A 230686-nucleotide genomic window follows, 5' to 3' on the forward strand; every position below is an offset into this window, starting at 1 on the left:
ATCACCCACATAAGCATAAGCAATCTGGCTGCGTGGCTTGTCGGCGTGCTCCATCATGGTCAGCATGTCGGCCAGCATCTGTGTTGGGTGCCAGTCATCGGTCAGACCGTTGTAGACCGGAACGCCCGAGTAATCTGACAGTTCTTTCACCAGTTCCTGCGAAGAGCCGCGGTATTCGATCGCGTCAAACATCCGGCCCAAAACGCGCGCGGTGTCTTTCATCGACTCTTTGTGGCCGATCTGGCTGCCGGCGGGGTCAAGATACGTGACGTTGGCGCCTTGATCGTATGCAGCGACTTCGAAAGCACAACGGGTGCGAGTCGAGGTTTTTTCAAAGATCAGACAGATGTTTTTGCCTGTCAGGGCCTGCTGCTCGGCGCGGGCATATTTGGCCCGCTTCAGATCACGTGCGAGGTCCAGCAGGAAGAGCATTTCGCGCTGGGTGAAGTCAGCAATTTTCAGGTAGCTGCGACCGCGAAGATTAAAAGCCATGGTATTGGTTCCTTTGAATGTGTGTATTTGGTTTGATTTGAATTAGACGGCGTCACGTTCCAGCGGGCAGGTCATGCAGTGTCCGCCCCCGCGACCGCGGCCAAGCTCTTGGCCATTGATGCCGATCACTTCGACGCCAGCGTCTTCCAGTAGTTTGTTGGTAAAGGTGTTGCGGTTGTAGCCAACGACCACACCGGGCTCGAGTGCCACAACGTTGTTACCGTCGTCCCACTGTTCGCGCTCGGCTTGGAATTCGTTGCCGCCTGTGCCGATCACCTGAAGCTTGTCCAGACCCATTGCGTCTTTGTAGACGTCGAACAGATCGCCTTTTTCCTTTACAACGCGGCCGTCTTTGTATGCCGAGAAGCACTGGATTTCGGAGCAAACTTCGTGGAAGGCGGTTACCTTGTCCACGTCAAGGCAGCTGAACACGGTGTCTAGGTGCATCGCGGCGCGCGATTTTGGCATCAAGCATGCAACAACACGCTCAGCGCCACCTTTTTCAAGAAGGGCCTGCGCCACTTGCGAAAATGCCTGACGGGTGGTGCGTTCGCCCATACCGATCAAAACAGTGCCGTTGCCGATTGGCATGACGTCTCCACCTTCAACGCTGGCGCGCTGGAAGTTTTGGTCATCGTTGCCCCACCAGAATTCGAATTCTGCTTCGGTGAACATTGGGTGGAAGTTATATACAGCGCGCTGGAACAGAGTTTCCGGCTGACGCGCAGGCCAGTACATTGGGTTGACTGTTACGCCGCCATAGATCCAGCAAGACGGGTCACGCTGGAACAGAGCATTTGGTACGGCTGGCACCAGAAACTCGCTGCGAGGCAACTCAGACTTGAGGAAATGTGTCATCTCGTCTTCGGGGATGTCATCGATGATGACGCCACCCAGAAGTTGACGCGCCAGGTCTTTGCCGGACTTGTCTTTCAGCCATGGGTGCAGAGTTTTGGCAACGCCTGGACCGATGTTGTTTGGAGTGATGATACGGTCCAACACAAAGTCTTTTGCATCGTCGCTGTGGTCGAACGCTTCCGCCAACAGGTCCTGTACGTCATACACTTCTGTGCCACGTTCACGCATTTTGGTTACAAAGTCGGCGTGGTCGCGACGGGCTTGTTCAACCCAAAGAACGTCGTCAAACAGCAGCTCGTGACAATTGCCTGGGGTCAGACGGTCGTGCGCCAGAGAGGGACGTGACACCATGACTTTGCGAAGTTTACCAACTTCGGAATGCACACCAAATGTCATTATTTCATCCTTTCGAAAGATTTCTTGTTACGCCACCGACAAAAAATACGAACGGTGACTGGGGAGTACTAAGGGAATTGAATGGGTGGGACCGTGGCCCCACCCAAGGGCCGTTGAGCTTGGCGTTAGCTTGTGATTGCGCCAACACTCAGGAATACGGCGATGATCACTGCCAGGATCAGAACCAGCGGACCGACAAACCGGAGCCAGCGATCGTAAGGCACGCGGCCGATGGCCAGGCCACCCATCACAACTGCGAAGGTCGGGTTGAACAAGTTCACCAGGCCGTTTGCAGATTGGTACGCGGTCACAACCAGTTCACGACCCACACCAGCAAAATCTGCCAGCGGCGCCATCACAGGCATGCTGAGAGCAGCAAGACCGGAGGAAGACGGCACGAGGAAGGACATCAGGAACTGGATACCGAACATCACGTTGATGAACATAAATTCGGACAGGCCAGAGATCATACCCTCTGCAGAGAACAGAATGGTGTCGGTGATTTTACCGGCATCCATGATGACAACCACACCACGCGCAACACCGATGATCAGAGCAACGCCGAGAAGGTCACGGGCACCGTCAACAAAGGTTTCCACAAAGGTGCCTTCGTCCATGCGGGTTTCTTCAGCGAATTTGCCAACAAACCAAACAACGATCGACATCACCAGGAACAGGCCGGACATTTCGTCCATCCACCAGTCCAGAGACACAACGCCATAGATCATGATCGCAAAGCTCAGGCCAAACAGGGCCAGGATCAGCTTACGAACACCGGTCAGCTCTGGCATCGCGCCATCGTCAGCGTCGGACAGGAAGTGCGCGCGGTTCTCTTCGGTACGGCTCGCAATCAGCGAAGCGGACGGATCGGCTTTCACTTTGGCAGCATAGCGCATGACAAAGATGATACCGGCCAGCAAGCTTGTGCCGAGGATCGCAACGCGCAGCATCAGACCGTCGGTGAACGCAATGCCTGCACCGTCAGATGCGATTACGGTTGCGAACGGGTTGAAGGTAGAGCCCAAAGTACCGATTCCGGCACCCAGCATGATAACAGCCACAGCGGTCAGCGAGTCATAACCGGCGCGAATGAACACGGGGATCAGCAAGGCGTAGAAGGCCAACGATTCTTCGGCCATACCATACGAGGTACCACCAGCGGCGAACGCGATCATCATGATCGGGATCATCCACTGCTCCCGGCCTTTCAGTTTGGCCAGCAGTCCGCCGATTCCTGCATCAATTGCACCGGTTTTCGTAACCACCATCAGGAAGCCCCCGATGATCAACACGAAAAGCGAAACGTCGATAGCAGCGTAGAAGCCTTGGAACGGCGCCAGGATGACATCCACAATGCCCTGAGGGCTTGCTTCGACACCTGCGTAGGACCCGGGCACTGGTGCCATGCGTCCCATTTCTTCGCTCATTTCACGAGCGTACTCACCCGCCGGCACGATCCATGTCAGTGCGGCGACCACAGCAATAAGCACAAACAGGATTGTGAATGCTGTGGGGAATTTGAACTTGGTCATTGTCCCCTCCTTGGGAAAACTTTTGAGTTCGATTGCGTTTCGACAGCGGAGTTAATGTGCCTGCAACGCAATTGCAAGTATTTCGATTGTATTTTCACATCATTTTGCTAGCATTTTGATTGCAAGCAACGCAAGCCTCATAGGCTATAAGACGCCGATCACTCAAATCGGGCCTACTTCTTTGATTTAACTATGTTTATCCGCTTCGTCAGAATGTCGAAGCCTCAACAGGCAAAGCTAGCGCGTATTTCTGTGACCAATCTGCCAAGAGTGTGCGAAAGTTAAGTGTCTGTTAACACCCATATAGGCACATCGCCCACTCATCCAATGCGTCAACACCAAAAAAACGGAAAATAATAGAGCAAGCTTAAGCGCCCTAAGATGCTCATTTCAATAGAAATTTGATCCAGATCAAGTGAGTTTGAAAAGATCCTTACAAATCAAGACCGTCACTGCGCACCAGACACTTTTGCTCCACGGCAAGAATCCGCCGCTCCAGATCCAGCAACCGACATTGCAGCCCTTCACTTGGCGTCGGGTTCTCCGCTTTCAACGAATCCAGCAGTTCTTGCAACGATTTCCTGAATTCCGGGCCACCTTTTCGGATCCCGCCAACGGATTGACGCAAAAGCCCCTCAAACTGCTCTTCAATCCGCAGATTTACGGCCTTTGTCTTCCCCTGCGTGGCGGTCATGTTGCTTCGCTCCATCTAGAACGGCGGGTCCTTGCCTTAAATCACACACCAATAGTATGTAAATTGATTGCAATTTGCAAGCGCAGCTAACGGGAACGTGTGCAGACGTCAAAAAGGCGCCACAAGGGCGCCTTCTACGAATTCGATTCTGGTGCGGGGCTTTATGCCCCTTCCAGCTTCCGCAACCGCTGCTCTATTTCACCAAACATCGCCCGGATCTCCGTCGCTGGCAGGAACTGTTCCAGAGAATCACCTTCGCGCGCACCAATCGAGGCTTCAATTGTCGCGAACCGGTCATCAAGTTCCTTGGCCGGGATATAGGCCTCGCTCTCTTCACCCGCCATGCCAAGCCGCTTCTCGATACGCGCGAACCGCGACAAGACCTCGGGAGCCGCCACAAACCGATCATTGGCATCCTCAAGTGCGGCCTGCATTTGAGCTTCCAGAGCGTGCATTTTCTCTTCAATGTGCTCAGGCATCACGCCCGCGCCACCATCTATCGACGCTTTGTGAACCAAACGCTCCAACTCTCCGAAACGGGCATGAACCTCATGCGCCGGGACATAGGCGGCGGCGTTTTCATCATCAATCAGCGCTCGCAACGCCTTGCGAAACCCGGGACCACCATTGCGAATTCGTGCAAACGCATCCCGCACCAACTGTTCGTACTCGTGCTCAATTCTCAAATTGATGGCTTTTGTCGAGGGCATGCTGGCGCTCCTGTTGCCGTGGCTTTGCGAGGCAAATTCTAGCAATTCAGTGGTAAAATGCAATGAAAAAGGCATGTGGACTTGGAAACAAACACACCCTGCCCTGCCCAGTGAGCGCACATTGCAGTTGCAGCCAAGCGTGTTACCTTCAGGCCGCAAATTCAGAGGAAAGAAATGTCGTCAGCCTCCTACGCGGATCGATCTCTTGAGCGCGCGGATGCTCAGGCAGAGCAACTCATTGGCGTAACCCGCGTTGCCGTGGCCGCAGTTTTGTTGGCCTTCATGGCTTTCTTCGTGCGACGCACAGAACTGCCGTCCATCATGGACCAATCCGCGGTCATTTTGTCGGTCACTATAATGACAACCTATTTCCTGATCGGGGTGGCCTCGATCACTGTGGTGCGTGCCGGTTTGTTCAAACCCTGGATGCCTTGGGTGTTTGGCATGGCCGATGTGTTGCTGGTTTTGGGCAACATGTATTTCACTTCAGACATCCGCGGCACCAACCCATCGATTGCACTGGCCTCGCCCGCGTCATTCTTCGCCATTCTGGTATTTGTGTCCCAATTGTTCCGGGTTCGCCTGCGTCTTCAGATTGCCCTGACGTTGTGCCTGTTGATAGGGCTGTTCACCTTGACCCTCGTGGACGCCGACATATTGCTGTCTCCTCTGGACGAAGCTTATCTGATAGAAAACTACGAAAGTCAGCCCAACATCGCCCGATTGGTGATCGTGGCCATGATCGGCGTCGTCTGTATCGTGGCGGTCTGGCGCACCCGGCTAATGGTGCACGACATCGCCCACAAATCCGAGCAAAGCCGCAACACCTCCCGGTTCCTTCCGTCCGAGTTGCGCGGCGACCTCAGCGATCAACGTCTGCACCAGCTGCAACAGGGCCGCTCGGTGGATGTGGTGGTGATGTTCGTCGACATTCGCGGCTTCACCGCCCAATCTGAAAAAATCGGCCCGCGTAACACCACGAAATTACTGAGCGGGTTTCGGGAATTCGTTCTGTCTAGCACACAGACCCACGGGGGCGTGGTGGACAAATTTATCGGCGACGGTGCGCTTTTGGTGTTTGGCCTGAACGATCCTGTCGACGTCGCCGCTCTCAACGCGCTCAAGGCTGCCACCGAACTCAGCACAGCCATCGCCACGTGGTCAAACGAACGCGCCGCCTGCGGCGAGCATCCGGTAGACGTGGTGATCTGCATACACACCGGACCTGTGATCGCGGGTGCCATCGGCGGCGACCGTCATCTGGAATTTGGTGTATTTGGCAGCGTCGTGAACGAAGCATCCCGCATTGAAGGGCTGGCCAAACAACAAGATTTGCACATTGTGGCCTCTGAACCGGTGTTTAAGGCCGCCGCCCTACCCCCAACCGGCTGGCACGACTTTGGCACAACCGTACTGCGCGGTAGTGCCGACCCCGTCCGGCTGTTTGGCAAAGACCCCGTCACCCCAGATCCGTGACCGCTACGCCTCTGATTGTGGCTGCCGCCGACCAATGGCGAGCCCATTGATCTACACGCGCCCATCAGTTGCTGTCACGTTTCAAGTACCGATATACCTTACTTGCACGCATCTGCGAGGCCTCCTAGGTGTTGACAACTTCAGGAGGCGAACCCTTTGAAACCACGCACCATTTTTCTGGCGACCATTGTGGCGCCCCTGCTTTTGACCATGGTGGCGCTTGGCTTGTTCCGTCTCGCGGCTCAGGCTCGGGAAACCAACGCGCTGACGGTTTTGCCACCCGTATCCGGACGCGCTGTGTCCACGTCCGAAGGGTCAATCTTTGTCATCGAACGTGGCCCAAGTGCGGGCACGCCGCTCCTGTTTGCACATGGCACTGCCGCTTGGTCCGGCCTTTGGCTTCCAACACTGGATCATATGGCCTCACAGGGGTTTCACGCGATCGCCTACGATCTGCCTCCCTTTGGCTTCTCGCATCCCGCCGCCGATGGCGATTACAGCCGCCCACGTCAGGCCGAACGCATCATCGCGCTGGTTCAGGCGCTCGACACAAGACCCATCGCCATTGGCCATTCAGTCGGTGCCGGTCCGCTCGCGGAGGCGGTGATGAAGCGCCCCGATTTGTTTGACGGCTTTGTGGTTGTCGATGGCGCCATCGCGCTCAACAGCCATCTCGCGCCCAAAACAAACCCAATCTGGTTGCGCTCCGCAGGCCTGCGTCGCCTTCTCACCTCGGCCACCCTGTCCAACCCGCTTTTGACCCGGCTCTTTCTGCGCAATTTCATGTCGGTGAAAGACGCGGCCACCCCTGATGTGGTGCAAACTCTCAAAGCGCCGCTCAGCAGAAAAGGCTACACCGCCGCCGCCGCAGACTGGCTGCCGCAGCTGTTTGCCACGCCGCTCAACGCCCACAGTACGCGCCCGGAACCTTGGCAGGCCCTGCCGCTGCCATTGGCGCTGATCTGGGGTGAAACCGACACCATCACCCCGCTGTCCCAAGCCCACGACCTGCAAGCCGCCACCCAAGGCGCAGCGCTCACGATCTTGCCGGACGTCGGGCATATCCCGCAAATCGAAGCCCCCGAAGTCTTTTGGCAGGCGCTTCTGGATGTACTAAGACAGATGACGCAGGAGACATAACGTGAAAACCCTTGCCCGAAGAACCTTTCTCGCCGGTCTTGGCGGCGCCGCCGGCTGGATTGCCGCCCAAAAACTGCGGCCCAATCTGCCCGTCAATGACGGCACCGCCCGTATTGTTCCCGCCAGCGGCCCGCAAATCATGAACGACGCCAGCGAGCTTTCGCAAACGCCGGTCCACAAACACATCATCCTGTCCCAGGATCCGGACGCGGCCCTGATCAATGCCATCCGGGAGGAACTCTCCGAGGCCAAATCCGCAAACCGCCCCCTGAACGTCGGCGCCGCACGCCACTCGATGGGCGCCCAAGCGATTCCGCGCGACGGCACCGCGATCACCTTTGACAACGGTCTGGTCGAGATCGACAGCCTAGCCCAAACCTACCGCGCCCACGCCGGCGCCCGCTGGTCGCAGGTCATCGCCGCGCTGGATCCCGCGGGCCTGTCGCCCATGGTGATGCAGTCCAACAACGATTTCGGCGTTGCCGCCACCTTTTCGGTCAACGCCCACGGCTGGCCCGTGCCCAAAGGTCCGATGGGGTCCACCGTGAAATCCCTGCGCATGGTGCTGCCTTCTGGTGATCTCGTGACCTGCTCGCCATCCGAAAACAGCGACCTCTTCAACCTTGCGATGGGCGGCTACGGCCTGATCGGCGTGATCATCGATCTGGAGGTCGAAGCCGCCCGCAACACCCGCCTTGTGCCCAGCTTTGAGGAAATGGCCGCCAGCGATTATGCCGCCGCCTTTCAGCGCGCCATCAATGATCCCGACGTGACGATGGCCTACGGGCGGCTCAACGTCGAACGCGCCGACTTCTTCACCAAAGCTTTGCTGATCACCTACCGCGAAACCGAGGACCAAGACGCCCTGCCCGCCGCGACCGGCTCCGGTTGGATGTCCCATGTCGCCAGCCGCATCTATCGGGCGCAGCTTGGTAACGAGCCGGCCAAATCCTTCCGCTGGTGGAATGAGACCACGCTTGGCCCGATGCTTGGCAGCGGTGAAACCACACGCAACGCGCTAATCAACGAACCAGTGGTCACGCTGGACGACGGCGCCTCTGAACGTGTCGACATCCTGCACGAATACTTCATCGGCTTTGATCAATTTGATGCTTTCCTCGCGGCCTGCCGCGATGTCATTCCCGCCTCCTATCAGGAATTTCTGAACGTCACTCTGCGATATGTCGCCCAAGACGATCAGAGCGTGCTCAGCTACGCCAGCGTGCCCCGCATCGCGGCGGTGATGTCCTTCAGTCAGGAACTCACCCAACGCGGCGAGGCCGACATGGCCCGCATGACGCAAGCCCTAATCGACCGCATCGTGGCCGCAGGCGGCGCCTATTATTTGCCCTACCGCCCCCATGCGCGTCTGGACCAACTGAGCGCCGCCTACCCCGGAGCCGCGCAATTCGCCCGCCTGAAACGTGAGCTGGATCCCGATGGTCTGCTCCGCAACAACCTTTGGGACAGCTATCTGGAGCACCTATGACACGCCTTCAATATCTCGCGCTTGGTTATTTCGTCGCTTTGATGATTGCGGCCTCGATCAACTACATTCCTGGTCTCACCGACGCCGACGGGCTGGCCTTTGGCATTTTTGCGCTCGATCCCTATGACGACGCCTTGCACGTCGCCTCGGCACTTTGGGCGCTGGCGGCTGGGCTCATTTCACACAAGGCCTCCCGCACATTCATGATCCTCTTCGGCGCGGCCTATCTGGCGGACGGCGTGTTTGGCATGTTCACCGGCTATGGTTTCCTCGACATGGGCATCTTCACCCACGCCTCGCTTGGTCTCGATCTCTCGCTGGGCCGCTTCCTTGCAAACCTGCCCCATCTTGGCCTTGGCGGACTGGCTATTGTCGCCGGCTTGCGGGCCCGCACAGCATGAAACGCCTGTTGCGATGGGCCTTGCGCGGCAGCCTGTGCCTCGTGCTTTTGCTGGCGCTGCTGTTGTCGCCGGTGGCCTATGTGGAAACCATGTGCCGCGGCGACGCCGCAGCGACAGCCTACACGCCAATCCTGCCACCCGAGGATCACCGCCCCGAATCCCGCACGCTGATGACCTATCCGGAATGGCACATCGTGCATGCCTATGATGACTACGCCACGGTGATCACCACCAATGACCCGCACGACTTCGGCTTTTTCTCCGCCATCGGGGGGTTTTGGTCGTCCCTCTGTGATCTAAGCCGCCAATCGGCCCATCTTGGTCCCGTCGATAGCGGCACCAAACAAATGGTCTATGTGATCGGGGTAAGCTTCACCGCCGAATTGGCACTCAAGGCGCTTTATGAGGAAACTTTTGGCCGCGTAACAACATGGATTCGCGGGTCAGACCATGCCGCGCTGGACACACTGACCGCGCACCAAGCCGCCGAGTATGCGCAATTCCTGCAACAAGTGCCGTGGTACAAATGGCACTTTAGCGAAGACGCCACTGCCCTCGCCGCCACGCCATCCGAAGGCTTTCGCGACACCGAACGCCGACTGGCAGTTGGCCTCGAATATCGCGCCAAGGCAGCTTACGCCGGTGTCATCGCCCAAGCCGTGGAAAACGTCGGCGCTGACGCTTTGACACTGCGGATGGTGGTTGACGCCAAAGGGCGCGACCTCGCGGCTTACGACGCGGTCGAAGTCGTTGGCAGCTCTGATGCCCTAACAATTCTGCAAACGCCGCGGTACCGCACCCTGACCCACTTGCTTGCCGAGATGGCCAAGGACGGCGTGCAATTTATCGAAATCGCGGGCAATGATGATATCATGTTCACCACCATCGCTCCGTCTTCACAAACACAGGACGCCATTTCCGTCATGCCGCGCCAAGGTCACACTGACTATCGCCATATTCAAATGGTCAAAGTCCCCGATCTGGCGCAAGCGCTGCGGAATTTGAACGCGCGCGGTCATCGGCTGGAACATATCCATGACTATTAGGCAGCTCTCTATAGGTCTGCCCATATTGATCTGCGGCTGGCTCGCAGTACTGGTCGGCATGGGCTTTGTCTCTGACAGCGCCCCCGCCCAGATGATCCTGTTCCCGCCCTCAGGTCTGATACCAAGCCTCGCCCCCGATGTGGCGATCATCGACAGCAGCCTGGTCAGCGTCACTGTGGCCTCAACCGGATCGGATTTCGTGAAATCCCTCTACGCGGCCGGCGCGCTCTTGGTGCTGCCCGCAGGCCTTCCGGGATGCAGCGGAACAGTCAAACGCAGCTAACAAAAAACCGCGCCCGTTAGCGCAACCATCAATCGCTTGACCCTCCTCATCTCGCTGCCTAGGGTCACCCCATGCCTGTACACACGCTTGACCACGCCAACATCCGCACCACCAATCTTGAGGCCATGATCGCCTTTTATGAGCAGGTGCTGAACATGACCAACGGCCCTCGCGCGGATTTCGATTTTCCGGGCGCTTGGCTTTATCTGGGGGACAACGCCGTTGTGCATCTGGTGGGTGTTGATGGCAATCCGCAAACAGACGGCGATCTCGCGCTTGAACACGCCGCGTTTCGCGCCACGGATCTGGCCGCGTTTGTCACCGGTCTGAAAAACCACGACGTCGACTACTTTTTGGGTTTTCCGCCCGGCGTGCCCATAGTGCAAGTCAATATTCACGATCCGGACGGCAATCACCTGCACGTCGACTTTCACATCGACGAACTTGAGGCCGCTGGCCTGTCCCGCTGAGTCTTTTTGGTGAACGCGTCGCGCGGTGCGGCAATCACAAGGCGGGTCAAAAACCGCACCGTCGCGATACCGACGTCATACCGACGCTTTGCCGACAGGTGTTTTCTGCTGATTCCCCAAAGTTAACGCGTGCCCTCACCGGTGATCCGTACGTGCGTTGCCAGCTTCGGCACGGGGTGACCGGACAGCTTGAGATTAGAAATCTGGCCGTGAGCCGGATCGGCGTCTTCAGTGCACAGCGTCTGTTGTAGCTGTCATGTCGCACTGCGTCTTGGGCCAACCCTGTGCTTCAGCCTGCGCCACCACTCCAAGCGCCATCGCAATCGCCAAAACCACAAGTTTTACATTTTGTTGCTGTCTCACTGCCCCGCTCCTCTTACGTCACATCGTCACGGCAACACGCCCGTTGCCCCTATCTCCGAAATCCAGAAAAATTGAGAATCTTTCCGGCACATTACCTTGAAAACTAAGGTGTAATTCCGCCTCTATCACGCTTCCCGACAATACCAGCACCGGTTCAAACGCGGTCAGCGCCGCGTCCGGAACCGCAGCACCAGACAACGTGACGGGCGCCTGAGAGGTGTTGAACAGTGTCAGTGTCACAACAACACCACCGCCCCGCGCGACGCGCCCTTCGGCCGCCACAGTCAGCGGCAAATGGCTGTGTCCGTCATGCGCCGCTGCCGCTACCGGCATTGCCAGTCCGGCCACTATGAAGGCCCGTCTTGTGAGCATGGTCCATTCTCTCCTTGGATACTGAAACGCCTACTCCGCGTATTTCCGTCGTACAAAGTTTTTTTTGTTTTTGCCGATTTTGGACTTGCAGCCCTGACCGACTCTTTATATCTCACGCCTCACCCAAAGGACGCGGGCGTAGCTCAGGGGTAGAGCATAACCTTGCCAAGGTTAGGGTCGTGAGTTCGAATCTCATCGCCCGCTCCAATTTCCCTCTCAGGGAAAGCCGAACAAGGCGCGGTTTATTCCGCGCCTTTTCGCTTTTTGACCGTACCGAGAAAATTGCACCATTTAGCCCTTGCGCCTCGCGCACTCTGCGGCTACATCCGCCTCACCCAAAGGACGCGGGCGTAGCTCAGGGGTAGAGCATAACCTTGCCAAGGTTAGGGTCGTGAGTTCGAATCTCATCGCCCGCTCCAATTTCCCTCTCAGGGAAAGCCGAACAAGGCGCGGTTTATTCCGCGCCTTTTCGCTTTTTGACCGTACCGAGAAAATTGCACCATTTAGCCCTTGCGCCTCGCGCACTCTGCGGCTACATCCGCCTCACCCAAAGGACGCGGGCGTAGCTCAGGGGTAGAGCATAACCTTGCCAAGGTTAGGGTCGTGAGTTCGAATCTCATCGCCCGCTCCATTTGGATTTCAAAAGAGGCGCAGGTCACCCTGCGCCCTTTTTGTTTTTAGCCCATCAAAGCCTGTGCCAAAGCATTTTGCCGCTCAATCACTCGTGGCAGATCAATCGTCGCGACATGGCCATCGCGCACAACTTGCCGACCTTCGACAAACAAATGTTTCACCCGCGTCGGCCCCGCAAGCAAAAGTGCCGCCGGATCCCAACTGCCCGCTGCTTCGATGCCCGACACATCCCAAATTGCGACATCCGCCCGTTTTCCAACGACAATCTGCCCACAATCGGAACGCCCCAAAACCTGCGCACCGCCCCGCGTGGCAATTTCCAATGCCTCACGCGCGCTCATCGCGTCCGCGCCGCGAGACACGCGTTGTAGCAACATCGCCTGGCGTGCTTCAGACACCAGATTTCCGGCATCATTGCTGGCCGACCCATCCACACCAAGCCCAACAGGTACTCCCGCGTCTCGCATCTGACGCACCGGCGCGATACCGCTGCCAAGCCGACAGTTAGAGCAGGGACAGTGGGCCACTCCGGTTTGGCTGCGCGCAAAAAGGTCGATTTCCTGCCCGTCCAATTTCACGCAATGCGCGTGCCACACATCCTCGCCTGTCCAGCCCAGATCCTCGGCATATTGCCCGGGGCGGCAGCCAAATTTTTCGAGAGAATAGGCAATATCTTCTTCATTCTCCGCAAGGTGCGTGTGCAACATCACCCCTTTGTCCCGCGCCAATGTGGCTGCGTCACGCATCAATTCACGCGAAACAGAAAAGGGCGAACAAGGCGCCACACCGACCCGCACCATTGCGCCTTCGCTGGCATCGTGGTGCGCGTCTATCAGGCGGATTGTGTCGTTTAGAATGGCTGCCTCGTTCTCAACAAGCGAGTCTGGCGGAAGGCCCCCATCGCTTTCGCCAATGCTCATTGACCCACGGGTGGGATGAAACCGCATTCCGATTTCTTTGGCAGCATCAATCGTGTCATCGAGCCGCGCGCCATTGGGATAAAGATACAGGTGATCCGAGGTCATCGTACAGCCCGACAAAGCCAATTCTGCAAGCCCGATCTGTGCCGAAATATTTATCTCCTCGGGGCCAAACCGCGACCAGATTGGATACAGGGTCTGAAGCCAGCCAAACAGCAAGGCATCTTGTCCCCCCGGGACCGCTCGGGTCAGCGTTTGGTACAGATGGTGATGGGTGTTCACCAAGCCGGGGGTGACCACACAGCCCTGAGCCAGCACAATTTCGCCATCGCTATCCAAGTCTGTGCCGATTTCGACAATCTGTCCGCCTCGCAGCCGCACATCCGCTTCAGACAGCTCTCGCCGCGCATCATCCATAGTCAAAACGACACTGGCTGACTTGATAACGGTTTCAGATACTTGCATTAAGCCACACTCCTTTCGCCCCGTTTCGGTGAAGTGTGATCAGGCATCGACAGAAAACGGGCAAAGGACTCGACGCGTTGCCAATTGTAACGCCGCTGCCTGTTGGGTTTCAAGCGTTGCGCAGAATATTCAACGCTGCGGCATGGATTTCGGCATTGGCCGCTGCCAGCACCCGCCCCCCCTCGTGGGCCGGTCCGCCTGTCCAATCTGTGACACGTCCGCCTGCCGCTTCTATCACCGCGATTGGCGCTTGGATGTCGTAAGCATTCAGACCCGCCTCTATAACCAAATCAATCTGCCCGGCAGCCAAAAGTGCATAGGCATAACAATCCATGCCATAGCGGGTCAGCTTGCACTGCTCGGCGACGGCCCGAAACCCTGCGCGCTCCTCTGCGCTACCAACTTCGGGAAAAGTTGTGAAAACAATTGCGTCCTGCAATGCGTCTGTGAATTTGCACTGCAAGGCCTGTGTTCCTGCGGGACCTGTGACCTCGGCCAAGCCAAAACCACCAACAAACCTTTCGCCAATATAGGGTTGATCGACAATCCCAAAGATCGGCCCGTTGGCGTCAGATAGCGCGATCAAAACCCCCCACGTTGGCGTCCCGCTAATAAAGGCGCGCGTCCCATCGATCGGGTCCAGCACCCACGTGAGGCCGCTTTCACCCTCAGTTTTGCCGAACTCTTCTCCAAATATGCCATCTTGAGGTCGCCGCTTTGCCAGCACATCGCGCATCGCCAATTCGGCGGCACGGTCAGCCACTGTCACGGGGTCAAAATCGTGATCCAGTTTGTTTTCAGCGGTGAGGTTTTTTGCGCGAAAATGCGGAAGAATGGCCGCACGGGCCGCTTCGGCCATCTCATTGGCCACAGCAATGATATCGCTGCGATCTTGATCATTCATGTAACTTCCTCCGCAGTGGGCGCCCATCTTTGGGCTACTTCACTGCGGAAAAAGAAACAAGCAGCGTCCTCATGAGGCGAGTGCTCTCAATCAGCGTCTGATTGTGTTCCGGCCTTGGGGCGCTGTCAGGCGACGTCGCTCAAGACGCGCGCCAACTCAAACAGGCGGCGGCGTTGGTTTTCCGGAATTGCGTAATAGCTGCGGATAAGGTCGAGCGCTTCTTTATCGCCCATCAGGTCGGCAGGCACTTTGCTGGCCACGTCGCCTTCTTCCGCTTCCAGCCCTTCAAAGAAGAAGCTGACCGGCACGTCCAGTGCATCGGCAATATCCCAAAGGCGTGAAGCGCTTACGCGATTGGCCCCGGTTTCGTATTTTTGAATCTGCTGAAACTTGATCCCAACCTGCTCAGCAAGTTGCTGCTGGGTCATCCCCGTCAGCCAACGCCGTTGTCGCACTTTTTTGCCAACATGCACGTCCACTGGATGCGTCATTCCGCCTCTCCTTTGCAATCAACTTTTGACTTCGCCCAATCAGTATTCGTCACTCAAAGAGCGTTACTCAGTTACCATTATGAATTCACCGCGCATCCCTTCGCGGTAAGTCAACTTAACAGTTTTTGCCTTGTAATCAAGGTCCATCCTACAAGCTGACGGTTAAGCCCGCGTCAATATGTACAATTCTAAATTGATACTCTCTTTGGATTTTTCGGTGACGTTGTGTCGCGTTAGGCTTGTGAAGACGGTTCTCGCTTTGACAGCGATCACATCGACTGTCTAATCGAGGCAACCAACCGGAGAGAATCTCATGCGCGCATTTCAAGTCACATCCCACGAAACCACGCCAACCATTCAGGACATTCCGACACCTGAACCGGCCAAAGGCGAAATTCGCGTGCGCATTCGCGCCTGCGCATTGAACTTCGGCGATCTCCTGATGATCAAGGGCACCTATCAGGAAACGCCGCCACTGCCCTTTATTCTCGGCATGGAAGTTGCCGGCGAAGTCGACGCGCTTGGGCCCGACACCAAAGGACCGGCTGTAGGGTCCAAGGTGCTGGTGTTTGGCGGCAAAGGTGGGCTTGCGGAATTTGGCTGCTATCGTGCCGAAAGCGCCATTCCTCTACCCGAAAGCATGAGCTTTGAAGAGGCGGCAGCCTTTCCGGTGGCCTATGGCACCAGCCATGTAGCGTTGGATTACCGCGCCCGCTTGAAGGAAGGCGAGAACCTTTTGGTTTTGGGAGCAGCTGGCGGCGTCGGCCTTACGGCGGTCGAAATTGGCAAACTCATGGGCGCCAACGTGATTGCCTGCGCGCGCGGCGCCGAGAAGCTTGAGGTCGCCAAAAAGATGGGTGCAGACCACCTGATCGATGCCGGAAGCGAAGACATCCGCGACGCGGTTAAGGCACTTGGTGGTGCAGATGTGGTTTATGACCCGGTCGGCGGCGAGCAATTCAAAGCAGCCTTCCGCGCCTGCCGTCCCGAGGCACGGCTCTTGCCAATTGGATTTGCGTCCGGTGACATTCCGTCAATCCCCGCCAACCATCTGCTGGTGAAGAATCTCACGGTTATGGGTCTCTACTGGGGTGGCTACATGGCCTTCAAACCGCAGGTGATCCTCAACAGCATGCGCACGTTGTTTGGCTGGCATGCCGAAGGCAAAATCAAGCCCCACATCAGCCACGTGTTGCCGCTGGATCAGGCCGCGGATGCTTATGAATTGCTGCGGTCGCGCAAGTCCACAGGCAAAGTTGTGGTCAGCGTGCCTTGAGTCGACCTGATATGACTGTCGTGGGCTCCTAGCCCACGACTCCAAGCCGCACCGGATGGTCCGGACGCCCACGCATAGGCTGGAAACCCGCTCGGATCAGACCCGCGAGATCCGCAATCACATCGCCCTTACTGGTGTCCGCGCCGTACATGTTGATGTGCTGCTCTCCAAGCTCCGGAAGAGCGCCGCCGTGATCAATCACCTCAAGGTGACGCGGTTCCGTTCCCTCAATCATCGCCCCCAACGCCAAATCGGCCGATATCGTCGCTTCAACAGTTCGGTCGGAATCCGTCAGGATCGCCGATTCCCATTCAATTCCAGCCCGGTCCAACGCCGCAATCGCGCGCGGACGGAACAGGCATTGCCGCCCCGACGCAAAAGGAATGGGCCGCCGCCGCCAACTGGCGCCGCCAGGAGCCCCAACCCAAGCCAGCGGCAACTTGCACAGCAATTCCGCCGATTCGGGGCTTTCAGCTTCGGTCGTCAGGATCAGGTCCATTTCGCCTTTCTGAAACTGCGCCTTAAGTTCCATTGTAAAGGAAGAATGCAGCACCACCTTTACCCGCGGATAGGCTGCGTTGAACTGTTGCAGCACCCGTGGAATGGCCGGATAGACAATATCATGCGGCACCCCCAGCGTGATCGTGCCCTCGAACTCGTCATGTGTCAGACGGCGAATCACTTCGTCGTTCAGGGTCACCATGCGGCGCGCGTAGCCCAGCATTTGCTCGCCCTGAGGCGTCAGGGCAATGCCGCGACCTGACCGGTCCAACAGATCAACGCCAATCAATTCCTCCAGACGCTTGAGCTGCATGCTGACCGCAGATTGCGTCAGATGCAGGAAACCGGCTGCCTTGGTCACTCCGCCAAGATCCGCGACAGCAACAAAACTTCGCAGGGTGGTGACATCCAAATTCCGCATTGCATCAATCCTTGTGATGTATCTCTTCATTAACATTCGTTTCACAAATAGATCATAGGATGACATACACATCAAGCAACTTGATGATAAATCGAAATTCAATCAATTTTTGAAAGGAGCGAACATGACCACCTATAGCATCACAGGCCACAACCCTAGCCTTCGCACAAAAGGCTTCAAACAGCTTTTCAACTGGTTCCTCGTCTCCCGTCAGCGCAATCGACTTGCCCGTTTGGATGACCGGGCGCTTGACGATATGGGCCTGACCCGCGCTGATGTCGCTCATGAATTGAAGCGCCCCGTTTGGGACGTGCCATGCCATTGGCGCGGCTAAGTCATCACAGCTGTTAACGAAGTTGGCGGCGATTCGCTGCTTTTTTCAACGATTACCCCGCGGGTTATCCTTGAAATTTGGCCCAACCTGCACGATATTTCTTGAAACGGCCGTCGAGGGAACTCGGCGGCCTAACAGAATTATTATCGGAGGCTTACATGGCTGAATTTGACACAATCCGGAGCGCTGCTGGCACGCAGACCGCCCAGATTGACGAGGGCCTGCGCGCCCACATGAGCAAAGTTTACGGCACAATGTCCGTAGGCATGTTGATCACCTTTGCAGCAGCTTGGGCGATTTCGAACCTCGCGGTTACCGCCGATCCTTCGGGCGCTGTTGCTCAACTGAGCGCGGACAAATACCTGACCTCACTCGGCTACGCGATCTATGGCTCGCCTCTTAAATGGGTGATCATGTTCGCCCCGCTGCTGTTTGTTTTTGGCCTAAGCGCCGCAATCAACCGTATGTCGGCCGCGACAGCTCAGCTTGTGTTCTATGTCTTCGCTGCTGTTATGGGCCTGTCGATCAGCTCAATCTTCCTGGTTTTCACCGGTGAATCCATCATTCAGGTCTTCTTGGTTACCGCGATCGCGTTCGCTGGTTTGTCGCTCTATGGCTACACCACAAAACGCGATCTGGGCCCAATGGGTACGTTCCTGATTATGGGCCTGATTGGTCTGATCATTGCCTCAGTCGTCAATATCTTCCTGGCCTCGTCGGCCATGACCTTTGCGATTTCGGTAATTGGTGTGCTGATCTTTGCTGGTCTGACCGCCTATGACACGCAGAAAATCAAGAATACCTACCTTGCACACGCCCACAGCGGCGACAGTGAGTGGCTGGGCAAAGCGGCCATCATGGGTGCGCTGAGCCTGTATCTGGACTTTATCAACATGTTCATGATGCTGTTGCAGCTGTTTGGCAACCGCGAGTAAGCAAACGCTTTTTGAATGCAAAAGGGCCGGTCATTGCGACCGGCCTTTTTTTTGCTGCGACCTGATTACTCGGCAAGCGCCATCTGCATTTGCACCGCTGGAAAATGCACTCCCGGTGCAAGGCTTAGTTCAACTTCACCCCGCTCCGCAAACCCCATTTCGCGATAGAAACTCCGCGCTGTGTACGTGCTCATGCAACTTAGCCGTTTGATGCCATAAGCCTCAGCAGAGGCGAGGATCACGTCCACCAGCGCCTTGGCCACCCCACGACGGACCCAGTCAGCCCGAGTCGCCACGTGGCGCACATGCGCTTGCCGCGCCGCGCCAGCGCCGCGTACCGAGCTGAAATCAGTCCACCCGCCGGCGCCAACGACCTCATCTGTTGCAACACATTCAGCCAGAAAATAGGTCCCGCTGGTCAACAGCGCGGGCTGCGCGCGTGTGATCAGCGGCAGCGCAGCATCAAGCGTCTCGCTGTCGTAATCCTTCGGCAACAATTCAGGGTAGGAACGTTCAAACAAACCATCAACGGCCTCACGGTCGTCAATACGAGCGGGTCTGATAAAGAATGGAAAAGTCATAATCTGCGTCCTGTTGGTCTTTTTTGTCAGGGCGCGGCATCTTCAAAAGCAAAAAGCCGCGCCTTGGTCTGGCGCGGCTTTTGCAATGTCTCGGAGGGAGGATCTTACTTGATCTTGCCTTCCTTGTACTCGACATGCTTGCGCACCACCGGATCGTACTTACGTACGACCATCTTTTCGGTCATCGTGCGCGCATTCTTCTTGGTCACGTAGAAATGGCCCGTGCCCGCGGTCGAGTTCAGACGGATCTTGATTGTCGTCGGCTTCGCCATTTGTCTTCTCCTGCGCCAGGGCGCATACGCCCCGTGAAAATCTATGAAGGTGCCTTTTACTGATGCACCAGCCCGAGTCAATGGGATTCCCCCAAGAAACTTTTGGGGAGCCCAGATTTGTGCGGATCGGCGCCATTGCAGCCGCCCTCAAAGCCGTTAGTCTCTTACAACCACCACCAAGGGGACGACAACACCGTATGATCTGGTTCTGGATCGCCACCTCCGTGCCTGTTGCTTTGCTAAGCCTCGCCGCCTTCTCGGGTGCGGGATGGTCGCTGGCGGCCTTTCTTTACATGGCGGTCTTTGTGCACATCATGGATCGTCTCGTACATGGTGCTGTGGCCAAATGCGGCACGGACGGCGAATTTCCCAGCGGCGCGCATTTGTCGATTCTTCTGGGCCTTACGCATCTGGCGCTGATCGGTTTCGCGGTGGCTGCTGTTTCCGGCGCAACCGGCCTTAGCTGGGGCGCACGCTTCCTGTGTTTCCTCGCCTTTGGCCTTTTCTTCGGACAGGTCAGCAATGCCAACGCCCATGAGCTGATTCACAAGGGCGCACGATTTCCGCGCCGTCTCGGGACGCTGGTCTACATTACCCTACTGTTTGGCCACCACGCCTCAGCCCACCCCAAAGTGCACCACGTTTGGGTCGCCACGCCAAATGATCCAAACACTCCCCTACCAGGCGAAAGCTTCTATCGCTTCTGGCCGCGGGCATGGGTTGGGTCTTTTCGCAAAGGCCTGAGCGTCGAAAATGCCATGCGCAATCGCAAAACCCCGCATCCCCCAAAGTGGACGCATCCCTATGTCGCTTATGTTGGCGGCGCGGTGATTTGCCTAATACTCAGCGGCCTTGTCTTTGGCTGGGCCGGTTTATTGGCCTATGTCATGGTCGCGGGCTACGCACAAATGCAGCATTTGGTTTCGGATTATGTGCAGCACTACGGACTGTCCCGCAAACTGCTGAGCGCCGGAAAATATGAACCCGTCGGCCCCGAACACAGCTGGAATGCGCCTCAGTTCTATTCTTCGGCGCTCATGCTCAACGCGCCGCGCCATTCCGACCATCACCTGAACCCGACCCGCGACTATCCATCATTGCGGCTAAACGAAACGGTGATGCCGATCCTGCCGAGGTCGCTGCCGTTGATGGGTACACTCGCGCTTTGGCCACGCTTTTGGCGTCGCGTTATGGACCCCCGAGTCCAAAGACTGCAAGCCTCAGCAGATTGAGTCTGGATCGAAACGCGTTCCGGTGGCAGCATCCCCCTATGAAACGCATTCTTGTCGCCGCCCTCTTGCTTGCCTCACCGGCCTTCTCGCAATCCGCTATGACAGCTGCGGAGTTCGAAGCCTATGTCTCTGGCAAAACCTTGTTCTTTGCCGCCGAAGGCTCCCGCTATGGGGTCGAAGAGTATTTGCCGGACCGCCGCGTGCGCTGGTCTTTTCTGGATGGCAAATGCAAGGAAGGTCTCTGGTATGAGGAGGCGGGTCAGATCTGCTTTATCTACGAGGACAACCCATCCCCGCAGTGCTGGACTTTCTTTGAACGAAACACAGGTCTTTCGGCGCGCTTTGAAAACGAACCGGACGGCACCGTGCTTTATGAAATCGAAGACACGGGCGAAGACATGCTCTGTCTCGGGCCCGAAGTCGGCGTCTAAAACAGGGTACCCTGCTCAGGCGCATCCGGCTTCTTGGGCTTAGGCTTTGGTTTCGGCTTGGGTGTTACTGCTGCAGCCTCCACAACGGGTGCCACAACCGCATCCTGCCCAACCTTAAGCCGCCCATCAACAAACTCGATTTCGATTTCACTGGCGCCGCCTGCTTGTACCGCAGTCCTCACGAGATCGCCGTCACCACGCACGACCGCATAACCACGCTCCAGCGTCGCCCGATAGCTCAAAGTCTCGCGCATCCGGTCTGTTGCCGCCAGACGGTCCCCAAGTTTTTGAACCTGCCGCGTGCCCGCATCCGCCATACGGCGGCTCATGTCGGCTACTTTTTCCTTGCGACGCTCAATGTCGCGCGACAACCCCACCGGAGTCAGTCGATCGGCACGGCGTCCCAACGCCTCCCGCCGCGTCTCGATCATGCGCATCAGTGTGCTTGCCCGCAATGTGCCGCCTTTTTCAGACAAAACCACGCGACGGCTTTGCACCCCGGCTTGCAACGCCCGGGGCAGCGCGTCTCCGGCTCCATCCAATCTCTGACGTGGTGTCTGCAACAGCGCGTCCGCACGCGGCATCGCCCGCGACAGGTCGCGCAAACGCTGATCTCGCAGACTGAGCGCCTGTCCAAGACTGCGCGTCATCCGCGCGCCTTGCTCCTCGACCCATCCGGCGATTTCCAACCGCACCGGAACCGCCAGTTCCGCCGCCGCAGTGGGCGTGGGCGCGCGTTTATCTGAGACAAAATCAATCAGCGTTGTATCAGTCTCGTGGCCAACCGCCGAAATCAACGGGATGTCGGAGGCCGCCGCAGCGCGCGCCACGATCTCCTCGTTGAACCCCCAAAGGTCCTCGATCGAACCGCCACCGCGCGCCACAATGATCAAATCAGGCCGCGGCATCCCGCCGCCCGGTGTCATCTTGTTAAAGCCTGCAATCGCATTCGCCACTTGCGGTGCGCATTGCTCCCCCTGAACAGCCACTGGCCAGATCATCACCTTGCGCGGGAACCGATCCCGCAATCGGTGCAGTATGTCGCGGATCACCGCCCCGCTGGGCGAGGTAACAACTCCGATGATTTCCGGCAGATACGGCAACGGCCGCTTGCGCCCCAGCTCAAACAGCCCCTCGGCCTGCAACATCGCCTTGCGCTTTTCCAGCATCGCCATCAGGGCGCCAACACCGGCAGGTTTCAGGTCTTCGACCACCAACTGATATTTGGATTGCCCCGGAAAGGTCGTCAGCCGCCCTGTGGCGACAACTTCCATGCCCTCTTCGGGTCGCGTTGCGACGCGTGCCGCGACACCTTTCCACATCACTGCGGCGATGACCGAGCGGTCATCTTTCAGATCAAGGTAAACATGCCCCGATCGCGGAAAAGACACCCGCCCGATCTCTCCCTTGATGCGCACATGAGAAAACTCGCCCTCGATCATGCGTTTGATCGCACCTGACAGCTCGGAAACACTGAATTCCGGGGCGTTTTCGCCCTCAATCGGGTCGTCGATAAGGTCAGACATCTCGGCTCGCTTGTAAGAAGGCTCACCACAGCTTAGAACGCCCGCAACCGAAGGCCAAGCGGAAGGCGACACCTATGAACATCCTCATCCTCGGCAGCGGCGGGCGCGAACACAGCCTCGCATGGGCGGTGATGCAAAACCCAAAGTGCGACAAGCTGATTGTGGCGCCCGGTAATGCAGGTATTGCCCAGATCGCGGATTGCGCGTCCTTTGACATCGACGATGGTGGTGAGGTTGTCAATTTTGTCGCTGCCAACGCCATCGATTTTGTAATTATTGGCCCCGAAGCCCCGCTGGCCAACGGTGTTGCGGACCGCCTGCGCGAAGCCGGCGTGCTGGTATTTGGCCCCTCTAAAGCAGCGGCGCGACTGGAGGCATCCAAAAGCTTCACCAAAGAAATTTGCGACGCCGCGAACGCGCCCACCGCCGGCTATGGCCATTTCTTAAACGCCGAGGCCGCCAAAGCCCATATCCGCAAGGAAGGCGCTCCGATTGTGGTGAAAGCCGACGGTCTGGCGGCGGGCAAAGGCGTGATTGTCGCGATGGACGAGCAGACCGCGCTGGACGCCGTTGATGACATGTTCGGCGGCGCCTTTGGTGGCGCTGGCGCCGAAGTGGTGATCGAAGAATTCATGGAAGGCGAAGAAGCCTCCTTCTTTATTCTTTGTGACGGCAAAACCGCACTTCCGATTGGCACCGCACAAGACCACAAACGCGTCGGCGAAGGCGACACCGGCCCCAACACCGGCGGCATGGGCGCCTATTCTCCGGCACCGGTTCTGACCGATGAAATCGCGCAAAAAGCGCTGGATGAGATTGTGCAGCCGACGATCGACGAAATGGCCAAACGTGGCACACCGTATCAGGGTGTTCTTTATGTTGGCTTGATGATCAAGGACGGGCAGCCTCGTCTTGTGGAGTACAACGTGCGTTTTGGCGATCCTGAGTGCCAGGTCCTGATGATGCGCCTTGGCGCGCAGGCGTTTGATTTGATGCATGCCGCCGCCGAAGAACGCCTGCATGAAACACAGGTTAACTGGGCAGATGATCACGCGATCACCGTTGTGATGGCGGCGAATGGCTACCCCGGATCCTATGAAAAGGGGTCTGTGATTGGTGGCTTGGACGCGCTGACGGAAGACAGCAAAAACATGGTCTTCCATGCCGGCACAACCGCCAAGGACGGCGCGATCACCGCCACAGGTGGCCGGGTTCTGAATGTCACAGCACGCGGCGATAGCCTGCAAGAAGCCCGCGACCGTGCCTATGCGATGATCGCCCAGGTCGACTGGACCGAAGGGTTTTACCGCGCGGACATCGGCTGGCGCGCGCTCTGACATAGGGTATTTCTGCGGGCGTTGCACGGACGTCGCCCGCACCCTATTCTCCGCCACAAGACGGGGGAGACGTCATGACCAAATCAGTAGATCAAGCCTATGCGGACGGCGATTTCGTCGAGCTGGCGTTTTCCTTTGCGCCGGTGGGCATCGTTGTGACGGAAAACCGTGTGATCCGCGATTGCAATGACACTTTCGCTGACATGTTCCGCTACGAACGTGCCACGCTCAAAGACAGCACCTTTGCCACGCTTTATCCCACACAGGAAGAATTCGCCAACATCCGAAATCGCGGCGTGCAGGAGCTGCGCGAAAGCAACTTTTATTGGGACGAGCGCGTCATGATGCGACGTGGCGGCGAGATGTTCTGGTGCCGCGTCCGCGGGCATACGTTTACGCCGGACGAGCCGCTGCAACGCGCAGTTTGGAGCTTTGCCGACATTTCCGACACCCGCCCTTACCAACCGCTCACCCGTCGCGAACGCGAAGTGTTTTCGCTTTTGGCTGAAGGTCTCACGTCCAAGGAAATCGCGCTAAAGCTCGAGATGAGCAATCGCACCGTTGAGGTGCATCGCGGCAAACTGCTTAAGAAGTTTGGCGTCAGCAACACGGCAAGTCTGTTTCAGTCGCTTGGCGCCATCGGCACGCGCCACATCTATTCTGCCAGCGACGGCACCGTCCGATAGGGACGCCGAGGGGCCAGCCCCTCGGCCACTGCTGTGCAGTGTCTATACCCCGGGATATTTCTGGCAAAAGGAATTCAGTTGGACCCGCAATTCAGCGCGGCTTGCAACGCGTTTTGGCCGGTGAAGCCACCAAGCGGCTCGGTCATTAGACGTTTGCCGTCAAATCGCGTCGCCATGACCTTTTGCCAGTTGGCGTCTACCGTGATCATTTCGGACCCGGTGCCGCAGTCTCGTATTCCGCCGGAAATGAAATCCTCGCCGATGCGATGATTGGTCAGCCCTTTTTGGTTGGCGACCTCCGTGAGCTTGCCGCTCTTAAAGCGCCAAACACGCAGTGTTTTGGCCAAATGCGGCCTGTCGATGTAAGCGATCTCAATGTGGCCATCACCATCCAGATCAGCGGCACCAATGGGCGCCAGCCAACGGTTCTTGCGACCTATATAAGGTGTTGTGGCGAGAAGTTTCAGGTCAGATACTTCGCCGCGACCTTCGAACCCATAAACAGCAATCTGAGCACCCTTGTTGATGTGGCTGCGAACTGTAACAATCTCGAGCACCCCATCGCGGTCAAGGTCAACAAGTCGCGGGGCTACGTCCTCAAAAACGTGGCTGGTATCTAAAGTAATTTCGCTGTCACAAAAACCGGCATTTGGCCCCTCAACAAGAAGTGTCTCCGGCTCCAGCGCATCTCCCAGAACCCCATGGCTGTAGCGCCGTGTAAGGTTGGCATAGGCCGCGTGCGTCTGTCTCTGCTGCACCATGGATGCCGGAATGGCGCCTGTGCGTTTGAAAAGATCAATCTCACAAGCCAATACGCCAGAACCGCCAGCCAGCAACACCGACGCCGCCAGCCACGCGCGACGGACAAAACCGCGCATCAGGCGCAACGTTTGATGCCGCGCCCTGCCAATCATCAGATTTGCTTCTCAGGCATTTTCACGACCAAACCGTCCATGGCGTCTGTCACCTTGATCTGGCAAGTCAGGCGCGACGTGGCTGGGTCCGGCTGATACGCAAAGTCCAGCATATCCTCTTCCATGTCGTCCTTTGCCGGGATCTTGTCTGCCCAAGCCGGATCCACATAAACGTGGCAGGTTGAGCAAGCGCAAGCGCCGCCGCAATCGGCTTCGATGCCGGGAATGTTGTTGTCGCGCGCGCCTTCCATCACGGTCAGGCCGTTTGCGACCTCCACCACGTGTTCGGTTCCGTTGTGCTCGACATAGGTTATCTTGGCCATGCCTGGAGGCTCCTTCTCGTGCAGTGCGTTGCTCCTAGTTAGTCAAGCGATCCGCCTCCCGCCACCCCCTTTTGCGACGCAAGGCCTGTCCCCTTGCGACAAAGTTCATTTGTTCTATATTTGTTCCATGACCAAGGCGATCACATCTGCGTGGCCCAGGCCGCCTGCGGCTTTGGCGGCCTCCCGATTGGGCGAACCGCCCAACGGCGCCCGTGTGACCGTTGCGGGGTTGGTGATTCTCCGTCAGCGCCCCGGCACAGCCAAGGGCGTGATTTTCATCACGCTCGAGGATGAGACGGGCGTGGTGAATGTCATCGTCTGGCGAAAGCTATATGATGCCTTCCGCCGCGCGGTGATTGCCGGACGCCTGCTGCGTGTCACCGGCCGCATCCAGCGCGAAAACAACGTCACTCACCTGATTGCCGAACGGGTCGACGATATTTCCCCCATGCTGGACAGCCTGCTGGTGCCACAAGACAGCTGAGGCTTTTGACCGCGCCCAAAACACGCTACAAGGAAAACAAGAAAAACACGCCTTGAGCGCGAGGCACGAGCATGACACGCCTGATCGCCCCATTTGTGGCACTCGCCCTGCTGGCCACAGCAGGCTGCGAGGAGACGATCTCGGACCCGCCATATCTGGCGGCTTGGTCCGAGCCCGAGATCGTGCGCGCAGAGGACCCGAGAGCGCCGCCCAATGCCCGTCCCGGAAGCTGCTGGGGTCGCGACGTGACGCCGGCTGTTTTGGAAACCGTAACAGAACAGATCATGGTGCAACCGCCCGAGGTCCTAGCGGACGGAACCGTCATCAGCCCGGGCATTTTCCGTACGGAACAACAGCAACGCATCGTCAAGGAACGCCGCGAAACCTGGTTCGAAACGCCTTGCCCGCACATTTGGACAGAGGAGTTCACCGCCTCAGTTCAACGCGCGCTCAAGGTACGTGGATTGTTTTTTGGAACAGTTACGGGCATCCACGACACCCGCACCCGCGCGGCCATCCGGCGGTATCAAAAAGCGGGTGGTCTTGATAGCGTGATATTGTCGTTGGAAAGCGCGCGACGCCTTGGCCTCGTCGCGGTGGAGCGCGAAGAATAGCGCTCCCCATCGGGAAAAGAAAAAGGGCGCAACCGGCGCCCTTGATCAATCTCAAAATCGCTCACGCAATCAGTCTACGATAGACAGCGCCACAAAACGGGGCTCACCAGCACGACGTACCAGTAGCAACACGGATTTCCGTCCAGCCTCTCGCACCTCGTCAATGCGGGCCTCAAAGTCACCCACGGACCGAAGTTTTTGATGGCTGGCTTCTGTCAGAACATCGCCCGCGCGCAAGCCTTTTTCATAGGCTTTGGAGCTCTCGTCGACGCTTTTGACCACAAGCCCCTCCAGGTCATCAGATCCGCCCAACTCCTCGCGCAACGCGTCATTCAGAGGCGTCACGGTGAGACCAAGCAGTTCTTTTTCGACGGGTTCGTCCTCAACCTCCGGGACCGGCTGGCTGGCGGGTACCGCGCCTTCTGCTTCCTCACGACGACCAAGGGTGACCTGCAAGGTCACTTCTTCACCGCCACGCAGCACAATCACATCAACCGCTTTGCCAACTGTGGTGTTGCCCACGCGACGCACCAGCGCACGCACATCCGCGACACTGGCGCCATCAAACGTCATGATAACGTCTCCGGCCTGCATTCCTGCATCCATCGCTGGGCCTTCCGGCACATCCGTGACCATAGCGCCAGATGCCGTTTCCAGCCCGTCAACCGCTTCGACCATGTCCTCGGTTACGTTTTGAATGCGTACACCCAGCCAGCCACGACGGGTTTCACCGTATTCCTGCAACTGCGCGACCACCCGTGTCACCACGTTTGACGCCATCGAAAAGCCGATACCGATGGAGCCGCCATTTGGCGACAGAATCGCGGTGTTCACACCAATCACGTCGCCATTCATATTGAACAACGGCCCACCTGAGTTGCCGCGGTTGATCGCAGCGTCGGTCTGAATGTAGTCGTCATAGCTGCCCGAAAGCGCCCTATTGCGTGCCGACACGATACCGGAGGAGACCGAAAAACCCTGCCCGAGCGGGTTGCCCATCGCCAGAACCCAATCGCCAACCCGTGCGGTGTCACTGTCACCAAATTCAACGAACTTCAGCGGCTCATCGCTTTCGACCTTCAGCAACGCAATATCCGTGTTGGGATCGGTGCCGATCACTTTGGCAGGCAATTCATCGCCTTCAAAAAATTCAATCAGGATCTCGTCCGCGCCCTCGATCACGTGGTTATTTGTCACCACATACCCGTCCGCTGAAATCACAAAGCCCGATCCCAAGGCAGAGGTGCGCCGCGGGCGGTCGCTGTTGCCTTGACGGTCTTGGAATTCACGGAAGAAATCCTCAAACGGCGATCCTTCGGGCACAATGCCTTGCGGGCCTGTGCGGCCTTCGACCACCGTAGAGGTCGTGATGTTGACCACGGACGGGCTGATCTGCTCGGCCAGATCGGCAAAGCTGTCCGGGCGCGCTTGCGCCGCCAAAGTTTGAAACAGCACCGCAGCAGTCGCCAAAACGGCCACCATCATCGCGCGCAGCGCTGCGCCTTGTGCCATTTGCATGGGAAATGCCTTCGAAATCACGTTGGATCTCCTTGTTATTAGAAACCTGAGGATGGGGCTGCCCCCAAACCGTTGGTGCAAAGAATGGGGCTTTGGTTTGGTAAGTGCAACAGGCGCCACATCGCATGTTCACAATTGCGCGTGACCATTCTGTGAATTTGGTAAACTCAACATTCGCAATATGGCTGGCTCAGACGCCCAGAGATTTGGCCACCCAAACAAAGATTATCCCGGCAATCACTGCCAGCAATCCAAGTGTGCGCCTCTGGCCCTCGGGCAGCGACCGAAGCATCGCAAGCAGGTCTTCAACGACAGAAGGGGCCAGTACATAGACCAGCCCCTCCACAATCATTACAAGCCCTATCGCATAAAGCGCGACGGCCATCAGTTCCGACCTTGATCGCTCTTCAGGTAGTCAAAGAAGTCGTTGTCAGGCGACATCACAATGGATGAGTTGCCGGACTTCAAAGCACCACGATAGGCGTTAAGTGACCGATAAAATGCGAAGAACTCAGGATCTGCACCATAGGCAGTCGCAAAGATCGCGTTGCGTGCCGCATCGGCCTCACCTCGGATGATCTCGGACTGACGGTTGGCGTCAGATTCCAGTTCAACAACGGTACGATCCGCTTGCGCACGCACGCGCTGCGCGGCTTCGTCACCACGCGCGATTTCGTCCGCGGCTTCGCGTTCACGCTCAGCGCGCATCCGGTTGAACGTCGCTTCAAGGTTGGCCTGTGGCAAATCGGTGCGCTTCAAACGCACATCGACCACTTCCAGACCCAGCGCACGCGCTTCGGTGATCGCATTGTCACGAATGCGGTTCATCAGCGACACACGATCGGTCGACAGGACCGAATCTGAGCGTACAGAACCAAGCACCTCACGCGTTTGCGAGCGCAGGATGCTGTCCAAACGGCCTTCGGCAGACTGAATGCCACCGGCACCAACCGCTTGACGGAACTGGGTCACGTCAGCAATCCGATACCGTGCAAAGGCGTCCACGATCAAACGGCGATCATCCAGAGGTGTGACCTCAAGTGGTCCCACTTCGCGGCTCAGGATACGGTCGTCATAGCGAACCACTTCCTGAATCACCGGGATTTTAAACGCCAGACCGGGCTCCTCTTTGACCGTGACAACACGACCAAATTGCAGGACCAGTGCCTTTTCACGCTCATCCACGATGAACACGCTCGACAACGCACCGGCGACCAAAATCACCAGAAGGGGCAGTAGATAAGTCGCTCTCCGCATCTTATTTCTCCCCTTTGCGTAGTTCGTTCAGCGGAAGGTAGGGCACCACGCCCTGACCGCCGGCTTGGTCGTCGATGATCACCTTGTCGATGTCACCAAGAACCTGTTCCATGGTTTCCAGATACAGTCGCTTGCGTGTCACTTCCGGTGCTTTCTTGTATTCTTCCAGAACCGCGCTAAAGCGACTGGCTTCACCTTCGGCCTCGTTCACGACACGCGCACGATAAGCTTCGGCTTCTTCGAGGATTTGCGCGGCTTCACCACGCGCGCCCGCCAGTTTGCGGTTTGCATAAGCGTCCGCTTGCTTCTCAAGACGGTCGCGCTCCTGCGATGCAGACTGCACTTCGCGGAAGGCATCTTTAACCTGCTCGGGGGGATCGGCACCGTCAAAGTTAACTCGGACGATGTTCACGCCGGAGTTATAGCTGTCCATCGTCGATTGGATCAGCTCCAACATCCGATCGGTGATCACACCACGGTCACGGTTGAGCACCGGCGCGAGTTCAGATTGCGCCATGATTTCGCGCATCGCCGATTCTGACACCGCACGGATCGTTTCACGCGGATCACGCAGATTGAACAGGAACTGCGCCGGATCGTTGATGTTCCAGACCACCTGGAAATCGATGTCGACGATGTTCTCGTCGCCGGTCAGCATCAGACCGTCGGTGGAACCAGAGCGCGAAGGAATGTCTTCGATCTGTTCGGTTGTAACCGGCACAACTTCCGCGGTGACCACAGGCCAGGGCGCAAAGTTCAGACCGGGACCGCCAGTAGAGGAATATTTCCCCAAAAACAGCTCAACCGATTTTTCTTCGGGTTTGACGGTATAGAAACTTGCCATGCCCCAAAGCACAGCCGCCACGCCGAGGCCCAGAAAAACAGTGCCGCGGTTCAGAGCGGGTCCGCCTTGACCACCACCTTGACCGTTTCCGGTGCCGCCACCATCACCGCCGCGTCCGCCCATAAGCACACGCAACTGGTCTTGACCCTTTTTCATCAGGTCATCGATATCGGGGATTTGCGGACCATCACCTTCGGGCGGGCGTTGCCCGTTCCCGTTGTTGCCGCGATTACCGCCGCCTTGGTTGCCGCCACCCCCACCCCAGGGGCCGCCGTTGTTTCCTGCCATTCGGGATCTTCCCTTTCATCAAACTTTTTGGCGTTCCCCTAAATCTGAGGGTTACACCAGAAAAATCAAGCCATCAGCCATGTCACGCTGTGCGCACCGGCTCCTTCATCGTCACTAGTTCCTCGGACATTGTCGGATGCACCGCCACTGTCCGGTCAAAGTCTTCCTTGGTCGCGCCCATCTTTACGGCGATACCGGCAAGCTGGATCATCTCGCCCGCGCCCGGGGCCACAATATGACAGCCCAACACTTTGCGCGATGCCTGACTTACGATCAGTTTCATCAAAACACGCTCCGCACGTCCGGCAAAGCTCTGCTGCATCGGCTTAAAGCTGGTTGCATAGACTTCAATCGGCTCAAGTTCCCGCGCCTCTTCTTCGCTCAATCCGACGGTGCCCATTTCCGGCTGCGTAAAGATCGCTGTCGGGATCAAGTCGTGATCCACTGGCGTCGGGTTGCCTTTGAAAACGGTCTCGACGAACGCCATGCCTTCGCGGATTGCGACCGGCGTCAGGTTCACCCGATCGGTCACATCACCGATGGCATAGATCGACGGCACAGCTGTCTGGCTGTACTCGTCGACAACAATCTCACCTTTGCGGCCAAGCTCGACGCCCAGCGCCTCAAGCCCCATGTCTACGGTGTTGGGCGCGCGGCCAGTGGCGAACATCACCTGATCAAACAGGCGTTCGTCACCATTGGTGGCTTTGACCCAAATCTTGTCGCCTTCTTTGCGCATCTCAAGAATGTTGGTGCCGCAATGCAGATCCACGCCGCGCTGGCACATTTCCTCAGAAACCAAACCACGCGCTTCGTCATCAAAGCCACGCAGAACCTGCGCCCCGCGATAATACTGTGTGGTCTTCACACCAAGGCCATTCATAATGCCCGCAAATTCACAGGCGATATAGCCACCGCCGATGATCAACATGTCCTTTGGCAGTGTCTCCAGATGGAAAATCTCGTTGGACGAAATTCCGAGTTCAGCACCCGGCATGTCCGGCCACACCGGCCGACCGCCCATCGCCAGCAGGATATGCTTGGCTGTCTTCTTGGTGCCATCAGCAAGCTCGACTGTATGCGCATCCGCCATCTTGGCGCGTTGATCAAACGTCTCTACACCGCTGTTCTTCAGCAGATTGCGATAGATGGCTTCCAAACGGTCCAGTTCCGCGTGCAGCTTGCCTTTGAAGCTGCCCCAGTTGAAATCACCTGACTGAATGTCCCAGCCATAGGCCTGCGCATCTTCGACCATGCCGGCGTATTCGCTGGCAAAAACCATCAGCTTTTTGGGCACGCAGCCACGGATCACACAGGTGCCGCCATAGCGGTCTTCTTCAGCCAAAGCCACTTTGGCGCCACCAGCTGCCGCAACGCGCGCAGCCCGTACACCGCCGGACCCACCGCCGATGACAAAAAGATCGTAATCAAACGACATATTGTTCGTATTCCCTTAGTCCACCAGATCGGTGAACAGATTATCTGTTTCAGCGAAGTCCAGCATCGCCTCCTCAATGGTGCCAGCGTTGATGTCGCGCACTTCGACGCGCCCATCGCCATAACCAACAACCACAGCGTCACAGATATCGATAAACAGCCCGTTTTCAACCACACCCGGCATCTGATTGAGCACCATAGCAAGCTGACGCGCATCACCGATCCGGTTCAAATGCAGGTCCAGAATGTGGTTGCCTTCGTCCGTCACAAACGGAGCGGCACCATTCATCCGCAACGTGGTTGAGCGCCCCAAAACATCCATGCTGACAAGGGTTTCCTCTATCAGCGCCTGTGAGGTCTGCCATCCGAAAGGCACCACCTCGACAGGCAGAGGAAAACTGCCCAATGTTTCGACTTCTTTGCCGATGTCTGCGATCACCACCATTTGATCAGACGCGGTCGCAACGATCTTTTCTTGCAACAACGCTCCACCGCCACCTTTGATCAGGTTCAGGTCCGCATCAAATTCGTCCGCGCCGTCAATGGTCACATCCAACCACTTGGCTTCATCAAGGCTCACCACCTCAATGCCCACCTCACGCGCCAACCGCGCGGTTCGCGTCGACGTCGGCACACCCTTGATGCGCAGACCCTGATCGCGGACCATCTCTCCCAGACAGCGCACCAGCCATGCGGCGGTGGACCCGGTACCAAGACCGACACGCATCCCGTCCTCGACATAGTCCGTGGCCTGTTTCGCGGCCACGAATTTTGCCTTGTCGATGGGCGACAGTTCTCCGGTCATTGCGGCGACTCCTCGTTGCTTTTGAACGGTTATAAGAAAGAAGCCGCCTTGGGGCGAGAGCAGATTGCCAAAACTTGTGCATTTCACGCATCAACGGCGTGTAAGCGCCGGTTTACGCGCGGTCTTGCAACCACCGTCAGAGCGTGTTTCCAATCGGAAACGTCGCAATCTGACGTCTGTGTATCATCCTGATCCATCATAGTGGCCCCATGACGAAACCGCTGCGCCTTCACTACGCCCCGGACAACGCGTCCCTGATCGTGCGCCTCGCGCTCGAGGAACTGGGCGTGCCGTTTGAAACCGTGCTTGTTGATCGTCGCGCAGCTGCGCACCGCTCGCCCTTCTACCGCGCCATCAATCCGGCCGGGAAAATTCCCGCTCTGGAAACACCCGATGGGCCGGTTTTTGAAACCGCCGCGATCCTTTTGTGGCTGACGGACACCTATAACGGTTTGGCACCAGCACCCAAAGCGCCCGAGCGCACCGCTTTTGTCAGCTGGCTATTTTTTCTGTCCAATACCATGCACGCCAATCTGCGCATGACCTTCTATCCCGGCCAATACATCGCCAAAGCACATCACACCGCACTGGTTGCGGGCGCCCGCGAAAATCTGAACGCGGCGCTTGCCCTACTGGATGAACTCGCAGGCGCGGGACACCCGTGGATCAATGACACCACGCCTGGCGCCCTCGACTTGTATATATGTGCGATGCTCCGCTGGATGGCGCTCTACCCCAAAGGCGACACCGCTTGGTTCACCCTTTCGGACTGGCCCAACCTCGCCATGCTTGCGGCAAAACTCGACGCACGTCCATCCACCGCGGCCCTGTGCAAAGCCGAAGGAATGGCCGCCAACCCATTCAGCACGCCAAAACCACCAACCCCGCCCGAAGGATCCGCTCTCTAAATGTTTCTCTCAGTCTTTGATATGTTCAAGGTGGGCGTTGGCCCTTCTTCGTCCCATACGATGGGCCCTATGGTGGCGGCCGCCAGATTCCTTGATGTGCTGCGCGCCGCTCCGTTTGAATTTCACGGCCTGCGCGCGTCACTGCATGGCTCACTGGCGTTCACAGGGATCGGCCACGCCACGGATCGCGCCACGATACTGGGGCTCGCGGGCTTTCTGCCGGATACCTATGACCACGCCAAAGCCGAAACCACGCTGGCCGCCATCCGCGAAAACGGTCACGTGCAGCCAGAAGGCCTACCCCGCCTGCAATTTAACCCCCGCGAGGACCTCAAGTTTGACTTCGGCCCCAACCTTGCGGGCCATGCCAACGGCATGATTCTCATGGCGACCGACGCGCAAGGCGACGTCCTGATGCAAGAGACCTATTACTCCATTGGCGGCGGCTTTGTGATGACCGAAGCCGAATTGGCAGCAGGAAAAGACACCGATGAAGGGGCGCCGGTGCCCTACCCGTTCAAATCCGCCTCCGAAATGCTTGAGATGGCGCAAACCTCGGGCAAGTCCATTGCCGAGATGAAACAAGCCAACGAAATCGCCAGAGGTGGCGCTGACGGTTTGGCCCGCGGCTGTGCACGGATTTGGCAGGTGATGAACGAGTGTATTGATCGCGGATTGACCTCTGACGGCATCTTGCCCGGTGGGTTGAACGTCAAACGCCGCGCCAAGTCGATCCACGACGCGCTTCAGGCGGAGCGCGGCATGAACCTTAACGCGCCGCATACCATCAACGATTGGATGAGTGCCTATGCCATGGCCGTCAACGAAGAGAACGCCGCCGGTGGTCAGGTGGTCACGGCCCCAACCAACGGCGCCGCGGGCGTCCTGCCCGCAGTGATCCGCTATTGGCTCGACCATGTGCCGGGTGCCACCACGACGCGGATCGACGAATTTTTGCTAACATCTGCCGCCATCGGCGGCTTGGTCAAATTCAATGCGTCTATCTCAGGGGCCGAAGCAGGATGTCAGGCTGAGGTTGGTTCCGCTGCTGCTATGGCCGCAGCAGGTCTCTGTGCCGTCATGGGAGGCACCCCGGAGCAGATTGAAAACGCCGCCGAGATCGCGCTGGAACACCACCTTGGTATGACCTGCGATCCTGTCAAAGGCTTGGTGCAAGTGCCCTGCATTGAGCGCAACGGTCTTGGCGCGATCAAGGCCGTCTCTGCCGCCTCGCTTGCCTTACGTGGCGACGGCACCCATTTGGTGCCGCTGGATTCGGTGATCGAAACCATGCGCCAAACCGGCGCCGACATGAATGAGAAATACAAAGAGACGTCGCTTGGCGGCTTAGCTGTGAACGTGCCGAATTGCTGATCCAGCAAAGCTTCTTTCTGGCCCAAAGTACCCTCAGCGCCCCAGACGTCTAAAACGACCGGCATCAGGGGCGCGCAAATACGCAGCCATCCGTGATCAGCTGTGGCGGGGTCACACACAAGGCTGTTGCCACCTGAAAAGCCGCCAGCACCTTAGGCACATAATCTCGCGTCTCCGCATAGGGTGGAACGCCATCATGGGCGGGTATTGCATTCTCACCGGCATTGTAGGCTGCAAGGACCAGCACCGGATCGCGCTCAAATTCATCCATCAAGAAATCCAGAAACCGCACGCCGCCCGTGATGTTATCTTTGGCCTCCATGGCATCCGTCACCCCAAACCTGTCGGCGGTCGCCGGCATCAGTTGCATCAATCCTTGTGCGCCTGCACCGCTCACCGCATCAGTTTGTCCGCCGGATTCCACCGAAATCACCGCCACAGCCAACGCCGGTGACACGTCCGTGCCGATCGTGGCGATCAAAATGTCTGTTCCATACGTGTCGATCACTTGCCGCAACGCTTCCAGACGCGGCGTTCGCACGCCTTGACCGCTTGGGGCATTGCTTAGCGCAACCAAGGCCGGCTCAAGTCGCCCAGGACCCGTCTCGCTCAGAGCTGGCGATACTCTGGACCAGAACCAAGGGTACGACCCAAGTGCTGACGCGGCCTCGGCCACCGTCCCGTCACTGTCGTCCGTTTGGGTCACATCAACCGCAGCGGCAGCCTGCGGTTCAATTTGAACGGTGATGCGTTTGGTTTGACCGGCCTTTGGCGGTTTGACCCTCTTGGCGTTGAAATCAGGAAACGGCTTGGGAGCCTCAGCATGCAAAGCCCTCTCACCTCTCAGCAACGCGCACAGAAAAACAAAACACACCAAACCCGCGCGCAATACTGCCATACCCTTACCTCTACCTGCCTGCTTGCGCCAACTATCGCAAAATATCCGCGCCCGGACCAGTTTTTGGACCGCGATCTTTTCAAAAACACCCCAGATTGCACGCCTCCCAGATCAATACACGTAAGAAAATGCGGAAAATTGAATTATTTTTTCTTTTATTTTCAATTTATTAACTCAAAAATGCAGCAAAACTTCCTATGATCCAAAATCGAACCAGTTGCGCCTAAATCCCGCCCCAATCCATCGACATATTGCTCTCATACCAAGTCGGGCTGGCATGAGAGAGACGCCACTAAGGTTCGATAAGGTCGATTAACAAATTGATCCTTTGGAGGGACACGACATGACTAAATTTATCAAAAACTTCCGCAAAGACGAAGCTGGCGCAGTAACTGTTGACTGGGTTGTTCTGACCGCAGCCGTAGTTGGCCTGGCCGTTGCAGCTTACTCCGCAATCGAAACCAACACCAACGCTCTGGCCGGTGCCGCAGCTGGTGCGATTGCTGCCGAAGACGACCTGACTTCTACTCCATAAGTCACACGTCAAAGCTATCAGATTTAAGGCCGCTCTTTTGGGAGCGGCCTTTTTCGTTGTGGCAGAGCCCGCATTGCCGTGAACCTGTCCGCCACTCAGTTCAGTTGCATAGATTTTCAAGAAAATTCGATTCGAAGTGCCGCCTTAATCCGGTCACAAAGCCCAATTGTCGCCCCATTCTTGAGTGAAAAAATGCGTAGACCGAGAGTCGATGTGACTTCTTGGATTTAACCGCAAGGGCTTTTGGCTCTTGAATCTAAAGGACGCAAAATGAAACTTTTTAAACTCTTCCGCAAAGACGAAGCTGGCGCAGTAACCGTTGACTGGGTTGTTCTGACCGCAGCCGTCGTTGGCCTGGCCATTGCCGCGTACTCGGCAATCGAATCCAACACGCAAAACCTTGCAGACGCAGCAGCTGGTGCAATCGCTGCCGAAGACGACCTGACTTCCACTCCGTAAGTCAAAACCCCAAGGGAACGCATTGCCCAACATTAGTGTGCGTTCCCTTCAGGGCGACCGACGCCGCCGCCATGCGCGGGCTTCCCTCACGGGTCACATCGAGACTTGATCGGAAGTCGGCGCGACATGCAATTGCGTTGAAAAAGAACTGAAAAAGCTCTGAACACGCCCAAATCCTGCCCTATTCCATGGACATATTGCCTTCATACCAAGTCGGACTGGCGAGAGAGAGACGCCACTAAGGTTCGACAGGGTGAAGTAATTAATTGATCCTTTGGAGGGACACGACATGACTAAATTTTTTAAAAACTTCCGCAAAGACGAAGCTGGCGCAGTAACTGTTGACTGGGTTGTTCTGACCGCAGCCGTAGTTGGCCTGGCCGTTGCAGCTTACTCCGCAATCGAAACCAACACCAACGCTCTGGCCGGTGCCGCAGCTGGTGCGATTGCTGCCGAAGACGACCTGACATCTACTCCGTAATATCGGACGTATGGCAAAATCAAAAAGGGCCGGCCGCCACAGTGTCGGCCCTTTTTGGGTTCATCAACCGACGTTCCGGCGATGTAATCGCACGATGTGCGACCAATTTCATAGCCGGGAGTCAAGCTAGTAGGTGTCTCCAGTGAAATCCTTTTTGTCTAGATTTAAGCGCAACGAATCCGGTGCTGTCACCGTTGATTGGGTTGTTTTGACCGCTGCCTTGGTAGGCTTGGCAATCGGTGTCACCACAATGATCACGACCAGCACAACCGATCTTTCGGACTCCACGGCGACCGCAATCGGCAACCGCGCGACCCCTTGATCGGCCCGACGGGCTCGTATCGGCCTGCGCATTCTGTGCCTGCGGGCCTCAGGGTCGTTGGTTGCCGCCCAAACGGGGAAAACTGTCACCAATGTTGTGCGTTTACTCCCTATTGTTGCCACATTGGCGGTCCACAGTGCGTTTGAATCACCCCGCGTGCCGACCACAATGGTCACAGCACATTTAAAAAGAGGTCACATATCATGCGCGCTATCTTCGCAGTTATTCTCTTGGTCGGCCTAGGCATTGCCGGGGCCGCTGTTTACATGGCTCAAAGCTACATCAAAGGCATCGAGGCCGCGCAATCCAATGTGCAGGCTCCGAGCATCGAATTGGTCGAAGGTTATGTGACCAAACGCGCGATGGCATATGGCGAGCCCCTGACCAAACAAGATCTTCGCCGCGTCAAATGGCCGAAAAACGCAATGCCGGAAGGTATGTTCACATCCGTTGACGCTATTTTCCCGCCCAACACTGATCGCGACCGCGTCATGTTGCGCAGCATGGAAAAAGGTGAACTTTTGATCGCCGTCAAAGTGACAGAACCCGGCCAGCATGCGGGCATCACGTCTCGCCTGCAAACCGGACAACGTGCGTTTACCATCAAAGTTGACGCAACCTCTGGCGTTTCCGGCTTTCTGCGGCCTGGTGATCGTGTCGACGTCCTTTGGACCGGCTCCCCTGGTGGAAAACGTGGCCGTGGCGAAATAACCAAGCTGATCGACGCAAACGTTCAGATCGTGGCAATTGACCAGTCCACCAACCAAGAAGAAGAAGCCGGTCGCGTGGCTCGCACTGTAACTGTTGCGGGCACATTGCGTCAGGTTGCCGGCTTGGAATTGGCCCAGCAAACAGGACGCTTGTCGCTGACCCTCGTCGGCGCAACTGACGACACAGTATCCGCCTCGGTTGAAATCGACCAGAAAGAGCTGCTTGGCATCATTCAGGAAGAAGAAGTCGTGCAGGAAGTTGCAGAGGTGGAGCAGGAACGTGTCTGCACCATCACCAACAACAAGGGTACAGAGAAAATCAAAATTGTGATCCCCTGCACAAACTGACCTTTATCGGCCCGGTAGGCACCCTCGATTGTCCATCCGGTTCGAACAAACCACTGACCAAAGGCGCCTTCGGGCGCCTTTTCTATGTATTTATGTGACATGCTTCCCACATTCAAAGGTGGCCGGAAGCCTTTGATTCTTGCAATATTTCCAGAACTGGCGCACAGTACGTCCAAGAGTGGACAAAAGATCCACATACCGAGGCGTGATCGAGAGGCAGGTCACATGACATATTTACGTTTTCTAAAGGCGGCCCTTTTGGGTTTTGCCGTTGGGGTTGTGCCGTTGGTGTCAGCTCCTGTTCAAGCAGACACATTGCGCGTGGTCCGCAGTGGCACGTCGTCAACGCTGGGGGTTCCGATGAACCGCGCAGTGGTGGTCGAAAGCGATGTGCCCTTTGCGGAACTTTCCATCGCGAACCCGGCCATCGCCGATATTTCGTCATTGTCGGAACGCACGATCTACGTGCTTGGCAAATCCCCGGGCCGCACAACGCTTACGTTGCTAGATGGCACTGGTAAGCTGATCACCAACGTCGAAGTCAGCGTCGCACCGGACATTTCCGAATTTAAAGAACGCCTGCAGCAGATTCTGCCAGGCGAAAAAATCGAAGTGCGTACGGCAAACGACGGCGTCGTCTTGTCTGGCATCGTGTCGTCGATACACAAGCAGCAACGCGCGCTGGATCTGGCAGAACGTTATGCCCCGGAACGCGTGTCCAACCTGTTGGTTGTCGGCGGTATCCAGCAAGTGATGCTCAAAGTGCGTTTCGCAGAAATGCAGCGCAGCGTGGCCAAATCATTGGGCGCCGGTTTCGATTTAACTGACGGCAACAGTGGCATCTCGACAGGTGGGTTTTTGCGTACCCCCAATGAAGATGGCAGTATACCTCTGGCAGCCGAGTCAACCGGTGGCGCAATTTTCCGCTTCACCTCTGGCTCCTTCTCAATCGGGATCCTGCTTGAAGCGCTCGAATCCAAAGGCGTTGTCCGCACTCTGGCGGAACCAAACCTGACGGCGTTGTCCGGTCAGGAAGCCAAATTCCTCGCTGGCGGCGAATATCCAATCCCCGTGGCCCAAGACAGTGGTGAAATCTCCATTGAATTCAAACCTTTTGGTGTTGAAATGAATTTCATCCCACGGGTTGTGGATGGCGATTTGATCAACCTTGAGCTTCAGGCTGCGGTGTCCTCCCCTGACTCTGCCAACAGCTTTATCAGCAGTGGTCTCGAAGTTGTCGGCTTCAAGCGTCGTGAGACTTCGACAACCGTGGAACTGCGCGATGGTGAAAGCTTCGCCATTGCTGGCCTGTTGCAGGATGACTTTTCCGACGGCAACTCTCAGGTGCCTTGGCTCGGCGATGTGCCGGTCTTGGGTACGCTGTTTCGCAGCGCCAACTTCCAGCGGTCTCAATCTGAACTGGTGATCATTGTCACAGCCCACCTTGTGACGCCAACATCCGGCGAGGCGCTGGCCCTGCCCACTGACCGCGTGAAACCACCAACCGAACAGGAGCTCTTCTTGTTTGGCCATGTCACCGGTGGTGAGAAAAAGCAAAAAGGCGCCGTAGGCGAAGTCGCGAAACAAGACTTCTCGGGTTCCTACGGCTATGTGATGGACTAAGGGAGCAAAGCGATGATCAAGAAAATTGCAGCCCTCGCCCTGTTGTTTGTCACCGCATGTTCGGACGGCGACGGGTCTTATGCCCCCTCTTTCTTCCGTGAAGCTGGCTCGGTGATCGACACCGACAGCTTTGGCGAAGCGGTCAACAACAACATCGGCATTCACAACGGCGAACGCAGCTATGTGCTCTCGCTGGCCACCCGCTTCTCTGAAGAGGTCGACAGCACGATCAACTTCGAGTTCGACAGCGCCAAGATTGACGGCCAAGCCCGCGCGCTCTTGAACGAACAAGCCAACTGGATCCGCCAATTCCCAGAAGTACGCTTCCGGGTTTACGGGCACACAGACGCAGTTGGCAGTGCCGGGTACAACAAGTCGCTCGGCCTGCGCCGCGCACGTGCCGCAGTGAACTATCTGGTCTCGCAAGGCGTGGAACGCAGCCGACTCGAAGCTGTGGTCTCCCTTGGAAAAACCCAGCCTTTGATCGTGACTCAGGGCCGTGAACGCAAAAATCGCCGCACTGTGACAGAGGTCACCGGCTTTGTGTCTCGCCATCCCACGGTTCTGGACGGCAAATACGCGCAAATCATTTATCGCGACTATGTTGGCAGCGCAGTGCCAGCCACAGGCCTCTCCGGCCTCACATCGGACGGCGACGAAGGATAAATCGAACAAATTCAAATACTTGAAGGCCGGTCGCATCACGACCGGCCTTTTTTTCGTTTGGAAACGGTCTGCGAAATTCCACCCTATCGTCGCATAATTCCGCACAATTTCGGCTTTTTGGCCCCAATGTTGCCCAACTTGCAGGTGATTTTCTCAACAACGGGAAAAGTATGCGCACCAGAGTCGCGGGTACCAATTCCAAAAGCACGGTGGGGGACCAATCAGCCTTTTGCGCTGGGTGTCCTACAAAAAATACGCGGAAACCGCGAATAAGGAACTAGAGGCTGATGTCGAGTAACGAGCCGATTCAGACAGAACCAAGTCCAATCCTGGCATGTACCATTTGCCGGGACGTTCAGAACTTTGAACTTCTGATCGTGGACATGGAAGAAGCTCTTGGTGAGCAATGGGGCGACCTCGGGTTCGAGGACGCTATTCCTTTCATGGCGCAACCTGACGCGCATCATCTTGAATTCATTGCCCTCGCCATTGATGACATGGATGAGGATCACCTCGACGTTCTGACGGAAATCATCACCGAAGCCCGCAACAGAAACATCCGCATCCTGCTGATCGCAGAGGATGTGACGCCGGCCTCGCTGCACCATTTGCTGCGTCACGGCGCGGATGAGTTTATCCCCTACCCTATCCCACCCGGCGAACTTCAGGCCGCAATCGACAAGATCCGCTCGGCCCCTGTCGAACCCGAAGTGGAGCAACCCCAAGCGACGGTCAAACTGGCAACCACCGGCGAATCGCGTGAAGGCGTCGTGATCGCCGTGCATGGTCTGGCTGGCGGAACGGGTGCGACCACGCTTGCCGTGAACTTGGCTTGGGAACTTGCCAATATCGACAAAAAGAAAGCGCCCTCTGTTTGCGTCCTCGACCTTGATCTGCAGTTTGGCACTGTTTCCACCTATCTGGATCTCCCTCGCATCGAGGCCGTCTTTGAACTGATCACCGACACCGACAGCATGGACAGCGACAGCTTTGGACAAGCCTTGCAGACCTATGAGGACAAACTGCATGTTCTAACGGCACCATCCGATGTGATCCCGCTCGATTTGATCGGGCCCGAAGACATTGATCGCATTATCGACATGGCGCGTCGCCACTATGATTACGTGATTGTCGACATGCCCAGCACGCTTGTGCATTGGTCCGAAGTGGTCTTGCAAGCAGCCCACGTCTATTTCGCCACGATGGAGATCGACATGCGGTCGGCGCAGAACGCCATGCGTATCAAACGCGCCTTCCAGGCCGAGGATCTGCCGTTTGAAAAGCTGCGCTATGTCATGAACCGCGCACCAAAGTTCACCGATCTTGCCGGCAAAAGCCGCGTGAAGCGTTTGGCCGAAAGCCTCGGAATTTCAATCGATATCAATCTTCCGGATGGGTCACGTCAAATCATGCAGGCGGCTGACCACGGCCAACCGCTGGCAGTCGGCGCCGCCAAAAATCCACTCCGCAAGGAAATCGCCAAACTCGCCAAAAGCCTGCACGAGTTGGACCAATCCGACGATCAGGCAGCGTGAACGGGAGCTAATTAAATGTTTTCACGGTACAAAAAACCCGAAGCTGGCAAGCCAGCGGCCGCAGGCAAAGCCCCAAAGGCCGCTGCCCTCGCCGCCAAACAAGCGCCCAAAACGCCTACAGCCGCGCCGCGGCCAGAGGCCGTGTCTGAGGAAAGCAAGGTCATGCGCCGCCCCGTGGCGGTCAAAGCCGCTGTGGCCGCAACTGGTGACAAGGAACGCCGCCGCAAGGAGCGCCTTGGTGAGATCAAGCTCGAGCTGCACCGCGAGCTTTTGGACAACCTGAACCTTGCCGCACTCGACAAGGCGACGGAGAAAGACCTGCGTGCCGAAATCGGCTCGATTGCCACCGAAGTGCTGCAAGAAAAGGCTATTGTTCTCAACCGCGAAGAACGCTCGACCCTGTTTCAGGAACTCTATGATGAAGTCACCGGCCTCGGTCCTTTGGAAACTCTGCTGCAAGATGACACCGTAAACGATATTCTGGTGAACGGTCCCAAGCAGATCTTTGTGGAACGTGACGGTAAACTCCAACTCAGCGACATCGTCTTCAAAGACGAAAAGCACCTGTTGCGCATCATCGACAAAATCGTGTCCGCCGTGGGTCGTCGCGTCGATGAATCCAACCCGTATGTGGATGCCCGTCTTCAGGACGGTTCGCGTTTCAACGCCATGGTACCGCCCGTTGCGGTGGACGGCTCTCTGGTCTCCATTCGTAAGTTCAAAAAGGACAAACTGGGCATTGATGACCTGGTGCGTTTCGGGGCGTTCTCCGAAGAAATGGCCGCCTTCCTGCAGGCCGCCGTGTCCACCCGCCTGAACGTGATTGTATCTGGCGGTACCGGGTCTGGTAAAACCACCACGCTCAACGCCCTCAGCTCCTTCATTGATGACGCTGAACGTATCCTGACCATCGAGGATACGGCGGAACTTCAATTGCAACAAACCCACGTGGGTCGCATGGAAAGCCGCCCGCCCAACGTTGAAGGCAAGGGCGAGGTTTCCCCGCGCGACTGTCTGAAAAACGCCCTGCGTATGCGGCCTGACCGCATTATCGTGGGCGAGACGCGTGGCGAAGAAGTGATCGACATGCTGCAGGCCATGAACACCGGCCACGACGGCTCGATGACCACGATCCACGCCAACAACGCACGCGACGGGATTTCACGTCTGGAAAACATGATCGCGATGGCTGGTATCGAAATGCCGCTCAAGGCTGTCCGGTCGCAGATTTCCTCGGCTGTGAACCTGATCGTGCAGGCTTCTCGCCTTCAGGACGGCTCGCGCCGCATGACGTCGATCACTGAAATCACCGGCATGGAAGGCGACGTGATCTCCATGCAGGAACTGTTCCGCTTTCAGCGCACAGGCCTGACGCCAGACAACAAAATTATCGGGCACTACACCGCCACCGGTGTGCGCTCGCACTATTCCGAACGTTTCCGCTTGTGGGGCTATGACCTGCCAGCGGCCATTTATGAACCGACCGCGGAGTAAGACCTATGCCATTTTCTCCCGAACTTCTTGTTTATGGTGCCATTTTCGTTGGGGTGTTCTTCCTCGTCGAAGGCGTCTACCTGACCGTTTTTGGCAAATCCATCAGCCTCAACAGCCGCGTCAACCGCCGCCTGGAGATGATGGACAAGGGCGGGCGCCGCGAAGAGGTGCTGGAACAACTCCGAAAGGAGATGAGCCAACACGCCGAAAACAAAACCATTCCGCTTTACTCAATTCTGGCGGAGAAGGCGCAGAAGGCGGCCATTGCCTTTACGCCACAGCAGTTGATGCTGATGATGCTGGGCATGTCTGTGTTTGCCTTTGCCGGCTTGTCGATTGGTACCAGCACTGGTCTGGCCGTGCGCTCCGGGATCGCCGTAATGGTGGGTGTCGGAGGGGTTTATATGTGGGTTTCGATGAAGGCCGGAAAGCGGATTTCCCTCATCGAAGAACAACTGCCTGATGCTATTGAACTGATGGTGCGCTCGCTGCGCGTCGGCCACCCGTTTTCCTCAGCAATTCAGATTGTGTCCAAAGAGATCGAAGACCCTCTGGCCACAGAGTTTGGTGTGATTGCCGACGAAAGCGCCTATGGCCGCGACATGGGTGAAGCTCTCAAAGACATGTCCGAACGTCTGGATATGCAAGACATGCGCTTCCTTGCGATGGCCGTGACGATCCAGCAACAAGCCGGTGGTAACCTGGCCGAGATCCTTGCGGGTCTGTCCAAAGTGATCCGCGCCCGCTTCCGTCTGTTCCGTCGTGTGAAAGCCATCACCGCCGAGGCGAAGTGGTCGGGCAAGTTCCTGTCCGCCTTCCCGATTGGCGCGTTGATTGTGATCAATGTGATGGACCCGAACTACTACGACGAAGTCAAAACGCACGAACTGTTCATTCCTGGCTGTATTGCCGTTGGCATGTTCCTTGCCGTCAACCTGTTTGTGATGCGCGTGCTCACCAACATCAAAGTCTGAGGAGACCACCGCTATGACCACGATGGAAGCCCTCGTCCTGATGCTCACCGACATGCTGGGTCCAAATGGCCCGATGATCGCAGTTGGTGTGATTGTTGCCTTTGTAGCTTTGGCCGCCGTGCCGCTGCTTCTGTCGCGCCGCGACGATCCGATTGAAAAACTTAAGCGCGCGCAGGCTGGCGGAGGCGATAAAGCGTCCGGCAAGAAAGAAGTGCTGCGCCGCAAATCTGCCAACGCCAAGCTCGACAAATACAAAGCCTTCCTTGAACCGCAAGACGCGGAGGAGTTGTCCTCAGTACAGCTCAAACTGATGCAGGCGGGCTACCCGTCCCGCGACGCTGTGCGTGCGTTTCACCTTGCCCAGATGGTGCTTGGTATTGGCGGGCTCATCGCTGGCGTGGCGTATTTCATTCTTGTCAAACAGACCGACGCGTCCACCACCAAAGACATGCTAATGTGGACACTCGGTCCCGGTGCCGCTGGCTATATGCTGCCCAAATACTGGGTCACCCGCCGTGTCGAAGCGCGCAAAGAGGAAATCACAGCCGGTTTCCCGGATAGCCTCGATATGATGCTGGTGTGTGTTGAAGCCGGCCAATCACTCGATCAGGCCATTGTCCGCGTTGCCGAAGAACTGCGCGCCTCTTACCCTGCGCTCGCGCATGAATTTCAGATCGTTGCGCATGAAATGAAGGCCGGCAAAGACAAATCGCAAGTACTGTCTGATATGGGCGAGCGCTGTGGCGTTCAAGACGTGTCGTCGTTCACCACCGTTCTGGTACAGTCGGCCACGTTTGGTACGTCAATTGCCGACGCGCTTCGGGTTTATGCCGGAGAAATGCGTGACAAACGAGTGATGCGCGCCGAAGAGGCCGCAAACAAGTTGCCAACCAAAATGACGCTTGCCACAATGATGCTCACAGTGCCGCCGCTGCTGATCATTCTGGTGTCTCCATCCATCATCGGGATCATGAACTTCGGTGCACCCCAATAACCGATTGAATATGCCATGATCCGGGCCACTGCCCTTCTGACGATATGCTTTTTTCTGGCCGCCTGTCTCACGGGCGGCCAGAGTGTTTCCCCTGACAGCCCGTTCGCCCCCCCAGTGGACACCTCCAAAGACGCCGTAGACCCCGTAATTGTCGGGTGGCGGCTGATGGGCGCAGGCGAATACGAATTGGCTTTGCAGACCTTTTACCGTGCAGCCAACACGCATGGAGCCACGCCGGAAATTCTGGCCGCGGCCGGCACCGCCAACCTTGGACTTGGCCGATTGGGCCAAGCAGAAGACCTTTTGCGTCAATCTCTGGACAAGCAACCCAACCATGCGGAAACATGGAATAATCTCGGAATTGTCCTTATGGAAAAGGGTGCATTCCCAGAAGCAGAGCTGGTTCTGAAAAAGGCATTCGCGCTCGACAATGGCGAAAGTGACGCAATTCGCGATAATTTGCGCTTAGTACTCGCAAAAACAGAAAATCCTGCTTATGATGATAAAAAAATACAAGAATACAAATTGGTGCGTCGGGGAAGCAGTGACTATTTGATCCGCCAGACACCAGAATGAGGTTGAAGCAGTAAAGGACGCACACTATGCGCCATCCTTTCATCGGGACAGTTTGTCTTGCAGGGGCTCTGGTCCTGTCAGCGTGCGCTGACAAGGAACAGGAAAATGTCGAACGCGCCCTTCAGGACGTGAATGCCGTAGACGGCGCCAATCTTTCGGATGTGATGCTCACAGTGGCAGACCCGAACGAAGGCGTGACGTATTTCCAGCGTACGCTCCAGGAAAACCCTGACCGCGTTGATATCCAGCGGGGTCTGGCGATTTCGTTTGTGCGCGCCAAGCGTTTCACCGAGGCCGTGCCCGCTTGGCAACGTGTTGTCAAACACGCCGACAGCACCGCTAGCGATCGGGTCGATCTGGCAGACGCGCAGATCCGCGGCGGTCAATGGAAAGAGGCTGAAGCCACTTTGGACGCCGTGCCGCCCACGCATGAAACCTTCAAGCGGTACCGCCTTGAAGCAATGATTGCCGACAGCAATCAGGAATGGAAAAAGGCCGACAGTTTTTATGAAACCGCCGTGGGTCTGACCACGCGCCCTGCTGGCGTCATGAACAACTGGGGATATTCCAAGCTGACCCGTGGCAACTATGCCGAAGCTGAGCGTCTGTTTGGCGAAGCGATCCGTCAGGACAGCACGCTTTTCACCGCCAAAAACAACATGGTTCTGGCCCGTGGCGCACAGCGCAACTATACGCTTCCGGTTGTACCAATGGTTCAGACCGAGCGCGCGCAACTGCTGCACACCTTGGCCCTTTCAGCGATCAAGCAAGGCGACACCGAAACCGGCAAGGCCCTGCTGCGCGATGCAATTTCGACCCACCCACAGCATTTTGAGGCCGCAGTAAGAGCTTTGCGCGCGCTCGAAAACACCTGACGTTGGTCTGATGCACATCCCTGCCACCACGGCTCTCTGGTTTCTTCTGCCAGTGCTGCCGATCTGTCTGCACATCTTTTTTGTGGACATGAAATACAAAAAGATCAGCAACCGCGTCGTGTGGCTGCTGTTCTCTGTCTTTGTGGTCTTTGGCCTGATCCTGCTGCCATTCGAAGACTTCTTATGGCGCTTTGCCAACTACGGTATTGTTTTCGTCGTGGGCCTTTTGATGTGGATGCTACGTCAGGTCGGAGCAGGGGATGTGAAACTCGCCGCGGTTATGGCGCTGTTCATCGACCGCGCCGATGCGGGTGTGGTGATGTGGATTGCCTTTGCGGCTATTCTCGGCGCCACCGCCGCGACGCTCTTGGCGCGCTGGACACCGCTCAAACGGATGGCCCCTGATTGGGCCGCATGGCGGTCACCGGACAAAGACGATCCCAACGCAGTCGGCGGTGGAAAGCAATTCACTGTTCCTATGGGCACGGGCCTTGGTTTGATGCTTTGTGCCTACCTGATCCGCGCGGTGATGATCGGGCAATAAGCGCCCACTTTCCCTATCGCTGGCCACAACCGGCCCCAAAATCGCCCATTTTGCACTGTTTAAGGTTTGGAAACACAGAGGGTCCAAAATGGCCTGAACTTGGAGTTTTCGACGATGAACATGCAGACCGGCAATGTCATGGCCCCGCCCCCACCCAAACGGCTGGAGGACATGAAGCTTCCCGTGGTGATGATGCGGGATATCATGCTCAAAACCATGTTCCGCAAGAACATCGACATGGTGTCAGATGTGGCCCGCGCGATTTGCCTGCCAACAGCAGTCACTCAAGAGCTCATCGATATGGCCCGTGAACAGCGCTTGCTTGAGGCGACCGGTACGCTCAATGCCAACAGCGGCAATGAGATGGGCTATCAATTGACCGATGTCGGCAAAGCCCGCGCGCTGGATGCTTTGGCACAATCTGAATACTTCGGCGCCATGCCGGTGCCGCTGGACGTCTATCGCGAACAGATCAGACGCCAGTCGATCCGCAACATTCAAATCACCCGCGATCAATTGACCGACGCCATGGGCCACTTGATCCTGCCACCGTCGCTCCTCGGCGAACTTGGCCCTGCTGTCAGTTCTGGCCGCTCGATCCTGATGTATGGCCCGCCCGGCAACGGTAAATCCTCGATCTCCAACGGCATCCGCGACGCGATGGGTGACAAGGTCTATGTGCCCCACGCCATCGAATATGCCGGTCAGGTTATCACCGTGTACGACCCTATCGTACACTCTGCCGCAGAGGGCGATACGCAAGATGCAGGCAGCCTGCGCCGTGTTGCACGCTTTGACAGCCGCTATGTGAAATGTGACCGCCCGACTGTGATTACCGGTGGTGAACTGTCTCTGTCGATGCTGGATCTGGTCTATAATCCCACGGCCCGCACCTATCAGGCGCCCTTGCAGCTTAAATCCACCGGCGGCATCTTCATCGTCGACGATTTGGGCCGTCAGGAAGAGCCGCCCCAGTCACTTGTGAACCGCTGGATTGTTCCGCTTGAAGAAAGCAAAGACATTCTCGCCCTGCAATCGGGTGAAAAATTCGAAGTGCCGTTTGACACGCTGGTGATCTTCTCCACCAACTTCCACCCAAACGAAATCTTTGACCAGGCGGCGCTGCGCCGGATCTTTTACAAGATCAAAATCGACGGCCCTAGCCAGGAAAATTTCCTGAAAATCTTCGCCCTCGTGGCCAAGAAAAAGGGCCTGCCGCTGAATGAGCCCGCGCTCATTCACTTGCTGAAAAACAAATACCCGACGATCGACAACATCTACGCCAACTATCAGCCGGTTTTCCTCATCGATCAGATGATTGCGATCTGCGAATTCGAGGGCATCCCATATCAAATGACCCCTGAGTTGATTGACCGCGCTTGGGCGAACATGTTCGTCAAAGACGAACACATTGTGAAATAATGCGAGTGGGGCCTTGGTCCCACTCTTCTCATTTTGGCACCGCGCGTCTACATAGGCGTTATGACGCCGCTCGCCCATATTGCCGCCCTGCCGGTCCGCCTTTACCGCCTGCTGTTCAGCCCTTGGGTGGGGTTTAACTGCCGATATCAGCCCACATGTTCCGCTTACGCGCTGGAAGCGTTGGAAAAACATGGTGCGGTAAAAGGCAGTTGGCTCACTCTGCGACGTATTGGCCGCTGCCATCCCCTAGGGGGAAGCGGTTACGATCCAGTACCGGACCACAAAGACGAGCCCTGAGTGCGACCAGCGCTTTGCCGAACTGGACAGCGCCACCGCCGGGCTCTAGCGTCAGGATATTCAATTTAGCTATTCTGGAGTAATATTATGCGCATTATTTCCCACGTCCTTGCAGCCGCCTTGACCTTAACTGCCCTCCCTGCCGCCGCCGAAAAATTTGTCGGGTATGGCGCCATCGAAGGGTGGAATGTCTATGTCGATACAGAAAAAGGCACCTGCATGATCGAGGCCAAAGACGATTTGGACAACGTGGTTCAAATGGGTCTGACAGAGGAACGCGACGTGGCCTATATCGGCGTGTTCACCAAAGCCAAAACCAAAATCAAGCGCGGTTCCAAGGAAGAAGTCGCCATCCTAATTGGACCGAACCTCTATTGGGGCGAGGCAACTGGCATGCGTGGCAATATCACCAAAGGGTATAGCGGCGGGTACGTTCTCACCAATGATCCGCAGGTGATTGAAGACATCGCCAAAGAATATGTCATGACCGTATTTCCCGAAAAAGAATACGCCTTCTCTGTGAATTTGGCAGGGACCTACAAGGCAATAGAACTGGCCCGTCAGTGCCACGATGACCAACTAAACTAAGCGTCGCAGTCTAATCAGCCCAGACAATTTCAGAACCGCAGCCTTGCTGCGGTTCTTTTCGTTCGCGCCAAACGATGGGTCCGTAAAATCGGCGATTCTGGTCCGGTTTTGCTTCCCAAGACGCGCCGACGATGCTTTGCACACCCAATTTATTGGCGAAATTCCGCAAACCGGGCCGAGTTCGGCAGCAATTCGCATATTTTTGGCGCAGCCGACCAATCCAATTTGCATCTAAATTGCATAAATGTTGTTCAGACAGCAGACACATTCCGGCCGTGCGCCGCTCAAACCCTTAACCCAACCAATACGGGTCGCCGATTGACCACAAATATGGAAGTCACGTAAGGCAAGCCATGATTGATGATCTTGATGATATTCACCCGCTTTTTCACGGCGCCCCAACTTCGACCTCGTTTAAGAAGTTGCGCAAACGCATTGTTCGCCAAACCCGCGAAGCCATCGAACAGTATGGCATGATCCAGCGCGGCACCCGCTGGCTGGTCTGCCTTTCAGGCGGCAAAGACAGCTATACCCTGCTCGCAGTGTTGCACGAACTCAAGTGGCGTGGACTTTTACCCGTCGAATTGCTCGCTTGTAACCTAGATCAGGGTCAACCCCACTTTCCAGCCACAGTTTTGCCAGAGTTTTTGGAGCAAATGGGGGTCGAGCATCGAATCGAATACCAGGACACATATTCAATTGTTAAAGATAAAGTACCAGCAGGACGCACCTATTGCGCACTGTGCTCCCGTTTGCGGCGAGGAAACCTTTACAGGATCGCACGCGAAGAAGGGTGTTCCGCAGTGGTTCTTGGCCATCACCGCGACGACATTCTCGAGACGTTTTTCATGAACCTGTTTCACGGTGGGCGGCTCGCCACAATGCCTCCGAAACTGGTAAACGAAGAGGGTGATCTCTTTGTTTATCGCCCTCTCGCACACGTGGCCGAAGAGGACTGCGAAAAGTTCGCTAAGTCCATGAATTACCCGATTATTCCTTGTGACCTTTGTGGATCTCAGGACGGCTTGCAACGTCAGCAAGTCAAACAAATTCTCGACCAATGGGAGCGCAACAGCCCCGGACGCCGCCAAGTCATGTTCCGCGCGCTCACCAATATCCGCCCCTCGCACATGCTCGACCCTAAACTCTTCGATTTCGCCGGTCTCTTAACAGAAAGGTTCAAATTTGAAGAAAAGGACGAGGATGTACCAGTGTTCCGTTAACCCCAGAATGAGGAAACTTACGTAGTTTCGTCGTCACAAATTCTCCGATCAGGACGTGCCAATGCCTCTGCGCAGTGCAAAATTTACTCAGACCCTGAAGTCCGCGGCAACGCGGGATTTCCTGCGTCGTCGTGCATTTCCAGCCGCCATCCCGTTTCTGACTCTGGCGGCTTGGGCGGTTCTGGGTGAAATCGGGCTGATGCTGGCCGCGACGATTTTGCCGCTGCCGTTCCTTTTGTCTCCCCTCAAATCCAGCGAGCGTAAGGACGCCGATGGCGGTGACTTTGACGGGTTGACCGGCCTTCTGCTGCAGGCCGCGCTGGAACGCCGGATGGAAGCGCAGATGGCGCATCTGACCGACGCCGGCAATGCCACTTGCTGCTTTTCGATCAAGATCGACGGGTTTGCCCGGTTGCGCGAAAACCACGGCGACCAAACCGCCGAAGAAGTCTTGCGCGTTCTGGCCAACCGCATTCGCGGCGCTTTGCGCTCCCGTGACATTGTCGCGCGCTCTGGTGACAGCGCCTTTTTGGTGTCGCTCGATCCTGTGCCAAACCTTGATCTTGAAACCGCGATCCAGATGGCCAACCGCTTCCAAGCTTCGGTGGAGGAAACCATTCCTCTGCAGATGGCCTCGATCTATGTCACCTGCTCTATCGGCTTCTGCCTGTCGTCACGTTTGAACCGACCCAGCGCCACAGCGATGATTCAGGGCGCCGAAATGGCCATGTCAGAGGCCCATCTGTCTGGCACCTCTAACATCCGTGCCTACACTGCCGATATGGGTCGCAAAGTGATTTCGCGCCGCAAAACCGAAAGCGAAGCCGCACGCACCCTGCAAAAAGACCAGATCAAAGCGTGGTTCCAGCCGCAGATATCCACCGACACCGGTGAAGTCACCGGTTTTGAGGTTCTGGCCCGCTGGGAACATCCCGAGCGCGGCATCCTCGCTCCGGTGCAGTTCCTTGATGTGTTGAACCAAACCGGTCAGATGGGCGAGCTGGCCGATCTGATGACACGCCAGGCCCTCAATGCCGTGCGCGCATGGGACGATGCCGGCCTTCATGTGCCCTGTGTCGGTGTAAATTTTGCAGGCGATGAGCTGCGCAGCCCCACCCTCGTGGAACGCCTCCAGTGGGAGCTTGACCGCAACGAACTCGACGCTGACCGTCTGGGCATCGAGGTTCTGGAAAGCGTGATCGCGGGCACACCGGACGATATGGTCGTGCGCAACGTAGAGGCCATAGCAAAAATGGGCTGCAATATTGATCTGGATGACTTTGGCACCGGCCATGCGTCGATTTCGTCGATTCGCCGCTTGCCAGTGAAGCGCATCAAAATCGACCGCTCGTTTGTCACCAACGTTGACCGCGACACCGATCAGCAGCGCATGATCGCCGCAATTGTCACACTGGCCGAGCGGCTCGACCTGTCGACACTGGCCGAAGGTGTTGAAAACGCAGCGGAACACGCGATGCTGTCACAACTGGGCTGCGCCCACGTGCAGGGCTTCGGCATCGGGCGCCCAATGCCCTTTGAGGACACCATCCAATGGATGGAAGATCACAAGGCCAAGCTTGGCCCTGCCATGACCATCGGACAAAAGTCCGGCTAAGCTGGTTTTCCTGAACAATCCTCGCCGACAAGCGGGGTCTCAAGCGGAATCCGCTTGACCTTTGTGCCCCTTCTCTGTTGAACCTCCCCAACGTTTCAACGACAGATGGCAAGTGGCTATGGACGATCAGAACAAGAACCTCATTCTCGCGACGGTGCTCAGCTTTGCCGTTATTTTGGTCTGGTTCTTGATTATGCCGCCCCCGGAGATGGTCGACGATCCCAACTCACCGGCCGCGGCCGAGGCCACATTGGGTGACACATCTGTGCCTGCAGCCGCTGCAAATGCAGACGCTTCAGCCGCTGCCGCAAACACCAGCGCCACCGAAGCGGCTGATGCCGCAGTTGATGCCCCTCGTATTGACATCGCCACTGACCGTTTGTCCGGTTCGATCTCGCTTCAGGGTGGCCGCATTGATGATCTGAAACTTAACGACTATCGCGAAACACTGGATGCGGACGCAGAGATTGTATCGCTTCTGTCGCCCACCGGTGCGCCAAACGCCTATTACGCGCTTTACGGCTGGGCCCCCGGCGCGGGTCTTTCGCTTGACCAAGTACCCGGCGCAAACACGCTCTGGTCTGTGGCTGGCAACGACACGTTGACCGCTTCAACACCTGTTGTTTTGACATGGGACAACGGCGCAGGTCTTATCTTTACGCGCACAATCTCGGTCGATGAAAACTTTATGTTCTCGGTCGATCAGTCCGTGGAAAACATCGGTGCCGGCACAGTTTCCTTGGCGCCCTATGGTATGTTGACCCGTCACGGTGAGCCGGAAGATCTCAAGAACTTCTTCATCCTGCACGAAGGCGCGCTGCGTCAAAACGATGATGAACGTGAATACCTAGACTACAAAAAGCTGCGTGGCTTTGAGGGCCAGAACGCATGGGCTGGTGGCTCAGTTGTCGCCGATGTGGCTCGTGTCACTCAGGGCGGCTGGACCGGTTTCACAGATCACTACTGGATGACCACGCTGATCCCCGAAACCAACGCCGGATTTGACTCTGTGCTGCAATACGACGCCTCACGCGACGTCTATCGCTCGGTGGCACGTCTAGATACGATCACGTTGGCCGCTGGCGACACCAAATCCGCCACCACGCGTTTGTTTGCAGGTGCCAAGGAATGGGGAACCATCCGCGCCTACGAACGCGAAGGCGACGTGCGTAACTTCCTCGACACCATTGACTGGGGTTGGTTCTTCTTCCTGACCAAACCGATCTTTGCGCTGCTGCACTGGCTGAACTCGGTCATCGGCAACATGGGGTGGGCTGTTATCGGCCTGACTGTGATCCTGAAAATCATCGTCTTCCCGCTGGCCTACAAATCTTATGCCTCTATGGCCAAGATGAAAGAACTCCAGCCACAGATGGAAAAGCTGAAAGAAGACGCTGGCGACGACCGCCAGAAGATGCAGCAATCCATGATGGAGCTTTACAAGAAGGAAAAGGTCAATCCGGCGGCCGGTTGTTTGCCGATCCTGATCCAGATCCCGATCTTCTTCTCGCTCTACAAGGTGATTTTCGTCACGCTGGAATTGCGCCACGCACCGTGGTTTGGCTGGATCACCGACCTGTCGGCACCCGATCCCAGCTCGATCTTCAACCTGTTTGGCATCCTGCCTTTCGCCATTCCTGAACTGGGTTTCCTCGAAATCTTCAGCCTCGGCATCCTGCCAATCCTGTTGGGTATCTCGATGTGGTTGCAGCAGAAACTGAACCCGGCCCCCACCGATCCAACGCAACAGATGATCTTTGCGTGGATGCCATGGGTCTTCATGTTCATGCTCGGCAGCTTTGCCTCCGGTCTGGTTGTGTACTGGATCACCAACAACGTCATCACCTTCGTGCAGCAATACGCGATCATGCGGCAGCACGGGTATAAGCCAGACGTCTTTGGCAACATCCGCTCAAGCTTTAAGAAAAAGGCTAAGGAGGACGCCAAGTAATGGGCCTTGTAAAAGCTCTTTGGCGACACCCAATCAAGGCCCACGGACGAGAGTCCGTGGGTCATGTTTCTTTGGTGGAGGGCCAAACCTTCCCTTGGGACCGACGCTATGCCGTCGCCCACGAAGCAGCCAAGACATCGGGTGGCGAGTGGGCCGCCTGTGCCAATTTCTCGCGCGCCGCCAAAGCGCCTGCGCTGCAAGCGATCACTGCAAAAGTTGATGAAGCCACCGGCAAAATCACCCTGCAGCACCCTGATCTGTGGGAGCTGACGTTTGATCCTGAAACGCAGGGCGACAAACTGATCCATTGGGTCCGCCCCCTGATGCCTGCCGACCGCGCCGCCAGCACAAAACTGGTGCCCGCAGGCGAAAACGGCATGACCGACAGCCCGTTTGCCTCCATCGCCATTCACACCACTGCCAGCCACCGCGCCGTCGAAGGCCGCCTTGGCCGCCCGATTTCCACCGAACGCTGGCGCGGCAATATCTGGCTGGACGGGTTTGCCCCGTGGGAAGAATTCGACTGGATCGGCCAAACCCTCCGCATCGGCACGGCCGAGCTCGAAATCCGAGAGCGCATCACGCGCTGTCTGGCGACCACCGCCAACCCCGACACCGGCCACCGTGACACAGACACGCTGGGCGTTTTGAACGACTCCTTTGGCCATCAGGATTTTGGCGTCTATGGCGTCGTGACCAATTCCGGCGACATCTCCGTCGGAGACACTGCAGAGGTGCTCTGATGCAACTTCCCTTCCCGCTGGTCGAAGACCCCGACTCCATCGCGTCTGAACGTGGCCGCAAACTGTTTGACGGGTCTAACTCCGATTTCCTCAAAGGCGTCGTTGCCATGGACGGTCTGCCCGAAGGCGACCGGCTTGAGGTCTGCTTTGCCGGGCGCTCCAATGTCGGCAAATCATCCCTGATCAACGCCCTGACGGGGCGCAAAGGTCTTGCCCGTGCTTCCAATACCCCGGGCCGCACGCAGGAAATCAACTTCTTCACCCTAACCGACAGCCACTACCTCGTGGATCTTCCCGGGTATGGCTACGCCAACGCGCCCATCCCGGTTGTCGAAAAATGGCAACGTCTGCTGAAACGCTACCTCTCCGGCCGCGTCAATCTGCGCCGCGCCTTTGTGTTGATCGACACGCGCCATGGCGTCAAAGCGGTGGACGAAGAGATCATGAGCCTGCTCGACAGCTCCGCCGTGACGTTTCAGGTCGTCATGACCAAGGCGGACAAGGTCAAAGACAAGGATCGCGAAAAGATCCTCAATCAGGTGCGCGAAAAGCTCTCCAAACACCCCGCGGCCTACCCCGAGATGGTTCTGACCAGCTCTGAAAAAGGCGACGGCATCGCCACACTGCGCGCCATCATCGCAGGGCTGGACTAAACCGCCAACACACCGCTACCCTCCCGCAAAACGGGGGAGACAGCATGACACTCACAGGCATAGGCATTGCGGGCTGTGGACGTATGGGCGCGCCCATGCTTGCTGCTCTGCGCGCGGCAAGATTTGACGCCAAAGGCTTTGACGTGCGCCCAGCCACCGATTTCGGCACGCTCGCGCCCCAAATGCTGCCCCTGCCCGCTTTTCGGGATCAAACCGAAATCCTCATCTCCGTGGTGCGCGACATCGCACAAACCGACGACGTGCTCTTTGGCCCCCAAAACCTCGTTGGCACCGCCCCAAACCTGCGCAGCGTCATCATCTCTTCCACTCTATCGCCACGCTACGTAACCGACTTGCGCGCCCGCATACCGGATCACATCACGCTGATTGATGCACCGATGTCCGGCGCTGCCGTCGCCGCAAGCGAGGCACGCCTTTCGTTCATGCTGGGTGGCGAGGCGAACGACCTTGATGCGCACCAGCCGCTGTTTGACGCAATGGGTGCACATTTCCACCGCATGGGGCACTTAGGCGCGGGCATGCAGGCCAAGGTGCTGAACAATCTTCTGGCCGCGTCTAACACGGCCATGACCCGTCTTGTGCTGGATTGGGCCGATGCCGCCGACATCGATGAAACCCGACTTCTTGATTTGATCCATACCAGTTCTGGTCAGAACTGGTTTGCCTCCGGATTTGAAGAAATTGAATTCACCCGCGACGGCTGGCAGCCCGACAACACCATTGGCATCCTCACCAAAGACGTTGCTTCCGCGCTGGACGCCGCGCCGGATCAGGCTGACACCACCCTTCCGGAAACCGTCCAGGCGGCGATCCGTGCCCTTGGTCCGCGAAATCAACACACCAAATCTACTTAGAAAACGCCGCTGAGCCGCTGGTTTTCCACAAAAATCCTGCGCGTTTCCCGCACCTACGCAATACCGACGCGTTACCGTTGCCAAACCGAACGGTTTCCGGCATGACGTTTGAATGACACTTCGTAGCCGCGCCCTCGCCGTTCACCTATTCACTGCAACCGGTGCGGTTTTTGCCATGCTCGCCATGCTCGCCGCAGTAGACGGCGACTGGAGCCTCATGTTCCTGTGGCTTGTGGTCGCCTTTATCGTGGACGGCATCGACGGCCCGCTGGCACGCCACTACCACGTGAAAAAGAACGCGCCCGAGTTTGACGGCGTCCTGCTCGATTTGATCATCGACTACTTGACCTATGTGTTTATTCCGGCCTTTGCCTTGTTCAAATCCGGATTGATGGATGGCTGGACTGGCTGGTTCGCAATCATCGTAATCACCTTTGCTTCGGCGCTCTACTTTGCCGACACTCGCATGAAAACAAAGGATAATTCCTTTTCCGGCTTCCCTGGGTGCTGGAACATGCTGGTGATCGTGATCTTTGCAGTACAGCCGAATTTCTGGGTCAGCTTTGGGTTGGTATCGGCTCTGGCCTTGGCCATGTTCCTACCCATCAAATTCGTACACCCTGTGCGCACCGAACGTTGGCGTTGGCTGACACTGCCCATGGCTTTGGGCTGGACCTTCTTCGCTGGCTGGGCCGCGTGGGTAAATTTCGACCCGCAAAGCTGGGCGCACTGGGGCCTTGTGGCAACCTCGGTCTACTTGACCCTCGCCGGTGCTGCTCAGCAACTGATCTATCGCGAAAAGCTCTGATATTTCAGATCAATAGCCCGCCGGCCTTCTCATGTTTGAGCAGCCAAACTTTCGTTTCTACACCGCCAAGACCAGAAAACCCGCCCAGCCCGTTTGCCCCGAGCACGCGATGACAAGGAATAATCACCGGAATCGGATTGCCGCCACAGCCCTGACCAATGGCCTGCGCAGGAACGCCAAGCTCTTGGGACAATTCCCCATAAGTCTTTGTTTCACCCAGCGGAATCGCAACCATGGCGTCGCAGACTGCCTGCTGGAACTCTGAGGCCTCTACCCGTAGCGGCAGGTCAAACCCATTGCTGGCGTCCTCAAAATACGCCGTCAGCTGCGCGGCCGCTTTCCGCAACAGCGGTGTGTCATCTGTCCCGCCGCTCTCCCATTCCGCCCGCACAATCGCGCCGTCACGCTCGCTCAGCGTCATTGGTCCGGTCGGGGTATCTACTGTGATCTGCAACATGCCCCTACCCTGCCCAACGAAAAGGCGCCCCGCAAGCGGGACGCCTCATATTGCGCAACATTCGGAGCGGGTCCGGTTTTTCGAGCTCCCTCGCGGGGGTCGAAAAACCGCGCTTGAGGCTTAGCCCAACGCTTCGTTACAGCGGCCGCAAACGCCTTCATGTGCAAACTGTCCCACATCAGGCAGGATCTTCCAGCAGCGTTGGCACTTCTCACCGTCCGCGCGCTCAAACACCACACCCACACCTTCCGTCTCCGGCAAGCGGAATGCTTCGGCGGGCATAGGATCATTGGTCACAACAATGTCCGATGTGATGCAAACGTCCGCAAAATTCACCGATTTTAATGCTTCGACCACGTCTGCGTCACGCACATGCACGACCGGCGCCGCTTCCAGCGACGCACCGATGACTTTGTCCGTACGCTGCACTTCCAGCGCGGCGGTCACCACACGGCGCACATCGCGCACTTCGGCCCATTTCGCGGCCAAAGGCTCGTTCAGCCAATCCGCAGGCGTGTCCGGGAAATCCACCAGATGCACCGAGTTATCCTCACCCGGGAAGCGCTCCAGCCAGACTTCTTCCATGGTAAACACCAAAACCGGTGCCAGCCATGTGGTCAGACGGTGGTACAAAATGTCCAGAACCGTGCGGGCAGCGCGGCGGTTCAATGTGTCCCCGTCACAATACAACGCGTCCTTGCGGATATCGAAGTAGAACGCCGACAACTCAACGGTGGCAAAGTTAAACACAGCCGAAACCACACCCTGAAAGTTGAACTCCGCATAGCCCTTGCGCACCTGATGGTCCAACTCCGCCAGACGGTGCAGAACCCAACGCTCAAGCTCGGGCATGTCGGCAACGTCAACGCGATCGGCCTCGGTGAACTCGCTCAGCGAGCCCAACATGAACCGCATTGTGTTGCGCAAACGGCGATAGCTGTCCGCCACGCCTTTGAGGATCTCAGGCCCGATCCGCTGATCGGCGGTATAATCGGTCTGGGCAACCCAAAGACGCAGGATATCCGCGCCGTATTGCTGCACAACTTTCTCAGGAACGATGGTGTTGCCAAGCGATTTGGACATCTTGCTGCCCTTCTCGTCCAGCGTGAAACCATGTGTCACGACATTGCGATAAGGCGCGCGCCCATTGGTGCCACAGGATTGCAGCAACGAGCTGTGGAACCATCCACGGTGCTGATCGGTGCCTTCCATATACACGTCCGCGATGCCGTCGGCCGTACCGTCTTCACGATCGCGCAGCACAAAGGCGTGTGTCGACCCGCTGTCAAACCACACGTCCAGCACGTCAAAGACCTGCTCCCATTCATCAGCATCATAGCCGTCACCAAGGAAGCGCTCTTTGGCACCATCCATATACCAGCAATCCGCGCCTTCGGTTTCAAAGGCCGCCGACACCCGTCCGTTGACCTCCGGGTCACGTAGCAAGAAATCCGGATCAGTCGGAAGTTTGCCTTTGCGCACAAAACACGTCAGCGGCACACCCCACGCGCGTTGGCGCGACAGAACCCAGTCGGGCCGCGCTTCGATCATGGAATAGAGACGATTGCGACCCGTCTGCGGCCACCATTTGACCTCTTGGTCGATGGCGTTCAAAGCCCGCTCGCGGATCGAGGTGCCAAGCGCATCCTGACCGTCGCCAACAGCCCGATCTACCGACGCAAACCACTGAGGCGTGTTGCGATAGATGATCGGCGCTTTGGAGCGCCAGCTGTGCGGATAGCTGTGCTTGATCTTGCCACGCGCCAGCAGCCCGCCAACCTCGACCAGCTTGTCGATGATCTTTTTGTTGGCATCCCCCTCACCGCCCTTGCGGTTGAGAATGTAGGTGCCGCCAAAAAACGGCAAATCTTTGCGGAACCCACCATCGTCCATGACGTTGTAGGTGATCATCTGCTCCAGCATGCCAAGGTCACGGTAGAGCTCAAATTCCTCCATACCGTGGGACGGCGCGCAGTGCACAAAGCCGGTCCCTTCGGTGTCGGTCACAAAGGGTGCTGCACGGAAGTCGCGGATGTCATCCCACTCGCCCTCACCGCCCTCAGCACCATGCAACGGGTGCGCAAGACCAACGCCTTCCAGATCGCTGCCAGATACATCGCCAACGCGTTTCCACATGGTGTCATCCAAACGGGCACGGGTCATCACATCACCCGCCAGATTGTCTGCCAAAACAAAGCGGTCGCCCACATTTGCCCAGCTCTCATCCGGCGTGCCGGTCACCTCATAAAGCCCGTAAGCAATGTCCTTGCCAAACACGACGGCTTTGTTGGACGGGATCGTCCAAGGCGTCGTGGTCCAGATCACCACATAGGCACCGGCAAGTGGGCTTGCCTCAGGCGTCGCCACCTTAAACTTCACCCAGATCGTAAAGCTTTCCTTGTCGTGGTATTCCACTTCGGCCTCGGCCAACGCGGTTTTCTCAACAGGGCTCCACATCACAGGCTTGCTGCCCTGATAGAGCGTGCCGTTCATCAGGAACTTCATGAATTCCTCGGCGATCACCGCCTCGGCATGATAATCCATCGTGACATAGGGATCAGGCCAGTTGCCGGTGATGCCCAGGCGCTTGAATTCCTCGCGCTGGATATCGATCCAGCCTTCGGCGAACTTGCGGCACTCCTGACGGAACTCGACGATGTCCACCGCGTCCTTGTCCTTGCCCTTCTTGCGGTACTGCTCTTCGATCTTCCACTCGATCGGCAGACCATGGCAATCCCAACCCGGCACATAGCGCGCATCATGGCCCATCATCTGATGCGAGCGCACGATCATGTCTTTGATGGTTTTGTTCAGCGCATGACCGATGTGCAAATGCCCGTTGGCATAGGGCGGGCCGTCGTGCAGCGTGAAGGGCGTGCGCCCTTCCTTCTCGCGCAGGCGGTCATAAACACCGATTTTCTCCCAACGTTCCAGCCAAGCAGGCTCACGTTTGGGCAACCCCGCACGCATCGGGAAATCGGTTTTCGGCAGGTTCAGCGTCGTCTTATATTCGGGTGTATCGGCACACATGTGTCCGGTCCTTTTCAGGCGGTCTTTTCGGGAATGGTTCAGGGGCGGCGCGGTGTTCCATACGCCTTGTCCCGGCGGCTCGATGGATCAGAGCGCCGGGCTGATAATTCGAATAATGATGGCATGTATCTTCATCATAGGCGCGTTATAGGCTGCTCTTGTCACGTGGTAAAGCTGCGATAGGATACCCGCGAGGCATTGCAGGCAGAACTTTGATGAATAAGGGTATGATTGTGGCAATTTGTGTGGCATTTGCCGCCGGACTTTTACTGCGAGACTATCTGACACCTTGGTAACACAAAGCGACGGTTCGCACGTTGGACTGGGGGAGTGTCGTCCTTGCGCAAGATAGGCTTGGCGAGCGCAGCATGTTTTACGGTGATCGCTCGCTTTATGATGCCCGCGGCTCCTGCTTTCAGAATGCCAGATTGGTGTCGGTAAACTCCGATCTGGATCAACAAGTCGTTTTTGCCATTTGGCGCTGCGAAGCGGTCACTGTCGACGGAAACGAGATTGTCGAGCAACTGATCACGGAAGCCTTCGGGCGCAACAACTCCTGCCACCAAAAAGCATCTTACTGGTACGTGGTGACCCGAAAATCAGAGCCGTTGCCACGCTACGGTGTAGACTTTGCTCGCAACTGCTGAAGGATTGAACCCGTCAGCCGAAGTTGGTATCGCTGAGCAGCGCAAATTCGAGGTCCGACCATGGCCAGTATCCCCCCCAAATTCGACATCACCCGCCCCGAGATCGAGCGGGTCGTTGCCGCCTTTTATGCCCGCATTCGGGAACATCCCGGGCTCGGGCCGGTTTTTGCTGCGCATATCTCAGATTGGGAACCACATGAGGCCAAGGTGGCCAATTTCTGGGCCAATGCGATCCTGTTTGAACGCTCTTATGATGGCAACCCGCTTTTGGTCCACCGAAATGCCGGCAATGTACAGCCCGGCATGTTTGAGACGTGGCTGGCCCTGTTTGACCGGATTCTGGTCGCTGAACTGCGTCCCGACCAAGCCGCCGCCTGGTCCGCACTCGCCCACAATATCGGCCGCAGCCTGCGCGCTGGCGTGGTAGAAAAGGTCAAAAGTCCGGATGGTGTCCCGATACTCAGGTAACAGAGCGCCGATCTCGTCGATCAACCCACGTTGAACAAACTGCCAACACCATAGGCTATCACTGCCGCCACGCCGCCAATCGCCAACGTCTCCATCCCCGATTTCCACCACGGCTCCAGCGACCATTTCGCTTTCATTGTACCAATCGCAAAAAACGTCACACCCGTCATAATTGCTGACCAGCGAAATGCGTCTGGCACGCCAAAAATAAATGGCAACAGCGGCACCATGCCGGCCACCAGAAATGCCACAAAGGTCGCCATCGCAGCCCGCTGCGGATGCGGATCAACTCCGGCCAAGCCGTATTCGCCCTCCAGCATCAGTTGCACCGCCGCTTCTTCATTGGCCGCAATCGCATCCGTCGCTGCTTCCAGCACTTCGCCGTCCAAGCCCTTGAGGCGCAAAATCTCGCGGATTTCCAACCGCTCCCCCTCAGGCCACGTTTCCAGATGGTGTCTCTCCACCTCACGCAGGCGTTTGGCATCGTCCAATTCCGCCTTGGTGCCCAGAAAATTGCCTGCCGCCATGGAAAACCCATCGGCCAGCACATTGGCGATGCCCAGCGCCACGATGATAAACGGCGACAACCCCGCCCCCGCAACACCAGCAACAATTGCAAACGTCGTCACCGATCCGTCGATGCCGCCATAAACGATATCGCGCAACAGCCCCCGCCCCGGCGGGTTGCCAATGCGCCGTGCGACTTCTTCCTGAGAATGTCCGTGCTGGGTCACAACAACCTCTTACTTTTCCTTGCTAAACAGCCCCGCCAAGGCCCGTTTGACCAAACCTGTAACCGACGGCCGACGGCCTTCGCCAAATGGCATAGGTCGACAGACTACCATCGCCGCGACGCCAACGCGCGCTGTCAAAGCCCCATTGACGATGCCTTCTCCAAAGCGTCGGCTCAACTTACCCAAGGCGCCACCGCCGACCATCGACCCAATCAGATCATCACCAGCCGCCACAGCGCCGGTGGCCACCAGATGTGTCATAACGGCACGAAATAGTCGCCAATTTCCCAAGGCACCTGTGCGCCCGCCGTAAATCTCCGCTACCCGCCGGATCATGCGCAGGTTGGACGTCAAAGCCGCAATAACATCGGCCAGCGCCAATGGCACCAGCGCCGTCACGGCCGCCACCTGCCGGGCCGCCGCCTCGATCTCCATCTGCGCAGCTTTGTCGAGCGGCCCCATCAACTCGGTCTCGGCCAAAACAAACAAAGCGTCGGCGTCCAACACCTCGGCGCGACGCTTTTGCAGACTTTCGCGTGCCCAACTCAAGTCATCTCGCCCGCGATAGAACCGCAAAAGCCGGTCCACAAGCCTCCGGGCTCCGTCGAGCTCTCCGGCGTCAACAGCTTGGGCCGCCTCATTCTTGAGCCCATCCACACGCCGCAACCGGGCAAACCCTGCCATCTCGCGCAGGATCATCAACAGAGCCACGACCAGCAAGCCCGCCCCCACCACGCTCACCGCCATGCCCAAAGTCGGCGACCGGGCTGCCAAACCTACTGCAAAATCCCAAGCAGCCACGGAAACGGCTGCGCTGACAAATGTCGCCAGCAAGCCCCAGAACAGGCTCGTAAGCCAACTGACCTTGCGCGTACCGAGCCGAGCGGTCACCTGCATCGCCTGTCCTTGCGGAGCCACGGCGCCCAGTTCCGGTACTGGGGCAGCTTCCGCCACGCTGGGCGCGTCGCCTTCTTCCAAATCGATCAACACCGGCCCCTGGCTCACAATAGGTCTCCAATCAAAAACTGCGCCGCACGGTCTAGTCGGATATGCGGCGGCCCTTCACCCGGTCTCAAAGTCAAAGGCGCAGGCGCAAACTTCATCACTTGATAGTCCTGCCCAAGCCACTTTGCGGCCCCATCCCGCGCCGGCGTAAGCAAGACACTCGGATCATCAGGCAAGGCGCCGGGATAAAACGCCGCCTGCTTACCGCCATCCAAGAGCCGACCGCGCACGCAATCCAGCGGCTTGCCCCCATGTATCACAGTTTCTTCTACCGTCGCGCGTAACGCCGCCAAAGACACCGCCTGCGTCGCAGCCCCGGCAAATTGCGCCCGATCCGCCGCATCCCGGGTCAGCGCCTGCATAATCGCCGTCAATTGCGGATGCTGCGAATGATGCAAATGGTCGGCTTTGGTTGCTGCGAACAGCACCCTTTCCACCCGTTTCCCCCGCATCAGACGCGCCAGAAACGAGTTCCGCCCCGGCTTAAAGGCTGCCAACGTATCACGCAGTCCACCCCGTAAATCCTCTACGGCTTGAGGCCCGGAATGGATCGCCCCCAATGCGTCCACCAACACCACCTGACGGTCCAGTCGAGAAAAATGATCGCGGAAAAACGGTGCGACGACCCGCGCCTTGTAGGCCTCAAACCGCCGCTCAAACGCCCGCCACAAGGACCGTCGCCCTGCCTTGTCGACCTCTGCCAACGGCGCAAACGTCAGCGCAGGTGATCCCTCCAGATCCCCCGGCAACAAAAACCGACCCGGTGTGCAATCGCTGAACCCAGCCGCGCGCGCCGCATGCAGATAGCCCGTAAATGCCGCCGCCAATACCTGCGCCTGTGGCTCATCAAGCGCGTCCGCACCATCCACATTCGCCAAAGCCGCCAGATAATCTGCCGCCGCATCACGTGCCTTAAGAGCGTCCAAAACTTCGGCGCTCCATTGTGCGAAGCTTTTGCCCATTAGCGACAGATCCAACAGCCACTCTCCGGGATAATCGACTATATCAAGATGCACGGTCCGCGCACCCTGAAGCCCTGCAAACATGCCCGCAGGTTTCACCCGCAATGTCACTCGCAATTCGCTGATCGCGCGCGTGCTCTCAGGCCAGTTCGGTGTCTCCCCCGTCATGGCCGCCAAATGCGCCTCATAGTCAAACCGCGGCACCAGATCATCTGGCTGTGGTTGCAAAAACGCCGCCTCGATGCGTCCTTCGGCATGGGCCGAAAGTTGCGGCATACGCCCGCGATCAAGCAGGTTTGCAACCAGAGACGTGATAAATACCGTTTTGCCGGACCGCGCCATACCAGTCACGCCGAGCCGGATCACCGGTTCGAACAATGCCTCCGATACCCCATCGCTGACTGCCTCAACCCGACGCAATACCCCGTCGGCTATGCTGGAAATGACCACGCAAAGGCCCCTTTTCCTGTTTCGCATCAAAACCTAAGCCCTGCCGCGTGCCATTACCAGTGGTGCAAGAGCCTTCTATTTCCCCCCAAGGTGCGCTATTTGCGCGCCATGCCCAGATACGCCCTCAAAGTTGAATACCACGGCAAGCCCTTTTCAGGCTGGCAACGTCAGGCCGATCACCCCTCTGTGCAGGGCGCGATCGAGGCCGCTTTGGCCAAACTGCAACCGGGCGAACACACCATCGCCGCTGCCGGACGCACAGACGCGGGCGTACACGGGCTGGCCCAAGTCGCCCATTGCGATCTGATCAAAGATTGGGACCCGTTCCGCCTGTCGGAGGCGCTGAACTACCAACTCAAACCCGCGCCTGTCGCGATCACTGCCTGCGCTCTGGTTGATGATGACTGGCACGCCCGCTTTACTGCCTTGGAACGGCATTACCTGTTCCGCATCCTGATGCGCCGGGCACCGGCAACGCATCAGGAGGGCCTCGTCTGGCAAGTCAAACAAGACCTCGATGAAGTAGCCATGCAAGACGCTGCCAACCGGCTGTTAGGAAACCACGACTTCACAACGTTTCGCAGCACCATCTGCCAAGCGGCCAGCCCTGTAAAAACGCTGGATGGGTTGCGCATCGAACGCGTCCAAACGCTTGGCGGTCCTGAAATTCACTTCCATGTCCGTGCGCGATCCTTCCTACACAATCAGGTCCGCAGCTTTGTCGGCACGCTCGAACGCGTCGGCGCTGGTTCGTGGACTCCAGATGATGTCTCCGCCGCGCTGGAGGCGCGCGACCGCGCCGCCTGTGGCCCGGTCTGCCCTCCCCAAGGCCTGTATCTCGCAGATGTCACTTATCCCACCGACGTCTTCGCGCTCTAACGCCTCAACGCCCGGACGTATTTTTATGCGCAAATATCTTGGTGGGAAATCCCAGACCGAGGCGAAGGGGGAAAAGCCCCTTACTTGCGATAGGCTACCGCCAATCGCTCCGGTGACACCCCCAAAAAATACCAAGTCAGCGTCCACAGGTTCCGTGCGCCGCGCCGCATCCACCCTTGCGCTTGATATTTCGCGGAGCTCGTGACTGCCAAATGTTGCAGGCCCTTAAGGCGGCGGCGCAAGGCCCGCGCCATAGCCACATCTTCCATCAAGGGCATCGCGCGATAGCCGCCAACTTCCCGATAGAGTTTCTGCGACACCAACAGGCCCTGATCGCCGTATGGCAATCCAAGAAAATGCGACCGCAAATTTGCCCATCGGGCCACCATCCGTGCCGATCCGCCACCGGAATCAAACCCAAGCCGGAAGTAGCCGGCAACATCAGGTCCGCGCGCCATATGCGCGCCAACTGCGTCCGTCCAGCCCGGCGCCAGCTCCGTATCTGCGTGCAGGCACAAAACCCAATCTCCACGTGCCGCCTCAACACCTGCCTTCAATTGACCACCGCGTGACGGGAGCGTCGACAGGATCGTTGCCCCCACCTCGTCCGCAATCTCACAGGTGGCATCAATCGAGCCGCCATCAACAACGATCAACTCGCGGATCACTCCCGCCTCCACACCTTCATAGAGCGCCGCCAAACAGGTCGGCAGTGCGGCTTGCGCGTTCAAAGTGGGGATCACCACCGACAGCGGTGCACGCATTTGTTGTCTCCTACCCTGTTGCACGGACCAATGGTGTCTATATGAACAAACAAGCGCAAGAACAGAACAGGCTGCGACAAAATTATGGACCGCACACTCACCGACCGTCCCAGAAAAATTCTCCGCCTCAGCGGTGCAGACATCGAAAGCTTTCTGCAAGGGCTCGTGACCAACGATCTCGACGCTATGGGCGACAGGCTGCTTTACGCAGCGCTGCTGACACCGCAGGGCAAATACATTGCCGACTTTTTTCTTTGCCGCGACGGGGATGACATTCTTCTGGACGCTGACGCGGAACAGTGCCCGGCGCTTGTCACCCGCCTTGGGATGTACAAACTGCGCGCCGACGTCACCATCGAAGTGACTGACCTGTTCCTGCACCGTGGCACGGATGCAGTGCCCGCCGATGGGTTTGCGGACCCGCGCGCCGAGGGTCTTGGCTGGCGGGCCTACCGCACGACAGAACAAGCTGATGACACCGTAAACTGGACGGCAGTTTATGTGGAGCACGGCGTACCATCAGCAGGTGTCGAACTGAGCGCCGACAGCTACATTCTGGAAAACGGGTTTGAACGGCTCAACGGCGTCGATTTCCGCAAAGGCTGCTATGTTGGCCAGGAGGTCACTGCTCGCATGAAACACAAAACCGAGCTGCGCAAAGGCCTCGCGGTTGTGGCCATTTCCGGCGAAACAGCCGTTGGCACAGCCATCACCCGAGAAGGCCGGCCAGTGGGCACAGTGTTCTCTCAGGCCAACGGCAGGGCCTTGGCCTATCTGCGGTTCGATCGCGCCGGAGATGGCATGCTGGCAGAGACAGCAAAGATCAAACTACTCTAAATATTTTACGCATTTTTCATTCAGGTTAATCGACGACTGCAGAGTCTCGACAGCGCCCACCGCCGCAATACCGACGCGTTACAGACGTCTTGCAGACAGCAAAAAGCCGCCCAGATAGGCGGCTTTTTGCTTATCATCAGATCGCCAATTTTAGGCGCGTTCGGAGTATTCCATGGTGTCTGTGTTGATCACGATGCTCTCATCCTGCCCCACAAAAGGTGGCACCATGACCTTCACACCGTTGTCCAAAATGGCCGGTTTGAACGAATTCGCGGCGGTCTGACCTTTGACCACGGGCTCGGTTTCAACGATCTTGCAGATCACTTTTTGAGGCACTGTCGCGTTCAAAGCTTCCTCTTCGTGGAACTCGACGACAATCGTCATGCCGTCCTGTAGGAAAGGACGTCGATCGCCCAAAATCTCCGCAGGCAATTGAATTTGCTCATAAGTTTCAGTGTCCATGAACATCAACATGCCATCGTCCTCATACAGGAACTGCTGGTCTTTCTGCTCAAGGCGCACGCGCTCGACTTTGTCGGCACTGCGGAAGCGTTCGTTCAGCTTGGACCCGTTACGCAGGTTGCGCAACTCGACCTGAGCAAACGCGCCGCCTTTGCCGGGCTTCACGTGATCCACTTTGACCGCCGCCCACAAACCATCGTTGTGTTCCAGCACATTGCCAGGGCGAATTTCGTTACCGTTGATTTTTGGCATTGTCGTAAAACCTGTGCACAAAGGTTGATTGAAGGGTTCGAAGTCCTATATCTGCCCAGTCCACTGGTGGCAAGGCAACCAAGGGATCCAGCGTTAACACTTTGGTCATGCGCTTGCAGCATAAGAGCTATGCAAATTCAGCCTACCCGAATCACGCAGAATGCTCCATAAGGAGCGTCACGCCGAAAACACAAGAGCAATAATATAAGGACGACGAGATGAGAGATTTCGTTGACGGAGCGGCTTTCAATAACGAACAAGGTAACCGTGCCCGTAAACTTTTTGCAGCCGTTGTGTTGGCTGCGCTGGATGATGCCATTGCCGACGATAAGAAGTATGGCAATGGGCCTGAGCAAATCGCTCGCTGGGCACGCTCCCGCGACGGTCGTGAGGTGCTGTCTTGCGCCGGTATCGACCCGAACGAACGCGTTGTGTCTGGACTGATGGACTTCGTCGCCAAAGGTGTACGGACGTCTGTTGCGCTGTCGCGCGAAGAAAGCGAGCGTCGCAACGCCGCTGCACAGGCCGAAGCTGCCTGATTTATTCAAAGCTGCCAAAAAAAACGCGCCCTAAAAGGGCGCGTTTTTTTATGTCCGCTACGTCGAACTTTCAGTCAAGTTCATGAGCCGCCAAGGCCCGGTGGATTTCACGCCGCACCAACTTGCGCACGTTTCGTGTAATCCGTTCCCCCAAGGCGCCCTGCAATTCCTGACGCACAATATCTGCAACCATTTCGCGCAGGGCTTCTTCGTCGATCACAGCAGGCTCGTCCAGAGCGTCACTCAGGCCCGCATCGACTGCGTCAGCTACGTCTTCCGCCGCCTGCACAAAAGCCACGGCTTCGATCACCTCTGCCGCACCTGGCGCATCCAATGTCTCGCTCGGCTCTAGTTGTGTTTCCCAAGCGGAAGTAGTTGCCTCATCGTCTGTGTAGTCACTATCGACAGGCTCCTCTGTGTCGGCCTCAACTTCACTGCCATCTCCATCGCGCCAGTTCACCAGACGCGCCTCTAGCACTTTTTTGAAATCAAACGGTTCGTCTTCAACACCGTCCTGCGGCTCGTCAACTTCAACAAAGCCCGCCTCTTCCTCCACTTGCTCCAAACCGCTGTCCGCGACTTCGACTGCGTTGCCTTCCGGATTTAGTGGCGCCTCAGACACGTCCAAAGTCACTTCGGCGACTTTGGCTTCATTGCCGTGATCCACTCCGCCGCTGTCCGCGTCGTCAGTTACTTCGGTCACAGATTCTAGAATATTTTCGCTGGCCGCAGAGGCGGCATCATCGACCGCGTCATCGATTTCATCTGGTACCGTCGCATCGTTAGAAAACTCAACGTCCCACGCCAGCTCGGCGCTGTCATCAGTCGCGTCGTCCAACTCCGTTGACAGCACGTCCTCCGGCGTTTCTTCCACCAGAAACTCTTCTGCATCGGCATCCACTTCGCCGATACCGCTTTCCGACATGTCGCTTTCAGTAACCGGCTCAATCTCGGAGATTTCAACGGCGTGATCCGTTAGATCCAAAGCCTCCGCGTCATCATCGTCAAAGTCCGAAACGGCATGTGTCGAAACTTCGACGCTTCTGTCTTCGACAGACGCACCTTCATCCTCAGCCGCAGCGTCCTCCGAAACACGCAACGCGGGCGTCAGAACAAGTGCCATAGGTGCATTGGTCACAGGCTCATCGCTGTCTAAAATCGAGGCTTCGGATTGTTCATCTTCAGACTCAGGCGCCGATGCGACCTGCCGATTCTCTGACACGAGCCGTCGAATAGACGTCAAAACATCTTCTATTTCAGCGTTGCTGACTGGATCTGGCATCTCTTTTCACCACTCTTACCTCGGCAAGAGTGTAACGGTTGGGGTTCGCCCGCACAACAGATAGGAAAAATTGTTATTCTTTCCCAATGGCTTTGAGAAGCTTATCCAATTGCGCACCCTGTTTGGAGTGAAGCACAGGCGCGTCTTTCACCAAATTGTAGTACGCCTCAGGGTCATAGCGCGCCACTTTCAGGTTAAGCTGATCTACCGTTAATTGGCCCATCGACTCCAAAAGTGCATAGGCGGCAATCACTTGCGTCGCTTGCGCGGAAATCCTGTCTGCTTCCGCGTCCAGCAGATCCTGTTCGGCAGTCAAAACATCCAATGTGGTCCGTGCGCCAAGCTTGGCTTCTTCCCGTACACCTTCAAAGGCAATGCGCGCGGCTTCAACTTGGCGGGCACTGGCTTGAATCTGCGCGCCGGCAGCCAGCAACCGAGACCAGCTGGTACCAGCCTGCTGACGAATGCTGTGCCGTGTTATGTGCAGATTGGCGAGTTGTTGATCGCGCTGCGCCATCGCCTTACGTACCAAAGCGGACAGGCGTCCACCCTGATAAATTGGCGCGTTTACACTAACGCCTACACTGGCACCTTCCTGGAAGGCGTTGGCCCCAAATTCATGCGTGACGGAGAGACCGCCGTTTAGGCTAACCGACGGATTCAATGCCGCACGTGCGCCGTCCACATTCAACTCAGTCGCGGCAATCAAGTGCTGCACCTGAATCATGTCTGGATGCGAACGAATGGCCACTGCCTTGGCATCGTCAATCGACTTTGCGGTGCGTGGCAAAGAGCGAGGCGCAACGAGATTGCCGGGACGAGTTCCGACAGTCGCCGCGTAAAACTCTTGGCTTGCGGCAAAATCGCCTTGAGCGGCGGCAAGTTGTGCCCGTGCGCCTGCAAGCCGGGCTTCAGCCAACGACACATCCGTGCGTGTGACTTCTCCGACATCAAAGCGGTCTTGCGCGGCCTGAAGTTCGCGTTCCAGCAGACGCAGATTGTTTTGGCGCAGTTCGACGATTTCTCGATTTGCGACAACTTCCATAAAGGACTGAACAGTGCTCAACAAAACAGTTTGCTCTACTGAAATCAGCCCTTGGCGCGTCGCCAGAACGGATTCTTTTGCAGCTTCTCCGGCCAAACGCGCAGCGCCGCCGTCAAACACAAGAAGGCTGGCGCTCAGGCCAATCTGTGCGTCCGGTGTGCGGGATATGTTGGTAACTGGCCCAACAATACTAGGCGACCGAACCCGGCCATAGCTGTAGTCGACGCTCCCAGACCAGCCAATAATTGGCCGAAGTGCCGACAAGGCAATTGCCACGTCTTCGTCTGCCGCCCGCAGCAAAGCGCGGTTCTGATCCAAGAGCCCATTGTGTTCATAGGCCATGGCCATCGCGTCGGCCAACGTCTGTGACGCTGCCACCTGCGCTGTCCCGAATGAAACCGACAGCGCCAGTACGCCAACATGAACCGCTTTTTGAAGCTTTTGCAGCATGGTAATCCTTGTTGCTCCGCATTTTGCGCGCGGGGCGCGTCTTGTCTTAGAGTTGAAAGGCACGGCTTTTTTCAAAGCCGGGCAAAACAGGCGCGCTCGCGTTGAACGCAAAGCGCCAATTCATCTCACCATCGATTTTATAACCAATACGCACAACCCCCAAAGCGCCGTCAACAAACAAAACCGCGATCCGGCCGCCCTCTTTGACTTGCGCGAGAATGTCGTCGGGCAAGTGCTCGACCGCCCCCTGCAGCACCACGCAATCATATGGACCGTGCTCAGCCGCGCCTTGAGTGAGCGGGCCCACGTGCACAATGGCGTTGTCCACACCCTGTTCTGACAGGGTTGTCTGCGCATCCTCAGCCCGTGACTCGTCGCTCTCCAGTGCAATCACGGCTTCGGCCATGCGCGCCATGACCGCAGAGGAATAGCCAAGACCCGCGCCGATATCGAGAACCAGTTCATTATTCTGAATGTCCAGCTCGTCCAGCATCTTCGCGAGCACGCGCGGATCAAGCACCACACGGCCACCTTCCAGCGCAACATGTTCACCAACATAAGCCGCGTCACGTTGTCCACTTGGAACAAAGGCTTCTCGCGGGACGGACAACATCGCCTCAATGACTGTGTATTTTGTGACGTCAGAAGGACGGATTTGCGTGTCGACCATAGTCGTGCGGAGGGCAGTGTAGTCTGTCATTTCCAACTCATTTGATTGGACTCATCTGCTGATCTCTTGCCACAACTGCCTTGGTTGAGCAACGCCTGCCGAACGGAATTCACAGCAGGTGTCCAATATGTCGCCTTCTCGGCTGGCATAAACGACACTCGAAAATACGCGCAAAAAACCACTTGCACGTCCGCTGGATTCATTTCATGTATGCGCCACTTCGAGGGTCAGGCCCCGAAGCACCATGGATGGCGAGTTGGCGGAGTGGTGACGCAGCGGATTGCAAATCCGTGTACACCGGTTCGATTCCGGTACTCGCCTCCAATAAAATCAATGGGTTAGAAAGTTCTCTGCTCATTGAGTATCACCTCTGGTATCAGTTTCACGTTCTGTGCCTGTTCTGTTCGGGATCATTTGCGCTTTGCTGCTGCCTGTCGCGCCCGCATGATTTGCCGCGCCTCCCCCGCATATTTGATGATCATCTTCTTTGAAGAGTGCCCGCTGTAACTTGCGATTTCATCGTCGGTGCAGCCTGCCCACGCCAATTCCATGACACCACGATACCGAAGCGCATGCTGGTCGAAGGCCATCAACCCGAGCCGCTTGCGCTCGCTGATCATGACACGCGCCATAGCGTGATAGCTCATTGCGGATCCGTCAGGCCGTGTAAGGATGTGCCGCGTTGGATGTGGTGCAGCGCCCAAATCGGCCTTTGCTTGATCCAAGGCTTGCCGAAGCGCTTGCGTGCAAGGCAAGAGCAGCGGCTTATCGGTCTTGTTTTGGCGCAATTTCAGAGTGTCGCCATCGTAATCACCCCATTGGAAATCCAACCAATCACCTGGTCGCTGCACACTCCCGACACCAATTTCAAAAATCAGGCGCGGTAATGGCTTCCCCTCGGTTCGCATTTTTTCAACGGCCCAATCAGTCCAAGGTTGATGTGGCTTCTTGCGCGCTTTGGGCACTTTCAGTTTTTCAATTCCGATCGCCGGATTGTCCTGCCTCCAGCGTTTCCGAATAGCCAACTTGCACAACATGCGAATGGCAATCGGGATGTAATTGGCGAAGTTTACGCGATGGCGGTTCTTATCCATAGCGTCGTAGACATCGGCCTGGGTCAGACGCGAAACATCGGCACTGCCAAGCTTATCCGCGAGATATTGAAAGACCGGTTCCAGGTCTTTGCGGTAGCGTGGCGAAAAACTCGCCCATTTATCCGTCTCGCGCATGGCTGCGATCAAAGCGTTCCAGGAGGTTTTTACTGCGGTACGTTTGCCGCCAACGATCTCCCAATACTCGCGATCAAAATCGGCTGTGCCCTCCTCAGCCTGAATGCGCCCGAGATAATGCAGTTTGCCATTGATAGTTTTACGCACATACCAGCGCCCCGATTTGTGTCGCCATAGGAATTTCTTTCGTTTGGTCACCATTGAATCTGCCCCCAATCGCCAGTCCCTTGCCCGCTTGAGATTTTCTTGAGCAAATCCGTATCCCAACGGACAACACCAGGGGCGATTTCATGGCCTTGCGGCAAGTGGCCTTCTTCTACCAATGCCTTGAACTGCCGAGTTCCGAGATCAAGCAGGCGTGCCGCAGTTGTCTCACTCGCTAATAACGGCGCTTGTGTCCTCATGATTGCGCACCCTTTATTCTTTGCGTCGCAGGCTGCGCCTTCACCGTGAACTGCGCGACATATTTTTCCCAAGCTCCCATCGGGATCTTTGGATTGCGCTTCCCTGGTGCCGTAAAGATGTGGTCGAGCATATCTTCGCGGATCAGATAACGAATGTTCGTGACGGGCAATCCTACGCGGGCTGCTAATTCTTTGGGTGTTTCGAGAGGCTTAGTCACAGCTCACCTTTCTGTTGTATTTTTGATCGCAAGTCTGCAAGGTGAACAGGATCGAACAAAATGCAGCATAAGTGAATTTATTTTCACTTTTAGTGAATGGAATTGACGCTTGTCAACGGATTTATCAGGAATCGGCCTGCGCCTTCGAGAAATTCGCAAAACGAATGACCTGACACAGCAGGTCATGGCGGCCGCCATTGATGTCACTGACCGTACCTACAAGAACTACGAGCAAGAGAAACGCGACCTTCCTGCGGCTGCAGCCATCACGATCTGCGATGCCTTTGGTGTAAGCTTGGAGTGGTTATTGGCTGGACGTGGCAAAGCGCGAAGCAGCGATGATCCGGAACTGGCAGAAATCAGCGCTAAAGCTGTCTTGCTCGAAAACGCCTCAAGACAAACTGATCTGCCGATTGAAAAGCTCTGCAAGATAATCGGCTTTGTCGCGTCTCAGGCAGTGCAGTCAGGTGACGCCCCCACAGAGCTAGCAACCAAATATTTTGATACGTTGTAAAGGTAACTCATTGTTATGACCGACATAAGCCACGACACTCAAACATCAAAGCTGGGCCCCTGCGACCAAGAGATCTTCACATTCGCCCGGCAGATTTCCATCGCTGGCGGCGTCCTGATGTTCTCCGGCGCACTCGGTCTAGTCGCGACAATGAGCCAAACAACCTGGGATGCACCCCGGATCCTATTCATCGCAATGCTAGCCCTCGGTCCGTGCGGCCTATTCCTAGGCAATAGGTTAGTTCGGATTCTGATGAAACACCGCCGGACAGAGCTAAACATATTTTGAGCTCTAGCACCGAACACTAAGTTAGGCTCGAAACAAGATATTCCTGTCCTAGACTGTGTTTACTATACAATAGACCACTTGGCAGCTGAGTTGCTGATGTGAGAAACAAGAAGCCAGAAAGACATTCTTTTGGGACTGATTTTAGATCTAAAAACCGACGAAGTGATTGTTGATCACACCTCAAAAGAACACTTGCACACAACCGAAAAGGGCAACCCTGTTCTAAGTAGACTTGGCCCCATGCAGGTCCATAGTGTTTTCCGGCGTTTAAAGGCTTCGGGCAAGAATCGCCGAAACCGCAGCGCCAAACAGATCGGAGACAATTGCCCGCTTATTTACGCACTCAAAGGAAGTGAAAATTTATGGGTTTCCAGACACAGCATTAAACAGCTCAATACGTACATCCCACTAATCATTTCGACAATTTGCGATGCGCTAGAAGGTGATGTTGATTGTATTGTACTTATTCCGTCACGGCACCCTCTCGCAAAGATGTTAGCATCTCGATTGGGGAAAGCTATTGGCATCCCAGTACACGAACATATCTTCAGAAAGGCAACTTTTTTTGAAGCTTCAACGCGCGTCAGAGCCCTATTAGGCAACAAAGCAAACATCATTGGTGCCGGGGTTTCCCCTGATGATGAGAAAAGACTTCGTCGTATCGTAAAAGTAGGAATGCAGCAGGCCGCTGCGCCATATTCGGCAAAGGACATCGGAACGTCCTTACGGCAGCATTTTGACCCGTTAAAGTTTCGTGGTGGAGCATCGCCTTTAGGAGCCGAAGATCGCGTACTTTTTGTTGACGATTTGTTGGCTACAGGTGAGACATTGCTAGCCGCCCATGACCTGTTGTATGGTCCGGGGGAACAAACCTCGAGTCGAGCAGCAACTTGGTTCAGCAAGGTTTGAAGCCGATAACTATCTGTAGCCAAACAGAAAAACTAAACGATTGACTCTCACCCCCAGGATTTACTATATCTTAGGGCGTTAGAGGTAAAACTTTAGCCGAGTGCGTTTGAGGTGCCCCGCTCGATAAAGACCAGAAGCATCCCGCGTAGGCGCCTGCTAGGGCCGTGTCGTAAAGACAGAGTACTAGTGAACTTGGCAGCGGCTTGTTCTTTGACCATTAGGTCATCGTAAATTATGGAAATAGCAGGCTTTACGGCCTGCTTTTTTCTTTTTTGAGCCTGAGCTCTGGCCCCCAAGCTCTCCACGCAGATCGATGACAAAACCTCCAATCTCGCACCACACTCACTCCGAAACACAATGGAAAATGTTTAAAGGCCGATTATTCGAAACGCTGCTCGCGTTCTTCATCTCTTTGTCTATCACGAACCCGTTCGCGTTCGATTTCCATTTCCAGCCGGCCTGACACCGACTTTGCAGCCTTCGCTATCTCTTCCCGCTCATGCAGCTTCAGTTCAGCAATGGCATCGGCCCTCGGCTGCATGACATCTGCACGGCTCCCAGACCACGACGACGGGGTAACACGATCTGCGTACGCGTGAAGGACTGGTTCGTGCTCTGGGGCAGCTTCAAGAAACTCAACAGCGGACGGCGTTATGGAAGAACCATCTCTGTTCCCATCCCCTTTCTCCCAAAGTTCAATGCCTGACGCGACCAAACCCCAGACATCCGTTTCGTTCTGTTGCTGACACCACTCAATCAGATCGGCGACATCGATCTTGGAGAGCGGGCAGCGCCGTATACCCCCGTTACGAATGAAAAACCTACGTCGGCTTTGCTGGTCATCTGTCCCTTGGAAAACACGATACAGAAATGCCTTGGGCATTAGACCCGCTGTCGTCTCAATCGCTTTCTCGAACGAATGAATGTAGCCGTAACGTTCGTCCACCACAGAGAAGATGGTATCCAACCACTCAGTCTTTTCAGTGTCATTGCCATCGAAGCTCATTGCAGCCTTGATGACATTTTCCATGCGATAATCTTTGCTGCCACCTGGGTCGCTATGATCCGACAACAGTGATTTGGTGGCCGCCTTTAAACCAAGGTTTCTCAGTTCAGGCCCCAACGTATCGACCGCAGGGTCCTCCCCGTGCAGCTTCATACTGAGCGCTTCAAGCAAAGTGTCGTCGCCGCCCGACTTCATCACTAGTTTTTGTGCAAGCTCCAACAGTCTTTCTGACGGAAGATGCGCGTAGTTGTCTCGCCAAAGGATAGGTCCGAACATCCAGGTTCGTGTTTCTTCCTGATCGAGCAGAGCTATGCACCGATCGAGATCGGCCTCCGTGAACTCGTTCCACGGATGCAATCCCACGAGGACTTTCTGAAGTTGTGGGTGTTCCGCACATTCATCCAAAATTTCTCTTGAAAGTCCGTTATCGTTTGCTGCGATCTCTTCGATGAAGCCACCGATCACCGCAAAGTCGTGGTTCGAACCGGATGAATTAGCGAGATGTCCGAGCAAAGCTTGCCAACCTTTGCGATAGTTGTGGACACCCTTCGCAAGGCCGACACCGAACGCCCTACGATAGGGCATCCATTCGTTTGAGAACAAGTCAGCCCCCAATTCATCGAATGTATGGTCTGAAGCCGCAAAGCTCTCACCTAAGTCTGTTGCCTTTGCCGCCAACCGATCCTCAGCCGCGCTGTATCTGTCGTCGTTGCTCTCGTCGAACTCTTCATCAAGCGCCCAATGATCATGGCCTTTGCCAAGCACGTATGTATTGATCTTTGCGATCAGGTCGCGAGGCTCCAGATCCCGATCTAGGTCAGCCAGGTCTTGGGGAAGTGGTTCTGGCTCAGCTTCGCCTTTTTGTCTCTTGTGGTCGAAGTATATGATTGAACGAACCGCTTTCCAGCCTGCTCCCCATGGCTCGTGATCATTGATCGCCCGCGCTGCTTCGACCAACTTATCCCGCATTGCTTCCTGATGCCACAGACCGCGAAATTCATTCGCTAGGGCCTGCCGCGCACGGCTCTTGATGTCCTCGTCATCAGAATTTGCAAGCCGCACTGCCAGATCGATGAAAGCAGTGCGCCACTCGACAAGTTGGTCATGGCTGGGACGGTAGCCATAGTCCCTTGGCCGTGCCCCAAACTCGTTTAGACCGAAGCCTGTCCATGGTGGCCCATCTAGAGCTGTCGAGAGCAGCTTCAGACCCAAGGAACGTCTTCCCACTTCTTCAGAACTCAGACACCCCTCCACTATGGCTAAGCGTTGTGCCAGAGAAGCATGAGTGCCGGACAGATAGGGCTGAAAGAATCCCGAGATCTTTCCCCTTACAGCATCATAGTTGTTGTTTTCATCTTCATGGTCCGCGACGCGGATCAGAAGTGACATGCAACGGTCAAAGGCATCGGTCTCGTATGCCAAAGACTGGAGCAGGTTCAGGATCGTGGTCCTACGCGGATTATGCTTCGGCTCCATTCCTTGAAAGTCTGGCGACGTGAGTTCGGCTTCGATCCGATCAAGCAGCGCATCTGGTGCGACAGGCCCAATGTAGTCCAGTATCCTCGAGCCATTCTCATCGAGGTCTGAAATACGGCCCAACAGGCCATTCGGTTGCAGCCAAGCCTTAACAATCTCTCGGGCAATTGGATGATCATGCATCAGGCCAAGCCTGTGAGCGAAGGACATCAGAAGCCGATTGTTTCCTTGTGCTTCAAACGTCGATGTCAGGGTCTCGACAGGGACACTCTCAAGCGCGGAGCTTGCCAGCCTGTTTGCGACGGCATGTGGCAGTATCGCTCTCCAATGGGCTCTCCGTTGGACAACATGTCGATCCGCCAGCTTGCTGGCGGCTCGGAAAAGTTGAGCCTTTGTGTGTCCTGAAATCGAGCCCAACACTTCCAGTTCATTCTGACCGACCTCTGGGTCAGAAACCGAGAACGAATACACCAGTGACAGAGTCTCGGCCTGTTCGCGAAGGTCACCATCGTCTCCCTTCCGCTGTTGGAAGAGACGGTCGAACAATTCTGCGTCTGACAACTGGGCTAGGCCCTCACCCTGTTCAACCCTTTCTGCGATTGCCAAGGCCACCCTGGAATTGCCATCGGCAAACTCGGCGACTCGTCGTGCGTTACCCTGTCCAATTTCGGGAAAACGGCGTATCAGAAGTTCTTCGGCGACTTCCGGTCCGTTCGCCTCGATGTGGATCACTTCAGTGGTTTGCGGTTTGTCGTCTCTGATGTCGTATTCGACTGTGATCAGGCTGACATCTCCACTTGCAGTCGAAACCTTGCCTGCCAATATCGAATGCAGTTCGGATGGGCAATTGTCTAGGATCATCACCGCGCGACGCCCCTCGGCAATCAAACGATCAAGCATGGCCGACGCTGAGGGGTCGGGGTCTTGTCCCGTATCCACATAGACAGCGATAGTCCGGTCGAGTGGATCATTACCTACAGTTTCGTCAAAGAGTGCTTGCGCAATTCGTGTTTTACCAACACCTGAAAGCCCCGTGATCCGGATTGCCTTGTTTGATGTGCGGATCAAACGCCGCATAGGTTCTATGGCGTCCTCGATTGAATACTCCTGACCCTGATCCGTCGGCAAATGGACGGTGATCCCTGGGGCAGAAATGAGAGTGTCAGGTGATCCCTTTGGAGGGTTGCTCCAGGCTCCATAGGGCTGCCATCCCGAATAGCCTTGACCGAGCTTGCCCTTCAACCACAGCAACACCGACGGGTGCTGTCGAACCCATTGAACCAGCTTGGAACGGTCGAAGAAATCGAGGTGGATGTCCTCATTGTTGGGATCATTGGCCACAGCCTTTCGCATGGCGTCGAGGCGATCCTTCTTCATCGGTGGCGAACAATCGTCGGCGAGGCTCACAATGATGTAGCTGCCCCCGATCTTCGCTTGGTTTGATATAGTTAGATGAAGATCGCCGTTTTTCGTCATCTCCGCTGTAGTCGCGGACTTCGGCATCGCGTCCTTCTTGGACTGAAGGATCGTATCAGGGCGGCTAATGAAACCTGTGTCCAGTTTGGGGACATTCACCTGCACATGTATGTCGATGCCGTCGTCAGGCGCTTTGATCGATCCAGACCAACTGACACTCGAAGGGCTATGTCCATGTGCGGCGACCTCTGCTTCAGCGAGCCGTGCAATCAACTCTTCCAACAGAGTATCGGAGAGCCGCAGCAAATCATCCTTTTCAATATCAAAAATCGCCATCCAACTATCCCTACCTAAAAATAAGGATAGTATATCACCACAGACACACAATCTATAGTGGATAGCGCAACACAAACTACTATAATGAGATGCAATTACTATTTCACCCCAGTTTCGGCGCTGCCTTTCCGAAGCACCGGAAGCGAATGAAAATTCGTGTGTTAAACAATCAGCCGGATATCAAGATAACCTGTCCCACCTGTACTTCTATTGCGTTCAGATTCAGCTCGTGGATGGTATACTCGCCAGCACGGCCGGTGATATGGCGACGGTAGGTTTTGCCTGTTTGGTCGATGAACAGGCAACGGATATCACTGTAGTCACCCCAAACGCCAGCGATGGCCATTAGAGGGATGCCTTCGGGCAAACGCTCAACTTTTTGAAAGTCGCGATAGTCGATGCCGTATTCTAGGGCTTGCCGGAAACCAAGCGTGAATTGGGTGTGGTCGAATTGCATGTGGTGCCTTTCTGCGTCCTGAAATTCGTCAAAGCGTGTGTCCCGCGCTGCGGTGGCTATCACGTGCCTCTAGCTCTCGTTCAGCCGCTTCTCGGCGTCTTTCGCTAGTTTCCAGCTGGTCTCTAACCCCGCCTGCAGCGTCGCGTAATTCTGCTCCTCGCGCAGCAAGTCGGCCAATGTGGTGACGGACGTGAGATGCGATTTCATCAATAGCGCCACGCAGTGCGCCAAGCCATTCACCTTGCTTTCGATCCTGCTGGTCGAGCGTTTCTCCAAGGCGTGCAATTCCTTGGCCGAACTCTCGCAGGCCGTCACCAACCGTTCGACGGATGCAAGCAATTCGCGCTCCAATGCTGTCAGGGGTGTTGTCGGTGGAATGGTCATCTAAGGCTCCTTGATCTCGATACAGATGATGGGCCGTTGCGCCATCGTGCAGGTCTTCAACTCCGTCCGGTCGGGGTCCAGCGTCACCCATGTCTGCCCCGCCTGTTCGATCCGCATCATACCCATCTGCGTTAGCTCCGAGCGCGTGATCAAACCCGTCCAAAACCAACTCGCCATCAGCACTGTCGCGATCCAGGCTGAGACCATCCCCACGATCACCCACGGCGAGATCGTCAACCAGCGCCTGATCGTCTCGCTCCGCCTCTCCAACTCGCTCCTGCTGTCGTTGAGAAAGAACTTGATATCGGTCTCGATTGTATGCAGCGCGCTGGTCGCAATGCTGCTGAAATCGCTCCTGAAGCTCTCCAGCTGAGATGCCATCAAGGCGGCGTGGTCGCTCCGGATCGTCTCCAGGTCCGCGTTCAATTTCTCGGCGAGGCGGTTCGGCTTGCCAGTCGTCATGGAAAATCTCTCCTTTCAAACGCCAGCGCTCGCCAGTGTCGGGGTCTTTGGCGGTGATGTAATTTTTGCTAGCACGGGGGATCTCGAAGCCCGCATCGACCAAAACATCAATCATGCTAGCGCGGTCAGTGATGATGCCGACGCTGATCTGATCGAGGATCCAATCGTGTAGCGCTTCGCGACCTTGCGCGCGCGTCGGCGCTTCAATCGTCGCTCTCACTTCACGGGCGCGTTCTGGGTCCAAAGGGTCTGCCCAACCGTGAGTCTTGTTCATCAAATCGCGCAGACTGGAAAAAGCGCGCTCATGGCCTGGCGGTGCGATGTTCAGCGCCTTGCCGGTGCTGAGCTCAAGGCGTGGCGTGCAGAAGTGCAACTCGACGTTGCCCTCATGCGAGTGGCGCACCCAAAGGCAGTCGTATTGATCCCTGTCCAGCCCAGCAAAGGCCAGAGCCTCAAATAGCTCAATGGCCTCTTGCTGGGCGGCGAGACTGGGATCATCGCTATCGGCAAAACTGATGACGCCTGCCGTGTAGCTCCACTTGTTGGGGCTCGCATCGATCAGGTCGCGGGTGTGGTCTGGATTGCCGTGCAGCACCTCGGGAAACGGGACGCGGATCTTGGTTTGCGGCTGGCCGGTGTCATCGCGGATGAGATTGCGGTTCTCGTCATAGGCCAGAACTTCACGCGCTGTCAGGTAGTCTACGGGAGCTGCACCGCCACCAGTGCCGGTGGAGAAGAACGAGATGATCATTCGCCGCCGCCTGTGTGTGCCGTCACGATCTGCGCCAACTGCCGTTCGATGGCCACCAGCTGCGTCGCGACCTTAAGCGCATCGATCTGGCTCGCGCGGCCAGACTTGACCGCGCCGTTGATCCAACGGGAGAGCTGGTTGAGGTTGCCGCCGACACGGGCAATCGCAAAGGTCAGCTTCGGGTCAACTCGGGGGACCGGCTTGCGCCGACGTGCCTCGGTCAGCTCCAGGGCCTCGCGCATCAGCGTGGCATTGGGCAGGCCAGCGGCGCGCGCCTTGGCAACAAGTGCTGCCTTTTCTGACGGGGTGCATCGAAAGATCACGCTCTCGGAAAAGCCCTCTTTGACGCCGCTTGCGTGCGTCTGGTTGGGGTTTGAAGGGGAGGCTTGCCGCCCCTCACAAGTCCCGCCGATGTAATCGGTGGGTAACCTTGCTCTCTGCTCTTTGTGGGGATCAGTTGCGTTCATGATCTCAGCCCTGCGGCCTCGATTTCAGCAGGGCTCACCAGGTTTGCAGCCAGTAAGGCGGTAACTTGGCCGGGTGTGATGTGGCGGCAAAGGGGGTGCTTGTCCGTGACCCAGTCGGCCAAGCCTTTCAGCAGTTCGGCTTCTTTGGCTTTGCCTGCTTCTCGCGCCTCCTCAACATCTTGAAGGTATTTCAACCAACGGCCAGACGTGAACCAATTGTCGGAGAAACACACTTTGGAGCGGGTGAAGCCTTCGCTTTCGGATGCATAGGCTTGGACGGCCTGCAGCAAGTCCTCCGGTGCGATCCCCTCCTTCATGGCCTGCTCGATCTGGGCAAGACAGGACGCTTTGCAGCGCAATCGGTCGGATGGATACGCCGCCAAAATCTTCTCAGCTTCTTCATCCACCGCCGCCTCGCGCTTGCGCGTAGGTGGTTCTTTCACAGGTTCAATGGTAAGGTTCGTGTCCCGATTTGAGACCACCCCCGTCTCACCGTTGGGACTTTTCCCCCGAATTTTTGAGACGTTTCCCCCCGTCTCACTTTGAGACACAACCCCATCAGGACCGCTGCCCGCGCCTTTCGGACGCGAGCTGGGGCCGAGAGTGATATCAAGGTGCAGCTCATACTGATTGGATCCGCGCCCACCATCGCCATCCCCTCGGGCATGGCGCGTGACAAGCCCAATTTCCTCCAACGTCGTCATATGCCGAAAAAGAGTTGCTCGACCCATCTCACATTCATCGGCCAACCGTTTTGCGCTTGGGTTGCACTGGCCCGTTTCTTTATTGTGAAAGTCCGCCAGTTGGATCAGCACGATCTTGGCGGCGGGCTTGAGACCTTTGACATTCGCGGCCCAGATCAATGCCATTCCACTCATGGCAAAAGACCTGTTAAAACATGAGTATCAGGTTCGCACCATGTTCGACTAATGTCCTGATACTTTTTTGCCTCTAAGTACTTGTTTTCATTGATGGAGAGAATGGATTGCAAATCCGTGTACACCGGTTCGATTCCGGTACTCGCCTCCATTTAAAATCAAGCACTTAGATCATTCCTTCCCATGTTTGGGCCCTACCGTTTACAGGGGCGTTTACATTTTTGTGTTTTCAGACTGCGATTTGGCCTGATTAAGTTTGCGCAAAACAGCGTCACTTTCGTCCGGGCTAACCTGCGCGTAATGCTCGATAACCTGCGCGGCGTAGCGCACGGACCACCCCATCAGGACCGCAATTTGACGCAAAGACAGGTCCGCATTCAGCAATCTTGTCGCAGCTGTCCCGCGTGTATCGGACAGAGTCTTCTCACGACCATCGATCCATGGCGGAATTTGTGCTTCGCGCCGCCACTTCGTTATTTGGTTTGATGCCCAACGGGCCGTCAAAGGCCTTCTCAACTCGGACACCAGCAGCATTTCCTGATCCTCCGGTGTATCTGAAATCAGTTTCGCAAGGGCTGCAGTGGCTGGGATATACGCGATCTGACCACGTTTGCTTGTGCGAAAGCGAAGCCGTTTGCCGTGCGGCGTGTCTTCGAATTGGTCCATCTGAACCTGGACCAGGTCGGCCGCCCGCAGACCGGTTTCACATCCCGCCGTTAAGATCCGCTGGACCCATTTGGGCGCATGTTTTTTGAACTGCGCAATATCACCGCTGGTCCAAATGATCTCGGTGCGATTCGATTGATAGAGCTTCTTGAGCTTGTGGCAGTGGTGCTCTTTTAGTTTTCCCTCTTCCACCGCCCAATTCAAAATGCGGGTCGCATGTGTGCCAGCCATGTCATGCTGCTTGGGTGAATGGAGCCACTTCTTGCGCCAATTGTTCACCTCACCCCGCGAGGCGCGCTCTTCGAACATTGCGACAGGGTCCGCTCCGAACTCCTCGCGAAAGAGTTCCAGCCACTTTCGGATATCTGCTTTGGAACGCTCGGCCTTGGGCAAAGACGCGCTGGAGAGAAAATCATCAACCAAATAGGTCGTCAGGTTTTCGGAAGGACTGGAAGGCGTGCCGCACATGGTAAAGGCATGGAAAAACTCGGGCTCTTTAGGGTTTGGCTCCGTCCCTTCCCAGAATTTTGGACCACCTCGCCAAGCGTAGAAGTGGTATCGAACACCGGCCACGACTTTCCGCCGAACACGGTGAACCCCTTTTGGCAGATTACTTTTGGGCACGGCGAGCCCTCCGTTGCGTGACAAGGCTCGGCCGCGTCTCGGCATCACGCTCCACAGCGTTGATTCCCTGAACAGCATCCAACCGCGCCCGAATGAGCTTCGGATCGTACCAACCCTTCCGGCCAGGCACCGGAGCGATACCGGTCCGACGACAGAAATCGTAAAACGACGCGCTCGGTTCTCCAAACCCAAACAACAATGCCAGCTCTGGCGTCGGAATGAGTTGAATTTGGTTTGGGCTCATTTCTCGGCCCCCTCGCCCAATGATTCCTGTCGCGACATAGCTACCCGCAGACAGGATACAACCTGTGCTCCTTGCGAGCGCAAGTTCCGCACTGCCTCCTCTTCGAGCCAAGCTTTCACGTCCGCTGGCAGGTTAAGTTTGAACTGGGTTGTCTTCATATTTACACCTCAACAAAAGGACATTAAATGTCCATATAATTGAGGACAAATATTGTCCATCATGCAATCATGAAAGATGAAGCCTTGGTCCAGTTTAAACTCTTGCTTCCTGCTGCCCTCAAAAAGCGGCTGGAGACGCATGCCACACTCAACCGGCGCAGCCTGTCACAGGAGATCGTTGTCGCGCTCGAAGACAAGTACCCTGCAGCAGAACCGGATGCGACGTCGGATCCCGCTGCCCGGATGCTTTTCTGGCTTGCCAAACGAATCCGTCGCAGGAACCCAAAGCCGGGATCCGCCAGAGACAAACAAGCCTCCCTATACGAGCGCATTGCCGGTGATATCGCTGAACGTATGAAGGACATCGGGGAATAGCCCTAATAGGCCACCCACTCGTATCCGTGGTTGCCTTCGTGATCTTCCCACTCAACGCCAACACCGCGTCGCCAGTTCGATGAAGAGCAACGTCGCGACGGCAAAACCCATCGCGGGGCGGCCGCTGGTGTCGTCCGCTGCCAGCCAAATCTGCCCTGCATACCATAGGTCCCGAGGAGCATGTTGTAGCTCTCAGAGCAATCATCATCGCGACCACGTTCACGATGGCTATAGTGCCGAACATCCCAGACGCGGATCGAGCGTACGAAGTCGAACTCGAGGCCGCTGATGTCGATATCGGCACCGCCCTCCATCACCTGCGCTAGAATGACTTGACCGAGGTTTTCTCCCGCATGATTGCTTGCGTCCCAAACTCGAGGTGCCGTGCTTTGCAACGGTGCTCGCTCCGCCACCCCCATCGGACAACGCCAGATCTGCAACGGCGGCTCGATCGGCCAAGGCGTGATCCGCCTAATGAAAACGGCACGGGCATGGGCACATTCTGCTGAAGCTGGCCACCCGCCAGCCAGGCAAAGCAGAATTGCACAATCAACTTGGTAGGCTTTTGCCGTCTGCGGAGCCAAGCTGAAAACGACACCCACGGCGATCCCGCCAAGAAAATTCCGGATGGATTTGAGCCACATATCAATAAGCGCCTTTTGACATCATACCTATAATATTGAAGGTTGTCGCCCAACTTCGCCCTGCACACCATATGCGAGCAAGTAATTAAATCCACTCGCGCGCGTTTTGTGGAATATATTCCGTAGAGCAATTCTTGTGATCTGGCCGAATACAGGCCATGAAATTACGGGTACAAGTAGGGTTAAATATCCGGAATCTAAGAAATTCCAGAGGGTTGAGCCAAGAACAATTAGCTTTAGCTGCTGAGGTGGATCGCAGCTATATCAGCGAGATCGAGCTCGCGAAATTCTCTGCATCGATCGATATTCTGGAGCAAATTGCGCTTGCTCTCGAAGTCGATCCACAAGAGCTGTTTAATAAGAGGGGCTAGTTTTGCCCGAATTTGAGATTAGTCGCACAACCGCCGAAGCAATCGGCCGTATTACGTGCATCAAAACAGGCGTCGAAATCGGCCTACTTTATATGTGGGATAACGGTGACACGCAGGCCGCTCTGAACGGAGACGGCCTGCTTCGATCGACAATCTGCCCAGAGCAACGTGCAAAACCGGACCTTGGTGCAAATCGCGGCTAACGACCGGAAAGAGCCCAAAGTACCGAAATGCTGCAACGACGCTAATGTCGGCTTCGCGGAAACGACGAAAACCGTACGAGGTTGAGTCGGGCAATGGCCGATATCCAGCAAGCACTCTTCATACTGTAACCGCAGACCGAATTGCAGCCATTCGCTGCGCGTAAGAGCTTGGAGCGGCGTGTGTCTTATTGGTTCGCACCAATCAAGTCTGAGTATGAACGTTCACCGCGCGTGATTTGCCGCTTTAGGACAGCCAACGCTGTGTCGAACCTTCCCTCGTCTAAATGCGTCACGATCGCTTCGTGCTCAGCGAACGATTTTTCTGTCCGTTCCGATTGCTTTGAAAGATGCGTCCTCATGGTTCGCACGATATCGCCGACCTTCTGATATCCTTCCTGCAGGTAATGGTTGCCGCAACAACTGAAGAATGTGTCGTGAAATTCTGCATCCAGTTCCAGATACAATTCAAAGCTATCTGCGCTGCGAGCCGCCGCCATTTGTGTGACGATATCTCCTAGCGCTGCAAGAAACGCGTCGCGACTTACATTAATTGCCCGTTCGAGAGCTGCAGTCTCAAGGAACAGCCGGTACTGGCAAAGCTCAACCACATCATCTTGTGAGAGGGAAAAAACGAAAGCACCGCGCTGCGGTATGATTTCGACGAGTCCTTGCAGTTTCAATGCCGCCAAAGCTTCGCGAATCGGGGTCTTGCTGATGCCCAATACTTCCGAAAGCTTCGCTTCTTGCAGCGACTCGCCCAAGCGAAACGCGCCTTTAATGATCCCTTTCCGAATACGCTCTTCAGCAATTTTGCTTAATGAATCCGGCCGCTTAATTTGCATTATCTCAGTCATGATCGCTTCGGTCCCAATGGTCACACCCACACGATACCACATGTAAGCTTGATTTCTATATCATATCTGATATCTCAGATAGTAGCCGAAATGCTAACTTACTAAATCCTAGGGAGGATACCTTGTCTAAGAAATCAAACATCGCACTCGGTGCGATCCTGTCGGCAGGTCTTGCGTTCACTGCGTCTGCCGAAACTGTCATCAAAGTGGGTCATGGAGCGGCTGAGTCATTTCATATGCACCGTGCTCTTATGCATTTCGAAGAGTTGGTGGAAGCTGGCTCAAACGGTGAGATCGACGTGCAAATCTTCCCGTCCTCGCAAATGGGTCCTGATCGTGAAATGATTGAAGGCGTTCAGACTGGCGTTTTGGAAATGGCCATTCCGCCATCGTCCTTCTTCGCGGGCTGGGACCCTGCTTTCGCAGTCATCGAACTGCCCTACATGTATGCGTCCAAGGACATCGCGTTCAACGTTTTGGAGAGCGAAGCCGGTGACGGCATGATCGAGCGCATCGAAGGGCAGGGCCTTGTGGGTCTTGGCTGGCTGGAGCTGGGTGTTCGTAACGTGACGAACAACGTGCGCCCTATCGCATCTCCTGCTGATCTTGAGGGCGTCAAACTGCGTACAATGCAGGTACCTGCCCACGTGGCAACGTTCCAGGCGCTCGGCGCAAACCCAACACCGATGAACTTCGGCGAAGTCTACTCCGCTCTGCAGCAGGGTGTGATCGACGGGCAGGAAAACCCGCTGGCCATCATTACATCGCAGCGGTTCTACGAGGTTCAGTCCTACCTCTCCACGACCGGCCATGTCTTTGCTGTCTACATGCCAGTGATCAGCCAGCCATTCTTCGACTCTCTGTCCGCAGAACATCAACAGCTTATCCGCGATTCGATGGCTGCAGCGCGCACGTTCCAGGCCGAGACTGTGGCTGCCGAAGACGCCTCGCAGTTGGAAGAGATCCGGGCCGCTGGTGTTGAGGTGCTGGAATTGACTGCAGAGCAGCGTCAGGCTTTTGCCGATGCGACCGAAAGCGTCCGCTTGCAGTATCGTGATGAAGTTGGTGCAGAAACTTACGACGCTTGGGTTGCAGCGGTTGCCGCAGCAAGCGCGAACTAAGGTTCCGTTGATCTAAAATCGCAGGTGCGCTGGCAGATGACGCCGGGGCGCCTGCATCCAATTGGGAGGGGTGAAATGTCAGGTCTTAAATGGCTTAACGAGAACGCAGAAAGGGCTTTGGCAAGTTTGCTGCTGGCTGCGATTGTTCTGTTGATCAGTGGCAACGTGTTCATGCGTTACATTATGAACGCCTCCCTCTCATGGGGTGAGGAACTTACTCTTTGGCTTTTCGTCTGGTTCGTCTGGATCGGCGTCAGCTACGCGTTTCACACCGGCGAACATGTGCGCATTACTGTGCTGCGAGACATCCTGAGCGACCGGGGCAGACTGATCGTCGATGCAATCGTCGCTGTTTTGGTTCTTGGCTTTCTCATAATGCTCACGATTGAATGCATCAAGCTGATCAGGATGCCTTTTGTTGCCAGTCAGTCGTCGGTCGTCCTGGGGCTGCCCATTCCCATTCTTTATGCCTCGGCGCCTGTCGGCGCGGCACTTTCAGCGATCCGCGTTGTTCAGCATTTGCTGCGCACCTTGCGTCTGATCGCGCAAACCAAAACGTGAGGGCGAACACATGCTGGCAACCATTCTCTTCATAACCCTACTCGCCTTGCTTCTGTTCAGCGTGCCGATCGGGATCTGCCTCGGCCTGGCCACAATGATTGTCATGGTCATTGTTGACGGCACACCGCCCATGGTCCTGCTTGCTCGGTCTGTGGTGACTGGAGCGGATTCCTTTCCACTGATCGCTGTCCCTTTGTTTATCCTCGCGGGCGACCTGATGCAGCATGGTGGCATGTCGCGCCGGATCGTCGGTTTCGCAAATGCACTGATCGGGCATATTCGCGGCGGTCTGGCTTATGTGAATGTCTTGGCCTGCGTGTTTTTCGCGGCCATTTCCGGATCCTCGCCCGCGACGGTCGCGGCCATCGGATCCAACATGATCCCCGAGATGGAAAAAGTCGGCTACACACGGCGCTTCAGCGGCGCATTGACCGCTTCTTCGGGAATGATTGGCGTGATGATCCCGCCCAGCATTCCATTCATCATCTATGGCGTCACGGCAGAGGTCTCAATTGGCAAACTCTTCCTTGCTGGCGTCGTGCCAGGCATTCTGTTTGCGTTGATGTTCATGCTCGTCGCTCGCATTTTGCTCCGCAATGACAAAACGGTTCAGGAATCAACGACGACCTTTTCAGGTGCCGGTGTCTGGGAGAGCTTCCGGACCTCAATCTGGGCCCTTTTGGTACCAGGGATCATCCTGGGTGGCATCTATAGCGGTATCTTCACGCCAACCGAGGCGGGTGCAGTGGCTGTCGTCTATGCGGTCATCATCGGGATATTTGTCTATCGCGACATTACGTTCACTGACCTGCCCTCAATCCTCGCAGGAAGCGCCAAGACCAGCGGAACGATCTTGGTGCTGGTCATCATGGCAACGGCATTCGGGCGTCTGATCACCTTGGCACGCATTCCGACGGAACTGGCTGCCTCGATCACCAGCCTTTCGGACAACCCGATCATGATCCTTTTGCTGATCAATCTTCTTTTGTTGGTTATTGGCATGTTTATGGAGACGATTTCATCGATCATCATCATGACGCCGATCCTGTTGCCCGTCGCAACCGCCCTTGGCGTCGATCCCATCGTTTTCGGCGTCATCCTGACGGTAAACCTCGCCATTGGCTTTTGTACGCCTCCGCTCGGGGTGAACCTGTTTGTGGCAAGCGGCATCTCGAAGGTTTCAATCGAACAGCTCAGTAAGGCCATCCTGCCCTTCTTTGTGGGTATGCTGGTTCTGTTGATGCTGATCACCTACGTGCCAGCCATTTCCTTGGCACTACCATCGCTATGGTAGTCCAACCGAACAGGGCTGGCGCATAATGGACCTGGATCTGTCACACCCTTCAATCGAAGACCTTCGGCTTGCGGCACGAAAGCGAATACCAAAGTTTGCTTTCGAGTATCTCGACAGCGCAACAGGTCGCGAATTGGGCTTGAAGGTAAACCGGGACGCACTTGACGCGATCGGATTCATGCCCAGCGTCCTGTGCGGGCGAACCAAAGCAGATCTGCAAACCGAGTTACTGGGCCAGACCTTTGACCTGCCATTTGGAATTGCGCCAGTCGGCATGTCAGGCCTGATGTGGGCGGGGGCCGAACGCATGCTGGCGCAGGCTGCCGTTGCCCATAACATCCCGTTTTCACTGTCCAGCGTGGCCGTTGCATCCCCCGAGGATGTCGCACCTCACATCGGTCAGAATGGCTGGTTTCAGCACTATCCGGTTAACAGCTCTGACCTGCGACGAGAAATGTTGCCACGTATCAAGGCGGCGGGCTTTCACACGCTCATCATCACCGTTGATGTCCCGGAAGAAAGCCGGCGCGAACGTCAAAGGCGGGCAAACCTGACCGTGCCACCAAGAACCGACCTGCGAACGCTGATCGAGATGGCCGTGCGTCCCGCGTGGTGCCTTGCACATCTGCGGGAAGGGATCATGCCGCGGATGCGGTTCTTTGACGACTATGTTCCCCAGCGAGGCCGCGAGAGCTTTACCCATGCTGGTGCTCTCATTCGAGGCATTCCAGATTGGCAATACCTTAATGAACTGCGCGAAGAATGGGACGGCAATTTGGTCGTCAAAGGTGTGCTGCGGCCGGAAGATGCAAAACGCATGGTGGACATGGGGGCTGATTGCATCTGGGTTTCAAACCATTCTGGCCGCCAGTTCGAAGCCGGCCCCGCCGTCATCGACCAGTTGCCGAAGGTCCGAGCAGCGGTTGGCCCAGACGTGCCTCTGATTTACGATTCCGGCGTTGCCTGGGGGCTCGATATTATGCGCGCGTGGGCCTTGGGTGCTGATTTCGTCATGGTGGGCAGAGCTTTTCAATATGCGGTCGCGGCATTCGGAGCGAAGGGCATCGAGCACCTCGTGCACATTTTGCAGGCCGACATCACAGCGAATATGAGCCAGCTGGGCGCCGAACGACTGGACGAGCTTGCACAATACCTTTTGGATGCTGCATGAGTTGAACGGGTGAAATCCGACGGATTGGGCAGGTTAAGCTGTGGGCTGCCCGCAGAGCCCGCTGACGATGAGATCTGCCGTTGATTGCGAACACGCCATGGGCAGATCATAAACGGTCGCAAGACGTGTCAGCGCTTTGACATCAACGTCATGCGGCATCGGGGAGAGTGGATCGACGAAGAAGATCAACGCATCAAGCTCCTCTTCACAGATAAGCGCGCCAATCTGTTGATCACCGCCCAATGGGCCGCTTTTTAATCTTGTGACGGCTAGCTTCGGGAATGATTCACTGATCCGCCCACCAGTCGTACCAGTTGATACGATACGCACATCAGATAGGTAGGACTTGTTGTGCCTCACCCATTCTACAAGTTCATCTTTTCTTGCGTCATGCGCCACGAGCGCAAAACACAAATGCTCAGCGGATGAACTGTTCAACGTAGTCTTCTCCCAGCCCGACCTCGTCAAAGTGCTTTCGGCAAAGATCGATCTTGGTGAAAACATCTTCAAAGCCGGTGACTTCGCCCCAGGGATCGACGTAACACATCACACCGTTGACCTGAAAATAGGTCACCATCTCTTCGACTTCATCGGGGACGACGAGCGTATGGGTCTCTCCCGGTGGCTCGTAGACATAACCGCCTTCTTCAGCGACCCAGTCGTGCTCCAGATAGTGCCAGCGGCCTTTCAGGACAAACCCATGAACCGGCTGCGGATGACGATGGCGCGACAGGACACCAGCTTTGCGGACTTTCAGCAGGTTCATCCAATAGCCTTGCGAGCGGTTTAGGCACAGCGGGCGAAACCAGACATTCTCAGCTTGCGGCACCCAAAGCTTGTCATCTTCGCTCATGGCGTTGGGTATCACGATCTCTTCCTGCGCATCCTTCGGGAACGGCAATTGGTACGGCATCCGGCTTGTATCTTCAGTCATCTTGCTCTCCTCACATTGCCAGATAACCGCCGTCGACCGGATAGACTGATCCGGTGACGAAGCTGGCATTCTCACTCAGTAGCCAGTGCACAAGCGCTCCAACTTCTTCGGGTTTTCCCCACCGCTTCATTGGCGTGCGCGCCATGATGCCTGCGGTCCGGTCGGGGTCGTCTCGCAGCCCTTGGGTCATCTCTGTCTCGATCCAGCCCGGAGCGATTGCGTTCACGCGGACGCCGTCTTCAGCCCATCTTCCAGCCAGCGCCTTGGTCAGTTGTGCGACGCCGCCTTTTGAGGCCGAATAAGCGGGTACGAGTGGGCCGCCAAAGGTGCTGAGCATGGAGGCGGTGTTGACGATTGCACCGCCGGTTTCCGTCAACAAAGGATGCGCCGCGAGGCAGCATCGCATGGTGCCCGTCAGGTTCACGTCCAGCACGCGTGCAAAAACGTCGATGTCGTATTCGTCACCGCGCAACAGGATGCCGGCGCAGTTAACGAGGGCATCAAGTTGGGTAAGCTCACCAAAAGTCGCATCAACAGACGTCTGGCTCGTGACGTCCAGAAGCCATGTCGTGATCCTATCCTGTGGATCAAACGCATCAATCTCTGCCTGCGAAACCGATGCTGCGACAACGGACCAGCCCGCCGATGCGAGCGACCTTGCAACACCTGCGCCGATCCCGCGTGTCCCACCAGTGACAAGGACTTGTTTCATTCTCGCCTCTTTATTGCTTCGACAAACGCCCTAGCGCGTCTGTCGATGTCTTCGATTTCATAATCGGGTTTGAACAAGGCTGATCCCAGTCCAAAGCCATTCACACCCGCTGCAAGATAAGGTGGCATTGTTTCGGGTGTAATCCCGCCCACTGCCGCGATGATCGCGTCTTTGGGCAGAACGGCCCGCATCGCAGCAATAGCAGCGGGCGGTACCATTTCAGCCGGAAAGACCTTCAGTACTGACGCGCCAATCTCCAACGCCGCAAAGGCTTCGGACGGCGTCACGATGCCAGGGCACCAATATAACCCTCGCGCGATGGCGGCTTGGCCGACATTCGGGTTCATATTGGGCGATACGATGATCAGGCCGCCGGCATCGGCAACCGCATCGACCTGATCTACTGTCAAAACGGTCCCTGCGCCGACAATTGCTTGCGATCCATGCCGCTTCGCAATCGCAGCAATCGACTCCAGCGGGTCTGGTGAGTTCAGCGGGACCTCGATAATCCGGAAACCAGCATCGACCAGAGTGTCAGAAACAGAGGCCGCGTCTGCCGCCGCTAACCCTCTCAGGATCGCAATCAGCGGGTTCTGAGAGATAGCTGTCGCAAGTTCGATCATCCGACCAACCCCGCCGCCTGGGCAATCAGGAAATGGCCCTTTGCTACGATATCATCAGGCGCGTGCCGGCATTCAAGCCCCGCAAGGCGCAAAGCGATCTCATATCGCTCTGATAGGTCGTTCCGCCCCACGATGGTAACCGCGTCCATTTCAGACTCGTCTATGATGGCTGCGGCAATTTCTGTGCCAATCAGCAAACCAGACATATAGTCGGCCGTCGCACCATTGGGGATCTTTCCCATTAGTGGCAACGTTCGGACGTGGAAAAGGCTGTGCAAAAGGTTTGATGAGCCCTCAAGCCCGGCCTTTGCCCCAATGGTAAACGCCTCTTCGTCAAAGGTGTCGTCTGTCATCAGGGTGCCCAGAATCGTATGGCCTTTGAGTGCCGCGAAAATCTCACCCGTCATATAGGTCGAGAAATCCACGATCTTGCCATCCGCAACCTGCACCCACTTGCTATGGGTGCCCGGCATCACGAAAGCGCCCTCGCTCAAACCAAGGGCAGAAGCGCCGATGATCTGGGCCTCCTCTCCGCGCATTACGTCCGGTCCACCAGCATGTTCGACAGAGGCACCCGTCACGAAGTGAACGCGAACACCGCTTTCGGTGTCATGTGGTACAAGGGCCTGCGCGAGGCGGCACGCCCCGAGCGGCATCTGTTCATATGGTGTTTCAACCCAGCCGTTTCGGCTTGTGATCATTCCTGATGCAAGGATTGGAAGATCGGTTTGCGACACCCAAGGACCAATGAGGCGGTCGAGGACCGCCTCAAAGGTATTTCCAGACACCTGCATAATGCCTTCGGGAGAAGAGACACCCTCAATAACCTGGCCATCCGTATCGATAAGAAAAGCGCGAAGCGAACTCGTCCCCCAATCAACACCGATGAGGGCTGGTTCAGATACGGCCGAATTCATTCAACAGATCCTCAACGGTTTTGCCTTTTGCGACCCATTCGCGTGTCTTCTCTTCGCGATCCGCCTGTTCTTGTGCCAGGCGCACAGTTTCTTCAGCAATTTGCTGCGGAACCACGACGACCCCCATCAGATCAGCGACAATGAAATCGCCAGGGTTCACGACCACGCCGCCACAGGCAATGGGAACATTGATCGAAAGCTCTTCCTTACGTTCTGAAAACATCGTGTGCGTCCCGCGTGGCGTGATCGCGCGCGTCCAGATCGGCCAGTTGATGTCTTCCAGCTCATCCGTATCGCGACCCGTACCGTCAACAATCATGCCGCGAATTCCGCGGTTCTGAGCCAATCCGCCCATGAGGCCGCCGCAGACCGACGTTTGCAGATCGCCACCCGCATCAACCACGATAACGTCGCCTGGCTGTGCCATCTCAAGCGCTCGTAAGGGGTCAACAAGGTCCCCCTTGGACAATTGAACCGTGACGGCCTGACCTGTCACCTTTGCGCGAAAAGCCGGTTTGATGGCGCTGTCCATCACGCCAGTGCGGTACTGCACATCTGCAAAAATAGCGGCGGCGGAATAAGCCTCCAACACCTTGTCGAATTTCTTCAGCAAATCTGGGTTTCGGTCGAAGTCGTTGAAGACCCTGAGGTCTGTGCTCACGTCTGGCATATCTGTCTCCTATTAAGCGGTGAGTGCGGCCAACGCATCGGCGTTGACGGTGTAATCTGGCTGTTGCCCTGTCAGGACTTTGGCCACTTGGGTCGCTGCGGTGACGCGGGCCGCAAGAATGGATTCTTCTGAGTAATAGGCCGCATGGGGCGTCACGAGCACATTTGGCAGCGTGAAAAGCGGGTTATCATCGGGAGTCCAATTCGCCCTTTTGGCCGGTTCTTCTTCCGGATCATCCAGACCTGCTGCGGCCAAATGCCCCCCGCTCAATGCGCGGAAGAGTGCGGCGTTATCGACTGTGGGGCCGCGCCCTGTATTCACAAGAATGGCCCCGGGCTTCATTGCCGCAAACTCGGCATCCGACAGAAAGTGACGGGTGTCGGGAGTCATCGGCGCCTGCATCAAAAGATAGTCGGAACGGGCCAGTAAATCGGGTTTGCTCACAAGTTCGACGCCAAGGTTAGCGGCGACATCTGAAGGCAAGAAAGGATCATAGGCGATGACCCTGACTCCAAAGGCCCGCGACCGCGCCAGGATCGCTTGTCCAATCTTGCCCAGAGATACGATACCCATTGTGCGCCCGCGCAATCGATAGACTGGCTGACCGCTTTGCCATTGCCAGATGCCTGCGTGGGTCGCGCGATCATAGTCGGGCAATTTACGCGCGAGCGTCAGCCAAAGAGAAATGGCATGATCGGCGACTTCCTCGGTGCAGTAGTTTTGGACGTTGGTAACAAGAATGCCTTTGTCAGTCGCAGTTTCCACATCCACGATGTCAACACCGACGCCATAGCGCGCGATGACTTCACATTTTTGCATTCGCAAGATGGTGTCCCTACCGATCCGCGCGTACTGGTTCATCATCGCCGCACAATCAGGGGCAACTTCGAACAAATCCTCCTGGTTCTTGGCCTGAAGCGCGATGACCTCTGCGCCGGCCGCTTCAAGGATCTCGGTCTCAACGTCTACGTTACCAAAGTCGTAATCAGTGATCACGACCTTGGGCCTATCTGTGCGGGGTTTTATTGTGACGGGATCAGTCATAGGCGCCTGCCGAATACGTCAACTCATACGAGTGGCTATAGAGCTCGAAGATGTTGCCGAACGGATCTTCCATGTAGACCATTCGATAGGGTTTTTCGCCGGGGTAATATTTACGCACCTGTTTCATGCGCTGCTTGCCGCCCAGGCTCTCGATGACTTTAATGCGGCCTTCAAGATCTTCATCCTGCACACAGAAGTGGAACAATCCGCGACGCCAGTATTCGAATGGCCGTTCTTCTTCGATTGTCTTGGGGAATTCGAACAATTCGATGCCGACGCCGTCGCCCATTGAAAGGTGGGCTATGCGGAATTTGCCCCAGCCCTCGCCGAATACGTCATCGCACATCTCGCCGATGGCGCTGTCGTCGTGTAGGATTTCGGTCGGTTCCATCAGCACATAAAGACCAAACGCCTTGGAGTAGAAATCTACGGCCTTTTCGAGGTCCGGAACCGTGATGCCGATGTGAGAAAACGTGAGTGCAGCCATGACAGGCTCCTTCTTTCTTGGGTGTTAAAGAATGTTGCGAACGATGCCACCTTCGATCCGGTGCGCCGCACCGTTCGAGGCGGTGCTTGCGGAAATCGTGACGATCATGCGGGCGACTTCGTCAGGTTGGACGAAGCGTTGGATCAGTGAGGTGGGCTCATCGGATTTGAAGTAGTTATTCACGATCGTGTCGAGTGGCTCGCCCTTCTGGTCGGCAAGGCCGTCAAAGTAAGCCTCGACACCTTCGGTCCAGGTTGGGCCCGGCAAGATTGAGTTGACCCGCACTTTCGTGCCTTTGGTCAATTCTGCCATGCCACGGGTCAGACCTAACATGGCAGTTTTGGTCACCGAATAATGCACCATCTGGGGCAACGGTTTGACAGCTGCTTCGCTGGCCATGTTGATGACAGATCCCTCGCCACGTTTGAGCATGGCGGGCAAGAAAATCCTGCTCATCCGAACGGCGGACAGAACGTTGATGTTGAAATAGTGCAGCCAGTCCTCATCGGTCAGCTCTTCGAACGGCTTGACCGAGAAGATACCGACATTGTTGACCAAAATGTCAACATCGCCCTGCGCTTTGGCAAACTCTGCCAATGCGGTCGCATCTTCGCTCTTGGACAGGTCGGCCGCGATGCCGGTGACATCGCCAAGTGATGACAGGTCATTCACGCACGCAGTGACCTCTGCCTCTGTGAGGCCATGCACGATCAGTCGTGCACCTTCCTGCAAGTAGGTCTTTGCGGTCGCCTTCCCGATACCTGATCCTGAACCGGTGACCAGAACAAGCTTGTCTTTCAGTCCTAAATCCATGTCACGTCCCCTATTCTACTTGACTTTCTTCGCAGATGATTTGCGCCCAAAAACACGCCACATCAGGCCGGAGATTTCGGCACGCCACATGTCGATACCAACTGCCAGAAGGATGATCAGACCCAGTACAATGTTCTGCACTGAGGATGGCGCTGCGTTCAGGTTCAACCCATTCTGGACGATCACAATCGTCATTGCGCCCATCAACGTGGCAAGGATATTGCCCCGCCCGCCTGCAAGGCTGGCCCCGCCCACGACGGCGGCCGCAATGGCCTGCAGTTCAAGCGTTTGACCGTAATTGGGTGAACCGGAGTTGAGGCGCGCTGACATCAGGATTGCCCCTACCGCCGTCATGAAACCGGCAATGACAAACGTCATCGTCTGAACTTTACGCACGTTGATACCGGTCAGAACGGCAGCCGCAGGGTTGCCGCCAACGGCATAAATCTCGCGGCCCAGCTTTGTGAAGTTCATCGTGAAAGCGGCGAGTGCGTAAAAGAACACGAGGTAGAAAAAGGGCAACGGAACGCCAAGCAACTTACCGTAAAAGATTGGCTCCAACGCCGGATCAAGCGAGAAGATCGGCGAGCCATTATTGAACGTCAGCGCAAGACCACGGAATGCAATCAACGCGGCCAAAGTCGTGATGAACGAGGGTATTCGCCCGTAAGCCGTTATCAAACCAATAAGAAGCCCCAACAAACCGCCCACAAGAAGGATGAGCGGAAGTGCTAAGACAAGCGGAATGCCCATGAACTTGAGCATCTGAGCAAGGATCATGGTCAGCAGGGCCACCATCGAGCCCGAGCTTAGGTCAATGCCGGCTGCAAAAATCACGATGGTGGACCCGATGGCAATTAACGCCACGATACTTACCTGCAACGACAGGTTGGATAGGTTGCCGGGATTTAGGAACCGATCGGTGGTCAGTGCAACGATAAGCGCGACAATCACCATGGCCGCAAAGGGACCGATCAACTGTGTGTCAAAAACTCGCTTCATGCGAACGCCTCCTCAGGCTTGGTATGCAAGGCGTCCGCAGATGCCCGCACAAGATCATCGTGGTTAAGGTCTGATGCCTTCACAGTGCGCTTGATCGCGCCGTGCTGAACGACCGCAATCCGATCACTCATCGCCAATAGTTCATCGTGGTCCGAACTGATCAGTATGATGGATTTGCCTGCACGCGTCAGTTTGTTGATAAGTTTGTAGACAGCGATCTTGGCGCCGATGTCGATCCCTTGGGTGGGTTCATCAAGGATCAGGATATCTGATTGAGAGAACAGCCAGCGCGCGATCACGATCTTTTGCTGGTTTCCACCGGACAGGAAATTCACCGTCTTTTCTTCAGCTTGGGTCGAGATTTCCAGGTCGCGTATCAGGTCATGGGTGGCCTGCGCCTCGGCCTTGAGGTTCAAGACGCCAAACCGGTTGAGACCACCCAATGAGGCCGCCGTGATGTTTCCACTGGCGCGGAAGTTAAAGAACAACCCATCATATTTGCGGTTCTCTGGAACCAGAGCCAAACCTGCACGGATCGCATCGATTTCACGCCGAAAACGGACCGGCTTGCCGCTTAGCAAGATCTGACCAGCACTCAGTTCATCGGTGCCGAACAACGCTCGGGCAATTTCCGTCCGACCGCTGCCCAACACGCCACCCAGACCAAGAACCTCACCTTTGTGAAGCGTAAAGGAGGCGTCAGTCACGCCAAACTCGGTAACCAGGCCTTGCGCCTCAAGTACGACGTCGTCGGACGCATTGTGTTCTTTCGGATAGTGCTCACCGATGTCTTCGCCGACCATGGCGCTAACGATATCAGAAACATTGATTTCAGTTTCGCCGCTGGCCCGCACCACGCGGCCATTGCGCAGGATGGTCACCTCATCGACGATCCGTTCGACCTCGTCGAGACGGTGAGACACATAAAGAATTGCGGTGCCACGGCTGCGCATGTTGCGCAAAAGCTGGTGCAGGCGTTCGATCTCTTCTTCGCCAAGGGCTGCCGTCGGCTCATCCAGAATGATCATTCGGGCGTCCATTGCGATGGCTTTGGCGATTTCAACAAGTTGTTGTTCGCCAACAGAAAGCGTTCCGGTGATCGCATTGGGCGACACATCAACGTCCATTTCTGCGAGAACACGGGCGGCATCATCATGAACTTTTTTCCAGTTGATCACTCCAAGACGCGACCGAGGCATATTGCCGAGGAAAATGTTTTCACCCACCGACAAGGTTGGCACGATTGAAAACTCTTGAAAAACAGTGGCGATCCCATTGTCACGGGCAGCTTGTGGATCACTGATCGTCACCGCCGTTCCGCTATGCAGTATTTTGCCGCTATCGGGCTGCTGAACGCCGGAAAGCGTCTTGATCATTGTGGATTTGCCGCAGCCATTCTCGCCCAACAGCCCGTGAATAGAACCTGGCATGAGCTTGATGCAGACCTTGTCGTTCGCAAGAACACCGGGATAGGCCTTGCTGATGTCGACAAACTCCCAAAGGGGCGTTTCGCTGGTCATGCTATTGCCTCGACTTGAAGGTGACATTGAGTTGGCTAGCGCCTCCCGGCGGCACGTTCTTGCGCCGCCGGGAAACAGGGAGAAAGGTTAGTATTCTCTGGACGGCTGTGGGAACAGCTTCTCTGGCTCTTGCAGAACGCTAACCGCGCCCTCCATGTCCTCGATCGAGGTTGGTGTCTCGATCCACCCTCCGGGATAAGTGCCATTGAGAGCGTCAAGAGTTGCGTGCATCGCGGCTTTGCCCATCAAGAACGGCGACGTGTTGACGGTCGCCGTGATGTTGCCTGCAGCGATTTCTTCAAGTCCAGAAGTGTCGCCGTCGTTGCCGAGCAAAACGATGTCGTCCCGACCAAGCGCCTTGGCGGCAAAAGATGCACCAATGATCATATAGTCGTTTGCAGCAAAGATCATATCCAGATCAGGGTTGGACTGAAGAATGTCCATGCCTGCAGTATTGCCGCCCTCGACGTTCCATTTGCCGTCAATGGACACGACAACCTCAAAGTTTTCATTGCCTTCGATCCCGTCAAGGAAACCACCCACGCGCTCGGTGGAGTGATAGCCCGGCTGGCCCTCGATGATACCAACTTGCAGGGGCTCATCGCCATAGTTCTCGATGGCCCAGTCTGCGATGGCGTGGGTGCCATTGCGTTGTGAATAGCCGACAACACCGTGGATCGGCGTCGGGAAGTTAGGGATGTCCGAGTTGATCATCAAGACGGCCATTCCGGCGTCGACAGCCTGCTCAAGCAGGGGGGCCGCGGCGAACTCGTCATGGGTTCCGAAGATAATTGCGTCAACGTCTTGCGTCAGCACATCCTGGATCATGCCCATCTGGCCGTTAATGTCCGCGCCCGACTGCGGGGCGAGCATGAAGACCTCAACGCCGGCTTCGGCAGCAACAGCTTTGATGCCCTCACCGATAGCGATGTAGTAGTTGAACTCGGTCGCTGGCGGCATGTAGGCGATCCGAAAAACCTCATTCGTCGGCGTGATGGCGTCAATTGGGGCTTGTGCACCATCTTGAAGCAGTACCGGTGTCGGATAGTTTTCCGCAAATGTCACAGTTGCCAGCATGGCGAAACCAGCAGCAAGTGTTGTGTTCATCAATCGTTTTGTCATTTTTCTCCTCCCAGAGAATGGTTACTTATCCAGTGAAGGGCGTGTCATTCACGCCGTGAACGCCGGGTTTGACGGCAAATAATCCGCCGGAGTCCGGTTCTTTTTTTAAGGCAGCCTCATCGCTCATCAGGCGAGAGGTCGTAATGAAGAGCGTGTCGAGGTCTGGTCCCCCGAACGCGCAGCAAGTTGGTTTCCACACCGGGACGTTTATGACGCGATCAATGGTGCCGTCGGGCCCAACCCGCACGACGCGGTGGCCTTCCCATTCGGCATTCCAAACACCGCCTTCGGCATCGACACAGGATCCATCCGGCAATCCGGGCTCAGCTTTAAAAGATGCGTGCACACGCCGTCTGGAAACGGACCCAGTGTTGGTATTGTAGTCAAAGGCCACAATTTCGCGGTCTGGAGTATCGGCGAAATACATCGTGGTGCCAGCTGGGGAAAAACAGGTGGAGTTGGCGCAGGATACTTTGTCGATCAGAGTTCGAACCGAGAGATCGCTGTCGATGCAAATCACCGACGAATCCGGCGAACCCGACGCTTCGTTCATGCCGCCGACGACAAGACGTCCCTGCCGATCGGTCCGCCCGTCGTTCAATCGAGTTTCGGGGTTTTCAGGTTCGAATCGCGTGACGAGGGTTTCAGACTTCGTTTCTGGATCAAACAGAACAACCCGATCAGCATAGGCTACGATCAATCCGCCAACTTCTCGTGGGGCAAAGCAGCAAACCCGTTCGGGCATTTCATGCGAAGCGCTGGAAGAGGTCGAAGGGTCATAAGACCAAAGGGCGCGGCCTTCGATATCCGTCCACCAAACAAGCCCGTCTGCGGGGTTCCAAAAGATCCCTTCGCCATGCTCGTTTTTGCAGTCGAGAACCAGCTCCGCATGCATCAAAAATTTCCTCCCAGGGTGCAATTCTGATATCTGATATTCCAGCTTGCCCTATCTGGTGTATCAGATATCTTGACCCTTGCAACTCATTTTTTAGGGAGGCCTGTTTATGGCACTCGAACGGCCCAAATCGCTCCGGGAATTAGCGCTGGAACATTTGCGAAACAGCATAATTGATGGCTCTCTAAAGATGGGGCAAATCCTATCGGAGCGGAAAATCTCGGAGGAGTTGGGCGTTTCAAAATCCCCGGTGCGCGAAGCGCTTGCACAGTTGCGGGACGAGGGATTGGTTAGCATCGAGCCGCAGAAAGGCGCCCGCGTGTTTTCGCTTTCTGATTCGGAAGTCACGCAGATCTGCGACTTCAGGCAAGCAATCGAAACGGCTGCATTTGAATATGCCCTAGCAAGAGACCCTGATGGCCTGGCCGAGGGCATGCTGCGAGTGGTGAAGGCGATGGAGCGCGAACGCGGGCGCGCCAATGAGAAAGAGTATCTGGCACTTGATACACAGTTTCATCAGTTGATTTTTGAGCACGCCGGAAATGATTATCTCACGGCGAGCTATACACGCTACGTCGGCAAGATTGCCGCGCTTCGAACCCATTTAGCGAAGTTGCCACAACATACTGAACTTTCATTCGACGAGCATAGGAAGATTACCAAAGCCGTGCGCCAAGGAGACATGTCGGAAATCAAGGCACTCCTGGTAGAACACATTGACCGTACGCGGCAGGCCTACAAGAGCGCATCCATCGTGTTGGAAGGCATGAAGACGTCCTAAGGATCACGAACGACTATCTGAGGGCGGCCCCCAAAAGGGGCCGCCTTTTTCATGGCCGAGGCTTCCGTTTCGTTATCGGTTGACATCTGAGATATCAGATGTCAGGCAGGGCTTGGGAGGAATACGATGTCGTTAAGCTTGTTAGGGAATCCAAGCGTTTCGCCACCCCTGATTCGATTGGATCGGGTGAGCAAGAGCTTTGGCATGAATGTCGTTCTGGACGGCGTGGATTTTGATTTGCACCCTGGTGAGGTTCACGCCCTATGTGGGGAGAACGGCGCCGGTAAGTCCACCTGCCTAGGGCTTCTCTATGGCCTACATCAACCATCTGGTGGACGAGTTCTTCTCAACGACAAGGAAGAACGGATCGATACTCCCTCACATGCGCAATCACTCGGTGTGGGGTGCGTATTTCAGGAGTTGAGTCTCGCCGGCGCACTTTCTGTCGCGGAAAACATCTATGCTGGGCGTGCGCCAACCCACTTCGGTGTCGTTGACTGGCCGGAGTTGCGCCGCCGCGCTGAAGAGCTTCTGGCTGAATTCGGTCTTCGCATTGATGTGTCAAAACCCGTCGACAGCCTGCCGATCAGTTCCCGCCAGATTGTCGAAATTGCCAAAGCACTTTCCCTCAATTCGCGTATTTTGTTGCTGGACGAACCCACATCCGCACTGGCCCCAGACGAAGTCGATGCTTTGTTCGATGTCCTCCGTTCTCTGACCAAGAAAGGGATTGGGATCGTCTACGTTAGCCATCACATGGCCGAGATTTTCCGGATTTCCGATCGCGTCACGGTCCTGCGGGACGGCCGCAAGATCAGCACCTTGCCCGTTTCAGAAACGTCTCAGGAACAGGTCGTTGCTGAAATGATCGGCGGGGCGCACCCCGACGAGATTAACCGATCCGAAGATGCCACCGGCGAAGTGGTTCTTGACGTCAACAAGCTGTCGCATCCAGGAGTTTTCGATGACATTTCTTTTTCCATCAAGGCTGGGGAAATTGTCGGTATGGCCGGGCTGATGGGCGCGCGCCGCAGTGAAATCGTCCGTTCACTCGTTGGGCTCATGCCCGGCGCGACGGGCAACATCCATATGCATGGGCAGCCCGTCAAATTCACTTGTTTGCGCCAAGCCATGCGGCACAGCGTTGGCTTTGTTCCCGAAGAACGCAAAACCGAAGGGCTCTTCCTTGAGCAATCGCTCAGCGACAATCTGATCGCCGCGAGCCTGTCTGATCACACACGCCTTGGAGTTATGCGCAGAGCTTCGATTAAGGGCGCTGCCACAACGGCGATTGACGCGTTTAGCGTCAAAGCAAGCGGTGTTTCCGAGGAAGTCGGGGCACTCTCGGGTGGAAACCAGCAAAAGATCATGTTGGCCAAATGGTTGAAACGCGCACCCGACCTTTTGATCGTGGAAGAGCCGACAAAAGGTGTCGACGTGGGCGCCAAATTCCAGATTCATACTGAATTACTGCGGCGTGCAGCCGATGGCATGGCCATTCTGGTCGTGTCCTCTGACTTCCCGGAATTGCTGTCGTTATCCTCGCGCATTCTTGTCGTCCACGATGGCCAACTTAAGGGCGATATCGCCGCGCAGGAAGCAACCGAGGACGTTGTCTTGCAGATGGCCGCAGGGACCGCAGCCCCGTCAATCGCACCGTCAAACACAATTACAGGAGCCACATCATGACCATGGTCGCTCATGCAGACACAACACCAAAACCGCCGCTCATACGCCGTATCCTCAAGGCGTTCGTTGACATCCGCGAACTGACCCTGATCGTTCTGATCGCTTTGATTATCATCGTGATGGCAAATGTTAACCCGTACTTCTTGAGCCTCTCCAATTTCCGAGCCGTGGCTGTAGGCATGGCCCCGACGGCAATTATCGTTATTGGGATGGCAATTTTGCTGGCATCGGGCGGGTTTGATCTTTCGGTCGGGTCCGTCATGGCCCTGTCTTCGACAGTCGTTGCGATGTTGCTTTTGACGGGGATGCCAATTCCACTTGCCGTCGTCTGCGGCCTGATCCTGGGTGGCGTTGTCGGAGTTGTGAACGGAGTACTCGTAACGGGCCTTGGGATTAATCCGCTTATTGCGACGCTGGGAACAATGTCGATTGCCCGCGGTATCGCGCTGGTTCTAACGGAGGGATTCTCGGTTTCCAGTCTGCCACCTGCATTCGCTTGGATCGGCAAAGCCGACATTGGCGGATTACCGGTGATGGTTTTGCTTACTGTGCTGCTCGTCATCCTGTTCGATCTGGCCGTACGCCATACGCGGTTTTTCCGTCAGGTCTATTTCATCGGGGCCAATGAAAAGGCCGCAATGCTGTCAGGCATTCATGTTACGCGCGTGCGCATCATCCTCTATGCCCTGACAGGCGTTCTAGCCGCCTTGGCTGGTGTCCTTTTGGCCTCTCGTTTGATGAGTGGAACGCCCACGGCGGGCAACGGAATTGAACTGCAAGTGTTGGCGGCAGCCGTCATCGGAGGCGCATCCCTTCGCGGCGGCGAAGGCACGATCCTTGGCGCATTCCTCGGCGTCGTCTTCGTTGCGCTGATCAACAACACGATGACCATGCAGGCGGTTTCGATCTACTGGCAGATGATTGTCATCGGCGGGGTCCTCGTCAGTGCTGTCGCACTCGACATGCTGATCCGCAGCAAGCGCGGCTAGGCCAACACACCAAATTCAAACGAACCAGTAACCAAACGATCCAACAAGGGAGATCACAATGAACGACATCAAAGTAAACCGCAGAAAGCTGTTAACAGCGAGCACCACAGCGGGCCTGGCCGCCGCCTTTGGTCTGCCTATGCTTTCAAAAGAAGCGATGGCGCAGAACGCTGACAAGGAATACGTCTTCTTGTCCATCGTTACGCAAGTGCCATTCTGGGTGGACTACCGCAACGCGATGGAAGATCTCGAAGAACTGATGGGGATCAAGACCACGTTCACCGGCCCACTTGATTTCGATACCGCCGCGCAGGCGCGTCAGCTCGATGAACTGATCGCCCGCCGTCCGGCTGGTATCCTGATCTTCCCAGGCGACCCAGCCACTTTGGCACCTGGTGTCGAGCGCGCGGTTGAAGCCGGCATTCCTGTGACTTGCTGTATCGGTGACATCCCTGATAGCCCCCGTTCTACCTTCTTGGGGATCAACGGCGTGCAAGCTGGACGTGTCGGAGGCGAAATGCTGGCGCAAGCTATCGGCGGCAAGGGCAAGGTCATCCTTGGCACGTTCCCCGCACCTTCAACGCTGGAGCGTGTCGACGGCTACAAGCAGATTTTCGAAGAAAAATACCCGGAGATCGAAGTTGTCGACGTGGTCAATGACCGCGCCGACCCATCCTATGCGCCAACGGCTTACCTTCAGGCCATTCAGGCCAATCCTGACATCGTCGGCATCGGAGGAACCGATGGTGACAGCGGCAAAGGGGCTGCAATTGCGGTAAACGAAGCCGGGCGTACTGATATCAAGATCGTTGCGATGGACCGCAACGATGACATGCTCCCATACATCGAAGACGGAACAATTCACGGAGCGGTGGCACAGAAGTCATACCTCGAGATTTTTCTCGCCTTCCATATGATGCATTGGCAAAATACGGATGGGCTCAAGGTGCTGCCGGACTGGAAAGCCGCTGGTATCAACCCCCTGCCCGAGCGTGTCGAGACTGGCGTAATGCCTATCACGGCCGAAAACGTCGCGCAGTTCAAACACGTCTAAACGAAGCCCCGGCGCAAGAAACTGCGCCGGGCGCCCGCAACTGAAAGCGCCTCATGCCAAACCAATGGACATCTTTCCAACTGGCGAGCGGTGATCTGGAACTGGTGATCCTCCCCGGCATAGGTGGCCGCATTTGGGATGTGGTTTTTCAAGGGAAATCGCTGCTCTTTCAGAACCCTGACCTGCTCGGAACTCAATTTGATATTGATGCCTTATCTGAGTTGCCAACACGATCCCCGCAGTTCGGTTTTCCGTTGTGGGGCGGTGAAAAAACATGGATTGCCCCTGATACGTCGTGGCAAGATGGTGGGCCCTTTGCGACGCTGGATAGTGGCCCCTACCAAGTGGTGTCGCAAGATGTTGATCACGTCGTCTTGGAAAGCGCGATCTGTCCTCACTCGCACCTGTCTGCAGCGCGGCGCATCACTGTTGCGTCCCCCACCAGATGGAACATCGAACATACCGTGACTAACCACGGCACCAAGCCTCGCATGACAGGCATCTGGTCTGTCATGATGATAAACACACCTGCAAAGATTGGCGTTGCGATGGATAACCCCACAGCTCACACTGTATTTGGGCATGCAGGATCCCTGATCTCAGCTACAACAAATTGCGTCATTGCGAATTGCGCAGAACAACAGGAATTCAAGGTCGGGCTTGCCAACCCGTACGGGGAGACCCTCATCAAAAATGATGAAACCGGCACGTGGATGATGTGCTCCACTCCAAAGCTCGCCAGTGGCGACGTTTTTGCCCACGGTCAGCCGGTCGAGATTTTCAACTCGGGTGACTACCCCTATTGCGAAGCCGAATGGCATTCACCGGCAAGGGATTTGGGCCCCGATCAATCAATGCAATATCGGCAGGACTTTGAAATTGGCTCAGCTGATGCCCCCACATCCCATCGAACTCAAAAGGAGTTGGTCACATGCATGTCCTGATCACAGGTGCTGGCGGGCATCTGGGCCGCAAACTATTTGATACGCTCGAAGCGACCCCTGAATTCACTGTGTCTGGGATCGACATCCGGCCTGTGGACCATCCCAACATCCACACCGAAGATCTCTCAGGCGATCCAAAATGGGTTGCACGGCTTAAGGGTGTTGATGTCATCGTCCATCTGGCAGGTGACCGGGAACCGGCTGCAAATTGGTCTTCGGCAATCAAACACAACATGGATGCAACGCTCTCTCTCTACCACCATGCGGCAGCGATGGGCGTAAGACGCGTGGTGCTGGCGAGTTCAAACTGGGTCCACGGTGACAAGCGGTTTGCGCAGGATCGGCTGGACAGCAGTACACCACCGGGTCCGGTTAACGCGTATGGTATGTCAAAACTCTTCTGTGAACGGACCGGTGCCTATTTCGCCAAACATCACGGGCTTTCGGTCATTTGCATGCGGATCGGATGGACACAATGGACACATGACAACCAACCCGGCCCCCATATGGCGATGGGCCGGTGGGGGCAGGAAATGTGGCTAAGTGACCGGGATTTTCTGCAAGGCATGCACGCAGCGATTGTTGCCGACAACGTCGAGTTTGCGGCACTGAACCTGATGTCGGACAATCCGGGCATGCGGTGGGATATCTCTGAAACAAAAAGAACAATCGGGTATGCCCCTCAAGATGGCGCCAAAGCGAGTATTACACCACTGATCGCAATGAAATCTGCCATGAAAGGCTTCTTTTCCCACAGTCTCGTGAAAGCCATCGAAAGCCGCTTTCCGGATTGGTGATCAACGGAGCGAGTATGACAACAAAAGTCGGAATTGTTCCCGCCCGTTGAAGTCGCCAAAAACAAAAGGAAATTGGGTGCAGATCAAAGTCAGTTGAATGAACTTCCACCTGATATTATTTCTATGGAGCGAAGGTCGACTTTCCAGCAGCTGTTTATCGCTGCAAATGCAGCCTTGGAAAAGCAGCCATTAGAAGAATAATCTCCAAAGTCGGTTTTGTCCGCATTGGCGACCTTCGCCACCATGATTGTGAGTGGCTGCTTTTGCGACGACGCAGCCACTCCTAACTACCACTCCTCAAAATTTCTAAAACGCGCGCATAGTCTTCGCTGACTGCCCGCACTTGCTCAAAAACCTCACGTCGCTCTTGGTCCTGGCACCGGAAGTACTGCTCGGCATCGTCAAAGTATGCCTCAGCATCACGCCTCAACAGGTCAGCATATGCCGTGACATCATCGGGATCGGTGGGCATCCATGGCGGCACAGGCGGCAGGCAACTGCCCGCGATCGAGGCTGACCCCCAACTCAAAACAGCCAGAGCCGCCCATATTTGTTTCAAAATCGCCATATTATCTTGGCTCAGCCACTCCGTTGCAGTAAATTCGTTTCAAAGCATGAATGGCGCAATAAATCAAAATGCACCTATTGATTGCAAGATTATAATATTGTATCGGTTCGGTAGTCCATGAGGGACTGCCGGGCTAGTGCACAATTCTGCAAGGCTCGATCCTATGAATTTGATGCAAGACGCCCCCAATGTTGTCAGCGAAGACGGACTGCGCACACTGCTTGCCGAAGGACATTCGGCAGATGTCGTGTGCCGGGTTACGCCCAAACGTACAGGTGCTCAGTGGTCCGGAATTTGGACCGTGCATTGCGTCTCGCCCGACGGTGAAACGCGCCGCTTGCTTGTCACCGCGCGCAACAACATGGCCGCCCGAGAATTCAAGACAATCAACGGCTTATCGAGCTTCCTTGCAGGGCTGGGCGTTTCGATCATTTCTATCCCGATGTCTGAGGGCAAAGTCGCCTCGCATCAGCTGGACGACCTCGACTAAGCTACTTGCTTTTGGTGCGTCGCTTCTCGCTGCGCCTGCTTACTCTGAAGGCTTCGTGCTCTCCATGCGCACCGATGGCCAGTTGGAGACAACAGCACCGCAATCCGGATTCGCGCAAAGATATATCGATGGGATTGGCGCGAACCCACCAGAACTGATCGTCTTCGCTGCACCTGAGCCTGAAGCGCCCCCTCCTGCACCCGCCCGTGCAGTCCCCCGCCCCGAAATCCTCGCCGCCCTTGAAAGCACTGCGCATCGCTATGGCGGACACCCTGCCCTGCGCCGCGCCGGTCTATCTGTGACTGAATGGCGCGCGCTTTTCCAAGCCAATATCGAGATCGAAAGTGCCTATCGCCCGAATGCGCGCAGTTCCGCAGGTGCGATTGGCCTCGGGCAGTTGATGCCTGCGACAGCTGTGCAGCTTGGTGTCGATCCCCACAACTGGCAGGCCAACTTGGACGGCTCTGCCCGTTACCTTCTGATGATGTTGTCGCGCTTTGGCACGCCTGAGCTGGCACTTGCCGCCTATAACGCGGGGCCAGACGCGGTCGCGCGCTATGGCGGCATTCCCCCTTACCGAGAAACCCAAAATCACGTGCGCCGCGTCATGGCCGTGCGTGATCGACTGACTGGAGCCTCCTGATGCACACACATTTCCGCATGATCCTGTCGCTGGCTCTGACCAGCTTGATGCTTGCCAACCCCGCATTTGCGCAGAGCATCGACCTCTCGCCGGTCCAGAACCTGCTGCAAGGCATCGTCGACACGATCACCGGCCCCTTGGGCATTGTCATCGGCACCCTGGCCTTGATCGGTGTGTTCCTCTCCTGGCTCTTTGGCATTCTGGATTTCCGCCAAGCCCTCTGGGTTCTGGTCGCTATCGCGGGCATCGCGGCTGCGCCGACCATCGTGACCGCCATCTGGGGCGCGTAAAACCGACATGGCAACGCAAACCCGCCTCTTCCTCGGCCTGATCCGGCCGCCAAAGCTCATCGGCTTGCCGATCATGTATGCCATGGTTTGGCTGTTCGGGTTTGTGTTGCTGTTTCTCTGGGTTCAGAGCTGGCCGGTGATCATCATCGCAGCTGTGGCCTATCCTGCGCTGTGGAAAGCGGCTGACTGGGATCCGGCCTTTCTTGAGGTAATGGTCACCGCACTGCAGGAAACGCCGCCGACCTCAAACCGCAAGATCCATTCGGGGGACAGCTATGCTCCGTGATCCGTCGGATGATCTTGCGATGCTGCCAGACTGGGCGCGCAAAGAGCGCCCGATGGCCAGCATGCTACCCTACGTCAGCCTGGTGAATGACATAACGATCCGCACGCGCGGCAATGCACTATTCCAGTGCATCCGCCTTGATGGCGTTAACAGCATGACCAGCGATGACGCGCATTTGGAGAAGACCCGCGCGCTCTTTGCTGCGATCATCGCGCAGATCGGGCCGGAGTACAGTTTCTACGTGCACAAGGTCTCAAAAGCGATTGAGACCACCCTGCCGCCGGTGTCCAACAAGGGTTTTGCGCACGCGCTGGACACCCGCTGGCAATCGGCCATGGCGCGGGCGGGCCTTCGTGACAAAACGCTCACGCTCACGGTGCTGAAACGTCCTCCCCTCGGCGCGCGGCTGCGCCTGAAGCGTTCAGACTCAATCGCGCAGATGAAAGATCAGACGGCCAAACAACTGCGCAAGCTCGAGGAAGTTGTCGGGTTTCTGAGATCGTCTTTTGCTGAGATGAACCCGCGCTTGCTTGGAGCTGAAAGTGGCGAGTTACTGGGCTTCCTAGGTGCGCTCAACATCGGCCAAGAACGGCCACTATACGCTAAATCCCGCTTTGGCATCATTGCCGAAGATGTGGCGAACACGCGCGTCACGTTTCAGGGGCGAGGCTTTACGCTCGACGATGGGACGGCGGGCAAGCGGGTTGGCACCAGTTTTGCGATCAAGACCTATCCGGCTAAAACCAACTGCACCATGTTTGATGAGCTGAACCTGCCTGTCGACATGGTGGTCACGCATTCTTTCACGCCGATCAACAGCAATATCATGGCCAGTCGGATCAAGCGGCAACAGCGTCTGATGAAGGCCAGCGACGATGGCGCGATTTCACTCGCCGAAGAACTGGTAGACGCGCTGGACGATCTGGAATCCAAGCGCCTCAGCTTCGGCGATCATCACATGACGGTGACGGTTTTCGCCAAGAGCAAGGAAAAGCTGGAGACCATCGCAGCCGAGGTGCGCAACATCGCGGCCAGTGAAGGTGTTAATCTGGTGAACGAGAGCTTTGCGGCGCGAACCCATTATTTCGGGCAGCATCCGGGCAACGGGCAGATGCGCAGCCGCAAGGCCGCCATCACCAACACGAACTTTGCCGACCTCGCAGCGCTGCATCGCGGTCAACTGGGCAAACCTGGCCACCAAGTGCCTTGGGGCAAACCAATCTCCCTGTTCCCGACGCCTGAACGCTCGGGCTTCCTGTTCAACTACCACGAGGCGGGTCAGCCGGACAAAGAGCCGACAGGCGGGCATACTCTGATCCTTGGTCGCCCTGGCTCCGGCAAGTCGGTGTTGTCTGCTTTCCTAATGACCCAAGCCCGCCGCTGCGCCGCACGCGTGTTCGTGTTCGACTATCGCGCAGGCATGGAAATGGCGGTGCGGGCTAATGGCGGGCGATACCGTGCCATCAAGGCTGGAGAAGCAACTGGTCTGAACCCGCTCCGCACAGAAATCGATGGGCGCGGGCAAGCCTGGCTGTCCGATTGGGTGGCCACGCTTCTAAATCGCGCTGACAAACCGCTGAGCCCAGTTCAGATTAACCGCATCCAAGAAGTCGTGCGCCAGAACGCCGGAGCCAGTGATGCCGCCCTTCGCAATTGGCAAGATTTAGCCTCCCTCTTTGTGGCGGGGGCCGATGAAGGAGATCTGTTCGAGCGGATCCAAGAATGGACGGCTGATGGGCGTTATGGCTGGATTTTCGGGCAGAGCCTCGAGGACAGCTTTTCGCTTGAGGGCGATGTAGTGGGCTTTGACCTAACCGGCATTCTCGACAGCGAAAGCGAGAAAGAGCGCATGGCCGTGCTGTCCTATCTGTTTCGTCGGGTGGAGCGTGTGATCGAAGATCGAAAACCGACGTTGATCATCATCGACGAAGCCTGGAAGGCGCTCGACAACCCGTATTTTGCTGACCGTCTGAGTAACTGGCTGGTCACGGCGCGTAAACAGAACGCCATCGTCGTGATGATGACCCAATACGCGAGCCAGCTTGAGAAAACCCGCACCGGCAAAACGATTATCGAGGCGGTCCCGACGCAGCTTTTGCTTCCCAACATTCGTGCCTCCGCCAGCGATTACACGATGCTGGGTCTCGCTGAAAAAGAGCTCAGCGTGCTGCTCGGCACCGGCAGCAACTCCCGTCTGGCGTTGGTTCGTGACGATCAAGGCTCGGTTGTGATCGATACCGATCTCAGCGCCCTTGGCCCCTATCTCACGATCCTTGGCGGCATGGAAAAAGGTGAGGCGCTGGTCGGCGCGGACTACCGTCAGAACCCTGAATTTTGGAGACAGATTTGATGCCTAGACTTTGCGTGCTGACCCTCACCTTTTTGACCCTGACAGCTTGTGCGGAATACCGGCCGTCAGAAGCAGATTGCTTCAACTCGTTTGCCGAAGTCAGCCGCAGCAACTGCAATTTCGAGCTGCTCGGGCCGATTGGCAATCTCAGTGAGTAAGCACAACCTGCATATCTTTGCGGGCTTGCTCTGTTTCGCCGCGCCAATGTCCGTTGCCCAAGGCGTGCCCACATTTGATGCAGGCATGTTCTTGCAGCGCGAGCGTGTGCTGCAGCAAGCCGAACAGGATCTGGCGCTGCAGCGGGAACGGCTGACCAGAGAGGAAGAGCTTGAAGAGCTCGAGCAAGAACAACTTCAAGCGCTGGAAGACATCCTCGATGCGTCGACGCTTGCCAGCGGGAACTCCGGCGCGCTGGTTGCGAGTTTGGAAGCTGGTTCATCACCTGAAAGCGGCGCAGAAACGCTTTACGGTCCGGTTGATCCAAACCCCGGCGCAGCCCAGATGTTCGGCGACGCCTCTGGCTCGATCGAACAACTGATCATTCGCACTTCTCAGGAAACGCACCATTTGTCTGGCGTACGCGCAGCGGGTCTGTCGCCCAAGCAATGGCGTTGCCTGTTGCAGGCGCTGATCTGGCAAGAAAGCCGTTTCACCATCGGCGCGCGCTCCCCCGTCGGCGCGTTTGGTTTGACCCAGATCATGCCAGGCACAGCACAGGATCTCGGGATTTACCCGGCCTACTATGAAAACCCCTACATCCAGGTCACCGGCGGCGCGCGCTATCTCGCACAGATGCTAGCCATGTTTGACGGCAACATCATTCACGGTCTGGCCGCCTACAATGCCGGTCCCGGCAATGTGCAACGCTATGGTGGCGTGCCGCCTTTCGCAGAAACGCAACATTACGTTCAGGTCATCCCCGAGCGCTACAACCTCTACCTTGTCCGCGTTGGCGGCGTTGATGCGCTTGGCACCATTGATCCCGTCTTGCTTGCCAACTCCACCATGAGCCTGACCTCTTTTGGCGCAGGCGTCTATGGCGATTACTCCTTGGTCTCGGTGCAAGCGGCCGCGCTTCGGGTGCAGGACATCATTACCCGCATTGGCGACACAGATGACATCCATGCGGCCATGTCGCTCAACACCTACGCGCGGGCAGAACTCGCCCGCCTGACTGCAATCCGCACGCGCCTCAAGGCCGCCCATACCCGTCCGCTTGGCGCCGCAGAGCTGGCCATCGCGGCCGCACAAGCGCGTGAACAAGACTTCATGCAATTCGATCTGGAGGCACTTCAATGATCCGCATTTTCTCAGCCATCATCACATGCGCAATGCTCGCGGTCTCACCTGCAAGCGCCCAAGGCGTGCCGACGATCGACACGCGCAACATCGCGCAAGAAATTCGCCAATTGCAGCAGATGCTCGAAGATTTTGGCATTCAGACCGACCAGCTCGACACGCTTCTCGAACAGCTGGATCTGGTGCAGCAGCAACTCGACACGCTCAACGAGACCTACGCCGCCCTGACCGGAGCGACGGACATTATCGAGATGGCCATGGGTGGTGATCTTGATGGTCTCCTAGACCAAGAATTCGGCGATCTCCTTGGCACCATCCGGCAAATCCAAAGCGGTGATTTCAGCGGCCTGATCGGTAACGAGGCCCCTCAGATGGAAGGCCGCATGACGCAAGCGCTTGAAGATGCAGGCTTTGACCAAGACAGCCTTTCTGACCTAGCCAACAGCGGCAATCCGGGGGCTGAGCGTATCGCCAGCCAGGCGGGCACTGGGGCCATTATGTCAGCGGCGGCCGAGAACAGCTATGACGAGGCCGCGCAATCCCTCGAACGCGTCGAGCAGCTGGTCTCATTGATCCCGGACATGGAAACCCTCAAGGAAGCCGTGGATCACAACACCCGCGTCACGGCCGAGCTGGCCATTGCCATGACGCGCATGTGGGAGCTCGAAGCCATTCAAACCGTCGGCGCGGGCCAATCCGGCGTGGTGGATGCCGCCACGCTGGCCGAAGAGCGCCGCTACATGGACTTCACGCTGCCAGAGCTGCGCGCGGACTGATCATATGAACAGCGAGGCAGAAATCATCGAGGAAGAGCTCGTCTACGGCGCACGACGACGCGAGCTTATTTGGCAGAAACTGGGGCTGACAGGCATGGCGTTTGGCATGGCAGGTTGCCTCGCCGCCGCCCTCGTTGCCCTGTTCGACGTGGACCCGCCGCCCATGATCGTGCCCTTTGATAGCGAAACCGGCATGGCCCTCCCCAATGCCATGGTTGAAACGGTCTCACTCACGGAACGCCCCGCTATCATCGAGGCACAGGTCTACCGCTATGTCATTGATCGAGAGACGTACAATCAGCTCGACAATGACGTGCGCGTGCGGCGGGTTCTGGATCAGTCGGGTGGAGCTGCATCCGCTGGGCTGCGCGCGCTCTGGACCAGCGGCCATGAGGCCTATCCGCCCGACAGCTACGGAACAGATGCCCGGCTTGATGTCGAGGTTCTGTCGATCACCCATATCAGCGTCAATCGCGCCCAAGTGCGCCTTCGCAAGCGGCTCAACTCGCCGCGCGGCACGCAAAACGGGCTCTTCACTGCAACCCTGATGTTTGAGTTTCGGCCCGAGAATAGCCGGTCGATCGATGATGTCTGGCAGAACCCTTTTGGCTTCACTGTCACCGAATACGCGATCCGCTCGGATCGTTTGGAGTAACCCATGCGCCGCCTGTTCCTGATCCTCGCCTTCCTTGTTCCTCTTGTTGGGACCGCCTATGCCGAAACGCAGCCGCGCCAAGGCCCCTATGATGCCCGTGTCAGGCAGTCCACCTATCAGGATGGGCAGGTCTATCGCATCCGCACAAGCCTGACCCATGTGACCAGCATTGAATTTGGTCAGGGCGAGACGATCCGCTCAATCATTGCAGGCGATACCGAGGGCTTCCTTCTCGACGGCGTGCCCGGCGGTCAGGCCTTTGCGATCAAGCCCGTTACACGCGGCGCACATACCAACATCACGGTCTACACCAACCGGCGCAGCTACTACTTCAACGTGACCGAAGCGAGTTCACCGACCTTCTACGTCATTCGCTTCACCTATCCCGAGGCGGCCCCTCGGCAATCGCGCATTGCCGCAAGCCAACCTGCCAACCACGCCTATGGCGTCAGCGCGCGATCCGAGATCACTCCCCGCGAAATCTGGGACGATGGCACCTTCACGTATTTCCGCTTTGCCGCGAATGCGCCTTTACCCGCGATCTTTCGCTGGTCCGGCGGTAATGAGCGCAGCGTGAATGCGCTCGCGCGGCCAGACGGCGTGATCCGCGTGTCAGGTGTCAGCGATCGATGGGTTCTCAGGCTCGGCGACGACGAGATCTGCGTCCAAGAGATGAGCGAGGCAAACCACGATGAGTGAAACAGCTGAGCTTAAGAAGCGCCTCGAAGCGCTTGAAGGCAAACCACAAAACCCAAGAACGAGACCATCTTTTATGACCGTTGCCTTGGGCATTGGAGCTATCGTGGCCCTCGGTGGCCTGGTGCTACTGTTCTCCGGTAGCTCTGAACCGGAAGCCCTAGAAACCGCCTCCCCGGATGAATTCCAAGCAGCGGGACCGGGCTTTGGCACTCTTGAGCCCAGCCCTGCGCCGATCGACACAACTCCGCCACCCGTCGAGCCGGAATCCAGCCCGGAGACCGAAGAGCTTCGCGCACAGATGGACGCGATGCGGGCCGAGCTTGAAGCCCTACGCAATGCGCCAGCGCCTGAAACCCCAACCGTCAACACAGAAGCACTGGACACCTTGGCCGCTGAGATAGATGCCCTGCGCAGTGAGGCCGCTGCAACACAGGCCGCCCTGCGCGAGGAGTTGGAAGAACGCGCACGTCAGATTCAGCGATTGCAGAACGATCTGGAGCTCGCACGCCTTGAAACACCTCGCATGCCTGCAGCAACCGGCCCAACGGCCGAAGAACTGCGCCTTCAGGAACTCGAGCGGCGACGGCAAGCGGAGCTTGAGGAACTGCAAGCCCGTATCGCCAGCCCAATTATCGCCTTTGGGGGCACCGGGGGCGGCAACAATGAAACCGCCGCGCAGCAGCGGAGGCTCGATGGCGACACAGACTTTGTCCGCAATGGCGCTGAACCTGCTGAGGTGACGCAAGCCCAGTTGATCGTGAACCCGTCAAACACGGTCGTTCAGGGCACGATGATCCAGGCCGTGCTCGAGACAGCGATCGACAGCTCGCTCGCCGGTCAGGTCCGCGCGATGGTATCGGAAGATGTCCACGCCTATGACGGCTCGCGGATCCTGATCCCACGCGGCGCGCGTCTCATCGGGCGGTATCAATCCGGCCTCGACATAGCACAGCAACGCGTAACAATCGCCTGGGACCGGATCATTCTGCCCAACAACCAGACTGTTGAAATCAGTGCCTTCGGTGGCGATGAGCTGGGGCGCTCCGGCACAACAGGTTTCGTCGACAGCCGCTTTGGCTCGCGGTTCGGGTCAGCCGCCCTGATATCGCTGATCGGAGCCTTGCCTGCCGTGGCAGCCCAGAACACCGAAGACGAGATCGCCTCGGATGTGCTCGAGGGCATTGGCGAAGACCTGCAAGACAGCGCGCAAAGCGTGATGGGCGAATACCTCTCCGTCTCGCCGGTGATCTATGTGGATCAGGGTGCCCGTGTCACAGTGATGGTCGACCGTGATCTGGAGATCTTCTGATCATGGCGGCCAGCTACCTGCAAAGCTCGATGGACAAGATCCCCGAGGCGCGTGATCCGAAGCTGATCGAACTTTGCATCAACCCCGACGGCACGCTTTGGGCCGAGTTTCAGGGAGATCACTTCATGCGGTCCGTCAATCGTCGGCTCTCGCAGAGCGAGATCAAGGACTTGGGCAATCAGATTGCTTCGGCCGCGAATACCACGCTCAGCCGGACCAAGCCCATCGTCTCGGTCAGCATCACCTACCGTGACCGCCCGATCCGCGCGCAAGTTATCCAGCCCCCAGCCGTTGATGGCGGTTACGCAATCTCACTGCGGTTCTTTGCGGACCTGCCATTCGATCAGATCAAGCTGTCTTACCTCTTCGGCAAAGAGCGCAGCAATGAAGGTGCTCGGCGCAAGCGCAATGCCGAACTGCGCGATGTCGTCGCTACAGGCGACATCGACGCCGCGCTCAAGTTCTGCGTCACCCACAAGCTCAACATGATCGTCTCTGGCGGCACCTCGACCGGAAAAACCGTCACGGCGCGCAAAATCCTCTCTTTCGTGCCCACCGACGAACGTATCATCACGATCGAAGAGGCTGCGGAGCTGCGTCCAGCACAGCCCAATGTCGTCACGCTGATGTCTGATCGTGATGAAGCCACACGCAGCGCCGATGTTCTGCTGACCTCGACCTTGCGCATGCGGCCTGACCGGATTGTCCTGGGCGAAGTGCGCGGCAAAGAGGCCATGACCTTCCTCGAGGCGATTAACACCGGCCATGGTGGCTCACTCACCACGCTACATGCTGAAACGCCGCAACTGGCGGTCCAACGCCTCGCAATCGCCGCCCTGAAGACCGACGTGCCTATGACCTACCAGGACATGAACGACTACATCACTCGCTCGATCGATGTGATTATCCAAGCCGGTCGCCATGAAGGCGCGCGCGGCATTACCGAATTCTACCTGCCATTTGATCCGGCCCAAACGAAGGAAACAGCCCATGTTTGAATACAAGATTGAACAGATCAACACCGCCAAGACAAAGCCACCGAAGATCGAGGCGCAGCTGACCGCTCTTGGTCAGGACGGCTGGGAGCTGGTCTCCGTCGTGCCGGATTTCGACGGCGAGCATATCCTGAAGGCCTTCCTGAAACGCCGCACCGGTGCGAGCGCCTAAAGGCAAACCGAGGAGGATCCCATGGGCGTTGTCACCTGGATGGTTGAGACAACCGACAGCTTTCTGGACGACGCGGCCCAAACCACCTTTGGCAACGTCGCCGGTCAGCTTGGCGGCGTCATTGCCGTGGCCTCCACGCTCGCGGTGATCGGCGTCTTTCTCAACATGGTGTTTCAGTACAAATCCATGGACGGGCGGACCGCCTTCTGGTTCGCCCTCAAGCTCATGCTCATCTCTCTGTTTGCGATGAACTGGGTCCAATTCAACGCCGTGGCCAGCGCCCTGATCGACGGCCTAGACCAGCTCGCGGGCGGCATGGTGGCGGGGCTTGGCGGCGGCGGTGCGGGTGCATCCTACTTTGCCGGGGCCTTTGACGATCTCATCGAGGAGTTTGGTGACTATCTGAACGCGGCCGGTGACAACATGCATTGGATGGCCGGTGCCCTCATCGGTGCCATCGGCGCGTTCCTGTTAGGCGTCATCGGCGCGCTCTGCGGCCTTGTCCTGATCTTCGCCAAGATCATGCTGGCCTTCATGATCGGCATCGCCCCCGTTATGATCGCGCTGTCGCTGTTCGACGTCAGCAAGGACTACTTCCATCGCTGGCTTTCCAGCACGGTATCCTACGCGCTCTACCCTCTCGTGATCGCAGGCGTGTTCTCCACTGTCGTCGGCATGTCGCGCTCGCTCATGACCGAGCTCGGAGATCCTTCCGGGGCGAGCAACATCGGCGCGCTGGTGCCCTTCTTCATGATGATGTTCCTCGCAGGCGGTATGATCATCGCCACCCCGCTGATCGTCCGCTCTATCTCGGGCAATTTCATGATGGTCGGACCGCCAAGTATTCCGGGTCCAAGCGGGTTCGCCAAAGGTTTGATCGGCACCAAAGGGTCAAGAGCGAGGGCGAGGTTTGGAACCAGGTCGAACGCTGAGATTGCGGGGGCCGGTATACGGCAGGCGGGCGGAGCTACTGTTTCGATGGTTCAGCGAGTGGCAGAACGAGCGAAACGCTTGGAATAAGGGGTATGCTCTTTATCCGACCTTCGCTGTTCGTTCGAACGCCACTCGAAAATTAGGTATCGAAGCCATGCGCTACCGGTATTCATCAAACGTGTCCCACCAAGGTACCACCTTGTGCATTTCACCTTTGAACGGATACTCCCGATTCACACTACTATTATAGCTTGGTGTCTCTTCGTGGACCATGTCCAGATTCCACCCTGCGTTTGAGTCCCCGTTCGCTTTCGATAGCAGTTCGGTGAAACTAGCTTTCGTTGCCGTAGAAAGAACCCGCTCGTATTGCTGAATAGGAGCGAAAATAACCTTCCTTTTGTCTATGTCCTGAACAAGGCCTTGGCTGAAGGCCAATATCTCGTCGTTGGCTCGGCGGAACACTTCTTCTTTGAGTTTCTCCGCCATGACCAGCCAGTTGTCCAAGGTAATCACCATACCGACAGCTTCGGGAGCGAGGTTGGCTCCGTGTCTGCCAATTCTACAGTGTGCAAAAAAACGCCATAGCTGTTTTACTGCTTTGACAAGATCATCAAAGCCGCGTTCCGTAGTCGGGTCTTTGCCAAACATGGCCTCACGCGACATTCGTGTTGCTTTGCATTCGGCGACCAACGTGAGGCGGTCCGCGTCGAAACAGAGGATGTCTGGTGTGTCAAAGGTCTGCTTCTTAACCCTGTACTTGTCTTCCGGCGTCCAGACGAATTGAGGCAGGGAGGCCATTGAGAATTTTAGACAATATTCTTCAAAGCGGCGGCCATACTCTTCCCGGACTGGGCCACCACCAGACACCACGTCATAAAATAGACCGGTCGTCATTCGGTCCATGATAAGCTGAGGCAACGGGGCGCGGACTCTCAGAGGTTCATCAGAAAAGCTTACGCAAGGAAATTGGCGAAATATGGATGGCTTGTAGGCCACGTGAATGATGCTCTGGCGCTCCCGCATTGCAACCTGCCTTGCTTGCTTCAGTGGCAAGCATAAAGGCTTCAGAGCGGACCGATAAAGCTCTTCTGAAACCCCTATAACTTTGAGAGCTTGGTCTCCAACCAGAACAGGGTGAGACATGAAACTGGCGAAAAGGCCAAAAGAGACTTTTGAGAATTCGGCGACAGAAATCCCAAACTTCTTGTTGAATTCCTCTCCGCACTTCCCCTGCCCGTATACGAAGTTGTTCCTGTACAGGTTAGCCGAATTAGCAGACCCTATCTGCCAGGGAAATTGTCTGTTGCCAATTCGGACGAGCTCTCCAAAAATGTTATTTTTATGCCCCCCTACTTTGAACTCCTTGTTTTCCAGCTTTCGCAGTCGATTGACACAATTCACTATATTTCCAAAGTGATCATGCTTGAACCGTACGATCTTGCCCCTCTTCGCATTGGACATTGGCGTGGTCAGCCCCTCATTGGCCAGGGTTTCGAGCTCCCATTTATGTATGGCTAATTCGTGAGGCCCCTGAATGCCGATTGCCTTTGGGTTGATTGTCTCACGATCTATATGCGGTAGTGCAGACTCATAGTTTGTGGACTGGAGGATGTTTGTTGCCCAGATTAGGTGGAATAGATCTTCATCCTCGAACCGGGACAAAAGCTTAAGAAGTTCCTTTTTATGGTGAGCATGCATGTGAACTACGACGCCAGTCCAGTTGCAAACGAGGGCCGCCGCATTCGCAGCGCAGACCGCGCTTCCTGATGCAGCATATAGGAATTTGGCATGGGTTAGCTTGTCCGTTCTCTTGGTTTGTGGAACCAATTACATATTCAATTTGGAAAAAGTCCTGCCGATCTGGTTCATTATAAAATGTGATGTAATGGAAATTTTGCGTTGGGGCGAATATGGCACCTAGTCGAGTTTCTTTAAAGCCCGGATCTATGTGCTCTGTTGTCGTTCCTACGCTACGCAGCTAACAGCGGCACCCCGCATTTATCCTTCAGCGGCCTTTTCCATAAATCGCTCAACTTTTTCTGTTCCAGCCTGATAGTCGCTTAAACTGGATTGATCGCCGGATTGGGCATCTTGCCAGCCAGAGACCATTGCATGGACCTCTTCGCGACGTTTACCTCCGCCACTAGTAGCATCATGAGCGGCCTCTCTCGGCACTTCCAATGCCCCAATTTTCGTCTCCAGCGCCTTGATCTGCCCTTGCAGGCCGCGCATTTGATCCCCTGCTGAAGGATATGGCAAATCACCGGTCTGCTTGTCGAAGATCTGCTGAAAGAACCGGTCCTCATAGTATTTTATCCGCCTGGCTCGTACGGGCATTTGCGCGTCGACGACCAGAACAATGTCATCAAGATCCATGCGCCGCGCCTCATCCTCGGGTAGCAACGCGGTCTCTTCGGTCCGTTCAGACATGCTGCGCCCCGCGAACGGGTTGCGGCCGACCGACCGTGAGCGGGTCACAACGCGCTTGGTGGTTTTGCCAACGGCTTTGCTGAGCTCCTCAATCGTCTTTTCATCTGAGGGGGTCAGATAGAGCTTGATGCCCGCGTTGCCCTGCAAGGCGCGGCGGGCATTTTCGCCATAGATTTCATCTAGCGCCGGGATCGTCTGTGTGACGATTGCGAGATTGGCGCGGTAGGATCGCAGGGTTTCGATGCTATCCAGAACGATGGGCATTTTGCCGAGGCGGTTGAACTCATCGAGCATGATCATCACCGGCCAGGGCTCGTCCTTGCCAGGTTCATGATCCTGGAGCGATGCCAGCAAGTCCGAAAAGAACAAGCGGATCAGCGGCGCGAGGGGTTTCACCATGAGTGGTTCAACCACGAGATAGACCGAAAGCGGCGTCTTTCGGATGTCGCGAAAATCGAAGTCTGAAGTTGCTGTTGCGCGATCGATGGCAGGGTTCGACCATTGCTTGAGGCCAGATGTCATCAAGAGCGACAGATAAGAGGTGAGCGTGTCGTTGTTGGTCGAGGCCATGCGCACGAAGATCAGCTTCGCGGCTGGATTGACCACTTCATCGGCGCGGCGGCGATATTCCTTTTGCTTGTCCCCGCCAGACGCGGTGATGCGGTAGATCTCGCCCAGGGTCGGGCGCGTTCGCTCGAACGCCAAAAGCCCTGCCGCCACGAATAGGTCAATACCGCCATCGAGGAGCCCCTGGACGCGATCGTTTTCGGCTTGAAGGAACAGCGAAGCCAAGAGCTGCAGCTCCATCTGCTGGCGGTCGACATTTTCGAGCGCCGATATGCGCAGCAAAGGGTTGTACCGGTGCGAGCGGCCATCCTTCCAGTCTGTGGGCGCGAACCGGAATACCTTGTCACCCTGCGCGGCCCTGTGGCGGGCAGTTGCCTCAAAGTTCTCGCCCTTCACGTCGAGAACCACAGCACTGCCCTGATAGGTTAGCAAGTTCGGAATGACAAAACCCGTCGTCTTGCCGCGTCCGGTCGGGGCCACGATAAGTGCATGGGGGAAGACTTTGGACATGACAAAGGGTTTGCGGCTCTTGGGCTTACCCATCTTGCCAAGAACAAACCCATGGCCTGGCTTGCCAAAAAAGCCGTTCCGTTTCATCTCGGACATGTGCTGCCAGTGGGTTTCACCGAATTTGGTCAGCGCGTCATTCATCAAGACAGCGCTGAGCAAGACACCGGCACCGGAGCTGATCCCGACAATCAAGTGAACAATCTGTATATCACTCGAATGGGTCGTGCGAAGCCCTCCATAACCACGCGCCAGCATCAGAAAATCGATTTCCGCCCCGACCCCGAACCAGCGGAACGTCAGAAATGCCGACGCTAGAACATACCCGAGCATCGCGCCCAGAAGAGCAAAGCTCATGACGCCGAGTGCGATCCGCGCCTTACCCATGCGTCACACCCTTTTCGCCATCGGCATCGACGTGCCTCTCGCGTCGGACGTCTATTTCTTCATTGGCGATTTCGTCGAGGACATGCTCCATCGCAACACTGTTTGCCAGCGCAGCATCGGTCTGCAGATAGGCCTTGGCCGCATAGAGACGGTCCAGACGATCTTCGATATGTTCGTCCAGCGCCGTCTCATCGCCAATCGCCAAGTCCTGGGTGCCCTCTTCACCGACCAGTTCCTCCATCTCAGCACGCAAGGTCTCGCGTTCCAGATCGTTTCGGAATGGATCTGTGGTTGGGTCGTCCCTCATACGGCTCAGGAAATCAGCCGTGGTCGGCGGCAACCCGTCGACTATGGCTTCCTGCCGGTCGGCCTCCACCGCCCCACTGTCCTTGAGAACTTCAGCATCGGCCAACAAACGACCCAAATCACGGTGCACCTGGTCGAGGCGGTCGATCGCCTTCTCCAGTTCATCGGCGCGTGACAGGTCAAAGCCCTCTTTGTCGGCAATTACCTTCAGATCCTGTCCAAGCCATTGCCGTTCCAGCGCGGCATTACCTGCGCCAATTTCGACACGACGCGTCACCTCCTGCGCGTCAATGCCGGTGCCTTTCAAAGCCTGTTCAAGACGTTCGGCGAGCGTTGGATCCCGCAAGGCACCTTGGGCCTCGGCCTGAATGTTCGCGGCCGAATAAATCCCACTCTTGGACGCATCCTCAAGCAAGGTTTGGGACTGCGTTCCCATTGGGCTGAGATGTGACAGTGAACGATAGATGTCGTTCAGCTCATGCTCGAGCGCTGCACGCCGATCGACCGGGGCGTCTGCAACAATGCGTTCGGCTTGGTTGATTTTGTCATGAAAGGCATCCACGATCTCATCAAACGAATGCTGTTCTTCGGCCATACCATATACCTTTCCATCTGCTTCAATCGGTTTGCCCTGCCGCAAAAGCGTCGCCGCCTTATCCAAGGCTGCTGCAATGTCATGCTGGTTCTCACGCGAGGCCTCGGCCGCCAGTCCGCGATAAAGCCGCGCGTTCTGTGCTACCTCACGCAAGGCATGGTCGAGCTCTGGACCAACGCGCTCGCGCTCGGTCAGTTTTTGGCCCGTGGCTTCTGCGCGACGTTGGTCAACATCGCTTGGCCTCTTTGTCGTGATCCCGCGCTCGAGCTTTCGCGTCGCCTCAAGGCGCAGCCCATAGCAGTCCGACACCTCAACCATCGCCTCCCGAAAACTGTCGTAGTTGAAGTGGTGCCCTTCCTTCAGAAAGAAGAACTCCCCGTCCTTGCTGCGCCGGTTCAGAACAATATGCGCGTGCGGGTGGTCCCGATCCTCATGCACGGCCGCGATGTAGTCGAAGTGACTGCCTTCGCCCTGAAAGAACCGCTCGCAAATCTCGCGCGTGATCTCGGCGACATCCGCGCCGCGCGTGCCAATCGGGAAGGCCATCAGGAGATGCGAGGTGTGCCCCAGCTTCGGGTGGAACCCCTCATTCCACTGCGCCGAAAACCGGCGCGTAACCTGCTCGATCTCTTTGGCTGACAGGACGCTTTGGCCGTCATAAGTGCCACGGCTGTCGATGATAAAGCTCGACTTGGTGGTCAGGTATTCCAGCTGATTGCGCAGCTGCGCTTTGTTGTGTGTGCCGCCGTCCCGGATCGCTTTGAAGATCGCGGGAGAATGCCCCATGGCCGCGCGCGCCATCTGCTTGGCACGGGCGCGTGGCACACTGCCGCGAATGCGGCTCCAGTCGCGATCAAAGAAGGCCTCCTGCGCGGCGGCAACAGCGCTATTCCGGGCCATCGGCAATGCCTCCCAGAACGCGGGCAACCTCGCCGGACAGCGCACTTCGGCGGCGCTGCGCCATGTCCTGAACTTGGTCAGCGATGTCGAAGATCAGCCCGGCCAATGCGCGTACTTGGGCATGTGCGGAGTTGCCATAAGGCGGTGTCTTGCCCTGGCGCTTTGCCTCGTTCAGGCGCTGCGCAATCTGGTTGATATTGTTGCCGGTGCGATTGAGCGAGGCCGATAGTCCCTGCATTTGGCTCGCCAGTTCATCGTCAGGAACGAAGAGATCGTTTGAGGCATGGATCAGCCGCCGAAGCCCCTCCGCACGGCTGGTGATTTCGTGCCGCGTCAGCACGGCATCAAAGCTCGCCAGCTCCTTTGGTGTGAGCCGGACATTCACCAGTTCAGAGCGCACGCGCGCATCAAGCTTGCGGCTTTGATCGGCCTTCAATGTGTAGAAGATGCTGCGGGTCGTGACGCCGAATTCGCGCGCCAGATCCTCGATCGGGACACCTTCGGCACGCTTGCGTACGATAGCAAAACGCTGGTTTTGCGTCAGTCGCTTGTGCCGTGGTGAGCGCGCTCGGCCCATGTGAAGTAATCACCCCTATTTCTTGCCAGCATCATACAGGCAGCCCTGTTATGGCACTTCGCCATAATTGATTCAATATTATAATATTGTATCAACTGCCGGTATTCCGTTTGGAGCAGCCATAGGCTGCTACCGCCAGATGCTTGCGCTGACACAGACCGGCGCTACACTGGCGATATTGTTTTTTGTTTTGTGAGGTTCGATATGGGGCGCGGCGGCTATTCAGGTGGCAGCACAATCATTTACCCAGGCGGGCGCGGCTGGTCTTATGACCCGCTTTCTCCGATGACAGGACCCAAGGGCAAGAAAGGCAAGAAGAAAGCCAAAGCCAAGAAGCCCAAAAACGTGCCGACAAGCGAAGACTTTCTAGAGCATTTTTCCCTGTCGTGTGCCTGCTGCAGAATTTTGGGAATTGAGTGGCCTAGTATCGGCGACGACAAGCGTCGAAACCCGCTTCTGGATGCGAAAAGCAACGGGTACCACAAGCCTTTCCGGCAAAAAGTTGGAAGGCAAAGAAAGAAAGCAAATCGGATTCTTTTGTCCTATGCGGCTCAATGTGCCGCCTCAGATAAAAAAGGCGAAATGCGACCCAAAATCCCAAAATCGATTAGGTTTGCAGCTGAGGTTTCGAGTTTTTCGTCTCGGCTGGAGCAGAGGATTAAGGAGCAAAAGAACCCTCCGCACGAGCAGGCCGATGCCGACAACTCGCCCCAAACCGTGAAGTGAACGCGGTTGCCCGCGTCCACTGCTGTTTTGATCTCGTCCAAAGTCATCGCAGCGCCTCCTCAAGGATTGCGAGAGCCCCAAGACAATCGTCGATATAGGGCTGCTCTTCGCCGTCCAGATCGTTCAGCTCCAGTCGGTTCAATACTGCGTAAAGCGTGGCGCGCGCCTCGCGGGCGGCGCTTCGCAAGCTGACCGCATCTTCCAGACGCGCGGTCCCGAAATCATCGCTGTGATAGTCAGGGGTCATGCTGCCACCTCCTTGCTCTGACCTGCTGCTTGCAAAACAAAGTCGGCAGCTTTCTGCGCTTCAGATGCCGCACGAAAAATCGCCCGTTTGTCCTCTTTGAGCGCTTTCAACCACCCTTCGACATAGGCGGCGCTTTGGTCAAATTCCGGCGCGACGCCGATCTGAGCCCCAAGGAAACAAGCACCGATTTCTGCCACGAGCTCTTCAAAGGCATAGGCTTCGCGGTTCGCAAATTTCGTGATCCGCTCCAGCCGCGCTTCGCTGCCAGTCCAATGGATCACTTCGTGGGCCAACGTCCCATAGTAGCCTGCCGCATTGTGAAAGGTGGCAATCGGCGGCATGTGAATGTAATCTTTGGCCGGGCTGTAATAGGCGCGCGGGTCATCACTGGTGAGGATCTCCGCCCCCGTCCGGCCAAAGAACGCCTCAAGCTCGGGATCTTCCGCCGTGCCAAGATCGCGCGGTGCTTCGGGCCGGATGTAGTAGTCCTCGGGCAAACCTTCGATCTGATCCGCATTGAAGACGCGGTAGGCGCGCGCATAGGGCAGCTCCTCCTCGATACCCAATTCGTTATCTCTAGTGAACGTCCCGTATTTGACCACGGTCGACGACGTTTCGCCTTTGCGGACTTGGCCGCCCAGCTCCTGCGCCTGTTTGTAGGTCATCCAGCGGCTGGACACATAGCCATGCTTCGCCGCCATGACCCAGAGCATCAGGATGTTAATCCCGCGATACTCTTCACCGTTGTGTCGGGTTGGCAGGGTAACGCCGGACGCGCTCCCAGTCCACGGCTTGCGCCATGGCGGCGTGCCTGCCTCGATCTCTGCAATAATGGTGTCGGTGACGTGGGCATAAACATCAAACTTCGGTGCCATTTGTGGCCTCCTCGATCAAAGTGACGCGGGTGAGGCTTTGCGCCCCCTTCCGCCGATGGGCTGCGCCTCGGCCACCTGATCTGACCGAATACGCATGTATTCGGCGGAACAGAGTGGGAGAGGGCAAAGCCCGACCCACGGCCTTGAACGGGGCTGTCAATCGGCCACATTTGCGAAGAAAATGTCTGCGCCGAAATCGGACGACAATTTGCCCCGCGAGGAATGGCTCGCCTGCGAGACAGGGGAAATTGGTGGCTGATTTCGGGGATGGACTAAGGTTGACCGACCCGGTCAGGGATGTTGGGCGGACCAAACAATTAGAAAGATGCCTGGATTGGGGTGAGCGGGCCCTGGGCCCGTTGAGCCCCGGTCTAGTCGATTGACATCAGAGTCCGCGCACTAAAGCGCGGTTCCTTAAATCGGAGATCCCGCATGATACTAACTCCAAACTCAACTAGAACAGCGGAAAATAAACCAGCGTTACCTACGCAAACCACAGAAAGCTAGTCGCGAAGAAAAACAACCGAAGACACGTTTGGCTTCTCAACGAACACCCCATCGGGCTGAAACGCGACAACAAGATCGAGCAGATTCTCTAAAAGCTCTTTGATGTTGCGCCTGTAGGGCGCGGGATCATCATATACATCCGTGTGAAGTTTCTTCGAAAGCCAACCAAATGAAGCCGACCCACCATTTTCCTCAACAGAACGTATCAGCCATAAATATGCAGGACTTACTTTGAACTTTTCAATGTCGTTCCACCTAAAACTGTCTGCGGTTGTGTTTTGAGGGAAGTCGGAACAGTATAAATCCCTTTCTTCAACAAAGATCGATTCAGGCCAGCTAGCGAGAGCGTTACTAGAAACAGTATCCAGCTGCTCGATGAATTCCTGCATTGCAATGAGTCGAGCATGATTGATCTCTGTTCCTTGGGACCACAGATTCTCGGCTATTTCTGCATCACGAGCTGTAGGCTTACCTTCCGTGCTAAGTTCATCATTACAATACCCAACTAGAGCCAAACCTTTACCAGTGAGGTTGGCGCTTCCTACAAACAGTTTTTCGTCAAAAAAATACAATTTCACGTGCAGCGCAGACGACAACCTAACTTCAAAACCAGCATCAAGAGCACTTCTCAACGCTGCGAGCGAACATGCACCTGTAACAACGTCTCTGAGGTCACAGCGCACTAGTAAGCGATCTGAGCTGAACTCACGTCGATGTCCAAGTACAAAATCAATACCGGGTTGAGATACGAAGGCACTGTAAATCCAGCACCTTCGTGAATCCGAAAACTGTTGCTTCAATCTACTTTTCAGCTCTGCAGTTGGGAGAAGCATACTATGAGTTGTTCAATTGAGTCAGCAGCTTCTTAATCCAGCCCCCCCACTTTTCCCTAAACTCTTCAAGAGTCTCTTGCGATCTATCATCCCACAGCTCGTCTTCAGCTCGCGCAGCAGCCAATAGAAAAAGGTTCATAGCCAAAGCTTCTTGCGTATCAGGACCTTTGCAAATTTTGTCATACAGCTCCACTTGGAAAGGATGCCGAGCGTTTAGTGCGATCGTCATAATGTCGCCAGGGCGCTCGATCGTATAAAACTGGTTCCCAGGCCAGGACTTCTCAGTAATTGTCACTCCCGTCGCCTTGATCTCTTCAACCATCCTGTCAAGTTCATCTTCTGGAATGTCATTCCCATGTTCTTGAACCAGCATATCCTTAAGCTTTGTGTCCTGTTCTTCCGGAGGTACTGCGTCCTTATCGATCTTTGTCTTTGTTTTTGCTGGATCATTTTTAAAGTTTTGACCGGCTAACTCCGCACTCTGTGCGGCCGGATCTGTTTTCCTACCGGAGACACTTCGCCCGGTCTCAGGCGCTAAACTGTCTATACGCGCTTTGATTGCCTTGTGGGCACTCTTGAAACGTTTGCTTAATTCTGCTCTGAGAGCGATCTTATGATCAAAGTCTATGTCATCTTCACTGAGGCCTTCGTGAAGTAGCTCGACTTCTTCCCTTTCAATGAAGTCAACATCGCGCACTGCCTGCTTGTTGTTGGTAACGCCAAATAATTCATCGAGCTCGGGGCCGAAGCGAATTTCACACCCCCAATAACGCTCCTTTAGTTCTTGCGGATTAAAGTACCCAAAAGACCCAAAATCAATTTCGCGCCCGGCTCTCACAAAAGATATTCCGGTGTTTGCCTTATAGTGATCTACAACGGATGCTGTATCTGCATCCCTAGTCCACCTAGCAATATCCTGGCGGATCGTGGAGAATCTAACTTCAACAATTGATTTCTTGCCGCTATTCCCAAACTGAACTGGGATTTTTTGAATCTCACCGAAAGCTTCATTGGTTGCTTCGTTCTCAAACCCCGGAAGATTGTTTGGCGTCATCAAGTAAAGGGGATCGTTAGGGAGCAACTTGATATTTTCAACTTCCTGATCATCCGGTTTTACTATCAGAATTCTGATATCTCTTTTCCGCCCATAAGTATCATCGTCGTCGAGAAAATGACGGTAGATCCGGCAGAAACTAGCCTCCATGCGCTTAACTAGCGTCTGAGTTCTTTTAAGGTCTAACCTATCACAGTCTTCCCATACAATCAGAGAACCATGCTCTTTGACGGAGACGTCGAGGTGCCGCAGGATCTCGCCGGGAACTTCACACTCTTTCACCTCATTGGTCATTTGCTGTTTCGACTTTTTGACTTCGTCTATGTCGAGATGAGTGGTAAGACATTTGCCTTCTTGCCATGAGTAGACTGTAACTCGCTTGCACTGACTGATCGAGGCGAGTGGAAGCCCAACCCCAAAGCGACCTATCCCCGAGCGCGTATTTAGCCTCGTGCCTTGCGCGAACGCCAAGCAAATCTCCAAAACGTCTGAGGCCATACCATCACCATCGTCATAGACGGCCAACGAGCCTACGTTGGCGACAGTTCTCTGCACACTGACGTTTTCTTCGATGGCGAGAATTCGAACGTTGTCAGCTTCTGCCTGAATCGAGTTGTCAACGAGTTCCGCCAAAGCCATCGAAGTATCGCGATAACCCGCATCCCGAAACGATTCAATTGCAGTGGATGCAGGGAAAATGTACGTTGTCATTGCTGTGTGCTCCAGACATTATTAAAATAGTTGTAGGCCATGTTTTCGGATGGCATTCCGTTCAAGTTGTCCACCACATCGATCACTCTCGCGCGTTCATTCCCACCATTTTTTGGCCCCCTAATAGCCCGACCGATCATTTGCGAATAAAGAACGACGGATGCCGTCGGCCTAGTAATGAAAACGGTATCGGTATTGGGTGCGTCAAATCCAGTTGTCAAAACTCCATAGTTAATCAGTAGCTGCACTTTGCCATCTTTGTATTCAGCGATGTATCTTGCTCGATCTTTCGGATCGGTTTGTCCAGTAACCAAGCGGGCAGCTATGTTCCGTGCAACACATAAATCACTTAGCAATTCTGCATGAGCTATAGAGCAAGCGAACAAAATGACTTGCCGTTTGGCGTCTGACAGCTCCATCATGCGATTGAAGATCAACAAGTTCCGCTCGTGTTGCCCTCCAAGACGTCTCAAGAAACTCTCTGGAAGTTCCATGAGCTCTGAGAGCTTGGCCATTTCACTCTCGCTTAGGTCAATTGAGACGTCTGTTTCAATTTTTTCGCGATCAAGACGGGCCAAGACACCCATGTCTTGTAGGTAACCGATACCATCCTCCAGCTCTCTACCGCTATCGTCACACAAGCCGATTTTGGTATTGTCGAAAAATTCAGACAACTCTCTGTTTTCTTCACGGTTTTCGCTGCGACCCGGTGTTGCAGATAGACCAACCAGTTTTGGCGGAGTACTTGCCATGGATAGGGAGTTAATGGCTATTTCATAGGTTGGCGCAATGGCTTTATGTGCCTCATCGATAACGATCATTTTGGTGGCCGCCGCTATTTCTCTTAGCAGGCCTAAGTCTCTTGATGCAGAGGTTAAAAGGGCGTGGATTGACTGAAAACTGGCCACCACGAATCCTCTCAGCGGGGCATCCGAAGGTCGTTCAAACCCCCCCCAAATTCTAGTAACAGATGCCTGATGATCACCTTTTGTTGACCAGCTTCGTTCAATTGCCTCAACTGCTTGTGTGCAAAGTTCTTCCGAGTGAGCGAGCCATACAATCAAAGCGGGGCCAGGCGGCTCGGCCCTCAACGCATCAACCATCAGCTCACAGGCCGTTCTAGTTTTTCCCGCGCCAGTTGGCATGTGTAATAGTATTCGGGAACTAGGAAGTTTCAGCGCAGCAATGGCTCTTGCTTTGACATTATACTGATACTCATGCAGCGGTGCCGAAACGGGAATAGAATTACTTGCCGGAGGGCTCACCTCTGCGACAGGCGGGAGGAATTCGGGACCCAACTCAAGAGTCTGCACTAGGCGTTGAGCGCTGCTGGAGCTGCTTGACCAAATTACTTTAGAGCTGGTCCCTAAGATGTACTTTCGGTCGAAGTCATCGACATGGTTCAGCACCATTTTCCTTATCTGGGAGTTTCCAAGTATTGATGAACCGTATCTTTGAAGAAGAATATCAATCAGCTTAGGTGCGGTTACACGAACACGGAACCACTTCTCCATGTTCTCAAGCGTTTCCATACCCACAAGTTCTGATAGCTTTGCTACACCGAACCTACCAAGCACAGATTTCAGTTTACCCGTTCCCAATTGATTGGTCCTCCAAAATTTTTCGTTCCTGATCGTGCTAGATTTCTCTAGAAGAGACCAGCCCTAGATCTTTGATTTTGGGTAAATTTTCACCGTTTCCAATTCTGAACCAGTCTCTTTATTTTTTGGAAGCCGCTCATTTATGGCAGGCCAAACAAACCTTTTGCTGGCCATAAATTTCATCTAGATCAACAGCGCCTTGCTCCGGCCGTAAAGGATCAACCTTTCTCTTCGCCTTAGCCCGTTCGACACGCTTTTCATGATCCGCGCGAATTTGAGCAATGCGTTCTGGCTTTTCCAGCTCAAGCAGTGTCTCACCTTCACTCCACGAAAACGGGGATCCGTGATCAAGAGAGGTTTTCTCCATTTGCTTGGCCCTCTCGAAGGCTTCAGGGTGACGCTCCTTTAGACCAACCCACTCAATCTTTTGCTGAAAGAAACAAAACGTGCAGCCACTTCTGGAACGCCAATCATAGTAAGATGGAAGGCCGAGCCCCGAGTTCTCAAGAATTTCAAAAACGCCAGTCTTGTCGATCCCATCATCTTTGAACGGCAGCTTGGTAATCAGACTGCCATTTTTCGAGTTCAGGCCTTGGCGAAAATCTTCGTCAGCCCGGATCGCGACATAACTATAGACAGTATATCCCTGCTCGGTAAATTCGGATTTGACCCACTTTTCAAAAGGCTTGATCTTTAGGTCCTTCGTACACCAACGCGTCTGAGCTGACGGAAGGAATTGATTATACTGGGCAAGGTAGAACTTAAAATCTCGCCCCGGATCCAAGTACCGGATCTTCTTACCAAGGAAACCCTCGAGCATAGCTAAATACTCATAAACCTCGTCTAGTTCTTCGCCAGTGTCAGTGAAGAAATACTCAATATCGAGTTCGGGGTGAGCCTGGCTCATATAGATCGCAAGGGCTGAACTATCTTTGCCCCCAGACAAGCCTAGGACATGTTTAACTTTGTCAGCCATCTACTTCCTCACTCGCGTCTGATTGTTTGATCCTCGCTGCCCCGACTTTGGCCAATGCAGCAAGGATTACGTTTCTACCGGTGCCTTCCGCAGCTTGCTGCAACACTTCTTCAATCTTCCTACTAAGGTTGTTCACCTGTTCATTGTCGGAGTCCAAAACATCAAATTCCTCCATCACAGGCGTGGGCCGATCATCAACGCTGACAATCAACGCCATTGCAGAGCGCTTGTCTTTCCGCCCAGCCACACGCGCTACAGACTCGTGTTGATTGAACTGCTGCGCAAGCAAGGTGAGTTGAACAACTGCTCGGTCAATGTCGCTATCAATCCATGCTTTGGCGGGTTTGTTGATACCTAGCCCCGCAAGTGCCTCCATCGACTGTAGGTCATCTCCGAAGCTTGTGAGCTGGGTGATGAAAGATCGAAGCCGCAAGTCACCTGCAACATCTCGGATATTCTTGGCGCGCTCATTCAGCTCTCGGTACGCTTTCGCAGTGCGCCCGTGAACTTGTAACTCATTCAGAATGTGTTCGCGCATTCTTGTGAGCATCGCGGGGTAAGCCGCACGGATTTCGATGAGCCCTTCTTTGATGTTTTGAGCGATCTCAGAGATTCCTTGATCTGTGAGAATGTCGATGTCCTGTCCGTAGAGGCCAGGAATGTCATCAAATGCGAATTTTTGTGGGTCATTAGAACGCTTAAAGAGCGCTCTGACTTTTTTTGCGTGCTCAGGAAGACGTGCGGTTCGTTGAACCCAAGGTGCTGAAGTCTCGTAAGCTGCGATGAGCGCGCGCCCAACTTCTAGCGGACTTAAGGTTGAGATTGGTTTGTCTACAACTTCACCGACCGCGTTTGCCAGCTCAGTAAGCAGCCTCTTAGTCGTTCGGTTCATTTCAATCCAGCGCAGCTGGACCATTTGCGGGGCTCTCAGAACATAGTCCACGTCGACATCCGAAATAGTCGATAGAAAAATACCTTCCCGATAGTGTGACAGGTTCCGGCGTTCAGCTAGCATGAACAGCACAGCAAGGAATGGCATCAAACCGTCCTTCAACCCAAAAGGAGGTGCCCGCCATAGGTCATAAACATCGGTAAGTTGTACGTTGCGGTTACCGCGCTCCTTCAAGTAGTCTTTCGTTGCTTTCCAAATGGGCAACAGATTTGCGACATCTTCTCCGGATGGTGGCACAAACTTCCATTCGTTGCCCTCTTCTAGGTACAATCCATTGGCCTCAACGAGCGATACGAACAGAGCTTTTTCCGCTGGGAACTTCTTAAACCCAAGCCCAGGAATACCTTCTTTAAGGACGGCAGCATGCAGTAACAGCTTGAGCGCTGAATTGGCCGATGCCGATGGCTTGGTGCGGTTAAGCAGTTCGTTGTTTAGTTTGGGCGACTGCGAAAACCGACGGTCTGCCATTTCTGAGGCCAAAACTGTGAGGTTCCGGCGCACGGAAATTGGAAGATCAACAATTCCAGTTTGCCATTCTGCGCTTGCGATTAATTGCCAGACCTCATGCTCAATCCGGCCTCCAATCGCCTCGATACGATCGTTAAGCTCTCTGCGCGCAATTTTGTCTCGGTGGATCTCAGCATTCGATGCCAAGATATCCTTCAAAGCGGAGTGCTCTCGTGCAAGTGCCACAAGGTTCTTCGATTTTTCAGACCTTACAACCGCGAAGTCAGCTCCCCACCCATACTCACTAAAATCCTCAACAATGCTTGGCGTCGCATCGTCCAGTGAAATGATAAATGCGCCAAAGCATCCATTTGTAGGTGCGAAGCTGGTAGCATAGTTTTCTACCTGGCTTTCAAGCAATACCTTGAGTTCGCACCAGCGCAGAGCACCAGTTTCGCGGTAGTGCCGTTTCGCCACGATATTTGGTGAAGACAACGCGTTTGAGATTGAGCTGAGATCGAAGTCTGATCTTTCCCTCAATGCCTCATCGAGCGCCACTTCTATGTCGAAGTCGCTCCCGTCAAAGAGAGAGTAAGTGCCTCTGAACTTTCGAAAAACAACAATCGACGCCGCCTCAAGTTCTGACAAAAGCTCCTCTACCGCGGCGCTTGTTTGGTTCATTGAAAGGCGAAGTGCGTCTAGTGTCGCACCTACCCCAGTTTGCTTTTGCGTCAGCTCTAAAATGGCTAGCGACTTCAGAAGTTGCACACCGATCTCACCGCCATCTTTCGCTTCCCACCGCGCAATTGCATCCCTCGCATTTGCAAAGTGGTGGCTGTCCAAAGACACGGCGATTGCAGCTTGCAGATTGAAATCGAGATAATCCCAAAAATCAGCCAATCCGTAGTCTTTCGGATCGTCTTTGCTCGCCTTCTCAAGGTAGTCCTGAAAGCCAAACAGCTCGGAGGACCCTAAGAAACTGAAGATGCTACGCTGGTTTTGCCCATAACTACGTCGAGATGCAGGCCCGAGCACCAATGTAACAAGCGGATTGAGGGGCCAAGCGCTGGTAAGCAACTCTTTCGAAACGGCGGACGCGCCGCGTCGAGCGTCGGCAAGGAGTTCCACAGCAGCTTCTGCGTTCTGCCTAGCGCTATCCGGCTGATCTGCAGCAATAATCGCCTTGCTAACCAGTTCAATCTGCTCATCGCCAGATACGTTGACGGGAATGTCGATGAAGCGACCTTGGATCTTTCCCCACTCATCTTTGATATCGCGTGCCAAGCGGCTCGCATATTCTTGGAATGACTGATGAAGGATACCCACAACGATGAGGCGGCCGCCGCTTCTCGAAGCTGCTTCACCAAGTAGTTGGAAAAAATAGGCATCTCCTGATGAGGTTGCGGCATGCTCGAGCAGCTTCCCCATTTCATCCAAAAAGAGGACTAACCCTCCAGAGTGTTCACTGTCCTCGGAGGCCAAATACTGCAAGTACTCAATGACCTTTTCAGGCGTATCAAACTTCCTTTGGCGCGCTGCAAGTCTCGCATCCTTGATCCCATCACCGATCAGCTGAAAAGGTTCCATGCTGCGCCCCACGACGGACACACATTTCCAGCCATCACGCCTCGGAGGAAGTAACCTCCATAGTTCCTTTGCAAACTCTGGATCAGTCTTGCTCGCGGCCGTCGCCCGTTCTTGCTTACCCCCACTCAACAACGCGGAGAGAGCGAGTGCGAGGCTCGACTTCCCACTTCCATACGGACCAGTCCAAGTGAAGGCACCTTGCCCGCTCTCAAATTGTTGGTGTGAAAAGTTACTGAGGATTTCCCGTACAGATGATGAGAAGACAAAGCCCTCTAGGGCTTCATTGCGGTCATCTTGATCAATTCGAACAGATCGCAGAAAGCGCCCATTCACCGAGACAATTTCGTTAAGCGGCATGTGACCCTCTCAAGACGGCAGTGTCGGAGGACCAAAGGTTCTCTGCAAAGTCTTGGGGAAACTCCCCATGTCTAAGAAGCTGCTTCAATCCAGCCGTCTCAGACCAGGAAATCAAACCGTCAGTCATGTCAGCAACATCGGCCAACCGATCTATCAGCTCCCACTCCTCAAGTACGAAAACCCTTCCAGGAGACCCAGGCTCTAGTAACATTGACTGAACGCTAAGCGTGTTTGCGGAAGACGTGCGCTCCCAAAAATCGCACACCGCATAGAGGAAAACGCCGTTAGACAGGCTCGGTTTTCGCCCCAAGTTCATTCCGAACTTTCCACTGGACCGCCGCCGGATCAAACCCAGCTCGGTCAGCGGAGAATTGAATGCCTCTTCGTTTGGGCCCCGCTTTGGGACGCTAGGGACGTAGTTAGCCAACAAGACGCTTATATCGTTTGACAACGTCTTTTCCGTTGGCACCTTCCATCCACGCTGTTCAATAAATTCTATCAATCTTCGCAGAACCGTATCGCGGTCAAAGTTTGGCTCATTGAAAACATTGAACAACCAGTAGGTGGCTGTATGCTTTGGATTAGAGGCAATATCCCAGTGGATTTTCCAAAGAGACGAGGCGCTTTCAAGGTATGGATCGCGACCATTGGGCCCAAGTAACAGCTGACCAAAATCGGTCGTTCTAACATCCTTCCCATCCGTTGTGAGAATGCCTGCGACCTGCGCCCAAAATCGAATTGCCGCCACCATGTTTTTGCCGACGCCAAAATGCGCAATTGCCGCACTCTCTGAGAAAATCTTATTGTTATTCAGACCACTAGAATCAACAGCTTCAAAAGCTTTCTCCAACCACCCGTAGCGCAACGGAAAGGTTTCGTGGCCGGAGAACTGCGGCTTGTAATCCTGTGTAAATGTTGTTTGTTTTTTCATATTGCTGCTACCCCGCTTCGGGCCCGTTATAGCGATCTTCCAAGGGGATGGTCAACGACGTCCTGGTGCTTGACCCCAGGATCAAGCTTGGTCTACAGATGACCTCCTATTTGGTAGGAAAAGCCCTTTGACCATATACCTTGATCATCAAGCAAGCACCCCGATCCTGCCAACAGTTCGGGCCGCAATGCAGCCGTTTTGGACGGATTTCCATGGTAATCCGCACTCCTCAGAGCACTCAACAGGGTGGTCTGCTAACAAGGCTACTGAATCATCGAGGACCAAAGTGGCCAACTATATTGGAGCCGATCCGGATGAGATTATTTTTACATCCGGTGCTACAGAGGCGAATAATCTTGCCATCAAGGGACTGAGCACTCCGAAGCAAACGCAAAGTCAGCGCACGACAATCCTTGTTTCGGCGACGGAACATAAGTGCGTATTGGAAAGTGCCGCTTTTGTTGCACAGACAAAAGGATGTATGGTTCGAGAGATTCCGGTCAACGGAAAAGGCCACGTTGACCTCGACAAACTTCGAGACATGCTAAGCGAGGATGTCTTGTTGGTAAGCGTAGGATTGGTCAACAATGAGATCGGAACCATCCAAGATCTTGCCTCAATATCAGCACTTTGCCGCGATACGGGCGCAATCCTCCACTCCGACTTCGCGCAGGCTCCAAGCGCAGTCGACCTTCTAGAATATGCGGATTTGGCTGACATGGTTAGTCTGTCGGGGCATAAATTTGGTGGGCCCATGGGTGTTGGCGCGCTCTATGTGAGTCGTGAGTTGAAAGACCGGATTGAACCTCTGTTTCACGGAGGTGGGCAAGAGGGTGGAATTCGGTCCGGTACATTGCCCCTCCCTTTGTGTGTTGGCATTGGTTCAGCTGCGGAGTTCCATTCCTCTGAGGCTGGAACAGCCATGAGAGCGCGTGTCGCAAGTCTAAGAGACCTCTTCGTAAACAAACTGCAATCGAACCGCGACCATATAAGATTAAATGGCGATAAGCTCGCCTCCCGTCATCCTGGCAATGCGAATCTACGGTTCGAAGGATACGATGCCGATGAAATGCTCCAAAGATTACAACCCATCGTGTCGGCTTCGACAGGTTCTGCCTGCTCTTCGGGAATTACGGAACCAAGCTACGTCCTAAGTGCAATCGGGCTTACATCGGATGACGCGAAAGCCTCCATACGCTTTAGCTTTGGGCACACCAATACATCGGATGAAGTTCTAGAAGCCGCCGACGCCATTATAGCGGTACTCTAGATCGATCGCCCTTCGGTCAGGTAGGATGTTTCAAAAGAGCCTTTAGAAAGACCCAAACCCGAGGGGTGAAACTTGCAAATCAAAAAATCTCTCAAAAATGCGGTTGGTAAAAAGGTCGGCCAAGCGATTTATGTGCACCGAAGCGCGGTTGATCATCTTCAGACGAGCGCAAAGGATAAACTGAGCCTTGCACTGCAAAGGGTTCCGGAAGACTTCCAATGGTCGGTGTTGAAGATCTCGGGGCAAGACGATCAGACCTTCTCATTTTTGGACTATCAAGACTTCAGCGCCGTGGCTTTTCCAGAGCTGCGGGCAAGCCTACTCGTCAACCTCTCAGAAGCAGGCGCAAAACTGAGAAAATACTCTGACGCAAACCCACCCATTCTCCACAGAAAGGAACTACTCCTAGCCCCGGATCATCCTCTAAGAGATGACTTTGCCAAGCTGACGCTGTCCTTAGAGAGCAAGGGGCTTTTTAAGAACATGGCAAACAAGGGAACGCGGCGGATTTGGATGGAGACACTGGCTGAAGCCGGATTGACGGTCGAAGGTCCAAACATCGTGAAGAGTGGTTTAGACTCAGAAGAGTCCCCCAAGGCTTCAACCGATGACATGAATGGCTTAGAGAAGAATAAGGTTGAGCGACACAAAACAGCGATCACGCGAGCCGCGCTCTCAGCGCCAATGTACCTGCTGTTTACAAGTGGTCTGATCCGTCGCGATAGGACCGTTTTGGACTATGGATGCGGTCAAGGTGATGACATCCGAGCCCTACAGTCTGATGGCTATTCCGTCGAAGGGTGGGATCCACATTATCAACCAGATCCCAGTACTCTGAAAAAGAGCCAAGTCACCAATCTTGGATTTGTCCTCAACGTTATCGAAGATCCTGAAGAACGGGCGGAGGCACTTAAACGCGCCTTCAGCCTAACGGAGGTTTGCCTGGCCGTATCCGTCATGCTGTACGGCAAGGCTGACCTGAGTGGCGCACGGCCCTACCGAGACGGATACTTGACGTCCCGAAAGACATTCCAAAAGTACTATACCCAGGCCGAACTCAGAGACTTCATCAGCAGCGTTTTGAATGTCGAGCCCTTAGCCGTAGGCCAAGGTATATTTTTGGTATTTCGGGACGAGTTAGAAGAGCAAAGATATCTGCTAAGGCGTCAAATTGGCTTCAGGGGGCGGGAATATCGCGCCGTTCCAAAACCAAGTGCACCGCAAAAAAATACCCCAGATGAATCCACCGAAAAGCTCAGCAAAACAACCATCCAAGACCTGGCCGCTGAGATCAGGGCCTATGGCCGTCAGCCCGACATTTCAGAACTTCCAAAAAGTCTTGTGACGAGGCTTTCACGTTCAAAACAAGGCCTTCAGTATGCGGCAAGTCGAGCAATTGCAGACATAGGTCATGAAGAACTTGAAGAAATTGTCGCCGCGAGAACTGAAGATCTAAGCCTCCACTTTGCAATGCACGCATTCTCGCAAAGAAAATCGTATGGCTCATTTCCACCTGAACTGAGGCGCGACATTCGGGCTTTCTTTGGCAGTCACAAGAGAGCACAGGAAGCTGGACAAGCGCTCCTCTATTCAATCGGCAACCAAGACCTTCTCTTAGAAGATGCCGCCACGGCAGCCGCTTCTAGGATCGGACATTTAGAACACGGAAAATTCCAATTTCCCGCTCATAGGCTCCAAGATTTGTCCGTCAGGCTTCGAGGGTATGTGGCACTCGCTGAAAGACTGTCTGGTGACCTGTCCGAAACAAACCTACTGAGAATACACATATATAGCCGCAAGCTGACTGCCTTAACCTATGCCGATTTTGAGACATCTTTTCTGCCGCGTTTGATGACCCGGGTGAAAGTCGAGTTCGACACCTTCGATGTTTCTATCATCGACCATTCAGCAGATAATGACGTCCGACTTCTGTACCTAAAATCCCGCTACATGATAGAGACCGATCCTCGACGAGTGGCACAGAAAGCATTTGATCAGGAAGTCTTAGACTTGAATACTCTCAATTTCAGCAATGAAGGACCGAGTTTTCGGGAGTTTGCTCAGACCCTCCTCAAGGCTGGTGTGAGAATTCCCAGCTAGATGAAGCATCCTTAGGCTATCGTCGCTACGGCCGGTCGGAATTGGACTTTAGCGGAAGAAGGCAGGTAGTAGTCACGCATGTTCGCATTTTACGATCTTGAAACCACTGGGACATCACCCGCCTTCGACCAGCCCCTACAGTTTGCGGCGATCTTGACGGACGACGACCTTAACCAGGTCGAAAGCGTGGACATTCGCTGCAGGCTCGCGCCGCACATACTTCCAGCACCATGGGCACTTGCTGTGACAGGTGTCTCGCCAGATCAGCTGATGGACCCTGCTCTTCCATCCTGGTTCGAGTTTTCGCATCAGATTAGCGACCTGATCAAACGCTGGGCTCCGGCGACATGGACCGGATACAATACACTTGCCTTTGACGAAGAGTTTCTCAGGCAGTCATTCTATCAAAATCTTCATTCCAACTTGTATCAAACCCAGTTTGACAACAATGACCGGCTAGACCTCATGAAAGTGATCTACGCTGTCCGGGAGCGCGTGCCAGACGCCCTCGAATGGCCAATAGATGATCTTGGCCGCGAGAGTTTCAAACTGGACCGTCTCGCCCCTTCCAACGGCTTTGCCAATCATGACGCCCACGATGCCCTCGGCGACGTAGAGGCAACGATCCATATGGCATCACTCATTCGCAAGCGCGCGCCTGCGGTTTGGGATCAATGCTTGTTGAACCGCGACAAACACCAAGTTGATCGATTGCTAAAGAGCGGGCATCCCGTGCGCCTGATCGAACGATTTGGCGCGGCACCACCACGATCCTATTTCGGTGCTTACGCAGGCACAAACCCGCAGAACAGGAACTCTGTGGCTTTCCTCGACCTAGACCTCTGCGATGCCTCTATCATCGATGCCAACGATCAAGATCTTGCCAAAGCGGTTGCTGCCTCACCCAAGCGGATACGGACGATTGCAATAAACAAAGTCCCGAACGTTTTTCCAGTAGCCAGCCCCAGCGCTTCGCATAGTTCTCTCGCCCAGTTGGTTTCTGCGCACCCTGAATTTCATAAACGAGTGGGGCAGGCATTGGCCAATCGCTATGCGGATAAGGAGCCCGCTCAATACGTCGAACAGTTGATCTATGACGAATTCTACAGCGCCGGTGACAAACAGGTCCTTGAAGAATTCACCGCAGCCGACTGGCGTGACCGCGCTCGAATTGTCACTCAACTGGACGACATCCGGCTCAAGCAACTGGGTATGCGACTTATCTTCTCCAATGCCCCAGAGTTTGCATCCATGAACTACCGATCGGCAGCAAGCGTTGCGATCCGGGACCGCTGGCTGACCAGCGAGCCATCTACGCCATGGACGACCAAGGCAACGGTAGAAGAACAACTCCACGAGATTGTCAGTGGTGAGGTGTTAGACCAGGATCGGATTTGTGCACTTCAAGACTTCTATCACGCACGAATCTCAGAAATTGACGCATAGATTTGCGCCAACGGGCACGGCACGTCACCTCTACCACCCCCTGATCTATTGCGTGGGTCTTGGCTCACCAGAAGCACTGTTGTGAATTGGTCTCAAAACCGAAAACGGTAGAGCGCCTATTGCCATCGAGCTAAAGCCCGGCTCATAGATTCAAATCACAACACACGCCTGGATTGGTGTAGAAGTTTCCACACTCAAGCACCTTGACTTTGGTCGGTATCTATATGAAATTTAAAGAGAAAGATGAACTACAGCTAAGCGTTATCGCCTTTGCAGAAAGCCAGGGCGGGAAATCCGCCCCGGCGCACCGGTCACTCGGTGACCGGATCGTCTTCGCGGCGTGGGAATGCGACCATCTCGACGTCTGGGAACATGCTGTGCTTGACGCTGATTGAGGTGATGTTGCCGTTGTCGTCGGTGCTGACGAACAGAACGCCGCAGCGGTCCCAGAAGTTCTTGCCGTCTTTTTCGCCAGATTTGACGTTCAGTTTCAGAGTTTGAGTAGCCATTGCTTGATCCTCATTTGAAGTGTTTCGATGAACATGGCCAAAGCGGGCACCAAGGGGATGTCAGCTGGAAAATTGGCTCGCGAGGAATGCGCTGGCGCAGGGGAATATTCCTGTTGAAGCGGTGTCCACACCGCGTCTTGCACGGCTGCCTGCTTATGTTCAGCAGTAAGAAACACGACATTCGCGATCACGATTTGGCTATGGCAACCTGCGCTGCCCCGTCGAACCCAAACAAGAATAGACAGCGAGGACTTCCAAGGGCTCGTTCTCTCCTCGTCTACTGCCCTGAAACAGCGACAACGACGAAAAGAATGCGCCTTCGAATTCCATATCTCAAATTGCACCCGTGTTCTTTGCAAGGCGGATGCTGAAGGTCGTATGATCCCGCATGGCGCAAAAACTGTCATGCCTGCAATCCTGCTGCGCGCACCTGCTCTGGCGTCACCATCTTTGACGCGACCAGGTCCTCAATCTGCCGGTTGGTGATATGACGGCACAGAGGGTGGCGCTCCTGGATCCACTCAGCGAGGCTGGCGCGGCCCTTCGCTTCAGCCTCTCGGGCTTTCTCACGGTCAGCCTGTACCTGGGCAAGCCCCTTCTCCCATCGACGCATCTTGAACCAGTTGTCCGAGAAACAGACCTTGCTGCGCGTGTAGCCCTCGCTCTCCTTCGCATAAGCTTTGACCGCCTGCAGCAGGTCATCGGGCTTCACTCCGGCCTTCACAGTTGCTGCGATGAGGCGAAGGCTGGTCCGCCGATCTCGGATCCTGTCCTCGGGATAGGCCGCGAGGATTTTCTCAGATTCAAAATCTTCTACCTCCTCCGCCGCCTCGCGCCTGCGCGTAGGTGGTTTATGGATGGTTTTAGGATGGTTTGGGGTCCACTGTGGACCCCCTACCCCGTCCACCATGGACCCCCTACCCGGTTCACTCTGGACGGGGTCCACTGTGGACCCCGTCTCGACCTCGGGTTCCGCAGTAGATTCCAGCTGAGATAGCTTGGCTAAAACAATGCGATAAATGACGGTGTATCCGTTCTGGCAGCGCCGTTGCCCAGTTTGGATCAGAATGCCCTCTTGTAGAAAATCGTTGATGGTGCGCTTCACCGTGCTTTCACCTAGTTCGGTGTGGCGCTGGATTGTTCCCTTGGAGCACCAGATGCCCGAGCCGTCGTCGCTCGCCTTGTCCGCCAGGAACATGATGATTTGCTTGCGTGCGGCGCTGCCAAAGCGGCGCTCGGCGCATTCATTTGCGATGCGCCAGCTCATGATCGCACCGCCAATTGGGTTGAGGTCAGACCGAAAATCGCGTAGTGATGAGGACGGAAATATTCTTCTATGCCGTTGAGGTGGGTGGCCGCCCCCTCAGCGGTTTTTCTTTGCCAAATTGAGCGCGGAAGACCGTTTACAACTTTCCCGTAACTCCTTGATACTCCACCGTGAACAAACCGGAACCGTTTACAATTTTTCCCTTTTAAATCAACGAAGTTTTCCGGATTGCAAATCCGTGTACACGAGTTCGATTCTCGTACTCGCCTCCACTTTTCAAAGTGATTTTGAGTAAGCTTTTGCTAGGCATCCATAGTTTATGTGCCGGCCGCGCAAACGAACCCCACCTCACCGGTTTCTCAGCTTGCCTCGTCGCATCGTGACCCAATAAGGCTCCGCGTCAGTCGGGACCGGCTCCAAGGCTCTCGATGGTATTCAGCAGCGTGTTCGCGTGCCTCAAAGCGGTCACGGATGTGGTGACCATAGCTGGCAAAGTCATCCACTCTGTGGCCCATGCGATACCAGACCGTTCTTGCTCATGTATCATCGCGCCGTGGACCAACGACAGTTGCGCCGCATTAAAACGAGCCAGCGACACCAGTGTTTCCGCCAGAACAGGGTTTTGTTTATGCGGCATCGCTGAACTGGTGCCGCCACCTGTGAAACGCACTTCTTCGATGCCTTGCTGCGCCATCAATGCCAAGTCTTGCCCCATTTTTCCAAGACTGGCGGTCACCGACGAGAGCCAGTTTGCGTAGTCTGCGAGATTGCCGCGCGTTGCGTGCCATGCCCGCCCCGGATCAGCCAGGTCCAGACGCCGCGCCAAAGCCGCTGCGACAGCGTTGCCGTGTTCGCCAAGCCCTGCACGATTTCCGACAGGGCCTCCAAACTGCAAAATTTCCACACGCGACCGCAGCTCACCCAAATGGACAAGATGGAATTGCATCGGCATCACCCACGTAGCAAGGCGATCGTGCACAGTGATTGGCAGGGCGGCTTGCATGCGAGTCCGTCCCATCATCGTGCTTGCGCCCCATTGTGTGTCCATGGCCTCTATGGCCTCGCAGACATGCCTAAGGCCGTCCTCAAGCATCGCATTGGCATCACGCAAAATCAGCGAAATAGCGGTATCCAGTAGGTCCTGGCTTGTGGCACCAATATGAATCGCCGGAAGAGCCTCAACACTGACATGCGCTTTTAGCTGACGCACAAAAGCCGGCACAGGCACGCCGTCTACGGGCACCTGTTTCTGGATTGCAGCCAGATCCGGCGAGAAAGCGGCGATATCTGCCATTGCGGTGTCCGCAACGTCCCGCGAGACAACACCAACATCGCCAAGAGCGCCGGCAAGTGCGCTCTCAAATTTCGAAAACGTGTCAACAAACCGCTGCGAACTCCAGAGAGCCTCAAGGTCAGCATTGGAAAACAACAGGCCAAACAGATGATCAGAACGGGTCAGCGGGTTCATTGATATGCCTTTACGGTCACTGATTTCGAGGGATCGTCAGCCTCTATAGAGGCCAACGGTGACCCGTTCGTCAAACTCTGCATCAAGCAGCCGGGCGCAAACCAAGAATGCCACGCGCCTGCGCCGGTGTCGCAACCGGACGCTCATACTTTTCACAAAGCTCGGCAGCGCGAGCAATCAGTGCCGCATTGGACGGCGCAAGTGTGTTGCGATCCAGCCGAACATTGTCTTCCAGCCCTGCGCGGGTGTGCCCACCGGCCGCAATGGCCCATTCGTTGACGATCATCTGCCCAGCGCCGATGCCAGCGGCACACCATTCACCATCAGGCGCGCGGTCTCGCATCAGTTGAACGTAGAAATCAAAAACCGCCCGATCCACCGGCATGGCATTTTTCACGCCCAAAACAAATTGCACATAAAGCTTGCCGTAAAGACGGTCGTTTTCGTGCAATCGGATCGCCTGCAAAATGTGGGAGAGATCAAAAGCCTCGACCTCCGGCATAACTTTGTGAGCGCGCATCTCGCTGGCCAGCCAGTCAACCAAGTCCGGCGGGTTCTCATAGACACGCGATGGAAAGTTGTTTGAACCCACTGACAACGAGGCCATGTCGGGCGCCAGCGACAGCATGCCACCGCGAGTCTTACCCGCGCCGGATCGTCCGCCAGTCGAGAACTGGATAATCACGCCAGGACAGTGCTTCTCCAAGCCCTCTTTCAAAAGCGCGAACTTCTCAGGATCTGAAGACGGTGTCTCATCGTCGTTGCGCACGTGGGCGTGGATGATCGAGGCACCAGCCTCAACCGCGGCATGGCTGCTTTCAATCTGTTCGCTGATGGTGGTGGGCACCGCTGGGTTGTCGGCTTTGGTGGGCACGGAACCAGTGATGGCGCAGCACAGGATGCAAGGTTTGTTCATACTTTTTCTCCGGTGAGAGTGCCGCCCAAAGGGGCGGCACTTCAAAAGTGTCAGATGTCAAAGAACACGGTTTCGTCTTCGCCTTGAAGCTTGATATCAAAACGATAGACAACTTGCCCATCACGTTCAGTACGTTTCGCAATCAAAGTCGCGCGACGGCGCTCCCATTCAATGATGTTCAGCACCGGATCGGCGGCGTTTGCCTCGGCCTCATCCTCAAAATACACCCGCGTGTTCAGTCCGATGTTGATACCACGCGCCACAATCCAGAGCGTAATATGTGGCGCCATCATCAGACCGTTGCGCCCCATGACAGCGCCCGGCTTGACCGTATCAAAACCCCATTCGCCACTGTCGAAGTCGGTAATGACTCGCCCCCACCCGCGAAAACCGGCTTCGACTTCGCCGTCGTGTTCAGGATGTGCATAAACACCGTCGGCATTGGCTTGCCAAGTTTCCAACATCACATCTTTGATCGGGCTGCCGGTGCCGTCGATGACAACACCCTCAACGCGGATACGTTCGCCTTTGGCGTCGGCACCAGCGATGTCCCAGCCCAACTCGTTCTCGTAAATGTCAAATCCCGCGGCACCGGGCGCGAGGCCGATGTGCACATAAGGGCCGGCGGTTTGGGACGGGGTTTCCTTGAGGTACTCCAATTTCTGGACCATGATCAGTTCCCCTCCATCCGGTTTTCAAACAGCGTCGAACGGCGTCCGCGCAGTACGATGTCAAATTTGTAGGCAATGGTATCAAGCGGGATTGTCGCGTTCATATCCAACGCCGCGATCAACTGTCCACGCGCGGCCTGATCGGGGATGGTGTTCACGATCGGGCATTTTGCAATCAGCGGATCACCTTCAAAATAGCACTGAGTGATCAGTCGCTGCGAGAAGGAGGTGCCAAAAATCGACAAGTGGATATGCGCTGGACGCCAGTCGTTGACCCAGTTGCGCCACGGGTAAGCACCAGGTTTCACAGTGCGGAAATAATAATACCCGTTCTCATCCGTCAGCGTGCGACCGCACCCGCCAAAGTTCGGATCAATTGGCGCAAGATAAGTATCTTTCTTGTGACGATATCGCCCGCCGGCGTTGGCCTGCCAGGCTTCGACCAGCGTGTTTGGCACTGGGCGGCTGTTTTCATCCAACACGCGACCATGAACGATAATCCGCTCGCCAATCGCACTTTCGCCAGCTGCGGCATAATTGTGGATCATATCCCGATCCATTGGATCGATGTCGGTGTGGCCGAACTTTGGGCCAGTGATCTCGCTGGCAGACTGCTCCAAGCTGATCATCGAGTATTGTGGCGAACGGGCCACCGACGTTTTGTAAGTTGGCGTGACAGCTGGCGGATGCCAATTGCGGTCTCGCTGGTAGAATTCGCCAGGTTTCGTCATCTTGGCTCTCCTCCTCGGGTTGGGCGCGTTATCCAATTATTCCATTTCATCATAAGTCTGCTTGGCCAATTTGATTGCGTGGTTCGCCCGCGGCACACCACAATAGATCGCAACATGTTGAAAGGCCTCCAGAACATCCGTCTTGCTCGCGCCGGTATTGGCCGTGGCGCGGATATGCATCGGGATTTCCTCAAAATTTCCGGTCGCAGCCAACAGTGCAAGCGTCAACATCGATCGCTCCCGCAGGCTGATGCCGTCACTGGCCCAGACTGTGCCCCAAGCGCCTTGCGTGATCAGTTCCTGAAACGGCTTGTCAAAATCAGTCTTGGCCGCTTCGGCGCGATCCACATGAGCGTCACCCAACACCTTGCGGCGCACAGTCATTCCGGCTTCAATTCTGTCAGACATGGGTGGTCTCCTCAATAAAGTCAGTGATCAAATGCGCAAAGGCCTGAGGCGCTTCGGCATGAGGCAAATGGCCAACGGCAGGGATGGTCGCAAACCGTGCATGTTTTATGCGTCGAATAGTATCTTCCACCAAGTCCGGCGGGCTGGCGCCGTCCATCTCACCAGCAATGCCCAGCACAGGTTGCGTCAGCGACGCGACCTGTGCTGTCATATCTGCATGGGCGATTGCTGCGCAGCATCCGGTGTAGCCTTCCGGCGCTGTGCGCACCATCATATTGCGCCATGCAGTAAGCTCAGGCGTGCGCCCAAATGCGGGGCTGAACCAGCGCTGCATGACGCTGTCTGCAATGCTCTCAAGCCCGTTGGTTTTGACCGCATCAATCCGGGCTTGCCACATATCCGCTGTCCCCATCGCGGCAGCGGTGTTTGACAACACAAGGGCTCCGACGATGTCGGGCCGACGTGCAGCAAGCCCCATTCCGATCATTCCACCAATTGAAAGCCCCACGAACAAAGCGCCGCGAACATCAAGCGCATCCAACAACGCTTCCGAGTCGTCAACAAGATCGCCCATCTGATAAGGTCCGGCGGGCACGTCGGACAAACCATGCCCGCGCATATCAAACCGGATCACCCGCATCCCAACAGGCAGCAACGGCAAAACGTTGTCCCAAAGGCGCAAATCGGTTCCCAGAGAGTTGGCAAAAACGATGGGCCGCCCCGCCGGGTCGCCCTCCTCGCGCATATGATGCACGACACCGTTTGCCGAAATTATCCGCATCAGTACGGCAACCCGACATAGTTTTCCGCAAAAACCTTCTGCGCGGCGTCATTGCTGCGTAGAAAATCGATATCTGCGCGCTGCATCTTAAGATCAAATTCCGATTGATCCGGATAACGGTGCAATAGGTTGGTGGTGGTCCAGCTGAACCGCTCTGCCTTCCAGACACGGGCAAGTGCCTTTTCGGAATATGCATCAAGTCCCGCGCTGTCGCCGTCCCGATAAAACTGCGTCAAGCCGTGATAAAGATAGTGGATATCAGAAGCCGCTGTATTGAGACCCTTGGCGCCTGTCGGCGGGACAATATGCGCCGCGTCCCCACACAAGAACAGGCGCCCCCAGCGCATGGGCTCGGTCACAAAACTACGCAGCGGCGCAATAGATTTTTCAATTGAAGGCCCCGTGACCAGCACATCGGCATAGCGGCTCGGTATCCGGCGTTTCAATTCGTTCCAGAATGCCTCGTCGCTCCAGTCCTCCGGCGCGTCACTCAGCGAGCATTGAATGTAGTAGCGGCTAAGGTTGGCATTGCGCATCGAGCAAAGCGCAAATCCGCGTTCAGACCAGGCGTAAATCAACTCATCATGCACTGGCGGTGTCTCCGACAGCACGCCAAGCCAGCCAAACGGATAAAGCTTCTCATATTCGCGACGCACGGTAAGAGGAATGCTCTGCCGACTGACACCGTGAAACCCATCGCACCCGGCCACGTAGTCGCAATCAATGCGGTGCTCGCCGCCATCCACCTGATAAGTTACGTAAGGCGCGTCCCCTTTTGCATCGTGAATTTCGACATTCTCGACGTTGAACACAAGGTTACCACCCTCGGCTTCACGCGCATCATACAGATCGCGGGTCAATTCGGTTTGCCCATAGACCAACACATCGGTGCCGGTGTGTTCATGAAAGGACACACCGAATTCTTCCTCTCCATAGGCAATGACGGTGCCGTCGTGTTTGAATCCCTCGGCGTCCATACGCGCGCCGACACCTGCCTCTCGCATCAAGTCGGTAAACCCAACTTCAAGGATGCCTGCACGGATGCGGCCAAGCACGTAGTCCCGTGTCTTGCGCTCCAGAACGATTGTGTCGATGCCCTTGCGATGCAGCAGTTGAGACAGAAGCAAGCCAGACGGGCCGCCGCCGATGATACAAACTTGAGTGCGCATGGAAATTCCTCCTGACGGCAATTTGAATTATTGAAACCTAGATGTAAAATGAGTATTTTTGCATTTAACTTTCTGTTTTTGGAAATCATCTGATGATTGATCGACGTATCAAGTTCCGTCACATTCAGTGTTTTGTTGAGATCGTCCGCCACAAGAGCATGAAGCGAGCGGCAGAGCATCTCTTTCTGACGCAACCGTCTATCTCCAAGACCCTCAAAGAACTGGAAGACATCATCGGCTCAGAGCTCTTGGTGCGCAATCGTGGTGGCATTTCACTGACCCGTCAGGGAGAAGTCTTTCTGCATTTTTCTGAAATGAGCGTCGCTGCGCTGCAACAAGGGTTGGACGGCGTTGAGCAGATTGGCAAAGACGGCAAGGTCACCCTTTCGGTCGGCGCCTTGCCCAGTGTCGCAGCCCGCCTTATGCCAGATGTCGCACAGGAATTTGCCGCCCTCGCTCCGGGTATCACGTTGCACATCGTGGACGGACCACACGGATATCTAATCGATCTTCTGCGCCATGGCAGCCTTGATCTGGTGATCGGTCGCTTGGGGCAACCCGACATGATGAAGGGCGTTTCCTTCACCCAGCTTTACGATGAATATGTCGAATTTGTCGTCCGCAAAGGTCATCCCATGGAAGGCAACACTGATATGCGGCGCATCAGCGATTGGCCCGTTGTTTTTCCGCCTGAAGCGTCGGCAATCAGACCCTTGGTGGAACGTGTTCTCATTGCGCATGGCGTGGGCGAGTTAGAAACTCGGATTGAAACCGTATCCGGCGCGTTCGGGCGCAACTATGCGCGCGACCACGATGCGGTCTGGATCATCTCGACGGGTGTGATTGACAAAGAGGTCACAGATGGCACGTTGGTGAGGCTACCGTTTGACACATCGCTTACCAAAGGGCCGGTTGGGCTGATGGCGCGCCCCGACAACCAGCCGTCTCCCGCCGAACATGTGTTTCGCATTGCGGTCAACACAGTGATCAAACGTCTGAACGTCTAGCGCGGGCCCAAACCCATGGTGCCTCCTCATGGCGTCCGTTTTCTCGATCCGAAAGCCGTCTCTCTGTTCGCGCCGCCCGGATAAAGTCCGTTATCCACGCCATCTCAATTGACCGTCTCTACGGACCGTGTAAACCTGCCCGTTCTCGTTCACTCTGTGCCTGTGAGGCGCCCCAATTGAAAGCTCACGCCATGATCCTTTGCTGCGGCGAAGCCCTGATCGACATGATCCCGACTGCCACAACACAAGGCCAAACGGCCTTTGTTCCACATAGTGGCGGCTCGGTTTTTAACACGGCCATCGCATTGGGGCGTTTGAATGTGCCAACCGGCTTTCTTAGCGGTGTCAGCACCGACACCTTTGGGCAACAGCTCTGCGCTGATCTGGCTGCCAGCAACGTGTCCTCCGAGCATCTGATCCGAAGCGACAAGTTGACAACTCTGGCAATTGTCCACCTCAAGGATGGCAGTGCGACGTATTCCTTCTACGACGACAACTCTGCCGGCCGAATGATTTCACCCAAAGAATTGCCACAGCTTTCAAGCGACGTTCAGGCGCTATACTTTGGCGGCATCAGCCTCGCGGCAGAGCCAGCCGCGGACACATATGCAAGCTTGTTAGCCCGGGAAGGTCAAAACCGGTTGGTGATGCTTGATCCAAATATTCGCCCCGATTTCATCAAAGACGAAGCTCGATATCGTGACCGTTTGACCGCAATGTTTAAGCACACCGACATTGTAAAAACGTCTGATGAAGACCTCGATTGGCTGATCCCCGATCAGCCCGATCTGGACACACAGGTCGCAGCACTTCTGTCCAAAGGTCCCAAGGTTGTCATTGTCACGAAGGGCGCTGAAGGTGCGACGGCTTTTACCCGGCATGGAAAAACCAGCGTACCGGCGCCGTCTGTTGACGTGTGCGACACTGTTGGAGCCGGTGACACGTTTAATGCCGGTTTCTTGGCAGGCTTGGCAGACCTGGGATCCCTGACGCCCGACGAAGACAGGCTGACATCGCAGGACTGTCTCGTACCGGCGCTGGCCTTTGGTGCGGCAGTCGCAGCCCACACCGTCAGCCGCGCTGGGGCAAACCCGCCTTGGCGCCACGAGATGTCCTAACCTCCCGCCTCAGGCCGCGTCCGAACGTTTCGCTTTGACGCCTTGAAAGGCCGCAATCCAGGAAAGGAATTCTGTTTTTCGGATCGGCTTTGTCAAAAAGTCGTCCATGCCGGCCTGCAAACAAGCCTGCTTCTCCTCATCAAACGCGTGCGCTGTCAGAGCTACAATTCTAGGCTGCGGCATTGCCAGCTTTCGTATCTCCTGCGTGGCCTCGATCCCGCCCATGCGCGGCATCGACATATCCATGAACACAAGATCGAACCCGCCATTCGCAGCTTTTTCCAATCCGTCCAAGCCGTCCACGGCATACGCGACCTCAACAGGTTGATCTTTCAGGTATTTACTCAACAGAAAGCGATTGGTTTTGTTGTCCTCGACGATCAATATTGAAAGCCCGCTGTCCAACCTGATCTGCCCTTCATTCTCCGATGTTTGGATCGTCGGCAGCGGTGCCTCCGTTGTCCGCTCGACCAATTCTACAGGAACCCGAACAGCAAAAGTCGACCCAGCGCCAAGTTCCGAAATCACACTGATCTCGCCGCCCATGGCCTCCACGATGTGGCTTGAGATCGACAATCCAAGACCGCTGCCACCGAACCGGCGCGTCGTTGACTCTTCGGCCTGTGTGAAATGATCAAATATCCGATCCAGCTTGTCTTGCGCGATTCCGATCCCGGTGTCCTGCACCTCAAAACACATCCCACCTTGCGAATCCGCAAACAACCGCAGCGACACGCCACCCGTTTCGGTGAATTTGATCGCATTTCCGATAATGTTCGTTGCCACTTGCCGGATTCGCCCGTCGTCTGCCCACACCCTGTCCGGTAGATCGGGCGATACGATTAGATCGAACGTCAGGTCCTTTGCGCGTGCCATAGGGGTTAGCAAATCCACTGTTTCCCGAAAACAAGCCTCCGGCGAAAAGGCCACGGGGTGCATTTCCATGCGGCCGGCATCCAATTTCGACAAATCGAGAATGTCATTGATAATTGCCATCAAAGACAATGAAGAACCGCGAATGGTATCCGCAAATCTGCGTTGTTCATCGTCCAGTTCAGTCTCTGCCAGCAAATCCGCCATGCCCATCACGCCGCTTAACGGCGTGCGGATTTCATGACTCATATTGGCGAGAAACTCTGCCTTCGCTTTGGCCCCGGCCTCAGCCAACGCCCGCGCTTCATCCCTTTCACGCGCGAACTTCCGCGCCTCTGTCACATCGCGCTCGATGGTCACAAAGAACTCAATCTCTCCATCTTCATCGCGGATCGGAAACAGGTTCACATCTACCCAAAACGGGGTGGAATCCTTGTGCAAGCTTTGCACTTCACCGCGAAATGGCACCCCTTCCTTTACCGCGCGATCTATCGAATCATCTGCAAGCAACTCCGGGACGTTCTGGGTTAGCAATTCGGCGACGCTCTGACCGATCGCCTCCTTGGACGTATACCCTGTGCCACGCTCAAACGCTTCGTTCACCCAAACAATGCGACGCTGTGTATCGGTGATGATAACCGTGTCGTTTGCTTTTTGTGTCACCTGAGACAGACGCCGCATTTCCGCTTGCTGGCGCGCCATATGTGCGTTCGCCAACTTCAAATCTTCCCGACTGCGCAACAGCGCGCGGTTGATATTATGGTTAATCACACCCGCCTTTGAAAACGTATAGAGCATGTAGATCATGCACCCCAGCAACATCACTGTGGCCGGATTTGTAAAGGTGTCGAGCTCCCAAGTTCCGGACAAAGCCCGTTCAACCAAAAGCATCACGCCCGGCGTTATGCCGTGAATCGTCAGACGGGCTGCTCCGACAGCAAGGTTTTGCGGCAACACCATTGCAGCGTTTACCGCACCCAACCCGAGACACCCAATCACAAATATGACGTCAGGGTTTTCAACGGTAAAAAAGTATAAGGCCGGCGCAAGGGCAAATCCAACCCCTTGAGCAACCCCTCCGATCAAAGCGATCTTTTGCGCTTTGCGCACTTGCCCAGCCAGCGACAATGGGTGTGCGTAGCGCGCCAACAGAAACACATCCAGAAGGTCGGATACCACCAACAAAGCAAATGCGGCGAGGCTCAACGGAAGCCCAATCGCGCTATAGGCCACTACACAACCAAAGACGTACAGAAACATACGCACTCGAGTGCGTTTCACCCTGTCCTTGACATAGTCGTCCAGTCGTTCCTTTTCGCGCCGTGTTGCAGCAATGGCATCTTGAACGGAACGCGGGGCGCCATCTGAGGAAATCTGAGAGCTCATGTCGGTCTAAGTCGCTTGTGCGTTGCGGGTACTCAGAATGTTGTGACTCTCGGCGGGTTTACATTTGGTTCACAGCCGACAAAAATCATCCGGTCAAAGTGCTTCAAATGCCCCTAATTTTCACTTCTAAGATCTTCTTCAAGCCGTCAACTGACGCAAAATGTCGGCTCCGACACACAGGTTGACCGTTTAAAATTCCTGATTGAGAGCGTCCGCCGCAGGGATTTCACGCTCCCGACGCGCAATATAGTCCAAAAGCGCGTCATTGACGCCCGAATCCAGCCTCGGCTCTTCATACGCTTGCAACAACTGTCGCGCGCGTCCAAGCGCGCGTTCGGTGATCTCAACGCCCCCTTCGGCCTGCCACTGTTCGATCGAATTGTTATCAAACAGTTCCGGCATAAAGAACGCGCTCTGGAAATTGTCCTGTGTATGCGGATGGCCCAGATAATGTCCTCCTGGCCCAACATCCGGCACCGCGGCCAGCGCCTCGTCAAAATCGTCCCACTTCACACCCTCAGCCATGCGGTAGGCCATAGCGCATTGCTCAGCGTCCACGATGAATTTTGCCACTGAACAATGCATACCTGCCTCATTCCAGCCGGCGCTGTGCCAGATGTAATTCGCCCCCGCATGCATCACAGAACTTAGCGTTGTGGCGCTTTCATATCCCGCTTGCGCATCAAAAGTTTTGGCCCCACCCAACGTGTTCGATGTCCGCCACGGAACGCCATAATACCGCGCCATTTGACCAATCATAAAGTTCATCAGGCTGATTTCCGGCGTCCCCGCCATCGGCGCGCCACTCTTCATACTGACTGTCGACAAATAATGCCCATAGATCGCCGGACATCCCTCGCGAATGACCTGCGTATAGGCCAGCGCGCTCAGCGCTTCGGCATTGAGCTGCGCAACCGAGGCCGCAACGCTTGCGGGCGTATTTGCCCCGCCCAACACAAAAGGCGAACACAACACAGGTTGATTGCGCCGACAAAACGCCCGCATCGCGCCCAACATGGTTTCATCCCACACCAACGGGCTATTGCCGTTGCAATTGCCGGTCGTCACCGCGTTCTCTTCGATGAAGTCCTCACCAAAAAGGATCGCGCACATGTCCAACACATCCTCGGCGTTCTTTGGACTCGTCGTCATACCCATGAACATCTTGTCGGAAAACTTCATCGACGAATAAGTGATGCGCAGATGTCTCTGGCTGATTGGATGATCGTACGGCTCCACAATATGATGCGCGGAACTGTGCAGCGCTGGCATCATGTGGCTCAGCTTGTGAAACATCGCCAAATCATCAAGCATTGGATTACGCCGCACATCATCAAGATCACGCAAAAACGGCGCTCCGGTCATCGGCACAAATACCGATTTATTGCCACCCAAGTCCACATTGTTGGCCGGATTGCGCGCGTGATAGGTGAACGTCGCAGGGATCGTCGCAATCAACTCGCGCACCAAACCGCGATCCAGATACACGGTGTCCCCGACAACCTTGGCGCCAGCCTTTCGCCAATCCGCAAGTGCGATGTCATCGCGAAACACGACACCGACATTTTCCAGAATATCCATCGAGGCCGCGTCAATCCGTTCCACCTGCGATCCGTCCATAACCTCGCAAACCGGGAGCCGATTGGTCAGCCCTGGCAACATAGTGAAATCAAAAGCGGTCCGCGCAGCACGACGGGCGCTCCGTCCGCCAGACCGGCGACGTGTGTCCAAAGCCATTTGGCCTCTCCTTCAACGTAAGTGTGTTAATGGGAGGCTATCGGCCAAAGCGGCATGTGTTTTCCCTGTTTACGAACTGGGGATGCAAGAAACGACATCGCCCCGAAAGGCGTTACAAACAAAAACGGGCCTCGAAAGGCCCGCCTCCTATTCATGGCAATGCGCCCGATCAGAAGATAAAATCGTTTGCGCCCAGATCAGAAAGGTCAACGCCAACCAGCGTCACTGTGTTGCCGACGCTCGTTTCGATCACCACATTACCACCTGCGTCAGACAGAATGTGGTTGGACAGCAAGTCGGTGAAGTCAGTGATCTCTGATACGGCAGAGAAGTCGATGTCTTCGTTGCCGTTGGCGGCGTTGAAGTCGGTGATCGTGTCGTCACCGTGGCCATCCGCAAAGACAAATGTGTCCGCGTTGCTTCCGCCAGTTAGCACGTCGTCACCGACGCCGCCTTCCAACGTGTCATAACCGCCACCACCGTAAAGCGTGTCATTGTCACCACCGCCACGAAGCAAGTCATTTCCGGCCTCACCCCAGGCTTTGTCGTCACCAGCGCCACCTGTGAAGGTGTCGTTTCCGGTGCCGCCCCAGAAACGGTCGTGGCCATTGCCGCCTTCTCCGCTGTCCTCGCCCGCGCCGCCGAACAAACGGTCCTGACCGCCACCGCCCAAAAGCAAGTCATTGCCATCCCGACCCAGCAGCGTGTCGGCATATGTGCCGCCGTCGAGGCGGTCGTCGCCGTCTCCGCCATCCAGATAGTCGCTGAGATTGCCGCCAATCAACGTGTCATTGCCCGTGTCGCCATAGAGCCTGTCGTTGCCGCCATTGCCGCGTAGCAGATCGTTGCCCGTGCCGCCAAACAATATGTCTTCGCCAAAATCACCAAACAAGGTGTCCCTGCCATTGCCGCCAAGCAGCCGGTCGTTGTCAGATCCGCCTTCCAGACGGTCAGCATCAGCACCGCCAATCAGCGTGTCGTTGCCAACACCGCCCAGCAAAGTGTCCTCGCCGGCATTACCCAGCAAGCTGTCGCGGCCATTGAGGCCACGGATAAAGTCGTTGCCTGCTAGCCCATCGATGGTGTCCGGGTCGGAAGTGCCTTCGATGGTGTCATCTCCAGTCGTGGGATCTGACGTTTGCCCCAACAACTCGGCAACGGTCAGCGTACCATCTGAGAACTGGAAATATTCGACGTTGTGATACACGTCTGTGCCGTATGAAGAAACGATCTGAACCGAGCCGTTCCCCAAATCCGTCACCGACGCGCCGTTACGTGTGATGTCGAGCACAGCCGTATCGTTGCCGGTACCCCCATCGATCAAGTCGTTGCCATAACCGCCATCGATCGTGTCATCACCCTCGTCGCCATAAAGAGTGTCGTTGCCGCCTCGTCCGAAGAAAGTGTCGTTGCCGGCAAAACCACGCCATTGGTCTGCATCTTGGCTCATGGTGAATTCATCATCAGACCCAAGAATGCCGGCGAAGATGGCCATATCGTCCGCGCTCGACAATGTCTGCATCGCAGAATAAAACGCGGCGGCGTCCAACTCGATTCCGAAGAAGCCCCACTCAACCCCGTTCGGACCGAACTCGGTCAAAATCGAGGCCGTGCCGGAAGGCTGACCGCCGGACAAGCTTAGGCTGTCTCCATCAAGCGTTAAGTCGTACAGAATCGGATGGTATTCTTCGCCGTCGAAGTACCAGCCGTCTTCCCAAGCCAAAATGATTGCATCAACGATGACATGCCCTTCGAGCGTATAATTGATGTTGTCCTCTAATACCGGGCCGCTGTCGCGATCTGCCCAAAACATGTACAGGCTGTAGAAAGAGTTAATGTTGAAGCCGATGTCCGTGAAAAATGTGGCCATTGCTGCGTTCCCTCGTAGTGTTTTCCCAGTTTTTGGCTAAAATGGGAGAGGAATTCTGTAAAGTTTCTTTTAGCGAATGGTAAATTTTTTTATCGTTTAAAATTATAGTGATAATCTAAAAACTCGCGATGCAAATGGGCAGCGAAACCTCATATTCGCCCAATATTCAGGCATAATAATCAGACCGAACAAAACCGCCAATTTCAACCGCCAATTCTTACCACCCTAGGTCTCCAAAAATTACACGATATTGATTTTCCAGGCCTGTCGCGAAGAATTCGCAGTGCGAATTGAACCCCTTAAATTGGCAGCCAGTGTGTTCTCAGAGGCACAATTCAAGTACAAAATACCGACGCCTAATTTTATCTCTCGGAATTTTGGAATTGGGCCGCAATTCAGCGCACGCCTGAACGGAATTCTTTAAAGGGCAATTTGTCGTCAGAACTGGTGTCGCACCCGACGCGATATTCGCCACAGACACTGCGCTAAAATTTGCACATGTCCCGCTTGATCAAGTGTTCACTCCCCAACAAACGGGGCCAAGGCCTCAATACTGTCCATCCAATAACGGAAGAAAAGCAGTTGGCCGGCGTCCTCGTAGACACGGAACTCTATCCAGTCGTAGTCGCGCTGGAACTCTTCCAACGTTTCCTGCGGCACCATCGGATCCTGAAGGCCATTCATGAAGGTGATGGGGATCTGGTTGCGCAAAGATTCTAGGTCGTCACGCCAGTCGCCAAACATGCCACCCGTGAGGATGCGTGAAAACGCCTCGTGAGCCGAATGTTCCTTGGAAAGCGACACCTCGGAACCAACCGCCAAGGCTTCAAACACCTCAGGGATTTCAAATGTTGCGACATCGGCCTCCGAGGCGCCATAAACTGCATTCAAAAACCCGTGTTTGCCGATCCGGCGGGCCAGAAAGAATCCGGACTTCACCATGAACGGCAAAAGATGCGGCGTGTATTTCGCGCCGGCCATAATAAACCGATGCCATTTGTCCATCCTCTCGTACGCTTCGCGATCTCTCAACGGCAACGCTCCGGCTGTGCAAACAAGCGCTGTAAATCTGTCAGGGAAGTGCCGTGCAAATTGCACCGCGTAATAGGATTCCGCCGCCAGCGTCAGCAACGGACAGCGCTTCACGCCTTCGGCGTCAAGGATCGCGACAACATCTTCAAGCATTACCTGATCATAGTTTTGGCTTCGGGGCAGCGGATCGGAAAACCCGTATCCCGCACGTATAGGAACAATGATCCGCCATCCGCGTTTGCGTGCTTCAGCCTCTGCCGACGCAGGCCACCGCGTCAGACCATAGGTCAAAGGTAAATACAGAACCGCGGGACCCTGCGAAGCGCCTAAGACCAGATAGTCCAGCCGCCTTCCATCAGGGCGAGTCAGAGTCTGGAACTTCCGCGGCTCAAGGGAGGCCCCGCCACCGCTGGGCGGCTGCGAGGTATCTGACGCCGCCAAAGCCGGGCTCGCCATGTCCACCACCGACAACGCGAGACGGACAAGATCGACCTGAGACCGGGTTTCGGTCTTGGACATGATTGTCTTGATTTGCGACCGGATCGTGTCCACCGAGCGTCCGCGGCGCGCACCAATCTCCGCAAGGGAGCCACATTCAACCAACCCGCAAAGCACCTCAGCTTCGGCACGGGTCAGGTCAAACGCGTCGCGCAGAACCTCTTTTCCGTCAGCCGGGAAAAACAACTCGTTCGCGGCGGCCAGAACCATTGGCGTGCCTTCCGCCGTCTGGCATCTTTGCAATCGCAAGATCAGGAATTTTCGCTCTTCTTGCGCAGGAATGCGCAGGATGGCTGTCGACTCGCCCTTGCCGGACAAAAGCCCCGTCACTGCATTGCGCAGAACCGACGCTTCCGCGTCCATTTCGGTAAGCTGACGCATCGGGGCGCCCTCTGCGATCCCGAAAGCTGCCCGCGCCGCGGCATTGGCCGCTTTTACACGCATAGTTTCGTCCACCAAAAAGGCCGGCACACGATTGAAAGGCTTCAGGATTTGGTCAAGTTCATCATGTACATCAGAGTTTTCCACGTGATCCAGAAACCTGCTGGCCCTTTGGAAGTGACTCGTGATGACATGGTCGTCCATCAAGTGCGGCGACGCAAAATCCGCATCGCTTCGCAGCGGTCCCATTGCGTCTTCCCAAAGATCAAGAAGTGCTTCGTACCGGGTTGGGTCTAGCGCCACATCATACAGTCGCTCGATCGCTGCATCCCAGGTTTGCTCGGGCAAAGAAGAGCGCGGCTTCTTCGTCTCTAGGCCATGACCATCCGCCATTAAATTTCACAATCAGCTAAGAATTCAAATACAAAAAGTCTGAGGAATAATTTTCTCACAGTCACCATTTTCTAAGGTGGATCAAGTCATAATTTCTCTACTTGAAGTCTTCAAAAGACACCTAAAAGCGCCGCGAAAAATTCTGCCGGCGGAAGGGCTCTTTTACGTGAAAATTTCTACCGCCGACATGTCTATCCCCACTGCGGGCCGCTCCTCATAAGAAACTCACCGCGACGCGCAAGCCTCTCTCACGTCCAGTCGGACTGTAGGAGCAATTTGGAAAAATCTTCCAACACCTTTGGAAACCGCGCGCGCTGACTAATGAGCAACGACACGGTCCGCCTGTCATTCAATCCATCAATCGCACGAAAGTTTAGCTTTCCTGACAAATTATAGGCCACACTTTTCGGCAGAATAGTGACCCAGTTGTTGGTCTGCGCCATGGCAATCAGCGAGTGTGTGTTGTGGACAGTCAGCTTGGCGTCGGCCAACGCGTTCCTAACGTCCGCCAAGTCTATGTGCCCGCAGAGCTTGTTACTCATAAACGGGTATTTGAACACCTCATGAAGGGTAGGAGGTGTTTGCTGAAGCGCCAACGGATGCTCAGCCCCACACAACAACCCGAATGTGTCCTCAAAAAGGGTGACGCATTCGACATCGTTTAACGATTGGTTGCCTGATGCAATTCCGATATCCGCTTTTCCGTTCAAAAGCGCCTCAGCGACCATGGCACTGTCCATGTCTCTCAATTCGACTTTAAGGTGCGGGTGCAAATCCATCAGTGACGCAATGGACCGGGGCAATGCCAACCCCGCTGCCGAAGGGATTGACGCCACCTTGAGCAAACCCTGCGGTGCATTGGCTGCATTTTCAATCGAGGTCACCGTATCGTCGAATTGCCGCAGCTGTACCTGCGCGAGACGAAAAACCTCCAAGCCCAGCGGCGTGAGCTTGTTTTTTCGATCAGTCTCAAAAAGCCGCGCGCCGAGATGGGCCTCCAATTGCTTCAACGACATTGAAAGCGCCGATGGCGTGCGCCCTAGCCTTGCAGCCGCTTCTGACAAATTTCCTAACTGAGCGACGGTGCTAAAGCATCGCAACGTATCAATTTTCATCATGGCTTCAATTTTTCTGTAATTGAGTTCAGATATTTAAGTTTGACTGAGGTCGGGCAAGAAGTCCACGGTGACTCAACAATCTGAGGTCTTTGCGGCCTGCACTGGGGGAACACTGTATGTCGGATATCAATCGCAATTTTGTTGCTGGCGAATGGGCAAGCGGCGCGCAAGAAATCGAAAATCGCAACCCCTCAGACACCACCGATCTTATTGGTCTTTTTGCACAAGCCGATCTTGATCAGCTCGACGCGACGCTCGACCAAGCCTGCAAAGCACAGGCTGAATGGTCGGCCTATGGCATGGAACGCAAACAAGCGGTCCTGATGAACATCGGTAATGAATTGATGCAACGCGCCGAAGACCTCGGCCGCCTGCTTAGTCGCGAAGAAGGCAAACCACTTGCCGAGGGGCGCGGCGAGGTTTTTCGCGCCGGTCAGTTTTTCACCTACTACGCGGCCGAGTGTTTGCGCCAATTGGGTGAGAACGCGGACAGCGTACGCGACGGGGTCGAGATCGATGTGCGACGGGAACCCGTTGGTGTGGTCGCCGTTGTCTCTCCATGGAACTTCCCGACGGCGACGGCTTCTTGGAAAATTGCTCCCGCGCTGTGCTACGGAAATGCGGTGGTTTGGAAGCCTGCCAACATCACGCCCGCCTCCGCCGTTGCATTGACCGAAATCATTGCGCGACAAGACATTCCAAAGGGGCTGTTTTCTCTGGTGATGGGCGCTGGCAGCACCATTGGCCAACGTCTTGTTGAACACCCGTCTGTTGACGCCATTTCCTTTACCGGATCCGTTCCGGTCGGCAAGGGCATTGCCACGGCCGCCATTCAGAACCTCACCAAAGTTCAAATGGAAATGGGTTCCAAAAATGCGCTGGCGGTCATGGACGATGGCGATCTGGATCTTGCGGTTTCTGTCGCGCTTGGTGGGGCTTTTGGCGGCACTGGCCAAAAGTGCACGGCGTCCTCCCGCCTTGTCGTCCACGCCGCGGTCCACGACGCCTTCGTCGAAAAACTGGTGGCTGGGGCGCAAGCTATGAAAGTGGGGCATGCGCTGCACGACGGGACTCAAATTGGACCCGTGGTCAGCGCCCAACAATTCAAAGAAAACCTCGACTATGTTGCGTTGGGGCAGTCTGAAGGAGCAGAACTCGCCTGCGGGGGCGCGCGTTTGGATATGCCTCATGACGGGTTTTATATGTCCCCCGGCATCTTTTTGAACACCACCAACGACATGCGCATCAACCGCGAGGAAATGTTTGCACCGCTGGCAGCTGTGATCAAAGTCGACAGCTACGACCAAGCACTTGCGACGGTCAATGACACCAACTTCGGGCTCACATCCGGCATTGTGACGCGCGATCTTGCACGGGCGACTCATTTCAGGCGCAATGCCCGCACCGGCGTCGTGACGGTCAACCTTCCGACCGCTGGCACCGACTACCACGTGCCCTTTGGCGGACGCGGCGACAGTTCTTACGGCCCTCGCGAACAGGGCAAATCCGCGGCAGAGTTCTACACAACCGTAAAGACAGCCTACATCAGCGCCGGGGTGCCTGCCTGATGCGCATAGACGGTCTGCAATACGCCAATTGGTCCGAAAAAATATTTCACCAACTGCGCGAAGGCGGCGTGGACGCGATCCATGTGACCATCGCCTATCATGAGACCTTTCGCGAAACCGTCCTGAACTTTGAGCGCTGGAACCGCTGGTTTGAGCTGCACAGCGATCTGATCATGAAGGGCACAACCGCGCGGGATATCGACACGGCGCGCGCGACAGGCCGCACGGCGGTTTTCTTTGGATTTCAGAATCCCAGCCCGATGGAGGACGACATCGGCTTGATTGAGATCCTGCACACTTTGGGTGCGCGGTTCATGCAGCTGACCTACAACAACCAATCCCTGCTCGCGACGGGATGCTACGAGGACAGGGACACCGGCATCACCCGCATGGGCAAGCAAGTCATCAAAGAGATGAACCGCGTCGGTCTCGTAATCGACATGAGCCATTCAGCAGACCGCTCCACGATAGAAGCCGCCGATATGTCCGAGCGCCCCATCGCCATCACCCACGCCAATCTGTTTGAATGGTCGCCAGCCCTGCGCAACAAAAAGGACGATGTGATCCGCGCCGTGACCCAGAACGGCGGCATGCTGGGCTTTTCGCTTTACCCTCATCATCTCAAGGACAAATCCGCCTGCTCCCTTCAGAGCTTCTGCGAAATGATCGCCCGCGCGGCTGATGCCTACGGCGTCGCGCATTTGGGAATTGGATCGGATTTGTGCCAGGATCAGCCCGACAGCATCGTGGAATGGATGCGTACCGGGCGCTGGAGCAAGGAAATTGATTTTGGCGAAGGCTCCGCAGCTGCACCAGGATTTCCCGCAATGCCAAGCTGGTTTCAGGACAACAGGGACTTTGGCAATCTCGAAACCGGCTTGCGGGACGTTGGTATGAACAGCGAAGAGGTTGCCGCGGTAATGGGCGGCAACTGGTACCGCTTCTTTGACGAAAACTTCGGCCCGCAGGCGCCATGAGCAGCATCCGTCCACATATCACCAGACGCCCCCCGTCAAAGGTCATGCGGCTGGAACGGCTTGGCTCTCTGCACCAGTGCCGACTGAGTTTCATGCGGATTTTGATGCGGCGAATGGCCGAAGAGCACTGGCATTTCTCCCGTCCAGTGTTTGATATCGATGATACCGGCGTAGGGTGCGCCGTCTACACGGCCAAAGGCCCGAACCGCAGCTATTCCCTCGTTGCTTTTGCGCATGACCTTCCGGCCGAGATGCGCTCTGATCGCGTAATCGCCGAAGCCTGGGATGCGACATTTGCCATGTTTGACGGCGTTCCGACTGCTGGCGACATTGCTCGTCTAAAACAAAATGTCCCGCTGCAAGAAGCAGGCCGTATCTCCGAGAGTGAGCTGTCTCTGTCACGGGCCAACCGGTCTGTGCGCCTTTGGGAGCATGTCGTGTCGGCCTTAGCAGCCGGAAAACAACCCGACATGCACACCATCGAACAAGTCGGCTATTTAATGCGCACGACCGCCGTATACGGATCCGGAAAATTCGGCGCGGCTGACCGCGAAACAGTTTCTAAGCGAGCGGAATTGCACCCTCCCTTCCAAATTGAGATGTTGTCGGTCTATCTGACGCGAACCTTTGTGCGCGATCTGATTGAACACGCAGCCGAGGCCAAAGGGGGCACCAAAGCCGCAAAATTGGACACATCCCTCGCACGCGGTTTGGGGATAGGCAATTCCACCGGCTTGGGCATGGCACCTTTTGTGGTCAACCATCCGGTGCTGTTTAACAACTGGATCATGGCGCGGGAGGAAGCTATCTGCCGCGCACGTTCGGTGATATCGGCCAGCGACGAAGCCGTGCAAATCTTCTCTGACCGCCTCAAGCGCAGCGCGCTGTCCGTCTCTAAATGGGCCTCGGAACATCCAATCCAGATACAAAAGATTGACGCCCTACGTGATGATCTTCGTCGCCTCAATAAGCACGTTGAACAAATAGATTTTGCAAACGCGTATCCTTGGAATCAAATGATGATCTGGGCGGAGGTCAATCTAAGCTCAGAAGGCCAAGAGCTTTTGGCGTCGCTCATTCTGGAACCCTATCCGGAATTGGTTGATGGCCTCGCGGATTGCATGGCTGATGACGGCGCCGCGGTTTCCAGCATCGACGGCGCCATGCCGATTGGCGATGTGCGAAATCTCCTTGAGACATGCTTTGGCTGGGCGGCCGACCTTGACTGGCAGGATCCGAAAAACTGCGCGCGGGCTTGGTATGTGTCCGAAGAAAAGCTGGAACCACGTTTGGGCGAACGGTTCGAAGAACCGATTGCAGAATATGAGCAACCTTTGGCGCCGGCACGCGATGCCTCTCTTGCCATATCAGACCTCCAAGGCTGGGCGCCGACGGACACAGTCGCTGACTTTTTGCTCCGCCACCCCGAACATCGGCACACCGTGCGTCGCGCCCAACTCAGCCGGATCGCGCCCTACGGCGAAATTCGGGACAACACGATCTCCCACGACGTACTTCCAATCGACATGCTGCGCGCCAAGCTGTCGTTTTTTGGCGCCACCCACTTTGACCCACGCTCAGACCGTTGGGTTCGCATCTGCATGTTTGCGGGCGCCCCCTATCCCGAAGAGCTTTCGACGCTAAACGCGGACGATTGGGTGTATCCGGAAATGGCGCCATGAACATGTCCTTAAACGAGATCGAGGCCACTGCAAAAAAGGCCGCCCGCGGGGCTGGCCACACTTGGGGCATGGCCGAAGAAGCTGCCAAAGCGACGCGTTGGCTTTGCAGCCGTGGCATCGATGGATGTGGCAACCTTGCGCGGCTCCTCACCGCTGACGACGTTGAAACCGGAAGGTCTCTGACCCTTGAAACCGACACATTGCGATCAAAGGCCGGATCGTTATGCCCCCTGATCGCCGGCGCCTGCATCGCTGATCGGGCAGAGGTCCTTGGGTCGGTCGGCTGGAACTTTCAAAACGTGGCTAGCCCGATCATGCTGGTCCCGTTCGCTGCGCAAATAGCGGCGCGGACAGGGCAGCCCATTGCCTTGTCCGCATCGGATTTTTCAGCCGTGACAGACGGAGAGACCCTGACACTCAGCGGTGTATGGAAAGATCACGCGAACCGTCTCACCATCCAAATGACCAACGAAAAAGGGGCGTTCCCAAAAGTTTGCTCACGCGCCAACCCTGACAAGCGCGATTGGGAAACACTGCAATCATTGGCGCACCGAACATACGCACCTGCAACCGAAGCGTCGCGCCTCAAAGGTGCCGGAGCGGGGACAACTGACAACGACTAATCCGAGGAAATCATGATAGAAACCAAAACACTGAGCCTTGCCGAAATCGAAGATCTGAGCCTGCGCGCCCTCGTGGCCGCAGGGACGTCGGTTGAAAATGCAAGGCCATTGGCGGTGGCAACCGCAGCGACAGAGGCGGACGGAATTTCCAGCCACGGCCTTGCCTATATCCCGATCTATTGCGAGCACGTCCAATGTGGCAAAGTTGATGGCCAAGCCACGCCGCAGCTGCAGACCACAGCCCCATCGGTGATAACCGTCGATGCAGCCACAGGATTTGCTCACTCGGCCATTGGCTTGGGGTTTGATGCGTTAATCCCACTGGCGCGCAGTCAGGGTATCGCGGCGCTCGCGATCAAAAACAGCTACAATTGCGGCGTGCTTGGTTACCACACTCAACAACTCGCCAAAGCTGGTCTGCTTGGTCTTGGTTTCACCAACGCGCCTGCGTCGATTGCCCCCTCCGGCGGCTTCAAACCCGTCGTGGGAACCAACCCGTTCTCCGTTGCCGCCCCGGGCGAAGGCGGCGAACCCGCCGTATTGATTGATCAAAGCGCCAGCACCATCGCCAAAAGCGAGGTCATGAAACACGCCCGTGAAGGCAAACCCATTCCTGTGGGCTGGGCGCTGGATAGTGAAGGGCAGCCAACAACAGATCCGGCTGTTGGTCTCAAAGGCTCGATGGCGCCCTCTGGTGGCTACAAGGGTGTTGGCACGGCCTTGTTGGTTGAACTCATGGCAGTGGCCCTGACAGGCGCAACTTTGGGCATAGATGCCTCGCCGTTTTCCGGCACTGCAGGCGGTCCACCACGCACCGGGCAATTCTTCATCGCCATTGATCCAAAGGCCACATCAGGCGGCGAATTTGCGGCTTTGGTTTCCCGGCTTACGGACACAATTCACGCCCAAGACGGCGCAAGGCTTCCGGGCGATGGTCGCAACAAAAACCGCCTTCAGGCCCGCATAGATGGCGTGCCGGTGAACGTGGCTACGCTGGAAAGGATTCAAAACATTATCGGCTGACCTCGTGGTGAGAGGACGCAGGAACAGGCCGTGGGAATTTGACATACAGGGAGGAAACGCATGTCAATCAAACCACCGTTTACAGAGGTCGAGGTCAAAAGGGCCGCGTCCGGATTTTACGAAGGGCACAGCGTGGAAATCGCGCTGTTTTCCAAGGCAATTCTCGTCGGACTGGTGCTTTGGGCACTTGTTTGGCCGGCAAATGCTAACGGCGTTCTTGGCAGCTTGAACTGGAAGCTGCTGGAAAACTTTAACACGTTCTACATCATCATTGTTGGCATCTTTGCCTTCTTTCTCGTGGTGCTCGCCATCCTGCCCCAAACCGGCAAACGCATTATGGGACGACCTGGTGAAGGCACCGAGTTCTCTAACTTTTCTTGGTTTTCCATGATGTTTGGTGCAGGTCTTGGCGTCGGCCTTATGGTGTTCGCCACGGCTGAACCGCTCGGACTATGGGGCTCAAACCCTGTTGTGGTTGCAGGTGACGTAGCTGGCAACACCGAGGAGGCGCTTCAGTCGGCATACCGATACACCTTTGCGCACTACGGCTTTCATGCCTGGGCGATCTATGTGGTGACCGGGTTGTCGCTCGCTTACTATGCCTACACCCGCGGCATGCCACTCACGATCCGCTCGGCGCTTACCCCGCTGTTCGGCTCACTTATGAACGGCGTCTTTGGGCATGTGGTTGACGTGCTGGGCGTGGTGGCCACCATCCTTGGCGTCTCGGTGACAATTGGATTTGGTGTGTCTCAGTTCATTGACGGCATGTATGCGATCACTGGCATGACATGGATGATGGACATGTCTGGCGACACACCGGCACCCGGCACCGTCGGCTTGATTTCCGGCCTTTTTGTCATCATGGCCTTGTCCATTGTGTCTGCAGTTTCCGGCGTTGGCAAAGGGGTGAAGTATCTTTCCAACCTCAATTTGGTAATGTCGCTGATCCTGTTGTTCACCTTTGTGGTTTTTGGCTCTTTCATGTTTGCCATGACCACCTATGCAACGGCTTTGGTCGACTATCTGCTGCACTTCGTCTCGCTGAGTTTCGGTGCATTTGGCCCGCAATCTGCCAGCGGGTTTGCTGCGGCTCTGCCAAGCGAGGCGGCTCCGTTCGCGGACGCGCTCCGCGGTGGTGCCACCAATGCTTGGGGCTCATTTGATGGTTTCAAATCCGGACTTGAAGGGGACGCCGCGGCGCTATCTGACAGCGTGTTGCAAGCCGCTTATGCAGCTGGCGAACCTGGCCGCCAATTTGGATGGCAAGCCGGATGGACCACCTTTTATTGGGCTTGGTGGATCGCCTTTTCACCGTTTGTTGGTTTGTTCCTGGCGCGTATTTCGCGCGGTCGCACCGTGCGAGAGTTCATTGTTGGCTGCATGTTTGCCCCGGCACTCGTCTGTTTTGCCTGGATGACCATTCTTGGCGGCACAGCGATTGATCTGGAACTCACCGGTGGCGCAGAAGGGGCCATCATTGGCGCGTCTAATACTGCCAAACTGTTTGTCACCTTGGGTGAAATGCTGTCTGGCGGGTTGCTCAGTGCGATCACCGTGATGTGCGTTGTGCTCATCATGACCTTCTTGGTGACCTCAGCGGACTCCGGCATTCTGGTCATGAACACGATCATGTCCGGTGGTGATCAGGAAGTCGGCAACAAACACAAGGTGGTTTGGGGTGTCATCCTGACAGCTGTGATCGGAACCCTGCTCATAGCAGGCAAGACCAATGGCGGCGCCGATCCAATGGAGGCCCTCAAGAGCGCCATGATCATAGGAGCTTTGCCTTTCACTATGGTGATGGGGTTGATGTGCATCTCTTTGGCCAAGGCTCTGTTCCGGGATGGACAAAGGGACCGTCTCCAAAACGCTGAGCCAGCGGCTGGCGAATAAAATGTACTGCGCCGAACGGAGCATATCGCTTCGTTCGGCTGCTTTGAAAAACCGCGTTCATAGCGATCCATTCCACCAAAAATTGTAGTACCTGCTTGGGCCATCCCTTTTGCAGCAACCCCCTGAGGTCAACGGAAAGGGCGTGTTTTGTATCGACGTCCGCCTCCCCGACTAGCGATCCGAATGGGCGGAAACACACCCAAAAATCAGGGTCAGGAAATACCGCCTTGCTGGAATCAGAACTATCCAACATCCTTAATGTGTATTTTAAGGCCGCCACTCGCGCCGCCATGTTTGCCGTTGTTTAGGATGTTTTATGACCGCCAAAAGCGCCATATTTGTCTCTCTTATGGGCCCACCAGCCATTCGGATAGACGGCGAGCGGCAACAGCTGGCGATTCATGGTCAAACCCGGGCGTTGTTTTACATGTTGTCAGCGCATGCAAACCGCGGCATCCGCCGCGCCCGGCTGGCAGAAGCTTTGTGGCCGGACACCACCGAGAAAAAGGCAAACTCAGCGCTAAACACTGCCGTGTGGCGGATCAACAAGGTGCTGATGCACTTTGAGGGCGCTTCTGTCACCACCCACGACGGCATCATCAAGCTGAACCTTCTGTCTCCAGCGGTGGTCGATGTCGTGGCGCTCGAAGCCGCGGTGGAAACGGCCGAGAAAAGTGATGGAACCAATACCGCAGCCCTCGAAAACCACCTCGCACAGATTGTGGGCACGTGCCGGGGGCCGTTCATGGACGGTCTGACCTGTGATTGGGCGTTGCCGCTGCGGGAAAAATATCACGAGGTCTGGGTGCAGGCACTGCACTACCTTATGGCCTTCGCGACCGCACGCTCTGAGTTTGGCAAGGCTTTGACTTGGGGCCGAGCGATCATCGCGGCGGATCCTTTTCGGGAAACCATCCAACGCGAAGTGATGCATCTGTATGCGCTCAATGGTCAGCGCGCCAAGGCGATCCAGCATTATCTGGCGCTGAAAAAGCTACTGAGGGATGAGTTGGACATTGCGCCCCTGCCGGAAACGGTTGCCCTCGCGGCAAAGCTTGCCGGACCGACACCCTGCGATCCGCGCTCTTTCCGTATCCAGACAGCACCCATCGGCTCGGCCCTGCACGCCGCAGTCTGATCTGACGAAACTGACCCACAAACTAGCCCTTGATTAGACCACCCGACGCGCGAGCAATGCTCCGGCGCCTCTTCACATCTGTCTGCCAGTCGCTCCTTCACCAAATCCATACGCCAGCATCTCGCCGGGCGCATTTCGCGTGCCTGATCCCTGCCAGTGATCAGCCTGTGATAGAACTGTGAGCCAAACGTGACCGACTGGTGTGTCAAACTCTGACCAAACGTGCCGCCTGCGTGATCCAATGGTGCCATGCGCACAAGCCGCCCAAAATCCCCCACCTCTACAGTCGGTTCATCGTCACTGGATTGAACCGCAGAGGTATTAATAAGGTGCTAAACCACGACCCGACATCCAAGCCGGACACAATGTCATTCGTTGTGCGCGTTTTCGCGCCCGAAGGCTGGTTGGCCCCCTCGCGGCGTGTGCGTGTGCAAGACGTCGCTCAGCAGCAGATCCAGTATTTCACATCCCTGTCGGAAGCGTTCGAGGCAATCCGCCAAGCGCTCAACGAAACGGAGGCGTCGGCATCGGCGCCCCCCAACCCGCATTAAAAGAGGTTTCTCATGATTAATCCGACCTATCCCGGGGTTTATGTGCGCGAAGAAAGCTCAGGCGCGCGCGCCGTCGCCGGTGTCCCCACATCCATCGCGGCCTTTGTCGGCATGACAGAACGCGGTCCCTTGAACGAACCCACGCAAGTCTTCAACCTGCAAGACTATGAACGTGTGTTCGGCTCAGGCCCGACCGGCGGACAGATGCTGCCACAGGTCAAACTGTTTTATGACAACGGCGGCGGTCAGGCCTATGTCACGCGCATTGCCAACAACGCCCAACAAGCGACCATCGAGGTGCGCGACGAAGCCGGCAATGCCGCACTTGAGTTCACCGCCAAGGGTCATGGCATTGCGGGCAACAAGATCCGGGTCGAGGTAACATACGATTCCATTTCACCCGAAAGCCTGTTCAACCTGCGGATCTACCAGCGCAACATGACCACAACAGGTGTGGTAACCGAAGACGACGTCGAAACGTTCACCAATCTGTCGATGGACCCGTCGCATCCAGCTTATGTGGAAACAGTCGTTGGCATTCAAAGTGCGCTTGTCAGCGTCGAAAACAGGGCCGCGGCTCCTGCACCAGGTGCAGACAGCACGCTCTACAGCGGGTTGATCTATCCCAATGCGCCAGCCGCCGCCATTGCGGTCGCTCACGCCCGTTTGGACTACGACGGGCAAGCCACCAAAACATTTAACCTTCAAATCCGGATAGATCAGGCGCCGCCAGTGACCTGCCCTGTCGCGTTGACCGATGGGGCCAATTTGACCGCGATCGGCAATGCGCTCACCGATGCACTAAACGATGCAACGGATCCCGGTGTGGTGTTCTCGGTCAGCTGGGACAACAACGCCGGCCAGAACCGCCGACAGATGGTCATAACCTGCGCGGATCACGCTTTTGAACTCTTGCCCGGCGTATCCGATGACCTAACCGCCGCGTTTATGCTGACTGAGGCTCAAGGCGCGCTCTATCTGGACCGCTACGCCGGTCTGCGTCCAGCGCCAAATGGTCTCGCTAGTCGCGTCAGCGCCGCACCTGGAAGTGGCGACCTTGACAGGCTTACCGATTTTTCAGTCCTCAACAAAACAGCCGTGACCCACATCGGCGCCACACATTCTGGCGACCTCGGTTTTGGAGATGGCGAGGCCGTGACCTATTCCACGGTTGGCGACATGCGCACCGGCACGGTTTACGTACCTGCGCCGCCTGACAGTGCCGAAGGGTCCATGCTGAATTTGCGCGAAAACCTACAATCATTGGCCACCGCGCTCAGTACGGTTTTGGGCACAGCGGCCGCGGTCTCCGTGCACGGCTTCCGTATCGTCATCCAAACCGCCTCCACCGGCTCTGATGCCGATGCCAACTTTGCGGTGCAAACCTCAAACGCGGATTTCACAAACCCGATCACGGCTCCTCTAGAGGCCGCCGGTCAGATATTGGACAGCACAGTCACCCTGTTCAACGTCAAAGCTTACACCCTTGGCACCGCCTCCGGTGCTGCGGGCGCTGGCGCATATCAGAACCGCGCCGGTGCAGCAGACGGCGATGACGGCACCGTGCCGACATTGCCAGACTACCGCGCTGCGTTTGCGCAGCTGCAAGAACAGGTTGATCTCTTCAACTTGATGGTTCTGCCGCGCTGTAACGACGGTATTGCCGAGCAATCCGACACCGACCGAAAGGCCGCCTTCAACGTCGGCAGCGCAATTTGCGCCAAAGAACGCGCCTTCCTATTGGTCGATCCCCCCGCCACCGATCCGGTCAACGCATGGAACTCGGTCACGGCCGCTCAAAACGGGGCAAATCTCCTGCGCGTCGGTCTGGAAACCAAGAGTTCCGCCGTCTACTGGCCCCGCCTCAAAATGGCCAACGGCACCTTTCAGGACCCGGGCGGCGCCATCGCAGGCCTAATGGCCCGCACCGACGGCACACGCGGTGTCTGGAAAGCCGCTGCAGGCGTCGAAGCCACAATCCGCGGCATCGCGGGTGTGGAATACCCCATGAGCGACGATCAGAACGGCGTTCTGAACCCGCTTGCGGTCAACGCCATCCGCCTCTTCCCGTCAGGCGTTCTCAGCTGGGGGGCGCGCTCTCTTGTTGGCTTCAACAGTTCGGGCGATCAGGACAACAAGTATTCCAACGTCGTGCGCACCAAAAACTTCATTCAGGAAAGCCTTTATCGCGGCCTCCGGTTTGCGGTGTTTGAATCCAACGCGGAACCCCTTTGGGCACAGATTCGGCTGGCGGCTGGTTCCTTCATGAACGGTCTCTACCGTCAAGGCGCTTTCAAAGGCGAAACAGCCTCGGATGCCTTCTACGTCATCTGCGACAAAACCACGACAACCCCGACAGACATCAATCTGGGCATCGTAAATGTCGTCGTTGCCTTTGCCCCTCTGAAACCCGCTGAATTTGTTGTGCTGACGGTCAAACAGATCGCTGGCCAAGCCCAATCATAACCGGAGGTCGTTATGGAATTCACAGTCAACTCAACCCGCATCGACCCCTACCGCAACTTCAAATTCCGCGTCGTTTGGGATGGTCAAGTCGTCGCTGGCGTCAGCAAAGTCAGCGGCCTGAAAGCCTCCCGTGAGGTGGTCAGCCACCGGCACGGCGGGGATCTGTCGACCAAACGCCACACCCCCGGTGTAACGTCATTTGAACCCATCACACTGGAACGCGGCCTCAGCCACGATCACGCCTTTGAAGACTGGGCCAACCTCGTCTACTCGACCGAAGGCGATGGCGGCGTAAGCCTCGCCAACTTCCGAAAAGACATCACAATCGATCTCTACAACCTGCAAGGCGTGAAGGTTCTAAGCTGGCAGGTCTTCCGCTGCTGGGTCAGCGAAATGACCGCTGTTCCGGAACTGGACGCCAACGGAAACGCAGTCGCCTTCGAAAGCATTGTCTTGCAAAACGAAGGCTTCATGCGGGATTCGGCGGTCGTGGAAGAGCTCGAGTTTTAAGGCCATTCCGCAATGAGCAGCCCCCACCACACAGCCCCGTGCGGCACGCACTTTCGCTTTCTGCCTCTCACAGGACGGCAGGAAGCCGACATTGCTGCGGCCTCCGGTGACACCGCGGCGCGGGCTTTGGGGTTGCTGTCCGCGCTGCTCGCAGGCGCTTGGCGCAAGGGCGAGCCAGTTACTTTGCAAGACCTGACCCTTGCGGAGTACGATGTGGCCCTGTCCGGCCTCTATCAATATCTGTACCAACCAACAGTCTTGTGCGAGGCGCGGTGCAGAGATTGCGAAGAACCGTTTGAGTTCAGCTTAAACTTACCGGATCTGCAATCTGCAGCTTGGGCCAATACCTCAAACTTTGAAGGTCAACACTGGGACAGCCTGTCCACCCCATCCGGCCGCGTTATCCGCCTGCCACGGGTCAAAGACCTCTCGACCCTGCAACATGCAACCGCACAGGAATGGGCCAAAGCCTGTGTGATCGAAGGCGACACGAATTTTGAGGCTGTTCAGGCCGATCTTGCACAGGCAGGGCCCCTGCTCAGTAAGGACATAAAAACCACCTGCCCCGAATGCGAAGCGGCCAATACAGTGCGGTTTGATGTGGCCCGCTATCTGGTTGAGTCAATCGAGGGGGAGACTGCTTTTCTTTGGCGCGAAGTCCACCTGATCGCCAAGACCTACCATTGGGCGCTGGCAGACATTCTTGATCTGCCAAGGTCCGCGCGACGGGATATGGCCGCGCTTATCGTGGCCGAACGTCCACGTGTGAGGGCCGCATCATGAGCGGATACATCCAAAGGCTACTGGATCGCGGCGCCGGCGTTAGCACGGCCCCTCAATCACCGACATCTCTGTCCCGCTCCGGCTCCCCCTTGGCCGATCATGATCAACGCCTGCACACGCCATCCTTTCGCGGTCTCGGCGGCGCATTTGACGTACCCGCCGCACCATTGTTGGACCCACGGACCGAACCCCCGCTTTCGTCGCAGACACCCACAACGGTGGACATGCCGTCACCACATCCCACAGCCCCCCAATCACGCTCGAAAAACCCAAACACCCCGCATCCTCCCTTTGCGGCGCCGATACCTGCTCAAGCCGAAGCGGCCCCAACCACCCAGATGCCGCCTTTTGATCCAATCGCCGCGCTCCGCGCACAGCCTTTGGACGCGCCTCAACCCTTGTCGGAGTCCCCGCCTCCTCACGACCTCCCGCCCACCGCATCTGCAACGCCGCCCACCGCGAGAGCGGAGCCTTTGCCTAAACCCACCTCGGAGCGGAACACCTCAAACGCGCGAACGTCGTCGCTGGCTGCGCCCGATATTGCTGCGCGAACCGCCCCCGTCACAGCACAAGCGTCGCCGCCGCCCACGTCTTATCCAACAGAAACGCCCCCCATAACGCCAAGCTTCTGGCCCACGGAGGGCGACTTGGAGCCATCTGCCGCGCCGCAGCCCTCACCTTTGCCTCAAGATGTCTCGCCGCCACGTTCCGAATTGGACGTCGCACCGGACCCAACGATCACAGCCCGCCCTCCCACAGCTGTTTCGCCAGTGACCGAAGCCGACCAAGCCACCCTGACGGCACAGGAAACGTCGGAACCCAGGATTGTGGAAAAAACCATAGAACGGGTGATCGAAAAACCTGCGGCGTCGCCCGCAGACTCCCCGTCCCCTGCCCAGCGCAAACCAATAACCGCCGCCAGCGCCTCCAAAATCGGCGACCTGCCCGTGCGTCGCCGTGTGCACAGCGTTTTTGGTATTCGGAGGGCGTGAGATGATCCAGACATCCATATTTGACGTGACAACCGCTCTGCGCAATCTGGTCTGGTTCAACATCCGGCGCATGTACGGTTTTGCCGAAAACGAAATCCACGTGACACTTTTGCCGCCCGAAGATGTGGCCGCCGACACCGTGCCCACGATCAATCTGCACCTCTATCATGTGTCTGAGGACGTGCATCACCGCAATGCCGTTGGCTACGACACGGTCATGCCACCGATTTCGGGGCAACCCATGGCGCTTCGGTTGTTTTACATCCTCACCCCGCATCAGGACGCCAACGGCTTGCCCAACCCGCAAGGAAAACAGGAATTTCTCAGCGCCGCCATGAAGACCCTGCACGATTTTCCGGTGATCGACCCGGGCCTGTCTGTGCAGGTCGTGGGCGGCGGACCAAACTTGCCGGTGATGCCCGCAAATCTTGCGGCCAGCGGCCACCGCATCGAAATCGCCATGCGCAATCTAGAACCCGAGGACAACATCAACTTCTGGTCCACCGAAGACCAGAAAACACCGCGCTTGTCTGCCTATTACGAAGTTCGCGCCGCCTTTCTGCCTCCGGAAATGCCGACCACCACCAATGGCACCGTGTTTGACGTGGGCCTATACGTCAGCAGCGCGTCGGTGGCCAAACTGTCCAACTCGCGCGCTGTGCTTCGCTTCGACATGCCCGCCGAAACAGGCATGGGCGCGCAGGCGCTGGATGTTGTTCCCGCACGCGCCGTGCTCTGGGCAGCCCCCAACCCGGCGCAAGAGCGCGTCTATCTCACCGGAGACAACCTCACTGCAGGTGATCTGCAACGCCTGACCCTTTCTCAAAATGGCCAGACACATGCACTTGATCCGGCGCTCAACCCCAACTGGGACGCGCAATTTGCAACCAACGAAATCAGCTTCATACCGCAAACCGTATTGACCACCTCCGACGGCGGCGTGATCACAGCCGTGCCAATCACTGCCGGACGGATCGAACTTGGGCTTGAGATCGTCGCTTACCGTTTCCAAGGCACGACGCGGCTCGAAAGCACTTATGAGGCCGGCAAAGTCGCAATTCAGTTGGGCGCGCGGATCATTGACCATACTGCCCCTGCTGCGGACGTGTATCGCGTCAACCTCGAGGCCGCGACCGATCTCACAGCGGCAGACCTCCTGCTGGCGCTCGATGGTCAGTACTACATCGAGGACACCGTCAATCTGCAACCGGCTGATCCGGGCACATATGTGCGTCAGACCGACCACATTTTTGTGCGCCCCCATCTTCCTGCCCCGCTAACAGGCGCACACGCCTTTCAGCTGTTCGTGAATGGCGCCGAAAGTCAGCCCTTCTGGATCGAGGCCGGCCCATGAGCACGCATTTTCAAACCGACGCCCATTGGGCAGCAGCCGTCGTTCGCACCCGCCTCGACGCCCGCGCTGCCTTTCTCGCCAGCAATCCGGCCATCGATACGCCAGAGGCCGAACGCGCCTTTATCGGTTCAATCGTCTGCCCGCCCGCGCCGAAGACAGGAATGCGCGCCACCTTGCTCACGCGCTTTGGCCTTGATGCGTCTGAAACCGCACTGCTGGACCTCGCGATTGCCACGCGCTTCGATCCCTCCCTTGAATCCCGGATAGCCGAGATACAGGGCAAACCGTGGCGGCCACAGCCTACGGAAGCCCTTGCGCGCCGGCTCTTTGATCTGCCTGACGGAGAAATCGCGCGACCCACCAGCCCGCTGATGCGGTGGCACATGGTGCACGCAATTCTGGATCCATCCGGCGCGGCGCCAAGCTATGCCGCAGACCCAAGGATCGCCGATTATTACGCCGGTAAAGCCAGCCTGAGCGAAGCCATGGTGGGCAAAGCCCGCCCAATGGAGCACGCCGAAATCTCACCTGACTGGGATCTCACCACATGGCTCAAAGATGTCACAAACCTACGCGCCAACTGTGACGCCCTGCGCCTTGTGTTGCTGGGCGGCACGGGAACTGACGGGATGATGGCAGCCCAATCGCTTCTGGAAGCGCTGCAATTGGACGGCTTGGCGCTGGGCGATGTCCCAGTCTGGCAGGCCCAGCGGTTCGGATTTCTGACCGCGATGGTACCGGTCTGGACAACCGAGCCACGCGACTGGACCTGTCCCGGTGGATTTGTGCCGTTGCAACTGATCATCACGGACACGGCCCCCGCGGCAATCAACGGCGTCACCGACCTGATATTACCTCCGCCGCAGATGACCCCACAACTACGATTGTCGTACTGGCACGCGCTGACCGGCCAATCCGACTTGCCCCAAGTTCTGCACAGCGCCAGCGCGCAGCAATTGCGCAACTGGGCCACCCGCCTGCGCACCGATGGCACGCTCATTCAGGATACCGGTCTCGCCCGGCACGACCTTGACGAAGTGGGCGAAGTCCGCACCGCCAAAGTCACATGGGATGACATGGTGCTTGAGCCGCGCGTGATCTCCTTGTTGCAAGTTTTCTCACAGGAGGCCGAGCAGCGCACCGCGCTTTTGACCAACGCCGAAATACACCGTCTCTTTGCCCGCGACGCCGCCCCGCGCGCCTTGTTTTCCGGCCCGCCCGGCGTTGGCAAAACCATGGCTGCGGAATGCGTTGCAGGTGCTTTGGACTTGCCGCTACTCGTGATCGACGTAAGCCGCACCATCAGTAAGTACGTGGGCGACACCTCCAAAAACCTGACCCGAATTTTCGAGCGCGCAGAACAATTCGGCTGCCTGATCTTCTTTGACGAGGCCGACACGTTTTTTGCAAAACGCTCCGAAGGTACTGACAGTTTGGACCGCCACAGCAACGGCGACACCAACCACCTTCTGCGCTTGATAGAGCAATACGAAGGGCCGGTGATCCTATCGACAAACAAGCGCGGCAACATCGACGAAGCCTTTTTCCGCCGCCTGCGCCACAGCATCGATTTCCGCCGCCCCGATACCGTAGGCCGACTGACGCTTTGGCGGCGGTTCTGTGACATTCTGTTTAGCACATCCGACATCGCCCATCTGACGCTCTGCGCGGAACGCTTTGAATTCTCTCCGGCGCAAATCAAAAGCGCGGTTCTGACTGCCCGGTTTGCCGCAGGGGTCACCAACGTTGATGCCCCTGCGCAAATCGACCTGCTCGGCGCCGCTGCGCGCGAGTTGCGAAAAGAAGGCAAATCCTTACCCAACGACCTCGCCACTATGATTGCGGCGCAACATCAGGGGGTGAGCCATGTCGCCTAGCGGATACCCGAGAACGCCCTCAGTCATCCCCGGAGCCTTCGTGCAGATCATCGACGACGTGGTCCTGCCGATCCCAAATATCATTGCGTTCCAATACAACCCCGCCACCATGTCGCGCAGCTGGGAGGTCTGGAACCCCTTTGAGGTGGATCAGGCCAGCCGTGGCGCGCAGGCGCCGACCGTGCAGCCCTACGCACCGCAGGAAAAATTTTCTTTCGCTCTGGAATTGTCCGCCGTCGACGACATGGAGGACCGCTTCCCTCCTGCCGTCGCCACCGGAGTCGCGCCCCAGATCGCCGCCTTGCAAAAGCTGACCCAACCCACCGAGGGCCTCTTGGGCGATCTGGTGGCCTCCGCCAAAGCACTGGCTGGCAACAGCGCCGCCGCGGTTGAGCGACCAACAGTGCCCATAGTGCTGCTCATCCTGGGGCCAGGCATCATTTATCCGATCCGCGTCACCAGCATGTCTGTGGAAATCAAGGAATTCACCCAGTTCCTCTACCCACACATGGCCACGGTGCAGATCGAAATGACAGTGCTCACGCCGGACGTCTTCAAATGCAAGAAAACCGCGGCCACCGAGATCGCCGTCGGCACCTACAATTTCACCAAACTGCAAGAAGACATTCTGGCCATCGCCAACATCGCAACCTCGGCCAAAACCATCGTCGGCGCCCTGCCCTTCTAGGAGACATCCCATTGGCAACGTTTGAGAAAAACAGCAGATACGTCAAATACTCCGAGGTCACCACTTCGGTCGACCGACAGGGGCGCGAGGTGCGCGCGCTGACGCCAGCCGAGCTGCCTCAGGCACAGGAATTGGGTCTGCATCAACGCCGCGACGGACAAAGGCTGGATCATCTGTCCTCCTATTATCTTGACCAGGACACCGGTTATTGGCGCATCGCACGGCTTAACGACGCCATGAGCCCCGACGTCCTGACCGATGCCCGTCAGATCAAAATTCCGGTGAGGCGCTAAATCATGAGTTTCGGTGCGGAAATCCTGTTTGGTGACGACAACCAACCTCTGCCCCCCGAAGTGGCTCAGTGGCTGGCCGAGGTCCGCGTCGAGCATGAGCTGAACAAGCCTGCGAAATTCGCCCTCCGTTTCGAAGACGACCTTTGCGGCGACGCCCCCGCCGTGTCCAACCGCCCCGAGTTGCGCCCCAACACCATGCTCAGCGTGATGGTGGCCAACGGCAACAGCAAAGACTGTTTGGTGCGTGGGCGTGTGACGCAGATCAAGAGTTCCTCGCAACTTGGAGGGCCGGGCTCTTGGATCGAGGCTCACTGCCTGAGCCGACAGGTCGAAATGGATCGCGAAACCTTTCAGGTCAATTGGGCCGGACCGGAAAAGGACATCGTCACCAGTGTCTTGCAAGGCTACGACTTTCAGCCGGACGTCAAAAACGTGCAGGACAAAACCTATGATGACGAAGAACAGCTGAACCAGCGCGGCACCGACTTTGCCTTTCTGAACAAGCTGGCCTCGGAAAATGGCGTGGACTTCTGGATCAGCTACGAAACCTCCGATCCAAACCCGCTGACCGGCGAGTCCGAAATCACTGAACACGCCCATTTCCGCATTTCACCAGAGGTACCAGACGGCGCATTCGACATCGGAGGTTTTGAACTGATCCCCAACGACGACACCCCGTCGTTTCGGGTCAACGTGCTGGGCGACGACTGTCCTAACGTGAACCTATTCACCGCCGAAGTCGACGCCGAGCGCCCCAATGCAGCCAACGGCCAGGGTGTGGATTTGGCCGATGGCGCCGAAGAAGACGCCGCTTCCGAGGAAAGCGCGGAAACCCAAGGCGACGGCCCGACCCTAAGTCTCGTTGATGGCGTACAACGCACCGTCGCACCCGCCGGTCCCGGCACCGGCGAGGATCAGACCCGACGCCAGGACGCCATGTTGCGCGCCTCAAGCTGGTTTGTGGAGGCCAAGGTCTCGACCTCCGCCCACATGCTGGGCGCTATCCTGTCCCCGCACGACATTATCGACGTCAAAGGCGCAGGGCCGGAATACTCGATCCCTTATCAGGTGAAATCGGTGATCCATGTGATCAACGCAGCCGACCACCTTATGGACGTGACCCTGAGGTCCAATTTCATAGGAGAAGCGGCATGAACCCTCTCGAAGCCTTGGAAGAACTCTACGCAGCGCTACAGGAACGTTTCTTTGGAAAATACCGAGGCTTTGTGGAATCCAACGAAGACCCCAAAGGCCGCGGGCGGCTTCAGGTGCGCGTGCCCAATGTGATGAAAGATCAACTGATCTGGGCCACCCCCTGTGTGCCTTATGCTGGTCAGGGCGTCGGGTTGTTTGCGCTGCCGCCCAAAGACGCCGGTGTCTGGGTCGAATTTGAAGGCGGTGACACCAGCCACCCGATCTGGGTGGGATGTTTTTGGGCCGACAATCAGGTTGCCAGTGACGAATCCAAACCCGGCGTGAAAACACTGCGTACCGACGGCGCCGCGCTCAAATTTGACGACGACAACGGGGTTGTAACGATCGAAACCGGCGACGGCACCACGCTGACCATTGGTGGTGGTGAAATCAAACTTGAGGCCAACGACGTCAGCGCCAGCGCCAACGGCGGAAAACTGGCGCTCAGCGCGGGCGGCCTCGACGTTAACAACGGCGCGTTTTCAGTGAGTTAAGGAGAGATCGCAATGGGAAATCCAGTTGATGCAATCGAAAATGCGGTGGCCGACAGCAGCAGTTCTCCAGCCTCCTCTGTCGTCAGCGCCAACCAAACCGTATCCACGGCGCTTGGCACGATTGGCCTCGTGACCGATGTGCCAACCTTTTCCGGCGTCTCGGTGACCGGTGCATGGGTGATGGGCACCCTGCGTTGCAAAATCAACGGCCTGCCGATGCTGACCACAGCCTCCGCGGGCGCCGGCGTGTCCGGCGCGCCCTCCCCTACCGGCCCTCTAAAGCTCAACCAATCCGACAGTGGGGTCAAAGCGCTATGAGTCAACTTAATACTCTGTCCTTCCCGTTTTCGATCGACCCTGGGTCTGCCCGGGCGCGTGAAGAATCCGACTACGACGCTTACATAAAACAACTGATCCGACAGGTCTTGTTGACCGATCAGGGGGAGCGGATCAACAGACCGACCTTTGGCTCAAGCCTGCGCGCGATGCTCTTTAATGGAGCTTCCGGCTCTGCGGCAACCTACAGCAAGGCTCTTGTTTATCAGGCTCTCACGCGGTGGCTCGCCAATTTCATCAAAGTGGCAAACGTTGAGGCCCGCGCAGAGGATGCAACCTTGTTTGTCGAAGTGCATTACTCCGTCATCGCCACAGGTGAGCGACGCTTCCTGAATGTGGAGCTTGCCAGCTGATGACAGAGCTTTCGCGCAGAACCCGCATTTGCCTGCAAACCCCACCTCCTGTGACCGGGCTGGATTTTGTACAGGTCGTGGATCACACGACACAGGATGTGCTGCGCCTGTTCTTTCTGGTGAATCCGCGCGACGTTGTCGATCCCGACAACCTCGCCACCCGACGCTTTCCCAACGCCAATACCGGCACCGACCTGACCGCCACCGCGCTGGAACGGCTCTCTATTGTTGCCAAAGAAACCGGCGAGGAAATCGATGTCGCCTCCGCCACTTGGATTGATGCGGACTTCAACGGCGATCAACGCCAAGCCCTCGAAATCACGGTCGACGAACCCGGCAGCGCCGCGATTTTTACGCTCACCTTTGACCACACATTTGTGGATCGCTTCTTTGACGAGGTGGACTTTTCCTTCAAACAAGCCTGCCCCACCGGAACCGATTGCAAAACCGACTGCGACTGTCCGGACGAGGATGCGCCCGCCGTGGCCATCGACTATCTTGCGCGGGATTTCACCTCGTTGCGCGGGGCTTTGCTGGACTTCGCGGCGCAATACTATGGCGAGTGGGAAGCCCGCGTCGAAGCTGATCAGGCAATGATGGTGCTGGAAATACTCGCCCATCTTGGCGACGAGTTGGCCTACACACAGGATCGCTACGCCGCCGAGGCCTATTTGAAAACCGCCACCCAGCGCAAAAGCGTGGCCCAGCTGGCCCGCCTTGTGGACTATGAGATCGACCACGGCGAGGCCGCGCAAACTGAGTTGGCGGTTTCTGTGAACGTCGGCACCACATTGCGCGCTGCCACCGGCGTGGACGGTGGCCTACCCGCGCGGGCTTTTGCTCTGCGCGAAGACACCGGCGCCATTCCATTTGAAGCCACCGAAGACCTCTGGGCACACCCCGATTGGAACACTGTCGACCTCTATCTGCCAGACAGCGCGTCGCCGTGCTTGCCGATCGGCGCCACCAGCGCTTGTCTGCAAATCGATGTTCCAACCGCGTTGCAAACGCCGGTCGGCACACTGACACCAGCCCGTTTTTGGGAAGGTCGGCGCATGATCCTACGCTCTGGCCTCAACGCGCCTGATGAACCGAACCGCGCGTGGGCTGTGACCATCTCGCGGACTGAACCCTATGACGATCTGCTTGCCCCAGCGGGCACGGAACTGTGCGAAGTGTTCTGGGACAAGGCCGAGGCGCTGCCGTTCGAGATGCCGATCCACGAGGCGACGGCCCACCTCAACACCTGCCGTTTCGTTGCAGGCGAAACCGTCACGCAGTCGTTCCGCGTGGGCGACGACACGGCGCTAATGGCCGGCTTTGTCGGCGCGGACGCGGCTCAGACCCGCAAGCTCACCGACCTGCCCCGCGCCAGCGAACGCGAAGGCGCCTGCGCCGCGGGCGGGCGCGGTGTGATCCTTCGGTTTGGTCTGACAGGGTCTGACGACACCGGTGTGGCATGGGCGCCCAGCGCAGGTGGTCAAGAACCGCACATGGCGCTTTATGAGGTCGTCCCAGATCTGACCACGCCTAACGAGGTCACCTTCGCCACCCCCATCGGGGCTCAGGAATGGGCGTTTGTCGAAACCACCCTGCGCGGGGATGCCGAGGATCGGCAGTTTACATTGGAACACGGTCTTTGGTCCGAAGTCGCAAGATTTCACCGCCCCGAAGGGGACGTGGTGCTGGATGACTATGCCAGCAATAGTGGTTTCACTATCCGCTTCGGCGACCGCGATTTCGGCGTGAGCCCACCCGAAGGCACAGTCTTTCATTTGCGCTACCTCACAGCGCCGGGCGTCGCCGCCAACCTGCCCGCCGACAGCGTAACGCACACATCCTTGCCGGAAACACCGCCACCCACGCCCGAGATCACAGCGGTGACCAACCCCTTTCCGATCCGCAACGCCCGCGCACCGGAAACCGCCGACACCGTCCGCCTGAATGCCCCCGAAGCCTTCCGCGCCATCTTGAAACGTGCTGTCCAAAGCGCGGATTACCGCACCATTCTGGAACGCCGCGATGACGTTCAACAAGCCAACGCCACCGCCCGTTGGACCGGCACATGGACCACCGATTTCGCTGCTGTCGACCCGTTGGGCAGCCAGACCCTGACGGACAACATGCGCAACAGCGTGCGCGCAGAACTGGATTGTGTGCGCATGGCAGGCCGTCAAGTCTGTTTGCGCGACCCCATGGCGGTGCCAATCGATATCGAAATCGACGTCTGTGCACAGCCACAAGCCACCAACGCCAAACTGCAACGCGCGATCACCCGCCGGCTGACGCGAGGCGCGGATGCCTTTTTCCACCCCGACAACTTCACCTTCGGGACGCCCTTGCTGCGCTCCACTCTGGAAACCGCCGTACAATGCGTCCCTGGCGTACGCGCCGTCGAAAGCATCCTCATACGCCGTCGCGGCCGCGGATCCTTTGAACCCATGCCCAGCCGCCTGACCGTCGCCCCACATCAGATCCTGCAATTGGCCAACGATGCAGCCCGCCCCGAGCGCGGCACCCTCGCGGTCTCAACCCATGGAGGCGGCTGATGGCAACCTGTCCCTGTGATACCGACCCGACCAGTCCCTGCCCTGATATCCCCGCAGGTCTGACCCGCTTGCCCCTCCAGGATCGCGGCTTCGCCGAGGTGCGCCGCGCGCTGCTGTCTTCCGTCGCCCGTCAACCAAGCCTTGCAGGATGGAGCACTGATGGCCAACAGGACCTTGGCGTCATGCTGCTGGATATGTGGGCCTATGTCGCTGACGTGACCCGGTTTTATGATGCCGAAATTGCTGGCGAATTCTACCTCGACACCGCCCAACGCGACAAAACCACCAAGCGCATCACCAGCCTGATTGGCTACAAACCCCGCCCAGCGCTGTCGGCCAAGGCGGATCTGGTGGTTGAAGCCGACGGGCGCTCCCACGTTCCCATGCCCGCCCGCACCGGCTTCCGCTCCGAAGGCTTTGAGGACGAACCGCCCCAAGTGTTTGAAACCCTGACGCGGCATGTCGCGCAGCCCGCGCGCAATATCTGGCACCTCGATCCAATTGAGGCCGATATCTACCCCGGTCGTATTCTGCTGCGTCCCAAAGACAACGGCGTGCCAAAACGTGGTATTCTGGCCTTCCGTGTGGGCGGCGTTCCCACCCACGCCAGCCAGATCGGCGGCGTGTCCAAATTCATTGGGCCCGACGACCGTGTCTTTACCGAAGTTACTCTGGAAACGCCTTTTTCCCCGACTGACGGCACCACGCTGTCTGATGTCCAGATGCGCCTAATGGGGCTGACCGCCTCAAAGTCGCCCCTGACCCACACATTCGTCGCCAACAAGCTGGTGCTTGATGGGCTATACCCGCAGCTCAAGGCCATGGAACTTGCCGTTCTGGAAACGCCAACGGGACTGTATCCTTTTGAAATATCTAGCGTTGCACGCCAAGACCTCGCACTTGCTATTGCCTCCGAGCCCGCGATCACCGCGCCGGCCAGCGAAATCACCCACGCAGGTTTCGCGGCAGGTGTGTTGACCGAGCACACCGACTACCGCGTCCATTTCAACCCGATCCGCATCGGCGCCCTGCGCGCACCAGCCAAGACCGAAGTGACGCTTCAGGATCTCGGCGGCGAAGCCAGCCTGAAGCAACCTGACGTGCGGCTGGATCAAGCAGAAGGTGGCCCCTTTGTCGTTCAGGGCCGAAATCCGACAGGCGAAAGCATCGACGGCGAGGTCATGCGCGATGCCCTCCGCCGTGACTACAGCCTGCTCCCCAATCTCAGCCGACCCGCTTTTGACGCACCTCTCGTGGCGCCGCTCAAGGTCTTTGGCAATGTCGTGACGGCCGTGCGCGGCGAAAGTGTGGGGGGCGAAGTGCTCGGCTCTGCCGACGCCGCGCGCCCCGACAACCGGTTCCAACTGAAGAAAGCCCCACTGAGCTGGATCGAAGACCCCTCCCAGCCGAACGGCCTCCGCCCTCTGATTGACGTCTACGTTGACGGCATCCGCTGGAACCGCGCAGAAACGCTCTACACCGCCCGGCCAGAAGACCGCGTCTACGTGCTGGAAGAAGCAGACGATGGCAAAACCTCGGTGATCTTCGGGGATGGCCTGCGCGGTGAACGCCCAACGACCGGTGTAGAAAATGTCGTGGCCGATTATCGCTGGGGCGCGGGCGCTGCCAAACCGCCGCCCGGAACGATCAAGCAGATGGCAAAACCGGTCAAAGGCATTCGCCGCGTTCTCAACCCGCTTCCGGCCACAGGCGGCGCCGACGCCGAGGCCGCCTCCGAAATCAGAACCAACGCCCCCGCCAAAGTTTTGGCACTGGGCAAAGCCGTATCAGTGCAGGATTTCGAAGCGCTTGCAGCGGGCTATCCGGGCGTGCTCAACACCGCCGCAGGCTGGGCTTGGGATGCCACGCAGCAACGTGCTGTTGTGACGGTCTGGGTGATCGAGGACGGCGGCCTGGATCATGTGGCATTGCGTGACTGGCTGATCAGCATGGCCGCCGACGACACCCCCGTTGAGGTCACAATCGCCACCGGATTGGAAAAGTGGTTGCTGATCAGTGTTCTTGTGCATCCCGATCATAACAGCGCCGACACCAAAGCCGCCGTCGAAGCCCGACTGGCCGACGAAACGCTGGCCCTCTCGGCTGTGCCCATCGGCGGCGTGCTCTACCGGTCCGCCCTCGTGAAAGCCATTCAGACCGTGCCCGGCGTCGCCAGCGTGCCGTCACTGCGGGTGGACGGCAGCGAGCTTGATTGGGCGATGAGTTCCAGCGCCGGCAGTTATTTTGACTTCAGCAGAAGGATCAGCGTGCTCTGATGGCCATTGGCGAAACATCCTCCCTGCGCACCGCCCAAGACGGCTATGACGCATATTATGCCGAGAAAATCTGGCGTTTGATCCCAGCGATCTATCGCGACGAAGATCCCAAATCCGCCTCCCCTGATGCGCTCAGGGCTTTGGTCGATGTGCTGGGTGAGGCCGTAGCAGACAGCCGTCGAAGCGTTGATCGCCTGTGGGCTGACAGCAGCATCGAAGACTGTGACGACTGGGCAATCCCTTATATTGGTGAGCTGTTCGGCACACGTCTGATTTCGGAACAGAACACGGCTGGTCGACGCGCTGATGTGGCCAACACAATCAAATATCGCCGCATGGCCGGTACGGTCGCGCTTCTGGCGATGCTGGCCGATGACATTGCCGGTTGGGACGCGGTCCCGCAAGAAGCCTTCAAGCGCCTGTTCCGCAATTGGCACAGTCTGGATTGCCCCGCCCCCATCGGCCCAATCAGCGCAACACCGCAACACGGGTTGGCCCGCCTGACCCACGCCCGCGTCGGCGACACCGCCTATGGCCCGTTTGACGATGTCGCGCACTTGCCTGATTTCCGCCAACTGCGCGGCCGTGACGGGCGCTACAACACCCCCAAAGTAAATTTGCACATCTTCCGCCAATCCGCGTTTGAGCTGAACAACGTGACGCCACACAGCTTTGGCGGCGGGCGCTATACGCTCGACCCATCCGGGCGGGATTGCCCGCTCTTCATTCCTGGCCAACCGGCAAACGACGGCTGCAAAACCGGCGAGGAATGGCAGTTGCGCCAACCGCTTAGCTGCCGCCTCTACAACGACGGACGCTACGATCTGTCCCGCGCCGCGTTGGACACTGTCGGGCTGGCAGCCTTGACGCCGCTTGAAGGGCAATCCTTCCGCACGGCGGCAGCTCTGATTGACCGCGCATTGGGCCTCAAACAGCAAGCAACCAATAACCCCGCCGCCAGGTTGACCTTGGCCGAAGGTCAGGCCTTGATGACCGCCCCCCTGACCGAGACCAGCAACCGCGGCCAACTGGTCGCTGACGGTGTGATCGACCTCGCGCTTGGACCGGTGCCTACACCCTCGCTGGATGCCGCCGCTCTGGTGGCTGGCAATCTCGCCGATTGGATCACCGACGTGCCCACCACTGAAACCTGGGTGGAAACGCTGGTTGATCCGGCCAACGGCCGCGCGCTGACAGAGGGTGCCGAGGCAGACCTGCACAGCCGCCGCTTCTATGAGGGTCGCTTCTGGCCCGTTGGCGCCGGCACACACGAGCGCAGCGCAGGACTTTTGACACAAGCCACAGATTGGGCGGCCCCGGGCGCGGTTGACGCAGGCCCGCACTTGCCGGTCACGACGTTCACTTTGCCCACAACAGGCACGCGCCAGATCGCGGACAGCCGAACCTATCTCCACAGCCCCAACACCGATCTGACCCTGACTGGGGACCTTCATCTTCAGGCCCGCAATGGTGAACGCCCATATATCCGTTTGGAAAGCGCAACAGTGGACGGCGCGCGGCGCTTTGTCATCAACGGGCCTGATGGCGCGCACATCACGCTTGACGGGCTTTGGTTTGGCATGATTGCCGAAGGCCAGACCGAAGAAAACGTGGCAGGTGCCGCGCCAATGGCCTGCGACATCGTACTTGCCGGAGACTTCGGCAGCGTCACGCTACGCAACATGACGCTCGACCCGGGCGGGCGGCGGGCGCAGGTGACAGCCAATCAGGTTTTCATGCTGCCCTTTGTGCGGCTCAGGATCGAAGGCGGTATCGACCAGATCATCCTTGATCGGTGTGTTACAGGCCCGATCGAGGAAGCGCTCGACGCCTTTGGCCATTGCAGCGGTACACGGGTCTGCATGTTTGACAGCATCCTGCGCGGCCGCCGCGCAACGCCGGCTTTCCTCGGTCGCAATCTGTTTCTGGAAATGGCGCGCTGCACCGTCATCGGCGATATTTCCGCCGCCCGTTACCTGATCGAGGACAGCTTGATCGAGGGCACCGTGCAGGCGCTGGATCAACAAGGCAGCTGCTTTCGCTACAGCGCGGCACACGAAACCGAAGCAATTGGACTGGCAGGCGCCTATCGCTCCGTCGGCTTTGCCGATGGCCTGCCCCGCAACACGTTCCTCAGCCGCCGGTTTGGCGATCCGGATTTTGTTCAACTCAGCGAAACCGTCCCTGACGCCATTCGGCGTGGGGCGGAAAACACATCCGAAATGGGCGCCAACAACAGCGCGCTCGACCCGATCAAGCGTGATGACCTTGTCTACAAATTGTCCGAGTTCACCACGATCAACACAATTACCCAGCTTGTCTTCGAAACCTGAAGGAGGGCGTCGCAGTGGCACATGATATTACAAGAGAATCTTTTCAGCGGGCGAAGAATTACGTTTCCCTGCGACAACAACAGGGCCGCGTTCCGCTTGACAGCGAACTCAACGAAGGCACCGATCTTCAGGCCGAAGAGCTGCGCCGTATGGTGCAGGACCTGATTTGCGCCGGAGGCACGCCGGATGACGGCTTCAAGATTTCCGTAACCGGTGACGACGCGGATGGCGACGGGCTTTTCGAGGGGCTGGCGGACTATGACTTCGACATCGCCAAAGGCACCTTTTGGATCGGCGGGCGGCGCTATGACAACCTGACCAACACCACGTTGATGCAGCAACCCGACTGGCTGCAACGCGGCCAGGGGCCAGAGAGCCTGCCAACGCTGGCCGAAGCTGAACAATTCGATTTCCTCTATCTGGACGCGTGGGAGCAAGACGTCAGCGCGACTGAAGACAGCGAACTGCTCGAACGCGCACTCGGTGGTGCCGATGGCGCTGGCCGTCGCCGCCGCATGGCACGGGTACAGGTGGTTCAAAACAGCGCATCGACATGCACCCAGTCAATGCAAGACACCTTTGCAGGTCTGACTTTTGATCCAGACACCAAAGCCCTGCGCAGCGCCGCTGGTCTGACCGTGGATTTCACCGATATCGGCGTCACCGACGATCTCTGCGCGCCGCAGGTCCAAGGCGGCTACCTGGGGGCGGAGAACGAAACCTTCCGCGTCAAACTTACCGCGCCAAACCGGTTCATTTGGGGTCGCGACAACGCCTCGCATCTCTACCGCGTAAGACTCGATCCAATTCCCGGCGACGAAGACGCAGATCCACCAGAGCCACCGCGCACACAGGTCACCTTCATCACCTTGCCGCGCGACACGCACGCCCACCCTCTCGCGGGTCAATCTGTTGAGCTACTGCGCTGGAACACGCAGCTGCCCAACGGCGAGAAAGTTGCGGAGCCAATGGGCGTTCTGGCCAATATCGCCAGCGATTTCGACCCGTCAACAAAGCAAATCCTGATCGATCATGATCTCGATCCGGCGTGGAACGCTTGGTTCGGTGCCGAAGGCGCAGACTACATCAACCCGATGGACACCGACGCGCCCACCTATTTCTATCTACGCGTCTGGACCGGCGGCACCGGAAACGCCGACGCGCCGGACCACCTCATTCCCGATCTTGCGCCCCCCCTCGGTGAGACCGATCTTTCCTCCACCGACATCACGCTGGGCGACACAGGCTTGCAAGTCCGCTTCCGCCGCGAAACCGACGCGGTCTACGGTCTTGCGGGCGACTTTTGGGTTGTTGCGGCCCGCCCCAACGCACCCGACATCGTCACCCCATGGCGATTGATGGATGACACAATAGAAACGCCGCCACCTGCCCCACCTTTGGGTCCGGAACGTCATGTGACCCCGCTCGCGATCATCGAATGGACGCCAGAGGCCGTCGCGGGCGAGTTGCCCCCGATTGTCCACGACTGCCGCGAAAAGTTCCGCAAACTGTGCCATATTCAAACCTGCTGCGAAGTCACGGTGGGCGACGGCGAGAAAAGCCACGGCGACACCAATTCCATCGCCGACGCGATTGCGCGGCTGCCACTCTCTGGCGGCAAGATTTGCCTGTTGCGCGGCACCTTCACCGAAAGCGTCGCTTTGGTGAACCGCGACAACATCACCTTTTCGGGCTGCGGCCCCGAAACGATCTGGCAAGCCGAGCCGGACGCAGCAGCTCTTACTTTGCAAGGCTGCTCGAACATCAAGCTCACCGGCTTTGATATCCGTTCCGACAGCTTGACGACGATCCGAGCAGGTGCCGAAGCTGGCCCCACACCGGTGGATGAACTTTCCTCGCAGATCACGCTAACCAATATGGTCATCCGTGGCCGCGATCAGGCGGCGGTCTGGCTGAACGGCTGCGACGAAACGGTGATCCACGACAGCCATGTTCAAATGCGCGCCCTGACCATGTCGCGGTCCGTAAATCCGCTTTCCGGCATTCACCCAGCGGTGTTTGTCTTGGGCGACGATGTAAAAATCACGCACAACCGCATCGATCTGGACGGCACCATCGGCGCCGAAATCCGCCCCATGGGGGGCCTGCATATCGGCGGCACCTCAAGCGATGTGATCATCCGCGACAACGACATCATCGGCGGCAAAGGCAATGGCGTCACGCTGGGCCACATCGAATGGGAGGCAAGCGACAGTACGATCTCGGTGACCCCATGGACCTGGTGGTTTGATGTGACCATCAACGCGGCTGGATGCTTTGTTTTTGACTTCGGCATTACGCCACCATCCGTCTCGGTCGACCTAACCTGGGAGCCGGTCTCGGGCGGCGACATCGACTCTCTGACGATCGAGCGCAACACCATCAGCGACATGGGATTGTCGGGCATTTCGGTGTTCTATTTCTTCGACCTGTCCCAGAACGAAGACTATATCTCGCTCTCCGATGTGCGCATCACTGACAACGTCATTTGCAACAACCTGACCGGCGATCTCAGCACACCGGGGCTGACCCGCGCCTACACGCAAGGCTTTGGCGGTATCACTCTTGCTGCGGTGGATGATCTGGTGATCGACCGAAACCGCATCTGCGACAACGGCACCCACAGCGAGGCGCCCATCTGCGGAGTCTTTGTGCTCTATGCCGAAGGCGCCGATTTGCACAATAACGAGATCTACAACAATGGCTTGGCGGGCGCAGACGCGCCGGGTCGCTTTGGCGGCGTCAATATCGGCTGGTGCGTGACCCGCTACGAAAACGCCCGTCTCGAAACGGATGGCGCGGTTGCCTCACGCAAAGCTGCGCTCTGCATGTCCCAAAACTTCATCGACAGTCCCAACGGCCAAGCGCTGAAGGTGGTTGCTCTGGGTCCGGTGATGGTCGCCAACAACCGCATGAACGGCACGTTCCGCGACCCGTCCCTCTTCGCCCTGCTCCTCGCGCGGCTCCTTGGCGGCTCCGCGGCGGGCCCCGGCATCAGCGCCGGCATGGCGTCGCTCCTGCTGATCACTGGCATGTCGCGTGAATCCCTCGCCAGCGCGTCGGTTGCCTTGGCTGAAATCGCCATCGAGGTCTTGGGCGGCTCTGCGGTGTCCGTCTTCAATGTCGCCTGGTTGGAGGAATTCACCGACATTTTCGGACAAGACAACGACGTGGAATGGCGCGTCGGCGGCGAGACCTTGTTCAACGACAATCAGGTCAACCTGATGCCCAAGGCGACCTCCAATGGGCGCATCACCAGCTCGGTTCTTATCAGCAGCCTTGACGACGTCAGCGTCGCAGACAACCAACTTGAAATCGACCGGCAGTCGCCTCAGGCACTGGTCAACTGCATGGGGCTTGGCGCCACCGTCCGCATGTGCGGCAACCGGATGCAAGAAAGCTTGGGACAGGGGCTGTTTTCCGGCTGGGCGTATTCGCTCATTCTGGCCAATCAGGTCTCTAACCAAGGCACACATTGCTTTCTGGCTACTTCCTTTTTTGATCCCGGCCCGCCTTATGTCTACGCGAACATGAACCAGTCTGTCGGCGAAGCCATCCTTGCCAAGCTCTTTCCGGACAGCAACGGGTTGTTTTGCGAACGCATCGGTAAATATCTCGGCGACCTGACGGTCGGCGGTGGCTTTCCCGACGATGTTCAGACCGACACAGGTGGCACCCCAGATCCAGTCGATACAGGCGGCACGCCAGACCCGGTCGATACAGGAGGCACGCCAGACCCGGTCGATACAGGAGGCACGCCGGACCCGGTCGATACAGGAGGCACGCCGGACCCGGTCGATACAGGCGGCACACCGGACCCGGTCGATACAGGAGGCACGCCGGACCCGGTCGACACAGGCGGCACGCCGGACCCGGTCGACACAGGCGGCACGCCTTGGCCCACGCTGGACCCGTGCAACAACAAAGACCACGTGCGCCTGCATGACTACTCAGAGCCCATCAAGGAAGGCAAACATTGGAAACAAGAGGACATCGTAAAAAGCTTGCAAGATTCAGGCCTGAGCGCCTGCTACGTCTTCCGCAAAGTTGAAAGTCCGGAATTCTTTGGTCGCGTTCTAAGTCAAGACATTCCAGCGGGCCTTTGCGTACCAAGGGGCACCGTGGTTTGCCTCTGCGTTGGCGCACAGGACGGCGAGGAACAGTGTAACTTCGACGCCTGCATAAAATCGGATGGCCCCTCAGAAACACCCGAAAAAAACCTGCGCTCACAGCTGCACGATAACCTCGATTACCGGCTCGGAGGCTACGCATTCCTCAAGGCGAAAACCAATTCGGACACCAGGAGATAATCATGAAACGCAGCGCCACGCCCACAGAAGACACCGAGACTTTTGCCGAACTAAGCGCGCTTCCGGAAATCAACGCGATCTCCCGCGTTGGTGCGATGCGCATCGGCAGCACCTTTGAGCGCGCCCGCGCCCGGCAAATCATCCGTGATGCACAACGCGCCCAAGCGCGGGGCAAACCTGAAAAAGCCGAAGCACTGCACACCAAGCTGCGCGCGTTGATGACGCAGACCAATGCCATCGAGGTTCAAATGCAACGCGAACAAGTGCCCGATCATCGCCCGGCCGAAGGTGCCACAATCGTTCAGGGGCGTCTTGCCGAACATGGTCTGGGCAAAGCAGGCCTGCGGCTTGACCTTGTCGACAAACACGGCACGTCTCAGGGCCATACGGTGACCAACGCCGCCGGCAGCTTTGTGCTTCAGGCCGAAAAAGCTGCGGCCGCTGACCTGCGCCTCGTCGTGTCCGACGGTACTGGCGGTATCCTGAAAGACGCCCCGCTGGCGAAAACACCAACCGGATTTCTCGAACTTGATGTGGCCAAAGACACCGCGACCAAGACCCCCAAAGTCGAGCCTACTGCGCCAGCCGACACGCCCAAACCAGTGACCGTGCCTCAGCTCAAATCAATGACCCTAGCAGATGCGTTGATCAGCCTGACAGGCGCCAATCTTGACGTCAAAGTTATAGACATCGAGAGCGACAGCTATGCCAAAGGCATCGTCGTCAAACACACTCCCGCAGCCGCAGAAACCGTCCCGCGCGACAGCGTGATTACCCTGTTTGTGTCAACCGGTCCCAAAAAGTCGGACCCCGTGAAACCATCGGAAGACGAGACCGACACCACCCCGACCCTCACTGGCTCAAAATTCGCAGACGTGGCAGCACAGCTATCGCAGCATGATCTGTCCATCGGCACGATCAAATACGCCCGCAAGCCTGTCAACGCAGGACAGATCCTGGACCAGGCCCCCGCAGCAAAAGCGCCGTTCGACAAGACCCGAACCATCGACATTACGGTGGGCACTGGCAAAGCCAAAGCCAACATCGACGTCTTCCTGACAAGCCTCGCCTTTGCCCCTGAAATCAGGAAAGCGAAGTTAACACAGGATCACCTGTCGGCGCTTCAATCCGCGGCCAAACTGAATACTGCAAAACGGCTGGCAGCCGTCTCCAAGATGGACCCGGCGAATTTGCAAACCATGGTTCCCGCGCTGTCAGATCCTCAGGTGCGGGCGCTCCACGCTGCAATTCAGCGGATTTCGAAAGCCATGCAATAGGAGCAACCGGTGAACAAACGCGTCGCCCTCCTGCAACAAAAGCCAGAGGTTGCCCGCCCCGCCAAAACGGCGCCGGTCGTGCAGCCCAAACTGGCGATTGGTCCGTCTCGGGACCGCTACGAGCAGGAAGCCGACCGCCTCGCGGACCGTGCGCTTGCACACGGCAACACCTCCGCCCCGGCCGCCGCGCCGGGGATTTCACGCCTGACCGGCAACGCGGTGCAACGCATGAGCGCGGGCCCACCTACGCAGTCGGACATGAAATCCAAAGCCAAAAAGGTCGAAGACGAAGAGGACACCGCGGTCCAGAAATCATCCTCCGGTCCCGGCGTCGCGCCCCAGCGAGCCGAAGGCGCGATTGCGCAGATGCGCGCGGCAGGTGGTCAGAAACTTGCGCCCAATGTGCGCGGCGGCATGGAGCGTGGTCTGGGCACGCGGCTGGGGGATGTACGCGTTCACAACAACGCCCGATCCGCTCAAGCCGCCAAAGATGTCGGCGCACATGCCTTCACCGTCGGGCGTGACGTGTTTTTCGGCGCAGGCCAATATCAGCCAGCCACACCCGCGGGGCAGCACCTTCTGGCCCACGAACTGGTGCACACCGAACAACAACGTGGCCTGGGTGCATTGGCCCAAACCACCGCGATACAGCGGGCACCCGCTCCCGCTGACACCTCTAAGGACAAAGAAGAAGAACGCGATTTCTCTCCCAAACCTTTTTCAACCAGAAACAACAGCGGCACGTTCACGCCAAAGCCGGACGGCGGCGGCACCATCGAATTCAAACACCTCCGCGTGCCGAAAATTCGTGGAAAATACAAAGGCGCCTCCGACTTCGCTCATCCCGGTGTGTCGGCCAAAGGCAGCCCGATGGGGCCGGACGGTTTTGAGTTCAAAGGCGCGACCGCACGCGACACCTATGCCAGCAGCGAATGGGCCAAAAACCTATTCCTGAATGCAGCCGAAGGCGAAATTGAAAACTCTTTGATTGGTCTGATCCCGGAAAAGGTCAAAAACTGGGACGACAAACACGCTTTGAACGGGCCAGGCGGTGAGCGCATCTTCTATCTGAAGATGGACAAGGAGCGCGCCTCTAACGCGCGCAAAATCCTCTTTGGCACGGTCGAGCAGCTGGCCGACAGCAAAAGCCTGAAGATCCCGCATTGGGACGAACACGGCAAAAAACCCAGCTTTGGCTTTGACGTCGACCACTCGATGGAACTGCAACTCGGTGGCAAAGACGCGTTTGAGAACTTCTGGCTGCTAAACGCATCAGCCAACCGCAGCTCCGGCGCCAAGATCGCTAACGCGCTCGAAGGTGACATCGGCGATGGCATCGCAGCGATTGACAAAAAGGGGTTGTTCGGGGACGGCGGCGCCACAAAGAAACCGACGTACGAGGGCCTTGCGAAAGGCAATCAAACCGGTACGTGGCAGGTGAAATTCAAAGGGTACAAGGACCTCAGTATCAAAAGCCAGAAAGGTGCCTACTGGCTTGCCAGTGACATCAAGGAAGGCAAGCACCTTGAACACCTCGAGGTCATGGAACACCCGCAGCTGATACAGGAAGGCATCAAAACAACCGACGAAAACGGCAATCCGGTGACGCCCGATTACGTCAATCTCTTCTTTGGTGCGGGCGGGGGCTTTCGCAGGCGTTTCAAGGTCAAAAAGGACGGCTCTGTCGCGCCCGACGGCCGCGCCGAAGGCTTTTTGGGCGGCTTTGATTTTGTTTCGGCTACGGTCAATCCGGCAGACATCAAAACCCCCTACATCACAAACATCAGCGGCAAGGCCTTTCGACGCAAACGTGGCAAGGCGTTGGTGGATGATCAGGGCAACCGCTACGAAACCATGCTTGGCGGGGAGGACGGCATTCAGGTCTCGGCGATGGAGGGCGGCGGCTACTCGGGTCTGATGGACACTGGCAATCTGACACGCGCGATCAGGGCCCTAAAGCCGCATGTCAACAACACCAGCCCCATCACTTTTGAAGAAGGCGGCATCAACGAAAACGGCTTGCTTTATGCGACAGGCTCCGTGCTCGCCACTAAGGAATTACTCAAGGGGTTCAATTTCCCCATCCACCTTCTGGGCACCGACATTTTCATCGATTTCCCTGTGCCGTTTGACAAACTTAGCCTCGGCCCAGTCACGGTCACACAGGCCAGCATCCGTATTGGCGTTGGCGAAAACGGCGCCTTCCTCATGGGCATGGCCGCGCTTGAAGTCGATCAACTCGGCAGCGGCACGGTTGAGGCGCGCGTAGAGGATGGCAACACCATTCTCGCCGGCACGTTCAATTTCGATATTGATTTCCTCGACAAGACCGAGGCCGGTGTTGAATACAACCTTGCCGACGACACCCTGAAACTGACCCTCGACACGGCCATTGGTGATGGCAAACTTCCGGGCGTCAGCGGCGGACGCTTTCTGGCGACATTCTCGCGTGAGGCGGTGACCGGCAACGGCGAAGTCACGCTCAAAGGACCGCTTTCAGGCACCGTGGTGTCGATGACTTACACCAAAGAGGAAGGCCTGAAGCTGGGCGCCGACAACATCCCCTTGCCGGTTGCCAACATCCCCGGTGTGAAATCCGCAAAAGCGTCTCTTTATGCCTCACGCGATCCTGAAAGCGGTGAATGGCGGTTTGGCGGCGGGGGCTTGGCGGATCTCGACATCGCCGGTGCCACTGGTCAGGTCAAAGTTGCGGTGGACGGCGAAAAGGTCGTGGTGCACGGCAACATCAAAGTGGCCAAAGGGCCCGCAACCGGTGAGATGTCTTTCACGGCGACAAACGCGCCGATGGATGACGAGGGCAACATCATTGATGGCCCTCCGGTCGACGACTACAGGGTCTATGGCAAAGGCTCCGCCACCATCACCTTTGGTGAAATTATCAAAGGCACGGCCGGAATAGAACTGACGCCCGAGGCCGGCATCATCCTGCGCGGCGAAATCGCGTTGGCCAAAGACTACCCGCTGTTTCCCAAGAAGGACTTCTCACCCAACAAACCCCTCCTCAGCCTCAACAGCCCGGAGTTCCCGATTTTTTCCGTTGGCGTCGGCCCTGTTTCCGTCGGCATAAAGGGACGTGTTGGTGGGTCTTTCAGCTACACCGCTTATGTTGGCCCCGGCAAACTTACCAATTCCAAGATCACTGCCGAAATGGATCTCGACAAACCCGATGAGGCGGTGGTGACCGGCACAACCACCTTTGAAATGTCGGCCTATGCCGCATTGATCCTTGGCGTCAACGTCAGCCTGATAGCGCGCGCTACAGCCCTTTATGCGCGCGGCACCATCGGGATCGACGCCGAAGCAGGCCTGCGGGCGGATGCCTCCATGCAGGTCGACGTAGGATGGAGCAAGGCGCAGGGACTTGAGGTCGACGCACTCGGCAAGGCATCCGTTCAGCCGGTGCTGGTCTTCACCGCCTGGGCGGAACTCGCCGCAGGCGTGGATTACCTCGGCGAAAAGAAATGGAATTTGGGCGAACGTGAACTCGGACGGTTTGGGCCTGACCTTAAAATGGGCCTGCAAGTCCCCGCCAAATGGAGCGAGAAAGAAGGCCTCGACTTTTCGCTGGATAATATCGTGATCGACAAACCTAACCTCAAAGGCGAAGCGTTGGCGGACGAGGCCGGCGACCGGATGTTCTAAGGTCCGTCAAACAGCCGCCCAAAACGCCGACGATATAACACAAAGCGATGTTCCCGAAAGAACGGCCCGGAAACCTCTTTTTCAGTCGAATGTCGCCTGAATGTTGGCCGCAGTTTCGCGCAATGCCCGCTCGATTATCGCTTTTTGTTCATCGTAGCGCGACGAAGGTACGGGCACCGAAATGGCATGCAAATCTCCGGCCCAGTCTTCAAAGGCAAAGCCGATTGCAGACACGCCACCGGAATGCTCGTCCAAATCATAGGCAAGGCCATCGCTTTCGACCTTCTCCAGATCGCGTAAGAAAACCTCAATGTCGCAAACCATGCCGTTTCGGCTCCATTCATTTTGAATGAGCGGAATTGCCTCCTCTCGCGGAAGGCGCGCCAAACACGCTTTGCCATTCGCCGTGGTGGTCAAAGGAAAGACCTCACCGACCTGCGAAACCGTAGTCAAACGATGCGTCCCGGGAACCTGGTCCAAGAACACCATACCAATGCCACGCATGACAGCGAGGTCAGCAGTTTCACCGGTCTTGTGCGTCAATTCAGTCAGCAACAGGCGGCAATGCTCGACAATGTTGTAAGGGGCAGCGCCCGCGAGCGACGAAAATTCGGGGCCTAAAATCAATCCACGTCCCTGAGGCGCGGCGATGACAAGGTTTTCTTCGGCCAAAGCGCTCGTGATTCTCTGTACCGTAGAGCGGGGCAAGCCAACGCGTTCCGCGATTTGGCCAAGGCTCATTCCTGTTTGAGCGTCCTTCAAGATTCGCAGGACTGCTGCGGCACGGGCAATGACCTGAATTCCAGATCTAGAGTTTTTGTCTTCTGTATCAGTCACTTAAATTCTCGATCGCTAGAAAATGTACGCGCCTCTTACTTCGTCACGCTACACACTACTGTACCGCAATGCGGGTCATGTCAACCGTATTGTGATTTACTTGTTGACCGCGATACGGTGCATATGCATCACTATGCGAGACAGGTGGGAGGAGCCACCCTGACATTTTGCAATCGAAAACGCCGCTGGTCGGCGAACAGAGGAGATGTGCCCAATGGTTGAAGTTCGTGGCATCGAGTTTCAGGGAAACACTGACAACGACATGGGGCTGGAGTTTTATAACCTCAGCCACCGCTATGGGTTCCAGTGCCCGAACTGGCCCTATTTCAAAGACGTTCAGATTGACCGGAAGCACTACATGGCGAAGTCCGGTGTTCTGAGCCAAACAATCACCACCACAATGCACGTGACCACGCATATCGACGCGCCGGCCCACGTTGTCCCCGGCACACCGTTCATCGACGAAGTACCGCTGCCGCATTTCTTTGGGTCCGGCCTGGTTGTGTCGATCCCCAAAAAGAAGTGGGAGAAGATCACGGGCGACGACCTTGAGAAAGCGTGCGGTCACGCGATCCGCCCGGGTGATGTGTTGATCATCAACACCGGCTGGCACAAGCAATATGAGGACGGCGACTATTTTGCCTATTGCCCCGGCCTCGTGTCCTCTGCCGCTGAATGGATGATCGAAAAGGGTGTGAAAGTTGTCGGCCACGATACACAGGCCAATGACCACCCCTTGGCGACTGCGATCGGTCCACAACGCAACGGCCCGATCTTGCCGCATCTTGAGCAAGAATATCTCGAATGGTCCGGCGGCGTTCCTTGGGACGTTGATTTCCCCGAGTGGGAACCTGTTCACAACCTTCTGTTCTCAAAGGGAATTCTCGGCATCGAGAATGTCGGCGGCGATCTGGATGCGGTCACCGGAAAACGCTGCACCTTTGCGTTCTTCCCTTGGAACTGGGATCGCGGCGACGGCTGCATCATTCGCCTCGTGGCGATGATGGACAAAGGCCAAGGCTACCGCATCGAACCAGGCGAAGACTTCTAAGCAACACCACTCCCAACTGGCCGCCGCCTAGGCGGCGGCCTTTTTCGAAGGAATGCGCAGATGCACGTAAAACGCTTTCAGGATGCTCAGCCCTACGAGGCCCCCAACCATTTCGGTTGTCACGGGCTGCGATTGCAGGGGTTTGAAGAAGGCGGCCCCACCAACCAATGGGTTGGATTTAGCCAATTTTTGCCCGGCGGCGGTGCTGGTCCGGACGCCACCCCATTTGAGAAGGTCTATGTCGTGCTCGATGGCGAGATGACCGTAATCATAGATGGCGTCGAAACCACGCTCTGCAAACACGACAGCTGCACCATTCCGCCAGGCGAGATCCGCAAGATCGAAAACCGGCGCAATGACACCTGCACCATGCTCGTTGTGATCCCCTATCCGCCAGAAACCAATCAAGAGGCATAAGCCATGAACCCGCTTTCAATGTTTGACGTGAACGACAACGTCGCCCTGATCACTGGCGCGTCCGGCGCTTTTGGCATGGTTGCGGCACGCATTTTGGCCGGATCGGGCTGCAACCTTGTATTGGCCGCTGGCAACCAGACCGCGCTGGATGAGATCGCCGCAGAATGCCGCGAGATCGGTGCGGCTGTTGTAACCGTAAACACCCGCCCTAACGATGAAGACGCTTGTGAGGCGCTGATCGCCGAAGCGGTGACGGGTTTTGGGCGGCTTGATATCCTCGTTGTTGCCTCTGGCATGAACAAAGTGGCGTTGATCAATGACATGACGCCGTCAGATTTCAGCGCCGTTATGGACGCCAATGTCACACAAAGCTGGCTATTGGCCCGCGCGGCTGCTGCACAGATGAAAACCCAAGGCGACGGCGGCAAGATCGTGCTCGTATCCTCCGCGCGCGGCTTGCTGGGTCATCCTGCTGGGTATACCGCCTATTGCGCGTCAAAGGCGGCAGTGGACGGCATCACCAAAGCGCTTGGTTGTGAACTTGGTCCCGCAGGGATCACCGTCAACGCCATTGCGCCAACCGTCTTCAGATCACCGCTGACGGCGTGGATGTACGAAGACACCGAAGAAGCTACCAAAGTACGCAACGGGTTTCTCGCACGTGTCCCCAAAGGACGGCTGGGCGAGCCAGAAGACCTGGCCGGGCCGCTGCTGTTCCTCGCCTCCAAGGCATCCGATTTTTACACCGGGCATATTTTGTATGCCGACGGTGGATATACGGCGGGCTGACCCATGGGGACGAGCAAAAACATCGCGGTAATCGGCGCCGGCCTGATGGGTCACGGTATCGCGCTCACATTGGCGCGGGCGGGTCACAAAGTGATGATCACTGACCCAGTCGACGCGGCGCGTGAGTCCGTCAAAGACCGTATTGCCCAAAGCATGGCCGCCATGGGCTGCGCAGACAGTGAATTACCAGCCGCTTTGGCGTGTATCATTGTCAAAGCGAGCACTCCCGAAGCTGTCGCAACAGCCGACGTGGTGTTTGAAGCGGCGCCTGAAAAGATGGCGCTGAAGAAAGCGATTTTCGCAGAGATCGAAGCGCACGCGCCGGATGATTGCATTCTGGCGTCCAACACGTCGGTGATGCCGATCACAGAGATCATGAGCGATCTGCGTTTGAAAAGGCGCGCAGTTGGCACCCATTGGTGGAACCCGCCACACATGATCCCGCTTGTCGAAGTTGTGAAAACCGAATGGACGGACAGGGTGGTCGCGCAGACCATGTTCGATCTGCTGGCCGACGCTGGAAAAACTCCGGTGATGGTTGCCAAAGATGTGCCGGGTTTCATTGGCAATCGCTTGCAACATGCGCTGTGGCGCGAGGCGGTGAGCCTTGTGGAAAACGGAATTTGCGACGCCGAGGCCGTAGATACGGTGATCAAATCCAGTTTTGGTCGACGTCTGGCCGTGCTTGGCCCGTTGGAGAACGCCGATCTGGTGGGCACGGATCTGACGCTCGATATCCACGAAAACGTGCTCTTTGATCTCGAAGCGAGACAAGGCCCTTCGCCGTATCTGCAAGGGCTGGTCGAGGCCGGCAAGCTTGGCATGAAATCAGGCCAGGGGTTCCGCACCTGGACCCAGCAGGAAGCCGACGATGTGCGGGCGAGGGTCGCCAGCCATCTGACCAAACTAGAGACCATTCTGGAAACATAAATCAGAAACCCCGGCGGGGAGGCTGGGGATAAGGGAGGACCACCACATGACCAAGATATTCAAAACAACTACGCGGCGAGCGTTCCTGACGGGTGCAACAGCAGCGATTGCTGCGCCTGCGTTACTCAAATCAACGCGGGCCTATGCTGCCACGCCAACGCTCAAAATCGGCCATGTCAGCCCACGCACCGGCCCGCTGGCCGGTTTTGCCGAGGCCGACGATTTTGTGCTAAAGGGAATTGAGGCCGCGCTGTCGTCCGGTTTGCAAAACAACGGCAAAAACTGGAACGTAGAGATCATCTCCAAGGACAGTCAATCCAACCCGAACCGCGCCGCCGAAGTGGCCGCGGATCTGATCCTTGGCGAAGAAGTCGACATCATTGTCGCTGCTTCAACGCCGGACACCGTGAACCCCGTCGCCGATCAGGCCGAGATCAACGAGGTGCCGTGCATCACAACCGATTGCCCGTGGCAGCCATATTTCTTTGGCCGCAATGGCGTACCCGGCGAAGGCTTTGCCTCAACGTATCACTTCTTCTGGGGACTAGAGGACGTCATCGGGGCGTTCCTTGACATGTGGGGCGGCAGCGGCGTCGCCAAAAATGTCGGCGGGCTGTTTCCCAACGACGCAGACGGCAATGCGTGGGGACATCCGGAACTAGGCCTGCCCACGCCCTTGGCGGCAGCCGGTTATGACTTGATCGATCCGGGTCGGTATCAACCGCTGTCAGATGATTTCTCAAACTATATTGCGGCCTTCAAAGAGGCTGGCTGTGAAATCGTCACCGGCAATATGATCCCACCAGATTTTGCCACGTTCTGGGCGCAGGCGGCCCAGCAGGGCTTTAATCCCAAGATCGTGACGATCGGCAAGGCGCTGTTGTTCCCATCCGTCATCGAAAGCCTTGGAGATCGCGGCGACGGGCTCAGCTCCGAGGTTTGGTGGTCACCAAACCATCCGTTTGCCTCTTCACTGACGGGCGCTTCGGCCAAAGAACTGGCCATGGGCTATACCGCAGACAGCGGTCGCCCCTGGACGCAGCCGATCGGCTTTAAGCACGCGCTGTTTGAAGTGGTGGCAGATGTGGTGAAACGCGCCGCAGATCTTGAAGATCCCGAGGCAATCACGGCCGCAATTGCCGGCACCCAGCTAGATACAATTGTAGGTCCTGTCGATTGGTCCAACGGCCCGATCAACAACGTCACCAAGACGCCTCTAGTCGCAGGTCAGTGGCAGAAGGGCGACAGCGGATTTGAGCTGGAAATCGTCGCCAATTCGGCGGCACCTCAAATCCCTGTGACAGCCGACCTTAAACTGCTCGGCTAACGCATTTGCGCGGCGCCATACCTTTTTTGGCGCCGCGGATTTACTTCAAGAAAGCAGTCCGGATGACAGCAATCCTAAAACTCCAAAACCTCAAAAAAGCATTTGGTGCCGTCACTGTTGCGGACAATCAAAGCTATGAGGTGCAACGCGGAGAAGCGCTTGGGATTTTGGGCCCCAATGGTGCAGGCAAAACCTCGATGTTCAACCTGATCACCGGCACGCTCAAAGCAAACAGCGGGCGCATCGAGTTTGCAGGCAAAGACATCTCAGGCTGGAGCGCCGCGCGGCGCAGCCACGCAGGCATCGCACGCAGCTTTCAGGTACCGCAACCGTTCTCTGGTATGACAGTGTTTGAGAACGCAATGATCGCGGCCACACAATCGGCGGGTCTCCATGGCCACGCGGCAGAAGCCCACTGTATCGAAGTGCTGGAGCAAACCGAGTTGATGGGGAAAGCCAACGTTTTGGCCGGCAGCTTGACGCTTCTGGAGCGCAAGCGGTTGGAACTCACCCGCGCGCTCTGCACAAAACCGGACCTCCTTTTGCTGGATGAAATTGCAGGCGGCCTGACTGAGGCGGAATGTCAGTCGTTGATTCACACCATAAAAGACATTCACGCCAGCGGCGTGACCATCATTTGGATCGAACACGTCGTGCACGCGCTGCTCTCCGTGGTGGACCGTCTGATCGTGGTTGATTTCGGCAAGCTGATTGCTGATGGCGATCCAAAGACCATCATGGAAAGCCCGCAAGTCAAAGAGATTTATCTGGGGATCGAAGCTGATGCCTGATGCTCTTTTAAACATGACCGGGCTTGATGCCCACTATGGCGATTTCCAAGCGCTTTATGGCGTGGACATGCACATCGACGCTGGCGAAGTGCTCGCCATCATCGGCGCGAACGGAGCAGGAAAAACCACGCTGATGCGCGCCATCACAGGCCTTCTCAAAAGTGGGCCCGGCCAGATCAGCCACAACAGCGTTGATATTGGCGGCCTGCGGGCGGACGAAATTGCCATGCGCGGCATTGCAATGGTGCCAGAGGGACGGCAACTTTTCCCGTCGCTCTCGGTCAAAGAGAACCTGATGATCGGGGCACAAGTCGGGCGCAAAGGGCCGTGGAACCTGGACGCCGTCTATAAACTCTTCCCCATTCTGGATGAGCGTAAAGATCAGCAATCAACGTCACTTTCGGGTGGGCAGCAACAGATGGTAGCCATTGGGCGTGCCTTAATGGCCAATCCCGACTTGATTTTGTTTGACGAGATCAGCCTCGGCCTCGCGCCCGTGATCATCAAAGACATCTACAAAGCTCTGCCTGGCATCATCGGCGAAGGCATGAGCGCCATCATTGTCGAGCAAGACATCACCAAGGCGCTGTCTGTGTCCTCAAGGGTTTACTGCTTGCAAGAAGGACGCGTGTCGCTGGAAGGCGGCTCTGACACTGTGTCGCGCGAGGATATCTCCCGCGCCTATTTCGGGATCGAATAATATGGATTGGCTGAACGCAGTGGTGCAAGGCACCCTCTTGGGCGGGCTCTATGCGCTCTTTGCCGCGGGGCTTTCCCTGATCTTCGGGGTCATGCGCTTGGTGAACATCGCCCATGGCGACTTAATAGTTTTGGCAGCCTATTTGGGGCTGACGGTCACCACAGCAACCGGAATGCATCCTTTGCTGGCATTGGTGGTGGTCGTCCCTGTCATGGCCACCATCGGCTACGCATTGCAACGCGGCTTGCTCAACCAAACTCTGGGCGATGATCTTCTGCCGCCTTTGCTGGTGACATTCGGGCTGAGTGTGATCATCCAGAACGCCCTTTTGGAAGGCTACACCGCGGACCCGCAAAAACTGAGCGCAGGTGCATTGGAGACCGCAAGCTTTGACCTCGGAGGGCTGACACTTGGTGTGTTGCCAGCACTGACCTTTGCGATTGCCGTTGTTGTGATTTGGGGTCTGCAACGCGTCTTTTACCACACACCTTTGGGACGCGCCTTCCGCGCGGTGTCCGACAATCAGGATATCGCGCAACTGATGGGCCTTAATCGCCGGCACATTTTTGGCCTCGCTATGGCGCTTGCGCTGGCGGTGACGGCTGTTGCGGGCATCCTTCTAGGTATCCGTACAAGCTTTGATCCTTCTATCGGCGGTGGGCGCCTGATCTTTGGCTTTGAGGCTGTGATCATTGGCGGTCTGGGCAACCTTTGGGGCACGCTTGCTGGTGGCGTCATCCTTGGCGTGGCGCAAACCGTGGGCGCCAAAATCGATCCCGGTTGGCAAATCCTGTCGGGCCACATCGCCTTTTTGATCATCCTTGCCGTACGACCCAACGGCCTGTTTCCGAGGATTTCGGCATGACCACGCCCACCTATTCCGTCACCCGCTCCTCTCAGGCGGCCCGCGTTGGCGCCGTGCTGGGCGCGCTTGTTTTGATCCTTCTGATCGCCGCCCCGTGGTGGGCCGGTCGCGCCGACATGCGTTTGATGGGAGAGCTGTTCCTTTATCTGGCGCTCGCCAGCCTGTGGAACCTGATGGCGGGCTATGCGGGGTTGGTCTCTGTGGGTCAACAGGCCTATGTCGGCTTTGGCGGCTACATGCTGTTTGCACTGACGATGTTTGGCGGGCTGCACCCGATTGCTGCCATCGCCCTCGCAGGCGTGTTGGGCGCTTTGATCTCGATTCCTGTGGCGGTTCTGATCTTCCGTCTGCGTGGCGCATATTTCGCCATCGGCACATGGGTCATTGCAGAGGTGTTCCGTCTGGGATTTGCGCAAGTCTCATCCCTCGGTGGCGGCTCTGGCTCCTCCTTGCCTGTCGCCATTGTCAAATCACTGGCCAGCAAGCGCGCCATGCGTGAAAGCCTGTCATACTGGCTTGCGCTAGGCGCTGCCGTGTTGGTCATCACTGCTGTCTACTTCTTCCTCCGCTCTCGCAAAGGCTTGGCTCTGACTGCCATCCGCGACAACGAAACCGCTGCAAGCAGCCTTGGCATCGACATCTGGCGCACCAAATTTATCGTCTATGTGGTGACATCAGCTTTCACAGCCATGATCGGTGCGCTGATCTTCTTGCAGAAATTGCGGATTTCTCCAGACGCCGCCTTCAGCGTGAACGACTGGACCGCCTTTGTGATCTTCATCGTTGTGATCGGCGGCATCGGCACCATCGAAGGTCCGATCATCGGTACATTGGTGTTTTTCCTGCTGCGCGAAACGCTCGCCGACTTAGGCACCACATATCTGATTGTGCTCGGCGTTGTCGCAATTGTTGTCATGCTCAAGGCCCCCAAAGGTCTCTGGGGCCTGATCCGCAGCCGCTTTGACATCCAAATCTTTCCACTTGGCTACCGCGTCCTCAAACGCGACAAACCCTAAGGAGCCGCACCAATGGCAAAACAGAAAACCATCATAACATGCGCTGTGACTGGCGCGATCCACACGCCCACAATGTCGGATGCCTTGCCCTATACCTATGACGACATCGCGCAACAGGCGATGGATGCCGCAGAGGCCGGCGCCTCCATCCTGCACCTACATGCACGCGACAACGAAACCGGAGCACCATCTGTCAATCCTGACGATTTTGCGCCGTTTCTACCGCGCATCAAGCAAGCGACAGATGCCGTTCTGAATATTTCCACTGGCGGTTCACTGACGTTGTCGATCCAAGACCGCATCACTCCGGCCAAAACCTTTTCGCCGGAAATGTGCTCGATGAATATGGGGTCGATGAACTTCTCGTTCCATCCGTTGGCCAACCGTTACAAAGACGATGATTGGAAATTCGACTGGGAAAAAGACTATGTTGCCAACTCGGATCAAAACATCTTTCGCAACACGTTCCGCGACATCAAAGAAGCCGCAGACACCCTCGCCCCGCATGACATCAAATTCGAACATGAATGCTATGATGTCGGCCATCTCTACAATCTGAAATTCTGCATGGACATCGGCCTGTTCAAGGCGCCGGTGTTTATTCAGTTCATCTTTGGCATCCTTGGCGGCATTGGTCCCGAAGTGGACAATCTGGTCTTCATGAAGCGCACCGCCGACCGGCTGTTTGGTGACGACTATCGTTGGTCCGTTCTGGGGGCTGGAGGATCTCAAATGGGCCTAGCCTCGACCGCAAGCCAGATGGGCGGCAACGTGCGCGTCGGGCTGGAAGACAGCCTGTTCATCACCCGCGGAAAACTGGCTGAAAGCAACGCTCAGCAAGTCGCCAAAATCCGACGCATTGTCGAGGACTTGGGATGCGAAGTCGCCACCCCGGACGAGGCCCGTGAAATTCTGGACCTCAAAGGCGGCGACAGGGTTTCTTTCTGAACAGGTGGCACGCAAGCTTGGCGATTGACGTCTTTGAGGTGGGATGAATGACGCAGGCCTAAACAGGCTTTTGCCCTTAGGGTTTATGGCCGGCAAAATCTTCAAAGATGATGCCGGTGCGGTAATGCTCGCCACTTGTGCCGAGGAAATGAACCATCTGGCCAGCTTCTTGCCTGATCTTTACCGCGGCTATCATCCAACCCCCGAAGGCCCGTGAAATGAAAAAACTTGCTACCGCATTCGTGATCGCTTGGTCGGGGCTGGAAAAGATTTTCCTGACACACCTGCAGTACGCTCGTCACGCATCCGCCTGACACGTCTCACCCTCTTATTCTGTCTTGCCATTTAGGAAACCCAACAAATCCAATCGCTGCGGCCATGGCCAGCCAAGGCACTAAATCTACCTTTGCGATCATTAGGCAAGCAAGAGCCAGTCTTGCGGCAATCTCCAACCGGCTCAGTCGACGCCCGTCAAATCCGGCCAAAGCACTGGAAAGAAGGTAAAGCGCCATGACAAGGCGGAGCAATAGCAGGCCCAGCCCTACCCAGTCGGACGAGCCATCGTAACCAGGCAGGTATTTGGGCACTCCCGACGCGCTTACGGAGGGATCAAGGATCGCCGCATCAATCAACAGAATTTCTGGGTAGAGCGCAAAGATGAACGGGATCACGAACATCACGATGCCCGACTTGACCGCAGAAAACCCGGTGGCCATGGGCTCGGCTTTGGTAATTGTCGAGGCGGCAAAAGCTGCAAGGGCAACCGGGGGGGTGATAGCCGACGCTACGGCAAAATAGAAAATGAACATATGCGCAGTGAAAGTCGCGATCCCCAGCCCGGCCAAAACCGGCCCCATAAGCAGAGCAACATTGATGTAGGCCGGGACAGCAGGCATCCCCATGCCAAGCAGGATCGCAATCAGCATTGTCATGGACAGCGCCAGCATCTGGAAGGCAACCGACCCGCCTTGTCCCAAATTCCAAGATTGCAACCAGCTTAAGACATCGAGCGAGATGAAGTTAGGTAATCCGGTGAATTGCAGGCAGAAGTCGATGATCGAGACGGCTAGGAACATAAGGTAAAGCGTTGATACCAGAACACCTGCGGCAGAAAGGGCATCGACCACCTTACGCGGTTTGGCGCGCACCTCTGGATCAACGAAAAGGAGGGCTATCAACAGCATAACCGCCCACCAACCCGCACTACCGGCATCGCCAGCGGCGTTTTGGATCATCTGTTGAAACCAAGACAGTTCTGACACCTTGCAAACGCCATCAACAAACGCGCGCTCGGCCCCAAGAAGCCCGCCAAGTACGCCGCAGCCAATCGTCTCCTTAGTGGCAAGAAGCAGAAGCAGGATCAGTAGGATTGGACCGAAAATCATCGTCAGGTTCAACATATCCTGACGGTTCAGATGCATGTCCTCGGTCAGTTCACCGATGGCCGTGATGCCCTGCTTCTGAGCCTGAAAGACCACGGAGAGAAACAGGCACGAGAAATAGGCCAACGCTGGAATGACGGCCGCAATGATCACTTCCGAATAGGGCACTACGGTCAGCGCCGCTAGGACGAAGGCTGCGACTCCCATGACAGGCGGCATGATCGATCCACCTGACGATGCCGCGGCTTCGACACCGCCCGCGAAGGTCTTTGAAAACCCGCGTTTGAGCATCATGGGAATGGTCAGAACTCCGGTCGAGAGGACATTGACGATTGGCCCGCCCGAAATCGTGCCAAACATCGCAGAGCTGACAACCGCCGCATGTGCTGGGCCGCCGCGCAGGTGTCGGGTCCAGCGAAATGCAATCTTTATGAGTGACTGCCCGCCCGCTGACGCTCCAAACAGTGAGCCAAGGACAAGATACGGGAAAATCGTGTTGAGCATGATGTCCATGAACCGACCCAGCAATCCCGACGCGTTGTTGACCAAAATATCGTGAACTCGCGGCCGACCATCAGACAGCAATCGAGGCTCGCCTGCCAGTTTGGTCATCAGATATTTGTTGATGTCATCTGGTCCGTGGAAATACCAAACCAGCACGGTCACAATCGAATAAAGCGCGATCGCCAAAGCTACGACAACTAGGGGAAGCCCCCAAACTTTGATGTTGTAGGCGAGGAATACCAGCATGGTGACACCGATGATGGCCACCAGCCACCCCCCTGTATTGCCAACGCATTTGGGATCTTCGACCGTTGTCGGCGCTGGCAAACCATAAAGTTCAGCGATTTCTTTTTCGGCCTTCAGGGCTTCGGCAAACAACCTTGCGCGCTCGCCAGTGAATTGGTCGATCAAACATATGGATTCGATTTCTATGACATATGTTAGTGAAACACCAAACGCGGCAACGACGAGCGCGATGTCCATGAACAAACCGAACCTGCGTCGTTCTTTGGACCGATCCGCCCAATCAACCCACATGGAGTGCTTCAGCGTCACACAAAGCATCATCGCAGAAAAGGCGATCGGGTAGAACCACTCGGTTGGAAATTTTCGTATTGAAAGCCAGTTCGCGCCCGTTAAATTCCTGACCCCATCGTCTAATCCCGGAATTCCCGGCGTGGCATTTAATAGCCCGACTAAGACTATAACAACCGACAATAGATAAAGTACAACTTGTGCTACAGGTCGTTTTATTTGGTCCGGTTGGCTGCCCACGATTTGTCCTCGATTTTTTGTGGGAGACCAGAAAATTCCGGTCTCCTCACTTCGTTTCGCAGTCTAAGGTTTGGCGCAATCCGGCAGAGTATACCCTGCCTCTTCCCATGCCCGCACAGCGCCGGGGTGGTATTTGATCGGCATCGGACCACAAAGACCTGTCTTCTCCTGATCGGTTTCGCCGAGCCACGCGTTGGGCATCATCGGTGCCTTTGCTTCAAGCGAAGCAATGCCTTCGATGAATGTCTTGGTCAGCGCGTAAGCGATCTCTTCACTCATCGAAACATTCACAACTTCGCCCGCCAATGCGCCAAAGCCGCGGAATTTTCCGTCTTCCGTCTCCACGCGCGTATTTGGACCGAACATTTCGTCATACACATCTACGACAACGCCGGTGGAGCCTGGAGCGTTGGCAAATTTTTGCGCGCCGTCGCTTTCAAACACTTCCTTGGGAAACGAATACACGACAATCTTGCCTGACGCGCTCGCTTGGGTCATGCGGCCATCGGGAAAGTTCAATGGCAAGATATTCGCGTCGGCTGAACCATCAACAATCGTCTTAACCGCTTGCCCCCAATTCACTTGAACGCCGGTGTATCCGTCCCCATCGTCAAGCCCGGTTGCAAGTTTCGCCATTCCGCGCGCGGTGTTGAGCGCCGCGCCGCGAGGTGGGCCGTTGTAGATCGTGGCACCTTCAAATGCATCCCATCCGCCGAAACTTTTGCTTTCATACGCATTCAACGCATAGATCGATAGCCGATAGGTAAACAAAACGGCGAGGTCTTCAGCAAGTTCCGCGCCTTTTTCCTTACCCAAGCTGGCATATGGACCAGCACCTTTGGAAAGAAGGAATGGAAGCAAAAACGGGGCCGACCCAATATCGGTCTTGCCCTCTGCAACGTTCTGCACGGTATTGGTCAGCGTCTGACCTGGCGCGACCTGAATGTTGGCAACACCGGCACTGGAAGATAGTTCCGCCAAACCAAGTACGACCGTCCCGGCCACCGAAACCGGTGCGGCTGTTTCAGCCGTTAGGTTCGTCTGCGCGTTTGCTGTTCCTGAAAGCAACATTGCCGCCAAAAGCCCTGTGCTCAAGTATTTGAAATTGTACATATTTCCCTCCCATTTTTCCCTTAGAACTGAACATGGCTTGGCATACTCAGTCCGTCGTCCTCTAGTTCTTTCCTGTCTTTATACCCTATGAGAATTCCCGGCGGTTCGCGTGCGTCTGCCATGGCTTCGACAGCCTCGGCAGTTCGCGTGATCCGGTTGTGATGGCGACGCGCCCATTCAAAGTGCAACGCGCCCAACCGTTCGATCTGGCTGGCATAGGCCGGATCGTTTCCCAGATCGCTCAACTCATCCGGATCGCTTTGCAGATCAAAAAGCATCGGGCGCATGGTTTCGGCGTGCACGTATTTCCAGCGTCCGTCATAGACCATGGTCAGCCTTGCATCACTCTGGTCCACTCCGATGGCCTTGCGACTTTCGCGCGTAGAATAGTCGTATTCAGAAACGCAGAAATCGCGCCAATTGCTGTCTGAGCCGTGCAAAAGCGGTTGCAGTGACCGGCCTTCAATGATGTGTGGTTTGGGTTTTCCCCCAAAAAATTCAAGGAACGTAGGCGCAAGATCGATGCCTTCGACCAATTGGTTGGTAACCGTGCCGCGTGTCGCGTCGGCGTCTTTTCGCGGGTCAAAAACAATCAGCGGAATACGGGCTGAGCAATCAAAGAAAAGATCCTTTTCGCCGATCCAGTGGTCGCCCATGTTGTCACCATGATCGGAGCAGAAAACGATCATGGTGTCTTCCATGCGCCCACTTTCCTTGAGATAGGCAAACAGCCGGCCCAGCTGGTCGTCCAACTCTTTGATCAGGCCCATGTATACCGGCGCCACCAAATCCCGCACCTCGCTGCGCGAGAAACTCTTGCTCACGCGCATATCCATCCACGCCTGCATTAGCGGGTGGTCAGTCTGGCGTTCCATATTGCCCCTATTGACGGGAGGCAGATCATCCGATGAGTACATATCGTTGTAGGGCGCAGGAGCCAGATAGGGCCAGTGTGGCTTGATATAACTCAGATGACACAGCCAGGGCTCGTCGCCTTGTTGCTCGATGAACTCGATTCCTCGTGTGGTCAGCCAAGCAGTTTCAGAATGCTCTTTCGCCACGCGCGCAGGCAGTGGCGCATTCTCCAAGAGCCACCCGGAAAGAAGCTCCCCCTCCGGCCCTTCAGCCGAGTTCGCCCATTCCTCCCACGGGTTGTCGCCTTCCATACCGTTCTGGCGCAGGTACTGGTCATAGTCTTCCGGCGCATGGCGACCGGGATAGTCGGTGTGATTTGTACCATCATCGCGCACAAATACGTCAAAGCCACATTCCTTGACGCGTGTGCCGATTATGCTTTCGGGTTCAATTCCGAGGCGCTGCATTCCTTCACTGTCCGGGATCATGTGCGACTTGCCGACCAAGGTTGAAGTAACCCCGATTTCGCGCAGATGATCGCCGAGTGTCGGCTCACCCGCACGCAATGGAAATCCGTTCCAAGTCGCCCCATGCGAACGCATGTAGCGACCGGTGTAAAAGCTCATCCGGCTTGGCCCACAGACTGGTGATTGCACATACGTCTGGTTGAACCGCACGCCTCGGGATGCCAGCCAGTCGAGGTTGGGTGTGTCGATGTGCTTGGCACCAAAGCAGCTCAGGTAATCCCACCGAAGCTGATCGGCCATGATCCACAGGACATTCATCTTGGCGCAAGCCTCGCTTTCCGGTTCTCAAGTTCAAATTTCGGGAAACTCATCCGATCCGCAGCGCCTAGAGCGCGGCGGTTTCCCCCTGTTCTTGACAACAAGGTCGCCCGGCATAACATATCAGTCCAATACTAATCAGATAAGGTATCATACGATTTTGATATGTTGATTGACCCTCGCCATCTGGAACAACTGGCCGTCATCGTCGAGAATGGCACCCTGCAACTGGCAGCCAAGAAAATTGGCACCTCGCAACCGGCTCTAAGTCGGATGATCCGCACGCTTGAAGCCCGGATCGGTATGCCTCTGTTTGAACGCAGCACCCGCCCGTTGACTCCCACGGATATTGGTTTCGAATTGTCGCAACAGGGGCAGGCCGTCCGCTCAGCGCGTTTGCGCGCCGCCGAGGTGATTGATCTAGGCGCCGAGGGTTTTGCTGGCGTTTTGAAAATCGGAGCCCCACCATTTTTGTGCAAAAGCCTGATGTCCGAGGCCATCGCCGGATTTCTTTCGGCGCGCTCTAACATTCGAATAGATCTGATCCCGGACTATCACGCCGGTCTGATGGAACGGATTTATCTCAACCAGATCGATGTCATTGTTGGACCCTCCAAATTCGTTGACCGAGGCGACTCTGACCTGATTGTCGACCTGCTGTTCAGTGATGCCAACGTTATTGTCGGGCGCATTGCGCATCCGGTGATCTCTCTTCCCAATCCTGTGACGGCAGACTTTGCCGAGGTGATTTGGGTTGGACATTCCGAGCGAAGCATTTTGAGAACCGACATGGAAGACGCTCTCAGACAGATGGGCGTTAAGTCCCCCCGCATCGCGTTCCAGAGCGAATCCGCCGGTGCGGTTCTAGCGCTTTTAAGAGAGACTGATTTTATGACCGTCCTTCCCAGCTATGCGCTCAGACCAGATGGCAGTGATGGGCTCTCCGTCGCAAAAATGAGCCTACCGAAAGAGACCCAAGACGTTAGCATGATCACCCTCGCCCAACGCGCCGAAACCAAGCTGGTCTCTGACTTCAAGGCACACTTGCGAGATCGGGTTTCCGCCCGCTTCGGCAACGTTTTGCTTTGATCTAAAAGGGACGGGAAAAGCTCGGGGTATTAAATACGCTGCACGATCTGTCTTCGTCCGCAGCCTGTCTTTTCTGGCAATTGCTCACACCTTGCTTCACGCCATTACTGGCTATCCAGAACATTTGAAGCGCGGTGCCTCTTGGGGAACGTTTAAAAGAAAAAACATAGCTCTTGGTGCACATGGTCCTCTGGCGCCAACCATCCCGTCGCGGCGTCTGCATTCTTCTCCGAAAACTATGTGGCGCCACAATCGAAATTGGCGGCACAAATGTGCCGCCAATTTTCAGATCCTGGGCTCCGTCTTTACGGGAATTCAAAACCCGTCTTTTGTCGCAAAACCGGACTTTCCTTGTCGGACCACACACTCCCAAGGTGGCTCATCACCCACACTTGCTGTGGCCGCAGCTGCGGCACGTCATGCAGCCTTCGACCATCTGCAATTCAAACTGACCACAGCTCGGGCAGGCCTTGCCACGCGGCGCTTCGCCCACCGCCATTGCTTCGGCTTGCGGATCCGCCTTGAGCCCCATGCCTTCGCCTTCGATGAAGCCTATCGCGATCATGTGACGTTCCAACACGCCGCCAATCGCGGCCAGAATGGATGGGATATATTTGCCTTCCATCCAAGCGCCTCCGCGCGGATCAAACACCGCCTTCAGCTCCTCAACCACAAAGGACACATCCCCGCCGCGACGGAACACCGCCGAAATCATCCGCGTCAACGCCAGCGTCCAAGCGTAGTGCTCCATGTTTTTGGAGTTGATAAACACTTCAAATGGCCGACGGTGACCGTTGATGATCACATCATTCACCGTCAGGTAAATCGCGTGCTCACTATCAGGCCATTTCAGCTTGTAGGTCGCGCCCTCAAGGCTTTGCGGACGCTCAAGCGGGTCAGACATATAAATCACTTCACCGCCGTCAGCGACGTGATCCGCGGGCTTTTCACCCGGCGCATCCTCGGAGCTTTCAGAAACGGTCAGAACCGAACCAGTCACGTCATTGGGGCGATAGGTGGTGCAGCCCTTACAGCCAGTGTCCCACGCCTGCATGTAGACGTTTTTGAACTCTTCAAAGCTGATGTCTTCGGGGCAGTTGATGGTCTTGGAGATCGAGCTGTCGATCCATTTCTGCGCCGCCGCCTGCATGCGCACGTGCGCGGCAGGCTCAAGTGTCTGCGCGTTCACGAAATAGTCGGGCAATGCCTTGTCGCCAAACTTGTCGCGCCACATTTGCACAGCGTAATCAACAACTTCCTCTTCGGTGCGGGACCCGTCTTTCTGCAGCACCTTGCGCGTATAGGCATAGGCAAACACCGGCTCGATACCGGAACTGACGTTGCCTGCATAAAGGCTGATGGTGCCGGTTGGTGCAATCGACGTCAGCAACGCGTTGCGAATGCCATGCTCGCCAATCGCCGCGCGCACATCTTCGTCCAGATCCTGCACCATGCCACCAGCAAGGTACTTATCCTTGTCAAACAGCGGGAAGGCACCCTTTTCTTTCGCCAAATCCACCGACGCCAGATAAGACGCCTGCGCAATCGCTTTCATCCAGGCCTCAGTCTGCTGCGCCGCTTCTTCGGACCCGTATTTCAGCCCGAGCATCAGCAACGCATCCGCCAGACCCGTCACGCCAAGGCCAATCCGGCGCTTGGCTTGGGCTTCTTGGGCCTGCTGTTCCAGCGGGAATTTTGATGCGTCAACGACGTTGTCCATCATCCGCACGGCTGTTGCCACAAGGTCAGACATCGCTGCTTCGTTCAGCTCTGCATTGGCTTCAAACGGATTGCTGACCAACCGCGCAAGGTTGATCGACCCCAACAAACACGCACCATATGGCGGCAAAGGTTGCTCGCCGCAGGGGTTTGTCGCGGCAATCTCTTCGACATAACTCAGATTGTTACGCTGGTTGATGCGGTCGATGAAAATCACGCCGGGCTCCGCGTAATCATATGTGCCCTGCATGATCTTGTTCCACAGATCACGCGCCTCAACCGTGTGATAAACCCGATCGCCAAAGGTCAGTTCCCAAGGACCATCGGCCTTGACCGCTTCCATAAATGCGTCCGTAACGAGAACGGACATGTTGAACATACGCAGACGTGCGGGGTCTGATTTCGCGGTGATAAAGCTTTCAATATCGGGATGGTCACAGCGCATGGTCGCCATCATCGCGCCACGACGCGAACCGGCAGACATAATGGTGCGGCACATCGCATCCCACACATCCATGAACGACAACGGACCAGAAGCATCCGCCGCCACCCCCATCACATCCGCACCACGCGGGCGAATGGTGGAAAAGTCATAACCGATCCCGCCACCCTGCTGCATCGTCAGGGCTGCCTCTTTCAACATGTCGAAAATGCCGCCCATGCTGTCCGGTACTGTGCCCATCACAAAACAGTTAAACAGTGTCACCTGACGCGCCGTGCCCGCACCCGCAGTGATGCGACCTGCTGGCAGATATTTGAAATCTTCCAGCGCGGCGTAAAACTTGTCTTCCCAAGCTTTCGGGTCTTTCTCGACTTTCGCCAGATCCCGCGCGATCCTGCGCCAACTGTCTTCCACAGTGATGTCGATCGGAGCACCATCCGCCTCTTTGAAACGATACTTCATGTCCCAGATTTGCTCGGCGATGGGGGCAGCGAAACGACTCATTATAGATTCCCTGTAGGTTCTGCGCGTTATCTTGAAGAGGCCCCAATCTATAATGGATCACACGCGCGGCACAACTGTGAACGCAAGGGAAAGCGTAAAGAAATTCACAATTTCAACACAACAGGTTGCGGCTCGACCCTCATAACATACAATATCATGCGTATCTTGGGACGAATCTGTGGGCAACCTGTGGATAACTATATCAACCTCGTAAAACTGAGCGTTGGCACCGAAAGTGTCGACAGCCTGATCGCATGGCAGGAGATGCGGCGCGCCCAAATGCCAGACTCACTGCCACGGCATGTGACTCGGATGTGGCCCAAGCGTGAGACCGAGATTCTGGCGGGCGGCTCAATTTTTTGGGTGATCAAAGGGGTTATCCAATGTCGACAACGGATTATGCGTCTGGACGAAGTGCATGGCGAGGACGGCATACGCCGCTGTGCAATTGTTCTGGACCCGGAAATTCACCGCACGGCCAACGCCACCAAACGCGCCTTTCAAGGGTGGCGGTATCTCAAACCTGAAGACGCACCCGCAGATCTTCCGAAGTCGCGCGCCAACGACGACACCCTGCCCGACGACCTCAACCGCGCACTGGCGGACATCGGCGTGCTATAGCCGCAAATTTGCACAGATGCCTCTATCGATGTCGGTATTTATGCAAATTCACACACCCGTCATCGTGCCTCCAACACAAGGAGACACGCCATGCCCACCACTCACACCGCTTACGCCACCGCCGAAACACTGGATTTTCCCGGCGCGATTACCTTGCGTATTTTGCTAACCGGAGACGACACCGACGGTGCACAGGAGATCTTTGAGGACATCGTGCATCCCGGCATCGGTCCCGGCCGCCACATTCATCACGATCAGGACGAGACCTTCTTTTTTCTCGAAGGTGACTTTGTTGTCGAAATCGACAGGGTATTGCACGAAATGTCCCCCGGCGACGTTGCCTTTATCCCGCGCGGCACGGTGCATGCGTTTAAAAATGTCGGCGCAACCAAAGGCCGCCTGCGGTATGTCTTCACCCCCGCATTGAAAATGGAAACCATGTTCCGCGCCTTTCATGCCGCCGCGCAAACCGGCGCAATCACCCAAGACGTGATGGCACAAATTGCGCAGGACAACGGTCAGGAATTTGTCGGCCCGCCGCTATAGGCCAGCAAAAAAAGAAAGGCGCGACCCGCATGGGCCGCGCCTCTTTCCAATCCAACTCTGGCTCGCGTAAAAGGTCAGTCGCCCAATTGCAACGTCGCCATCAATGCCGCCATAGCAGCGCGGTCTTCGTCCGACATCTCGGCCACGCGACTGCGGAACAACGTCGCCTGCGACTGCAACACCATGGCATCGCTCAAAATTTTCAGGTGGTTGGCCCGCAGCGTGTCACCCGTTGACGTGATATCGGCAATCGCTTCAGCCGTCAGGTTCTTCACGGTACCTTCGGTTGCACCCTGACTGTCCACCAACTGATAGTCGGCCACACCCGCATCCATCAGGTATTCCCGCACCAGCCGGTGATACTTCGTTGCGATCCGCATCCGAAATCCATGCCGCGCACGGAAATCAGCCGCTGCCGCGTCCAGATCATCCAGCGTTTCCACGTCGACCCAGCACCCCGGCACAGCAATGATCAAGTCCGCCTGACCAAAGCCAAGCTCCGCCAGTTCCTGAACCTGCTGCTCCCATTGGCCCAGCTTTTCGCGGATCAAATCCGTGCCTGTCACACCCAGATGGATGCGCCCGGCCGCCAGTTCCCGCGGGATCTCACCCGCACTCAACAGAACAAGCTCCACACCGTCGACGCCGTCAACTGCGCCAGCATATTCCCGATCCGACCCCGTCCGGCTCAGGCTCACACCACGCGCGCCAAACCAGTCGAACGTCTTCTCCATCAACCGCCCTTTGGACGGCACGCCTAGCTTGATGCTCATGCCTTGTCCTCCAGATCGACCAGAATTCCGGGGCGAACGACACCGCCGACCGCCGGAATTTCCCGCCCTTGCCCAAGCACTTGGGTCAGCGCGTCATACCGCCCGCCAGTGGCCACCGGCGGCAGGTCCGCGCGCCCTTCGGCATAAAAGCCGAACACAAAGCCGTCATAATACTCCATCGACGTCCGCCCATAAGACGCCTCGAAATCGAGGTTCTCGACATCCACGCCGCGGGCATCCATCGCCGCAATCCGATCGCGCAAACGAAACGACGCCTCCGAGATCGCAGGCATATCCACTGCCAAATCACGAATGTGCTCCAGCGCATTGGGCAGCGTTTCGCGCACATTCAACAGCGCTTCGATCAGCTCGACCTGCATCGCGGAAATCGCTGGCATCTCGGAGTCTTCACGCAGCCAGTCGATCCGAGCCGCCACATCGTCCTGCGTCCGCAAACCTATGTCCGGAAACCCGTGCTCCAGCGGATATTCTGCCGCCAACAATTTCACACGGCTGGCTGGCATTTCTGTGCGACCGGCAAACCGGTCCAACAGTGCTTTGAACCGCCGTGGCCGCCAGATGTGACGCGCCAGCGCCTTTTTGCGCCGCTCGGTGGTTTCCAAACCCGCCACAGCCGCTGCCAGAATGCCAATGTCACCGGTCGCAGCCCGCACAGGCACATCGCCCAGCGCGGCTTGGACCACCGCAAACACTTCGGCATCACTTGCCGCCGGATTTTCGCGGTCAAAGACCTCATAGCCGACCTGCAGGTATTCATTGGCCCGCGCGGCATCATCTTCCTGACGCCGAAACACTTCGCCTGCATAGGTATAACGTGCTGGCTCCGCACCATGCGCCATGTGCATCTGCACCACTGGCACCGTGAAATCCGGCCGCAGCATCTGCTCACCGCGTAAGGCATCGCTGGTCACATAGGCCCGTCCGCGAACGTCCTCGCCATAAAGGTCCAACATGACCTCTGCTGGCAACAGAACCGGCGTCTCCACCGGCACCGCACCCGCCGCCTGAAACTGCGCGCTCAGCTCAGCTGCCCGCGCCTTGATCACTGCTTTCTGGCTCATCAGTCGGCCTGCCCGTCGTTTTGGCTGGCAATGATTTCACGCACCTTCGCAACCAGATCACCGCGACCAATTTCAAACTGGCTCGGGCGTTCTTTCCACTCTTCATGGGTGGCGCTCTCGGCGATTTTCGCGCCCAAAATCAGATCTTTGACCTGCACGACACCGCGATCTTTCTCGTCGCCGCCTTCGATCACAGCTACAGGAGAGTTGCGCTTGTCCGCATATTTTAGCTGATTGCCAAAGTTCTTGGGATTGCCCAGATACATCTCCGCACGAATGCCCGCGTTGCGCAGCTCAGTAACCATCGCCTGATAATCCGCCATCCGGTCGCGATCCATCACAGTCACCACGACAGGACCTGTCGCCAGGCCGCCCATGCGTCCCTTTTCGCGCAGTGCCGCCAACAAACGGTCCACGCCAATCGACACACCGGTTGCTGGTACCGATTGACCGGTGAAACGCTTCACCAGATCATCGTAACGTCCGCCGCCCGACACAGACCCGAACTGCCGTTTTCGGCCTTTCTCATCCAGAATTTCAAACGTCAGTTCCGCCTCAAACACCGGCCCGGTGTAGTATCCCAACCCACGCACAATCGACGGATCAATCTCGATCCGATCACTGCCATAGCCGCCGGCGGCCAACAGATCACCGATCTGTTCCAACTCACCAATGCCCTCGGCACCCACAGCCGACGCACCAACCGCGCCGCGCAGGTTCTCAAACGTCTTGGCCACGTCGTCGGCTTTGGACGTCAAAAACGCGATGACCGGCTCAACCTGATCGTCTGACAGGCCCACGCCGTCAATATAGGCACCCGAGGCATCAAGCCGCCCCTTGCCAAGGAGTTCACGCACACCGCGCTCGCCAACTTTGTCGAACTTGTCGATGGTGCGCAGCACGTTGTCTTTCGCGGCCTGATCTTCACCAAGCCCCATGACTTCCAACACGCCATTCATAACTTTGCGGTTGTTGACGCGTACCAGATAATCACCGCGCGGAATGCCAACGGTCTCCAGCGTATCGCTGAGCATTGCACAAATTTCCGCATCGGCCGCCATGCTGGCTGTACCCACAGTGTCCGCATCACATTGATAAAACTGACGATACCGACCGGGGCCGGGCTTTTCATTGCGCCAAACCGGCCCCATCGCATAGCGGCGATAGGGGTTGGGCAACTCATTGCGGTGCTGCGCATAGACCCGCGCCAAAGGTGCGGTCAGATCATAGCGCAGCGCCATCCATTCGCCGTTGTCTTTCTCATCAAATTCCTGCCATGCAAACACGCCCTCATTGGGCCGATCCACATCCGGCAAAAACTTTCCAAGCGCTTCGACGGTCTCGACCGCGCTGCTCTCAAGGGCCTCAAAACCATAGCGATGATAAACCCCGGCGATCTGATGCAGCATTTCGGTGCGCTCTGACACTTCGACGCCGAAATAGTCGCGAAACCCCTTGGGCGTGATCGCCTTGGGGCGGGGGGCTTTCTTCTGCTTGGCCATGGGTATGGTCCCTGAGTGAAATTACATCGCTTGAGCCTTTATCGAATGGCTCGCAGAGGGGCAAGGAAAGGCTTTGTAACAGAAGACCTGCCCAATGCAGCAGGCCAAGAAAAAAGCCCCCGCAAATGCGGGAGCTTTCAAGCACTTTATCAAGACACCTTACTGCAGCGCGCCTTCTTCGACAGGTGCAGCCTCGGCTTGCTCAACCACAGGCACCGCTTCGGCCTCCGCCGGTTTTGCGATCAAGCTGTCGGTCACACCGGCCACGCCGTTCTCAAGGCTGATGCCAAGCTCCTTGCCCAGCGCCTGCATCGCGGGCATCTGCAATGCCATGCCAAGGACCGAATCCAGCGCCTGATTGACCGGCGTTCCGCTTTCGCCAGTGCCACCGGTTGCGCCGCCATTCATCCCCGTCACCTGATGGATCTTGATGCTGTCGATCTTCTCGGCCGGTTTCACCATCTGCTCCACGATCTGTGGCATTGCTTCCAGCATCGCCAGACGCAGCTTCATCTCGATGATGTCACGGCTCAGCTCGTTTTCCGAGTTCGCAATCGCGGTCTGACCTTCCGCTGTCGCCAGCAAATCGGCCTTTTTCGCATCCGCGCGCACTTTCAACGCATCCGCATCCGCCTGCGCTTCTTCCATCCGCGCTGCCGCACGGTCGCTCGCCGCGTCTTTTTCGGCTTCAGCTGCCAGTCGGATCGCAGTCGCCTGACGCTCCGCTTCTTTCTGTGCCTCAATCAACGCGATCTGCTTCTGACGTTCAGCCTCAGCCACTGCACGCGCGGTTTCAATCGCCTCGCTGGCTTTCTTGGCCTCGGCCCGCGCCGCATCTGCAGACGCCCGCGCCTGGCTTTCCTCCTCGGATTTGCGCGCCACGATGATCTGACGCTCCTGATCCGCAACCTCAAGCTCCCGCTCTTTGGCGATCTCGCTTTCGCGAATGGTGCGCTCGCGCTCAATTTCCGAGGCCCGCACAGCACGTTCCCGTTCAATCCGCGCCTGTTCTTTGGCTTTGTCCGCCTCTTCCTGCTTCTGTGCGATCTCGGCTTCTTGGGCCGCCTGCATCATCTGGATTTCGCGCACCTGATTGATCGAGGCTTCTTTCTGCTCGCGGTCAATCTCGTACTTGCGCTTTTCGGCTTCCATCTCAGACCGTGCCACCGACACATCCGCCTCGGCGGTGATCTCTGCACGTTCTTTGCGCGATGTCGCAATCACAGCAGCCAGCTTTTGCATACCAATGGCGTTAAACGCGTTGTTTTCATCCAGACTGTCAAACGGTGTCTGGTCCAGCGCAGTCAGCGACACAGCTTCCAGCTCAAGACCGTTTTTCAACAGATCCTCGGAAATCGCATTCTGCACTTCCTGAACAAAGCTCGCGCGGTTCTCGTGCAGCTCATCCATGGTCATCTGCGCGGCCACGGCCCGCAAACCATCAACAAGCTTGCCTTCGATCATCTCGCGAAGCTGATCCACGTTAAACGTGCGATCGCCAAGGGTTTGGGCAGCCCGCGAAATGCCGTCTTCTGTGGCATTCACCGAGACATAAAACTCGACGCCCACGTCAACACGCATACGGTCTTTGGTGATCAGCGACTGCTCGTTCACCCGCGCCACTTCAAGGCGCAGGGTTTTCATGTTCACTTTAGCGACTTCGTGCAGGAACGGCACCACAATCGTGCCCCCGTCCATGACCACTTTGCGTCCACCCGATCCGGTTTTCACAAGGGATGTTTCGCGGGTCGCACGTTTGTATAGGCGCGCCATGATCATGCCGATGAACAGCAGCAAAACAACGATCATGACGGCAACAGTAAGAATAGGTGTAAAAAGCATTAGAACTCCTCAATCCTTGATAATTTTTTGATTTCTCGCGCAGGTTCAGATCACAAAGAACTGATCGCCACGCTTACGAATGACGGTGACGTCCTGTCCTTGTTCAAAGACGGCGTCATCCTCCAGTGGTTCCACGCGCAGGTAATGCGTGTTGCCAAAGCGGTCCTTGATTTTGACCTCGGCCGGCTTGCCGCGCGACGCACGTCCTTGCGTGATCGTGCCGCTATAGCCGCCAAGATGGCGCGACCGCAGCGCCGTGGTTTCGGTCTTGGGCATCAACAGCGCCACCCAATTGGAAATGAAGCGTGTCACCGCAAGCGCCGGGACAAAGACCAGAGCGGACGCGACAAGCGCAGGCACTGCTTTGCCGACTACTGAGGTCAGTCCGGCCTGCAACAACAGCCCCATGAGGCCGAACATCGTCAGGAAGGACACAAACCAGATCAGGAACGGCACACCGCGCACGCCCAACCAACCCAGCAATCCCGCCGGAGAGTCCGGCGTGTCGGCCATGTCAGGGCCATCCATATCGAGTTCCGCTGCGTCAAGGTCGATGTCCAACCCCGTCGACAGATCAAAGTCCGCATCAACGTCCAGATCCACTTCCGCGCCTTCAGCGCCAGCCCCCAAAACGGAAAACCCCAGAACCGAGCTGAGAATTTCCAGCAAAAACAGGACCGCCACCACCGTCAGCGCAATGGAAAACGGCAGAGATTGTGGTTCAAGAAACGTTTCAAACATCTACATCCCTCATCAATAAATTCCCCTTTTTTTGTTTTAGTTGAACTATATATGTGCAACCATAAAGTGAATTTCAAGTTATCAATGTGTAATTTGCAAAAGTTTTACATACATACTATGCTGCTTTCGATATCAACATGGGCTGTGGCAAAGGATCGGAACACACCGTGGGAGATTTCATAAAACGCAGACGGCTGGCGCGGTTTCTGGACCACGCCTCCCAACGGGCCGAGGATTGGCCGGTTCCCGAAGGCGGCTGGATATTGACCATGCGTCGCGCGCTTGGCATGTCCGCCGAACATGTGGCCCAACGCAAAGGCGTCAGCCGCAACGCCGTCTATCAGGCCGAGCGCAGCGAGAAAGAGGGCGCCGTTTCTATCAAACAAATGCAAAAGCTGGCAGAAGCCATGGGCGGCCAATTTGTCTATGCCATCGTGCCCAAGGAACCGGTTGAAAAGCTGAAATTGCGTCAGGCGCAAGCGGTGGCGGCTCACCTGGCCAGACTTGAGACAGATTTCCAACTCTGGTCGCCCGACGAGCAAGAAGACTGGCTCGACGACAAAACCGCCGAGCTATTGCATGACATGCCCGCCGATTTCTGGGCGCTCAGGGTTGATGACCCAGACGCGACCTGAGCAATCGCGCCACGTCAGATATTCTCAAAATCCCCGCCGCGCCCTTTACCGGACGCGAACCGTGCGGCACCCGCGGCACCTTCACCTGCGAAAGCTGAAAACGACGCCCACTCCCGCCGCAATGCCGATGCCAGATCTGCGCCGGACAGACGCGCCGACAGAAAATCCGCCCGCATGCACCCTTGCGGAAAGCCAACCAAGGAGTGCGCCAATCCCATCGCCGTCTCAAGCGCCGTACCTTGCGCACAAACCCGATCGGCCAACCCCATTTGCGCCGCTTCTGCGGCCCCAATGCCACGTCCGGTCAGGATCAGGTCATTGGCCCGCCCCTGCCCGACTATCCGCGGCAGCCGCACTGTGCCACCGTCAATCAACGGCACGCCCCAGCGGCGGCAAAACACGCCCAGCGTGGCGCCTTCGGCCACAACCCGCATGTCACACCACGCCGCGAGCTCTATGCCGCCCGCCACCGCAGGCCCTTCAATGGCCGCGATCACCGGTTTTGACAGCATCAATCGCGAAGGGCCCATTGGCCCCATTATCGGCTGAACCCGCGCATCGCGCCAGTCGTCGGAAATGTCCACGGCTTCGGTCCAATCGGTGCCCACGCCATCTGCCGCCGCCTTCAAATCAAAGCCAGCGCAGAAATAGCCACCTGCACCGGTCAGGATCGCCACATCCACCCCGTCATCCGCCTCAAACGCCAAGAAAGCATCAAACAGCGCCCGCGCGGTTGCCGGATCCACCGCATTGCGCGCCTCTGGCCGCGTTATTTCGACCACGCGCACGCGGCCCTCATCCCTGATCGTGACAGTCATGATGGTCCTCCCTGCCTTGATCACACACGCGCTCAGGCGCGCTCACAAGAAAAACCCCACGTCGCTTGACGCCAATGCGGCAAAGCCCCTATCTGACGTGCATGAAACATCTCGAAGAACAGATCGCCCACCTGACCCGCACCGTCGACGAAATGAGCGATGTGGTCGCACGCCAAGACACCGAAATCGCCCTGCTGACCCGACGCGTGCAAATGCTGATGGAACGTGAGGCAGGCCGCGAGGCCGGCGCAGATGGCGCTGTTGTCATGGGGGACGAACGCCCGCCGCATTATTAAGGAACAAAAAGGCCGGCAGCCTGAGAAGGCTCAGGCCGTCAGGGCTGAGCCATTCCAAACCCGAAAGGGCGAGAAGATTTCGTCAGAACTCCTCGACCGCCATAACGCCATCGATGCCTTTCAACGCGCCTTTGATCTGCGGTGTCACAGGAAAGCCTGCACCCGTATCAATTTCAACTTCTCCAGGCAGTTCCATGTTGTTCAGACAAAACACCACCGGCCCCTTGGGCGCCTTGGGGTTCGCTTCCCTCGCGCCTTGCAGAATGTTTGCCACCGGCATCACCGCGGTATGGTCATCCAGATAGATCTTAAGCCCCGAATTGCCCGCATCGGCAACAATCGTGTCCACTGGCGTCATCGACTGCGCGAGCAGTTTGAGCTGGTCGCTCTCCATCTCGGCCTTCACCGTCACAACAACCTTTGAGCCGGTCTCCAGAAACTCGCGGCACTTCTCAAGAGTGTCCGAAAAGATCGTGACCTCGTAAGCCCCCGTCGGGTCCGACAATTGCGCAAAGGCAAACCGGTTTCCGCGCGCTGACTTACGCTCCTGTCGCCCCGAAACACGCCCGGCGAGCTTGGCCACACACGCCCCGCCCCGCGCCTTGTCGGTCAATTCATCCAACGTCAAAACCTGCTTGCGTTTCAACGCGGGCATATAGTCTTCCAACGGATGTCCGGACAGGAAAAAGCCAATCGCTTTGGCCTCTTCATCCAGTTTTTCCGCTGGCAACCAATCCCCCGCAGGCGACAGACGCGGCTCGGGCAGATCGTCCCCCGCCTCGCCAAACAACGACACCTGATCGCTGCCCTTTTGCTCGTGGATCGCCGCCGAATAGTTCACCAACCCGTCAAGGCTTTCCATCACGCGCCGCCGGTTGTTGTCCAGCTGATCAAACGCGCCGGATCGCGCCAGCATCTCCAATGGTCGCTTGCCGACTTTCTTCAAATCCACCCGCCGCGCAAAATCAAACAGCGTTGCAAACGGCTTTTCGCCTCCGTCGGTTTTACGGCCCTCGGTCACCAGCTTCATCGCTTCGATGCCGACGTTTTTCAACGCGCCCAGCGCATAAACCAACGCCCCGTCGACCACTTTGAAGGTCGCATCCGAGCGGTTCACGCAAGGCGGCACATAGGGCAGCTTTAGCGCCTTTTTGACCTCTTCGAAATAGACCGCCAACTTGTCCGTCAGATGGATATCGCAGTTCATCACACCGGCCATGAATTCGACCGGATGGTTCGCCTTGAGCCACGCCGTCTGATAGCTGACCACCGCATAGGCCGCCGCGTGCGATTTGTTGAAGCCGTAGTTGGCGAACTTCTCCAGAAGGTCAAAAACTTCGCTGGCTTTCTTGGCCGGAACGCCGTTTTCTGCCGCGCCTTTTTCAAATTTCGGACGCTCGGCGTCCATCGCCTCTTTAATCTTCTTACCCATCGCACGTCGCAACAAATCCGCCCCGCCAAGCGAGTAACCCGCCATGACCTGCGCGATCTGCATCACCTGTTCCTGATAAACGATGATACCCTGAGTTTCCTCAAGAATATGATCGATCAGAGGGTGCACGGACTCGATTTCACGCAGCCCGTTTTTGACCTCGCAATAGGTTGGAATGTTCTCCATCGGGCCCGGACGGTAAAGCGCCACGAGCGCAACAATATCTTCGATACAGTTGGGCTTCATGCGCTTAAGCGCATCCATCATACCCGTGGATTCCACCTGAAACACCGCGACCGTCTTTGCGCTGGAATACAGCTTGTAGGTCGGATCATCATCCAGCGGAATGGCGTTGATCTGGTTCTCGGCCCCGTCGGCGGGCTGATACAACTCCGTGCCATCGGCGGCCACGTGCAACGGCCGTCCGGTGCTGTGGATCTGCTCAATCGCGTTCTGAATAACCGTCAGCGTTTTCAGACCCAAGAAGTCGAACTTCACCAGCCCGGCCTGCTCTACCCATTTCATGTTGAATTGGGTCGCCGGCATATCCGAGCGCGGATCCTGATAAAGTGGCACCAACGCATCCAGCGGACGGTCACCAATCACCACCCCCGCCGC

Annotated in this window: 219 protein-coding genes and 4 tRNA genes (2 of these 223 cut by a window edge); 127 read left to right on the plus strand and 96 right to left on the minus strand. The window is 56.5% G+C overall.

Annotated features, from left to right (window positions below; all coding sequences use genetic code 11):
- The 5 genes from PG871_RS16410 to PG871_RS16430 form a co-directional block, all read right to left on the minus strand.
- Positions 1-492, minus strand: partial view of an ornithine carbamoyltransferase gene (locus PG871_RS16410; protein WP_270731168.1) — the start only. The gene continues 507 nt to the left of window position 1, outside the view; only the first 492 of its 999 coding nucleotides appear in the window; it begins with the start codon at positions 490-492; the stop codon falls past the left edge of the window.
- A 42-nt stretch (positions 493-534) separates the two neighbouring features.
- On the minus strand, positions 535-1746 hold the full coding sequence (locus PG871_RS16415; protein ID WP_270731170.1) for an arginine deiminase: 1212 nt from the start codon (positions 1744-1746) through the stop codon (positions 535-537).
- Between the two features lie 125 nt (positions 1747-1871).
- Positions 1872-3278, minus strand: coding sequence for a YfcC family protein (locus PG871_RS16420; RefSeq protein WP_270731171.1), 1407 nt, complete (start codon positions 3276-3278; stop codon positions 1872-1874).
- 433 nt (positions 3279-3711) lie between these two features.
- On the minus strand, positions 3712-3972 hold the full coding sequence (locus PG871_RS16425) for a hypothetical protein (protein WP_270731172.1): 261 nt from the start codon (positions 3970-3972) through the stop codon (positions 3712-3714).
- 161 nt (positions 3973-4133) lie between these two features.
- Positions 4134-4682, minus strand: a complete 549-nt coding sequence (locus PG871_RS16430) for a hypothetical protein (protein WP_270731173.1) — start codon at positions 4680-4682, stop codon at positions 4134-4136.
- 174 nt (positions 4683-4856) lie between these two features.
- On the opposite strand from PG871_RS16430, the gene PG871_RS16435 reads away from it, so the two are divergent.
- The 7 genes from PG871_RS16435 to PG871_RS16465 all read left to right on the plus strand — a co-directional run bounded on the left by PG871_RS16435 (position 4857) and on the right by PG871_RS16465 (position 10987).
- Positions 4857-6158, plus strand: a complete 1302-nt coding sequence (locus tag PG871_RS16435) for an adenylate/guanylate cyclase domain-containing protein (protein WP_270731175.1) — start codon at positions 4857-4859, stop codon at positions 6156-6158.
- Positions 6159-6314: 156 nt separating this feature from the next.
- Entirely contained in the window at positions 6315-7298 is a 984-nt protein-coding gene (locus tag PG871_RS16440; RefSeq protein WP_270731176.1) for an alpha/beta fold hydrolase, read from the plus strand.
- A gap of 1 nt (position 7299) precedes the next feature.
- Positions 7300-8787, plus strand: coding sequence for an FAD-binding oxidoreductase (locus tag PG871_RS16445; protein WP_270731177.1), 1488 nt, complete (start codon positions 7300-7302; stop codon positions 8785-8787).
- On the plus strand, positions 8784-9188 hold the full coding sequence (locus PG871_RS16450) for a DUF4383 domain-containing protein (RefSeq protein ID WP_270731179.1): 405 nt from the start codon (positions 8784-8786) through the stop codon (positions 9186-9188). Before PG871_RS16445 ends, PG871_RS16450 begins: the two co-directional genes overlap by 4 nt.
- The gene (locus PG871_RS16455) at positions 9185-10234 is read left to right on the plus strand and encodes a hypothetical protein (protein ID WP_270731180.1); all 1050 of its coding nucleotides are present in this window, start codon (positions 9185-9187) and stop codon (positions 10232-10234) included. Before PG871_RS16450 ends, PG871_RS16455 begins: the two co-directional genes overlap by 4 nt.
- Positions 10224-10517: a hypothetical protein gene (locus PG871_RS16460; protein ID WP_270731182.1), complete on the plus strand. Its 294-nt coding sequence runs from the start codon at positions 10224-10226 to the stop codon at positions 10515-10517. Before PG871_RS16455 ends, PG871_RS16460 begins: the two co-directional genes overlap by 11 nt.
- A 71-nt stretch (positions 10518-10588) precedes the next feature.
- Positions 10589-10987: a VOC family protein gene (locus tag PG871_RS16465; protein ID WP_270731184.1), complete on the plus strand. Its 399-nt coding sequence runs from the start codon at positions 10589-10591 to the stop codon at positions 10985-10987.
- A 228-nt stretch (positions 10988-11215) separates the two neighbouring features.
- Here the strand turns inward: PG871_RS16465 and PG871_RS16470 are convergent, their stop codons facing one another.
- Positions 11216-11350 carry a hypothetical protein gene (locus PG871_RS16470; protein WP_270731185.1) on the minus strand — a complete coding sequence of 45 codons (135 nt, stop codon included), beginning with the start codon at positions 11348-11350 and terminating at the stop codon, positions 11216-11218.
- A gap of 18 nt (positions 11351-11368) precedes the next feature.
- Positions 11369-11722: a hypothetical protein gene (locus PG871_RS16475; RefSeq protein WP_270731186.1), complete on the minus strand. Its 354-nt coding sequence runs from the start codon at positions 11720-11722 to the stop codon at positions 11369-11371.
- A 132-nt stretch (positions 11723-11854) separates the two neighbouring features.
- On the opposite strand from PG871_RS16475, the gene PG871_RS16480 reads away from it, so the two are divergent.
- The 3 genes from PG871_RS16480 (at position 11855) to PG871_RS16490 (ending at position 12353) form a co-directional block, all read left to right on the plus strand.
- Positions 11855-11929 (plus strand) — tRNA-Gly (locus PG871_RS16480).
- A gap of 137 nt (positions 11930-12066) precedes the next feature.
- Positions 12067-12141, plus strand: a tRNA-Gly gene (locus PG871_RS16485).
- A gap of 137 nt (positions 12142-12278) precedes the next feature.
- A tRNA-Gly gene (locus PG871_RS16490) sits at positions 12279-12353 on the plus strand.
- A gap of 46 nt (positions 12354-12399) precedes the next feature.
- Here the strand turns inward: PG871_RS16490 and PG871_RS16495 are convergent.
- From PG871_RS16495 to PG871_RS16505, 3 genes are all read right to left on the minus strand, one after another.
- Positions 12400-13740: an 8-oxoguanine deaminase gene (locus tag PG871_RS16495; protein ID WP_270731187.1), complete on the minus strand. Its 1341-nt coding sequence runs from the start codon at positions 13738-13740 to the stop codon at positions 12400-12402.
- A gap of 109 nt (positions 13741-13849) precedes the next feature.
- On the minus strand, positions 13850-14644 hold the full coding sequence (hisN, locus tag PG871_RS16500; RefSeq protein WP_270731188.1) for a histidinol-phosphatase: 795 nt from the start codon (positions 14642-14644) through the stop codon (positions 13850-13852).
- A gap of 125 nt (positions 14645-14769) precedes the next feature.
- Complete coding sequence (locus tag PG871_RS16505) at positions 14770-15135, minus strand: helix-turn-helix domain-containing protein (protein WP_270731190.1); 366 nt, start codon at positions 15133-15135, stop codon at positions 14770-14772.
- 313 nt (positions 15136-15448) lie between these two features.
- On the opposite strand from PG871_RS16505, the gene PG871_RS16510 reads away from it, so the two are divergent.
- The gene (locus PG871_RS16510) at positions 15449-16411 is read left to right on the plus strand and encodes an NADPH:quinone oxidoreductase family protein (protein ID WP_270731191.1); all 963 of its coding nucleotides are present in this window, start codon (positions 15449-15451) and stop codon (positions 16409-16411) included.
- 28 nt (positions 16412-16439) lie between these two features.
- Here PG871_RS16510 and PG871_RS16515 read toward each other — a convergent pair whose 3' ends face one another.
- Complete coding sequence (locus PG871_RS16515; RefSeq protein WP_270731192.1) at positions 16440-17333, minus strand: LysR family transcriptional regulator; 894 nt, start codon at positions 17331-17333, stop codon at positions 16440-16442.
- Between the two features lie 232 nt (positions 17334-17565).
- Between PG871_RS16515 and PG871_RS16520 the strand changes: the two genes are divergently transcribed.
- The gene (locus tag PG871_RS16520) at positions 17566-17667 is read left to right on the plus strand and encodes a DUF1127 domain-containing protein (protein WP_270732724.1); all 102 of its coding nucleotides are present in this window, start codon (positions 17566-17568) and stop codon (positions 17665-17667) included.
- A 158-nt stretch (positions 17668-17825) separates the two neighbouring features.
- Positions 17826-18602 carry a Bax inhibitor-1/YccA family protein gene (locus tag PG871_RS16525; RefSeq protein WP_270731194.1) on the plus strand — a complete coding sequence of 259 codons (777 nt, stop codon included), beginning with the start codon at positions 17826-17828 and terminating at the stop codon, positions 18600-18602.
- A 65-nt stretch (positions 18603-18667) separates the two neighbouring features.
- Here PG871_RS16525 and PG871_RS16530 read toward each other — a convergent pair whose 3' ends face one another.
- Both PG871_RS16530 and rpmG read right to left on the minus strand, forming a co-directional pair.
- The gene (locus PG871_RS16530; protein WP_270731196.1) at positions 18668-19183 is read right to left on the minus strand and encodes a GNAT family N-acetyltransferase; all 516 of its coding nucleotides are present in this window, start codon (positions 19181-19183) and stop codon (positions 18668-18670) included.
- A 104-nt stretch (positions 19184-19287) separates the two neighbouring features.
- Positions 19288-19455 carry a 50S ribosomal protein L33 gene (gene rpmG / locus PG871_RS16535; RefSeq protein WP_007814563.1) on the minus strand — a complete coding sequence of 56 codons (168 nt, stop codon included), beginning with the start codon at positions 19453-19455 and terminating at the stop codon, positions 19288-19290.
- Positions 19456-19652: 197 nt separating this feature from the next.
- On the opposite strand from rpmG, the gene PG871_RS16540 reads away from it, so the two are divergent.
- Positions 19653-20687 (plus strand): alkane 1-monooxygenase, encoded by a 1035-nt coding sequence (locus PG871_RS16540; protein WP_270731272.1) that lies wholly within the window; start codon positions 19653-19655, stop codon positions 20685-20687.
- Positions 20688-20725: 38 nt separating this feature from the next.
- Positions 20726-21118 carry a hypothetical protein gene (locus PG871_RS16545; RefSeq protein ID WP_270731273.1) on the plus strand — a complete coding sequence of 131 codons (393 nt, stop codon included), beginning with the start codon at positions 20726-20728 and terminating at the stop codon, positions 21116-21118.
- On the opposite strand, the gene xseA is transcribed toward PG871_RS16545, so the two are convergent.
- Complete coding sequence (xseA, locus tag PG871_RS16550) at positions 21115-22644, minus strand: exodeoxyribonuclease VII large subunit (protein WP_270731274.1); 1530 nt, start codon at positions 22642-22644, stop codon at positions 21115-21117. The genes PG871_RS16545 and xseA overlap by 4 nt on opposite strands.
- A gap of 74 nt (positions 22645-22718) precedes the next feature.
- On the opposite strand from xseA, the gene purD reads away from it, so the two are divergent.
- A complete protein-coding gene (gene purD / locus PG871_RS16555; RefSeq protein ID WP_270731275.1) occupies positions 22719-23981 on the plus strand; it encodes a phosphoribosylamine--glycine ligase in 1263 nt (420 codons plus the stop codon).
- 74 nt (positions 23982-24055) lie between these two features.
- Positions 24056-24667 (plus strand): LuxR C-terminal-related transcriptional regulator, encoded by a 612-nt coding sequence (locus tag PG871_RS16560; RefSeq protein ID WP_270731277.1) that lies wholly within the window; start codon positions 24056-24058, stop codon positions 24665-24667.
- 74 nt (positions 24668-24741) lie between these two features.
- Here the strand turns inward: PG871_RS16560 and PG871_RS16565 are convergent, their stop codons facing one another.
- Positions 24742-25545: an FG-GAP repeat domain-containing protein gene (locus PG871_RS16565; RefSeq protein WP_270731279.1), complete on the minus strand. Its 804-nt coding sequence runs from the start codon at positions 25543-25545 to the stop codon at positions 24742-24744.
- Positions 25546-25580: 35 nt separating this feature from the next.
- Complete coding sequence (locus tag PG871_RS16570; RefSeq protein ID WP_270731281.1) at positions 25581-25904, minus strand: 2Fe-2S iron-sulfur cluster-binding protein; 324 nt, start codon at positions 25902-25904, stop codon at positions 25581-25583.
- Positions 25905-26031: 127 nt separating this feature from the next.
- Between PG871_RS16570 and PG871_RS16575 the strand changes: the two genes are divergently transcribed.
- Together PG871_RS16575 and PG871_RS16580 are read left to right on the plus strand one after the other, a co-directional pair.
- Positions 26032-26388 (plus strand): OB-fold nucleic acid binding domain-containing protein, encoded by a 357-nt coding sequence (locus tag PG871_RS16575; protein ID WP_270731283.1) that lies wholly within the window; start codon positions 26032-26034, stop codon positions 26386-26388.
- 71 nt (positions 26389-26459) lie between these two features.
- Positions 26460-27002: a peptidoglycan-binding domain-containing protein gene (locus tag PG871_RS16580; protein ID WP_270731285.1), complete on the plus strand. Its 543-nt coding sequence runs from the start codon at positions 26460-26462 to the stop codon at positions 27000-27002.
- A 69-nt stretch (positions 27003-27071) separates the two neighbouring features.
- Here PG871_RS16580 and PG871_RS16585 read toward each other — a convergent pair whose 3' ends face one another.
- From PG871_RS16585 to rpiA, 6 genes are all read right to left on the minus strand, one after another.
- Positions 27072-28514 (minus strand): Do family serine endopeptidase, encoded by a 1443-nt coding sequence (locus PG871_RS16585; protein ID WP_270732727.1) that lies wholly within the window; start codon positions 28512-28514, stop codon positions 27072-27074.
- 196 nt (positions 28515-28710) lie between these two features.
- Positions 28711-28905 (minus strand): DUF2065 domain-containing protein, encoded by a 195-nt coding sequence (locus tag PG871_RS16590; protein ID WP_270731287.1) that lies wholly within the window; start codon positions 28903-28905, stop codon positions 28711-28713.
- A complete protein-coding gene (gene hflC / locus PG871_RS16595) occupies positions 28905-29777 on the minus strand; it encodes a protease modulator HflC (protein ID WP_270731289.1) in 873 nt (290 codons plus the stop codon). Before hflC ends, PG871_RS16590 begins: the two co-directional genes overlap by 1 nt.
- Before the next feature lies 1 nt (position 29778).
- Entirely contained in the window at positions 29779-30909 is a 1131-nt protein-coding gene (gene hflK / locus PG871_RS16600; protein WP_270731291.1) for an FtsH protease activity modulator HflK, read from the minus strand.
- Positions 30910-30991: 82 nt separating this feature from the next.
- Complete coding sequence (gor, locus tag PG871_RS16605) at positions 30992-32347, minus strand: glutathione-disulfide reductase (protein ID WP_270731293.1); 1356 nt, start codon at positions 32345-32347, stop codon at positions 30992-30994.
- A 15-nt stretch (positions 32348-32362) separates the two neighbouring features.
- Entirely contained in the window at positions 32363-33151 is a 789-nt protein-coding gene (gene rpiA, locus PG871_RS16610; RefSeq protein ID WP_270731295.1) for a ribose-5-phosphate isomerase RpiA, read from the minus strand.
- Between the two features lie 209 nt (positions 33152-33360).
- On the opposite strand from rpiA, the gene PG871_RS16615 reads away from it, so the two are divergent.
- Positions 33361-34059: a glutathione S-transferase family protein gene (locus tag PG871_RS16615; protein ID WP_270731297.1), complete on the plus strand. Its 699-nt coding sequence runs from the start codon at positions 33361-33363 to the stop codon at positions 34057-34059.
- On the plus strand, positions 34060-35433 hold the full coding sequence (locus tag PG871_RS16620) for an L-serine ammonia-lyase (RefSeq protein WP_270731298.1): 1374 nt from the start codon (positions 34060-34062) through the stop codon (positions 35431-35433). It abuts the gene before it with no gap.
- Between the two features lie 64 nt (positions 35434-35497).
- Here the strand turns inward: PG871_RS16620 and PG871_RS16625 are convergent, their stop codons facing one another.
- Entirely contained in the window at positions 35498-36331 is an 834-nt protein-coding gene (locus tag PG871_RS16625) for a lytic transglycosylase domain-containing protein (RefSeq protein WP_270731299.1), read from the minus strand.
- A gap of 343 nt (positions 36332-36674) precedes the next feature.
- On the opposite strand from PG871_RS16625, the gene PG871_RS16630 reads away from it, so the two are divergent.
- From PG871_RS16630 to PG871_RS16745, 24 genes are all read left to right on the plus strand, one after another.
- A complete protein-coding gene (locus tag PG871_RS16630) occupies positions 36675-36866 on the plus strand; it encodes a hypothetical protein (RefSeq protein WP_270731300.1) in 192 nt (63 codons plus the stop codon).
- A 270-nt stretch (positions 36867-37136) separates the two neighbouring features.
- Entirely contained in the window at positions 37137-37325 is a 189-nt protein-coding gene (locus tag PG871_RS16635) for a Flp family type IVb pilin (RefSeq protein WP_270731302.1), read from the plus strand.
- Between the two features lie 289 nt (positions 37326-37614).
- Complete coding sequence (locus tag PG871_RS16640) at positions 37615-37806, plus strand: hypothetical protein (protein ID WP_270731304.1); 192 nt, start codon at positions 37615-37617, stop codon at positions 37804-37806.
- A gap of 154 nt (positions 37807-37960) precedes the next feature.
- Positions 37961-38128, plus strand: a complete 168-nt coding sequence (locus tag PG871_RS16645; protein ID WP_270731305.1) for a hypothetical protein — start codon at positions 37961-37963, stop codon at positions 38126-38128.
- A gap of 203 nt (positions 38129-38331) precedes the next feature.
- Positions 38332-39186 (plus strand): Flp pilus assembly protein CpaB, encoded by an 855-nt coding sequence (cpaB, locus tag PG871_RS16650; RefSeq protein WP_270731306.1) that lies wholly within the window; start codon positions 38332-38334, stop codon positions 39184-39186.
- Between the two features lie 225 nt (positions 39187-39411).
- Positions 39412-40809, plus strand: a complete 1398-nt coding sequence (locus PG871_RS16655) for a type II and III secretion system protein family protein (protein ID WP_270731308.1) — start codon at positions 39412-39414, stop codon at positions 40807-40809.
- 12 nt (positions 40810-40821) lie between these two features.
- Positions 40822-41475 (plus strand): OmpA family protein, encoded by a 654-nt coding sequence (locus PG871_RS16660; RefSeq protein ID WP_270731310.1) that lies wholly within the window; start codon positions 40822-40824, stop codon positions 41473-41475.
- Between the two features lie 287 nt (positions 41476-41762).
- Complete coding sequence (locus PG871_RS16665; RefSeq protein WP_270731312.1) at positions 41763-43010, plus strand: AAA family ATPase; 1248 nt, start codon at positions 41763-41765, stop codon at positions 43008-43010.
- A 15-nt stretch (positions 43011-43025) separates the two neighbouring features.
- Positions 43026-44504, plus strand: coding sequence for a CpaF family protein (locus PG871_RS16670; protein WP_270731314.1), 1479 nt, complete (start codon positions 43026-43028; stop codon positions 44502-44504).
- Between the two features lie 5 nt (positions 44505-44509).
- The gene (locus PG871_RS16675) at positions 44510-45478 is read left to right on the plus strand and encodes a type II secretion system F family protein (protein ID WP_270731316.1); all 969 of its coding nucleotides are present in this window, start codon (positions 44510-44512) and stop codon (positions 45476-45478) included.
- Positions 45479-45491: 13 nt separating this feature from the next.
- Positions 45492-46472 (plus strand): type II secretion system F family protein, encoded by a 981-nt coding sequence (locus tag PG871_RS16680; protein ID WP_270731317.1) that lies wholly within the window; start codon positions 45492-45494, stop codon positions 46470-46472.
- 15 nt (positions 46473-46487) lie between these two features.
- Positions 46488-47048 (plus strand): tetratricopeptide repeat protein, encoded by a 561-nt coding sequence (locus tag PG871_RS16685; RefSeq protein WP_270731318.1) that lies wholly within the window; start codon positions 46488-46490, stop codon positions 47046-47048.
- 26 nt (positions 47049-47074) lie between these two features.
- Positions 47075-47923 (plus strand): tetratricopeptide repeat protein, encoded by an 849-nt coding sequence (locus PG871_RS16690; RefSeq protein WP_270731319.1) that lies wholly within the window; start codon positions 47075-47077, stop codon positions 47921-47923.
- A gap of 10 nt (positions 47924-47933) precedes the next feature.
- The gene (locus tag PG871_RS16695; protein ID WP_270731320.1) at positions 47934-48467 is read left to right on the plus strand and encodes an A24 family peptidase; all 534 of its coding nucleotides are present in this window, start codon (positions 47934-47936) and stop codon (positions 48465-48467) included.
- A 114-nt stretch (positions 48468-48581) separates the two neighbouring features.
- Positions 48582-49889: an ATPase gene (locus PG871_RS16700; RefSeq protein WP_270731321.1), complete on the plus strand. Its 1308-nt coding sequence runs from the start codon at positions 48582-48584 to the stop codon at positions 49887-49889.
- A 60-nt stretch (positions 49890-49949) separates the two neighbouring features.
- Positions 49950-50186: a membrane protein insertion efficiency factor YidD gene (gene yidD, locus PG871_RS16705; RefSeq protein ID WP_270731322.1), complete on the plus strand. Its 237-nt coding sequence runs from the start codon at positions 49950-49952 to the stop codon at positions 50184-50186.
- An 87-nt stretch (positions 50187-50273) separates the two neighbouring features.
- Positions 50274-50774 (plus strand): hypothetical protein, encoded by a 501-nt coding sequence (locus tag PG871_RS16710; RefSeq protein WP_270731323.1) that lies wholly within the window; start codon positions 50274-50276, stop codon positions 50772-50774.
- 353 nt (positions 50775-51127) lie between these two features.
- The gene (ttcA, locus tag PG871_RS16715; RefSeq protein WP_270731325.1) at positions 51128-51997 is read left to right on the plus strand and encodes a tRNA 2-thiocytidine(32) synthetase TtcA; all 870 of its coding nucleotides are present in this window, start codon (positions 51128-51130) and stop codon (positions 51995-51997) included.
- 61 nt (positions 51998-52058) lie between these two features.
- Entirely contained in the window at positions 52059-53612 is a 1554-nt protein-coding gene (locus tag PG871_RS16720; protein ID WP_270731328.1) for a putative bifunctional diguanylate cyclase/phosphodiesterase, read from the plus strand.
- A 118-nt stretch (positions 53613-53730) separates the two neighbouring features.
- Complete coding sequence (gene yidC / locus PG871_RS16725) at positions 53731-55563, plus strand: membrane protein insertase YidC (protein ID WP_270731330.1); 1833 nt, start codon at positions 53731-53733, stop codon at positions 55561-55563.
- Complete coding sequence (locus PG871_RS16730; RefSeq protein WP_270731333.1) at positions 55563-56306, plus strand: MOSC domain-containing protein; 744 nt, start codon at positions 55563-55565, stop codon at positions 56304-56306. Before yidC ends, PG871_RS16730 begins: the two co-directional genes overlap by 1 nt.
- Positions 56306-56959: a ribosome biogenesis GTP-binding protein YihA/YsxC gene (yihA, locus tag PG871_RS16735; protein WP_270731335.1), complete on the plus strand. Its 654-nt coding sequence runs from the start codon at positions 56306-56308 to the stop codon at positions 56957-56959. Before PG871_RS16730 ends, yihA begins: the two co-directional genes overlap by 1 nt.
- A gap of 44 nt (positions 56960-57003) precedes the next feature.
- Positions 57004-57834 (plus strand): NAD(P)-dependent oxidoreductase, encoded by an 831-nt coding sequence (locus tag PG871_RS16740; RefSeq protein ID WP_270731337.1) that lies wholly within the window; start codon positions 57004-57006, stop codon positions 57832-57834.
- Between the two features lie 112 nt (positions 57835-57946).
- Positions 57947-58642 (plus strand): CDP-alcohol phosphatidyltransferase family protein, encoded by a 696-nt coding sequence (locus tag PG871_RS16745; RefSeq protein ID WP_270731339.1) that lies wholly within the window; start codon positions 57947-57949, stop codon positions 58640-58642.
- 4 nt (positions 58643-58646) lie between these two features.
- On the opposite strand, the gene PG871_RS16750 is transcribed toward PG871_RS16745, so the two are convergent.
- Both PG871_RS16750 and ileS read right to left on the minus strand, forming a co-directional pair.
- Complete coding sequence (locus PG871_RS16750) at positions 58647-59099, minus strand: methylated-DNA--[protein]-cysteine S-methyltransferase (RefSeq protein ID WP_270731341.1); 453 nt, start codon at positions 59097-59099, stop codon at positions 58647-58649.
- 120 nt (positions 59100-59219) lie between these two features.
- Complete coding sequence (gene ileS / locus PG871_RS16755) at positions 59220-62129, minus strand: isoleucine--tRNA ligase (RefSeq protein ID WP_270731342.1); 2910 nt, start codon at positions 62127-62129, stop codon at positions 59220-59222.
- Positions 62130-62497: 368 nt separating this feature from the next.
- Here ileS and PG871_RS16760 point away from each other — a divergent pair, with 368 nt between their 5' ends.
- Positions 62498-62776, plus strand: coding sequence for a hypothetical protein (locus tag PG871_RS16760; protein WP_270731343.1), 279 nt, complete (start codon positions 62498-62500; stop codon positions 62774-62776).
- 60 nt (positions 62777-62836) lie between these two features.
- Entirely contained in the window at positions 62837-63244 is a 408-nt protein-coding gene (locus PG871_RS16765; RefSeq protein ID WP_270731344.1) for a group III truncated hemoglobin, read from the plus strand.
- A gap of 20 nt (positions 63245-63264) precedes the next feature.
- Here PG871_RS16765 and PG871_RS16770 read toward each other — a convergent pair whose 3' ends face one another.
- Genes PG871_RS16770 through PG871_RS16780 form a run of 3 tightly spaced genes read right to left on the minus strand, consistent with a single transcriptional unit; the run spans position 63265 to position 66395 of the window.
- Positions 63265-63978, minus strand: a complete 714-nt coding sequence (locus tag PG871_RS16770) for a VIT1/CCC1 transporter family protein (RefSeq protein ID WP_270731345.1) — start codon at positions 63976-63978, stop codon at positions 63265-63267.
- 9 nt (positions 63979-63987) lie between these two features.
- On the minus strand, positions 63988-64983 hold the full coding sequence (locus PG871_RS16775) for a YcjF family protein (protein ID WP_270731347.1): 996 nt from the start codon (positions 64981-64983) through the stop codon (positions 63988-63990).
- The gene (locus tag PG871_RS16780; protein WP_270731349.1) at positions 64980-66395 is read right to left on the minus strand and encodes a YcjX family protein; all 1416 of its coding nucleotides are present in this window, start codon (positions 66393-66395) and stop codon (positions 64980-64982) included. The genes PG871_RS16775 and PG871_RS16780 overlap by 4 nt, the downstream gene beginning before the upstream one ends.
- Positions 66396-66503: 108 nt before the next feature.
- On the opposite strand from PG871_RS16780, the gene truA reads away from it, so the two are divergent.
- Complete coding sequence (truA, locus tag PG871_RS16785; RefSeq protein ID WP_270731351.1) at positions 66504-67274, plus strand: tRNA pseudouridine(38-40) synthase TruA; 771 nt, start codon at positions 66504-66506, stop codon at positions 67272-67274.
- A gap of 80 nt (positions 67275-67354) precedes the next feature.
- Here truA and PG871_RS16790 read toward each other — a convergent pair whose 3' ends face one another.
- Entirely contained in the window at positions 67355-68038 is a 684-nt protein-coding gene (locus PG871_RS16790; RefSeq protein ID WP_270731354.1) for a TIGR04283 family arsenosugar biosynthesis glycosyltransferase, read from the minus strand.
- 84 nt (positions 68039-68122) lie between these two features.
- Between PG871_RS16790 and ygfZ the strand changes: the two genes are divergently transcribed.
- Positions 68123-68875 (plus strand): CAF17-like 4Fe-4S cluster assembly/insertion protein YgfZ, encoded by a 753-nt coding sequence (gene ygfZ / locus PG871_RS16795; RefSeq protein WP_270731357.1) that lies wholly within the window; start codon positions 68123-68125, stop codon positions 68873-68875.
- Between the two features lie 150 nt (positions 68876-69025).
- Here ygfZ and efp read toward each other — a convergent pair whose 3' ends face one another.
- Positions 69026-69589, minus strand: a complete 564-nt coding sequence (efp, locus tag PG871_RS16800; RefSeq protein ID WP_270731359.1) for an elongation factor P — start codon at positions 69587-69589, stop codon at positions 69026-69028.
- Positions 69590-69807: 218 nt separating this feature from the next.
- On the opposite strand from efp, the gene PG871_RS16805 reads away from it, so the two are divergent.
- Positions 69808-70128, plus strand: a complete 321-nt coding sequence (locus PG871_RS16805; protein ID WP_054002499.1) for a DUF6280 family protein — start codon at positions 69808-69810, stop codon at positions 70126-70128.
- A 70-nt stretch (positions 70129-70198) separates the two neighbouring features.
- On the opposite strand, the gene PG871_RS16810 is transcribed toward PG871_RS16805, so the two are convergent.
- The 3 genes from PG871_RS16810 to PG871_RS16820 form a co-directional block, all read right to left on the minus strand.
- The gene (locus tag PG871_RS16810; protein WP_270731363.1) at positions 70199-71410 is read right to left on the minus strand and encodes a hypothetical protein; all 1212 of its coding nucleotides are present in this window, start codon (positions 71408-71410) and stop codon (positions 70199-70201) included.
- Between the two features lie 73 nt (positions 71411-71483).
- Positions 71484-72905: a TolC family outer membrane protein gene (locus PG871_RS16815; protein ID WP_270731366.1), complete on the minus strand. Its 1422-nt coding sequence runs from the start codon at positions 72903-72905 to the stop codon at positions 71484-71486.
- Positions 72906-72951: 46 nt separating this feature from the next.
- Entirely contained in the window at positions 72952-73605 is a 654-nt protein-coding gene (locus PG871_RS16820) for a protein-L-isoaspartate O-methyltransferase family protein (RefSeq protein ID WP_270731368.1), read from the minus strand.
- Positions 73606-73825: 220 nt separating this feature from the next.
- Here PG871_RS16820 and PG871_RS16825 point away from each other — a divergent pair.
- A tRNA-Cys gene (locus PG871_RS16825) sits at positions 73826-73899 on the plus strand.
- Positions 73900-73985: 86 nt separating this feature from the next.
- Here the strand turns inward: PG871_RS16825 and PG871_RS16830 are convergent.
- The 3 genes from PG871_RS16830 to PG871_RS16840 are packed head-to-tail and all read right to left on the minus strand — an operon-like array spanning position 73986 to position 75426.
- Entirely contained in the window at positions 73986-75005 is a 1020-nt protein-coding gene (locus PG871_RS16830; RefSeq protein ID WP_270731371.1) for a tyrosine-type recombinase/integrase, read from the minus strand.
- Positions 74999-75208: a hypothetical protein gene (locus tag PG871_RS16835; RefSeq protein ID WP_270731372.1), complete on the minus strand. Its 210-nt coding sequence runs from the start codon at positions 75206-75208 to the stop codon at positions 74999-75001. The genes PG871_RS16830 and PG871_RS16835 overlap by 7 nt, the downstream gene beginning before the upstream one ends.
- On the minus strand, positions 75205-75426 hold the full coding sequence (locus PG871_RS16840) for a hypothetical protein (RefSeq protein WP_270731374.1): 222 nt from the start codon (positions 75424-75426) through the stop codon (positions 75205-75207). The genes PG871_RS16835 and PG871_RS16840 overlap by 4 nt, the downstream gene beginning before the upstream one ends.
- Before the next feature lie 109 nt (positions 75427-75535).
- Here PG871_RS16840 and PG871_RS16845 point away from each other — a divergent pair, with 109 nt between their 5' ends.
- The gene (locus PG871_RS16845; protein ID WP_270731377.1) at positions 75536-75940 is read left to right on the plus strand and encodes a helix-turn-helix domain-containing protein; all 405 of its coding nucleotides are present in this window, start codon (positions 75536-75538) and stop codon (positions 75938-75940) included.
- Between the two features lie 417 nt (positions 75941-76357).
- Positions 76358-77137: a hypothetical protein gene (locus PG871_RS16850; RefSeq protein WP_270731379.1), complete on the plus strand. Its 780-nt coding sequence runs from the start codon at positions 76358-76360 to the stop codon at positions 77135-77137.
- Between the two features lie 379 nt (positions 77138-77516).
- Here the strand turns inward: PG871_RS16850 and PG871_RS16855 are convergent, their stop codons facing one another.
- The 6 genes from PG871_RS16855 to PG871_RS16880 form a co-directional block, all read right to left on the minus strand.
- The gene (locus PG871_RS16855; RefSeq protein WP_270731380.1) at positions 77517-81371 is read right to left on the minus strand and encodes a hypothetical protein; all 3855 of its coding nucleotides are present in this window, start codon (positions 81369-81371) and stop codon (positions 77517-77519) included.
- A gap of 169 nt (positions 81372-81540) precedes the next feature.
- The gene (locus tag PG871_RS16860; RefSeq protein WP_270731382.1) at positions 81541-81828 is read right to left on the minus strand and encodes a hypothetical protein; all 288 of its coding nucleotides are present in this window, start codon (positions 81826-81828) and stop codon (positions 81541-81543) included.
- A 28-nt stretch (positions 81829-81856) separates the two neighbouring features.
- The gene (locus tag PG871_RS16865) at positions 81857-83425 is read right to left on the minus strand and encodes a relaxase/mobilization nuclease domain-containing protein (RefSeq protein WP_270731384.1); all 1569 of its coding nucleotides are present in this window, start codon (positions 83423-83425) and stop codon (positions 81857-81859) included.
- Complete coding sequence (locus tag PG871_RS16870) at positions 83422-83892, minus strand: plasmid mobilization protein (RefSeq protein WP_270731386.1); 471 nt, start codon at positions 83890-83892, stop codon at positions 83422-83424. Before PG871_RS16870 ends, PG871_RS16865 begins: the two co-directional genes overlap by 4 nt.
- Complete coding sequence (locus PG871_RS16875; RefSeq protein ID WP_270731389.1) at positions 83889-84770, minus strand: helix-turn-helix domain-containing protein; 882 nt, start codon at positions 84768-84770, stop codon at positions 83889-83891. Before PG871_RS16875 ends, PG871_RS16870 begins: the two co-directional genes overlap by 4 nt.
- A 213-nt stretch (positions 84771-84983) precedes the next feature.
- Positions 84984-86252 (minus strand): tyrosine-type recombinase/integrase, encoded by a 1269-nt coding sequence (locus PG871_RS16880; protein ID WP_270731391.1) that lies wholly within the window; start codon positions 86250-86252, stop codon positions 84984-84986.
- Between the two features lie 279 nt (positions 86253-86531).
- Here PG871_RS16880 and PG871_RS16885 point away from each other — a divergent pair, with 279 nt between their 5' ends.
- Complete coding sequence (locus PG871_RS16885) at positions 86532-86837, plus strand: hypothetical protein (RefSeq protein ID WP_270731394.1); 306 nt, start codon at positions 86532-86534, stop codon at positions 86835-86837.
- A 2-nt stretch (positions 86838-86839) separates the two neighbouring features.
- Here the strand turns inward: PG871_RS16885 and PG871_RS16890 are convergent, their stop codons facing one another.
- On the minus strand, positions 86840-87481 hold the full coding sequence (locus tag PG871_RS16890; protein ID WP_270731397.1) for a hypothetical protein: 642 nt from the start codon (positions 87479-87481) through the stop codon (positions 86840-86842).
- A gap of 158 nt (positions 87482-87639) precedes the next feature.
- Here PG871_RS16890 and PG871_RS16895 point away from each other — a divergent pair, with 158 nt between their 5' ends.
- The gene (locus PG871_RS16895; protein ID WP_270731399.1) at positions 87640-87852 is read left to right on the plus strand and encodes a helix-turn-helix domain-containing protein; all 213 of its coding nucleotides are present in this window, start codon (positions 87640-87642) and stop codon (positions 87850-87852) included.
- Between the two features lie 388 nt (positions 87853-88240).
- Here PG871_RS16895 and PG871_RS16900 read toward each other — a convergent pair whose 3' ends face one another.
- Positions 88241-88951, minus strand: a complete 711-nt coding sequence (locus tag PG871_RS16900) for a GntR family transcriptional regulator (RefSeq protein WP_270731401.1) — start codon at positions 88949-88951, stop codon at positions 88241-88243.
- Positions 88952-89031: 80 nt separating this feature from the next.
- Between PG871_RS16900 and PG871_RS16905 the strand changes: the two genes are divergently transcribed.
- Genes PG871_RS16905 through PG871_RS16920 form a run of 4 tightly spaced genes read left to right on the plus strand, consistent with a single transcriptional unit; the run spans position 89032 to position 93056 of the window.
- Positions 89032-90030, plus strand: coding sequence for a TRAP transporter substrate-binding protein (locus PG871_RS16905; protein ID WP_270731404.1), 999 nt, complete (start codon positions 89032-89034; stop codon positions 90028-90030).
- A gap of 24 nt (positions 90031-90054) precedes the next feature.
- Positions 90055-90591, plus strand: coding sequence for a TRAP transporter small permease (locus PG871_RS16910; protein WP_270731407.1), 537 nt, complete (start codon positions 90055-90057; stop codon positions 90589-90591).
- A gap of 10 nt (positions 90592-90601) precedes the next feature.
- Positions 90602-91885: a TRAP transporter large permease gene (locus PG871_RS16915; protein ID WP_270731410.1), complete on the plus strand. Its 1284-nt coding sequence runs from the start codon at positions 90602-90604 to the stop codon at positions 91883-91885.
- 25 nt (positions 91886-91910) lie between these two features.
- The gene (locus PG871_RS16920) at positions 91911-93056 is read left to right on the plus strand and encodes an alpha-hydroxy acid oxidase (protein ID WP_270731412.1); all 1146 of its coding nucleotides are present in this window, start codon (positions 91911-91913) and stop codon (positions 93054-93056) included.
- 33 nt (positions 93057-93089) lie between these two features.
- Here the strand turns inward: PG871_RS16920 and PG871_RS16925 are convergent, their stop codons facing one another.
- From PG871_RS16925 to PG871_RS16985, 13 genes are all read right to left on the minus strand, one after another.
- Positions 93090-93494 carry a methylglyoxal synthase gene (locus PG871_RS16925; protein WP_270731415.1) on the minus strand — a complete coding sequence of 135 codons (405 nt, stop codon included), beginning with the start codon at positions 93492-93494 and terminating at the stop codon, positions 93090-93092.
- Complete coding sequence (locus PG871_RS16930) at positions 93475-93990, minus strand: 2,4'-dihydroxyacetophenone dioxygenase family protein (RefSeq protein ID WP_108814132.1); 516 nt, start codon at positions 93988-93990, stop codon at positions 93475-93477. Before PG871_RS16930 ends, PG871_RS16925 begins: the two co-directional genes overlap by 20 nt.
- Positions 93991-94000: 10 nt before the next feature.
- A complete protein-coding gene (locus tag PG871_RS16935) occupies positions 94001-94702 on the minus strand; it encodes an SDR family NAD(P)-dependent oxidoreductase (protein ID WP_108814131.1) in 702 nt (233 codons plus the stop codon).
- Positions 94699-95325 (minus strand): 2-dehydro-3-deoxy-6-phosphogalactonate aldolase, encoded by a 627-nt coding sequence (locus tag PG871_RS16940; protein WP_270731423.1) that lies wholly within the window; start codon positions 95323-95325, stop codon positions 94699-94701. The genes PG871_RS16935 and PG871_RS16940 overlap by 4 nt, the downstream gene beginning before the upstream one ends.
- Entirely contained in the window at positions 95322-96242 is a 921-nt protein-coding gene (locus PG871_RS16945; protein ID WP_108814129.1) for a 2-dehydro-3-deoxygalactonokinase, read from the minus strand. Before PG871_RS16945 ends, PG871_RS16940 begins: the two co-directional genes overlap by 4 nt.
- Positions 96223-96912, minus strand: coding sequence for an RraA family protein (locus tag PG871_RS16950; protein ID WP_270731428.1), 690 nt, complete (start codon positions 96910-96912; stop codon positions 96223-96225). The genes PG871_RS16945 and PG871_RS16950 overlap by 20 nt, the downstream gene beginning before the upstream one ends.
- A 12-nt stretch (positions 96913-96924) precedes the next feature.
- A complete protein-coding gene (locus PG871_RS16955; protein WP_270731431.1) occupies positions 96925-97908 on the minus strand; it encodes a C-terminal binding protein in 984 nt (327 codons plus the stop codon).
- 40 nt (positions 97909-97948) lie between these two features.
- Positions 97949-98443: a lactoylglutathione lyase family protein gene (locus tag PG871_RS16960; RefSeq protein WP_270731434.1), complete on the minus strand. Its 495-nt coding sequence runs from the start codon at positions 98441-98443 to the stop codon at positions 97949-97951.
- Between the two features lie 24 nt (positions 98444-98467).
- Positions 98468-99256 carry an SDR family NAD(P)-dependent oxidoreductase gene (locus tag PG871_RS16965; RefSeq protein ID WP_108814125.1) on the minus strand — a complete coding sequence of 263 codons (789 nt, stop codon included), beginning with the start codon at positions 99254-99256 and terminating at the stop codon, positions 98468-98470.
- A gap of 15 nt (positions 99257-99271) precedes the next feature.
- Positions 99272-100258 carry an ABC transporter permease gene (locus PG871_RS16970; protein ID WP_270731440.1) on the minus strand — a complete coding sequence of 329 codons (987 nt, stop codon included), beginning with the start codon at positions 100256-100258 and terminating at the stop codon, positions 99272-99274.
- A complete protein-coding gene (locus PG871_RS16975) occupies positions 100255-101778 on the minus strand; it encodes a sugar ABC transporter ATP-binding protein (RefSeq protein WP_270731442.1) in 1524 nt (507 codons plus the stop codon). Before PG871_RS16975 ends, PG871_RS16970 begins: the two co-directional genes overlap by 4 nt.
- Before the next feature lie 87 nt (positions 101779-101865).
- A complete protein-coding gene (locus PG871_RS16980) occupies positions 101866-102900 on the minus strand; it encodes a sugar ABC transporter substrate-binding protein (RefSeq protein ID WP_270731445.1) in 1035 nt (344 codons plus the stop codon).
- Positions 102901-102925: 25 nt separating this feature from the next.
- The gene (locus tag PG871_RS16985; protein ID WP_270731448.1) at positions 102926-103795 is read right to left on the minus strand and encodes an SMP-30/gluconolactonase/LRE family protein; all 870 of its coding nucleotides are present in this window, start codon (positions 103793-103795) and stop codon (positions 102926-102928) included.
- A 109-nt stretch (positions 103796-103904) separates the two neighbouring features.
- On the opposite strand from PG871_RS16985, the gene PG871_RS16990 reads away from it, so the two are divergent.
- The 6 genes from PG871_RS16990 (at position 103905) to PG871_RS17015 (ending at position 110049) form a co-directional block, all read left to right on the plus strand.
- The gene (locus tag PG871_RS16990; RefSeq protein ID WP_270731450.1) at positions 103905-104576 is read left to right on the plus strand and encodes a GntR family transcriptional regulator; all 672 of its coding nucleotides are present in this window, start codon (positions 103905-103907) and stop codon (positions 104574-104576) included.
- Between the two features lie 204 nt (positions 104577-104780).
- The gene (locus PG871_RS16995; RefSeq protein WP_270731452.1) at positions 104781-106265 is read left to right on the plus strand and encodes a sugar ABC transporter ATP-binding protein; all 1485 of its coding nucleotides are present in this window, start codon (positions 104781-104783) and stop codon (positions 106263-106265) included.
- Complete coding sequence (locus PG871_RS17000; RefSeq protein ID WP_270731457.1) at positions 106262-107254, plus strand: ABC transporter permease; 993 nt, start codon at positions 106262-106264, stop codon at positions 107252-107254. Before PG871_RS16995 ends, PG871_RS17000 begins: the two co-directional genes overlap by 4 nt.
- A gap of 58 nt (positions 107255-107312) precedes the next feature.
- The gene (locus PG871_RS17005; protein ID WP_270731460.1) at positions 107313-108308 is read left to right on the plus strand and encodes a substrate-binding domain-containing protein; all 996 of its coding nucleotides are present in this window, start codon (positions 107313-107315) and stop codon (positions 108306-108308) included.
- Between the two features lie 53 nt (positions 108309-108361).
- A complete protein-coding gene (locus PG871_RS17010; protein WP_270731463.1) occupies positions 108362-109252 on the plus strand; it encodes a hypothetical protein in 891 nt (296 codons plus the stop codon).
- On the plus strand, positions 109240-110049 hold the full coding sequence (locus tag PG871_RS17015) for an NAD-dependent epimerase/dehydratase family protein (protein WP_270731466.1): 810 nt from the start codon (positions 109240-109242) through the stop codon (positions 110047-110049). The genes PG871_RS17010 and PG871_RS17015 overlap by 13 nt, the downstream gene beginning before the upstream one ends.
- 283 nt (positions 110050-110332) lie before the next feature.
- Here PG871_RS17015 and PG871_RS17020 read toward each other — a convergent pair whose 3' ends face one another.
- A complete protein-coding gene (locus PG871_RS17020) occupies positions 110333-110617 on the minus strand; it encodes a hypothetical protein (protein WP_270731468.1) in 285 nt (94 codons plus the stop codon).
- Between the two features lie 163 nt (positions 110618-110780).
- Between PG871_RS17020 and PG871_RS17025 the strand changes: the two genes are divergently transcribed.
- The 14 genes from PG871_RS17025 to PG871_RS17090 all read left to right on the plus strand — a co-directional run bounded on the left by PG871_RS17025 (position 110781) and on the right by PG871_RS17090 (position 121601).
- Positions 110781-111107, plus strand: coding sequence for a hypothetical protein (locus PG871_RS17025; RefSeq protein ID WP_270731469.1), 327 nt, complete (start codon positions 110781-110783; stop codon positions 111105-111107).
- A gap of 64 nt (positions 111108-111171) precedes the next feature.
- Positions 111172-111750 (plus strand): lytic transglycosylase domain-containing protein, encoded by a 579-nt coding sequence (locus PG871_RS17030; protein ID WP_270731471.1) that lies wholly within the window; start codon positions 111172-111174, stop codon positions 111748-111750.
- Positions 111750-112040, plus strand: a complete 291-nt coding sequence (locus PG871_RS17035; RefSeq protein WP_270731474.1) for a TrbC/VirB2 family protein — start codon at positions 111750-111752, stop codon at positions 112038-112040. Before PG871_RS17030 ends, PG871_RS17035 begins: the two co-directional genes overlap by 1 nt.
- A 7-nt stretch (positions 112041-112047) precedes the next feature.
- The gene (locus PG871_RS17040; protein ID WP_158980696.1) at positions 112048-112326 is read left to right on the plus strand and encodes a type IV secretion system protein VirB3; all 279 of its coding nucleotides are present in this window, start codon (positions 112048-112050) and stop codon (positions 112324-112326) included.
- Positions 112316-114676, plus strand: a complete 2361-nt coding sequence (locus PG871_RS17045) for a type IV secretion system protein B4 (protein ID WP_270731481.1) — start codon at positions 112316-112318, stop codon at positions 114674-114676. Before PG871_RS17040 ends, PG871_RS17045 begins: the two co-directional genes overlap by 11 nt.
- A 14-nt stretch (positions 114677-114690) precedes the next feature.
- Positions 114691-114834 (plus strand): hypothetical protein, encoded by a 144-nt coding sequence (locus tag PG871_RS17050; RefSeq protein WP_270731483.1) that lies wholly within the window; start codon positions 114691-114693, stop codon positions 114832-114834.
- 46 nt (positions 114835-114880) lie between these two features.
- On the plus strand, positions 114881-115975 hold the full coding sequence (locus PG871_RS17055) for a lytic transglycosylase domain-containing protein (protein WP_270732730.1): 1095 nt from the start codon (positions 114881-114883) through the stop codon (positions 115973-115975).
- The gene (locus tag PG871_RS17060) at positions 115972-116751 is read left to right on the plus strand and encodes a type IV secretion system protein (protein ID WP_270731484.1); all 780 of its coding nucleotides are present in this window, start codon (positions 115972-115974) and stop codon (positions 116749-116751) included. Before PG871_RS17055 ends, PG871_RS17060 begins: the two co-directional genes overlap by 4 nt.
- Before the next feature lie 4 nt (positions 116752-116755).
- Entirely contained in the window at positions 116756-117406 is a 651-nt protein-coding gene (locus tag PG871_RS17065) for a virB8 family protein (protein ID WP_270731486.1), read from the plus strand.
- 3 nt (positions 117407-117409) lie between these two features.
- Complete coding sequence (locus PG871_RS17070; protein ID WP_270731489.1) at positions 117410-118105, plus strand: TrbG/VirB9 family P-type conjugative transfer protein; 696 nt, start codon at positions 117410-117412, stop codon at positions 118103-118105.
- The gene (locus PG871_RS17075; protein ID WP_270731491.1) at positions 118098-119414 is read left to right on the plus strand and encodes a TrbI/VirB10 family protein; all 1317 of its coding nucleotides are present in this window, start codon (positions 118098-118100) and stop codon (positions 119412-119414) included. Before PG871_RS17070 ends, PG871_RS17075 begins: the two co-directional genes overlap by 8 nt.
- A gap of 2 nt (positions 119415-119416) precedes the next feature.
- Positions 119417-120412: an ATPase, T2SS/T4P/T4SS family gene (locus tag PG871_RS17080; protein ID WP_270731493.1), complete on the plus strand. Its 996-nt coding sequence runs from the start codon at positions 119417-119419 to the stop codon at positions 120410-120412.
- On the plus strand, positions 120405-120581 hold the full coding sequence (locus PG871_RS17085) for a DUF4177 domain-containing protein (RefSeq protein ID WP_257600370.1): 177 nt from the start codon (positions 120405-120407) through the stop codon (positions 120579-120581). The genes PG871_RS17080 and PG871_RS17085 overlap by 8 nt, the downstream gene beginning before the upstream one ends.
- A 21-nt stretch (positions 120582-120602) precedes the next feature.
- Positions 120603-121601, plus strand: coding sequence for a type IV secretion system protein (locus tag PG871_RS17090; protein ID WP_270731501.1), 999 nt, complete (start codon positions 120603-120605; stop codon positions 121599-121601).
- A 72-nt stretch (positions 121602-121673) separates the two neighbouring features.
- On the opposite strand, the gene PG871_RS17095 is transcribed toward PG871_RS17090, so the two are convergent.
- From PG871_RS17095 to PG871_RS17110, 4 genes are all read right to left on the minus strand, one after another.
- A complete protein-coding gene (locus PG871_RS17095; RefSeq protein ID WP_270731504.1) occupies positions 121674-123212 on the minus strand; it encodes a hypothetical protein in 1539 nt (512 codons plus the stop codon).
- Between the two features lie 300 nt (positions 123213-123512).
- Complete coding sequence (locus PG871_RS17100; protein WP_270731506.1) at positions 123513-125405, minus strand: type IV secretory system conjugative DNA transfer family protein; 1893 nt, start codon at positions 125403-125405, stop codon at positions 123513-123515.
- On the minus strand, positions 125398-127206 hold the full coding sequence (locus tag PG871_RS17105) for a relaxase/mobilization nuclease domain-containing protein (protein WP_270731509.1): 1809 nt from the start codon (positions 127204-127206) through the stop codon (positions 125398-125400). Before PG871_RS17105 ends, PG871_RS17100 begins: the two co-directional genes overlap by 8 nt.
- Positions 127193-127783, minus strand: a complete 591-nt coding sequence (locus PG871_RS17110) for a hypothetical protein (RefSeq protein WP_270731511.1) — start codon at positions 127781-127783, stop codon at positions 127193-127195. Before PG871_RS17110 ends, PG871_RS17105 begins: the two co-directional genes overlap by 14 nt.
- Positions 127784-127987: 204 nt before the next feature.
- Here PG871_RS17110 and PG871_RS17115 point away from each other — a divergent pair, with 204 nt between their 5' ends.
- Complete coding sequence (locus PG871_RS17115) at positions 127988-128509, plus strand: hypothetical protein (protein WP_270731513.1); 522 nt, start codon at positions 127988-127990, stop codon at positions 128507-128509.
- 43 nt (positions 128510-128552) lie between these two features.
- On the opposite strand, the gene PG871_RS17120 is transcribed toward PG871_RS17115, so the two are convergent.
- The 8 genes from PG871_RS17120 to PG871_RS17155 form a co-directional block, all read right to left on the minus strand.
- Positions 128553-128756, minus strand: coding sequence for a hypothetical protein (locus PG871_RS17120; protein WP_270731516.1), 204 nt, complete (start codon positions 128754-128756; stop codon positions 128553-128555).
- A complete protein-coding gene (locus PG871_RS17125) occupies positions 128753-129631 on the minus strand; it encodes an ArdC family protein (RefSeq protein ID WP_270731518.1) in 879 nt (292 codons plus the stop codon). The genes PG871_RS17120 and PG871_RS17125 overlap by 4 nt, the downstream gene beginning before the upstream one ends.
- 503 nt (positions 129632-130134) lie before the next feature.
- Positions 130135-130971: a phospholipase D family protein gene (locus PG871_RS17130; protein ID WP_270731521.1), complete on the minus strand. Its 837-nt coding sequence runs from the start codon at positions 130969-130971 to the stop codon at positions 130135-130137.
- A gap of 1 nt (position 130972) precedes the next feature.
- Positions 130973-132736 (minus strand): ATP-binding protein, encoded by a 1764-nt coding sequence (locus tag PG871_RS17135; protein ID WP_270731525.1) that lies wholly within the window; start codon positions 132734-132736, stop codon positions 130973-130975.
- Entirely contained in the window at positions 132733-134268 is a 1536-nt protein-coding gene (locus PG871_RS17140; protein WP_270731527.1) for a DEAD/DEAH box helicase, read from the minus strand. The genes PG871_RS17135 and PG871_RS17140 overlap by 4 nt, the downstream gene beginning before the upstream one ends.
- Positions 134269-134473: 205 nt before the next feature.
- On the minus strand, positions 134474-135313 hold the full coding sequence (locus PG871_RS17145; protein WP_270731530.1) for a phosphoadenosine phosphosulfate reductase family protein: 840 nt from the start codon (positions 135311-135313) through the stop codon (positions 134474-134476).
- Positions 135306-138656: a hypothetical protein gene (locus PG871_RS17150; RefSeq protein WP_270731533.1), complete on the minus strand. Its 3351-nt coding sequence runs from the start codon at positions 138654-138656 to the stop codon at positions 135306-135308. Before PG871_RS17150 ends, PG871_RS17145 begins: the two co-directional genes overlap by 8 nt.
- Positions 138646-139587 carry a DUF4007 family protein gene (locus PG871_RS17155; RefSeq protein ID WP_270731535.1) on the minus strand — a complete coding sequence of 314 codons (942 nt, stop codon included), beginning with the start codon at positions 139585-139587 and terminating at the stop codon, positions 138646-138648. Before PG871_RS17155 ends, PG871_RS17150 begins: the two co-directional genes overlap by 11 nt.
- A 127-nt stretch (positions 139588-139714) precedes the next feature.
- On the opposite strand from PG871_RS17155, the gene PG871_RS17160 reads away from it, so the two are divergent.
- The 3 genes from PG871_RS17160 (at position 139715) to PG871_RS17170 (ending at position 144403) form a co-directional block, all read left to right on the plus strand.
- Positions 139715-140857, plus strand: a complete 1143-nt coding sequence (locus tag PG871_RS17160) for a cysteine desulfurase family protein (protein ID WP_270731536.1) — start codon at positions 139715-139717, stop codon at positions 140855-140857.
- A 72-nt stretch (positions 140858-140929) separates the two neighbouring features.
- Positions 140930-142957 carry a DNA phosphorothioation-associated putative methyltransferase gene (locus PG871_RS17165; RefSeq protein WP_270731538.1) on the plus strand — a complete coding sequence of 676 codons (2028 nt, stop codon included), beginning with the start codon at positions 140930-140932 and terminating at the stop codon, positions 142955-142957.
- A 78-nt stretch (positions 142958-143035) separates the two neighbouring features.
- A complete protein-coding gene (locus PG871_RS17170) occupies positions 143036-144403 on the plus strand; it encodes an exonuclease domain-containing protein (protein ID WP_270731540.1) in 1368 nt (455 codons plus the stop codon).
- Positions 144404-144714: 311 nt separating this feature from the next.
- On the opposite strand, the gene PG871_RS17175 is transcribed toward PG871_RS17170, so the two are convergent.
- The 9 genes from PG871_RS17175 to pobA all read right to left on the minus strand — a co-directional run bounded on the left by PG871_RS17175 (position 144715) and on the right by pobA (position 152323).
- Positions 144715-144912, minus strand: coding sequence for a hypothetical protein (locus tag PG871_RS17175; protein WP_270731543.1), 198 nt, complete (start codon positions 144910-144912; stop codon positions 144715-144717).
- A gap of 403 nt (positions 144913-145315) precedes the next feature.
- Complete coding sequence (locus PG871_RS17180) at positions 145316-146179, minus strand: hypothetical protein (protein ID WP_270731545.1); 864 nt, start codon at positions 146177-146179, stop codon at positions 145316-145318.
- A gap of 400 nt (positions 146180-146579) precedes the next feature.
- Positions 146580-147647 (minus strand): 3-carboxy-cis,cis-muconate cycloisomerase, encoded by a 1068-nt coding sequence (locus PG871_RS17185; RefSeq protein WP_270731548.1) that lies wholly within the window; start codon positions 147645-147647, stop codon positions 146580-146582.
- Between the two features lie 82 nt (positions 147648-147729).
- The gene (locus PG871_RS17190) at positions 147730-148563 is read right to left on the minus strand and encodes a 3-keto-5-aminohexanoate cleavage protein (protein WP_270731550.1); all 834 of its coding nucleotides are present in this window, start codon (positions 148561-148563) and stop codon (positions 147730-147732) included.
- Positions 148564-148613: 50 nt separating this feature from the next.
- Positions 148614-149234, minus strand: coding sequence for a protocatechuate 3,4-dioxygenase subunit alpha (gene pcaG / locus PG871_RS17195; protein ID WP_270731553.1), 621 nt, complete (start codon positions 149232-149234; stop codon positions 148614-148616).
- A gap of 2 nt (positions 149235-149236) precedes the next feature.
- Positions 149237-149965 carry a protocatechuate 3,4-dioxygenase subunit beta gene (pcaH, locus tag PG871_RS17200; protein ID WP_270731556.1) on the minus strand — a complete coding sequence of 243 codons (729 nt, stop codon included), beginning with the start codon at positions 149963-149965 and terminating at the stop codon, positions 149237-149239.
- 36 nt (positions 149966-150001) lie between these two features.
- Complete coding sequence (pcaC, locus tag PG871_RS17205; RefSeq protein WP_270731558.1) at positions 150002-150373, minus strand: 4-carboxymuconolactone decarboxylase; 372 nt, start codon at positions 150371-150373, stop codon at positions 150002-150004.
- Positions 150366-151154 (minus strand): 3-oxoadipate enol-lactonase, encoded by a 789-nt coding sequence (gene pcaD, locus PG871_RS17210; protein ID WP_270731560.1) that lies wholly within the window; start codon positions 151152-151154, stop codon positions 150366-150368. The genes pcaC and pcaD overlap by 8 nt, the downstream gene beginning before the upstream one ends.
- Positions 151154-152323 (minus strand): 4-hydroxybenzoate 3-monooxygenase, encoded by a 1170-nt coding sequence (gene pobA, locus PG871_RS17215; protein WP_270731562.1) that lies wholly within the window; start codon positions 152321-152323, stop codon positions 151154-151156. The genes pcaD and pobA overlap by 1 nt, the downstream gene beginning before the upstream one ends.
- 92 nt (positions 152324-152415) lie before the next feature.
- Between pobA and pcaQ the strand changes: the two genes are divergently transcribed.
- Both pcaQ and PG871_RS17225 read left to right on the plus strand, forming a co-directional pair.
- Positions 152416-153330: a pca operon transcription factor PcaQ gene (gene pcaQ, locus PG871_RS17220; RefSeq protein ID WP_270731565.1), complete on the plus strand. Its 915-nt coding sequence runs from the start codon at positions 152416-152418 to the stop codon at positions 153328-153330.
- 191 nt (positions 153331-153521) lie between these two features.
- On the plus strand, positions 153522-154448 hold the full coding sequence (locus PG871_RS17225; RefSeq protein ID WP_270731567.1) for a carbohydrate kinase family protein: 927 nt from the start codon (positions 153522-153524) through the stop codon (positions 154446-154448).
- 9 nt (positions 154449-154457) lie between these two features.
- Here the strand turns inward: PG871_RS17225 and PG871_RS17230 are convergent, their stop codons facing one another.
- The 5 genes from PG871_RS17230 to PG871_RS17250 all read right to left on the minus strand — a co-directional run bounded on the left by PG871_RS17230 (position 154458) and on the right by PG871_RS17250 (position 163736).
- The gene (locus PG871_RS17230; RefSeq protein ID WP_270731569.1) at positions 154458-156707 is read right to left on the minus strand and encodes a response regulator; all 2250 of its coding nucleotides are present in this window, start codon (positions 156705-156707) and stop codon (positions 154458-154460) included.
- 189 nt (positions 156708-156896) lie between these two features.
- The gene (locus PG871_RS17235; protein ID WP_270731572.1) at positions 156897-158444 is read right to left on the minus strand and encodes a trimethylamine methyltransferase family protein; all 1548 of its coding nucleotides are present in this window, start codon (positions 158442-158444) and stop codon (positions 156897-156899) included.
- A gap of 169 nt (positions 158445-158613) precedes the next feature.
- Positions 158614-160314: a calcium-binding protein gene (locus PG871_RS17240; protein WP_270731574.1), complete on the minus strand. Its 1701-nt coding sequence runs from the start codon at positions 160312-160314 to the stop codon at positions 158614-158616.
- A 519-nt stretch (positions 160315-160833) separates the two neighbouring features.
- Positions 160834-162573, minus strand: coding sequence for an alpha/beta fold hydrolase (locus PG871_RS17245; protein WP_270731577.1), 1740 nt, complete (start codon positions 162571-162573; stop codon positions 160834-160836).
- 293 nt (positions 162574-162866) lie between these two features.
- Entirely contained in the window at positions 162867-163736 is an 870-nt protein-coding gene (locus tag PG871_RS17250; RefSeq protein WP_270731579.1) for a LysR family transcriptional regulator, read from the minus strand.
- A gap of 116 nt (positions 163737-163852) precedes the next feature.
- Between PG871_RS17250 and PG871_RS17255 the strand changes: the two genes are divergently transcribed.
- From PG871_RS17255 to PG871_RS17380, 26 genes are all read left to right on the plus strand, one after another.
- The gene (locus tag PG871_RS17255) at positions 163853-165304 is read left to right on the plus strand and encodes an aldehyde dehydrogenase family protein (RefSeq protein WP_270731583.1); all 1452 of its coding nucleotides are present in this window, start codon (positions 163853-163855) and stop codon (positions 165302-165304) included.
- Entirely contained in the window at positions 165304-166281 is a 978-nt protein-coding gene (locus tag PG871_RS17260) for a membrane dipeptidase (protein WP_270731586.1), read from the plus strand. Before PG871_RS17255 ends, PG871_RS17260 begins: the two co-directional genes overlap by 1 nt.
- Positions 166278-167963, plus strand: a complete 1686-nt coding sequence (locus tag PG871_RS17265; RefSeq protein ID WP_270731588.1) for a hypothetical protein — start codon at positions 166278-166280, stop codon at positions 167961-167963. Before PG871_RS17260 ends, PG871_RS17265 begins: the two co-directional genes overlap by 4 nt.
- 2 nt (positions 167964-167965) lie before the next feature.
- Positions 167966-168586, plus strand: a complete 621-nt coding sequence (locus PG871_RS17270) for a DUF3726 domain-containing protein (RefSeq protein ID WP_270731591.1) — start codon at positions 167966-167968, stop codon at positions 168584-168586.
- A gap of 12 nt (positions 168587-168598) precedes the next feature.
- Positions 168599-169609 carry an Ldh family oxidoreductase gene (locus PG871_RS17275; protein WP_270731592.1) on the plus strand — a complete coding sequence of 337 codons (1011 nt, stop codon included), beginning with the start codon at positions 168599-168601 and terminating at the stop codon, positions 169607-169609.
- A gap of 60 nt (positions 169610-169669) precedes the next feature.
- A complete protein-coding gene (locus tag PG871_RS17280) occupies positions 169670-171505 on the plus strand; it encodes a BCCT family transporter (RefSeq protein WP_270731595.1) in 1836 nt (611 codons plus the stop codon).
- Between the two features lie 316 nt (positions 171506-171821).
- The gene (locus tag PG871_RS17285) at positions 171822-172643 is read left to right on the plus strand and encodes an AfsR/SARP family transcriptional regulator (protein ID WP_270731597.1); all 822 of its coding nucleotides are present in this window, start codon (positions 171822-171824) and stop codon (positions 172641-172643) included.
- A 365-nt stretch (positions 172644-173008) separates the two neighbouring features.
- The gene (locus tag PG871_RS17290) at positions 173009-173194 is read left to right on the plus strand and encodes a hypothetical protein (protein WP_270731599.1); all 186 of its coding nucleotides are present in this window, start codon (positions 173009-173011) and stop codon (positions 173192-173194) included.
- Between the two features lie 12 nt (positions 173195-173206).
- Entirely contained in the window at positions 173207-175660 is a 2454-nt protein-coding gene (locus tag PG871_RS17295) for a phage tail sheath family protein (RefSeq protein WP_270731600.1), read from the plus strand.
- Positions 175661-175672: 12 nt separating this feature from the next.
- The gene (locus PG871_RS17300) at positions 175673-176170 is read left to right on the plus strand and encodes a phage tail protein (RefSeq protein ID WP_270731602.1); all 498 of its coding nucleotides are present in this window, start codon (positions 175673-175675) and stop codon (positions 176168-176170) included.
- Positions 176171-176182: 12 nt separating this feature from the next.
- On the plus strand, positions 176183-176953 hold the full coding sequence (locus PG871_RS17305; protein WP_270731603.1) for a hypothetical protein: 771 nt from the start codon (positions 176183-176185) through the stop codon (positions 176951-176953).
- A gap of 647 nt (positions 176954-177600) precedes the next feature.
- A complete protein-coding gene (locus tag PG871_RS17310; protein WP_270731604.1) occupies positions 177601-177945 on the plus strand; it encodes a hypothetical protein in 345 nt (114 codons plus the stop codon).
- 1 nt (position 177946) lies between these two features.
- Entirely contained in the window at positions 177947-179299 is a 1353-nt protein-coding gene (locus tag PG871_RS17315) for a DUF4255 domain-containing protein (RefSeq protein ID WP_270731607.1), read from the plus strand.
- Positions 179296-181176, plus strand: a complete 1881-nt coding sequence (locus tag PG871_RS17320; protein ID WP_270731609.1) for an ATP-binding protein — start codon at positions 179296-179298, stop codon at positions 181174-181176. The genes PG871_RS17315 and PG871_RS17320 overlap by 4 nt, the downstream gene beginning before the upstream one ends.
- Positions 181166-181864: a hypothetical protein gene (locus PG871_RS17325; protein WP_270731611.1), complete on the plus strand. Its 699-nt coding sequence runs from the start codon at positions 181166-181168 to the stop codon at positions 181862-181864. Before PG871_RS17320 ends, PG871_RS17325 begins: the two co-directional genes overlap by 11 nt.
- Before the next feature lie 11 nt (positions 181865-181875).
- Entirely contained in the window at positions 181876-182157 is a 282-nt protein-coding gene (locus PG871_RS17330; protein WP_270731613.1) for a hypothetical protein, read from the plus strand.
- A gap of 3 nt (positions 182158-182160) precedes the next feature.
- The gene (locus PG871_RS17335) at positions 182161-183312 is read left to right on the plus strand and encodes a hypothetical protein (RefSeq protein WP_270731615.1); all 1152 of its coding nucleotides are present in this window, start codon (positions 182161-182163) and stop codon (positions 183310-183312) included.
- Positions 183309-183845 carry a phage baseplate assembly protein V gene (locus PG871_RS17340; RefSeq protein WP_270731618.1) on the plus strand — a complete coding sequence of 179 codons (537 nt, stop codon included), beginning with the start codon at positions 183309-183311 and terminating at the stop codon, positions 183843-183845. The genes PG871_RS17335 and PG871_RS17340 overlap by 4 nt, the downstream gene beginning before the upstream one ends.
- Before the next feature lie 12 nt (positions 183846-183857).
- Entirely contained in the window at positions 183858-184163 is a 306-nt protein-coding gene (locus PG871_RS17345; protein WP_270731620.1) for a hypothetical protein, read from the plus strand.
- Positions 184160-184534 (plus strand): GPW/gp25 family protein, encoded by a 375-nt coding sequence (locus tag PG871_RS17350; protein WP_270731622.1) that lies wholly within the window; start codon positions 184160-184162, stop codon positions 184532-184534. Before PG871_RS17345 ends, PG871_RS17350 begins: the two co-directional genes overlap by 4 nt.
- Positions 184534-187083 (plus strand): hypothetical protein, encoded by a 2550-nt coding sequence (locus PG871_RS17355; protein WP_270731624.1) that lies wholly within the window; start codon positions 184534-184536, stop codon positions 187081-187083. The genes PG871_RS17350 and PG871_RS17355 overlap by 1 nt, the downstream gene beginning before the upstream one ends.
- Complete coding sequence (locus PG871_RS17360) at positions 187083-189359, plus strand: hypothetical protein (RefSeq protein ID WP_270731626.1); 2277 nt, start codon at positions 187083-187085, stop codon at positions 189357-189359. The genes PG871_RS17355 and PG871_RS17360 overlap by 1 nt, the downstream gene beginning before the upstream one ends.
- On the plus strand, positions 189359-191692 hold the full coding sequence (locus PG871_RS17365; RefSeq protein ID WP_270731628.1) for a hypothetical protein: 2334 nt from the start codon (positions 189359-189361) through the stop codon (positions 191690-191692). The genes PG871_RS17360 and PG871_RS17365 overlap by 1 nt, the downstream gene beginning before the upstream one ends.
- 14 nt (positions 191693-191706) lie before the next feature.
- Entirely contained in the window at positions 191707-196002 is a 4296-nt protein-coding gene (locus PG871_RS17370) for a DUF6519 domain-containing protein (protein WP_270731630.1), read from the plus strand.
- Between the two features lie 2 nt (positions 196003-196004).
- Positions 196005-197279, plus strand: coding sequence for a PASTA domain-containing protein (locus tag PG871_RS17375; RefSeq protein ID WP_270731632.1), 1275 nt, complete (start codon positions 196005-196007; stop codon positions 197277-197279).
- Positions 197280-197288: 9 nt separating this feature from the next.
- On the plus strand, positions 197289-200942 hold the full coding sequence (locus PG871_RS17380) for an eCIS core domain-containing protein (RefSeq protein WP_270731634.1): 3654 nt from the start codon (positions 197289-197291) through the stop codon (positions 200940-200942).
- An 81-nt stretch (positions 200943-201023) separates the two neighbouring features.
- Here the strand turns inward: PG871_RS17380 and PG871_RS17385 are convergent, their stop codons facing one another.
- A complete protein-coding gene (locus tag PG871_RS17385; RefSeq protein ID WP_270731636.1) occupies positions 201024-201779 on the minus strand; it encodes an IclR family transcriptional regulator in 756 nt (251 codons plus the stop codon).
- Positions 201780-201993: 214 nt separating this feature from the next.
- On the opposite strand from PG871_RS17385, the gene PG871_RS17390 reads away from it, so the two are divergent.
- The 11 genes from PG871_RS17390 (at position 201994) to PG871_RS17440 (ending at position 210830) form a co-directional block, all read left to right on the plus strand.
- On the plus strand, positions 201994-202830 hold the full coding sequence (locus tag PG871_RS17390; protein ID WP_270731640.1) for a cyclase family protein: 837 nt from the start codon (positions 201994-201996) through the stop codon (positions 202828-202830).
- Positions 202831-202890: 60 nt separating this feature from the next.
- Positions 202891-203247 carry a cupin domain-containing protein gene (locus PG871_RS17395; protein ID WP_270731643.1) on the plus strand — a complete coding sequence of 119 codons (357 nt, stop codon included), beginning with the start codon at positions 202891-202893 and terminating at the stop codon, positions 203245-203247.
- A gap of 3 nt (positions 203248-203250) precedes the next feature.
- Positions 203251-204036 carry an SDR family NAD(P)-dependent oxidoreductase gene (locus tag PG871_RS17400; protein WP_270731645.1) on the plus strand — a complete coding sequence of 262 codons (786 nt, stop codon included), beginning with the start codon at positions 203251-203253 and terminating at the stop codon, positions 204034-204036.
- Between the two features lie 3 nt (positions 204037-204039).
- Positions 204040-204966, plus strand: coding sequence for a 3-hydroxyacyl-CoA dehydrogenase family protein (locus PG871_RS17405; RefSeq protein WP_270731647.1), 927 nt, complete (start codon positions 204040-204042; stop codon positions 204964-204966).
- Positions 204967-205012: 46 nt separating this feature from the next.
- Positions 205013-206293: an ABC transporter substrate-binding protein gene (locus tag PG871_RS17410; RefSeq protein ID WP_270731650.1), complete on the plus strand. Its 1281-nt coding sequence runs from the start codon at positions 205013-205015 to the stop codon at positions 206291-206293.
- 62 nt (positions 206294-206355) lie between these two features.
- Complete coding sequence (locus PG871_RS17415) at positions 206356-207084, plus strand: ABC transporter ATP-binding protein (RefSeq protein WP_270731652.1); 729 nt, start codon at positions 206356-206358, stop codon at positions 207082-207084.
- The gene (locus PG871_RS17420; RefSeq protein WP_270731655.1) at positions 207077-207784 is read left to right on the plus strand and encodes an ABC transporter ATP-binding protein; all 708 of its coding nucleotides are present in this window, start codon (positions 207077-207079) and stop codon (positions 207782-207784) included. The genes PG871_RS17415 and PG871_RS17420 overlap by 8 nt, the downstream gene beginning before the upstream one ends.
- A 1-nt stretch (position 207785) precedes the next feature.
- On the plus strand, positions 207786-208649 hold the full coding sequence (locus PG871_RS17425) for a branched-chain amino acid ABC transporter permease (protein ID WP_270731658.1): 864 nt from the start codon (positions 207786-207788) through the stop codon (positions 208647-208649).
- Positions 208646-209665, plus strand: coding sequence for a branched-chain amino acid ABC transporter permease (locus PG871_RS17430; RefSeq protein ID WP_270731661.1), 1020 nt, complete (start codon positions 208646-208648; stop codon positions 209663-209665). The genes PG871_RS17425 and PG871_RS17430 overlap by 4 nt, the downstream gene beginning before the upstream one ends.
- A 12-nt stretch (positions 209666-209677) precedes the next feature.
- The gene (locus tag PG871_RS17435) at positions 209678-210613 is read left to right on the plus strand and encodes a 3-keto-5-aminohexanoate cleavage protein (protein WP_270731663.1); all 936 of its coding nucleotides are present in this window, start codon (positions 209678-209680) and stop codon (positions 210611-210613) included.
- An 85-nt stretch (positions 210614-210698) separates the two neighbouring features.
- Positions 210699-210830: a DAPG hydrolase family protein gene (locus PG871_RS17440; protein ID WP_270731664.1), complete on the plus strand. Its 132-nt coding sequence runs from the start codon at positions 210699-210701 to the stop codon at positions 210828-210830.
- 103 nt (positions 210831-210933) lie between these two features.
- Here the strand turns inward: PG871_RS17440 and PG871_RS17445 are convergent, their stop codons facing one another.
- The 3 genes from PG871_RS17445 to PG871_RS17455 all read right to left on the minus strand — a co-directional run bounded on the left by PG871_RS17445 (position 210934) and on the right by PG871_RS17455 (position 216026).
- Complete coding sequence (locus PG871_RS17445; protein ID WP_270731666.1) at positions 210934-213036, minus strand: TRAP transporter permease; 2103 nt, start codon at positions 213034-213036, stop codon at positions 210934-210936.
- A gap of 300 nt (positions 213037-213336) precedes the next feature.
- Entirely contained in the window at positions 213337-214386 is a 1050-nt protein-coding gene (locus PG871_RS17450) for a TAXI family TRAP transporter solute-binding subunit (protein ID WP_270731667.1), read from the minus strand.
- Between the two features lie 20 nt (positions 214387-214406).
- Positions 214407-216026: an alkaline phosphatase family protein gene (locus tag PG871_RS17455; RefSeq protein ID WP_270731669.1), complete on the minus strand. Its 1620-nt coding sequence runs from the start codon at positions 216024-216026 to the stop codon at positions 214407-214409.
- Positions 216027-216191: 165 nt separating this feature from the next.
- Here PG871_RS17455 and PG871_RS17460 point away from each other — a divergent pair, with 165 nt between their 5' ends.
- Positions 216192-217115: a LysR family transcriptional regulator gene (locus tag PG871_RS17460; RefSeq protein WP_270731671.1), complete on the plus strand. Its 924-nt coding sequence runs from the start codon at positions 216192-216194 to the stop codon at positions 217113-217115.
- A 382-nt stretch (positions 217116-217497) separates the two neighbouring features.
- Here PG871_RS17460 and PG871_RS17465 read toward each other — a convergent pair whose 3' ends face one another.
- Positions 217498-219780: an adenosylcobalamin-dependent ribonucleoside-diphosphate reductase gene (locus PG871_RS17465; protein WP_270731672.1), complete on the minus strand. Its 2283-nt coding sequence runs from the start codon at positions 219778-219780 to the stop codon at positions 217498-217500.
- A 189-nt stretch (positions 219781-219969) separates the two neighbouring features.
- On the opposite strand from PG871_RS17465, the gene PG871_RS17470 reads away from it, so the two are divergent.
- Both PG871_RS17470 and PG871_RS17475 read left to right on the plus strand, forming a co-directional pair.
- Positions 219970-220401, plus strand: a complete 432-nt coding sequence (locus PG871_RS17470; protein WP_270731676.1) for a DUF1489 family protein — start codon at positions 219970-219972, stop codon at positions 220399-220401.
- A gap of 90 nt (positions 220402-220491) precedes the next feature.
- On the plus strand, positions 220492-220947 hold the full coding sequence (locus PG871_RS17475) for a cupin domain-containing protein (protein ID WP_270731678.1): 456 nt from the start codon (positions 220492-220494) through the stop codon (positions 220945-220947).
- Between the two features lie 74 nt (positions 220948-221021).
- Here the strand turns inward: PG871_RS17475 and hisG are convergent, their stop codons facing one another.
- The 5 genes from hisG to PG871_RS17500 form a co-directional block, all read right to left on the minus strand.
- Positions 221022-221720 (minus strand): ATP phosphoribosyltransferase, encoded by a 699-nt coding sequence (gene hisG / locus PG871_RS17480; protein WP_270731680.1) that lies wholly within the window; start codon positions 221718-221720, stop codon positions 221022-221024.
- Positions 221717-222802, minus strand: coding sequence for an ATP phosphoribosyltransferase regulatory subunit (locus tag PG871_RS17485; protein WP_270731682.1), 1086 nt, complete (start codon positions 222800-222802; stop codon positions 221717-221719). The genes hisG and PG871_RS17485 overlap by 4 nt, the downstream gene beginning before the upstream one ends.
- On the minus strand, positions 222802-224304 hold the full coding sequence (gene hisS / locus PG871_RS17490) for a histidine--tRNA ligase (protein ID WP_270731683.1): 1503 nt from the start codon (positions 224302-224304) through the stop codon (positions 222802-222804). The genes PG871_RS17485 and hisS overlap by 1 nt, the downstream gene beginning before the upstream one ends.
- Before the next feature lie 159 nt (positions 224305-224463).
- On the minus strand, positions 224464-226146 hold the full coding sequence (locus PG871_RS17495) for a flotillin family protein (protein WP_270731684.1): 1683 nt from the start codon (positions 226144-226146) through the stop codon (positions 224464-224466).
- A gap of 45 nt (positions 226147-226191) precedes the next feature.
- On the minus strand, positions 226192-226887 hold the full coding sequence (locus PG871_RS17500) for a YqiJ family protein (protein ID WP_270731686.1): 696 nt from the start codon (positions 226885-226887) through the stop codon (positions 226192-226194).
- A gap of 167 nt (positions 226888-227054) precedes the next feature.
- Between PG871_RS17500 and PG871_RS17505 the strand changes: the two genes are divergently transcribed.
- Positions 227055-227522, plus strand: a complete 468-nt coding sequence (locus PG871_RS17505; protein WP_270731688.1) for a helix-turn-helix domain-containing protein — start codon at positions 227055-227057, stop codon at positions 227520-227522.
- Between the two features lie 14 nt (positions 227523-227536).
- Here PG871_RS17505 and PG871_RS17510 read toward each other — a convergent pair whose 3' ends face one another.
- Positions 227537-228340, minus strand: a complete 804-nt coding sequence (locus tag PG871_RS17510; protein WP_270731689.1) for a crotonase/enoyl-CoA hydratase family protein — start codon at positions 228338-228340, stop codon at positions 227537-227539.
- Between the two features lie 101 nt (positions 228341-228441).
- Between PG871_RS17510 and PG871_RS17515 the strand changes: the two genes are divergently transcribed.
- Complete coding sequence (locus PG871_RS17515) at positions 228442-228636, plus strand: SlyX family protein (protein ID WP_270731692.1); 195 nt, start codon at positions 228442-228444, stop codon at positions 228634-228636.
- A gap of 82 nt (positions 228637-228718) precedes the next feature.
- Here the strand turns inward: PG871_RS17515 and dnaE are convergent, their stop codons facing one another.
- Positions 228719-230686: the 3' portion of a DNA polymerase III subunit alpha gene (dnaE, locus tag PG871_RS17520; protein ID WP_270731693.1), read on the minus strand. Its footprint extends 1554 nt past the window's final position; 1968 of the gene's 3522 nt are visible here — the last part of the coding sequence; its start codon lies off the right edge, out of view — the gene reads right to left on this strand; the stop codon is at positions 228719-228721.

This window comes from Shimia sp. Alg240-R146 (assembly GCF_947331465.1).
Lineage (GTDB): Bacteria > Pseudomonadota > Alphaproteobacteria > Rhodobacterales > Rhodobacteraceae > Shimia.

What these genes read in the sequence shown, in the direction of transcription:
- PG871_RS16415 (WP_270731170.1), bottom strand. Translation starts at nt 1,746, where the DNA reads ATGACATTTGGTGTGCATTCCGAAGTTGGTAAACTTCGCAAAGTCATG.
- PG871_RS16420 (WP_270731171.1), bottom strand. Translation starts at nt 3,278, where the DNA reads ATGACCAAGTTCAAATTCCCCACAGCATTCACAATCCTGTTTGTGCTT.
- PG871_RS16425 (WP_270731172.1), bottom strand. Translation starts at nt 3,972, where the DNA reads ATGACCGCCACGCAGGGGAAGACAAAGGCCGTAAATCTGCGGATTGAA.
- PG871_RS16430 (WP_270731173.1), bottom strand. Translation starts at nt 4,682, where the DNA reads ATGCCCTCGACAAAAGCCATCAATTTGAGAATTGAGCACGAGTACGAA.
- PG871_RS16435 (WP_270731175.1), top strand. Translation starts at nt 4,857, where the DNA reads ATGTCGTCAGCCTCCTACGCGGATCGATCTCTTGAGCGCGCGGATGCT.
- PG871_RS16450 (WP_270731179.1), top strand. Translation starts at nt 8,784, where the DNA reads ATGACACGCCTTCAATATCTCGCGCTTGGTTATTTCGTCGCTTTGATG.
- PG871_RS16455 (WP_270731180.1), top strand. Translation starts at nt 9,185, where the DNA reads ATGAAACGCCTGTTGCGATGGGCCTTGCGCGGCAGCCTGTGCCTCGTG.
- PG871_RS16460 (WP_270731182.1), top strand. Translation starts at nt 10,224, where the DNA reads ATGACTATTAGGCAGCTCTCTATAGGTCTGCCCATATTGATCTGCGGC.
- PG871_RS16465 (WP_270731184.1), top strand. Translation starts at nt 10,589, where the DNA reads ATGCCTGTACACACGCTTGACCACGCCAACATCCGCACCACCAATCTT.
- PG871_RS16475 (WP_270731186.1), bottom strand. Translation starts at nt 11,722, where the DNA reads ATGCTCACAAGACGGGCCTTCATAGTGGCCGGACTGGCAATGCCGGTA.
- PG871_RS16495 (WP_270731187.1), bottom strand. Translation starts at nt 13,740, where the DNA reads ATGCAAGTATCTGAAACCGTTATCAAGTCAGCCAGTGTCGTTTTGACT.
- hisN (WP_270731188.1), bottom strand. Translation starts at nt 14,644, where the DNA reads ATGAATGATCAAGATCGCAGCGATATCATTGCTGTGGCCAATGAGATG.
- PG871_RS16505 (WP_270731190.1), bottom strand. Translation starts at nt 15,135, where the DNA reads ATGACGCATCCAGTGGACGTGCATGTTGGCAAAAAAGTGCGACAACGG.
- PG871_RS16510 (WP_270731191.1), top strand. Translation starts at nt 15,449, where the DNA reads ATGCGCGCATTTCAAGTCACATCCCACGAAACCACGCCAACCATTCAG.
- PG871_RS16515 (WP_270731192.1), bottom strand. Translation starts at nt 17,333, where the DNA reads ATGCGGAATTTGGATGTCACCACCCTGCGAAGTTTTGTTGCTGTCGCG.
- PG871_RS16525 (WP_270731194.1), top strand. Translation starts at nt 17,826, where the DNA reads ATGGCTGAATTTGACACAATCCGGAGCGCTGCTGGCACGCAGACCGCC.
- PG871_RS16530 (WP_270731196.1), bottom strand. Translation starts at nt 19,183, where the DNA reads ATGACTTTTCCATTCTTTATCAGACCCGCTCGTATTGACGACCGTGAG.
- rpmG (WP_007814563.1), bottom strand. Translation starts at nt 19,455, where the DNA reads ATGGCGAAGCCGACGACAATCAAGATCCGTCTGAACTCGACCGCGGGC.
- PG871_RS16540 (WP_270731272.1), top strand. Translation starts at nt 19,653, where the DNA reads ATGATCTGGTTCTGGATCGCCACCTCCGTGCCTGTTGCTTTGCTAAGC.
- PG871_RS16545 (WP_270731273.1), top strand. Translation starts at nt 20,726, where the DNA reads ATGAAACGCATTCTTGTCGCCGCCCTCTTGCTTGCCTCACCGGCCTTC.
- xseA (WP_270731274.1), bottom strand. Translation starts at nt 22,644, where the DNA reads ATGTCTGACCTTATCGACGACCCGATTGAGGGCGAAAACGCCCCGGAA.
- purD (WP_270731275.1), top strand. Translation starts at nt 22,719, where the DNA reads ATGAACATCCTCATCCTCGGCAGCGGCGGGCGCGAACACAGCCTCGCA.
- PG871_RS16560 (WP_270731277.1), top strand. Translation starts at nt 24,056, where the DNA reads ATGACCAAATCAGTAGATCAAGCCTATGCGGACGGCGATTTCGTCGAG.
- PG871_RS16565 (WP_270731279.1), bottom strand. Translation starts at nt 25,545, where the DNA reads ATGCGCGGTTTTGTCCGTCGCGCGTGGCTGGCGGCGTCGGTGTTGCTG.
- PG871_RS16570 (WP_270731281.1), bottom strand. Translation starts at nt 25,904, where the DNA reads ATGGCCAAGATAACCTATGTCGAGCACAACGGAACCGAACACGTGGTG.
- PG871_RS16575 (WP_270731283.1), top strand. Translation starts at nt 26,032, where the DNA reads ATGACCAAGGCGATCACATCTGCGTGGCCCAGGCCGCCTGCGGCTTTG.
- PG871_RS16580 (WP_270731285.1), top strand. Translation starts at nt 26,460, where the DNA reads ATGACACGCCTGATCGCCCCATTTGTGGCACTCGCCCTGCTGGCCACA.
- PG871_RS16585 (WP_270732727.1), bottom strand. Translation starts at nt 28,514, where the DNA reads ATGGCACAAGGCGCAGCGCTGCGCGCGATGATGGTGGCCGTTTTGGCG.
- PG871_RS16590 (WP_270731287.1), bottom strand. Translation starts at nt 28,905, where the DNA reads ATGGCCGTCGCGCTTTATGCGATAGGGCTTGTAATGATTGTGGAGGGG.
- hflC (WP_270731289.1), bottom strand. Translation starts at nt 29,777, where the DNA reads ATGCGGAGAGCGACTTATCTACTGCCCCTTCTGGTGATTTTGGTCGCC.
- hflK (WP_270731291.1), bottom strand. Translation starts at nt 30,909, where the DNA reads ATGGCAGGAAACAACGGCGGCCCCTGGGGTGGGGGTGGCGGCAACCAA.
- gor (WP_270731293.1), bottom strand. Translation starts at nt 32,347, where the DNA reads ATGTCGTTTGATTACGATCTTTTTGTCATCGGCGGTGGGTCCGGCGGT.
- rpiA (WP_270731295.1), bottom strand. Translation starts at nt 33,151, where the DNA reads ATGACCGGAGAACTGTCGCCCATCGACAAGGCAAAATTCGTGGCCGCG.
- PG871_RS16615 (WP_270731297.1), top strand. Translation starts at nt 33,361, where the DNA reads ATGACGAAACCGCTGCGCCTTCACTACGCCCCGGACAACGCGTCCCTG.
- PG871_RS16620 (WP_270731298.1), top strand. Translation starts at nt 34,060, where the DNA reads ATGTTTCTCTCAGTCTTTGATATGTTCAAGGTGGGCGTTGGCCCTTCT.
- PG871_RS16625 (WP_270731299.1), bottom strand. Translation starts at nt 36,331, where the DNA reads ATGGCAGTATTGCGCGCGGGTTTGGTGTGTTTTGTTTTTCTGTGCGCG.
- PG871_RS16630 (WP_270731300.1), top strand. Translation starts at nt 36,675, where the DNA reads ATGACTAAATTTATCAAAAACTTCCGCAAAGACGAAGCTGGCGCAGTA.
- PG871_RS16635 (WP_270731302.1), top strand. Translation starts at nt 37,137, where the DNA reads ATGAAACTTTTTAAACTCTTCCGCAAAGACGAAGCTGGCGCAGTAACC.
- PG871_RS16640 (WP_270731304.1), top strand. Translation starts at nt 37,615, where the DNA reads ATGACTAAATTTTTTAAAAACTTCCGCAAAGACGAAGCTGGCGCAGTA.
- cpaB (WP_270731306.1), top strand. Translation starts at nt 38,332, where the DNA reads ATGCGCGCTATCTTCGCAGTTATTCTCTTGGTCGGCCTAGGCATTGCC.
- PG871_RS16655 (WP_270731308.1), top strand. Translation starts at nt 39,412, where the DNA reads ATGACATATTTACGTTTTCTAAAGGCGGCCCTTTTGGGTTTTGCCGTT.
- PG871_RS16660 (WP_270731310.1), top strand. Translation starts at nt 40,822, where the DNA reads ATGATCAAGAAAATTGCAGCCCTCGCCCTGTTGTTTGTCACCGCATGT.
- PG871_RS16665 (WP_270731312.1), top strand. Translation starts at nt 41,763, where the DNA reads ATGTCGAGTAACGAGCCGATTCAGACAGAACCAAGTCCAATCCTGGCA.
- PG871_RS16670 (WP_270731314.1), top strand. Translation starts at nt 43,026, where the DNA reads ATGTTTTCACGGTACAAAAAACCCGAAGCTGGCAAGCCAGCGGCCGCA.
- PG871_RS16675 (WP_270731316.1), top strand. Translation starts at nt 44,510, where the DNA reads ATGCCATTTTCTCCCGAACTTCTTGTTTATGGTGCCATTTTCGTTGGG.
- PG871_RS16680 (WP_270731317.1), top strand. Translation starts at nt 45,492, where the DNA reads ATGACCACGATGGAAGCCCTCGTCCTGATGCTCACCGACATGCTGGGT.
- PG871_RS16685 (WP_270731318.1), top strand. Translation starts at nt 46,488, where the DNA reads ATGATCCGGGCCACTGCCCTTCTGACGATATGCTTTTTTCTGGCCGCC.
- PG871_RS16690 (WP_270731319.1), top strand. Translation starts at nt 47,075, where the DNA reads ATGCGCCATCCTTTCATCGGGACAGTTTGTCTTGCAGGGGCTCTGGTC.
- PG871_RS16695 (WP_270731320.1), top strand. Translation starts at nt 47,934, where the DNA reads ATGCACATCCCTGCCACCACGGCTCTCTGGTTTCTTCTGCCAGTGCTG.
- PG871_RS16700 (WP_270731321.1), top strand. Translation starts at nt 48,582, where the DNA reads ATGAACATGCAGACCGGCAATGTCATGGCCCCGCCCCCACCCAAACGG.
- yidD (WP_270731322.1), top strand. Translation starts at nt 49,950, where the DNA reads ATGACGCCGCTCGCCCATATTGCCGCCCTGCCGGTCCGCCTTTACCGC.
- PG871_RS16710 (WP_270731323.1), top strand. Translation starts at nt 50,274, where the DNA reads ATGCGCATTATTTCCCACGTCCTTGCAGCCGCCTTGACCTTAACTGCC.
- ttcA (WP_270731325.1), top strand. Translation starts at nt 51,128, where the DNA reads ATGATTGATGATCTTGATGATATTCACCCGCTTTTTCACGGCGCCCCA.
- PG871_RS16720 (WP_270731328.1), top strand. Translation starts at nt 52,059, where the DNA reads ATGCCTCTGCGCAGTGCAAAATTTACTCAGACCCTGAAGTCCGCGGCA.
- yidC (WP_270731330.1), top strand. Translation starts at nt 53,731, where the DNA reads ATGGACGATCAGAACAAGAACCTCATTCTCGCGACGGTGCTCAGCTTT.
- PG871_RS16730 (WP_270731333.1), top strand. Translation starts at nt 55,563, where the DNA reads ATGGGCCTTGTAAAAGCTCTTTGGCGACACCCAATCAAGGCCCACGGA.
- yihA (WP_270731335.1), top strand. Translation starts at nt 56,306, where the DNA reads ATGCAACTTCCCTTCCCGCTGGTCGAAGACCCCGACTCCATCGCGTCT.
- PG871_RS16740 (WP_270731337.1), top strand. Translation starts at nt 57,004, where the DNA reads ATGACACTCACAGGCATAGGCATTGCGGGCTGTGGACGTATGGGCGCG.
- PG871_RS16745 (WP_270731339.1), top strand. Translation starts at nt 57,947, where the DNA reads ATGACACTTCGTAGCCGCGCCCTCGCCGTTCACCTATTCACTGCAACC.
- PG871_RS16750 (WP_270731341.1), bottom strand. Translation starts at nt 59,099, where the DNA reads ATGTTGCAGATCACAGTAGATACCCCGACCGGACCAATGACGCTGAGC.
- ileS (WP_270731342.1), bottom strand. Translation starts at nt 62,129, where the DNA reads ATGTGTGCCGATACACCCGAATATAAGACGACGCTGAACCTGCCGAAA.
- PG871_RS16760 (WP_270731343.1), top strand. Translation starts at nt 62,498, where the DNA reads ATGTTTTACGGTGATCGCTCGCTTTATGATGCCCGCGGCTCCTGCTTT.
- PG871_RS16765 (WP_270731344.1), top strand. Translation starts at nt 62,837, where the DNA reads ATGGCCAGTATCCCCCCCAAATTCGACATCACCCGCCCCGAGATCGAG.
- truA (WP_270731351.1), top strand. Translation starts at nt 66,504, where the DNA reads ATGCCCAGATACGCCCTCAAAGTTGAATACCACGGCAAGCCCTTTTCA.
- PG871_RS16790 (WP_270731354.1), bottom strand. Translation starts at nt 68,038, where the DNA reads ATGCGTGCACCGCTGTCGGTGGTGATCCCCACTTTGAACGCGCAAGCC.
- ygfZ (WP_270731357.1), top strand. Translation starts at nt 68,123, where the DNA reads ATGGACCGCACACTCACCGACCGTCCCAGAAAAATTCTCCGCCTCAGC.
- efp (WP_270731359.1), bottom strand. Translation starts at nt 69,589, where the DNA reads ATGCCAAAAATCAACGGTAACGAAATTCGCCCTGGCAATGTGCTGGAA.
- PG871_RS16805 (WP_054002499.1), top strand. Translation starts at nt 69,808, where the DNA reads ATGAGAGATTTCGTTGACGGAGCGGCTTTCAATAACGAACAAGGTAAC.
- PG871_RS16810 (WP_270731363.1), bottom strand. Translation starts at nt 71,410, where the DNA reads ATGCCAGATCCAGTCAGCAACGCTGAAATAGAAGATGTTTTGACGTCT.
- PG871_RS16815 (WP_270731366.1), bottom strand. Translation starts at nt 72,905, where the DNA reads ATGCTGCAAAAGCTTCAAAAAGCGGTTCATGTTGGCGTACTGGCGCTG.
- PG871_RS16820 (WP_270731368.1), bottom strand. Translation starts at nt 73,605, where the DNA reads ATGACAGACTACACTGCCCTCCGCACGACTATGGTCGACACGCAAATC.
- PG871_RS16830 (WP_270731371.1), bottom strand. Translation starts at nt 75,005, where the DNA reads ATGGTGACCAAACGAAAGAAATTCCTATGGCGACACAAATCGGGGCGC.
- PG871_RS16835 (WP_270731372.1), bottom strand. Translation starts at nt 75,208, where the DNA reads ATGAGGACACAAGCGCCGTTATTAGCGAGTGAGACAACTGCGGCACGC.
- PG871_RS16855 (WP_270731380.1), bottom strand. Translation starts at nt 81,371, where the DNA reads ATGGCGATTTTTGATATTGAAAAGGATGATTTGCTGCGGCTCTCCGAT.
- PG871_RS16860 (WP_270731382.1), bottom strand. Translation starts at nt 81,828, where the DNA reads ATGCAATTCGACCACACCCAATTCACGCTTGGTTTCCGGCAAGCCCTA.
- PG871_RS16865 (WP_270731384.1), bottom strand. Translation starts at nt 83,425, where the DNA reads ATGATCATCTCGTTCTTCTCCACCGGCACTGGTGGCGGTGCAGCTCCC.
- PG871_RS16870 (WP_270731386.1), bottom strand. Translation starts at nt 83,892, where the DNA reads ATGAACGCAACTGATCCCCACAAAGAGCAGAGAGCAAGGTTACCCACC.
- PG871_RS16875 (WP_270731389.1), bottom strand. Translation starts at nt 84,770, where the DNA reads ATGAGTGGAATGGCATTGATCTGGGCCGCGAATGTCAAAGGTCTCAAG.
- PG871_RS16885 (WP_270731394.1), top strand. Translation starts at nt 86,532, where the DNA reads ATGAAAGATGAAGCCTTGGTCCAGTTTAAACTCTTGCTTCCTGCTGCC.
- PG871_RS16890 (WP_270731397.1), bottom strand. Translation starts at nt 87,481, where the DNA reads ATGTGGCTCAAATCCATCCGGAATTTTCTTGGCGGGATCGCCGTGGGT.
- PG871_RS16895 (WP_270731399.1), top strand. Translation starts at nt 87,640, where the DNA reads ATGAAATTACGGGTACAAGTAGGGTTAAATATCCGGAATCTAAGAAAT.
- PG871_RS16900 (WP_270731401.1), bottom strand. Translation starts at nt 88,951, where the DNA reads ATGTGGTATCGTGTGGGTGTGACCATTGGGACCGAAGCGATCATGACT.
- PG871_RS16915 (WP_270731410.1), top strand. Translation starts at nt 90,602, where the DNA reads ATGCTGGCAACCATTCTCTTCATAACCCTACTCGCCTTGCTTCTGTTC.
- PG871_RS16920 (WP_270731412.1), top strand. Translation starts at nt 91,911, where the DNA reads ATGGACCTGGATCTGTCACACCCTTCAATCGAAGACCTTCGGCTTGCG.
- PG871_RS16930 (WP_108814132.1), bottom strand. Translation starts at nt 93,990, where the DNA reads ATGACTGAAGATACAAGCCGGATGCCGTACCAATTGCCGTTCCCGAAG.
- PG871_RS16935 (WP_108814131.1), bottom strand. Translation starts at nt 94,702, where the DNA reads ATGAAACAAGTCCTTGTCACTGGTGGGACACGCGGGATCGGCGCAGGT.
- PG871_RS16940 (WP_270731423.1), bottom strand. Translation starts at nt 95,325, where the DNA reads ATGATCGAACTTGCGACAGCTATCTCTCAGAACCCGCTGATTGCGATC.
- PG871_RS16945 (WP_108814129.1), bottom strand. Translation starts at nt 96,242, where the DNA reads ATGAATTCGGCCGTATCTGAACCAGCCCTCATCGGTGTTGATTGGGGG.
- PG871_RS16950 (WP_270731428.1), bottom strand. Translation starts at nt 96,912, where the DNA reads ATGCCAGACGTGAGCACAGACCTCAGGGTCTTCAACGACTTCGACCGA.
- PG871_RS16960 (WP_270731434.1), bottom strand. Translation starts at nt 98,443, where the DNA reads ATGGCTGCACTCACGTTTTCTCACATCGGCATCACGGTTCCGGACCTC.
- PG871_RS16965 (WP_108814125.1), bottom strand. Translation starts at nt 99,256, where the DNA reads ATGGATTTAGGACTGAAAGACAAGCTTGTTCTGGTCACCGGTTCAGGA.
- PG871_RS16970 (WP_270731440.1), bottom strand. Translation starts at nt 100,258, where the DNA reads ATGAAGCGAGTTTTTGACACACAGTTGATCGGTCCCTTTGCGGCCATG.
- PG871_RS16975 (WP_270731442.1), bottom strand. Translation starts at nt 101,778, where the DNA reads ATGACCAGCGAAACGCCCCTTTGGGAGTTTGTCGACATCAGCAAGGCC.
- PG871_RS16980 (WP_270731445.1), bottom strand. Translation starts at nt 102,900, where the DNA reads ATGACAAAACGATTGATGAACACAACACTTGCTGCTGGTTTCGCCATG.
- PG871_RS16985 (WP_270731448.1), bottom strand. Translation starts at nt 103,795, where the DNA reads ATGCATGCGGAGCTGGTTCTCGACTGCAAAAACGAGCATGGCGAAGGG.
- PG871_RS16990 (WP_270731450.1), top strand. Translation starts at nt 103,905, where the DNA reads ATGGCACTCGAACGGCCCAAATCGCTCCGGGAATTAGCGCTGGAACAT.
- PG871_RS16995 (WP_270731452.1), top strand. Translation starts at nt 104,781, where the DNA reads ATGAATGTCGTTCTGGACGGCGTGGATTTTGATTTGCACCCTGGTGAG.
- PG871_RS17000 (WP_270731457.1), top strand. Translation starts at nt 106,262, where the DNA reads ATGACCATGGTCGCTCATGCAGACACAACACCAAAACCGCCGCTCATA.
- PG871_RS17005 (WP_270731460.1), top strand. Translation starts at nt 107,313, where the DNA reads ATGAACGACATCAAAGTAAACCGCAGAAAGCTGTTAACAGCGAGCACC.
- PG871_RS17010 (WP_270731463.1), top strand. Translation starts at nt 108,362, where the DNA reads ATGCCAAACCAATGGACATCTTTCCAACTGGCGAGCGGTGATCTGGAA.
- PG871_RS17015 (WP_270731466.1), top strand. Translation starts at nt 109,240, where the DNA reads ATGCATGTCCTGATCACAGGTGCTGGCGGGCATCTGGGCCGCAAACTA.
- PG871_RS17020 (WP_270731468.1), bottom strand. Translation starts at nt 110,617, where the DNA reads ATGGCGATTTTGAAACAAATATGGGCGGCTCTGGCTGTTTTGAGTTGG.
- PG871_RS17025 (WP_270731469.1), top strand. Translation starts at nt 110,781, where the DNA reads ATGAATTTGATGCAAGACGCCCCCAATGTTGTCAGCGAAGACGGACTG.
- PG871_RS17030 (WP_270731471.1), top strand. Translation starts at nt 111,172, where the DNA reads ATGCGCACCGATGGCCAGTTGGAGACAACAGCACCGCAATCCGGATTC.
- PG871_RS17035 (WP_270731474.1), top strand. Translation starts at nt 111,750, where the DNA reads ATGCACACACATTTCCGCATGATCCTGTCGCTGGCTCTGACCAGCTTG.
- PG871_RS17040 (WP_158980696.1), top strand. Translation starts at nt 112,048, where the DNA reads ATGGCAACGCAAACCCGCCTCTTCCTCGGCCTGATCCGGCCGCCAAAG.
- PG871_RS17045 (WP_270731481.1), top strand. Translation starts at nt 112,316, where the DNA reads ATGCTCCGTGATCCGTCGGATGATCTTGCGATGCTGCCAGACTGGGCG.
- PG871_RS17055 (WP_270732730.1), top strand. Translation starts at nt 114,881, where the DNA reads ATGTCCGTTGCCCAAGGCGTGCCCACATTTGATGCAGGCATGTTCTTG.
- PG871_RS17060 (WP_270731484.1), top strand. Translation starts at nt 115,972, where the DNA reads ATGATCCGCATTTTCTCAGCCATCATCACATGCGCAATGCTCGCGGTC.
- PG871_RS17065 (WP_270731486.1), top strand. Translation starts at nt 116,756, where the DNA reads ATGAACAGCGAGGCAGAAATCATCGAGGAAGAGCTCGTCTACGGCGCA.
- PG871_RS17070 (WP_270731489.1), top strand. Translation starts at nt 117,410, where the DNA reads ATGCGCCGCCTGTTCCTGATCCTCGCCTTCCTTGTTCCTCTTGTTGGG.
- PG871_RS17075 (WP_270731491.1), top strand. Translation starts at nt 118,098, where the DNA reads ATGAGTGAAACAGCTGAGCTTAAGAAGCGCCTCGAAGCGCTTGAAGGC.
- PG871_RS17080 (WP_270731493.1), top strand. Translation starts at nt 119,417, where the DNA reads ATGGCGGCCAGCTACCTGCAAAGCTCGATGGACAAGATCCCCGAGGCG.
- PG871_RS17085 (WP_257600370.1), top strand. Translation starts at nt 120,405, where the DNA reads ATGTTTGAATACAAGATTGAACAGATCAACACCGCCAAGACAAAGCCA.
- PG871_RS17090 (WP_270731501.1), top strand. Translation starts at nt 120,603, where the DNA reads ATGGGCGTTGTCACCTGGATGGTTGAGACAACCGACAGCTTTCTGGAC.
- PG871_RS17095 (WP_270731504.1), bottom strand. Translation starts at nt 123,212, where the DNA reads ATGCATGCTCACCATAAAAAGGAACTTCTTAAGCTTTTGTCCCGGTTC.
- PG871_RS17100 (WP_270731506.1), bottom strand. Translation starts at nt 125,405, where the DNA reads ATGGGTAAGGCGCGGATCGCACTCGGCGTCATGAGCTTTGCTCTTCTG.
- PG871_RS17105 (WP_270731509.1), bottom strand. Translation starts at nt 127,206, where the DNA reads ATGGCCCGGAATAGCGCTGTTGCCGCCGCGCAGGAGGCCTTCTTTGAT.
- PG871_RS17110 (WP_270731511.1), bottom strand. Translation starts at nt 127,783, where the DNA reads ATGGGCCGAGCGCGCTCACCACGGCACAAGCGACTGACGCAAAACCAG.
- PG871_RS17115 (WP_270731513.1), top strand. Translation starts at nt 127,988, where the DNA reads ATGGGGCGCGGCGGCTATTCAGGTGGCAGCACAATCATTTACCCAGGC.
- PG871_RS17120 (WP_270731516.1), bottom strand. Translation starts at nt 128,756, where the DNA reads ATGACCCCTGACTATCACAGCGATGATTTCGGGACCGCGCGTCTGGAA.
- PG871_RS17125 (WP_270731518.1), bottom strand. Translation starts at nt 129,631, where the DNA reads ATGGCACCGAAGTTTGATGTTTATGCCCACGTCACCGACACCATTATT.
- PG871_RS17130 (WP_270731521.1), bottom strand. Translation starts at nt 130,971, where the DNA reads ATGCTTCTCCCAACTGCAGAGCTGAAAAGTAGATTGAAGCAACAGTTT.
- PG871_RS17135 (WP_270731525.1), bottom strand. Translation starts at nt 132,736, where the DNA reads ATGACAACGTACATTTTCCCTGCATCCACTGCAATTGAATCGTTTCGG.
- PG871_RS17140 (WP_270731527.1), bottom strand. Translation starts at nt 134,268, where the DNA reads ATGGAAACGCTTGAGAACATGGAGAAGTGGTTCCGTGTTCGTGTAACC.
- PG871_RS17145 (WP_270731530.1), bottom strand. Translation starts at nt 135,313, where the DNA reads ATGGCTGACAAAGTTAAACATGTCCTAGGCTTGTCTGGGGGCAAAGAT.
- PG871_RS17150 (WP_270731533.1), bottom strand. Translation starts at nt 138,656, where the DNA reads ATGCCGCTTAACGAAATTGTCTCGGTGAATGGGCGCTTTCTGCGATCT.
- PG871_RS17155 (WP_270731535.1), bottom strand. Translation starts at nt 139,587, where the DNA reads ATGAAAAAACAAACAACATTTACACAGGATTACAAGCCGCAGTTCTCC.
- PG871_RS17170 (WP_270731540.1), top strand. Translation starts at nt 143,036, where the DNA reads ATGTTCGCATTTTACGATCTTGAAACCACTGGGACATCACCCGCCTTC.
- PG871_RS17175 (WP_270731543.1), bottom strand. Translation starts at nt 144,912, where the DNA reads ATGGCTACTCAAACTCTGAAACTGAACGTCAAATCTGGCGAAAAAGAC.
- PG871_RS17180 (WP_270731545.1), bottom strand. Translation starts at nt 146,179, where the DNA reads ATGAGCTGGCGCATCGCAAATGAATGCGCCGAGCGCCGCTTTGGCAGC.
- PG871_RS17185 (WP_270731548.1), bottom strand. Translation starts at nt 147,647, where the DNA reads ATGAACCCGCTGACCCGTTCTGATCATCTGTTTGGCCTGTTGTTTTCC.
- PG871_RS17190 (WP_270731550.1), bottom strand. Translation starts at nt 148,563, where the DNA reads ATGAACAAACCTTGCATCCTGTGCTGCGCCATCACTGGTTCCGTGCCC.
- pcaG (WP_270731553.1), bottom strand. Translation starts at nt 149,234, where the DNA reads ATGGTCCAGAAATTGGAGTACCTCAAGGAAACCCCGTCCCAAACCGCC.
- pcaH (WP_270731556.1), bottom strand. Translation starts at nt 149,965, where the DNA reads ATGACGAAACCTGGCGAATTCTACCAGCGAGACCGCAATTGGCATCCG.
- pcaC (WP_270731558.1), bottom strand. Translation starts at nt 150,373, where the DNA reads ATGTCTGACAGAATTGAAGCCGGAATGACTGTGCGCCGCAAGGTGTTG.
- pcaD (WP_270731560.1), bottom strand. Translation starts at nt 151,154, where the DNA reads ATGCGGATAATTTCGGCAAACGGTGTCGTGCATCATATGCGCGAGGAG.
- pobA (WP_270731562.1), bottom strand. Translation starts at nt 152,323, where the DNA reads ATGCGCACTCAAGTTTGTATCATCGGCGGCGGCCCGTCTGGCTTGCTT.
- pcaQ (WP_270731565.1), top strand. Translation starts at nt 152,416, where the DNA reads ATGATTGATCGACGTATCAAGTTCCGTCACATTCAGTGTTTTGTTGAG.
- PG871_RS17225 (WP_270731567.1), top strand. Translation starts at nt 153,522, where the DNA reads ATGATCCTTTGCTGCGGCGAAGCCCTGATCGACATGATCCCGACTGCC.
- PG871_RS17230 (WP_270731569.1), bottom strand. Translation starts at nt 156,707, where the DNA reads ATGAGCTCTCAGATTTCCTCAGATGGCGCCCCGCGTTCCGTTCAAGAT.
- PG871_RS17235 (WP_270731572.1), bottom strand. Translation starts at nt 158,444, where the DNA reads ATGGCTTTGGACACACGTCGCCGGTCTGGCGGACGGAGCGCCCGTCGT.
- PG871_RS17240 (WP_270731574.1), bottom strand. Translation starts at nt 160,314, where the DNA reads ATGGCCACATTTTTCACGGACATCGGCTTCAACATTAACTCTTTCTAC.
- PG871_RS17250 (WP_270731579.1), bottom strand. Translation starts at nt 163,736, where the DNA reads ATGATGAAAATTGATACGTTGCGATGCTTTAGCACCGTCGCTCAGTTA.
- PG871_RS17255 (WP_270731583.1), top strand. Translation starts at nt 163,853, where the DNA reads ATGTCGGATATCAATCGCAATTTTGTTGCTGGCGAATGGGCAAGCGGC.
- PG871_RS17260 (WP_270731586.1), top strand. Translation starts at nt 165,304, where the DNA reads ATGCGCATAGACGGTCTGCAATACGCCAATTGGTCCGAAAAAATATTT.
- PG871_RS17265 (WP_270731588.1), top strand. Translation starts at nt 166,278, where the DNA reads ATGAGCAGCATCCGTCCACATATCACCAGACGCCCCCCGTCAAAGGTC.
- PG871_RS17270 (WP_270731591.1), top strand. Translation starts at nt 167,966, where the DNA reads ATGTCCTTAAACGAGATCGAGGCCACTGCAAAAAAGGCCGCCCGCGGG.
- PG871_RS17275 (WP_270731592.1), top strand. Translation starts at nt 168,599, where the DNA reads ATGATAGAAACCAAAACACTGAGCCTTGCCGAAATCGAAGATCTGAGC.
- PG871_RS17280 (WP_270731595.1), top strand. Translation starts at nt 169,670, where the DNA reads ATGTCAATCAAACCACCGTTTACAGAGGTCGAGGTCAAAAGGGCCGCG.
- PG871_RS17285 (WP_270731597.1), top strand. Translation starts at nt 171,822, where the DNA reads ATGACCGCCAAAAGCGCCATATTTGTCTCTCTTATGGGCCCACCAGCC.
- PG871_RS17290 (WP_270731599.1), top strand. Translation starts at nt 173,009, where the DNA reads ATGTCATTCGTTGTGCGCGTTTTCGCGCCCGAAGGCTGGTTGGCCCCC.
- PG871_RS17295 (WP_270731600.1), top strand. Translation starts at nt 173,207, where the DNA reads ATGATTAATCCGACCTATCCCGGGGTTTATGTGCGCGAAGAAAGCTCA.
- PG871_RS17300 (WP_270731602.1), top strand. Translation starts at nt 175,673, where the DNA reads ATGGAATTCACAGTCAACTCAACCCGCATCGACCCCTACCGCAACTTC.
- PG871_RS17305 (WP_270731603.1), top strand. Translation starts at nt 176,183, where the DNA reads ATGAGCAGCCCCCACCACACAGCCCCGTGCGGCACGCACTTTCGCTTT.
- PG871_RS17315 (WP_270731607.1), top strand. Translation starts at nt 177,947, where the DNA reads ATGATCCAGACATCCATATTTGACGTGACAACCGCTCTGCGCAATCTG.
- PG871_RS17320 (WP_270731609.1), top strand. Translation starts at nt 179,296, where the DNA reads ATGAGCACGCATTTTCAAACCGACGCCCATTGGGCAGCAGCCGTCGTT.
- PG871_RS17325 (WP_270731611.1), top strand. Translation starts at nt 181,166, where the DNA reads ATGTCGCCTAGCGGATACCCGAGAACGCCCTCAGTCATCCCCGGAGCC.
- PG871_RS17335 (WP_270731615.1), top strand. Translation starts at nt 182,161, where the DNA reads ATGAGTTTCGGTGCGGAAATCCTGTTTGGTGACGACAACCAACCTCTG.
- PG871_RS17340 (WP_270731618.1), top strand. Translation starts at nt 183,309, where the DNA reads ATGAACCCTCTCGAAGCCTTGGAAGAACTCTACGCAGCGCTACAGGAA.
- PG871_RS17345 (WP_270731620.1), top strand. Translation starts at nt 183,858, where the DNA reads ATGGGAAATCCAGTTGATGCAATCGAAAATGCGGTGGCCGACAGCAGC.
- PG871_RS17350 (WP_270731622.1), top strand. Translation starts at nt 184,160, where the DNA reads ATGAGTCAACTTAATACTCTGTCCTTCCCGTTTTCGATCGACCCTGGG.
- PG871_RS17355 (WP_270731624.1), top strand. Translation starts at nt 184,534, where the DNA reads ATGACAGAGCTTTCGCGCAGAACCCGCATTTGCCTGCAAACCCCACCT.
- PG871_RS17360 (WP_270731626.1), top strand. Translation starts at nt 187,083, where the DNA reads ATGGCAACCTGTCCCTGTGATACCGACCCGACCAGTCCCTGCCCTGAT.
- PG871_RS17365 (WP_270731628.1), top strand. Translation starts at nt 189,359, where the DNA reads ATGGCCATTGGCGAAACATCCTCCCTGCGCACCGCCCAAGACGGCTAT.
- PG871_RS17375 (WP_270731632.1), top strand. Translation starts at nt 196,005, where the DNA reads ATGAAACGCAGCGCCACGCCCACAGAAGACACCGAGACTTTTGCCGAA.
- PG871_RS17390 (WP_270731640.1), top strand. Translation starts at nt 201,994, where the DNA reads ATGGTTGAAGTTCGTGGCATCGAGTTTCAGGGAAACACTGACAACGAC.
- PG871_RS17395 (WP_270731643.1), top strand. Translation starts at nt 202,891, where the DNA reads ATGCACGTAAAACGCTTTCAGGATGCTCAGCCCTACGAGGCCCCCAAC.
- PG871_RS17400 (WP_270731645.1), top strand. Translation starts at nt 203,251, where the DNA reads ATGAACCCGCTTTCAATGTTTGACGTGAACGACAACGTCGCCCTGATC.
- PG871_RS17405 (WP_270731647.1), top strand. Translation starts at nt 204,040, where the DNA reads ATGGGGACGAGCAAAAACATCGCGGTAATCGGCGCCGGCCTGATGGGT.
- PG871_RS17410 (WP_270731650.1), top strand. Translation starts at nt 205,013, where the DNA reads ATGACCAAGATATTCAAAACAACTACGCGGCGAGCGTTCCTGACGGGT.
- PG871_RS17415 (WP_270731652.1), top strand. Translation starts at nt 206,356, where the DNA reads ATGACAGCAATCCTAAAACTCCAAAACCTCAAAAAAGCATTTGGTGCC.
- PG871_RS17420 (WP_270731655.1), top strand. Translation starts at nt 207,077, where the DNA reads ATGCCTGATGCTCTTTTAAACATGACCGGGCTTGATGCCCACTATGGC.
- PG871_RS17425 (WP_270731658.1), top strand. Translation starts at nt 207,786, where the DNA reads ATGGATTGGCTGAACGCAGTGGTGCAAGGCACCCTCTTGGGCGGGCTC.
- PG871_RS17430 (WP_270731661.1), top strand. Translation starts at nt 208,646, where the DNA reads ATGACCACGCCCACCTATTCCGTCACCCGCTCCTCTCAGGCGGCCCGC.
- PG871_RS17435 (WP_270731663.1), top strand. Translation starts at nt 209,678, where the DNA reads ATGGCAAAACAGAAAACCATCATAACATGCGCTGTGACTGGCGCGATC.
- PG871_RS17440 (WP_270731664.1), top strand. Translation starts at nt 210,699, where the DNA reads ATGGCCGGCAAAATCTTCAAAGATGATGCCGGTGCGGTAATGCTCGCC.
- PG871_RS17445 (WP_270731666.1), bottom strand. Translation starts at nt 213,036, where the DNA reads ATGTGGGTTGATTGGGCGGATCGGTCCAAAGAACGACGCAGGTTCGGT.
- PG871_RS17450 (WP_270731667.1), bottom strand. Translation starts at nt 214,386, where the DNA reads ATGTACAATTTCAAATACTTGAGCACAGGGCTTTTGGCGGCAATGTTG.
- PG871_RS17455 (WP_270731669.1), bottom strand. Translation starts at nt 216,026, where the DNA reads ATGAATGTCCTGTGGATCATGGCCGATCAGCTTCGGTGGGATTACCTG.
- PG871_RS17460 (WP_270731671.1), top strand. Translation starts at nt 216,192, where the DNA reads ATGTTGATTGACCCTCGCCATCTGGAACAACTGGCCGTCATCGTCGAG.
- PG871_RS17465 (WP_270731672.1), bottom strand. Translation starts at nt 219,780, where the DNA reads ATGAGTCGTTTCGCTGCCCCCATCGCCGAGCAAATCTGGGACATGAAG.
- PG871_RS17475 (WP_270731678.1), top strand. Translation starts at nt 220,492, where the DNA reads ATGCCCACCACTCACACCGCTTACGCCACCGCCGAAACACTGGATTTT.
- hisG (WP_270731680.1), bottom strand. Translation starts at nt 221,720, where the DNA reads ATGAGCATCAAGCTAGGCGTGCCGTCCAAAGGGCGGTTGATGGAGAAG.
- PG871_RS17485 (WP_270731682.1), bottom strand. Translation starts at nt 222,802, where the DNA reads ATGAGCCAGAAAGCAGTGATCAAGGCGCGGGCAGCTGAGCTGAGCGCG.
- hisS (WP_270731683.1), bottom strand. Translation starts at nt 224,304, where the DNA reads ATGGCCAAGCAGAAGAAAGCCCCCCGCCCCAAGGCGATCACGCCCAAG.
- PG871_RS17495 (WP_270731684.1), bottom strand. Translation starts at nt 226,146, where the DNA reads ATGCTTTTTACACCTATTCTTACTGTTGCCGTCATGATCGTTGTTTTG.
- PG871_RS17500 (WP_270731686.1), bottom strand. Translation starts at nt 226,887, where the DNA reads ATGTTTGAAACGTTTCTTGAACCACAATCTCTGCCGTTTTCCATTGCG.
- PG871_RS17510 (WP_270731689.1), bottom strand. Translation starts at nt 228,340, where the DNA reads ATGACTGTCACGATCAGGGATGAGGGCCGCGTGCGCGTGGTCGAAATA.
- PG871_RS17515 (WP_270731692.1), top strand. Translation starts at nt 228,442, where the DNA reads ATGAAACATCTCGAAGAACAGATCGCCCACCTGACCCGCACCGTCGAC.